Source organism: Aquihabitans sp. G128 (genome assembly GCF_019048865.1).
Taxonomy (GTDB): domain Bacteria; phylum Actinomycetota; class Acidimicrobiia; order Acidimicrobiales; family Iamiaceae; genus Aquihabitans.
Window position 1 is genome coordinate 1 of record NZ_CP077604.1, and the last position, 230,180, is coordinate 230,180.

Here is a 230,180-nt window from a genome sequence, read left to right on the forward strand (position 1 = left end):
GGTGATCGAGGACGACATCGCCCAGGTCTGGACCGGCACCGCCACCAGCGCCCAGATGCTGCGGGAGCGGGCCGACGGCAAGCTCCCCCTGCTCAGCGTGCGGGGCGTGCACGTGTCCACGGCGACGTGCGGGTGCTGTTCGGCGTCGACCTCGACGTGGCCGAGGGCGAAGGTCATCGCCCTCCTGGGCACGAACGGTGCCAGAAAGTCGACCTTGCTCAAGGCCATCTCCGGCGTGGCCATCGCCGATGGCGGCGATCGTGTTCGACGGAAGCGACATCACCCACGCCCCTCCGGAGGAGAATCGCCCCGCGAGGCATCGCCCAGGTGCCGGGCGGCCAGGGCGTGTTCCCCGGCCTCACCGTGGCCGAGAACCTGCGGGCGGCCGGGTGGATGCTGCGCCACGACCGGGCGCTGCGCACCGCCCGGGTGGCCGAGGCCCTAGAGGCTGTTCCCGATCCTGGCCCAGCCGCGCCGACGACCCGGCCGCCGTGCCTGTCGGGCGGCCAGCAGCAGATGCTGGCCCTGGCCATGGCCTTCCTGGCCAGGCCCCGCCGCCTCCTGATGATCGACGAGCTCTCCTCGCTCGGCCTGGCCCCGGTGGTGGTGGAGCAGCTCTTGGGCGTGGTCCGCGACCTCAGCGCCCGGGGCACCACGATCATCCTCGTGGAGCAGTCGGTGAACGTGGCGCTCACCGTCGCCGACGCCGCCTACTCTGGAGAGGGCGAGATCCGCTTCCCGGGCCCCCCCCCGAGCTGCTGGAGCGACCCGACGTGCTGCGCTCGGTGGTCCTCCAGGGTGCTGCGGCCGGCCTCGCCGACGTCGCCTCCTCGAGGCCGACGTCCCCGCCCCGGTGGCCGGCAACAGCAGGCCCACCGTCACCGGCCCGGGCGGGGGGTGGCGGCATCGCCGCCGGCCCCGGCCGTCGAGGCCGGCGCAGCGGCCCTCTCGGTCGAGGGCGTGTCGGTGCGCTTCGGCGGCATCCGGGCCGTCAGCGACGTCAGCTTCTCGGTGGCGCCCACGGCGAGGTCGTCGGCCTCATCGGGGCCAGCGGCGCCGGCAAGACGACGGTGCTCGACCTCGTCTCGGGCTACAGCAGCCCCGAGACCGGGCGGGTGCTGCTCGGCGGCGTCGACGTCTCCACGGGCTGCGACCGCACCCCCGGGCCGTGCTCGGCCTGGGCCGCAGCTTCCAGGACTCGCGCCTGTTCCCCTCGCTGACGGTCGAGGAGGTGCTGCTGGTGGCGCTCGAGCGCTGGCTCGACGTGCGGGACCCGCTCACCACCGCGCTAAAGCCTGCCGCCGTTCGTCGACAGCGAGGTGGCCGCCCACCCCGCGGCGACGAGCTGGTGGAGCTGCTCGGCCTCGGGGCGTTCCGCTCGAAGTTCGTCAGCGAGCTCTCCACCGGGTCGCCGCGCGTGGTCGGCATCGGTTGCGTGCTGGCCACGGCCCGTCGGTGGTGCTGCTCGACGAGCCGTCGTCCGGCATCGCCCAGGCGCAAGGCCGAGGCGCTAGGCCCGCTACTTCTGGGCATCCGCGACTCGCTCGACGCCAACCTCGTGGTCATCGAGCACGACATGTCGCTCATCTCCTCGGTGTCGGACCGCCTCGTGGCCCTCGACCAGGGCCGTCTCGTCACCGACGGCCCGCCGGCCGACGTGCTCGCCCACCCTGCGGTGGTCGAGTCCTACCTGGGCGGCGACGCCGCCGTCATCAGGCGCTCCGGCGCCACCCAACCCGCCGCAACCCTCCGGGAACCAGCCATGACGCCCGGGACCGCCACCCCGCCGCCTCGCGCGTCGGTGTTCGCCCGCTTCGGCCCGCTCGTGGCCGTGCTCGTCGCCCTCAGCCTGGTGGCCGGGTTCGCCTCCACCGGGCGAGGGACGAGACCGTCACGGCCGGCACGAGCGAGGTGGGCGGCTCGAGCAAGCTGCGCATCACCTGGGCCGAGGCCGAGAAGGCCGGCACCACCGACGACCTCGACTGGGGCGACAACTGCGACCCGAAGACCGGCGCATCACCATTCCGTCGAACTACGCCCCGCCCTGCGTGGCGGCCCGCCGGCGTGAAGGGCGGTGCCACCTCGCCCGGCGTCACCGCCGACACCATCACCGTGGTGGCCCACGAGTCGCCCGACGACGACCTCGCCGCCAGCCTCCAGGCGCAGCTCGACCCCGCCGACAAGCGGGAGGCAACCGGCGGCGAGCTGCTCAAGCTGGTGCAGGACCGGTTCTCCATGTGGGGCCGCAAGCTCAAGATCGTCCCGGTTCAAGGGCACCGGCTCCGACGAGACCTCGTCGCGCCGATGCCGTCAAGGTGGCCACCGAGATCGGCGCCTTCGCCTCGCTCGGCGGGCCGAGCCAGCAGGGGGCCCTGGCGGATTCGGGCTCGCCAGCCGCGGCGTGCTGTGCCTGGGCTGCAGGCTCTCGGTCCGGACTCCACCTTCCAGAAGAACGCCCCCTACTGTAGGGCAACCTCCCGAACGCCGGAGCAGTACCTGCTCACCCTCGGTGACTACCTGATCGGTCGGCTCAACGGGCGCAAGGCCGAGTTCGCCGGCGACCCCGCCCTGCGCAAGCGGAAGCGGGTCTTCGTCGATCCACTTCGAGCAGGACCCCCGGTGTTCGGCCAGACCGAGAAGGTCGTGGCTGGGCGCGGCGCCAAGCTCGGCTACAAGGACAAGGTCAGCCTCACCTACCAGCTGGTGGTGGCGGAGCTGGCCGAGAGGCCCGCTCGCTCATCTCCCGCATGAAGGAGGAGGGCGTCACCACCGTCGTCTTCCTGGGCGACCCGATCATGCCGATCTACCTCACCCAGGCCGCCACCGACCAGGACTACTTCCCCGAGTGGGTCATCACCGGCACGGTGCTCACCGACACCACGGTCTTCGGCCGCCGCTACGAGAAGCAGTGGGCCCGCGCCTTCGGCATCTCCAGCCTCCCAGGCCCGTCTGCCCCAGGACCAGGGCGAGGCCTGGCGGCTGCACGTCTGGTACACCGGCAAGGAGCCGGTGGCCCCAAGACGGTGGCGGTCCTCTGGGAGCCGATCCGCCTGCTGGCGCTGGGCATCCACCTGGCCGGGCCGGACCTCACGCCCGAGACCTTCCGCGACGGCATGTTCAGCTACCCGCCCACCGGCGGCACGCCGACCGCGCCCAGCTCTCCTTCGGCGACCACGGCTTCTTCGAGGCGCCCACGACTACCTCGCGGTCGACGACATGCAGGAGATCTGGTGGGACGCCGAGGCCAAGGGCCCCGACGAGCAGGGCGCCGAGGGCACGGGGATGGTGCGCTACGCCGACGGCGGCAAGCAGTACCTCGCCGGCAAGATGCCCAAGGTCGCCCCACCGCGTTCACCGAGAAGGGCTCGGTCACCGGGTACTCGAAGCCGCCGGCCGCCGAAGCGCCGCCCGCTACCCCTCGCCCGCCAAGGCCGGCGGCTGAGCCGGGCCACTACCATCGGCCCATGGCCGACGTCACCGTGTTCCGCAACCCGAACTGCTCCACCTCGCCGCGCTCGACGGTGGGCGCCGCCGGCAGCGACGCCGAGGTCGTGCAGTACCTCAAGCAGCCGCTCGACCGGCCGGCGCTGCTGGCCCTCATCGAGGAAGCTCGAGGACCCCGCCGCCGACCTCGTCCGCAAGGACGGCTTCTTCCAGGACCAGGGCCTGAGCCCGGACGACTGCGTGACCCCCGAGGCCGTCGCCGACCTGCTGGTGACCCACCCCCGCCTCATGCAGCGCCCCGTCCTGGTCCGCGGCGACCGCGCCATCATCGGCCGCCCCAAGGACCGCGTCCCCGCCTTCCTCGCCGACTGAGCGCCGCACCTCGACGCACCTCCCCGGAAGCGAAGTCGTCGCACTTCTGCACGCATCCGGTGCAGAAGTGCAGCGACTTCGTGGGCTCGGTCAGGCGGCGGCGGCCTGCTCGGGGCGAGCCGAAGGCCCAACCGATGACGTCGGCGACGTCGCTGGCCAGGTGGCCGGTGAGCTCGTCGCGCACCGCCTGGGGCAGGTCGTCGAGGTCGGGCTCGTTGCAGACCGGGATGATGATCTCCGTGAGGCCCAGCCAGTGGGCGGCGAGCAGCTTCTGCTTCACGCCGCCGATCGGCAGGACCCGGCCCTGCAGCGTGACCTCGCCGGTCATGGCCACGTTGGCCTTGACCGGGCGGCCGATGAACAAGCTCACCAGCGCCGTGGTCATGGTGATGCCGGCCGACGGGCCGTCCTTGGGCACGGCCCCAGCGGGGAAGTGCACGTGGACGTTGCGGCGATCGCGCGCCGGCCGGGATGGCCAGGGCGTCGCGGTGGGCCCCACGTGGGAGGGCGATGCCAGGCCGACTCCTTCATGACGTCGCCCAGCTGGCCGGTGACGGTCAGGGCCGACTTCTCGGCGTCGCCGTCGTCGGCGGGCAGGGCGCTGACCTCCACGAAGAGGACGCGCCGCGCGCACCGGTCACGGCGAGGCCGGTGGCCACGCCGGGCACGGCCACCCGATCGGCGATGTCGGTGTCGTGGAACCGAGCTCGACCCAGCAGGTCCGGCACCGTCTCGGGGGTGACGGCGACGGGCTCGCCGGGCGGACGGCGACCTTGGTGGCCACCTTGCGCAGCACCTTGGCGAGGGCCCGCTCCAGCGAGCGGACGCCCGCCTCCGGGTGTAGCCGCCGACGATGGCCCGCAGGGCGTCGTCGGAGACCGTGACCTCGTCGGCGCCGAGGCCGGCCCGCTCCAGCGTGGCGCACCAGCAGGTGGTCCCGGGCGATGGCGACCTTCTCGTCCTCGGTGTAGCCGTCGAGAGGACGACCTCCATGCGGTCGAGGAGGGGACCGGGGATGGTGTCGAGCTGGTTGGCGGTGGCGATGAAGATCACGTCTGACAGGTCGAGCTCGACCTCCAGGTAGTGGTCCCGGAAGGCGTGGTTCTGGGCGGGGTCGAGGACCTCGAGCAGCGCCGCCGAGGGGGTCGCCCCGGTAGTCGTTGCCCACCTTGTCGATCTCGTCCAGCAGGACCACGGGGTTCATGGTCCCGGCCTCGGCCATGGCCCGGACCAGGCGGCCGGGCTGGGCGCCGACGTAGGGTGCGCCGGTGACCGCGGATCTCGGCCTCGTCGCGCACGCCGCCGAGGGCGACCCGCACGAACGACCGGCCCAGGGCCCGGGCGATGGACTCGCCGAGGCTGGTCTTGCCCACCCCGGGAGGCCCCACCAGGGTGAGGATCGTGCTGTTGCGCTGCCGGCCACGGGGGCCGGTGGCCACGACAGGCTGGGGGCCCGACTCAGTCCCGATCACCAGCTCCGGCTCGGTGACATCGACGCCCGTGGTCGGTCGCCTCGTCGCTGGCGTCGACGACGGCCGGATCGGTAGATCCCCCGGTCGGATCGGCGCCTTGGTCCGCCTCGGCGGGAGGGGGCCGCCGGTCGCGTCGAGGCCCCGGTCGGCGCGGAGCTTGCGGACGGCCAGCTCCTCGACGATGCGGTCCTTGACCTCGTCCAGGCCCTTGTGGTCGGCGTCGAGCACGGGCGGGCGTGGACCAGGTCCAGCTTGTCGGCCGACCGCTCGCCCCAGGGCAGGTCGAGCACGGTGTCGAGCCAGGTGCGGATCCAGCCGTGCTCGGGCGACTGCTCGCTGGAGCGCTCCAGCTTGTCGATGTCGCCTTTCGAGGGCCACCCGGACCGCCTCGGGCAGGTTCCGCTCGGCCACCTTGGTGCGGTAGGCGTCGGGGCCCTCTTCGCCGTCGCCGTCGCCCTCGCCCAGCTCCTTGCGGATGGCGGCCAGCTGCTGGCGCAGGATGAACTCCCGCTGGTTCTTCTCGAGGCCGTCGGTGACCTCGGTGCGGATGCGCTCGGTCAGCTCGGCCTCGGCCAGGGCCTCCTTGGCCCAGCTCCAGGACCTTGCCGACCCGCTCGGCGACGTCGATGGTCTCCAGCAGCTCGACCTTGCGCTTCGAGGCTCAGGTCCGGCCACCAGCCGGCAGCGTCGGCCAGGGCGTCGGGCTCGTCGAGGCCCCGCAGGACCTCCACCAGGCGCCGGCCGCCCAGCTGCTCGAACAGGGCCCGGAAGGCCGCCCGCAGCTCGTTGCCCTTCTCGCGAGCCTCGTCGGTCACCTCGGGGTGCACGGGCTCGGCCTCGAGCCACAGGACGGTGCCGGTGCCGGCCACGCCGGTGCGCAGCAGCGCCCGGTCAGTGGCCCGCACCACGAGGGCGGGGATGCCCGACGGCAGGGTGCCGCGGGACTCGATGGTGGCGACGGTGCCGACGTTGGCGTGGCGACCGTCGACCCGGGGCACGAGCAGGAGGCGCCCGTCGTCGCCCGCAGCCTCGACGGCGGCCTTGGCGTCGTCGGTCTCCAGGGCGATGGTGAGGACCATGCCGGGGAGGACCACGCCGCTGGTGAGCGGCAGGACCGGCAGGGTGAGGGTGGAGGTTTCGGTGTCGGACAAGGTGGGCTCCTCGGGGGAGATGTGGAACCCTGACAACTCTGCCAGCAAAGTTGCTATTCCCCCACCCAACTTCCGAATCCAGAAGCCACCCCTGGTTGCGCGCTCAACCATCAACTTCACCGCCCCGGTCTGGCAGACCCAGCCCCCGGTCGCCCCTCCCGGCCCGTCGCCGTCCCCACCTTCCGCAACTTGTGGGCCCACACCGCCGAAGATGGCGCTCTGGGCCCACAAGTTCGAGGTGGTGGGAGGGGGTGGGGGCGGTCGGCGGGCCGACGACCGGGTGGGAGCGGGGCGAAGGAAGGGCTGAACCTCAGGTCGAGGGTCAGGGTCCGGGCGGCTGGGGGTGGCGGGCCGATCAGGCCGGGTGGGCCTCGGCGGCCTCGTCGACGCCCTGCATGAGGGTGTTCCAGGCCAGGGTGGCGCACTTGATGCGGACGGGGAACTTCACCACGCCGCGCAGCGCCCCGAGGTCGCCCAGCTTCACGTCCTCGACCGGTTCGCCGTCGGCATCGAGCTCCTCACCGGACTCGCCATCGGTGTCGAGCGAGCTCTCGTGCAGCGACATCATCCCCTTGAAGGCCCGGGTGAGGGCCCGGACCTCGGCGAGGGTCTTGCCCTTCACCGCCGCCGACATCATCGAGGCGGAGGACTGGCTGATGGAGCAGCCGGTGCCGCCGATGCGGATGTCGCCGACCGTCCCGGAGGCGTCGACGTCGAGGTACACCACGATCTCGTCGCCGCACAGCGGGTTGAAGCCCTCGGTGCGGGTGGCCGGGGGCGTCTCCAGCTCGCCCCGGTTCCGGGGGGAGCGGTAGTGGTCGAGGATGATCTCGCGGTAGAGATCCTCGAGTCCTGGCATGTCTGGCCTCGCAATGTGGTTCCGGGGATCCGATCGCCGGAGGCGATCAGAACGAGAAGAAGTCTGCCGCTTCGCCGAGGGCGTCGGCCAACGCATCGACGTCGTCGGTGTCGTTGTACACGTAGAACGACGCCCGGGCGGTGGCCCCGACGCCGAGCACCTTCATGAGCGGCTTGGCGCAGTGGTGGCCCGGGCGGACGCAGACGGCGTGCTCGTCGAGCACCTGCGCCAGGTCGTGCGGGTGGATGCCCTCCATGGCCAGCGAGAGCACGCCGCCGCGAGCGGCCGGCTCGGCCGGGCCGTGGATGGTAAGGGCCTCGCCGAAGCGCTCGGTGAGCGTGCGCAGGGCGTAGGCGGTGATGGTGACCTCGTGCTCGCGCACGGCGTCCATGCCCAGCGCGTCGAGGTAGTCGACCGCGGCGTGCAGGCCGATGATCTCGGCCACCGGCGGGGTGCCCGCCTCGAACTTGGCGGGCGGCGCGGCGGGCGTGAACCCGTCGAGCGTGACGTTGAGGATCATGCCGCCGCCGCCCAGGAACGTCGGCATGGCGTCGAGCAGGGCCTCGCGGCCCCACAGCACGCCGATGCCGGTGGGGCCGAGCATCTTGTGGCCGGAGAAGGCGGCGAAGTCGACGCCCAGGGACACGACGTCGGTGGCCAGGTGGGGCACGTACTGGCAGGCGTCCAAGCAGACCAGGGCACCGGCGGCGTGGGCCTTCTCGGTGAGCTCCCGGACCGGCGTGAGCGTGCCGGTGACGTTCGACATGGCCGTGAGGGCCAGCAGCTTCACGCCGTCGAGCAGGCGGTCGATGTCGGTGAGGTCGAGCTGGGCGTCGGCGGTGAGCGGGATCCAGCGGATCTCGAAGCCCTTCTCGGCCTGGAGCTGGAACCACGGGACGATGTTGGCGTGGTGCTCGAGCTGCGTGAGCAGCACGGCGTCGCCCGGGCCGAGGTTGGCGCCGCCCCAGGAGCGGGCCACCAGGTTCAGCGACTCCGTGGCGTTCTTCGAGAAGATGACCTCGGTCTCGGGGTTCGGGGCGCCGATGAAGCGGCCGACCCGGACCCGGGACGCCTCGAGGGCGTTGGTGGCGGCCTCGGCGATCTCGTAGACGCCGCGGTGCACGTTGGCGTTGATGGTCTCGTAGTAGGTGGTCATCGCATCGATGACCACCTGCGGCTTCTGGGAGGACGCCGCCGAGTCCAGGTAGTGGATCGGCCCGCCCTTGAGCTCGCGCTGCAGCAGCGGGAAGTCGGCCTTGACCTTGGCGACGTCGAAGGTGCGGGTGACCTCGGCGGTGCTCATGCGCCGACCGGCGTTCTCCAGGACTCGTAGCCGTCGGCTTCGAGCCGGGCCACGAGCTCCATGCCGCCGGACTCCACGATCCGGCCGTCGATCAGCAGGTGCACGTGCGACGGCTGGATCTCGTCCAGCAGGCGCTGGTAGTGGGTGACCACCAGGAGGCCGAGGTCGGGCCGGTCGGCCTGGACCTCGCGCACGCCCTGGGCGACCACCCGGAGGGCGTCGATGTCGAGGCCGGAGTCGGTCTCGTCGAGGATGGCGACCTCGGGCTCGAGGATGGCCATCTGCAGGATCTCGTTGCGCTTCTTCTCGCCGCCGGAGAAGCCCTCGTTGAGGTAGCGGTCGGCGAAGGCCGGGTCCATGTCCAGCCGCTCCATCCACTCCATGATGCTGAGCCGCAGCTCCAGGACCGAGAGGTCGATGCCCTTGCGGGCCGAGAGGGCCTGGCGCAGGAAGTTGATGACCGACACGCCCGGGATGGTCTGCGGGTACTGGAAGGCCAGGAACACGCCGGCCTTGCCGCGGTCGTCGGGGCCCCAGGTGGTGATGTCGTCGCCCTTGAAGCGGATGGTGCCGCCGGTGACCTGGTAGTCCGGGCTGCCGAGCAGGGCGCTGGCCAGCGTGCTCTTGCCGGAGCCGTTGGGCCCCATGAGGGCGTGGACCTCGCCGGCGCCGATGGTGAGGCTGACCCCACGGAGGATCTCGTTGCCGTCGGCGCTGACGTGCAGGTCGTCGATCTCGAAGATGGGTGCTCCGGACATGGGGGCCAGTGTATTAGCACTACGGCCATAGTGGTAATGCCGACGCCGGGAACTTCGTCACGTCGGCGCCGGTTGGGTAGGGAGCGGCCCGTGGGTCTCGTCCACGTGCGCTGACCAGCGGATCTTGCGATCCGCGAAATCCCCGGCCCGCCGGGACCAGAACCGCCCGCCGCGCTGTTGCATGGGGGGAACATCCGTCGAACCAGGTGCCCAGGAGGTGCCCGACATGCTGTGGAGCCGTACCAAGCCCGAGATGCCGACCGCGGAGACGGCCCTGCCCGGCCGCGACCAGCCGGCCTTCGACATCACCGGCGTGCACGCCGTCAACGGGCACTCGATCGTGCCTCCCTTCCCGGAGGGCCACGAGGTCGCCATCTTCGCCCTGGGCTGCTTCTGGGGCGCCGAGCGCCTCTTCTGGAGCATCCCCGGCGTGTGGTCGACCGCGGTCGGCTACGCCGGCGGGTTCACCCCCAACCCCACCTACGAGGAGACCTGTTCGGGCCGCACCGGCCACACGGAGTCGGTCCTCGTGGTCTTCGACCCCGCCGTGGTCCCGTACCGGCAGCTCCTGCAGGTCTTCTTCGACGAGCACGACCCCACCCAGGAGAACCGCCAGGGCAACGACGTCGGCACCCAGTACCGCTCGGCCATCTACTGGACCACCGAGGAGCAGAAGGCCGAGGCCCTGTCGGCGGCCGAGCAGTTCGGCAAGGCGCTGGCCGAGGCGGGCAGGGGCCAGGTGGCCAGCGAGCTGGCTCCCGCCGGCCCGTTCTTCTACGCCGAGGAGTACCACCAGCAGTACCTCCACAAGGTGCCGAACGGCTACTGCGGGCTCAAGGGCACCGGCGTCACGTGCGCCCTCGCCCCGCCGGCCCAGGGCACGGCCGGCGCGGCGCCCGCCGGTGACCCGCCCGTCGCCGAGGCCGCCGACCCGAAGCTCAAGCCGCTGGCCTCCAGCGACGACGAGTGGCGCGACCGGCTCAGCCCCGCCGAGTACGACGTGCTCCGCCGGGCCGGCACCGAGCGGGCCTTCGCCGGCGCCTACACCGACACCGAGGAGCCCGGCCTCTACCGCTGCAACGCCTGTGGGAACCCGCTCTACACGAGCGACACCAAGTTCCACTCCGGCAGCGGCTGGCCCAGCTTCACCGAGGCCGTGTCGCCCGGCGCGGTCGAGGTCATCGAGGACCGGAGCCACGGGATGGTCCGCACCGAGGTGCGCTGCGCCCGCTGCCACTCCCACCTGGGCCACGTCTTCCCCGACGGCCCCCGAGACAAGGGCGGCCTCCGCTACTGCATGAACAGCCTGGCGCTCGACCTCGACGCCGAGGGCCAGCCCGCCAGCTGAGCGGCTGGCTGGCCGCAACCGAGACGGGTCGCAGGACCGGGCGACGAGCCCGGGCTGCGGCCCGTCGTCGCGTCCGGGGATCAGCGGCCGTTGGTGCTCCAGTGCCAGGGCTCCGAGGGCAGGTTCTGCAGGCCGAAGTCGGCGGCGTTGGCCGCCAGCCACTTGTAGCAAGCGGTCGTGCGGGTGTCGCAGCTGGTGAAGTCGATGGCCAGGCCCCTCTCGTGCATCGAGGTGCCCGGGATCGCGGTCGGCGGGCTGCACTGGCTCGAGGGCTTCTGCCAGATGTCGTAGTAGGTCGTGCCGCAGTTCGCCTTGCGCACGGCGATCTGGGCGTCGGCGGTGCGGAAGCCGCCGCCGCAGAGCTTCAGGCCGTCGGCCTTGGCGGCGGCCAGCAGGGCCTTGACGTCGCCCGCGATCGAGGTGGCCACGGTGATGGTGCTGCCGCTGGCACAGGTCACCTTGGTGGTGGCCGGCGCCGGGATGGTCGTGGTGGTCGTCGACGTCCCCGTCGGCGGCTCGGCCCGGGTGGGCTCACAAGCCGTGCCGGCCAGGGCGACGAGCCCGATGGCGGCGACGGCGAGCAGCTGCCGCGGGGCGTGGTGGTGCGCAGTCGCATCTCGTGGTCCCCTCCCGAGCCACGGCCGAGCTCGTGCCGGCGCACCACAGGCAACGGCACCCTCGGGGCCCGCCTTGAGCGGACATCGCGAGATGGGTGCGAACGGGTGACGAGCGCGTGACGGGCCCCGCTGCTGGCCCGCACCGTTCAGTCGTGGTCGCGGAGGTCTTCCTTCCACGCCCGGAACCGGGTGTGGCGCTCCCCGCTGGGCCCGACGCCGTCGCCCGAGCCGTCGGGGAACAGGAGGGAAGGTGAAGGCCTCGGACAGGTCGGCCGCCCGCGCCGTCCAGTAGGGCGCGTCGGCACCGCGCGCCGGCCCGGCCCGCCAGAGCAGCCAGGGCCCAATGCGGCGGAGGAAGCTGGCCGTGTCGCCGGCGACCGCGTCGCCCGGTCCGCCGAAGCGCTCGCCGAGCGCCAGCAGCTCCGCCGGCGCCTCCACCCACGCCGTGGCCGGGATGGTGCGCGTGCGCTGCGGGGTGTCGGGCAGCTCGGCGGTGTGCACCGGGCGGTGGTCGACCGGCCGGGCGGGCGAGGGGGAGCGCGTCATCGGCCATGGCGCCATCGTCGCACCCCGTCCCGCCTCGGACCGGATCGCCGGCGCCCCGATTCGGGCCGGTGAGGTCTCGTGCCCGCCCGCGGCCGTGCCGGTCACCGGTCGTCGACCCGAGCAGGAACTGGTGAGGTCCCGTGCCCGCACGGGTCCGAGCCGTTCACCGGTCGGCCGTGGAGGGGCGTGTCGCACGGTGTCCCAGGTTGGGACGGTTGCCGGGCGAACCCGGCAACTCGGTCGTACCCTGTGTCCAGCGTCACTTCCGACGATCCGGGGACCTGCAGATGGGCCGAGCCACGCCGCCGCCAGTCGAGCCGAGGCCGGAGATCGCCGCGTCATGGGCCCGCTCCTTGCGCTCGGGCGTCACCGGCGACGCCCTCGCCCCCTCGCTGGCCGCCGACGCCGACCCCACGGGCCGCCTCGCCTCGCTGGCGGCGCCCGTGCTCGACCGGCTCTCGTCGACGCTGGCCGACACCCGCACCACCGTCGTGCTGACCGATGCCCACGCCGGCGTGCTCGACCGGCGCGCCGGCACGCAGCCGCTGGGCGACCTGCTCGACGGCATCGGGCTGGTGCCGGGCTACTCCTACGCCGAGGACGTGGTGGGCACCAACGGCATGGGCACCGCGGCCGAGGAGCGCCGGGCCGTGCTGGTGAAGGGGCCGGAGCACTACGCCGAGGCGCTCCGCCCGCTCACGTGCATGGGCGTGCCGATCGAGCACCCCGTCACCGGTCGGCTCGAAGGCGTGCTCGACCTCACCTGCTTCAACGAGGACGCCGGGCCGTGGATGGCGCCGCTGGTGGCGGAGGCCGTCGCCGGCATCCGCGGCCAGCTTCGAGGAAGACGCCACGGTGGCCGAGCGGGCGCTGTTCAGCGCCTTCCTGCGGGCGTCGCACCGGGCCTCGGGAGCGGTGGTGTCGTTGAACCACTCGTTCGTCCTGACCAACCCCGCCGCCGCCCGGCTGCTCGACGGCGCCGACCACGGCGCGCTGTGGGAGATCGGCGCCGCTGCGGTGACCGGGCGCAGCGACGACGTGCAGGAGCTCCTGCTGGCCAGCGGGTCGCGCGTCCACGCCCGGTTCGAGGTCGTGGAGGTGGGGGGAGCGGCCCGTCGGGGCCATCGTGCGCCTGGCCGAGGCGGTGGCGGAGGCGTCGGCGCGCACCGTCGGCTCCCGGTCGGGCACCGCATCGCGGCGCGCCGCCCCGTCATCACCCGCCGGGGCCCCTGCGTACGGACCGGCAGGGGTCACCGCCCGCCTCGCCGACGAGGTGGCCGGCGCGCTGGCCGCCGGCGAGCGGGTCCTGCTCCGTGGGCCGAGCGGCGCCGGCAAGCTGACCGTGGCCAAGCTGGCGCTGGACCGCGCGACGGTGCCGGTGTTCGACGCCGGGCGAGCGGTGGTCGACGGCGCCCGGGCGTGGCTGGTCGACGTCGAAGCGGCTCTCACCGGTGGCGGCCCGGTCGTGATCCGCCACCTCGAGGCGTTGGGGGCCGACGTGTCGGCGGGGCTGACCGCGGTGCTGGACGCCACGCCCCCAGGCGTCGCCGTGATCGCCACCGTGGCCGAGCCCGGCTCGACGGTCGGCGCCCCCGGGCCCGCTGCCGGGCCTGCTGCCGGACAGGCCCTGGCCGATCGCTTCGACCGGCTGGTGCGGGTGCCCGGCATCGCCGATCGCGTCGAGGAGCTCCCCGGGCTGATCCGCTCGATCCTCGGCCGCCTGGCGCCCACCGGCGCGGTCCGGCTGGCCCCCGAGGTGGTCCAGGCGCTCACCCGGGTCGACCTCCCCGGCAACCTCCGCCAGCTCGAGGCCCTGCTCCACCGCGTGGTGGTGAAGCGCCACGTGGGCACGATCACGCTGGACGACCTGCCCCCCCGAGGTCCGCGCCGCCACCCACCGCCCGCACCTCACCGCCATGGAGCAGCACGAGTGCGAGGCCATCGCCTCCGCCCTCGCGTCCGCCGACGGCAACAAGGCGGCCGCCGCCTCGGCGCTCGGCATCTCCCGGTCGACGCTGTACCGCAAGCTCGAGGCCTACGGCCTCCAGCTCGACCGCCGGGCCTGGTAGGCCCGGCGGCCACCCTTGGTGGGGCTAGTCGAGGTCCTCGACCTCGTCGCCGCCGAGGACGGGCACCAGGCTCGCCTCCTCGTCGTCGGTGAACAACCGGGACCGCAGCAGGAAGCGGACGCCTTCGGGCGACTCCAGGGAGAACCCGCCACCCCCGCCCGGGCACGACGTCGATCGTGAGGTGGGTGTGCTTCCAGTACTGGAACTGCGGCTTCGACATCCAGACGTCGACCGGCCGGTCGAGTCCGGCGAAGGCCACCTGGCCCACCCGCACGTCGCCGCCGCCCACGAGGAACTCGCCCGCGGGTAGCACATGGGCGACGAGCCGTCGCAGCAGCCGCCCGACTGGTGGAACATCACCGGGCCGTGCTCGGCCGAGAGGCGGCGGACCAGGTCCGCCGCCGCGTCGGTGAAGGCCACCCGCTCGGTCGACCCCGTGGTGGGGCCGGCGGGCCCGGGCATCAGAAGAAGCCGAGCTTGTCCGGCGAGTAGGACACCAGCAGGTTCTTCGTCTGCTGGTAGTGGTCGAGCATCATCTTGTGGTTCTCCCGGCCGATGCCGGAGCTCTTGTAGCCGCCGAACGCAGCGTGGGCGGGGTACAGGTGGTAGCAGTTGCACCACACCCGCCCGGCCTGGATGGCCCGGCCGGCCCGGAACTGGGTGTTCACGTCCCGGGTCCAGACACCGGCGCCGAGGCCGTAGAGCGTGTCGTTGGCGATCGAGATCGCGTCGTCGTAGCCGTCGAACTTCGCCACGGCGAGCACCGGCCCGAAGATCTCCTCCTGGAAGATCCGCATCTGGTTGGTGCCCTCGAAGATCGTGGGCTCGACGTAGTACCCGCCGCTGAGCTCACCGCCGAGGTCGGAGCGCTCACCGCCCACCAGGACGGTGGCGCCCTCGGACTTGCCGATGTCGATGTAGCTGAGGATCTTCTCCAGCTGGTCGTTCGAGGCCTGGGCACCGATCATCGTGTCGGTGTCGAGCGGGTGGCCCTGGACGACGCTCTTGGTGCGGGCCAGGGCGTCGCCCAGGAACTTGTCGTAGATCGGTGCGTCGATGAGCGCCCGGCTGGGACAGGTGCAGACCTCGCCCTGGTTGAGCGCGAACATCGTGAACCCCTCGAGCGCCTTGTCGTAGAAGGCGTCGTCGTGGTCGGCCACGTCCCGGAAGAAGATGTTGGGGCTCTTGCCGCCCAGCTCGAGGGTGACCGGGATGATGTTCTGGCTGGCGTACTGCATGATCAGCCGACCGGTGGTGGTCTCGCCGGTGAAGGCGACCTTGGCGATGCGGCTGCTCGACGCCAGCGGCTTGCCGGCCTCGGTGCCGAAGCCCTGCACGATGTTGAGCACGCCCTCGGGCAGCAGGTCGCCCACCAGCCCGATGAGGATGTTGATCGAGGCCGGGGTCTGCTCGGCGGGCTTGAGCACCACGGCGTTGCCGGCGGCGAGCGCCGGGGCCAGCTTCCAGACCGCCATGAGGATCGGGAAGTTCCACGGGATGATCTGGGCGACCACGCCCAGCGGCTCCTGGAAGTGGTAGGCGACGGTGTCGTCGTCGATCTGGCTGACCGAGCCCTCCTGGGCCCGCAGCGCGCCGGCGAAGTAGCGGAAGTGGTCGATGGCGAGCGGGATGTCGGCGGCCAGGCACTCGCGCACCGGCTTGCCGTTGTCCCAGCTCTCGGCGACGGCCAGGACCTCGAGGTTCTCCTCCATGCGGTCGGCGATCTTGTTCAGGATCTGCGAGCGCTCGCCGGCCGAGGTCTTGCCCCAGGCCGGGGCCGCGGCGTGGGCCGCATCGAGGGCCCGCTCGACGTCGTCGGCGGTGCCGCGGGCGATCTCGGTGAAGGTCTCGCCGGTCACCGGTGACGGGTTCTCGAACCACTGGCCCTTGGCGGGGTCGACCCACTCGCCGCCGATGTAGTGGCCGTAGCGGTCCTGGTAGCTGACCGTGCTGTCGGCGGTTCCCGGGTTGGCGAACTTCGGCATGTGGACTCCCTGTGGTCTCGGTGCGGCCGATCGCCGCACGCCCCCTGGTGGGTCCATGCTCCGCCCGCCGTCGCTCCGGCGGGTGTCCCGATGTGGCACACGGTGCGCGCCACGTCCGGGCGCTACCAGCCGCGGTCGATCCACTCCTGGAGGTGGGGGGACTCGGTGCCGATGGTGGTGGCGTCGCCGTGGCCCGGCAGGACCAGGGTGTCGGCCGCCAGCGGGCGGAACAGCCGCTGCTCCACGGCGTCGATGAGGGTGGCGAAGTCGCCGCCCTCGAAGGTGGCGTTGCCCACGCCGCCCGGGAACAGCGTGTCGCCGCTGAAGAGCAGCGGGGCCCCCTCGAGGCGGAAGCACATCGAGCCGGGGGTGTGGCCCGGCGTGTGGATGGTGTGGAGGCGCAGCCGCCCGACCTCGACGACGTCGTCGTCGGCGAGCAGCTCGTCGTAGGAGGGGAGCATGGCGGCGTCCTCCGCGGTCACGTGCACCGAGTACCCGGCGTCGCGCAGCTGTGGCACGGCCTGGATGTGGTCCCAGTGGCCGTGGGTCTCGAGCACGTCGGTGACGCCGAGGGCCTGGCACAGCTCCAGCAGCCGGTCGTGCTCGTTGGCGGCGTCGAGCAGCACGGCCCGGCCGGTCTCGCGGCACCGCAGGACGTAGACGTTGTTCTCGACGGGGCCGACGACGACCTGGTGGACCTCGGCGGCGGTGTCGGACCAGACGAGCGTGCTCATGGTCCCAGTCTGGCGGGCGCCGCCGCTCGATGCGCCCGGGCGCGACGACGCCCCGGCCGGGGGAGGGGGTGGCCAGGGCGCCGTCGGACCCACCGTGCACTGGAGAGCGCCCGCTGGGATCTTGGGCCGAGCGGCCGCGAGGGCGGCTCGGTGCGATGGCACGATGCTACGCCCACCGGCGGCCCGGCGAGCCAGTCGGTCGCGAAGTCCCAGGTCAGCGAGGTGCGGCTCGCGCTTCGGAGACCGCCGGTATGTCGGGCCGGTCCGGCGGCCAGCTCAGGAGGAGGCGACGGCGGGAGGCCCAGGGCGAGGGCCACGGGGATCTGGCGGGGGTCGAACGTGACGAAGGTGACCGGTCCCGGGAGGCGGGTGGCGGCGGCGAGGTGCAGCGCGTCGACGGTGCGCAGCGGGTGCTCGCGCGTGAGCTCGGCGGCCCGGTCCAGGCAGCCCTGGTCGAGCGGCACCACGTGGGCGCGCTCCCAGTCGTCGCGCAGGGCGGCGGCGCCGCGGTCCCCGTCGGTGGGCAGGTCGCACCGCGGTCGACGAGGCCGAGCGCCTCGGCCCGGGCCAGCGCCGGCGCGCACCACACCGGGTCGCCGGCCATGGCGTCGAGGACCACTCGTCGGTGGGGACCGGACAGGTAGCGGCCGAGCAGGGCCGAGGTGTCGAGGGCCAGGGTCACGCGCCGCGCACCTCGCGCAGGGCGCGGTCGAGGCGGCGGCCGGTCCACGAGTCGACCAGCACCTCGGGGTCGGCGGGGCGGTCGCCGCGCCGCGCCGGCTCGATCAGGCCGCGCGCCGCCAGGTCGTCGATGCTCACCTGGGCGCTCGACGGCTCGACCGGGCCCAGTTGGGCGACGGCTCGGCCGCCGATGGTGATGACGATGCGCTCGCCCCCGCCGGCGCGCCGCACCAGGGAGGTCAGCCGGCCGCGGAGCTCGCGGATCCCGAGGCGCTCGCTGGTGGCAGACGGGGCGGGCGGAACCGAGGCGGCTGGCGGCGGCGCCGACGGGCCGTCGGCGCGGCCGCGGCCCTGGAGGGCGAGCGCTTGGTCCAGCACGGCGGGCCGGTCGGGGCGGGGGGAGCGGGCCACCGAGGCAGCGTACACGCGCGTACACCGGCCGACGGGCGGCCCGCCCGGGCCCGTGCCACCATCTCCGGCGACCCACCGTCGACGACCCCAGGGGACCACCGTGAACTTCGCGTTCAACGAGGAGCAGGACGAGCTCCGCAAGACCACCCGCAGCTTCCTCGAGGCCAAGTCGCCCGAGACCGCCGTCCGCGAGCAGATGGACACCGAGGCCGGCTACGACGAGGCGGTCTGGAAGCAGATGGGCGAGCAGCTCGGCCTCCAGGGCCTGATCGTCCCCGAGGAGTTCGGCGGCTCCGGCTACGGCTACATCGAGCTCATCGTGATCCTCGAGGAGATGGGCCGGGCCCTGCTCTGCGCCCCGTTCTTCTCCACCGTGGTCCTGGCCGGCAACACGCTGGTCCACGCCGGTGACGACGCCGCCAAGGCCGACTACCTCCCGGGCATCGCGGCCGGCGAGACCATCGCCACCCTGGCCTTCACCGAGGACAACGGCCGCTGGGACGAGGCGGGCATCACCGCCACGGCCACCAAGGACGGCGACGCCTGGAAGATCGACGGCGCCAAGACCTACGTGCTCGACGGCCACACCGCGTCGCTCATCCTCGTGGCGGCCCGCACCGACGCCGGCGTGAGCCTCTTCGCCGTCGAGGGCGACGCCGCCGGGCTCACCCGGACCGCGCTCTCCACCATGGACCAGACCCGCAAGCAGGCCAAGCTCGACTTCGCCAGCGTGCCGGCCCGCCTCATCGGCACCGACGGCGAGGGCTGGTCCGTGCTGGAGCGGGTGCTCGACCTCGCCGCCGTGGCGCTCGCCGCCGAGCAGGTCGGCGGCGCCCAGAAGGTGCTGGAGTCGGCCGTGGAGTACGCCAAGGACCGCGTGCAGTTCGGGCGGCCCATCGGCTCGTTCCAGGCCATCAAGCACAAGTGCGCCGACATGCTGCTCGAGGTCGAGTCGGCCAAGTCCGCCGCCTACTACGCCGGCTGGTGCGCCTCGGAGCTCAACGACGAGCTGCCCGCCGTGGCCTCCCTGGCCAAGGCCTACTGCTCGGAGGCGTACTTCCACGCCGCCGCCGAGAACATCCAGATCCACGGTGGCATCGGCTTCACCTGGGAGCACCCGGCCCACCTGTACTTCAAGCGGGCCAAGTCGTCGGAGCTGCTCTTCGGCGACCCCACCTACCACCGCGAGCTGCTGGCGCAGCGCATCGGCATCTGACACCGGACACCCACCACGGCCCGCCCCGGTCCGCCGGGGCGGGCCGTGGCGCGCCCGGGAGCGGCATGCGGGCGACAGGTGCGGGTAGCAGAGCGGGCCTATCCTGGCTCCGCCGGTTCGGGGCGGAACCGGGGGAGCCCCTTCAGGGAACCGCCACCGATGCCGATGGGTCTTGCGATGGAGACACCGATGGAGGCGCGACGCCGCCCGATCGAGGCGCGCCCGCGCCCTGGCGCTGCTGGCGGTGCTCGCCGTCGTCGCCGGGGTGCTGGCCCCCTCGGCCTCGGCGCAGGACGCTCCCGCAGCGCCGAAGACGCCGGCCGAGGAGCGGGCGTCGCGCATCCTCGAGGAGACGCTCGCCCTCGCGCCCACCGACCAGCCGCCGTCGCCCGACGACGTCTTCGTGGCGGTCGTCGCGCGCGCAAGGCGGTGGGGGAGGCCGCGGTGGCCCGGCTCGGCGCCCAGCAGCGCTCGCAACAGGCCGATGCCGACGCCCTCACCGCAGCCGTCGCGCTGGCCAAGGCGCGCGACCGCGAAGACGCCGCCACCGCCACCCGGGACGACGACAAGGCCACGCTGGCCAGCGAGCGGGAGCTGCTGTCGGACCTCACCGTCCGGGCCTACGTCACCGGCGACGACCTCAGCCTCGACGAGTACCGCGCCCTGGTCCACGGCGACACCACCGACCCCGCCCGCGGCCGCACGATCATGTTCGAGCAGGTGCTGCACCGGCAGGAGCAGGTCACCGAGGCCGCTCGGGTGGCCCTGGAGAAGGCTCGCAAGGCCCTCGCCACCGCCAAGGCCGCCCGCGTGCGGGCCCAGGACGGGGCCAGCCTGGCGTCGCTGGCCGCCGCCACCCGGGCTCGCGAGAAGTCCGATGCCGAGGCCGCCCACCTCGGCGCCCAGGTCGACCTGCAGCAGGCCTCCGACCGGCTGCGGTCGGGCCGGGTCGCGGGGATGGTGCCCGAGGGCGTCGCCCTGATCGGCCTGCCCCGCCTCAGCGCCGAGGACCTGGCCGGCTGGTTCGCCACCAGCCCCTACTCGCCCCGGGTCACGACGCCCATCGCCGACTACGCCCGCTGGTTCATCGCCGAGGGCAACCAGGAGGGCATCCGCGGCGACATCGCCTTCGCCCAGGCCGTGCTCGAGACCGGCGGCTTCGCCAACAACGACTCCGTCTCCGCCAACAACTTCTCCGGCATCGGCCACTGCGACCTCTGCCCGTCGGGCTGGACGTTCCCCACGCCCGAGCTCGGGGTGCGGGCCCAGATCCAGCTCCTGAAGTCCTACGCCATCCGCAAGCCCGAGTACGTCAGCCCGCTGGTCGACAAGCGGCTGCGGGGCCCGGCCGGCTGCTGCGCCACCTGGGGCGACCTCACGACGGTGTGGGCCACCGACCCCGGCTACGGCCCCAAGGTCATGCTCATCTACACGTCGATGGTCCAGTACGCCCTCGGTCGCCGCGCTGCCGGGCAGGGCTTCGACGACCCCGTCGCCACCATCGACTGATCCGGTCCGGGGCCGCGGCGATAGGTTCCGGAGCGTGATGTGGGTCTTCGCGCTGCTCGGGCTGGTGGTGATCGTGGTGATCGGGCTGGTCCTGGTGGGGCGCGAGACCGCCCGGTTGGCCGGCGCTGCCCGCCCGGCGGTGTTCGACCTCGCCGAGGCCACCGAGTTCATCGCCGACCGGCTCCCGGCCGAGGTGCAGGCCCGCATCTCCCACGACGACGTCGAGTGGATCCTGCTGGCCGACGCCGACCTGCTGGAAGAGGCCACGTCGGACCCGTTGGACCGCCGCTACCCGTGGAGCCGGGCGCCCCGGCTGGTCGAGGGCCGCCCGATCCCGGTGCGCGACGACGCCGGCGAGGTGGTGGAGGGGGCCGAGCTCGGTCCCCAGGACCCCTACGGCCAGGTCATCGACGAGGACGTGGCCATCGCCCGCATCCTCCTGGCGGCCGACGCCGCCGGGCGCGAGGTGGCCGACGAGGACATCGTCGCCGTGCTCGATGGCCGCCTCCAGTACCTGGAGGCCATCGGCGCCATCGGCGGCCGCGCCGACGACGCCGGCTGAGCGCTCGGCACCCCCGGCGGCGGTTGCCCGCCCGCGGCGGTCGTCGCGTACGTTGTGGGGCATGGAGCGCCCCACCCGTTTCGAGCACAACCGCTACGTCGGCGACAAGCGGACCCAGGTCGTCTACGACCTCGACACCGTGCCCGAGGAGATCATGGCGGAGCTGCTCGAGGCCCGGACCTACCTCAGCTTCGGGCCCGACACGCTGGTCGAGGCCCGCAACCGCGGCTACAAGCCCCACGCAAGCGTCGCCCCCGCTGCCGACGGCGCGTGACCCGCACCCCGCTCGCCGGCCGCTGATGGAGGTCGAGCTCCGCTCCGGAGGCTTCCGCCTCGCCGGGTACGTGGCCCACCCGCCCGTGGCCGAGACCCGGTCGCCGGTGCTGGTGCTGTGCCACGGCTACCCGTCGGGCGCCCTGCCCGCCGAGGCCACCGGGCGCTCGTACCCGGCGCTCGCCGACCGCATCGCCAACGAGGGCTGGCGGGTCATCACCTTCACCTTCCGGGGCTGCGGCACGTCCACCGGGGACTTCTCCCTCGGCGGCTGGCTCGACGACCTGCTCGCGGTCATCGACCAGGCGGCCGAGCTCGGCGAGACCCGCGGCGTGTGGCTGGCCGGCTTCGGCACGGGCGGCGGGCTCTGCATCTCGGCGGCGGCCCGTCGGCCCGAGGTCGCCGGCGTCGCCGCGCTCGGCGCCCCCGCCGACTACAGCGACTGGGCCCGGCACCCCCGCCGCCTGCTCCAGCACGCCCGCGACATCGGCGCCATCACCGATCCGGCGTTCCCTGCGGCGCTCGACCTGTGGACCCGCCAGCTGCGCGACATCAAGCCCGTCGACGACGCCGCCCTCATGGCGCCCCGCTCGCTGCTCGTGCTGCACGGCTCCGACGACGAGTCGGTGCCCTCGTTCGACGCTCGCGTGCTCGGCGACGCCCACGGTTCGGCCGAGCTGCGGATCATCTCCGGCGCCGCCCACGACCTGCGCCACGACCCCCGTGCGGTGGCCATCCTGCTGGGCTGGCTCGACCGCGAACGCCACGGATCTCGTCCGTCACCCGTTGAGACCTAAAGCTGGTGGGTAGGTGTGCCGACCCATCACGTGTCCACGCTCGCTAGCGTGGGCCATCCGTCCGAGAAGGAGCCCCGTGCTCGAAGCGCAGGACCCGGCGTCGTCCGAGGTCGAAGTCGATGAAGAGGTGCCCCACTCGCTCATGGGCGAGCTGCGGGAGCTCGGCCTCGTCGGCCAGATGTGGACCCTCACCGTCGTGGTCTTCTGCGTGGCCCGCGCCGTGGTGGTGTGGCCCGTGCTGCAGGAGCACAACGTCAACCCGTGGTGGTTCCTCGCCATCGACGTCGGCACGTCGCCCACCTACGGCATCGGCCAGGCCATGGGCGTGAAGCTCATGCGCGACGACCGCCGCCCCATGCGGGATGCGGCGCCGTGGATCGTGATGCTGATGGTGTCCTTCGTGGCGCCCTACGCCTACCTGCTGGCCTCGGCCGGCAAGCTGCCGGGCTACGTCGTCATCGGCGTGGTGCTCTGGATGGTCCTCTTCGGCGGCCTCGCCGCGGTGCGCATGGCCCGCGAGGTGCGGGTCGGCACCGCGGCCACCTGAGCCCCTCCGGCCTGCCCCTTCGGGGTGAGCGCAGGCCCTCGGGCCACCCGGGTCGGGCGGTTCACGTACCGTTCACGTCGTGCGCACGGACGCGAAACCAGGTAGCGGCAGGGTCTCCCAGGTGAGCGACCTGTTCGACGACTACGGCGCGGGCTCCATCCGGCGGACCTACGACGAGATGTTCGATCGGTTCGGTCGGGTGCGCGACACCTACCGGGCCGTGCACGACACGTTGGAGCCGCAGAGCACCGCAGACCTGGCCTCTCGGGCCGACGGGCTGAGCCGGGCCTACCGGGACCGGGGCGTCACCTTCGCCCTCTCCGGCCAGGAGCGGCCCTTCCCGCTCGACCTGGTGCCCCGGGTCCTCTCCGCCGAGGAGTGGCGCCGCCTGGAGGCGGGCATCCGCCAGCGGGTGCTGGCCCTCGAGGCGTTCCTGGCCGACGTCTACGGCCCCGGCGAGGTGTTCGACGACCAGGTGGTGCCCCGCAAGCTGGTGCACTCCTCGCCGCACTTCCACCGCCAGGTCCACGGCGTGGAGCCGGCCGGCGGCGTGCGCATCCACGTCTCCGGCGTCGACGTCATCCGCGACGACCACGGCGAGTTCCGCGTGCTGGAGGACAACCTCCGCAGCCCGTCGGGCGTGAGCTACGTGATGGAGAACCGCCGGGTGATGGCCCGGGTGTTCCCGGACCTGTTCGGCGCCTCGGCGGTGGCGCCGGTCGACGACTACCCCCGCCACCTGCTCGGTGCCCTGCGGGCCACCGCCCCGGCCCGGGCATCGGACCCGCGCATCGTGGTGCTCACCCCGGGCGTGCACAACAGCGCCTACTTCGAGCACGCCCTCCTGGCCCGCATGATGGGCGTCGACCTGGTGGAGGGCCGCGACCTCGTCTGCCGCGACGACGTCACCTACGTGCGCACCACCACCGGCGAGGAGCGCGTCGACGTCATGTACCGGCGCATCGACGACGAGTTCCTGGACCCGGTGCAGTTCCGCCCCGACTCCGTGCTGGGCTGCGCGGGGCTCATCCACTCGGCCCGCGCCGGCAACCTCACCATCGCCAACGCGGTGGGCAACGGGGTGGCCGACGACAAGCTCATCTACAGCTACGTGCCCGACCTCATCGAGTACTACCTGGGCGAGCCGCCGCTGCTGCGCAACGTGGAGACCTACCGCCTCGGCGAGGACGACGTGCGCGAGTTCGTGCTCGACCGCATCGACCAGATGGTGGTCAAGCCCGTCGACGCCTCCGGCGGCTACGGCCTGGTCTTCGGGCCGGACGCGTCGGACGAGGAGCTGGCCGACTGCCGGGCCAACATCATCGCCGACCCGCGCGGCTACATCGCCCAGCCCGTCGTCGCCCTCTCCACCGGCCCGACGCTGGTCGACGGACGGCTCCGGCCCCGCCACCTCGACCTGCGCCCCTTCGCCGTCAACGACGGCGAGAAGGTCTGGGTCCTGCCCGGCGGCCTGACCCGGGTGGCGCTGCCCGAGGGCAGCCTGGTGGTGAACTCCAGCCAGGGCGGCGGTTCCAAGGACACGTGGGTGCTGGCCGACGACGACGCCACGTTCGGCCTCGACATGGCCATGCCCGTGCCCAAGGAGGCCACCAACCGCCCGGCGCCCCCCCGTGCCGCTGCAGTTCGGTCCGGCCGACGACCACGAGCGCCACCACCAGCAGCAGCTCCAGCAGCAGCAGTCCCCGGAGGCCGCCGCCGAGCCGACACCCACCACCGACGAAGGGGAGGTGCCCTCGTGCTGAGCCGCATCGCCGAAGCCCTCTACTGGATGGGCCGGTACCTGGAGCGGGCCGACGACACCGCCCGGCTGCTCGACGTGCACGTGCACCGCATGGTCGTCCAGCTCAACGACGACCGGGTGGGCGCCTCCCTGCTCGAGCATGGGCATCGAGGGCGAGCACCTGGCCCGCCTCGAGGCCGAGGGCCCGATCGACCTCTGGAAGGCCACCGAGCTGCTGGCCTACGACGCCGACAACCCCAGCTCCGTGGTCGGCTCGCTGCGCCTGGCCCGGGAGAACGCCCGGGGCCTGCGCGAGATCCTGGCCACCGAGGTGTGGGAGGCGCTGAACCGGACCTACCACGAGCTCGACAACCACGTCCGTGCCGCCCGCACGCTCGGGCCCCACCTGCTCTTCCAGTGGGTGCGAGACCGCGTGGCGCTGGTGGGCGGCCTCATCGACACGGTGCTGCTCCACGACGACGGCTGGCGGTTCCTGACCATCGGTCGGTCCTTGGAACGGGTGGACATGACGGCCCGCCTCCTCGGGGCGGTGCCGGCCAACGCCGACGCCTCCCGGTGGAGCGGCGTGCTGGTGTCCTGCGGGGCCAACGACGCCTTCCTCCGGACCTACGGCGGCGACATCGACCAGGCCAAGGCCCTGAGCGTGCTGCTGCTCGACCCGGACTTCCCCCGCTCGGTGTCCTACGCCCTGGCGCAGGCCGAGCAGGCGCTCGACGACGTCGACGGCGGCCAGCGCCCCAACGGCGGCCGTCGCCGCCCGCTGGTGCGCACCAGCGCCGCGGCCCGCGAGGTCGGGCGCATCCGGTCCGAGCTGGCCTACACCGACCCGGCCCTGCTGGCCGCCGACCTGCCCGCCGTGGTGGCCCGCCTCCAGGCCGCCACCGCCTACGCCTCCGAGCTGGTGACCCAGCGCTACTTCCAGCGGGTGGCGTTCATCGAGTGGACCCCGGACAAGAGCGCATGAGCTGGCGACTGCAGATCACCCACACCACCAAGTACAAGTACGACTCGCCGGTGGCGCAGTCGTACAACGAGGCCCGCCTGGAGCCCCGCAGCGACCGGCTCCAGACCGTGCTCTCCAGCCGGGTCGAGGTCGAGCCGGCCACCCGGGTGGTCCGCCACATCGACTACTGGGGCTCGGTGGTGCACCACTTCGACATCCAGGTGCCCCACACCGAGCTGACCGTCACCGGCCGCACCACCATCGAGACCGCCGCCCAGGCCGCCGAGCCGGGCGACATCGGCTGGGAGGAGCTGCGCGGCGTGCCCATGCGGGACCGCTTCGAGGAGCTGCTCGTGCCCACCGAGACCGTGGCGTGGAACGAGGAGCTCGCCGCCGTGGCCGCCGAGCTGGCCGCCGCCAACGACACCCCCGCAGCCGCCGCCGAGGCCGCTGCGGCCTGGGTCAACGAGCGGCTCGACTACCGCTCGGGCACCACGGGCGTGAAGACCACCGCCGTGCAGGTGCTCGACACCGGCGCCGGCGTCTGCCAGGACTTCGCCCACGTCACCCTCGCCCTGCTCCGGGCCATGGGCATCCCGAGCTGGTACGTCTCGGGCTACCTGCACCCCCGCAAGGAGGCGCCGGTCGACGAGCCGCTCGTGGGCGAGAGCCACGCGTGGGTGGCCGCCTTCACCGGCACCGTCTGGCCGCTGGACCCCACCAGCCTCAACCCGGTGGCCGAGCGCCACGTCCGGGTCGCGGCCGGGCGCGACTACTCCGACGTGTCCCCGTTCCGGGGCATCTACGCCGGGCGCGCCGCCCAAGAGCTCGACGTCAGCGTCGAGCTGGTCCGCAAGGCCTGACGCCTCGCCCGGCGAGGCGCCGTGATCGGTGCCACGCTGGTCCCATGGCGACCCCACCGACGTTCCGCATGGGCCGGCTCGACCACGTGCACATCCGCGTGCCGGACCGTGACGAAGCCGCCCGCTGGTACGCCGAGCACCTCGGGTTCGAGCCCGTGGCCGAGTACGACTTCTGGGCGAAGGGCTTCGAGGGCGGCCCGCTGCAGATCTCGGCCGACGGCGGCCGGACCACGCTGGCCCTGTTCGAGGCCAGCGAGGGGCACCCGATGGTGCCCCAGCGCACGGGCGTGGCGTTCAGCGTCGACGCCGAGGTGTTCTCGGCGTTCATCCGCTCGCTGCCGAACGGCATCGACCACCCGGACGGCACGCCACTCGCGCCGGAGCACCTGGTGGACTTCGACCTCTGCTGGGCCGTCGACCTGGTCGACCCCTGGGGCAACCAGTACGAGCTCAACTGCTACGAGTACGACCGCATCGCCGCGGACCTCGTGGCCGCCGATGCCATCGCCGTCACCCGCTACTGGCCCCGCGACACCTACGACGCCTACCTCACGGGTGGCCCGGCGTAGCGGCGTGGCCCTGGCGGGGCCGACCGCTAGAGCGAGAACTCGGACTTGGACTTCTTGGCGGCCTTCTGGAGCTTCTTCCACGCCTGGACCTCGCGCAGCTTGGGCAGCGAGTCGACGTCGGCGGCCGATCGGGGCTGGGTGTCGCTGAACGCACCGGCAGCGGCCTTCCAGCCGCGCGGCTTCACGTCGAAGCGCTTGGCCAGGAGCGCCACGAAGATGCGCGACTTCTCCTCGGCGAAGCCGGGCAGCGCCGACACCCGGGCGTAGAGCGTGGTGCCGGACTTGGCGGTGGTCCAGATGCTGGCGGTGTCGCCCTCGTACTCGTCGACGATGACCCGGGCGATCCCGTGGGCCCGTCGGGCCATGGCCGCCGGGTAGCGGTGCACGGCCGGCTTCTCGCAGAAGACCGCCACGACCTCCTCGGGGTCCATGGCGGCGATGCCGGCCGGTGACCACCGGTCGCCCAGCCGCTCCTTGATGACCATCGGCGAGCGGAACGCCCACGTCATCGGCACCTGCTGGTCGAGCAGCATCCCGTAGAGCAGCGCCAGCGGGTCGTGCGCCAGCAGCTCGTTGGCGTCGTCGTCGAACGTGATCGGGAAGGAGTCCGGCGCAGTCACCCCGCCGAGGCTAGGCGACCCCGCCAACCCCGAACTCGTCGCAGTTGGGCGACGCCACGGTCGACAACTGCGACAAGTTCGAGGGTTGGGCGAGCTGGCGGTCCTGAACTTGTCGCAGTTGGGCGACGCCACGGTCGACAACTGCGACAAGTTCGAGGGGTGGGGCTGGTCAGCCGTGCCAGGGGACGGCGGCTTCGGCGTCGAGGTCGTGGTGGGCGATGGCCTTGGCCACCAGGTCGGGGTCGACCTTGCCGTCGGCGGCGAGCGACGAGAGGACGGCCACCACCAGGTGGGGGGCGTCGGTCTCGAAGTAGCGGCGGAGGGCCTCGCGGGTGTCGGAGCGGCCGAAGCCGTCGGTGCCGAGCGAGCTGTAGCGGCGCTTCCTGGGCACCCAGCGCGAGATCTGGTCGGGCACGGTGCGCATGAAGTCGGTGACCGCCACGATCGGGCCCTTCGACCCGTCGAGCAGCTCGGTGACCCGGGGGGTGCGGGCCGGCTCGCCGGGGTGGAGGCGGTTCCAGCGCTCGGCGGCCAGCGCGTCCTCGCGCAGGCGCTTGTAGGACGTGGCGCTCCACAGCTCGGCGCCGACGCCCCAGCGCTCGGCCAGCTCGGCCTGCGCCTCCCGGGCGGCGCCCTGGGCCGAGCCCGAGAACAGGATGGTGGCGGCCGCTGCGTGGTCGCCGTCGGGTGCCGGCTGCCAGCGGTACAGGCCCTCGACGATGCCCTCGGCCACGCCCTCGGCCATGGGCGGCATGACGTGGTTCTCGTTGTAGAGGGTCAGGTAGTAGAAGACGTCCTCGGGCTCCGGGCCGTACATGCGCTCGATGCCGGTGCGGATGATCTCGGCGGTCTCGTAGGCGAAGGCCGGGTCGTACGCCTCGCAGGTGGGCACGGTCGAGGCGAGGACGAGGCTGTGGCCGTCCTGGTGCTGGAGGCCCTCACCGGTGAGCGTGGTGCGCCCGGCGGTGGCGCCGAGCAGGAAGCCCCGGGCCCGGGCGTCGGCGGCCGCCCAGATGAGGTCGCCCACCCGCTGGAAGCCGAACATCGAATAGAAGATGAAGAACGGGACCATGGGCACGCCGCGGGTGGCGTAGGAGGTGGCCGCTGCGGTCCACGACGCGAGCCCGCCGGCCTCGGTGATGCCCTCCTCGAGCAGCTGGCCGTCGATGCTCTCCCGGTAGGAGAGCAGCAGCTTGTGGTCGACCGACTCGTACTTCTGGCCCTCGGCGGCGTAGATGCCGAACTCCTTGAACAACGAGTCCATGCCGAAGGTGCGGGCCTCGTCGGGGATGATCGGCACCACGCGGGGCCCGAAGCCCTCGTCGCGGGCGAAGGCGCGCAGCAGGCGGGTGAAGGCGGTGGTGGTGGACGCCTCCTTCTTGCCGGAGCCGCCGCGGAACTCGTCGAAGACGCTGTCCTGCGGGAGCGTGAGCGCCCGGTTGGTGCGCACCACCCGCTTGGGCAGCGAGCCGCCCAGCCGCCGGCGGCGGTCCATGAGGTAGGCGTGCAGCGGCGACCCGTCCGGTGGGCGGTAGTAGGGCGCCGAGGCGCCGTCGGCCAGCGCCTCCTCGGGGATCTCCTCCTCGAGGTGCAGGCGGGTGCGCAGCACGCGCAGCTGCTCGTTGGACATCTTCTTGATCTGGTGGGTGGCGTTGCGGCCCTCCACCTCGGTGCCCAGCGTCCAGCCCTTGACCGTCTTGGCCAGGATGACGGTGGGCTTGCCCCGCTGCTCGGTGGCGGCCTTGTAGGCGCTGTAGAGCTTCTGGTAGTCGTGCCCGCCGCGCGGCAGCCAGCGCAGGTCGTCGTCGGAGAGGTGCTCCACCATCTTGCGGAGCCGGGGGTCCGGGCCGAAGAAGTGCTCGCGGATGTAGGCGCCGTCCTCGATGGTGTAGCGCTGGAACTCGCCGTCGACGGTCTCGTTCATCTTCTTCACGAGCACGCCGTCGACGTCGTTCTCGATGAGCTCGTCCCACGCCGAGCCCCAGACGACCTTGATGACGTTCCAGCCCGAGCCGCGGAACACCGCCTCGAGCTCCTGGATGACCTTGCCGTTGCCCCGGACCGGTCCGTCGAGGCGCTGGAGGTTGCAGTTGACCACCCAGGTGAGGTTGTCGAGGCCCTCGCGCCCGGCCAGCGAGATGGCGCCGAGCGTCTCGGGCTCGTCGGTCTCGCCGTCGCCGATGAAGCACCACACCCGGCTGCCCGACGTGTCGTCGAGCCGGCGGTGGTGCAGGTAGCGGTTGAAGCGGGCCTGGTAGAGCGAGTTGATGGGGCCCAGGCCCATGGAGACCGTGGGGTACTCCCAGAACTCGGGCATGAGGCGGGGGTGGGGGTAGCTGGACAGGCCCTGCCCGTCGATCTCGCGCCGGAAGCCGTCGAGCTGGTCCTCGCTCAGCCGGCCCTCGAGGAACGCCCGGGCGTAGATGCCGGGGGCGGCGTGGCCCTGGATGTAGACGGCGTCGCCGGCGCCGCCGTCGTCCTTGCCCCGCCAGAAGTGGTTGAAGCCGACGTCGTAGAGCGCGGCGGAGGAGGCGAACGTGGCCAGGTGGCCGCCGATGCCCTCGGCGGCCTTGTTGGCCTTCACCACCATCACCGCGGCGTTCCACCGGATGAACGCCCGGATGCGCCGCTCCATCTCGAAGTCGCCCGGGAACCAGTAGCGGGCCTGCTCGTCGACGAGCGGGATGGTGTTCACGTACGGCGTGCGCACCGGCGTGGGCACGCCGAGGCCGAGCTCGTGGCCCCGGGCGAGCAGCCGCTGCACCAGGTACTCGGCGCGACCGGCGCCGTGCTGGGACGCCACGGCATCGAGTGACTCCAACCACTCCTTGGTCTCGCCCGGATCGGCGTCGAACAGCTGGTCAACGAAATCGTCGTCGATACCCATGCCTGCCATGGTGCCCCGCGGGGTCCGGCTTCGCACCCGTACCCACCGGTCACTTCGCACGCCGTTCACGTGCTCGTTCGGGCGACGCGCCCGCCGCCGCCGTCGATATGGTGCCGGGCGGGTCGCACGCGGACCGGAGAGGTGGTGCCGTGACCTTCCTCGGACTGATCTTCCACAACGTCGCCGCTCGCCGGTTGCGAGCCGTGCTCACGGGCCTGGCGGTGGCCATCGGCGTGATGGCCGTGGTGGCCCTCGGCACGTTGACGTTGAGCCTGAAGGAGTCGGCCACCGGGATCCTCAAGGTCGGCAACGCCGACTTCACGGTGGCCCAGAAGCACACCGACTCGCTGCTCAACTCGCTCATCTCCACCGACGACATGGCGAAGGTCGGCAAGGTGGAGGGCGTCGGCCGCTCGATCGGCGCCCTCATCGAGCTCGACACCTACGACGCCGGCCACCCGGGGGTCATCCAGGTCGGGCTCGACCCCGACGCCCAGGACCCCTTCGGCGTGGTCATCCTCCAGGGCCGCAGCTACACGGCCAAGAGCGACGACGAGGTCATGTTGGGCTACGTCCTGGCCCAGTCGATCCACAAGGGCGTGGGCGATCGGCTGACCATCGACGGGCACACGTATCGGGTCACGGGGACCTACCGCACCAACATCTCGTTCGGGAACTCCACGATGATGTTCCCGCTGCCGGTGCTGCAGGGCCGGTACCAGGCGGCCGGGCAGGTGAGCCTGGGCTTCGTGAAGGTGGCGCCCGGGGCCAACAAGAAGGCGGTGGCCAAGGCCATCGACAGGGCCTTCCCGCAGCTCGCCACCGTGGCCAGCGAGAGCGACTACGGCCGGGTGGACAACACCCTGGTGCTGATCTCGGCGGCCAACACCGGCGGCGGCATCCTCGCCGCGGTCATCGCCATCAGCGGCGTGCTCAACACCTCGCTGCTCAGCTTCTTCGAGCGCGTCCGGGAGTTCGGCGTGCTGCGCTCCATCGGCTGGTCGCGGCGGCGGATCATCGCCCTCGTGCTCGGCGAGGCGGTGGTGGTCAGCCTGGCGGGCGCGTTCGTCGGCCTGTTCCTCGGCTGGGGCGCCATCAACCTGCTCCAGCACCAGGCCCAGCTGCGGGGCGTCTTCCACCCCGTCTACGACGCCGGGATCTTCGGCCGGTCGCTCTACTTCGCGTTCGGCGTCGCCTTCGTGGGCGCCCTGTACCCGGCGGTCCGAGCCGCCTTCCTCTCGCCGCTGGAGGCGATGCGCCGTGAGTGACCTCCTCGAGCCCGCGGGCCAGCGCACCGACCGGCGCCTCGAGCGCCAGCGGTCCGCCGACGACCCCAACGCCATCACCGTGCGCGACGTCACCCGCCGCTTCGGCGACACGGTGGTGCTCGACGGCGTGTCGTTCGACGTGGCCCCCGGCTCGTTCACCGCGGTCACCGGTCCCTCGGGCTCGGGCAAGACGACGCTCCTGCACCTGCTCGCCGCGCTCGACCACCCCGACTCCGGGACCATCCGGGTCAACGGGATCGACGTGGTGCACCTCCACCAGCTCACCCGCTACCGCCGCCGGGAGATCGGGCTGGTGTTCCAGCTCCACAACTTGGTGCCCCGCCTCACCGCCGAGCAGAACGTGGCCATGGCCCTGTTCGACACCGGCCTGGGAGCCCGCCAGCGCAAGGCCCGGGCCGTCGACCTCCTGGAACAGGTGGGGCTGGCGAACCGGGTGGGCGCCAAGCCGCCCACCATGTCCGGCGGCGAGCGGCAGCGCGTGGCGGTGGCCCGCGCCCTCGCCAACGGCCCTCGGGTGATCCTGGCCGACGAGCCCACCGGCAGCCTCGACGACGACTCCGCCGGATCGGTGCTCGACCTGTTCGAGGCCCTGCGTGCGGACGAGGGCGTGACGGTGCTCGCCGTGAGCCACGACCCCCGCCTGAACGCCCGCGCCGACCGGCTCCTCCGCCTGGCCGACGGTCGGATCGCGCCCGTCGGCGGGAGCTGACGGGGCGGGCTGGCATGCTGACCCGATGGCTGGCGAGCAACCCCTGCGGATCTACACCGACGGCGCGTGCAGCGGGAACCCGGGGCCCGGCGGGTGGGCCTGGGCGTCCTCCCGCGAGCACTTCGGCAGCGGCGGCGAGGCGGCCACCACCAACAACAAGATGGAGCTCACCGCCGTGCTCCGGGCCATCGAGGACAACCCCGGTCGCCCGCTCACGCTCGTCATGGACTCCACCTACGTGAAGGACGGCCTCCAGAAGTGGAGCGTCAACTGGATCCGCAACGGCTGGCGGACCAAGGCCGGCGAGCCGGTCAAGAACCGGGAGATCTGGGAGCCGCTGGTGGCGGCGCGACGCACGGCGGGACGAGCTGACCTTCGAGTGGGTCAAGGGCCACTCCGGTGACCGGATGAACGACCTGGTCGACGAGCTCGCCGTGGTCGAGCGCGATCGCTTCCGCCAGGCCGTCGGCCCCACGCCAGGGGCGCCCGGTGGCGGCGGCAAGATCAGCGACCTCCCGATCGAGGAGCAGCGCGCCGAGAAGCGCCGTCGCGACGGCCGGATCCCCGCCGGCCACCTGCTGCTGGTGCTGGGCCTCTCGCCCGACGCCCTCGGGGGCTGGGAGGCCAACCCGGTGGCCGACGACGTGCGCCGGCGGCTGCAGGAGTGGATCGACGCCCAGGCCCAGCTCCACCCCGACCTGGTGGTGCTCACCGGCCTGCGCCCCGGCGCCGAGGTGCTCGCCGCCGAGGCCGCCATCCGGGCCGACGTGCCCTACGCCGTGGTGCTCGCCTTCCCCGGCATGGAGGCCAAGCAGGCGCCGGCCACCCAGGCTCGGTTCCGCGACCTCGTGGGGCGGGCGTCGTCCGTCGCCAACTTCCACAAGAAGGTGCCCACCGACCGGGCCGGGTTCGCGGCCAACCTCAAGCAGCGCGAGCGCTGGCTGGTCGATGCCGCGGACCAGGCCGTGCTGGTGTGGGACGAGCAGGACGCCCGCCTCGACGCCACGTTCTCCACCCTCGAGAAGGCCTTCGGCGACGACCTGCTGGTCATCCGCCCCTGAGGTCCGCCGCCCGGTCCGCACTCCGCCGAGCGAGACGGACGACGGGCCTCAGGGGCGGCGCCGCACGACGAGCGGGTCGCCGGTGAGGCGGCCGATGGCGCTGAGCAGCGCCGCCAGCACCAGGAACAGCACGGCGAGGGTCCCGGTCAAGCTGGAGGGGGAGCGCATCGCCAGGGTGCCGGCAGCGCCGATGAGGGCCAGGGGGAGCAGCATCACCACCTCCGACGTCCAACCCCGCGGTTTCGTTCCCGATCCGGACAGATCGCCGGGATCGACGGCGGTGAGGCGGCCGGTAGCTTCGGGCCATGCGAGTGGGCGTCGACACCGGGGGCACGTTCACCGACGTCGTCGGCGAGGACGGGACCATCGCCAAGGTCCCGTCGACGCCGGACGACCCGGGCCGCGCCGTGGTGGTGGGCGCCGCCCTCGTGCTCCCCGACGGCGAGCAGCGAGCGACGGTGCTGGCCCACGGCACCACGGTCGCCACCAACGCCCTGCTGGAGCGGCGGGGGGCCCGGGTGGCGCTGGTGGCCACCGCCGGGTTCGCCGACGTGATCGAGATCGCCCGGCAGGACCGGCCCTCGCTCTACGACCCGTGGGCGGACCGGCCCGAACCGCTGGTGCCGAGGGAGCTGCGCCTCGAGGTCGGCGGGCGGATCGGCCCGGACGGCACCGTGCTCGAAGCGCTCGATCCCGGGACGATGCCGACGGTGCCCGAGGGCGTCGAGGCGGTGGCGGTGTGCCTGCTGCACAGCGACCTCGAGCCGGCCCACGAGCGCGGCGTCGCGGCCGCGCTCGAGCGGCGGGGCCTGGACGTGACGGCCTCGGTCGACGTCTCGCCGCAGTTCCGCGAGTACGAGCGCACGGTCACGACGGTCGTGAACGCCTTCCTCCGGCCGACCTGCCGGACCTACCTCGACGGCCTCGCCGGGGCGGCCGACGACGTGCTGGTGATGACCTCCGCGGGCGGCCTGGTGCCCGTCGCCCGCGGGGCGGAGCTGCCGGTGAGCCTGCTGCTCTCGGGACCGGCAGGCGGGGTGCTGGCCGGGGCGGCGGCGGCCGTGGCCAGCGGCTTCCCCGACGCCGTCACCTTCGACATGGGGGGCACCAGCACCGACGTGTGCCTGGTGCGCGGCGGCGTCCCCGAGCCGGCCGGTGAACGCTCCGTCGGCGGGTTCCCCATCCGGCAACCGTCGCTCGACGTGCACACCATCGGCGCCGGCGGGGGATCGATCGCCGGGCTCGACCCGGGCGGGGCGCTGGTGGTGGGACCCCGCAGCGCCGGGGCCGTCCCGGGCCCGGCGGCGTACGGGGCCGGCGGGACCGAGCCGACCGTGACCGACGCCAACCTGGTGGCCGGCCACCTGCCGGCCGAGGCCGAGCTCCCCGGCATCGGGCACCTGGACCGGGCCGCCGCCGAGGCCGCCCTCGTCGCGGCCGGCGTCACCGCGGAGGGCGTGCTGGCCGTGGTCGACGCAGCCATGGAGGAGGCCGTCCGGGCGGTGACCGTCGCCCGGGGCGTCGACCCCGCCGGGCTGGCGCTGGTGGCCTTCGGCGGGGCCGGGCCCCTGCACCGTGGCGCGATCGCCGGCGCGCTGGGCATGCCGGCGGTGGTGGTGCCGGCCCGAGCCGGCGTCCTCTCGGCGCTGGGCTGCCTGACGGCGCCCCGCCAGCACGACGTGGTGCGCACGTGGCCCGGCGGCGCCGACCTCGAGGGCCTCGAGGCCGCGCTCGAGGCGCTGGGTGCCGAGGCGGCCGCCGCGGTGCCGGGCGGCGAGGTGTCCACCGCCGTCGAGTGCCGCTACGAGGGCCAGAGCCACGAGCTCCGGGTGCCCACCCCGGCCGACTTCGCCGCCGAGCACGAGCGGCGCAACGGCTACGCCCGGCCCGGTGCCCGGGTGGAGGTGGTGGCGCTGCGGGCCACAGCCCGGCTCGCCGCTCCGCTCTCGCCGGCCGACCTGCCGGTGCCGGTCCGCCGGCCCGCCGCCGGGCCCGCGGTGGTGGCCGAGGCCGACTGCACCATCTGGGTGCCCGCCGGGTGGCGGGCCGACCCGCACGCCACCAGCGGCGCCCTGGTGCTGACGCGGGTGGAGGCGTGATGGACCCGGCCGCCCTCGCCATCCTCATCGCCCGGCTCACCGGGGTCGCCCACGAGATGGGCGAGGTGCTGCGGCGCGCCGCGTTCAGCCCCAACATCAAGGAGCGGGCCGACTGCTCCGCCGCCCTGTTCACCGCGGAGGGCACTCTCCTCGTCCAGGCCGAGCACATCCCGGTCCACCTTGGGTCCATGCCGGCATCGGTCGCCGCCGCCATCGAGGCGCTCGGCCCCAAGGTGGCACCCGGCGAGCAGATCCTGCTCAACGACCCGTTCGCCGGCGGCACCCACCTCAACGACATCACCCTGGTCACGCCGGTGTTCGGCCCGGCCGGCGTCGTCGGCTGGGTGGCCAACCGAGCCCACCACGCCGACCTCGGCGGGGCCGCTCCCGGCTCGCTGCCCGCCGACGCCACCGAGATCCAACAGGAGGGCCTGCGCATCCCGCCGGTGCGCCTCACGCCGGAGGTGGTGGCGATCGTGGTGGCGTCGTCCCGGACGCCCGTGGAGCGCGCCGGCGACCTGGACGCCCAGGTTGGCGCCAACCGCCTCGGCGCCGAGCGGTTCCTCGCGGTGCTGCCGCCTCCCGGCGACCTCGACGAGGTGGTGGCCTACGGCGAGCGTCGCATGCGGGCGGCCCTCGCCGACCTGCCCGACGGCACCTGGCGCTTCGAGGACGTGCTCGACAGCTTCGGCCCGGCGCCGCACCAGCAGGAGCCGACGACCATCCGGCTGGCGCTGACCGTGCGCGGCGACGAGATCCGCTTCGACTTCACCGGCACCGACCCGCAGCGCGCCGGCAACGTCAACGCCGTCGAAGCCGTCACCACCTCGGCCGTGGCGTGGGCGCTGCGGTCGGTCCTCGATCCCACCATCCCGTCGAACGGCGGGGGCCTGCGGCCCGTTCACGTCGTGGCGCCGAGCGGGTCGGTGGTGGCGGCCCGCCCACCGGCTGCGGTGGGCGCGGGCAACGTCGAGGTGTCCCAGCGGGTGGCCGACGTGTGCCTCGGCGCCCTGGCCCAGGTGGTCCCGGACCGGGTGCCGGCGGCCTCCCAGGGGACCATGAACAACCTGCTGCTCGGCGGCGACGGGTGGGTGTCCTACGAGACCGTGGCCGGCGGGCAGGGCGGCCGTCCGCCCCGCCCCGGGAGCGGTGGGGGCCCGGTCCCCGGCATGAGCGGCGTCCACACGGCCATGACCAACACCCGGAACACCCCCACCGAAGCGTTCGAGCGAGCGTTCCCCGTCCGGGTGCGGCGCTACGGCCTGCGACGCGGGAGCGGCGGCGCCGGCGCGGCGCCGGGCGGCGACGGCATCGAGCGCGACCTGGAGGTGCTCGAGCCGGCCACCCTCTCGCTCATCACCGAACGCCGGGTGAGCCGGCCGTGGGGCCTGGCCGGCGGGGCCCCTGGGGCGGTGGGCGAGAACTGGCTCCTCCCGGGCGGTGACGAGGCCCGGGCCGAGCGCCTGCCGGACAAGTGCACCATCCACCTCCAGGCCGGCGACGTCGTGCGCATGTCCACCCCGGGCGGCGGAGGATGGGGCCCGCAGGGCGAGGGCCGCTGAGGTCCGCTCAGGTGGCGGGCTCGAGGAGCACCACCGGGATCACCCGCTCGGTGCGGGCCTGGCAGTGGGCGTAGTTCGGGTACGCCTCGGTGATCCGAGGCCACAGGCGCTCGCGCTCCTCGGCACCGGCGATCCGGGCCGTCATCGGTTCAGCCGGCCGCCCCCGGCGGGCCACCCGCACCGCAGGCTGGTCGCGGAGGTTGAGGAACCAGGCCGGGTGGGTGTCCTCGCCGACCTTCGACGCGACGACCACGGTGGCGTCGCCCTCCTGGATCGGGGACGTGAGCAAGACCGTCCGGGGCCGCCCGCTCTTGCGGCCGGTGGTGGTGAGCCGGACCACGGGCAGGTGGTCGAACTCCCAGCCGATGCGCCCGGCGCTCCCGCGCAGCACCACCCGGTGCACGGCGTTCATGACCTTGAAGGTGCGGTCGCTCGTCACGCTCGTGGAGCCTACGTGCGGGGCGCCGCCGGCTCGAACGGCGGGACGACGCCGCTCTCCGGGGCGGCCCGGCGGACGGATGGGGGAGGCGGGGGGTCGGGTCCGTAGGGTGGACCACCGGACTCCCTGTCGGTGGGCACGGCTCCGCTCCCACCCTTCGACGAGAGAACGACGCGTGTCTGACCGTGGTACCTGGCTGGTTGCCGACGATTCCGAGGTGTCCTACGACGACGCCGTGGTGGCCTGGACGGCCGTCGCCGTCCCCCACCTGGAGGAGGTGGCCGGCACCTACGGCGCCTTCGTGACCTACGCCGAGTTCGGCGAGGCGGTCCAGGAGGCGGCCGGCATCCGCACCAAGGTCCTGCTCCACCAGTGGGTGGGCAAGGTGCTCGCCGCCGTCACCGCCGAGGCCACCGACCCCGACGAGCCGCTGCTCACCGCCCTCGTGGTGCGCAAGGACCAGGCCATCGGCGCCGGCTACGCCAAGGCCGCCGGCCGGCGCGACGGCGAGGTCCCCGACGACCCCGAGATGCACGCCGCCAAGGAGCGCCTCAAGCTCTACGGCCGCTACGGCGCCACCCTGCCGAGCAACGGCGGCGAGCCCCGCTTCACCCCGCGCATCGCCGCGGTCCGCTCCGGCCGCCTGGCCTCCGGCGCTCCCCGGCCCGATCCGCCCAAGCGGCCGGCCTGCCCCACCTGCTTCATCACGCTGCCGGCGTCGGGCCTCTGCCACAACTGCGAGTAGGTCCCGGCCGCCCCGCAGTGCATAGCGTCAAGCAACTGGGTAGCCTGGGCGCATGCAGCGCCGCAGCTTCGACGACTTCTCCTGCTCGGTGGCCCAGACGCTCGAGGTGATCGGCGAGTGGTGGACGCCGATGATCGTGCGGGACCTCATGCTCGGCGTGACCCGCTTCGACGACTTCCAGAGCCGCCTCGGCATCGCCCGCAACGTGCTCACCACCCGGCTCAACCACCTCGTCGAGCGGGGCGTGGTGGAGAAGGTGGCGTACCAGGACCGACCGGTCCGCTACGACTACCGCCTCACCGACAAGGGCAAGGACCTCTGGCTGGTGATGACCACCCTGCGCGAGTGGGGCGATCGCTGGGAGGCGCCGGACGGCCCGCCGGTCGAGCTCGTGCACCGGGCCTGCGGCCACGTCACCCACGTCGTGCCCACCTGCTCCGAGTGCGGCGAGGTCCTGGAGCGTCGAGGCGTGCGGGCCCAGGTGGGCCCCGGCTCGCCAGCCGGCACGGAGCTCCCGCCCCGGCGTGGCCGGACCGGGCAGCCCACCGCCTAGGGCCGCTCGCCGCCGGCCCCCGTGGGCGTCGGCCTCAGCCGGCGTCGGCGTAGGCCAGGTGGGTGCCGCAGTGCAGGCACCGGAACAGGTAGGCGGTCGAGTCGCCGTCGACGTCGAGCGATCCCACGAACGCTTCGGCGTCCTCGCGGCCGAAGCCCCAGGACTCGGCCTGGGCGTGGAGCTGGGCCACGGCGTCCGGGAGGTGGCCCACGTCGTCCCAGCCGGCGGCGCCCAGGAACGCCGCAGCGTCGTCGCAGTGGAACAGCCAGCGCTCCTCCTGCCACGCGCTGAAGCCGGGCGTGCGGTGGGCCAGCTCGTCCCGCACCGACTGGGGGATGGCGGCCGGGACGTCCTCGCCGAGCTCGGTGAAGGTCGCGCCGAAGGTGGCGGCCGCCGAACCGTCGGCCACGCACCACGGGCACAGGGCGTCGCGGAGGTTGGCCTCGGCGTAGGGCGTGACGGCGTAGGCCCACCCGCGGTCCTGGCCGCAGCCCACGCACCGGGTGGGCCGCTGCTCGAACGCGCCCGTCGCCACCGGGTCCGGGTGGTAGCGGAAGATGGGCAGCGCCTCGGAGGTCACCGGCTGCCGCTCAGGTGATGAAGACCGGGACGCCGAGCGGCAGGTCCAGGTCGACGAGGCCCTCGACGTCGGCGTTCTTGAGGCGGACGCAGCCGTGGGACACGGCCTGGCCGATCTTCTGCGGCTGGTTGGTGCCGTGGATGCCGACCTGGCCGTCGCCGCCGCCGAACTCGCTCAGCGTGTCGGAGTGGAGGGCGAGGCCGAAGGCGTAGGGCCCGTAGGACCCGTCCGGGTCGACGTTGTCGATGAGCTCGGTGACGTAGGTGGCGCCGACCGGCGTGGGGTTCTCGGTGGTGCCGATCGCCGTGTCCGCGGTGAAGACCGGGGCGGCATCCTTCTCGACCCGCAGGCTGCGCCCGGCGAGGTCGACGAAGATGCGGAACGGGGTCTTCGTCACCGTGACCGAGGCCGCGGGCACCCACGCCCGGGCGGCGTTGGGGCGGGTGGGGAGCAGCACCTGGTACCAGCCGTCGGTGACGGCGGTGGCGTCGCCGATGATGGCGAAGGTGGTGGGCGCGCCAGCCTCGGTCTTGGGGTCGATGCTGATCGGGAGGGCGTCGTCCCGCGGCTCGGCCCGCACGACCGGGTTCCCGGTGGGGGTGGCGATGTAGCCCAGCAGGTCGTCGGGGCCGAGGGCCTTCGGCCCGGGGGTCGTGGTGGTGGTGCTCGCCTTGCCCGCCGCGGTGGTGGACGTCGTCGTGGTGGTGGGGCCGCCGGCCTTGGCGGCGCCGAGGGAGGGGCGCTCGCCCGTGCAGGAGCCGAGCAGGCCGACGGCGAGCAGCCCGACGACGGCCAGGGCCAGCGGGCGACGAGCGAGGCGGGGCCGGCGGGCAGTAGCGGTGGGGCGGCGGCGCGACATCGGCGCCGAGGGTACTCGCCGTGCTCGGCCGGGCCGGTGCCGGGGCCCGGTTTGGGACACTTGACCGCGCAGTCAAGTAAGGTCGCGGGCCTATGGAGATCAACGGCATCAGCGCAATCGTCACCGGCGGGGCCTCGGGCCTCGGAGAGGCAACCAGCCGCCAGCTCGCCTCGCTCGGCGCCAAGGTGGTCGTGGCCGACCTCGACCGGCAGCAGGAGAAGGGCGAAGCCCTCGCCAAGGAGATCGGCGGCGTCTTCGTGGCGTGCGACGTCACCAAGACCGACGAGATCATCGCCGCGGTCGAGGCCGCCAAGGAGCTCGGACCCCTCAAGGCGCTGGTCAACTGCGCCGGCATCGGCTGGGCCACCCGCACCATCGGCCGCGACGGCCAGTACGAGTCCGCCCACGACCTCGACATCTTCAAGAAGGTCATCGAGATCAACCTGGTCGGCACCTTCGACGCCATCCGCATCGCCGCCACGGCCATGTCGCAGAACGAGCCCGACGAGTTCGGCGAGCGGGGCGCCATCGTCAACACCGCGTCGGTCGCCGCCGAGGACGGCCAGATCGGCCAGGCCAGCTACTCGGCCTCCAAGGGCGGCGTCGTCGGCATGACCCTCCCGATCGCCCGCGACCTCTCGGCATCGGGCATCCGGGTCAACTGCATCCTCCCCGGCCTGATCGACACCCCGATCTACGGCGAGGGCGAGGCGGCCGAGCAGTTCAAGGAGCGCCTCGGCGCCGGGGTGCTGTTCCCCAAGCGCCTGGGCCAGGCCGGCGAGTTCGCCACCCTGGCGGCCGAGCTGCTGCGCAACAGCTACATGAACGCCGAGTCGATCCGCATCGACGCCGGCATCCGCATGCAGCCGAAGTGACCTGAGCCCTCCCGCCAGCGCGACGCCGCGCGGACCTCGACGACCGCCCGGCCGGTGCCGGGCGGTCGTCCGCGTCCGGGGTCAGGCGTTGCGGCTCGCCGCCTTGCCCACCCACACGGGGACGTGGGCCCGCTCGAGCAGCTCGGTGTCACCGCTGGAGTTGCCGTAGGCCCACACCACCTCCGGGTGGTCGCCGTCGAGCCAGGCATCGAGGCGGACGGCCTTCTCGGGGCCGCGCACGTTGGGCGAGGCCAGGCGGCCGGTGAGGCGATCGTCGGCGCCGACCTCCATCTCCACCGCGATGACGTGGTCGAAGCGCTCCGCCGACGCGTACGGCGCCAGGTAGGTGAGCAGCGAGGCCGAGACGATGACCAGCTCGTGGCCGTGCTCGCGGTGCCAGGCCACCTGCTCGGCCATGTCCGGCCGGATCCGGGCGGGGAGCGTCCGGGCGTAGTCGGCACCCGCCTCGCGGAACCAGGCTGCCTCCCGGCCGCGCAGGAGCGCGGCGAGCAGCGCCTCCTTCACGGCGTCGCGGTGGTGCAGCTCGCTCTGCAGGCGGCCGAGCCGGGCTCGGGCGGCCAAGGGCGCCACCGCGCTGACCGCCCGGGCCACCTGCCGGGACCCGCAGGTCCGGACGAGGAACGGGAGCAGCGTGTCGCGCTGGGTGAGGGTGCCGTCGAAGTCGAAGGCGGCGATGCGGCGGGGAGGCACGGCGGTCGAGCCTAGGGGTCCTCGAAGAGGCGAGCGGGTGGCCGTCCGGCGCTGGCGTCAGCGGCGGGGGAGCAGGTGGCCGAGGGCCGCCTCGAGGTCGGTGTCGGCGAAGGTGAAGCCGGTGGCCGTCAGCACCCCGGGGGTCACCCGGTCCGAGGTGAACAGCAGCGAGCCGAGCAGGTCGCCCACCCCGAACGGCAGGTGGCGGACGGCGCGGGGGATCGTGAGGAAGGTCGGCCGCTTGACCGCGTCGCCGACCGCATCGGTGAACGCCGCGTTGGTCACGGGGTTCGGCGCCACCAGGTTGACCGGTCCGACGACGGCGTCGGTGTCGATCGCGTGGCGGATGGCGGCCACCTCGTCGCGCAGGGTGATCCACGAGATCCACTGGTCCCCACGGCCGGCCTTGGCCCCCAGCCCGAGCTTGAACGCCGGCAGCTGGGCGCCGAGCGAGCCCCCCTTCGGCGACAGGACGATGCCGGTCCGCACGATGGCGGTCCGGATGCCCGCCTCGGTCGCCGCCCGCGTGGGCGCCTCCCAGTCGCGGCAGACGCCGGCGAGGAAGTCGTCGCCCGAGGCCGAGGACTCGGTGAGCACCTCGTCGCCGCGGTCGCCGTAGTACCCGATGGCCGAGCCGCTGACGAGCACGCTCGGCTTCGATGCGAGGCCGGCCAGGGCGCCGCACAGCAGCGTGGTGCCCCGGCTGCGGCTGTCGTGGATCCGCTGGCGCTGGGCCGTCGTCCACGGACCGGCCGCGATGCCCTCGCCCGCCAGGTGGACCACGGCGTCGATGCCCTCGAGCGCGGTGGCGTCGATGGTGCCCGCCGCCGGGTCCCACCGGACGGTGCCCGACCCGCTGTCGGCCCGCACGATCGGCACCACCCGGTGCCCATCTGCTCGCAGCGAGGCGGTGAGCGCCGTGCCGATGAGTCCGGTCGACCCGGTGATGGCGATGTCCATGGCGTGAGCGCTCCTGGTTGGGACCGATCGGCGGTGCGGCACGTGCAGGCTCGCACACGCCGATCCGAACGGCGGGGTGGCAGGGCCACCTACCCTGGCGCCACCTGGACAACCCTCAAGGAAAGGCCCCCCCTCCCATGCTCCAAGAGTTCAAGAAGTTCCTGTTGCGCGGCAACGTCATCGACCTCGCCATCGCCGTGGTCATCGGCACCGCGTTCAAGGCGGTGGTCGGCGCGCTGGTGGCCAACATCGTCATGCCGATCGTCGGCATCATCGGCGGGAAGCCGACGTTCGACGACTACACGATCACCATCAACGACAGCGTGATCAGGTGGGGCTCGTTCGTGACCGCGGTGGTGAGCTTCGTGATCATCGCCTTCGCCCTGTTCGTGATGATCAAGTCGTTCGAGAGGCTGCAGGACCTGCGCAAGGGCGCAGCCGACACGGCCGAGACCAACGAGCCGCTGACCGTGGGCGAGGAGCTCCTCGCCGAGATCCGCGACCTGCTCAAGGCCGGTGGCACCGGGACGCCCGCACCGCCCGCCTGAACCTGGTCCGGAACGCGACGGTGCCCCGGCCAGTGGCCGGGGCACCGTCGCGTTCGGGTGGTGCTGCGGGGCGGGGAGGGGCCCCAGGGCTCAGGCGGCTGCGGGAGCCGACGAGCGGCGCTTGCGGGTGCCGAGCAGCAGGAGGCCGCCGGCGGCCAGGAGGCCGGCGCCGACGAGGCCCATGCCGCTGGTGTTCGAGCCGGTCCGGGGCAGCGAGGTCCCGCCCGTGCCGCCGGTCCCAGGCGTGGTGACCGGGGTGGTGGGGGCGGTCACGACGAAGCGGCCGAGGTAGTAGAGCTTCGGGGCCGCCCGGTTGGCGTTGACGTCGACGCCGCCCTTGGGCGGGCAGGGGCCGAGCACGTCGTAGGCGCCGGGGGCGAGGGTGGAGGGCACGGTGAACGACACGCTGTAGTTGCCGTTCTCGTCCGAGGTGGTCTTGACGGTGATGACCGGGGCGACCGTCGGGTTGCCAGCGAGGGCTTCCTCGGACTCCGGGTAGACGGTGATGGTGATCTCCTGGTTGGGCTGGCAGCCCGAGCCGGAGACCGTGACCTGGCCACCCTGCACGACGGTGCCGGGGTTGACCACGGTGGGGTCGTACTGCGCCGCGGCCGGGGCTGCGAACAGGGCGACGAGCATCGTCGCTCCGATGAGAACCTTGCGGATCATGTGTGCTTCCTCCCTACGGGCCCCGTAGGGCCGCCCGACGGCGCGCAGACGGCGCCGCCGCCAAACCTAGCTGATGGGATGCTGCGCAGGGAAGGGATGCCTCGGTCCGGGGCCGTCAGCGGCGGACGCCGGACCGGAGCACCACGCGCTCCTCTGCGGTCACGTCGACGCTCAGCGTGGTGCCGGACGCGCCGTCGAAGCGGCCGTGCGCCACCGAGATGCGGGCCTGGAAGCGATCCGGGGCCACCACCGGCTGCGGCAGGTAGGCGAACCGGTAGCCCGTGCGCAGGTCCAGCCCGCCCCGGAGCTCGAGGTCGACCGTCACCGTGCCTCCCGGGGGCACGAGGAGCAGGGGCGAGTCCCAGACGGCGAGGCGGAGGTCCCTGGTCGCAGCCACCGGCACCTCCTTGCCGTCGATCTTCGCCCCCGTGAAGGCCTGGGGCGAGTACACGCTGAGGGTGCTGACGTTGGTGCCGACCGGCGCCCCGCGGGTGTTGCCCACGACGGCCACCGGCAGGTCGGTGGTGGGGACGGTGTTGCGCAGCACGATGTGGGCGGTGGCGCGCACGGCACCGGTCCGGGCGTCGACGGTGGCCCGGTAGGTCACGTCGCGCTGGAGGTAGGCGTCGATCTTGTTGTTGCCCACGTTCTGGCTCACGACCATGAGGGCGTCGTCGCCCTTCGGCACCGAGACCCCGCCGTCGGCGCCGAGGCGGTGGTACAGCGCCTGCTCATCGGGGTCCGGGCTCCAGATCTGCAGGTGGCGGCCCCGGCTCGCCGGGCCGAGCACGTCGCCGAGCTTCCGGGGGGCCGGCAAGGAGGCCTCGGTGAGCTTCTCGAACGTCGCCTTGGTGGCCGCGGCGAGGAAGTCGCCTCGCTGGGCGCGGTCGCCGAGCACGAGGTACTGGTCCTTGGTGAGCAGGCTCACGGCGTTGTCGGCCGTGAACGGGACGTCGAGGCCCTCGACGCGCACGGGACCGGAGAGCTGGAGCAGCGCGGCGAGACCGGTGGGGTCGACGGCGATGACGCCGTCGACGGCCTGGCCCCCGGCCTGCGGGTAGAGCTGGGCGAGCACGGCGGCGTCGCTCGGCCAGTCGGGGGAGAAGGTGGTGTCCTGGAGGAAGAAGGCGGGGTCGAAGCGGCCGTAGCGGTCGGTGTAGGCCTTCTGGCCGCTGATGGTGCGCTCGTTCGGGCTCCCGCCCTCGATCAGGTCGTCGATGCGGCCGGACCGCACGAGCTCGACGTCGCCGTCGTCGGCCTCCAGCTCGGCGTAGCTGCCCACGAAGCCCCCGGCCCCGCGCAGCTCCGCGGGTTGGAGGAAGGCCACGAGGTAGCGCCGTGGGCCACGGCGTCCCAGCAGGTCGGGCACTACCCGGACGAGGTCGTCGGCGAGGTCGGCGTCGTCGCTGGCGTCGCGCACCTCGGCGTGGAAGTCGTCGACCCGAGACCGGAGGGGGCCCACGAGCCAGAGGTCGTCGAGGTCGGCCAGGTGCCGCTCGGCGTCGTCGAGCGCCGCGCTCGCGCGACTGGCCTGCGGGCCGAGGTCGCTCACCTCGTCGAGGTCGATGCGGCCCTGGTAGCGCAGGCCGTCGTAGTCGGTGGACACCAGGTTGTCGGCGGCCTGGCTGACCGCCAGGCCCTCCCGGACGGCGACCTGGACGGCTCGGAGCTGCTGGGCCAGCCCGGGGACCACGTGGCCCGGCACCACGAAGGGGGCGTTCAGCTTGTGGTCGGCGCGATCCAGGTGGCGCACGGCGAGGGCCAGCTGCGACTGGGCCCGATCGCTGTTCCCGGCGCGCACCGCGGCGAGGGCCGACCGGGCGGCGTTGGTGCCCGCCTCCACGTCGTTCCGGCTGGAGAGCGCCGCCCAGGCCGTGGTGCCGAGGGCGACGACGACGAGCAGGACGGCCACGCCGAGGCCGGTGGCGATGGTCCGCCGCGGCCGGCGGCGGACCTGGCCGAAGCCCGACCCGAAGAGGCCCAGGAGCACGACGGCGGCCACGATCGGAGCGAGGAGCGGCGGGTCCATGGCGGGGTACCAGAGCACGGCGTTGGCCAGGGCCCCGGCGGTGACGGCCCCGACGACCTTCGAGCGCCGGGTGGCGCGGGCGCCGGAGAGGGCGGCGGCCAGCCCGATGAGCACGAAGGCGAGCGCGGCCCCGCGAGCCGGGACGGCGGCGACGGCCCCCAGCACGAACCAGGTCCGGCGGTGGGCGTGACCGCCCACGAAGGTCACCACGGCGACGACGAGGAACCGCTCGAGGGCGTCCAACGCGGCGTAGCCGGTCAGGACGAACGGAGCGGCGGTGGCCACCAGGCCGGCGACGAGGGCCAGGGCCACGGTGAGCTGGTTGGCTCGACGGCGACCCGTGCGGCCGGAGCCGGAGCGCGCGGCCCGATAGCGAGCGGAGATGGATGCGGTCACGTTCGCCGAAGGGTTGTGGACGGTGGAACCGGATGACGGTACCGTGTCGGCGCCGGTCCAACCGCTCGGCTGCCTCGGGGGAGGGTGACGTGGAACCAGGAGCTGGTCAGGAAGGACCGAGCGAAGCCGCCAGCGCGTCCGGCCCACGGACCGCCTCGCTCTCCGTCGCGCTCCGCCTGTCGTCCATCGCCGCCCGGCGGCGCATCCAGGCCGTCGCCGGCGCGTCGGCCATGGCGGGCTCCATCGTGGTCGCCACCTACCTCCGGTACGAGTTCAGCGTCGGCCACGGCGAGCACCTCCGCCACCTCCTGCTCTTCGCGCTCTACGGGGCCGTGATCTTCGTGGTGGTCGGCACCCTGCGCGGCCTCTACTCCGGCAAGCGGAGCTTCGGCTCGTTCGAGGAGCTCTCGACGCTGGTCGAAGCGATCCTGGGCACCACGCTCGTGCTGCTCGTGCTCGACCTGGCCCTCGGTCGCTACGTCCCCATGTCCGTGCCGCTGCTCGCCAGCACGCTGGTCCTCACCGCCAGCGCCGGCGTCCGCTACGTGTGGCGCTGGTACCTCGAGCAGCGGTTGCGGCCCACGAGCGACGACCTCGAGCGCGTCGTGGTCATCGGCGCCGGCGAGGGCGGGCAGCAGATCGTCACCGCCATGCTGCGCAACCCGAGCGGCCGCTACCTGCCCGTCGCCCTGCTCGACGACGACCCCATGAAGCGCAACCTGCGCATCCGGGGCGTGCCCGTGCGCGGCGGACACGACCAGATCGAGTCGGTGGCGGACTCCGTGCGGGCCACGGTGGCCCTTCTCGCCATCCCGAGCGCCGGCTCCTCGCTCATCCGCGACGTCGAGGAGCGGGCCGGTCGAGCCGGGCTCCGCCTCCTCGTCCTGCCGGCGTCGAGCGAGCTCTACGGCGCCGAGGTCGGGGTGTCCGACATCCGCCCCGTCACGCCGGTCGACCTGCTCGGCCGCCACGAGCACGACTCCGACCTGGGCGCCATCGCCGGATACGTCACCGGCAAGCGGGTGCTGGTCACCGGCGCCGGCGGGTCCATCGGGTCCGAGCTGTGCCGCCAGATCTACCGGTTCGCCCCGGCGTCGCTGGTCATGCTGGAGCGCGACGAGTCGGCGCTCCACGCGGTGCAGCTCTCCATCGAGGGCCGGGCCATGCTCGACAGCCGGAACCTCGTCGTCGCCGACATCCGCGACCACGCCCGCATCCAGCAGGTCTTCGCCGAGCACCGTCCGGAGGTCGTCTTCCACGCCGCCGCCCTCAAGCACCTCCCCCTGCTGGAGATGCACCCCAGCGAGGCGCTCAAGACCAACGTCTGGGGCACGGTGGCGCTGCTGCAGGCGAGCCGAGCCGTGGGCGTCGAGCGCTTCGTCAACATCTCCACCGACAAGGCCGCCGACCCGATCAGCGTGCTGGGCTACACCAAGCGCCTCGCCGAGCGCCTCACGGCCCACGCCGCGAACGGGGTGGACGGCACCTACCTGAGCGTGCGGTTCGGCAACGTCCTCGGCAGCCGCGGCTCGGTGCTGACGGCGTTCACCGCCCAGATCGAGGCCGGGGGACCGGTCACCGTCACCGACCCCGACGTCACCCGCTACTTCATGACCGTCGAAGAGGCGGTGCAGCTGGTGATCCAGGCCGGCGCCGTCGGCCAGCCGGGCGAGGCGCTCGTGCTCGACATGGGCGAGCCGGTGCGCATCGACGACGTCGCCCGTCGGCTCATCGCCGAGGCCGATCGCCCGATCGACATCGTCTACACCGGCCTGCGCCCGGGCGAGAAGCTCCACGAGATCCTGTTCGCCGCCGACGAGGACGACGCTCGGCCGAGCCACCCGGGGATCTCCCACGTCCGGGTTCCGCCGCTCGATCCCGAGCAGCTCCCGACGGTGGATCGCGACGGCTTCGACCTGACCCGGGTGCTGGCCGAGACCTGCGAGCTGCCGGACCTCAGCCGGGACCCCGATCGCTCCTCGCTGCGCCGCTTCGCCTCCTGAGCGGAGGCGGCGGGCTCAGCCGATGAGCCCGAGCCGGCGGCCGAGGTCGCTGGCCAGGCGGCCGTCCGGGTCGGCGGCGTCCCGGGCCTTGCGCCACTCGTCGAGGCGGGGGTACATCGCCTCGAGCAGCTCGGGCCGCAGCCGGCTGTCCTTGGCGAGGTAGAGCCGGCCTCCGGCCGCGACCACGCGGTCGTCCAGGCGGTCCAGGAGCTGGCCGAGGTCGGGGTCGGCGCCGGCGGGGACGTCGAGGGCCAGGGTCCACCCCTCCACGGGGAACGACAGGGGACCGGCGTTGCCGGGCCCGAACCGCTTGAGCACGGCCAGGAACGACGGCTGGCCCGAGGCGCTGATCTGCTGGACGATCCAGCGCAGGTCGTCGGTGGCGTCCGGCGGCACGGCGCACTGCCACTGCAGCAGCCCCCGCGGGCCGTACACCCGGTTCCACCGGTCGACCATGTCGAGCGGGTGGAAGAACTGGCTGATGGTCTGGAGGTGGTCGCGGCGCCGGCGGGGCGCCTTGCGGTACCAGACCTCGTTGAACGCCCGGACGGTGGTGCGGGTGATCAGGCTGGTGGGGGCCAGGTCCGGGAACGTGGCCAGGCTCCCGGAGCGGAACCCGAGCGGGTCGCGCCGCTGCCGGTCGCTCAGCTGCTCCGGATCGGCGAACCGGCCGCGGTCGAGGATGGAGCGCCCCACCGCCGCGCCCCGGGCCATGAGGTCGATCCACGCCACGGAGTAGTCGTAGGCGTGGTCGCCGGACTCCATGAGGTCGAGCGTGGTGTCGAGGTCCGGCGTGCGGTCGGTGTCGACCGAGAGGAGGCTGGTGCGCACCCTCGTCAAGCGGATGGTGGCATCGAGGATGATGCCGGTCAGGCCCATCCCGCCCGCCGTGGCCCAGAAGAGGTCGGGGTGGCTGGCCGGCGTGATCTGCTGCCGCCCGCCGGCCGGCGTGACGATGGTGAGGGCCTCCACCGCATCGCACCAGGAGCCGACCTTGTGGTGGTTCTTGCCGTGGACGTCGGACGCGATGGCCCCGCCGACGGTGACCTGGCGGGTGCCGGGCGTGACGGGCACGAACCAGCCCAGGGGGACGAGCCAGCGGATGAGCGCATCGATGCTGGTGCCGGCCTCGGCGGTGACGAGGCCCGCTTCCAGGTCGAGGTGGTGGATCCCCGACACGCCCGTGGTCAGGGCCACGAGGCCGCCGGCGTTCTGCGCGGGATCGCCGTAGGAGCGGCCGAGGCCGCGAGCCACCACGCCCCGGGGGGACGGCCGGTCCAGGGCGGCAGCCAGCTCGTCGACGTCCTGGGGGCGCAGCACCGTCGCCGGGGTGGGCGCGGTGTTGGCCCAGCCGGCGAGGGGCTCGGTCGGGTCGGGCACCGCGGTCACGTGACGTAGATCCCCAGGGCGAAGGCCACGGCCCAGGCCAGGACCATCAGCTGGATGGACCGGTCGCCCAGCACGACCTCCTCGGGCGCGCCGCCGTGGCCGGTGTCGACGAGGAGCGCGTAGCGCAGCACGGCGAGGGCGAAGGGCACGATCGACAGCTGGAACCACGGCACGGAGGCCGAGGACTCGGCGGCCTTCTCGAACGCCCACAGGCAGTAGCCCACCATCACCACGCTGGAGCTGATGGTCTGCAGCTGGATGAGGTAGTCCCGGGAGTACATGCCGAGCGTGGCCCGCGTGGCGGCGGCCTCGGCGCCCAGCTCGTCGGCCTCGGCCCGACGCTTCCCGACCACCATGAACAGCGACCCGAACGAGGCCACGATGAAGAACCAGTTGGAGATGGGCACGTCGACCGCAGCGCCGCCGGCCACCGCCCGCAGGACGAAGCCGGCCGCCACGCCCACCACGTCGAGCACGGCCAGGTGCTTCAGCCAGATGCTGTAGGCGGTGGTGGTGATGACGTAGGCGGCCACCACGACGGCCAGGTGCCAGTTGACGGCGAAGGCCGCGGCGACCGAGCCGAGGATGCCCGCTGCGCCCAGCGCCCGGGCGAGCGGGAGGGGGATCTCGCCAGCGGCGATGGGCCGGAACCGCTTGGTGGGGTGGAGGCGATCGGCCTCGACGTCGGCAGCGTCGTTCAGGTAGTACGTGCCGGCCGCCGCCAGGCAGAAGCAGGCGAACGCGCCGAGCGTCTGGAAGAACGGCTTCGGGTGGTCGATGACGCCGGCTGCGCCGGGCGCCGCGAACACCAGCAGGTTCTTCATCCACTGCTTGGGACGGGCCTCGACCAGCAGGGCCCGACCGAGCGAGCGGGGTGGTCGGGGAGCTGCCACAGGCGCGTCGGTGGGCACGGGGTTCCTGGGCATCCCGGCGAGGCTATCGACTGGCGTGCCGCCGGTCGGGCTCAGAGGTGCTCGACGTTGGTGCCACTGGTGCAACGTCGGGTGTCGAGGACGTACTTCGCCTCGGCCTCGATGAGCTGCAGGTCGAAGGCGTCGTGGTCGACGAGGATGAGCACGACGTCGGCCTTGCGCACCTCGTCGGCGGTGAGCTCCACCCAGGTGGCGCCGGAGGTCGCGTGGCTGCGCTCGGGGTCGACGTGGGGGTCGCACACCACGACGTCGGCGTGCTGCTCGGTCAGCAGCTCGATGACCCGGCCGCTGGGCGACTCCCGGTCGTCGCCCGTGTTGCGCTTGTAGGCCACCCCTGCCACCAGGATGCGGCTGCCCTTCATGGAGCGCTCCTGGTCGTTGAGCGCAGAGACCAGGCGGCGGACCACGTAGTCGGGCATGTGCTCGTTGACCTCGTTGGCCAGCTCGACGAAGCGGAACGTGAGGCCGAGGGACTGCTTGACCCGCCACGACAGGTAGGAGGGGTCGATGGGCAGGCAGTGGCCGCCGACGCCCGGACCGGGGCGGAAGGGCATGAAGCCGAAGGGCTTGCTCTCGGCGGCGTCGATGGCCTCCCACACGTCGATCCCGAGGTCCCGGGCGAACATGGTGAGCTCGTTGACCAGGGCGATGTTGACGTGCCGGAAGGTGTTCTCGAGCAGCTTGGTGAGCTCGGCCTCCTTCGGGGAGCGGGTGGGCACGGTGCGCTCGACGATGGTGTCGTAGAAGCCCTTGACCCGCGCCAGGCTGGCGGCGTCGATGCCCGACACCACCTTCGGGGTGGTCTCCAGCGTCCAGGTGGCGTTGCCCGGGTCGATGCGCTCGGGGCTGTAGCCGAGCTGGAAGTCCTCGCCGGCCTTGAGGCCGCTCGCCTGCTCGAGCAGCGGGGCCACCAGCTCCTCGGTGGTGCCGGGGTAGGTGGTGGACTCGAGGATCACGCAGGCGCCCTTGGTGAGGCGGCGGCCGAGCTCGGCGGCGGAGGCCTCGATGTAGGACAGGTCGGGCGAGCCCTCCTTCAGCGGCGTCGGCACCGAGATGACGGCGATGTCGAACGCGGCCAGGTCGTCGGGGTCCGAGCTGGGGAGGTACCGGCCCGTGGCGAGGCAGGCAGCCAGGCGCTCGTCCGGGATGTCCTCGATGTAGGAGTCACCGGCGGCGAGCTGCTCGATGCGGCCGCGGTCGAGGTCGAAGCCCACGACGTCATGGCCCTGCTCGACGGCGCGGACCGCCAAGGGCAGGCCCACGTAGCCCTGACCGACGATGATGACGCGATCGGGCGCCCCTGCTGCTGTTGACACGTTCTGCCTCCCCCGGCCTCGCGGTCGGCCGACCGCGAAACGCGGTCGCGGAACCTAGCACCGCCCGGTGCGCAGGCCCCCACCATCGCGGCGTTGGCACAGCGGTGGGGCACATCCGGTGTCGGCAGCGTTTCCGGCGATGGAAACCATCGTGACGGCCCCTGCTCCCAAGGGAAACCATCGTGGTGTCGGGCTACCATCCGGCCACGCCCCGGGCTCGTCGGTCCACCCGACGCCCGCACCACGAGGAGCTGCCGTGTCCACCCGAGCCCTGCGCAACCTGGTGGGCGGCGAGGCCGTCGACGCCGCCGACGGCGCCACGATCGACCTCGTCGACCCCTCCACCGGCGAGGTCTTCGCCACCTCGCCCCGCTCCGGCGAGGCCGACGTCGACGCCGCCTGCCGGGCCGCCGCCACCGCCTTCGAGTCCTGGCGAGACACCACGCCGAGCGAGCGGCAGCGGGCGCTCCTGCGCTTCGCCGACCTCGTCGAGTCCCACGCCGATGAGCTGGTGGCGCTCGAAGTCGGAGAACACCGGCAAGCCGATCGGGCTGACCGCCGAGGAGGAGGTCCCGCCGATGGTGGACCAGATCCGCTTCTTCGCCGGCGCCGCCCGCGTGCTCGAGGGCAGCTCGGCGGGGGAGTACCTGGCGGGGCACACGTCGTGGATCCGCCGGGAGCCCGTGGGCGTGTGCGCCCAGGTGACCCCGTGGAACTACCCGATGATGATGGCCATCTGGAAGCTGGCGCCGGCGATCGCCGCCGGCAACACCGTCGTGCTCAAGCCGTCGGACACCACGCCGGTCACCACCATCCGCCTCGCCGAGCTGGCGGCCGAGGTGTTCCCCGACGGGGTGCTCAACGTCGTCACGGGCGACCGCACCACGGGCGCCGCGCTGGTGGCCCACGAGATCCCGCAGATGGTCTCGATCACCGGCTCGGTCCGGGCCGGCATGGAGGTCATGCGCTCCGCAGCCGACGACCTCAAGAACGTGCACCTCGAGCTGGGTGGCAAGGCGCCGGTGCTGGTGTTCGACGACGCCGACCTCGAGGCGGCCGCCGAGGCCATCGCGGGCGCCGGCTACTTCAACGCCGGCCAGGACTGCACGGCGGCCACGCGGGTGATCGCCGCGCCGGGCATCCACGCCGACCTGGCCGCCGCCCTGGCCGAGCAGGCGGCGGGCACCACCACCGCCCCGCCGTCGAACGCCGATGCCGACTACGGCCCGCTCAACAGCGCCGCCCAGCTCGACCGGGTCTCGGGCTTCGTCGACCGCCTGCCCGACCACGCCTCGCTGCTCGCCGGCGGGTCCCGGGTGGGCGACGCCGGCTTCTTCTACGCCCCGACGGTCATCGGCGGGCTCCGCCAGGACGACGAGGTCGTCCAGAACGAGATCTTCGGCCCGGTGATCACCGTGCAGCAGTTCAGCGACGAGGACGAGGCCGTGCGGTGGGCGAACGGGGTCAAGTACGGCCTCGCCTCGAGCATCTTCACCAGCGACCACGGCCGGGCCCTGCGCGTGTCGCGCCGGCTCAACTTCGGCTGCGTGTGGATCAACACCCACATCCCGCTGGTGGCCGAGATGCCCCACGGCGGTTTCGGCCACTCGGGCACGGGCAAGGACCTCAGCAAGTACGGGCTCGAGGACTACACCCGCATCAAGCACGTCATGTCCGCCTTCTGAACCGGAGCGCACCGTGAAGATCCTGTTGGTTGGAGCGGGGGGCGTCGGTACGGCGTTCGCCAAGATCGCGGCGCGACGGGAGTTCGTCGACGCCCTGGTGGTCGGCGACATCGACGAGCGGCGTGCCTCGGCCGCGGCAGCAGCGTTCGGCCCGACCGCCCGGGGCGTCGCCCTGGACGCCTCGGATGCCGGAGCGGTGCAGGCGCTGCTGGAGGCCGAGGGCCTCGACGTGCTCATGAACGCCGCCGACCCGCGCTTCGTGATGCCGCTCTTCGACGCTGCCCTGGCCGCCGGGTGCCACTACGTCGACATGGCCATGTCGCTCTCGAAGCCGCACCCGGACGCCCCCTACGAGCAGACCGGGGTGAAGCTGGGCGACGACCAGTTCGCCAAGGCCGCCGAGTGGGAGGCCCGCGGCCGGCTCGCCCTCGTGGGCATGGGCGTCGAGCCGGGGCTGTCGGACGTCTTCGCCCGCTACGCCGCCGACAACCTCTTCGAGTCCATCGACGAGGTCGGCATCCGGGACGGGGCCAACCTGGTGGTGGCCGGCTACGACTTCGCCCCGTCGTTCTCGATCTGGACCACCATCGAGGAGTGCCTGAACCCGCCGGTGGTCTGGGAGGCCGACCGGGGCTGGTTCACCACCGAGCCGTTCAGCGGTGCCGAGGTGTTCGAGTTCCCCGAGGGCATCGGCCCCGTCGAGTGCGTCAACGTGGAGCACGAGGAGGTGCTGCTCGTGCCCCGCTGGGTCGAGTGCCGGCGGGCCACCTTCAAGTACGGCCTGGGGGACGAGTTCATCAACGTGCTCAAGGTGCTGCACCAGCTCGGCCTCGACCGCACCGACCCCGTCTCGGTCCGCGGCACCTCGGTCTCGCCGCGCGACGTCGTGGCCGCCTGCCTGCCCGACCCCGCCACCCTCGGCGACAAGATGACCGGCAAGACGTGCGCCGGCACCTGGGTCACCGGCACCGGCAAGGACGGCAGCCCGTTCGAGACCTACCTCTTCCACGTCGTCGACAACGAGTGGTCGATGGCCGAGTACGGCTCCCAGGCGGTGGTCTGGCAGACCGCCGTCAACCCCGTCGTCGCCCTCGAGCTGGTGGCCAACGGCACCTGGTCCGGCGCCGGCGTCCTCGGCCCCGAGGCGTTCGACGCCGTCCCCTTCCTCGACCTCCTCACCGAGTACGGCAGCCCCTGCGGCCGCCGCGACGGCCCCGGCACGCCGGCTTCGTCCTGACAGCTCCTCCTGCTGGCCTGAGCGGAGTGCGGGCTGCTGGCGGCTGGGAGTGAGGTCGGGCTGCCTGAGTGGTTGCTGGTTGCCGGGGTGCTTGGGACCAGGGCGGTCGTGCTCCCTGGGCTGGGTGCGTCCTTGTGGGGTGCTTGGGACCACGGCGGGGTCGTGCTCCCTGGGCTGGGTGCGTCCTTCTGGGGTGCTTGGGACCACGGCGGGGTCGTGGGTCTCGGCTTGCAGGGCGCGACGGAGGCTGGGTTGGGCGGTTTGGTAGGGGATATCCGCTTCTGGGGCGGGTTCGCCGGGATTCCTGTCGCTGGGGGTCGCATAGCGACCCTTTGCGCCAGGAATCGGCCGGTCGTGGGCGAATTGGCTGATCTAGGCGGTGCGACGAGCAAGGTTCGTGACCTCAACGCGGTGAGGAGCGTGAAGTGCACGAACCTTCGCCGCGAAACATGCCGAGAACGGACCTTGCGGACGAAGCGGCCAGGCGCACACCACCCGCTCGATCCCGGCTCTGCCGTCGGCGTGGTTCGAAGCGGTGGGCGGGGGAGGGGCCCTGGTCCGAAGCACCCCGGTCGCCGGCGAACCGGCCGGGACGCGGGGCGTGCGATGCGGCCAGGCGCACACGACGAGCCCGCCGCCGGCTCTGCCGTCGGCGCGTGGTTCGAAGCGGTGGGCGGGGGAGGGGCCCTGGTCCGAAGCATCCCGGTCCCCGGCGAACCGGCCGGGGACCGGTGGGGATGAGCGCTCCGGGAGGGCGTGGACGCTCACCAGGTGGGGCCGGGCCCCCGCGGGTCAGGGGCGGGTGGCGGCGAGGGCGTCGGCGACGACGGTGAGGCCCTCGTGGAGGAGGTCCTCGCCGATGACGAGCGGGGGGAGGAAGCGGATGACGTTGCCGTAGGTGCCGGCGCCGAGGGTGACCACGCCGGCGGCGTGGCAGGCGGCGAGCACGGCGCGGACCCGTGCGGGGTCGGGGCTGGTGCTGCCGGGGACCACCAGCTCGATGGCCTGCATGAGGCCGCGACCGCGGACGTCGCCGATGCCGGGGTCGTCGGCGGCGAGCGCCTCGAGCCGAGCGCGCAGCACGTCGCCCAGGGTGGCGGCGCGCTCGACGAGGCCGTCTCGCTCGATGAGCTCGATGGTGGCCACGGCGGCGGCGCAGGCGACGGGGTTGCCGCCGTAGGTCCCGCCCAGCCCGCCGACGTGCACGGCGTCCATGAGGGCGGCCCGGCCGGTGACGCCGGCCAGGGGGAGGCCGCCGGCGATGCCCTTGGCGGTGGTGACGAGGTCCGGGACGATGCCCTCGTGCTCGCTGGCGAACCAGTGGCCGGTGCGGCCGAAGCCGGTCTGGATCTCGTCGGCCACGAAGAGGATGCCGTGCTCGCGGCAGAAGTCGACGAGCGCCGGGAGGTAGCCCTCGCCGGGCACGATGAAGCCGCCCTCGCCCTGGATCGGCTCCACCAGGATGGCGGCGACGTTGTCGGCGCCGATCTCGGTGCGGATGTGGTCGATGGCCTGGGTGGCCGCCTCGGGCCCACAGGCGTCGGGCCCTCCCGGCCAGCGGTAGGGGTACGCCATGGGCACCCGGTACACCTCGGGGGCGAAGGGCCCGAAGCCGGCCTTGTAGGGCATCGACTTGGCCGTGAGGGCCATGGTCAGGTTCGTGCGCCCGTGGTAGGCGTGGTCGAGCACCACCACCGCGCTGCGGCCGGTGGCGTGCCGGGCGATCTTGACGGCGTTCTCCACCGCCTCGGCACCGGAGTTGAACAGCGCCGAGCGCTTCTCGTGGTCGCCGGGGGTGAGGCGGTTGAGGTGCTCGGCCACGGCGACGTAGCCCTCGTACGGCGTGATCATGAAGCAGGTGTGGGTGAACGCCGCCGCCTGGGCCGCCACGGCGGCGGCCACCTCGGTGTCGGCGTTGCCGACGTTGACCACGGCGATGCCCGAGCCGAGGTCGATCAGCGAGTTGCCGTCGACGTCGACCAGCACGCCGCCACCGGCGGCGACCACCTGGATGGGCAGCGTGCTGCTGACGCCGGACGCCACCGCGGCCTGGCGTCGGGCGTGGAGCGCCAGCGACCGAGGCCCGGGGATGGCCGTGACCAGGCGGCGCTCCTGGGGCAGGGTCGGTCCGCCGACGGTGGGCGTGGTGATCACATCGGTCATCGGTGGGTCCTTGGTGCGGGGGAAGGCATCACTTCGATGCGGCTGCAGCCACCTTGCGCCAGATCGGGCGGGGCAGGAAGCGGAACGCTGTGAAGATCGGGGCCAGCTTGGCGGGCGACCACACGGTGTGGCTGCCCTTCTTGATGGCGGCGACGACGTCGACCGCAACCGCCTCTGGGGTGGTCTCCATGGGCCCCTTGCCCAGGTGGGCCGTCATCTGGGTGCGCACGAAGCCGGGTCGGACCACGAGCACCGATGCGCCCGAGCCCTCGAGCCGGTCGCCGAGGCCCTGGGCGAAGGCGTCGAGCCCCGCCTTGGTGGAGCCGTAGACGAAGTTGTCGGCCCGGGCCCGCATGGCCGCCACGGAGGTGATGACCACCAGCGTGCCGTGGCCCTGGGCCTTGAGGTGCTTGGCCACGGCCAGGCTCGACGACACCCCGCCGGCGTAGTTGACGATCGCCGCATCGGCGGCGGCCTTGGGGTCGTCGTCGAAGGCGGCCTGGTCGCCCAGCACGCCGAAGGCCGAGATCACGACGTCGAGGTCCGGGTGGGCGGCCCACACGTCGTCGACGATCTGCTCGTGGCTGGCGGTGTCGGCGGCGTCGAAGGCCACGATCTCGACGGTGGTGGCACCAGCGGCGCGGAGCTTGTCGGCGACGGGACCGAGCTTGGCGGGGTCCCGTCCGGCGAGCACCACGGTCTTGCACCGCTCCGATGCGAGCAGCTCGACGGTGGCGGTGGCGATCTCCGAGCCGCCGCCGAGGACGAGGGCGGACTGGACGGCGCCGAGGGCGTCTCGCATGGCGTGGGTGCTCCGGGGACGAGGGTGGACGGTCGTCCAGCATGGCACGGGGCTTCGGCGCGCCGAGGCGCCGTCGGTAGCCTGGGCCGACCATGAGCACCCGCAAGCTGATCCTCGCCGCCCTGCTGTGCGGCATGGCCATCCTCGTGGCCTTCACCCTGCAGTTGCTGCTGATGGGCTGACCCCCGACCCGACCGGCAGCAGGTTACGAGGCGCAGAACTTCGAGCCGACCGCCGTCCGTGGCCCTCCTCGGGTCCGTACCGTCGGGGTGGTGAGCATCGACCAGACCGAGCGGCCCGAGGCGCCGAGCGCATCGGAGCGGGCCCTGCCGCGTCGCAGCCGGTCCCGGGACGCCCTCGCCGGCTTCCTCGGGGCGGCCACGGCGCTCGTCGCCATCGAGATCGTGACCCTGTTCGACGCCACGGGCCGATCGGTCACCGAGACCGTGCAGAACGAGTTCATCTCGCGGTTCGCCGGCTCCCTGAAGGAGACCGCGGTCTCGCTGTTCGGCACGAACGACAAGGCCGCCCTCCAGGTCGGCACCGCCATCGTCGTGGTGCTCCTCGGCTCGCTGCTCGCAGCTCTGGCCGGGCGCCGGAGCGCCGTCGTGGCCGGGGGGTTCTCGGCGTTCGCCCTCCTGGGCATCGTCGTGGCCCTCGGCGATCCGCTCGCCTCCCACCCCGTCGCGGTGGTCGCCGCCGTGCTGGGCGCGGTGGCCGGCATCGCCGCCACGCTCGGCCTCGAGCACTGGTGGCACGGCGAGGGCCCCTCCTTCGTCACGAGCGCCCCGGCGGCCCGGGCTGCCGCGGCGGACGGGGCGCCGTCGCGGCGCACGGTGCTGACCTCGGGCGGGGCCACCGCCCTCCTGCTCCTGCTGGGCACCGGCTTGGCGCGGGGCGCGCCGCTCCTACCGGTCGGCGGCCACCGCCGTGAAGAAGGCGATCCCGAAGCCCGTCCGCACGGTTCCCGTGCCGGCCACCCAGCCCTTCGAGGTCGACGGGATCAGCCCGTACGTGACGCCGACGAAGGACTTCTACCGGATCGACACCGCGCTCCCGGCCCCGATCGTCGACGCCGCGAGCTGGCGGCTCCGCATCTCCGGCATGGTCGACAAGGAGGTCACGGTCACCTACGACGACCTCCTCGCCCGCAAGCTCGTCGAGGTCCCGATCACCATTCAATGCGTGTCGAACTACGTGGGCGGCGACCTCATCGGCACCGCCCGCTGGACCGGGGTGCCCCTCAAGGAACTGCTCGAGGAGGCCGGGGTCCAGCCGGGCGCCACGCAGATCATGGGCGAGTCCGTCGACGGCTTCACCGCCGGCTTCCCGGTCGAGGCGGGCCTGGACGGCCGCGACAGCCTCCTCGCCGTGGGCATGAACGGCCACCCGCTGCCCACCGAGCACGGGTTCCCGGCCCGCCTGATCATCCCGGGCCTCTACGGCTACGTGTCGGCCACCAAGTGGATCACCGAGATCCGCCTGACGACCTTCGAGGAGGAGCAGGGCTACTGGGTGCCGCTGGGCTGGTCGGCCAAGGGCCCCATCAAGCTCCAGTCGCGCATCGACGTCCCCCGCGACGGCGCCTCCGTGGCCGCCGGACGCCAGGCCGTGGGCGGGGTGGCCTGGGCGCCGCACACCGGGGTCAAGGCCGTCCAGGTCAAGGTCGACGACGGGGGGTGGCAGGACGCCGAGCTCGGCACCGTCGCGTCGATCGACACCTGGGTGCAGTGGCGCTACGAGTGGGACGCCACCGCCGGGCAGCACGAGCTCGCCGTCCGGGCCGTCGACGCCGATGGCCACGTGCAGACCGCAGCCTTCGCCGACCCGGCCCCGAACGGGGCGACGGGGCACCACACCATCGACGTCCAGGTGGGCTGACCAGGCCGATCGGGGCGGGCGGCCTGATCGGTAGGGTGGACCACGAAGGTCGGTGGAACGAGCCACCGACGGGGCCGGCGCAGCCGTCGGTCCAGATGAGAGGACCACCGTGAGCGACGACGCTGCCCCCGCGACCCACTTCGACGTGATCGTGATCGGGGGCGGGCCCGCCGGCTACGGCGCCGCCCTCTACGGCTCGGCCGCCGGGCTGAACATCGCCGTGGTCGAGAAGGACAAGGTCGGCGGCACCTGCCTGCACCGGGGCTGCATCCCGGCCAAGGAGCTGCTCGAGACCGCCCACGTGTACCGCACCGTGAGCGAGGCCTCGAAGTTCGGCATCGAGTCCTCGGCCCCCACCATCGAGTTCGGCACCACCATGGAGCGCAAGAACACCGTGGTCGACACGCTGTTCAAGGGCCTCTCCGGCCTGCTCAAGAACCGGAAGGTCACCGTCTTCGCCGGCACCGGCACGCTGCGGGCCGACCGGGGCGTCCACGTGGTGGGCAACGACGGCGAGACCGCCGACATCACCGCCGACGCCGTCATCCTGGCCGCCGGTTCGGTGCCCCGCTCCATCCCCGGCTTCGACGTCGACGGGAAGGTCGTGCTCACCTCCGACGAGGTCTTCGAGCTCACCGAGCTGCCGAAGAAGGTGGCGGTGATCGGTGGCGGCGCCATCGGCTGCGAGTTCGCCTCCATGCTCAGCGACCTGGGCTCGGAGGTCACCATCCTCGAGGCCCTGCCGCAGATCCTGCCGGGCGTCGACAAGGACGTGGTCAACACCGTCCTGCGCTCGTTCAAGGGCCGCAAGCTCGACGTGAAGACCGGCGTGAAGGTGGCCGGCCACAGCGCCGGCTCCTCGGGCACCACCGTGCACGTCGAGGGCGGCGACGACCTCGAGGTCGACGCCGTGGTCGTCTCGGTGGGCCGCCGCCCGCTGTCGGACAGCCTCGGCCTGGACGGCACCGGCGTCACCGTGACCGATCGCGGCTTCGTCGAGGTCGACGAGCTGTGCCGCACCTCCGTCGACGGCGTCTGGGCGGTCGGCGACCTCATCGCCACCCCCGGCCTCGCGCACGTGGGCTACGCCGAGGCCATCCTCGTCATCAAGCAGCTCCTGGGCGAGGAGGCCATCCCGGTCGACTACGGCAAGGTCGCCTGGTGCATCTACTCCAAGCCCGAGGTGGCCTTCGTCGGCCTCTCGGAGCAGGCCGCCCGTGACGCCGGCCACGACGTCGTGGTGGCCAAGCACCGCTGGGGCGGCAACAGCCGGGCCCTGATCGTCGGCGACACCGAGGGCGTGGTGAAGATCATCGCCGAGAAGCGCGAGGACGGCACCGGCGGGCAGGTCCTGGGCGTGCACATGTCCGGTCCCTGGGTGACCGAGCAGCTCGGCCAGGCGTACCTGGGCGTGAACTGGGAGGCCACCGTCGACGACATCGCCCACTTCATCCAGCCCCACCCCTCCCTGTCGGAGACCTTCGGCGAAGCCGTCCTGTCCCTGACGGGCCGCAGCCTCAACGGCTGAGCGGCCACCCGGCAGCCCCGGCGGCCGAGCAACTAGAACGAACCCACCCCCGAAACCTGCACCAGAAAGCGAGCGGCGCACCATGGCCGACATCGAGCTCCCCCAGTTGGGCGAGAGCGTCACCGAAGGCACCATCACGCGGTGGTTCAAGGCGATCGGCGACCAGGTCGCCGAAGACGAGCCCCTGTTCGAGGTGTCCACCGACAAGGTCGACTCCGAGGTCCCCTCGCCGTCGAGCGGCTACCTGGCCGAGATCCTGGTCGAAGAGGGTGACACCGTCGACGTCGGCACCAAGATCGCCGTCCTGTCCGACGGTCCTCCCGGGGGTGGCGACGGCGGCGGCGAGGCCGAGGCCCCCGCCGAGGAGCCGGCGGCCGAGCCCGAGGCGAAGGCCGAGGAGGCCGTCGACGAGGAGCCCGCACCGGCCGCCGAGACCGAGGCCGCCGAGCCGGAGCCTGCTGCGGCGCCCGAGCCGGAGCCCGCGCCCGAGCCCGCCAAGGCCGAGGCCCCCGCCGCTCCGGCCGAGCCCGCCGCTCCGGCCGGCGATGCCCCGCTCCTCTCGCCGGTCGTGCGGCGGCTGCTCGACGAGGCGGGCGTGCCGGCCTCCGACGTGACCGGCACCGGCATCGGTGGCCGCATCACCCGCGCCGACGTCGAGGGGCACCTCCGCGACCAGCCGGCCGCCAAGGCCGCCCCGGCTCCGGCTGCTCCCGCCGCCAAGGCCGCACCGGCCGCCGCCCCCGCCGCCGCCAAGGCCTCGCCCGCGCCGGCCACCGCCCGCATCGCTGCCGCCTCGGCGGCGGCCGTCGGCACCGACAACGCCGTCCCGCTCAACAAGATCCGCAAGATCACCGCCGAGCACATGGTGCGCTCGTTGGAGACCTCGGCCCACGCCTACGTGAGCACCGAGGTCGACTTCGAAGCGGTCGAGCGGGTCCGCAAGGCCAACAAGGACCAGTTCAAGGCCGACGAGGGCGTGTCGCTGACCTACCTGCCGTTCGTGGGCCGGGCCCTGGTGGACGCCCTCGCGGAGTTCCCGCAGGTCAACGCCTCCATGGGCGACGACGCCACCCAGCTCGTGGTCCACGGCAGCGTGAACCTGGGCATCGCGGTGGACCTCGACCACGAGGGCCTCATCGTCCCGGTGATCCACGAGGCCCAGGACCAGCGCCTGCGAGCCATCGCCCGCCACGTGGCCGAGCTGGCCTCGAAGGCGAAGTCGAAGGGCCTCACCGCCGATGACATCACCGGCGGCACCGTCACCATCACCAACGTCGGCAGCACCGGCAACGCCTTCCTGCTGCCGATCATCAACCAGCCCCAGGTGATGATCCTGGCCACCGACGGCATCAAGCGGAAGCCGGTGGTGGTGGTCGACGCCGACGGCGACGAGTCCATCGCCATCCACTCGGTGGGCAACCTCACCCTGGGCTGGGACCACCGGGCCTTCGACGGCGCCTACGCGGCGCAGTTCCTCGCCCGGGTCCGCGAGATCCTCGAGACCCGCGACTGGGCCGCCGAGCTGTAGCCGGCACCCGCCGCAACGATCGAACCGGGTGGGTTCCTCGGGGCCCTCGCCCTGGGCACCCCACCCGGTTCGCGCTTGGGGCGGCGCCGGTAGCCTCGGATCCATGGCTCCCGACCCGACGGCACCCCGACCGCTGCACGTGCGGTGGCTGGGCACGGTGCGCTACCAGGACGCCAACGCCCTGCAGCACGGCCTCTACGACACCGCCGTCGACGACCACCTGCTGCTGTCGGAGCACAAGCCCGTGTACACGCTCGGCGTGCGGGCCGACGAGGGGAACGTCCTGGTCGATCCGGCCTCCGTGGGCGCGGAGCTGGTCCGCACCGACCGCGGCGGTGACGTCACCTACCACGGCCCCGGCCAGCTGGTGGGCTACCCGATCCTGCACCTGCCCGGGAAGGGCGGCGGCACCAAGCCCGACTCCGCCGCCTACGTGCACGACGTCGAGCAGCTGGTCATCGACTCCCTGGCCGACCTCGGCCTCGCCGCGGACCGCCTGCCCGACTACCCCGGCGTCTGGGTGGGCGTCGGCACCGACGCCCCGCGCAAGGTCTGCGCCATCGGCGTGCGGCTGAACCGGGGACGCACGCTGCACGGCTTCGGCCTCAACGTCGATCCCGACCTCACGATGTTCAACCACATCGTCCCGTGCGGCATCCCCGACAAGGCGGTCACGTCCCTGCGGGCCGAGGGCATCGACGCGACCATGGCCGAGGTGGTCGACGTGGTGGTGGCCCGGGCCACCGAGCGGTGGGGGGCCGGCGGGGTCGATCGCCACGACGTGGTGTGGCGCCACCGCGAGAGCGACCTCGCCCCCTTCTCCCGCGGCGAGGGCGCCGGCGAGGTGGCCGGCCAGGTCAGGGCCAGCGGGCCCACCCGCGGGCGGGAGGCCACCGGCGCCGCCAAGGCCATCGACGAGCAGGCCGCCGCCGAGGGGACGTCGGTGCGCCTGCTGGGCCGCCTGGCCGATGCCGGCGTGGCCCAGGGGCTCGCCATCGGCGAGCGCAAGCCCGAGTGGATGCGGGCCAAGGCCCGCATGGGCGAGGACTACCTCCGCCTCAAGCAGACCATGCGCCAGCTGGACCTGGTCACGGTGTGCGAGGAGGCGGGCTGCCCCAACATCTACGAGTGCTGGCAGGACGGCACCGCCACCTTCATGATCAACGGCGAGCGCTGCACCCGGGCCTGCGGCTTCTGCCTGGTCGACACCCGACACCCGCAGGCGCCCGATCCCGGCGAGCCCGAGCGCGTGGCCACCGCGGTCGAGCAGATGGGCCTCCGCTACGCCGTGCTCACCACCGTCGCCCGCGACGACCTCGCCGACGGCGGCGCTTCCCAGTTCGCCGCCACCATCGCCGCCATCCGCCGACGCACCCCCGGCGTGCAGGTCGAGACCCTCATCTCCGACTGCAAGGGCGACCCCGCCTCGCTGGACGTGATCTTCGAGGCCCGTCCCGAGGTGCTGAACCACAACATCGAGACCGTGGCCCGGCTCCAGCGCGCCGTGCGGCCCTCGGCCTCCTACGCCCGGTCGTTGGCCTTGCTGGCCCGGGCCAAGGCCGCCGGCCTCACCACCAAGTCCAGCCTCATCGTGGGCATGGGCGAGACCTTCGACGAGCTGGTGGGAACGCTCGCCGACCTGCGCGGCATCGGCGTCGACATCGTCACCATCGGCCAGTACCTGCGGCCCACCACCCACCACCTGCCGGTGGCCCGCTGGGTCACGCCGGAGGAGTTCGCCGAGCTCAAGCGCATCGGCGAGGCCATGGGCATCGACCACGTCGAGTCCGGACCGCTCACCCGGTCCAGCTACCACGCCCGCCAGGCCGCCGACGCTGCTGAGGTCGAAACCGTGGCCCCGGCCGCGCTGGCTTAGGGGCAGACTGGTCCCCATGGGCAAGCAGTGGGACGCCATCCCCCCGCACCTCGTCGAGTGGATGCCGGCCCAGCCGGTGTTCTTCGTGGCCACCGCCCCGCTCACCGCCGAGGGCCACGTCAACGTCTCGCCCAAGGGCGACGACACGTTCCGGGTGATCGACGAGCGCACCGTGGCCTACCTGGACCTCACCGGCAGCGGCGCCGAGACCATCGCCCACACCCGGGAGAACGGCCGGCTCACGATCATGTTCTGCTCGTTCGACGCTCGGCCCGACATCGTCCGGCTCTACGGCGAGGGCGAGGCGGTGCTGCCCGACCACCCGGACTTCGCCGACCTGGTGGCCCGCTTCCCCGAGAAGCTCTCCACCCGCAGCGTGATCCGGCTGCACGTCCGCGAGGTCACCAGCTCCTGCGGCTTCGGGGTGCCCTACATGACCCTGGCCGGGCCCCGTCCGATGATGGACGAGTGGGCCGAGCGCAAGGGGCCCGACGGCATCGTCGAGTACCGGGCCCAGAAGAACGCCCACAGCCTCGACGGCCTCCCCGCGCTGGCCGACTGACGGTGGCCGACGAGCCCCAGCCGCGCTACGCCGCCGGCAGCCGGGCCGGGCGGGCCCCCGAGGAGCGACCGGCGACCCCGGAGGTCGTGCGGTCCCCGGCCACCGAGCCGGTCATCGACATCCGCCCGCCCGCGTGGTTCGCGGCGGCGTCGAAGGTCGTGGCCGTGCTGCTGGTGCTCCTCGGCGTGGTGGCGGCGACGGCCGGCTTCCGCACGGGGGACCCCGTCTCGGCCCTGGTGAGCCTGAGCGGCGGCGCCCTGCTGGCGGTCCTGGCCTGGGACGCCTCGACCCGTTCGGCGGTGACCGAGGGCGACGAGCTGGTCCTGCGCCAGTGGTTCCGGACGGTGCGCGCCCGCCGGGCCGACATCGACGAGTTCGACGCGGTGCGGGCCAGCTTCCTCCGCTGGGACATCGTGCTGGTCCCCGACGACGGCGACCTGCTCCGGCTGTGGGTCACCCGCACCCTCTCCGCCGGTCGTCGCACCCGCCAGGGCTGGCTGGCCGACCTGGAGGCCTGGCGCACCTGGGTCGAGCCCGACTGCACCGTCGGCTGAGGACCGGGCGGGGCCTACCCTTGGCCCCATGCATGCCGAGCGCCTCGACCGGGTCCGTGCCGCGATGGGGGAGCAGGGCGTCGACGTCCTCCTGCTCTCGGTCGGGCCGGACCTGCCGTGGCTGATCGGCTACGAGGCCATGCCGCTCGAACGGCTGACCATGCTGGTGGTCCCCCGCGACGGCGACGCCACGCTGGTGGTGCCCCGCCTCGAGGCGCCCCGGGTGGTCGAGCGGCCGGACGTGTTCGCCATCGAGCCGTTCGAGGAGTCCACCGACCCCATCGCCCTCGTGGCCGGGCTCGCCGGTGCCGCCGCCACCGTCGCGGTGGGCGACCGCACCTGGGCCCGGTTCGTGGTCGACCTCCAGGGCGCCCTGCCGGCAGCGGCCTGGCGCAAGGCCAGCACGGTCACCGGACCGCTGCGAGCGGTCAAGGACGCTGCCGAGGTCGCGGCGCTGCGCCGGGCCGCCGAGGCCGCCGACCGGGTGGCGGCGCAGCTGCAGGGCGGCCAGATCCCGTTGGTGGGCCGCACCGAGGCCGACGTCTCGGCCGACATCGGCCGTCGCCTGGTGGACGAGGGCCACCAGCGCGTGAACTTCGCCATCGTGGCCAGCGGGCCGAACGCCGCCAGCCCCCACCACGACGCCGACGAGCGGGTCATCCGCGCCGGCGAGGTCGTGCTCTGCGACTTCGGCGGGACCATGGTCACCGAGGGCGGCGCCGGCTACTGCAGCGACATCACCCGCTGCGTGTCGATCGGCGAGCCGCCGGCCGAGGTGGCCGAGGCGTACGCCGTGCTGCACGAGGCCCAGCAGGCCGCGGTGGCCGCCGCCACGGTCGGCACGCCGTGCGAGGAGGTCGATGCCGTGGCGCGTCGCATCATCACCGCCGCCGGCTTCGGCGAGCGCTTCTTCCACCGCACCGGCCACGGCATCGGCGTCGAGGAGCACGAGGACCCCTACGTCGTGGCGGGCAACGCCACCCCGCTCGAGCCGGGCCACGCCTTCTCCGTGGAGCCGGGGATCTACACCACCGGCTCCTGGGGCCTCCGGCTCGAGGACATCGTGGTGGCGGCCGCCGACGGTCCCGACCCGCTCAACCGGGCCGACCACCAGCTCGTGGTGGTGGACGCCTAGCGGGCGCCTTGGCGCAGCAGGACCACCGGGATGGTCTTGGCCAGGATGGCGAGGTCGGTGGCGAGCGACCAGTTGTCGACGTAGTACAGGTCGAGGCGGGTGTAGTCCTCGAAGCTGGTGTCGCTCCGACCGCTGACCTGCCACATGCCGGTGATGCCGGGCTTGACCCGCAGGCGCTGGGCCAGCAGGGCGTCCCACTCCTCGGTCTCGTGGGGCAGGGCGGGCCGGGGGCCCACCAGGCTCATGTCGCCACGGAGGACGTTCCAGAGCTGGGGCAGCTCGTCGATCGAGGTCTTGCGCAGGAAGCGCCCGACCCGGGTGATGCGGGGGTCGTGGGCCATCTTGAACAGGGGCCCGTCGGCCTCGTTGCTGTCCATGAGGTCGGCCAGCTGGGCCTCGGCGTCGACGACCATGGTGCGGAACTTCAGGACCGGGAACGGGTCGGAGTCCTGGCCCACCCGCACCTGCGAGAACAGGAACGGGCCCCGGGAGTCGAGCTTGATGGCGATGGCGGCCACGAGGGCGATGGGCGCCGTCAGCACGAGGCCGATGGCGGCGGCCACGACGTCGAAGGAGCGCTTGGCGGCCGCCCGCCAGCCGCCCCGGGTGACGGGCTCGACGTAGACGATGGGGAAGCGGCCGAGGGGGCGCACGGTCAGGCGCTGCGACGAGATGTCCCGCAGGGTGGACGACAGCTCGACGTGCACGCCCTGGTCGAGCAGGTCGCGGGCGAGGCGGTTGGTCACGGTGCTCTCGACGCCGCTGGTGGCCACGATGACGCTGGCGTTCGGGTACTCCTGGAGCACGCCCTGGATGTCGCCGAAGCCGCCCAGCAGCGGCACGCCGGGGACGGGCTCGCGAGCCGGCGCGGTGTCGTCGACGAACCCGATGACCTCGTAGCCCAGCCAGGGCTCGGCCTTGAGCATGGCGGCGATGTCGCGACCCTCGGGGTTGGCGCCGGCCACCACCACGTACCGCACCATGCGGCCGCCCTGGCGCAGGCGCTGGAACGTGCGGCGGGCCACCTCGCGCTCGATGGTGACGGTGAGGCAGGCCACGAGCGCCAGGATCACGAGCGACGACCGCCGGAGCAGGACGCCGGCCAGGTTGGCCACGAGCGAGACCGACAGCGTGCCGAGCAGGGTGGCGTTGACGATCCGCCGGAACTCGTCGATCCGGCGCCCGATGAACCGGGTGTTGTAGAGCCGCTGGTTGGCGAAGAGCCCGAGCCAGACCGGCAGCGTGGCCAGGGTGGACCAGAGCAGCTCGTTGCGCGACGAGCCGGCGGTGGGGTCCCACCAGTCGAAGAGGAGCACCGACAGCAGGGCGGTGACGATGAGCGCCGCGGCGTCGGCGCCGATCATGACCAGCTTCGGTCGCCACGGCGCCGGAGCGCTCGAACGGCGTCGGCGGCGGGGCTGGCGCGAGGCGCGGGGAGCGGGGGCGTGCTCCGAGACGTCGGCCTCGACCACGTCGCTCGTCACCAGCTGCCCTCCCTGCATCGTCACCGAGCGTAGCGGCTGTGCGCTCATAGTTCACGCAACGTCATGTGAACGGCACCTGCGCCTCACCTGAACGGTGTCCGGGCGTCACCTCGGGTGACACGGACTGGTCGGCAGGGGTGAGGCGCCTACGCTGCCCCGCCATGGCTCGCAGACCACGGCGTCGCACGGTGCTCCTGTCGCTGCTCGGCGTGGCCATCCTCTGGATGATCGGCACGGCCTACCTCGCCAATGAGGCTCGGCGCGCGATGTCTTCCGGGAAGGACCGCCTGGAGTCCGTGCGCCAGGGCGCCACCACGTCGTCGCTCCTCGACCCGAAGACGGCCAAGGACCTCGACGCCGCCGACGCCGACTTCTCCCGGGCCCGCTCGAAGCTGCGCAGCCCGGTGCTCGCCCCCCTGCGGATCGTGCCGGTGCTGGGGCGCCAGGTCCGGGCCGCCGACAAGGTGGTGGCCACGTCGAAGGGCGCGGCGAGCCTGGCCGCCGACGCCGTCGACGACCTGCAGGAGCTCCAGGGCCGCGACCTCGGCGCCGGTCCCCAGCGGGTGGAGGCGCTCGACGACCTCGCCGCCATCGTCGCCCGCACCCGCACGGGCCTGGCGGCCCTCGACCCAGGCTCGCCCGACGCCCTCGTCGGACCGCTCGGCGATGCCGTGGTGGAGCTGCGCTCGCAGCGCGACGAGACCGTCGACGGCCTCGCCCGGGCCCAGCAGGCCACCGAGGCGGTGGCCAAGGTCCTCGACGGGCCGACGCCGTACCTGCTGATCGGGGCCAACAACGCCGAGATGCGGGCCGGCGGCGGCATGTTCCTGTCGGCCGCCACGCTGGGGTTCGACCACGGCACGCTCGAGCTGGGCGACGTCCGGCCCACCGAGCAACTCGTCCTGCCGGCCGGCTCGATCCCGGTGTCGGGGGACCTGGCGGCCAACTGGCCCTGGCTCGACGGCGGACGTGACCTGCGAAACATGGCGCTCAGCGCCGACTTCCCCCAGAGCGCGCCCATCGCGGCGGCCAACTGGGCCAAGGTCCCGGGCGGGACGAAGGTCGGCGGGGTCCTGGTGGTGGACGTCGACGCCATCCGCGGCCTGCTCCGCGTGGTCGGGCCCGTCGAGGTCGACGGCACCCGCTACACCGCCGACACCGTCCGTGGCGAGCTCCTGCGCAAGCAGTACGCCCGCTACGGCGACGACCGCGACGCCCGGCGCGACCAGCTGGGAGCCGTCGCCAAGGAGGTCTTCGCCCGCATCGAGGCCGGCGACTTCGAGCTCGACCGGCTCGCCACCGCCCTCACCGACGCCGTGCAGCGCCGGAACCTCTTGATCTGGTCGAGCGACCCGGCGGTCCAGCGGTCCTTCGCCACCGCCGGCGTCGACGGGCACCTGCGATCGAACTCGGTCTCGGTGGCCGTGCTCAACCGGGGCGCCGAGAAGCTCGACTCCTACCTCGACACCGCGGGCACCATCACGTCGTCCACCCGAGCCGACGGCCGGGTGGGGATCACCGTCCGCTACCAGCTCGTCAACCGGGCTCCGGCGAGCGGACCCCGGTACGTGGTGGGCCCGAACATCGAGGGGCTGGTCGAGGCCGAGCACCGCGGCATCGTGGTCGCCAACCTCCCGGCCGGGACGACGGGGGTCGAGCTGCGTGGGGCCACCCGGACGCTGCTCGGCAGCGACGGTCCCACCCTGGTGGTGGCGGGGAGCCTGGACGTCCCGCGCGGGAGCACGGCCGAGGTCGTCGTCACCGGCGTGCTGCCGCAGGGGGTGCGGTCGGTGGTGCTCGAGCCGTCAGCCCGCATCACCCGCACCCGGTGGACCGTCGACGGCACGGCCTACGAGATCGACCGGCGTCGTACCCTCGACCTGGGCCGCTGAGGGCGTCGTCGCATCTCCTGCCATTCTGTGACCCTGCGTAGCGGGATCACCGATTCGAACACGGAGAGTGTTGACGGCGACCACACGACTGCGTAGGGTGACGCCCATGTCGCTCCGCCGCACGCTCCAACTCGCCTTCGCCCTCGCGGTGGCCTCGCTCGCCCTGGCCTTCTCCACCGCCGCCGGCGCCGTCGACAACCCCGACTACACGGCCCCGCCGCCCACGTCGGTCGTCTCGAACTCGACGCCCAAGCCGGTGCGCCAGATCGCCAGCACCGCGGCCACCCCATCCCGCCAGCAGCTCGCCATCACCGGCTCCGACGTGGCCGGCACCGTCGCCGTCGGCACGATCCTGGTGGCCGGTGGCGCCGTCGTCCTCCTGGTGCGCCGTCGGGCCGCCGCCTGATCGACCTGGCCCCGGCGGGCCCCGTACGACCTGTCTGACGCAAGGCCCGGGCTCCGGCCCGGGCCTTCGTCGTTCCCGGCCACCGAGGGTGGGCCGCCTCGGCGGCGACGGGTGGTCAGCGGTGACGGACGATCAGCGGTGGCGGCGAGCGGCGTGGCGGGCGACCAGCGGGTCGACCAAGGCCCGGAAGCGGTCGACGGTGGCGCCGACCTCGCCGTCGTCCGGCGGGATGCGCAGGGCGGTCGGATCGGCCAGGGCGCGGTCGAGCAGGGCGACGAGATCGGCCTCGTCGGCGGCCAGCCACACCAGCTCCCGCTCGCCCATCCAGGCGGTGAAGGCCACCTGGTGGTCGTCGACGTGCTCGCCGAGGGTGCCCCGGCGGGGCACCACGATGGGCCGGTGCCCGACCGAGCGAGCGTCCATGATCCCGCCGGGACCGCCCTGGGCCACCACGGCGTCGGCGCCGGCCATGGCGGCCACCAGCTCGTCGTAGCCCAGCATCTCCACCGACTCGACGTGGGCCGGCGCCGCCGACTCGCCCCGTTGCACCAGCACGGCCACGTCGGGGTGGGCCACGGCCCAGGCGTCGATCCAGCCGACCAGCCGGTCGAACGGGTGGTGGTCGGTGCCCACCGTGACCACCACGCGGTAGGGCCCGCTCACAGCAGCGGCCCGATCACGACGGTGTCCTTGTACAGGGCCTGCTGCTCGGGCCACTGCACGCAGAAGCGGGTGGTGAAGGGCCGGCACAACCGACCGGTCATGGTGGGGGAGTCGATCCGGTCGAACACCTCCGCGTAGATGGTGGGGATGCGCAGTGCCCAGGCCACCACGAAGAACGGCACCGCCACGCCGGCGCCGGTGGACACCACGGCGTCGGGCCGGATCCGCCACACCTCGCGGATGGCCAGCACGGTGTTGCGGAGCAGGTTCGGGATGTTCCGGGTGGTGGGGTGGTGGGCCCAGATGACGGCCTCGTCGGCCAGCACGGAGCGGGCGTCAGGCTTGTCGAAGGTGACCCACGTGCGGTCGTGGCCCCGCCACCAGCCACCGAGGCGGACGAGCTGGGCCAGGTGGCCGCCGGCCGAGCCGACCAGGAGCACGTGGCCGCGGGCCGGCTGCTGGTCGTCGACACCCGTCATCGGCCAGACCGTACCCGGCCCGGAGTGGCCCGCCGTGCGCCGGGGTCCGTACCCTCGGCCTGGCCATGATCCGCCTCGACGCCGCCTCCTTCCTGTTGCAGTGGGCCGTCGGCGGGCTGTTCTTCACCTGGCTCACCACGCGGCGCCGCGAGGTGGGCCTCGGCTACGGCTGGCTCATGCGGGTGGTCTTCGGCTCCTTCGCCCTGGCCTCGATCGTGGTCGGCCAGGCGGTCGGGCCGGTGCCGGTCCGCGACGTCGCCGCCGGTGGCGTGGTCCTGGCCTCGGGGTGGGCGCTGCTGGTGTCGGTCCGCCGCAAGGCGGCCGGCGTGGCCGGGCAGCGCGAGCGCATCGAGAAGCGCACCGCCCGGGTGGCGGCCATGACCGGCATCGACCGCGAGGAGCAGCGCTTCGACAAGGCGGCGGCGGAGTTCCCGCCGGCGCTCGACCTGGTGGCCCCGGCCATCGGCCTGGTGGGCCTGGTGGCCGCCGGCATCGATGCCGGCTCGCCGGCGTGGCTCTCGGTGCTGCGCATCGTGGTCGGCGCGGCGTTCCTGGGGTCGGTGTCCGACGCCATGCTGCTGGGGCACTGGTACCTGGTGCAGCCCGGCCTGGCCCGCGGCCCGCTGCTCGAGCTGGTGCGCTGGACGGGCTGGCTCTGGCCCTTCGAGGTGGGCGTGATGCTCCTGCCCACCGGCATGGTGTCGGTCCTGAACGGCTCCATCGACGACAACTACGGCGGGATCCTGGGCTGGATGTGGGCCACGTGCGCGGTGACCACCATCGGCCTGGTGGTGGTCACCCGCGCCGCCCTGAAGGAGCGCCAGTACTCGGCGGTGATGGCGGCCACCGGCCTGCTGTACCTGGCCATCCTCACCGCCTTCGGCACCGACCTGGTGGCCCGGGCCGTCCTGGCCTGAGCTCAGGCCGCCGCCCGTTCCAGCTGCAGGGCGCCGAGGCCGAGGTCGGCGTCGAGCACCACGGTGGGCCGGCGAGCCGCCTCCTGGCCCTCGGTGGCCGGGAACCGGCGGTGGAGCTCGAGGTCCGTCCCGTCGATGCCCACCTCGCGGTCGTCGAGCAGCACCGAGCCGCCTCCGAGGTGGCCGCGGAGCTCGACGTCGACGTCGCGGGGCAGGCGCACCTCGGCGGCGCCCATGCCCAGGTCGAGCCGCACCACCGTGCGCGACCCAGGGGCCAGCTCGAGCCCGGTGAGGTCCAGCTCCTGGTGGCCGACGCCGAGGCGGTAGCTCGGGGGCAGGTCGGCGATGCTGGTCGGGCGGTCGCGGTGGTGGCCGATGCCGCCCCGGAAGGTCACGCCGGGGATGGCGGCGAGCACCAGGAACGGGATCGTGAGCACGGCGACGCCGGCGAGGGCCCACGACCACCCCCAGAGGGGTGCGGTCGCCAGGCCCACCAGGGCGATGCCCAGCACGGTGGCCGGCACGGCCCACCCCGGCAGCGAGACCCAGCCGGTGGCCCAGAGGGCCCCGGTCACCGTGGCGCCCTCGACGGCGCCGAGGACGAAGAGGTTGCGCACCAACCGGTGCTGGCGTCGGCGCTCGCGCCGGGAGGGGGGCAGGTCCAGCACGGAGGTGGAGGGCGCGGCATCGTCGTCGGACCAGCGGCGCACGGGCTCGGTGAGGTCGTCCGGCGACGGCTCCGCCCCGGGGACCACGGCGGTGGGGGTGGCCCACAGCTCGACCGCCGTCGGGTCAGCACCCGGGTCGGTCGGCGTCGACGGGGCGGCCGGGGTGGGCGGAGCCGGACGGCGACCGCCGCCACCCGGGCCGCCGCCGTCCGGGCCGTCCCCGCCCGGTCCGACGTCGCCCCCGCTCGGACCGGCCGAGCGGTGGCGGTCGTGGCGGGTGGCCCAGGCCAGGGCGGCGATCCCCAGCACCAGGAACACGGGGAACGGCCCTTCATGCGACCCGTCGGTGGCGACGGACCAGGCCCCGCTGGCCACCAGCGCCGCCACCACCAGGAGGATGGCGGTGGTGACGGGACGGTCGCTGCTCGGGCCGTGCTCGCGGTACCAGCGCAGCGCCACGGGCTCGTCGTCGATGGTGTCCGGCACGAACAGCCAGGCCGCGGCGTAGGCGACCAGCACGAAGCCCAGCGAGAAGATGGCGGCCACGCCGAGGGCGATCCGGATGATGTTGGGCTCGAGGCCGAGGTGCTCGGCCAGCCCGCCGGCCACGCCACCGAGGTACCGGTCCTCGGTCGAGCGGCGCAGGCGACGGGCGTCGCGGCCGAAGGGCGGTGGGGGCGGGTTGGGGGGCGGAGGAGCGTGGGTGGAGGTGTCGGGAGCCATGGGGCCATCGTGCGCGGCAGAGGCCTCCGGCACCATCGGGTACCTCCCGCTGCAGACCCCGAGCACCCTGAGGTCCGCCTCGGGGTCATCCCTGGTGCCGCTCGCGGCCCCGGGGTGCGACCATGGGCGGGCCCCATGGACGCCACCCCACCCCCTGCCCCCGGCCCGCCGCCGACGGCCGAGCCGCCACCGGTGCCGTTCTCCCGCGGGCGGCGCAGCCCCGGGTGGATCGACAAGGCCCCGGGGCCGCCGTGGCGCAGCCGGGACGACCACGTCGTCACCGGCCTGGCCGGCGGCACCGCCGAGTGGCTGGGCATCTCGGCCACGCTCGTCCGAGCCGTGCTGGCCTTCGTGCTGGTGGGCTCCGGCTTCGGGGTGCTGGCCTACGTGGGCGCGGCGATCCTGCTCCCGGTGGCCGACCGCTCGGTCCCGCCGGACGAGCGGGCGGTCCGCCTCCCGCAGGGGCGCGACCTCGAGCGATCGGGGATCGCGCTGCTCGTGGCCTTCGGTGGGGCGCTGCTCCTCCGGCTGGTGGGCGTCTGGCTCGGCGGCGACCTGGCCTGGCCCGCAGCAGTGGCAGCCGCCGGCCTCTCGCTGGTCTGGGGCCGTACCGACGTGGAGCGCCGAGAGCTGTGGCGCTCGCGCCTCGTGCGCCTGCCCGGGGACGAGGCGCCAGACCGCGGGGAGGTCGTGCGGCGGCGGCGCAGCACGGTGGCCCGCTTCGTCGCCGGCACCGTGCTGTTCGTGGTCGGTGGCTCGTGGGTGCTGGCCGTGGCCCGGCCCGAGACGGTGGTGCCGGTGCTCGCGGCGACGACGGCCACCACGGCCGGGCTGGCGCTGCTGGCCGGACCGTGGATCGCCGGCCTGTGGCGGGAGCTGGGCGAGGAGCGCCGCCGCCGGATCCGGGACCAGGAACGGGCCGAGGTGGCCGCCCAGCTCCACGACTCGGTGCTGCAGACCCTCGCCCTGATCCAGCGCGACCCGGAGACGCCCCGGCGGGTGGCCCACCTGGCCCGCCAGCAGGAGCGTTCGCTGCGACGCTGGCTCTTCACCGAGGAGGCGCCGAACCCGGTCGACGGCGAGCCCGACCTCGCCGACCTCCCGGCGCCGCCGACGTTCGGGGCCCGCCTGCGCATGGCCGCCGAGGAGGTCGAGGACGCCACCGGCGCCGCCGTCGAGTTGGTGCTCGTGGGCGACGCCAGGGCCGACGGCCGCACCGACGCCCTCGTGGCCGCAGCCCGCGAGGCCATGCGCAACGCCGCCGTCCACAGCGGTGCCGACGAGGTGTCGGTCTTCGCCGAGGCCACCTCCACGTCGCTCACCGTCTTCGTCCGCGACCGCGGCTCCGGCTTCGACCCGGTCCTGGTACCCGCCGACCGGCACGGCCTCCGAGAGTCGGTCGTGGGTCGCCTCGCCCGGGTGGGCGGCAGCGCCACCGTCGCCAGCGCCCCGGGCGAGGGCACCGAGGTCTCGATGGAGCTGATCCGATGACCGGTCGCGTCCGCGTGTTCCTCGTCGACGACCACACGTTGTTCCGCGCCGGGGTGCGGGCCGAGCTGGCCGAGTCGGTCGAGGTGGTGGGCGAGGCCGGCGACGTCGCCGAGGCCATCGCCGGCATCGAGGCCAGCAGGCCCGACGTCGTCCTGCTCGATGTGCACCTGCCCGGGGGCGGGGGTGCGGCGGTGGCCGCCGCCGTCCGCGAGCGGCGGCCCGAGGTGCGCTTCCTCGCCCTGTCGGTCTCGGACGCGGCCGAGGACGTGATCGCGGTCATCCGGGCGGGGGCGCGGGGCTACGTGACCAAGACCATCGACCGGGCCGGCCTGGTCGACGCCATCGCCCGAGTGGCCGCCGGCGACGCCGTGTTCTCGCCCCGCCTCGCCGGCTTCGTGCTCGACGCCTTCGCCCACGACCCGGGGGAGGCCCCGGCGGTGGCCGATCCGGAGCTCGACTCGCTCACGCCCCGGGAGCAGGAGGTCCTGCGCCTCATCGCCCGGGGCTACACCTACAAGGAGCTGGCCCGACAGCTGGTCATCTCGGTGAAGACGGTGGAGACCCACGTGTCGTCGGTGCTGCGCAAGCTCCAGCTCTCCAGCCGCCACGAGCTCACCCGTTGGGCCAACGACCGGCGCCTGCTCTGACGCTTAGGCTCTGGCCATGGCTCGACCCATCTGGAACGGCGCGATCAGCTTCGGGCTCGTCAGCATCCCGGTGAAGCTCTTCTCCGCCACCGTCGACAAGTCGGTGCGGTTCCACCAGATCGACTCCCGGACCGGCAGCCGCGTCCGCCAGAAGCGGGTGGCCGAGGCCGACGGCGTCGAGGTGGGCTACGAGGACATCGTCAAGGGCTACGAGCTGGCCTCGGGCCGCTACGTCACCATCACCGACGACGAGATGGCGTCGGTCGACCCGAAGGCTAGTCGCACCATCGACCTGCTCGAGTTCGTCGACCTCGAGTCGATCGACCCGATCTTCTACAACTCGGCGTACTACCTGGCCCCCGACCCGGCCACTGCCAAGCCCTACGCCCTCCTGCTCAACGCCATGCTGGACGCAGGCAAGGTCGGCATCGCCACCTTCGTCATGCGGGGCAAGGAGTACCTGGCCGCCATCCGAGCGGACGAGGACAAGCTGGTGCTCTCCACCATGCGCTACGCCGACGAGATCCGCGGCGTGGAGGAGATCGAGCAGCTCGACGCGGTGCGCGAGGTGGAGCTCACCGACAAGGAGGTGGCCATGGCCGGCCAGCTCATCGAGAGCCTCGACGCCGAGTTCGACCCCAGCCGCTTCCACGACTCCTACCGCGAGAAGATCATGGAGATGGTCCAGGCCAAGGGCGACGGCGAGGAAGCGCCCGTGGCCGAGGTCGAGGACGACGGCGAGCACAAGGTGATCGACCTGATGGCCGCCCTCGAGGCCAGCGTCGCCGACGCCAAGGCGGCCCGGAAGCGCCACCCGACGGGCGCCGAGGCCGAGGCCGAAGACGACGAGGACGAGGCGCCGGCCAAGAAGGCGGCCGCCAAGAAGGCGCCGGCGAAGAAGGCGGCGGCCAAGAAGGCTCCGGCGAAGAAGGCGGCCGCCAAGAAGGCGCCGGCCAAGCGGGCCGCCGCCCGCAAGTCGGCCTGAGGCCCGCCCCGCCCCCATGCCCGGCGCGCACCGAGGTCACCATCGACGGGCGGGCCCTGTCGGTCTCGAACCTCGACAAGGTGCTCTACCCCGAGGCCGGGTTCACCAAGGCCGAGGTGATCGACTACTACGTGCGCATCGCCCCGGTGCTGCTGGCCCACCTGGGCGACCGCGGCATCACCATGCGCCGGTTCCCCAACGGCGTCGACGCCGGCTCCTTCTTCGAGAAGCGGTGCCCGACGCACCGGCCCGACTGGGTGGGCACCGCCGACGGGCCGGGCGACCACAACGGCACCATCGGCTACTGCCGCCTCGACAGCACTGCGGCGCTGGCATGGGCGGCCAACCTGGCAGCCATCGAGCTCCACGCCCCCATGGCCCGGGCCCACGACATCGAGTCGCCCACCATGGTGGTGTTCGACCTCGACCCGGGGCCCGGCACCGGGATGGTGCAGTGCGCCGAGGTGGGGCTCTGGATCCGCGACGTGCTGGCCGGGATCGGCTTCGACGCCTACCCCAAGACCTCGGGCTCGAAGGGCCTCCAGGTGTACCTGCCGGTCAACGGCCCGGCCACCCACGAGGCGGCGTCGGCCTTCGCCCTGGCCGTGGCCCAGGTGCTGGAGAAGGCCCACCCCAAGCTGATCGTCACCACCATGGCCAAGGCGGCGCGCACCGACAAGGTGCTCATCGACTGGAGCCAGAACAGCCGCCACAAGACCACCATCTGCACCTACTCGCTCCGGGCCCGCCCGCAGCCGACGGTGTCGACGCCGGTCACCTGGGACGAGGTGGCTGCGGCCGCCGACGGACAACCCCTCTCGTTCCAAGCCGCCGACGTGCTGGCCCGGATCGACGAGCTCGGCGACCTCTTCGCCCCCACCCTCGACCAGGTCCAGGAGCTCCCCGCGCCCCGGACTTGATCGCCCCGCTTGATCCCGGCAGCCTCCCGCCGATGGGGCGGGGCGCCGGGCGCCGCCCACCACCGCCACCGGAGACGAACGTGCCCGAACAGCTCATGTCGGAGATCAGCCCCTACCGCACCCGGCGGGCGTCGCTCCCTGCGCGGCGAGGGCGACCTCTACCTCTACCTCGAGGACCTGGTGGGCCCGGAGCCGGAGACGGTCTCGATCGTGTGGGTGGCCAACGTGCTGCCCGCGCCGGAGGGCGCCGGCGTGCCCACCCCGGCCGGGGTGCCGCCCCGCATGGGCGCCGGCGGCACCCGCCACCCCGAGGGCTGCCCCCAGCTCGGCCGGGGCCTGGAGCTGGTCTGGTTCGAGGAGGGCGATGCGGTAGCCCTGGTCGACGCCGAGGGCGTGGTGGCCGTCATCCCTGGGTGGGCCGGCCGCGACGACTTCTACGGCTACGCCCGCTACGCGGGGTCGCAGCGCCCTGGCCTGGGAGCTCACCAACGAGGCCCGCGAGGCGCTCGAGCAGAAGGTGGCCGAGTCCCGCGAGTTCTGGCGCTGGCGCTCCGGCCCGGCCGCCTGGCCCGAGATCCGATCCACGGGCCAGGCGTTCCTGGAGCAGCGCGTGGGCCCGCAGGACGCCGTGTGGCCCATCGGTGATGGCACCTTCCCCGAGCTCATCGCCACCCGCCACCGGGTGGAAGGCCAGAACGTGTGGGTCACCGCCACCACCGGCCTGTCTGCCCAGCGCATGGCCGGCGTCGAGCAGTACCTGGAGGTGCCCGACGGCGCCACCCGCATCGAGCTGGCCATCGCCCGGTCCGTGCCCGACCAGGCCGGTGCCGACCTGGTGGCCGCACTGGCCACCATCCCCTTCGGCCGCTGCACGTGGCTGGGCGAGGGCCACACCATCGGCGGCGTGCCGGGCTCGTACCCCGCCTTCGGTCCGGACAAGGCAGCTCTGCTGCTCACGGCGAAGCCGCCGGAAGGTGCTGGTCCGCCGGCCCCGGACCTCACCGGCCTGGTTCGCCGCGAGGGCAAGGTCAGCTACCTGTGGGCGTTGCTCATCGACGAGGAGACGTTCCGCCTGGCGCGGGGCCGCGACGCCCGCACCGCCGCCGAGCACCTCGCCGGCACCGGCGCCACCTGGGTCCAGTAGCTCGAGGCAGGTCTGCTGCGAGGGCTCCGGTCACGCAGCGTCGGAGCGATGCCTCCGACGGTGGCACGGGGCGCAGCGGAGCTGGAGCTCGGAGGTGACCGTCTGCCCGCTGAGCTCGTACGGCGGCACGTGGTCGTACTCCAGGAGTGCCGTGCTGCCGCAGTCGACGCAGTGGCGGTCGCGCTCCTTCACCACCCGCTTCTGCCGGTCGGTGGGGACGCGCCGCCGCGGCGACGCATCGACCGGGTTGCCAGCCGCATCGTGGATCAGCGCTCGGAGGAAGGCGTCGGGAGCGATCTGGGCGGCGACGCTGTCCGACACCGGCGAGCCGTCGTCCATGGTGCAGCCGTCACCGCGGACGTGGAGCACGACCTCCGTCGCCGCCCGTCCGCTGCCTTCGGTGAGGAGGTGGCCGATCGCATCGGCCCGTTGCTGTGCGAGCGAGGGGAACGCGTCCGCGGACGCGCCCCTCGCGCGCTCGGTCGTGCCCGGCGCGTCCGCGGACGCGTCCTGATCACGCTGCGAGGTCGACCGCCTCGTCATCACTGCGGTCTCGAAGCTTCGCGATGACCGCGCCCGCCAAGAGGGGCGGGAGGCGCAACGTGAACACCACCATGCCGTCCGGGTCGGTGCGCCACCGGACCGATCGCTGCTGGTGGTGGTAGGCGGCGAGGTCCTTCGGGTCAGTGGTGCGGTGGAGCCACCGAGCGAGCTCCACGCCGAGGTCGCTGGCCGGGGTCTCGAGGGCGATCGGCAGCAGCTCGCCCTCGTTGTCGCCGGTGGCGAGTCGGGTGAGGGTGCGGACCTTCGAGTACGACAGCTGGCCGTCGGCGAAGGCGGCGGAGATGAGCGGCAGCTCGTCCAGCCGGCGACCGATGCGCAGCCACTCCGCGCCGTGCAGACCTCCACGTCGGCCCTGGCGGCGAGCCAGTGGGCGGCGGTCGGGGCGCCGGCCAGGACCCACTCCGACGACGCGGCGAACCGGGCGGCCAACACCACGAGCCGTTGTTGGCTCTGGGCCCACAGGCCGATGATCTCGGCCAGTTCGGCAGAGAGCGGACCGGTGGTCCGCGCGGGAACGGGGGAGACGACGGCCACGACGGCCACCTCCAGATCAGCGAGAGGAACGAGTACCGGACCTCCCGTCGCCGCCGTGGGGCGTCTCTCTCTCCTGAGGAGGAGGCGGAGGGGACTGGTCGAGCTCCGCTCGACCGAGCATAGGAAGGGGGTCTGACGACGAAGCCTCCGCCCGCACCGCTGCAGGTCGACGCGTCCGCGGACGCGTCGACCGCTCGACCCGGGTGGGCCGCCACGTGGCCGCGACGCCGAGGCCGCCCGACGCGCCTGCTCGGCAGACCGGACGCCGCCCGGGCTACCGAGCGACGAAGTACTTGGCCTTGGGGTGGTGGCAGATGATGGCGCTGGTGCTCTGCTCGGGCTGGAACTGGAAGCCCGTCTCCTCGTTGACCTCGATGCCGATGCGCTCGGCCTCCAGGAGGTGGGCGACGGTCTCGTTGTCCTCGAGGTCCGGGCAGGCCGGGTAGCCCCAGGAGTAGCGGCCGCCGCGGTACTGCTGGCGGAAGAGGCCTGCCACGCTGGGCGCGTCCTGGTCGGCGAAGCCCATCTCCTCGCGGATGCGCCGGTGCCACAGCTCGGCCAGGGCCTCGGCCATCTCGACGCCGATGCCGTGGAGCATGAGGTACTCCTGGTACCGGTCCTCCTTGAACAGCTGCGCGGTGCGCTCCGAGACCCGCTCGCCCATGGTGACGATCATGAAGGCGACGTAGTCGGTCTCGTCGGAGCCGAGCGGCCGGAAGAAGTCGGCGATGCACAGGTGCGGCTCGCGCGTGGAGCGGGGGAACGGGAAGCGGGCCTTCTCGACCGTCTTGCTCTCGTCTTCCCACACCACGACGTCGGTGCCGTCGCCGTTGGCGGGCCAGTAGCCGTAGGCCACCTGCGGGATCAGCAGGTCGTCGGCGCGGGCCTTGGCCAGCTGGTCGCGCAGCTCGGGGCGCATGCGCTCCTTGAACTGGTCGTCGCTCTCGCCGGCCTCGGGGCGGAAGCCCCACTGGTTGCGGAACAGCGCCGTCTCGTTGAGGTAGGCGGCGATGTCGTCGAGCGGCACGCCCTTGATGATCCGGCTGCCGATGAACGGCGGCACGAAGATCGGGTTGTCGGTCTCGACCTCGGGGGAGCGGTCGGGCAGCTCCACCGGGGCGGCATCGCCCTTCTCGGCCACGCCGGCGCGGGCCCGCACCGTGGACTCCGACGGCACGTTGCCCCAGTCGGGGTCGTCCTTGCTCGGGTCCTGGCGGATCTCGAGGAGGCGGTCCATGACGTGGAGGCCCTCGAAGGCGTCCTTGCCGTAGAACAGCCGGCCTTCGTAGACGTTGCGCAGGTCCCGCTCGACGTAGGAGCGGGTGAGCGCCGCGCCGCCGAGCAGCACCGGGATGTCGGTGAGCTCGCGGGTGTTGAGCTCCTCCAGGTTGTCGCGCATGATCAGCGTGCTCTTGACCAGCAGGCCGCTCATGCCGATGGCGTGGGCCTTGATCTCCAGCGCCTTCTCGATCATCTCCGAGATCGAGATCTTGATCCCGATGTTGTGCACCTCGTAGCCGTTGTTGGTGAGGATGATGTCGACGAGGTTCTTGCCGATGTCGTGGACGTCGCCCTTCACGGTGGCCAGCACGATGCGGCCCTTGGAGGCGTCGACGCCGTCGGCGACCTTCTCCATGAACGGCTCGAGGTAGGCCACCGAGGCCTTCATGGTCTCGGCGCTCTGCAGCACGAACGGCAGCTGCATCTCACCGGCGCCGAACAGCTCGCCGACGACCTTCATGCCGCCGAGGAGGTGCTCGTTGATGATGGTGAGCGGCTTGATGCCCTCGGCCATGGCCTCGTCGAGGTCGACGGTGAGGTTCTCGCGGTCGCCGTCGATGATGCGGTGGTGGAGGCGGTCGCCGACCGGCCAGCCGGAGCGGTCCTCCTTCTCCTCCTTCTGCACCGTGACGTCGGCGAAGACCTCGAGGAACTTCTGCAGCGGGTCGTAGTCGTCGGCGCCCTCGGACAGGGCGCCGGCGCTGCCGCGCTTGTCGTAGATGAGGTCCATGGCGACGTCGCGCTGCTCCTCCGGGATCTTGCTCAGCGGCATGATCTTGGAGGCGTGGACGATGGCGGAGTCGAGGCCGACCTTGACGCACTCGGCCATGAACACGCTGTTGAGCACGTGGCGCGAGGCGGGGGAGAGGCCGAAGCTCACGTTGGAGAGCCCGAGCGTGGTGTAGCAGCCGGGGATCTCCTCCTTGATGCGCTTGATGGCGTCCATGGTCTCCATGGCGTCGCGACGCAGGTCGTCGTCGCCGGTGGAGAGCGGGAAGGTGAGGGCGTCGAAGATGAGGTCGTGGTTCTCGAGGCCGTAGGTGTCGCGGGCCAGCTCGGCGATGCGCTTGGCCACCCGGACCTTCCACTCGACGTCGCGGGCCTGGCCCTCCTCGTCGATGCAGAGGCAGATGACCGCCGCGCCGTACTCCTTGGCCAGGCGGAACACCCGGTCGAGCCGCGAGCCCTCGGCGAAGCCGTCCTCGAGGTTGGCGGAGTTGAGGATGGCGCGGCCGCCGATCCACTGCAGGCCGGCCTCGATCACCTCGGGCTCGGTGGAGTCGAGCACCAGCGGGGCGTTGGCGCCGGTCGCGAAGCGGCTGGCGATCTCGTCCATGTCGGCGGCGCCGTCGCGGCCGACGTAGTCGACGCAGACGTCGAGGACGTGGGCGCCGCTCTTGATCTGCTCGGTGGCCATGGCCGAGCAGGTGTCGTAGTCGCCCTCGAGCATGGCCTCGCGGAACTTCTTGGAGCCGTTGGCGTTGGTGCGCTCGCCGATCATCAGCGAGGACAGGTCCTGGTGCAGCGACACCGGCGAGTAGATCGACGACACCGACGGCTCGAACTCCACGTGCCGCGTGGCGGGCACGAGGTTCGGGGCCATGTCGGCCAGCTTCTTGATGAACTCCGGCGTGGTGCCGCAGCAGCCGCCGATGACCTGCACGCCGAGCTCCTCCACGAAGCGGCGCTGGTGGACCTCCATCTGGTCCGCAGTGAGGTCGTAGTGCATCTTGCCGTCGACCACCGAGGGCAGCCCGGCGTTGGGCAGCACGGAGATCGGGGTCCGGGCGTGCTGGGAGAGGTGGCGGATGTGCTCGCCCATCTCGGTGGGCCCGGTGGCGCAGTTCAGCCCGACGATGTCGATGCCCAGCGGGTCGATCGACGCGAGGGCGGCGCCGATCTCGGTGCCGACCAGCATCCGACCGGTGAGCTCCATGGTGACCTGGGCCTGGATGGGCACCTGGCGGCCGACCTTGGCCATGGCCCGGCGCACGCCGATGACGGCGGCCTTCACGGCGAGGAGGTCGAAGTGGGTCTCGAGGATGAACAGGTCGACGCCGCCCTCGAGCAGCGCCTCGCCGGCCACCTGGTAGTGGTCGCGCAGCTCGGCGAAGCGGATCTGACCGAGGCTGGGGGACTTGGTGCCCGGGCCGAGCGAGCCGGCCACGTAGCGCTTCCGGTCCGGCGTCGAGAAGCCGTCAGCCACCTCGCGGGCGATGCGGGCGTTGGCCAGGGCGATCTCGTGGGAGCGCTCGGTCATGTCGTACTCGCCGAGCGGGACGCCGAAGGCGCCGAAGGTGTTGGTCTCCACCACGTCGGCGCCGACCTCGAAGTAGGCGGTGTGCAGCGCGGCGATGACGTCGGGCCGGGTGATGCCGAGGTAGTCGGTGCAGCCCTCGTTGGCCTCGCCGCCGTAGTCGTCCAGGCTCAGGTCCTGCGTCTGCAGCCAGGTGCCGGTGGCACCGTCGTAGACGACGACACGTTGTGCGACCAGGTCGAGGAAGGAGGTGCTCACGCCCGCCAGGCTACCGGGGGGTGCCAACCCGGCCGTAGTCCGATCCGCCCGCTCCGGCGCCGTCGGTAGGCTCGCCGCCACATGAAGATCTACACGCGCAAGGGCGACGACGGTAGCACCGGCCTGTACGGCGGCGGTCGGGTGGCCAAGGACTCCGCCGCCCCCGAGGCCTACGGCACGGTCGACGAGGCCCAGGCCGCCCTCGGCGTGGCTCGCGCCGCCTGCGAGCGCGGCGGCGAGCTGGACCAGATCCTGGTGGGCCTCGAGCGGGACCTGTGGGTGCTCATGGCCGAGCTGGCCACCGACGAGAGCAACCGCCACAAGCTCAGCGCCGGCGCCAGCCTGGTGACGACGGAGATGGTCGCCGCCCTCGAGGCGCAGATCGACGAGATCTCGTCGCGCTTCGACCCACCCACCGAGTTCGTCGTGCCGGGCGAGGACGCGGTGGCCGCCTGGCTCGACGTCGCCCGCACCGTCGTCCGGCGGGCCGAGCGGCGTTCGCTGCACGCCGCCTTCAAGGGCTCGCAGGTCGTCCCCTACCTCAACCGCCTGTCGGACCTCGTCTGGACCCTCGCCCGCTGGCGGGAGGGCCACTCGCTGGCCAGCCGGTCCGTCCCGTCCTCCGTCCCCACCGCCCAGGAGCCCTGACATGCCGATCCCGATCACCCTCGACCACCAGGCCACCGTCCCCGACGACGTCGAGCTGGTGGCCGTCGGCGTGCGCAGCGCGCAGCTCGAGGCCGACGCTCCTGGGCTCGACGAGGAGCTGGCCCGCATCGCCGGCTTCGAGGGCAAGCTGGCCCAGACCTTGGTGGCGGCCACCGACGAGGGCGTGCAGCTGCTGGTGGGCCTCGGCGACGAGGCCGACCCGACCACCTACCGCAAGGTCGGCGCGGCTATCGCCAAGGCCGCGGTGAAGCGGGCGTCGATCGCCGTCGACGTCCTGGTCGACCTCGACGGGCCCGACCGTGTCGCCGCCGCCGGCGCGCTGGCCGAGGGCCTGGCCCTCGGCTCCTACGGCTTCGCCGACTACAAGGACCCGGCCCCCGGGACCGCCCTCGAGGCCGTGACCGTGGTGGGCAAGGGCGGCAAGCGGGTGGCTGACGCCGTGGCGCGCGGCGCTCGCGTCGCCGAGGCCGTCGGCCTGGTGCGCGACCTCGTCAACACCCCCGGTGGCGACCTCACCCCCACCGCCTTCGCCGAGCAGGCGATCGAGGTGGCCGACGAAGCCGGCATCGAGATCGAGGTGCTCGATCTGGCGGCCATCACCGAGGCCGGCCTGGGCGGCCTGCTCGGCGTGGCCCGCGGCTCGGCCCAGGAGCCCCGGTTCGTGAAGCTCAGCTACGTGCCCGAGGGCCGGCCGCGCGGCAAGGTCGCGCTGGTGGGCAAGGGCGTCACGTTCGACTCCGGCGGCCTGTCGATCAAGAGCGCCGGCGGCATGGAGGGCATGAAGGGCGACATGGCCGGCGCCGCCACGGTGCTCGCCGCCCTCAGCCTGGTGCCCACCGTCGCCCCCAAGCTGCAGGTCACCGGCTACCTCCCGCTGACCGACAACATGCTCGGCCCGGACGCCACCCGCGTCGGCGACGTGCTGCGCACCCGCAACGGCAAGACCGTCGAGGTGCTCAACACCGACGCCGAGGGACGGCTGATCCTGGCCGACGGCCTGGCGCTCGCCGTCGAGGACGAGCCCGACGCCATCATCGACCTCGCCACGCTCACCGGCGCCTGCATGGTGGCCCTGGGCGACCGCACCGCCGGCGTCTTCACCAACTCCGAGGCCCTGGCCGAGCGGGTGCTCGACGCCGCCGACGAGGCGGGCGAGCTGTTCTGGCCGCTCCCCATGCCCGAGCACCTCCGCAAGCCGCTCGACAGCGAGATCGCCGACCTCCGCAACATCGGCGTCGGCGGCTACGGCGGTGCCTCCACCGCGGCCATCTTCCTGCAGGAGTTCGTGGGCGACGTGCCCTGGGCCCACCTCGACATCGCCGGTCCCGCCGACAGCAAGGGCGCCTACGACGAGGTCAGCAAGGGCGGCACCGGCTTCGGGGTCCGCACCCTCGTCCGCCTCCTCGGCTCCTGGACCAAGCTCCCGTAGCCCCCTGGGTCGACCCCGGGACGGCTCACGGGCCGAGGCCAGAGCAGGGCGCGAGCTCATCCTCGACCGTGCCGTCGCGAACCAGCTCGACGGCGGGCTGCCCTTGGACGACGGCGTACGCCACGGTCCCCAGTTGCAGCCGAACCAGCGGTCGACCGTCCGGGCACCGCCGCTCGGCCTCGATGGCTTCCTGGCACGCCCGGATGTCCCGAGCCGTGAGCACGCGCCCCGAGGTCACGGCGTCGACGCAGGCCGGCGTCACGTCGTAGACGGTCCCACGGTCGCACATGACCAGCCCGACCACGACCGCTGCCGCACCCCCCGTCAACGCAACGCTCCAGCCTCGCCTCACGACGCCCACCGCTCATCCATCGTGCGCAGCGCCGCAGCCACCACTCGGGCCCTCGACTGGACGCCCCCCAGGTCCTGCGCGCCTGCGAAGATCCCTTCGAAGAACGAGATAACGGCAATAGTGCCGCGGAGGTGGAGCTCGCCGGCCGAGGTGTCGGGCACGAGGCAGGCATCCCCGCTGATCCAGTCCGGCAACGTCGTCCACGGTGCGACGAGGGCCGCCGACGCACCGTTCGACACGGTGGCGCGCTCGGCCCGCAGGAGGCCATTGGCATGCGTGAGGACGTAGGCGATCCGGGAGCCGGCCGAAGTGCGGACCAAGTCGAGCTTGAGCTCGCAGGCGTCCGTCGAGGTGGGAATGTTGGTCGCGATCCCGCTCGGCATCCCGAAGGCGTCCGTCTCGATGCCGGCCGACCAGTCGATCCTGGTGCCGCGCAGCCATGCGCTGGACCAGGGCTCGGCTGCACGCAGCGCCCGCACGTTCCGAGGCCCGTCGACGCCCTGTGCGCGTGCCGCCGCGCCGAGAGTCGAGACGAGGCTTGCGCCCGGCTCGTCCATCTCGCTCTTCACCGGTCCAGCTCCTGGACCAGGTCTGCGAACCGGGCCTCGGTCTCGGCCACCGAGGAGGCGCCGCCGTCGAGCACCATGGCGACCGCGGCGCCCGTGGCCAGATCGATCGAGCAGGCTGCCGGGAACGGTCCGGCGGTTAGGCGCAGCTGCGTGGGCGCACCGGCGTCGTCCTCGATCACCTCCATCGCGAGGGCGAAGCCGCAGCGCCGTTGCCACGTCTGATCGAACGTGGTGCGGCGACGGCGCGCCAGCACAGAGCGGAGCAGGCTCGGGGACGGGAGGCCGTCGACCGGATGTCCCCGCACGCACGATCCGATGGCGTGGCCCACCGTCGCAAGGCTGGCGGCGTTCGCCAGGCCGCCCAGGACGGGGTCCAAGCGGGTCCGGTAGGCCGGTGACCGGAGGTGGAGCATCGGGATGCGATGCCGGGGCAGGCCGCCGATCGGCAGCAGGAGGCGATCGCTCGCTTCAGCTTCGTCGGCCGCAGCCGGTGACAGGCACACGTGGTCGTCCAGGCCAAGCGGTCCGAGCACTGCGCCTCCGGTGAAGGTGGCGGCCGCCTGCCCCGTCAGGCGTTCGATGACGGCGGCGAGCAGGCGCCAGCCGGAGATCTCGCTGTACGCAGCGGCCCCCGCTTGTCGGCGGATGGCCCCGAGCCCGGGGCGGAGGTCGGGCTTCGTGGTCATCCAGCCGAAGGCGGGAGGGGCCATCAGGCCGGCATCGTGGTTCACGATTGCGGCGATCTCGATGGCCGCCACCTCGTCGTCGAGCCCCGGCACGATCTCGCCGACGGCCCGGTGGCCATCGACGCCGGCGCGCTCGCAGGCCAGGAGCGCCGCCATCGCCACGATGGGCTTGGTGAGGCAGAAGACCTCCGCCAGGTGCCTGGTCGTCAACGGGCGGCCGTCGAGGGTTGGTCCAACCGCCAGGTCGGCCCGCTCGCCGCCCGGGCCTCGGAACGAAACCTGGCCCGAGGTTGCATGCAGTCCTTCTCGGCACACCTGCTCGAGCCAGGCCTCGGCCCTCGCGGACGGCTCGTCGGACTCCGCCGCTACCGGCAACCCGACCGCGCGGCCTCCGCGGCGATCGCGGCATCGAAGATCTCCTCGGACCGGGCGTAGTCCCCCTCGGTGTAGACCTCTGGCTCTGGCGCGGGCTGCTTGGACGCTGGATGCGTCTCGATGCCGGCATCGTGGAAGGCGCGCTCCACGGCTGCGCCGAGCGCCACTTCATCCTCGTCGGTGATCGGACCACGGTGCTCGGCGAAGAAGGCCGCCTCGGTGAGCTGGCGGATCTGCAGCATGCGCTTGTCGAGCGCTTCGTCGCGAGGGGGCTCGGGTTGGTCGGCCATCACCTCGAAGAGCTGTTCTTCGGTGACCCGCACGACGTTGCCGCACCGGTCGGTGCGGAGCTTCCCGTCTCGGCCCACGATCGCTCGGGGCGTCGAGTCGAACGCCGGGGAGGTGGCGGCCGGGGGCTCGTCGGCCGCCTCGGCCAGCGAGATGGCGAACAGGCCGCCGCCGAAGGCAGCCGAGCCGATCAGCACAGCTCCAGCACGGAGGATTTGGGATCGCTTCATCGGTCTCCTTCGATGCGTCCCGCGGTCGGGAGCAGGTAGGTCGGGCGTCACTTCCACATGTAGAGCGATCCGGTGGTGAGGTTCCCGCCGTTCCACCCGCCGTTCATGACCTCGCTCAGCGAGGTGTAGCTGTAGTTGCCGTCACCGCAGGGAAGGTCGCTGCCGTGGAACCCCACGCCTCTGATCACGGTGTCGGTCGTCGAGGTCGAGTACTTGGCTGCGTCGGCGACGCACCAGTCGCTTCCTCGTGCCAGCAGTCCGCTGGCTCGGATGAAGCCGGCAGGCCGGCTCCTCGCTCCCAGGCAGAAGAAGCTGCCGTAGAACTCGGTTCCAGCAACGTTGTCGGTCCGTGCCTCGCGCACCCGCAGTTGCTGGCCGTACTCCTCGCGCTTCGAGGTGGGCCTTGCCTTCGGTGCAGTACGGGGTGTCGACGTAGACGTTGCCCTTGGTTTCCCGCACCTCTGCCGACGCAGGCGTGGCGGGCTGGAGGGCGAAGATCGCTGCTGCCGCCAAGGTCGTGCGAGCGACGTTCCGGCGGGCGGGTGAACGACTCTGCATGACCGGAAAGCTACTGAAGAGTAGCGATGATGTCAGCCTATCGGGCCACACCCAGCTCCGCGCCCGCCCGGTGGCGCGGTGCCGCGCCCGACGGAGCGGGTCGGGCGCGGCACCGGGGTGTGGGGAACGACAGGACCGGTGCGCCGGGTCGGGTCGGGGCACCGGCCCCGATCAGGCGGCGTCGCCGGTGGGTGGCAGCGACGTGCCGCGAGCAGGTGCGATCGACCGGTTCGGGGGCGGCGGGGACGCCGGGGGCCAGGACGGGCTGGGCCGCCCGCTGCGAGCTGCGGCTCCGGGAGCGACCGGCGGCGGCGGCGGGATGGGGCGGACGGCCGACGGGCGGGGGAGGTCGGCGGCCACCAGGGCGGCCGGCGTGGTCTGGCGGTCCCGGGCCCAGCGGAGCGCGTCGTGGGCCAGGGCGGGGTGCAGGCCCCAGCGGTGGAGCTGGTGCTCGATCGACTCGTCGGCCTCGCCCAGCTCGGCCAGGCTGAGGGCCAGGCGCCGGGCCCGGCGGCGGTGCTGCTCGACGGTGGGGTGGCGGGCCGACTCGCGCTGCCAGGTGGTGTGCTCGTCCTGCAGCTGCGGGGGCAGCCGCTCGACCTTGGTGCGGTTGAGCGGAGCCAGGTGGCGGCGGACCTCGAGGGTGCGCTCGCCGTCGAACCGGGAGATGTTGAAGGTCATCGACCGGGCGATGGCCCGGAGGAAGGGGGCGTTGCGCCCGCCCCGGACGCCGAGCCCGAGGCCGCGGGCGGTGTCGAGCACCGGGAGGTCGAACCCCTCGGGCGATTCGTCGAGCCCGGCGGCCACCCGGCGCAGGAAGAACAACGTGGTCGGGCCGAGGATGGGGAGCCAGAACCGCTCGACGTAGCCCGACCGGAGCTCGTGGCCCTGGTCGTCGATGACCGGATCGGGCCAGGGGAGGATGCGGAGCTGGTCGGTGGGCAGGGTGAGGTCGAGCGGGGGAAGCGACACGAGGTCCTCCAAGCGGGGCGGCCCGGAGGCCGGTGGCTACGTCTTCGTCAGCCGGAGCTGCGACTCGCCCGAGGTGCTCGTGTATTTTCATGCTTTTCCAAGGCATCTGTCAACCCCCAAACCTCGGGAAGGGCCTCAACCCACGAGCTTGGTGCCCGTGCAGCCCAGCGGCTCGAGCGGCGTGACGTCGGCGCCGGCGACGGTGGTCCCCAACGCTCGCAGGAGCGGGGTGAGCAGCGCCGAGTCCAGCAGGCCGAGCAGCGGGGTGATGGTCCCGCTGATGAGCCCGGAGGTGATCCCGTTGAGGGTCTGGCCCAGGGGGAGCAGGCCGATGAGCGTGGCCGTGTCGACGGTGACCGTGGCGCCGCTGAGGCCGATGCCCGCGGTGGTGACCTGTCGGGGGACGTTGAAGGCGTCGGGCGGGATGGTGAAGTCGACGGCGTAGTTGCCCGACGGCTTGGTGGTGCTGGCGTGCAGCGCCACGTCGGCCAGGGGGAGGGGACCGAGGTACACGCGAGCGGTGATCGGTGCGTTGACGCCCACCAGCCCGGTCTGCACCCCGATGCCGAGGGTGCGGGTCGTGCCGCAGCCGATGCTGTTGATGGTGCCGACCGCCGAGGCGCTGTTGAGCGCCACGGTGAGGTTGATGTCGGCGACGCCGGGCACGTTGGACTGCACGGTGAGGGCGACCTCGACCTGCGAGGTGGCGGCGGTGTCGCCGATGACGCCGCCGATCACCACGCCGGGCTTCTGGATGACCTTGACCTTGGCGGTCACCCCGGCGAGTCCGCCGACGTTCACCGCGGTGGCCGGCAGGGTGAGGAAGGCATCGCCGTTGGAGATGAAGGCGGCGGTGGTGAGGATGTCGAAGGCGTCGATGATGGCGACGGCGGCCCCGTCGTCGGTGCCGGCGCCGAGGGTGAGCAGGCTGCCGAGCGGGATGGTGGCGTTCGGGTTGGGGAGGGCGAGGACCGTCTGGTCGAGCAGGTTGGCCCGGGCGATGTCGCCGCCGGCGCGCAGCACGGCCGCTTCGGCCCGCAGCAGCTGGACCAGGGTCACGTTGGTCGACATGACGTCCGCCGGTGAGCCGATGTTCAGGCCGAGCTCGCCGAGCAGCGGGCCGAGGGCGACCTTGCCGCCGACCAGGCCGCCGTAGCCGCCGGCGGTCACGCCGAGGATGCTGCCGAGCAGCGGCTGGAGCAGCGGCGACGTGCTGGAGTCGACCCGGGCGGCGTAGGAGCCGATCGAGAAGCTGGCGCGGGTGCTGTTCGCGGCGACGGCCTTGCGGCTGGTGGTGTTGCCCCCGGGGGCGAACTCGTAGTCGACGCGGTCGGTGAGGACGACCTCGACGGCGTCGGGGATCTCGGGCCCGGTGGTGACGGTGAAGACCTCGGTGGCGGCGTTCCAGTGGCCCAACCGCTTGGTGGCCACCTTGTCCCCGCCGGCCACGAAGCCGTTGCGGGCTAGCGAGCGGTCGAAGGCGACGCCGAACGCGGCGTCGGCCACGATCGCGCTGGTGGTGCGGCCCTCGAGCTTGCGGGCCAGGTCGAGCGCGGTGACGTCCGCGGTGCGCTGGAGGTCCCGGCGGGTGGTGGACACCCGGCCGAGGTCGATGGTGAAGGCCACTGCGGTGACCAGCACCGTGAGGCACAGCGCCACGACGATGAGCACGGCGCCGGACTCGTCGCGGCGGGCCCGGTCCACCAGCGAGCCGCCCGTGCGGCGCGAGGCCGGCCGGTGGCGGTGGTGGCCGAGCGCCATCAGTTGACCTCGACGACGGCGCTGGACACGAGCTGGTCCGGCAGGGTCCGGTCGACCACCGGGAACGACGAGGCCCGGGGGTGGCCGCGGAGGTCGTAGGTGAGCGTCACCGTCATGCACCTGCGGGTGGTGTCACCGGCGCAGGGGTTGATGACGAACGAGCACGAGAGGCCCTTCGTGGTGTCGTTGCACGGGGTGCCCTGCCCGGAGATGGCCCGGTTGGCGGCGGCCTGGGCGGGGTGGCGGCGGTGCCGGAGGGGGCGACCGCCGCGGCCCGGGCGGCCTCGTTGGCCGCCTGGGTGAGGTTCTGCTTGTACGACATGGTGATGCCGTAGGTGACGATGCCGAACAGGAACAGGGCGAGCAGCCCCAGCACGATCGCCATCTCGAGCAGGGCGGCGCCGCCCTCGGCCCGCTCGCCGGCGGCCTGGCGCCGGCCTGCGGCTCGGCTGGCGCCGGACGGGCGGTGGTGGCCCAGGGCCGCCATCAGAAGGCCCCCTTGAGCTGGCTGATGGCCGGCCCGATCACCACGACCATCACGGCCGGGAAGATGCACAGGACCAGGGGGAACAGGATCTTCACCGGGAGCTTGGCCGCCCGCTCCCGGGCCCACTGCCGCCGCTTGGTGCGCATCTCGCCGGCCTGGACCTTGAGCACCCGCCCGAGCGGCATGCCCAGGGCGTCGGCCTGGATGAGCGCCTGCACGAAGCTCGAGAGCTCCGGCACCTGGGAGCGCTGCTTGAGGTTGCTCAGCGCGTCGCGTCGGGTGAGTCCGAGGCCCATCTCCTGGAGCGTGCGGCCGATCTCGTCGGCCAGGGGGGAGTCGAACCGCTCCGTCACGACCGCCATGGCGCCTTCCAGGCCGACCCCCGCTTCAACCGAGATCGCCAACAGATCAAGGGTGTCGGGGAGGTCGGCCCGAATGGCCTGCATCCGCTCGTCGACCTTGCGGGAGAGCCACGCCATCGGCGCGAACCCTCCCAGGGCGACCAGCAGTGCGGTTGCGAGGATCCCCAGCCCGGGGCTGAAGGATCCGGAGACGATGACGGCGATGCCGAGCAGGAGGCCGATCACGGCGCCCGCCACCTGGGCGGCGATGATCTCCTCGGGGCGCCGGCGCAGGTCGAGCCCCGCCTGGGCCAGCTTGGTGCGGACCCGCACGCGGTGGTCGCTGGGGGTCACGGAGCTGACGGTGGCCACCAGCTTGGCCACGGCGGGGGAGAGGATGCGGTCGAGGAACGGCTGGGAGAGCTTCCGGGAGAAGTCGTCCATCTCCTCGGCGAGGTCGCCGTGCTCGCTGCCCTCGAGGCTGTGCAGGTAGGCCGCCGCGCTGCTGCCCCGGCGCTCGGCCCCGCCGCTGGCCAGCCCGGCGGCGATGGCGCCGACGCCGGCGACCGCGACGGTCGCCCCGATGACGATCGAGCCGTCCACCATCAGACCTCCACCGTCTTGACCATCTTGAGGATGATCGCCATGCCGATGCCCATGGAGAGCAGCGTGATGCCGAGCCAGAAGATGCCCCAGCCCTGGAGCATGGGGTCCATGTAGCCGGGGTTCAGGAGCTGCACGGCGAAGAACAGGAACACCGGCATGGCCCCGAGCACGTAGGCCGAGATGCGGCCCTCGGCGGTGAGCACGTTCACCTCACGGCGGACCTCGTCTCGGGCTCGCATGAAGTCGGCCAGCGTGGCGAGCAGGTCGGCGAGCTGGCCGCCCACCGTCTGCTGGATGCGGATGGCCTGGACCATCCACTCGACATCGCGGATCTGCAGGCGCTGCGACATCCGCTCGAGCGAGTCGACCAGGGGGGCACCGAGCTGCGTCTCGGACACCACCCGGCGGAACTCATCGGCCAGGGGACGCTCGTACTCGTCCGCCATCATCTGGATCGCCCGCAGGAAGGTGTGGCCCGCCGAGAGCGAGGACGCCACCAGGCTCAAGGCGTCCGGCAGCTGGGAGGCGAACTTCTTCGCCCGGCGGCCGGCCAGGAGGTCGAGCACCGAGCGCACGGCGAGCGGGGTGATGGCGAGCACCACCAGGATCGACCACAGCAGCCCGGTCAGGGCGGCCACGGCCATGCCGACCGCCAGGCCGAAGGCGGTGGCGATGACCACCAGCTCGGCGGGGCGCAGCGACAGGTCGGCCCGCTCGATGCGCTCCCGCAGCGCCTCGGCGGTATCCCAGCGGTCGACCGCCTTGGTGGCCAGGCCGAGCGTGCCGGCCACGACCGTGCCGTGCTCGGCCGCCACGCGGGCGACGTCGACGTCGCCCTCGCCGAACGGCAGGCCGAGGATGTCGGCCAGCTCGTGGTCGCGCTCGCGGGCCCGGGCCACGAGGCCGCCGGTGGCCAGCGCCACGCCGCCGCCGACGGTGATCGAGGCCATGAGGAGGGTGGAGTCCATCAGGCCCCCCTCGGTGGCGCGCTCGGCCAGGCTGGCCGAGTCCGGCACCCGCACCCGGCCGCGTGGCGGTCGGGCGGCATCGAGCACGGGCGGCGCCGGCTGGCGGAAGACCGAGGCCGGCACCACGACGCCGCGCTCGCGGATCTTGTCGAGGAACGACGGCCGCAGGCCGGTGGGCACCAGGGCACCGGGGTCGCCCGGGCCGTTGCTCTTGTACTTGAAGATGTCCTGGAGGAGCAGGATGTCGCCCTCCATGCCCTGGACCTCGGTGAGCGCCGTCACGAGACGGCGGCCGTCGGGCATGCGGTCGACCTGGAGCACGACGTCGATCGCCGAGGCGATCTGCTCGCGGATGGCCCGCATCGGCAGGTCGAAGCCCGCCATCAGCACCATGGTCTCGAGGCGGCTGAGGGCGTCGCGCGGGCTGTTGGCGTGGACGGTGGTCATCGAGCCCTCGTGGCCCGTGTTCATGGCCTGGAGCATGTCCAGGGCCTCGGCGGCGCGGCACTCGCCGACGATGATGCGGTCGGGCCGCATGCGCAGGGCGTTGCGGACCAGGTCGCGGATGGCCACGTGGCCCCGACCCTCGGCGTTGGCCGGCCGGGACTCGAGGTTCACCACGTGGCGCTGCTGGAGCTGGAGCTCGGCGGAGTCCTCGATGGTGATGACCCGCTCGCCCTCGGGGATGAACGAGCTCATCACGTTCAGGTTCGTGGTCTTGCCGGTGCCGGTGCCGCCGGAGACCAAGAGGTTCAGCCGGCCCCGGACGCAAGCCTCGACCAGCGTGACCAGGTCGAGCGTGTAGGTGCCCTTGTCGACCAGGTCCATGGCCGTCAGCGGGTCGGCGGCGAACTTCCGGATGGTCAGCACCGACCCGTGCAGGGCGAGGGGCGGGATGATGGCGTTGACGCGGGACCCGTCGGGGAGGCGGGCGTCGACCATGGGGGACGACTCGTCCACCCGCCGGCCGACCTGGGCCACGATGCGCTCGATCACCTTCCGGTAGTGCTCGTCGTCGGTGAACGAGATGTCGACCTCTTCGAGCTTGCCGCTGCGCTCGATCCAGATGTCGTCGTAGGCGTTGCACATGATCTCGGTGATCGACTCGTCCTGGAGCAGCGGGTCGAGCGGGCCGTAGCCGAGGGTGTCGGAGATCATCTCGCTGACGAACACGCGCCGCTCGATGGGGGAGACGCTCACGTCCTCGCGCTGGAGAATGCGGTCGAGGGCCGAGCGCACCTCCGCCTGGAGGGCGTCGCCGCTCAGGTTGCCCATCTTCGGGGCGACCTCTTCGAGCACCAGGCCCCGCACCTTCCGCTTGGTGGCCGTCCAGGCCTCGTCGCGGGGGCTGGGCTTGCGGTGGCGGTCGGTCGGCTCGCTGCGCTTGGGTCGCGCCGTGGCCGGGCTGGGTCGGCCGGGGGCCGGCTGCTGGTCGTCGGTGCCGCTGAAGGTCGGGGCGGGCATCGCCTCCTCGGGCGGAGCGGTGTCGGCCGCATCGTCGGTCGTCGGCGTGGTGCCGTCGCCCGAGGGCGCCGGGCTCGGCGCGGCGTCGGCCGGGCCGCCGCCGAAGGTGTCTTCGTCGTCGATGGCGGCGAGGCGGTCGGAGAGGTTCATGCCGTCACCGCCTTCGGCTTGCGGTTCCGCATTCGGAACCGGCCCGGCCGGTTGGCGGCCTCGTACTCGGTGAAGCGGTCCTGGGCGTCCGCCGGGAGCAGCCGCTTCATGGAGTTCGAGATCTGGCGGCTGATGTCGGCGCTCGGGTTGGTGGCCAGCACCGGGCGACCGGCGTTGATCGACCGCTGGACCTCCCGGGCGTAGGGGAGGGTTGCGTCGAAGCCCTGGGGGAACAGCTTGAGCACCTGGCGGATCTCCACCCCGGCATCGCTCTCGGCCTTGTTCAGGATGAGGCGGATGCCGTCGTTGGAGACGTGGAGGCGCTCGAGCGTGCTCAGGAACACCTGCATGTTGCGGATGCTCGGGATGTCGAGGGTGGCCATCACGAACAGCTCGTCGGAGCGGTTGTAGGCCACGACCACGCTGTCGGCGAGCGCCGGCGGCGTGTCGACGATGACGTCGTCGAAGTGGGCGCGGGCGGCGTCGATCACCCGGCCGACGTCGGCGGGGCGGATGGCCGCGGCCTCCGTGGGGTCGCGTGGCGCGGCCAGCACGCTGATGCCGGTCTCGTGGGTCTCGCAGAACTCCTCGAAGTGGGCGTTGAACTCGGCCTCGTCGTCGTTGTCGTGCTGGATGAGGTCGGTGATCGTGTAGCGGGGCCGGAGCCGCAGCGACGCCGACACCTCGCCGAACTGCAGGTCCAGGTCGATGATGCAGACCCGGCGCTTGGCGTGGTGGGTGAGGAACCAGGCCAGGTTGGTGGCAAGGAAGGTCTTGCCGCAGCCACCGGACGCCGACGCGATGGTGATGACCCGCTTGGGAATCGAGCTGTCGGGCCGCACCGGTTCGATGGCGGTGCCGGGACCGGCGACCTCCGCGGTCCGCCGGGCCAGCTGGAGGGCGCGGTCCATGGTCTCGCGCAGCTTCTCGCCCGGGATGGGGATCTCGACGAGGTCCACGGCGCCCGCCCGCACCACGTCGCGCACATCGAGCTCGGCGGTGTTGGCCACGGCGAGCACGATCGGCATGGAGGGGAGCTCCTCGCGGATGATCCGGAGGCGCTCGAACCCGGCTCGCGAGTCGAGGCCCGGCCCGGCCACCAGCACGTCGAAGCGCTGCTCGGTCAGGAAGTCGGCGAGGGCACGCGGCCGACGGCAGTCGACGATCTCGGGCACCGGGTCGTGGTGCTCCACGGCGTCGCGGACATCCGCGGCGAGGGTGCCGACGTGGTCGTAGACGAGGACGCGGGCCGGGGTGGGCCCACCGGATCGGGCGAGGGCTCCGCTCGCGACCAGGCCACCGCCGCCGGCGGTCACTGCCCCTCCAGGTACCGGGTGTCGTAGTCGACCCCGCCGGTGGTGGAGGCTTCCTGACCCTTGGGCAGGAGCGTGAACCACAGCTCGTTCTGGCTGGAGGCGAACACGACCTGCTCGGCCTGCTGGGCGTCGAGGGCCAGCAGCACCGTGAGGCTCGAGGTGCTCGCCCGGCCCGCCGCGGGGGTCGAGTCGGTGGTGGCGGTCTGGGCCCGGAACGGGGTGAGCTCGTTGGACACGTCCAGGACCGTCACGTCGCTCAGGAGCAGCTTGGCGTAGGGCGACTTGGGCGCCCCTTGGGTGTTGGGCGGGATGTTGACGTAGAGGTTCACGTGGTCGCCCGGCCCGGCGTAGCCGGCCGCCCCTGCGGTGAAGTCGACCGTGACGGCGATCGCCTGCTTGCCCTTCGGGATGGTGATCGAGCCGGTGCGCAGCAGGGCGGCGCGCACGTCGGTGGCCACCACCTGGTCGCCGTCGGCCACGTTGGTGGTGAGGATCTGGCCGGCCAGGCCGGTGGTGGCGCTCAGGGCACCCGGCTCGACCTGGGACTCCGGGACCAGCTCGGTGTTGACCTTGCCGGCGGCGACGACGTCGTCGCCCGACTGCCCGGAGGACAGGTCGGCCTGGGCCACGAGGACCGAGACCTTCTTCTCGGCCGAGTCGCCGCCGTCGTCCTTGCCGAGGACCCAGACGAGGGCGACCCCCAGGATCAACAGCAGCGCACCGGCCACCAGCAGTACGTTCGCTCGCTTCATGAGCGGTTCCCCATTCATCGTCGTTGGCTACGTGGCCGGACGGAAGGGATGCTCTCGCGCGGTGGAGCGACCTCGGGAACAGCGGTGACGGGGTGTGGCGACGGTGTGGTGTTGGCGAGAGCAGTCCTTCCGCCCGGAGGGACTTGCTCCGGATCATTTCGGTTGCTCTCAGCGGCGGCTTGAGGGAAATGGGCCAAACGGCCCAGGCCCTTTGGCCCATGTTCGTTGACGGTCGCGTCAGTGGAACCGTTGCTGGGCCTCGTGCGGGCGACTTGAGGGAACGAGTGTTCCAATGGCCTGACCTGCGACGGGCCGGTTACTTCGCGGTCCTTCGTGGTTCTTGTGGTGCCATCTGCACAAGGTCGTCCTGACCGGTCCGCCTCGTCGGGCCTCCGGTGGGCGCTCGGGCGGGAATGGGTGGTCTGGCAGCAATGTTGACCACACCGGTAGCATTTTCACCGCCCACCAGACGTGGGCACGCCGAGAACACCGAAGGACCGTCATGGCCAGCTTCCGAGACCTGCTCGCATCCACCAAGGCCGAGATCCGCGAGGTCACCACCGCCGAGGCCGACGAGCGCCGCACCGACGACGGCGTCGTGACCCTCGACGTGCGCGAGCCCGACGAGTACGAGCAGGGCGCGCTCCCCGGGGCGCTGCACATCCCGCGCGGCACCCTGGAGACCAGCATCGAGATGCAGGTCCCGGACCACGCCACGCCGTTGGTGGTCTACTGCGCCGGTGGCACCCGCTCGGCCTTCGCCGCCAAGACGCTGACCGACCTCGGCTACACCGACGTCGTCTCCGTGGTCGGCGGCTTCAACCGCTGGAAGGACGAGGACCGCGAGTGGGTCACCCCTGCCACCCTCTCGGCCGAGCAGCGCAACCGCTACAAGCGCCACCTGCTGCTGCCCGAGGTGGGCGAGACCGGCCAGCAGGAGCTGCTGGACGCCAAGGTCCTCCTGCTCGGTGCCGGCGGCCTCGGCTCCCCGGCCGCCATGTACCTCGCGGCAGCCGGCGTCGGCACCCTCGGCATCATCGACATGGACGTCGTCGACGCCTCGAACCTGCAACGCCAGATCCTCCACAACGTCGACCGCATCGGTGACCGCAAGGTCGACTCCGCCAAGAAGACCCTCACCCTGCTCAACCCCGACGTCAACGTCGTCACCTACGACGTGCGCCTCGGCGCCGACAACGTCATGCAGATCCTCGAGGGCTACGACGTCATCGTCGACGGCACCGACAACTTCCCCACCCGGTTCCTCGTCAACGACGCCTCGGTGAAGCTCGGCATCCCCGTGGTCCACGGCTCGATCTTCCGCTTCGAGGGCATGATCACCGTCTTCGACCCGAAGAACGGCCCCACCTACCGCGACATGGTCCCCGAGCCGCCGCCGGCCGACCTGGCCCCCTCGTGCGCCGAGGCCGGCGTCCTGGGCGTGCTGCCCGGCATCGTGGGCTCCATCCAGGCCATCGAGACCATCAAGCTGATCCTCGGCCTGGGCGACCCGCTCAGCGGCCGCCTGCTCACCTACGACTCCCTCGAGCAGTCCTTCCGGGAGTACAAGGTCCAGGTCGACCCCACCAACGAGATCACCTACGCCAACCGCGACCGCATCCAGGTCGCCGAGCTCGAGGGCCAGTGCCTGCCCCTCCCGCTCCAGGCCCCGCCGGCCTGAGCCTGGCCCGACGCCCGGGTCGCCCGCCCCGCGATGAGTTCACGGGGCTGGCGGCGTCTCCCCGGGCATGGAGACGAAGAACCTCGCCGGCCGCTACGACCTCCCGCCGCTCGACTGGGAGCCGGTGGCCGACCGACTCGACCGCGGCTTCGAGCAGGCACCGGGCGGCGGTGGGCCCGATCGCCACACCTGCTGGCTGGCCACCATCGACCCCGACGGCCGCTCCCACGTGAACGGCGTCGGGGCCCTGTGGGTCGACGGCGCGTTCTGGTTCGAGACCGGCGAGCGCACCCGCAAGGGGCGCAACCTGACCCGAGACCCCCGCTGTTCGCTCAGCCTCGCCACCACGGAGTTCGACCTGGTCGTCGAGGGCACCGCCGAGCCGGTGCGCGACCCCGACGTGGTGGCCGCCATGGCCGCCCGCTGGAGCGAGGGCGGCTGGCCCGCCGAGCCCGACGAGACGGGCACCGCCCTCACCGCGCCGTTCAGCGCGCCCTCGGCGGGTTCGCCGCCGTGGCTCGTCTACCGGATCGCCCTCACCAGGGCCACCGCCCTCCAGACCGTCGAGCCCGGCGGCGCCACCACCTGGACCTTCTGACCGGACCCGGGACCGGGCCCGATCCGGTCACCGGGATCGCCCGCCACACGGGGTAGCCGGCGAGCGGTCGCTCAGGCCTTGGCGGCGGCGACCATGGTCCACGGGAACGGGCTGTGCACGGCCCGCACGTCGAACCGGCGACCCACCAGCTCGGCGAAGCCCTTCTTCGACCAGTGGTTGATGTGGCCCGGCGTGTTGCCGAGGTCCTTGAGGTACTTGCCGCGGGCCAGGTTGGCGGCCGACCAGATGGGTTCGCGGGGGACCGACACCACGACGTCGCGCCGCGCCACCCGGTGCAGCTCCGAGAGGGCCAGCTCCGGGTACGGCACGTGCTCCAGGACCTCGATGGCCAGCACCAGGTCGAACGTGTCGGCCTCGAAGGGCAGGCGGCCGATGTCGCCGAAGAGGGGGAGAACCCCTTCCCGTCCCAGTTGCCGGCCAGTTCGGGGTCGGGCAGGTCGACGCCGCAGAAGGTGGCGTCGGGCCAGCGCTCGGCGAGGCGGGCGGTGACCTCGCCCTCGCCCACGCCGACCTCGAGGATGCGGGCGGGGGAGGTGCGGGGCAGCGAGGCGTCGAGCGCGGCGAAGAACCCGTCCATCAGCTTGCGCTCGACCGGGTTCTTGCTGGCGTACTTGTCGTAGGTGTTGCCCGTGGGGACGTCTTCGTCCAGGGCCGGGTTCTCGGCAGCGGCGGTGCTCACGACGCCCCGCCGACGGGGAGGAGGGCGGCGAGGCCGAGCCCGGAGGCGGGCGCGAGGGCAGCGGTGGCCGGTTCGGTCATGGGGGTCGACGTTACCGGACGACGTGGAAACGGGAGAAGCGGCACTAATCTGCTCCGGCCCCGCTGCCCGGCGGGGGCGGCCTGCGAACCGAGCGTCTCCACCCATGACCCCACCCCTGCCCGACGAAGCGACCGACGCCGTGGGCGGCGAGGGCGAGGTCGAGGCGTCGAAGGGCGGCGGCAACCGGCGGAAGGTGGCCATCACCTCCGGGCTCGGCCTGCTGCTCGGCGGCGGCGCCATGTACGTCGTGGTGCACCGCCTGGTGAAGGACTGGCCCGAGGCCCACGAGAGCCTCACCCACGCCAACCTCGCCTACATCGGGCTGGCGGCGGTGCTGGCGATCCTGGCCATGTCGAGCATCGGGTGGGGCTGGCGCTACGTCATGCGCCTGCTCGGCGTGCGCGTGCCCGCCGGCCGCACGGTCGCCTGGTACTTCGTGGGCGAGATGGGCAAGTACCTGCCCGGCGGGGTCTGGCCGGTGCTCGGCCGCGGCGAGCTGGCCCGCCGCGGGGGCGTGCCCCGCACCCGGGCCTACACCAGCGTCGCCATGTCGCTCGGCCTGCTCTACCTCGCTGCGCTGTTCGTCTCCGCGGCGTTCCTGCCCTTCGCCCTGGCCGGCACCGGCGGCGGCTTCAACCCCTGGATGCTGTTCCTCCTGGCGCTGCCCGTCGGCGTCGTGATGCTCCACCACACCGTGCTGGAGCGCCTGGTGGCCCTGGTGGCCAAGCTCACCAAGCGCGAGCTCGACATCGAGATCCCGCGGTGGAAGGACTCGCTCCTGCTGGTGGCCCGCTACGTGCCCACGTGGTTCTTCGTGGGCACCGCCACCTGGGCGGTGGCCCGGGCCCTCACGCCCGACGCTTCGTACCCCAAGGTCATGTTCGCCACCGTGCTCTCGTGGACGGCCGGCTTCCTGGCCGTGCCCGTGCCGGCCGGCGCCGGCATCCGCGAGGCCGTGCTGGCCGCCTCGTCCGGCCTCGATGGCGGCGTGGCTGCCGCCACGGCCATCGTGGCCCGCATCCTGTTCATCCTCGTCGACGTGGGCGGGGCAGCGATCTGCGCCCCCATCGCCGGCCGCAAGCGGGGCGGCGCCAGCGTCGGGCCCCTCCCGCACCCCGAGGGCACCGTCGCCGACTGATCGCCCGATCGCAGGCGGCTAGGGCAGGACCCAGATGGTGCCGTTGGCCACCCACGCATCGGTGGAGCCGGCGGGGCCGGGATCGGCTACGGCACAGGTGCCGCCGCCCCAGTACTGGGCCAGGAACGTGACCGCTCCGGTGCTGTTGTTGGTGCGGCGCAGCTCGCACGAGGTGAGCGGCTTGGCGCCGCCCGGGTCGGCGCCGTAGGCGTAGAGCGGGGCGCCGGTGTCTACGGCGCTCCAGCCGCCCTGGAAGCCGGGCACGCCGCCGCTCAGGTTGCAGAGGTAGCGGCCGAGGCCGGTGCTGCCGTAGCTCCGGGACACGTAGCAGGTGAGCGGGGCCGCCGCCCCGCCCTCGGGGCCGGCCAGGAAGTTGACCCCGGCGCCGGCCGCCCAATCGGTGGCCTCGGGCGCTGCTGCGCCGGCCGCCTTGAAGAGGTGGGCGGCCCCGTTGGACGAGCTGCGGACCCAGTCGGTGGTGGCGACGGCCGCCGGGGTGTAGCGGTGCAGGTGGATGACGTCGCCGCCGCCCACGGGGGTGCTGTTGGCGGGCGGGTCCTGCTGGGTGACGGCACCGATGGGGCCGTAGGGGCCGTCGGCCGGCTCGTCGCAGCCGCCGAGCACGATGCCGTTGGCGTTGGCCCAGTTGACGGCGTCGGTGCAGCTGGTGAACGCCGGTGCGGGCGCCTGGGTGACGTCGCCGTAGACGTGGACGGTGATGGCGACCGTCGGGTCCTGGGTCGGGCCGGTTCCGGGGTCGACGCTGGCGACGGTGTCCGCCTGGGCCCGGTTCGGGGCGACGACGTCGGTCACGGCCTGGCAGTTGGCGAACTGCTGGTCCCGGAAGTACTGGCACGGGTCGGCGCCGGCCGGCTGGCCGATCACGGGGGACGGGTCGTAGGGGAGCGGGGTGTAGGCGCTGAAGAACTCGTAGGCGACGGTGCTGTTGACCTTGACCTTGGAGCCCGGTGCGGGGTCGACGGTGGCCTCGACCACCTGGTCGATGGGGTCGTTGGGGCGGGCGTCGGTGCGGTCGGTGGGCGCCGGCACCAGGCCCAGGGCGCCCAGGGCTTGGGCGGCCTGCTCCGACGTCATGGTGCCGAGGTCGTCGGGGATGGTGACCGAGCCCCACACCGCGTAGGTGATGGTGACCTTGGAGCCTGCCGTGACCTCGGTGCCGCCCCTGGGCGACTGCTTGGACACCTCGTTCTCGGTGGCGTCCTTGTCCTCCACCGGGTCGAAGTCGCAGGCCAGCTGCAGGTTGGCCAGCTGGTCGCAGGCGTCGGCTTGGTCCTGGCCCACCAGGTCGGGGACCGTGACCTTCTTCGGCACGGCCGGAGGCGGGGTGGTGGTCGGGGTGGCACCACCACCGCCGCCGCCGAAGGTCGGGGCGGCACCGGTGCCCGTGCCGGTGGGGGAGGGCGTGGTGCCGCCGGCGCCAGCGGTGGAGCCGGGACCGGGGCCAGGGGTGGTCGGGAGGTTCGGCAGCTGGGTGGCGGCCCGCTCCTCGTCGGCCTTCTTCTTCGCCTCCGCTTCGCGCTTCTCGCGGTCGGCCTGGTCGCCCCGCACGTCGGAGGAACGCGGGTTGGTCTTGTTCACGGTGGCGGCGTCGCCGTCGTCGCCGACGGTGACCGCCTGGGTGCTGGCGGGGTCGTTGGCCCAGAGGCGGGTGCCCACCAGGAAGGCTTCGAAGCCGAGCGACCCGTCCTTCGCCCCGGCGGTGTCGGCCGTGGTGGCGGGCAGGCGCACCGGGTCCAGGTCGGTGAGGTCGGGGAGGGTGAGGTGCAGCAGCTGCTGGCGCTCGCCGGCGACGGTGGGCACGTAGACGCCGCCGGCGGCCGGGAGGGGGTGCCGATCGGGCCGCCGGAGAGGCGGCGTGGTGGGCCGGCCGCCGTCGAGATCGAGGGCCACGATCGTGCGGCGGTCGGCCTTGACGGCGGCGAGCACGAAGGTGGAGCCGGGCTGGGTGGTGGCCACCAGCGCCCGGGCGCCGCGCAGGTCGGCCACCGCTTCGGTCCGGCCGCCCACCACGAGGATCCGGCCGGCCGTGGGGTCGACCACCACGGGTCGATCACCCACCACGGCGAGGGTGGCCTTGGCGGGGCTGCGGAGGTCGAGGTGCTCGCGGTCGACCAGCGAGCGCCCGTCGACGCGGGCGACGTCGCCGTCGCGGGTGAGGACCCACAGATCGCCGTCGGTGGTCATGGCCCGACCGATGAGGCCAGGGACCTTCACCGGCGCCCCCTTCGAGCGGTACGAGCCCGGCTCGATCGGGCTGACCGTCTCGGCATCCGGGTCGACCACCCAGGCGGCGTCGCCCCCGGTGACCACGGTGGCGCCGGGCCCGGCCTGGATCTCGCCGGCGAGCTGGGTGGAGCCGTCGGCCCCGTAGTGCGAGACCTTGGTGCCGGCGCCGGTCGCACCGGCGCCATCGCCGGCCTCGATGTGGAAGCTGCCGTCGGCGTCTTGGACCACCACGCCCTCCGGCGCGCCCTCCAGGCGCTGCTGCGGGGCGCCGCCACTGGCCGAGACGAGGGCCACGTCCTTGCCCTGGGACAGCCAGGCCGAGGAGCCGGTGAAGACGGCCTTGTTGGCCACGTAGCCGGTGCCGAAGGCGAGGGCCAGCGTGCCGGCCACCAGGGCGGTGACGAGGCCGACGCCAGCGGTGCGCGGCGAGCGGAGGGACACCTTGCGCAGCCGGGGGGACATGGGGGGCACGGTACGCTCCTTACCCCTCGGCCCACATTGGGAAGCCCTTCCCACCGCCCCTGGAGAGAGGTGCCCATGCCCGACGATCCCGTCGTCACCTTCTCGGGTGAGGACCTGGTGCTCGATCCCCTGCGACCGCTCAGCTTCGGGCGGGGCGAGACCTGCACCCTGCGCCTCGACCCGGACGACCTCGGCATCTCCCGGCTGGCCGGCGAGCTGGTGGGCGACGACGCCGGGTACTGGTGGCTCCACAACCGGAGCTCGTCGCGGGCCCTGGAGGTCATCGACGACCTCGGGTTCCGCGTGGTGCTGGCCCCCGGGCGCCGGGTGGCCATGGAGGGGCGCAGCACCGTGGTCGTCACCGGGTCGGTGCGCCGCCACGCCCTCGAGGTGTCGGTGCCGGCCCCCACGCCGGCTGCCGCGGAGCCCACCGACGGCGCCGCCACGGACCCGTCCGCCGTGCTCGGCGCCGAGACCGCGGTGGGAACGGGCGTGGTGGTGAACGACGCCGACCGCCAGGCGCTGGCCGCCCTCTTCGAGGGCTACCTGCGCGAGTTCCCCCGCCACGACCCGCACCCGCGCACCTACGCCGATGCCGCTGCCCGCCTCGGCTGGCCGCGCACCACCGTCGTCAAGCGGATCGAGTACCTGCGCACCCGGCTGACCGACGCCGGCGTGCCCAACCTCCACGGCGACAACGCCATGCGGGCCCTCGGGGAGCACGTCATCGCCACCGGCCTGCTGTCCCGCGAGGACCTGGCCTCGCTGCCGGACTGACCCGCCCGACCTCGCGCCTGGGGAGGGCTACCGGTTCACGGATCCGGCGGTCGTTCGTACCTTGACCTCAGACCCGCCAGCGACCGCTGCGGGCACCTGACCAAGGAGCACTTCCATGTCTGTCATCGGTGGCCAGATCGACCAGCTCGACCAGCTCGGGGTGAGCTTCACCCGGCGCAGCGGCGAGGTCGAGGACCTGCTGAGCGCCCTCCGGGGCGAGCTGTCGTCCGCCTACTGGAAGGGCGGCGCCGCCGACCGCTTCCGCTCGGCGTGGGACAGCGAGTACGAGCCCGCCCTCCGCAGCCTGTCCTCCGCCCTCATCGACGCCTCGGACGAGATCAAGGGCCGGGCCCGGGCCCTCGAGCAGGCCGGCGGCTGAGCGGAGGCTGACCGGTGACCGCCTCCGCCCCGGCGGCGCTCACGGCGGCGGCCAAGGTGCTCGACACCGAGGCCGACCGGCTCCGTGACGTGCGCCGCCGCCTGATCCGGCGGGCCGACACCGTGACCTGGGAAGGTCCGGCGGCCCGCCGGTTCCAGGCCTCCATCCGGCGCCGCGAGCGAGAGCTCGACGCGGTGGCCGACGACCTGCACGCCCGAGCCGGGTGGTTGCGCAGCGCGGCCCAGGTGGCCGCCCCGCCCCGCCCGGCTCCCGCCTCTCGCTAGGAGCGAACCCATGGCCAACCTCTACCCGGGCCGGTGGGCCAGGGACCTCCTGGGCCGGCTGGGCTACCAGCCGACCGAGCACAACATCACCGCCCTGCTGGCGTGGCAGTACGCCGAGGGCGGCCACACCAACGGCGCCCGCTGGAACCCGCTCAACACCACCCAGCCCATGCCGGGCGCCGGCAACACCGGCACCCAGGGCAACATCAAGGTGTACCGGGACTACGAGCAGGGGATGGACGCCACCGTCAAGACCCTGCGCAACGGCCGCTACGGCGCCGTGCTCGCCGCGCTGAAGAAGGGCACGTCGGCCAAGGCGGTGACCGATGCGGTGGTCGCCTCGGCCTGGGGCACCACCTCGCTCATCACCGACTGCCTCTCCCGGGGGCGGGAGACGGCCCGCAAGCACCCCTCGCTGTGGGAGCAGAAGATGGGAGCGAAGCCCACGGCGCCCGCTACGCCCGGGAAGGCGAAGCGGCCCGCCTCGGGCGGGTCCCGATCCGGGTCGGGCCGGGTGACCCTCGACCTCGAGCAGCTCGAGGGCGTGGTCCGCTCGTTGACGAAGGGGGCCGGCGACGCCGACGTCGCCGTCCGCCGGGTCGGCACCTCGGTGCACGACCTCGACCAGGCCCTGCTGGCCGCCGGGGCCACCTCGCCGGGAGCGACGGGTGGCGCAGCCGCGCCGGCGACCGCGCTGGCCGGGGACCTGCTGGCCAAGGTGCGGGCCACCACCGCGCCGCTGGTCGACCCCCAGGGTGCGCTGGCCGCGGTGCCCCGCCACCTGCGGTGGGAGGCCGACCTGGTCACCAAGATCCGCTGGGCGGCGTCGGTCGCCGACGGCGGCGGCAGCAAGGCCGACCAGCGCAAGGTCGACCAGCTGCTGGCCACCCTGGCCAAGGGCGGGAAGGTGACGACCGCCGAGCGGGTGGCCCTGGAGATGCTGCTGCGCGGCCAGCTGAAGGTCGGCACGGGAGCCGGAGCGAAGGCCAAGGCAAAGGGCCCGGCGAAGGCGAAGCGCCCCGCGACCAAGCGGCCGGGGAGCGGGACGCCGGCCAAGACCGGGGGCGTGGGCCGCAAGGCGCTGGCCATCGGGCGCAAGGAGGTCGGCGTGCACGAGACCTCGGACAACTGGTCCACCCGGATCGGCGTCTACCAGAAGACCACCGGCGCCTACCGCCAGGCGTGGTGCGCCAGCTTCGTGAACTGGGCGCTGCGCCGGGCCGGCAAGACCGTCCCCGGGGGCCTGAGCCTGGCCGGCGTGTCGACGTGGGTGGGGCTGGCCCGCCAGAAGCGGTCCGGGCTGCGCCTGGTCTCGGCGGCCGATGCTCGTCCCGGCGACCTGGTGGCCTACGACTGGGGCGGCGGCACCGACTTCGGCTCCGACGGCCACATCGGCATCGTGGCCACCTCGCCCAAGGGCGGGCGGTGGACGGCGCTGGAGGGCAACACCAGCGCCGGCAAGGTCGAGATCAAGCACCGGTCCTCGTCGATGGGCAACGTGGTCTTCATCCGGGTGGCCTGAGGCCCGGCGGCGAGGTCCTGGGGAGGGCTACCGGTTCACGGCGCCGCCGCTGGGGCGGACGATGGGCCCATGACCTCCCTCCTCGATCCCGTGTCGACCGAGCCGCTGCTGGTGGCGTCGGTGGACGAGCTGCGGGTGCTGGCCACGCTGGCCGGCGCCGTCCTCCCTCCGGTCTGCGATGCGGGCGACGAGGGCGAGAGCCCGGCGGCCGACCTGGCCGCCGTCCGCTCCCTGCTTGCCCGGGGCTGGCTCGACGTGGCCGACGACGCCACGGCCGGGGCCACCGACGAGGTGCGCCACGCCCTCGGCGCCCTGGTGGCCCCGGACCTGGTGGTGGAGGTGGAGGTGCGCCGCCCCGACGACCTCGTGCGCCAGGCTCTGGTCCTCGGCCCGGCGGGCGGCCGGTGGCTGCGCGAGGTGCTGCTCGGGGTCTGGGCCCTGGAGGCCGTGACCGGTGACCCGCTGGCCCGGCTCGACGACCTGGCGTCGCTCGGCAGCGAGCCGGCACCGGCGACCACGCCGGTCGCGTCCGGGGCTCGCCGCGTGCTCGACGCCGAGGCCGAGCTGGAGGCCGGCGGCCACGAGGTGGTCCTGCGCCGGGCCCGCCGGCTCGGTGGCGAGCGCTACGAGGCCGACGAGCTGCAGTGGCTGGTCGGCCCGGGTGGCCGGTGGGTGATCGAGCCCGCCGAGCTGGACCTCGACGCCGAGGGCCCGCCCGAGGACATCGCCCTGCCGGTGGGTGAGGAGGAGCTCGACCTGCTGGTCGTGGGCTTCCTGGCCGACGTCGCCGAGGGGATGGCGTCGTGAGCGACCGCCACGTGCTCGCCGTCGACCCGAGCGGCGGCCTGCACCCGCTCGTGCTCGACGGACCCGACGAAGCGTCGGTGGCGAGCGTCGCCCGGGTGCTGGGCGAGCACCTCGGCACCGGTGAGGCGGAGCCGGCCCTGTTCGACGGCACCCGGCGGTTGGCGCCGAGCTCGGCGCTGGGTGAGGTCGGGCTGGTCCAGGGCGCGCTGCTCGGGGTCGGTCGGCCGGTGTCGGACGACCTCGGCGCCGGCCCGGCGAGCGGCGCCGAGGCGGTGGTGGTGAGCGGCCTCCACGCCGGGGGCCGGGCGGCGCTGGCCGCCGGTGCCGCGGTGGTGGTGGGCCGTGGCCGCGACGCCGACCTGGCCATCGCGGATCCCGAGGTGAGCCGTCGCCACGCCGTCCTGCGTGGGCTCGCCGAGGGCGTCGAGGTGGCCGACGCGGGCTCGCACAACGGGACGGGACACCGGGGCGTGAGGCTGGCTGCGGCCACGGAGCTCCCGGCGGCGGAGCCGGTGTCGATCGGCGCCAGCCTGGTGGAGGTGCGCCCCTCGCTGGTCGCCGCACCGATCCTCGAGCCGGCGGCGGAGGACGGCACCCGTCGGTTCAACCGTCCTCCGCGCATCGTGGCCCCGCTCGACCCGCCCGAGCTGGTGCTGCCCACCGAGCCGAAGGAGCCGACGTCGCGGCGCATCCCGGTGGCCGGCGCCCTGCTGCCGCTGGTGTTCGGTGCCGGCCTCTACTTCGTGATCGGCCCGTCACCGTTCCTGCTCTTCATGCTGCTGTCGCCGGTGATGCTCGGCATGAACGCCTTCGGCGACCGCCGCCACGGCCGCAAGGAGTTCAAGGCGGCGAAGGCCGCCTACGAGGCCGAGCTGGCGACGGTCACCGAGCGCCTCGCCGGGCTGGTGGTGGAGGACGAGCGCCAGCGCCGCCGGGCCTATCCCGATCCGGCCGAGGTGACGGCCACCGCCCTGGCCCCCGGTCGACGGCTCTGGGAGCGGCGGGCCACCGACCCTGACCACCTCCTGCTGCGCGCCGGCACCGCCGATCGCCCGGCCCGGGTCCGGGTGGTGGGCGGCGATCGGCAGGCGGCCGAGCCGCCCGCCGCCCACGCCGTGCCCGTCACCGTGGACCTGGTGGCCTCGGGGGTGCTGGGCGTGGCCGCCGAGCGGCCCGCGGCCCTGGCCGCCGCCCGGGCCCTGCTCGTGCAGGTCGCCGCCCTGCACGGCCCGCGGGACGTGCGGTTGGAGCTCATCACGGCCGAGGCCGACGCCGCCGACTGGGCGTGGTTCCCCTGGCTGCCCCACGCCGCGCCGCTGGCCGAGCCGGGCGCCCGTCGCCTGGTGGCCATCGACCGCGAGCAGGCCGAGCAGCGCCTGGGCGAGCTGGGCGAGCTGATCGCCGAGCGCACCGCCGCCCGCCGAGACCGCTTCGGCGACGTGGTCGACCTGCCCCGCGTGGTGGTCGTGCTCGACGGCGCCCGACGCCTGCGCCACGTGCGGGGCGTGGCCGACGTGCTGCGCGACGGGCCGGCGGTCGGCGTGTTCGCCGTGTGCCTCGACGTCGACGAGCACAGCCTGCCGTCGGAGTGCCGGGCCACGATCGTGGCCGAGGCCGAGCGGCCCACCCACGCCGTGGTGCGCCGTCCCGAGCGAGGGCCGGTGACGGTCCTGCTCGACGGGATCGCCGCCCCGCTGGCCGACCGGGTGGCGCGGGCGCTCGCCCCGCTGCGGGACCTGGGCGACCGGGTGGAGGCGGGCGGCGACCTGCCCCGAACCAGCCGCTTCACCGACCTCGTCGGCCTGCCCGAGCCCGACGCCGACGCCGTGCTGGCCCGCTGGGCGGCCGGCGGTCGCAGCACCCGGGCGGTGCTGGGGGAGTCGGACCACGGGCCCTTCAGCGTCGACCTCCGGCGCGACGGGCCCCACGCCCTGGTGGCCGGCACGACCGGCTCGGGCAAGTCCGAGCTGCTGCAGACCCTGGTCGCCTCCCTGGCCCTGGCCAACACCCCCGAGGCGCTCTCCTTCGTGCTGGTCGACTACAAGGGCGGCGCCGCCTTCCGGGACTGCGCCCGCCTGCCGCACTGCGCCGGGCTCATCACCGACCTGGACGGCCACCTCGTGGGCCGGGCGCTGGCCAGCCTCGATGCCGAGCTGGAGCGACGCGAGCGCCTGCTCCTGGCCGCCGGGGCCAAGGACATCGACGACCTGGTGGCCGGCGGCGGCTCCCTGGCCCGGCTGGTGATCGTCATCGACGAGTTCGCCTCCCTGGTGGAGGAGGTGCCGGAGTTCGTGACCGGCGTCGTCGGGATCGGCATGCGGGGCCGCTCGCTGGGGGTCCACGTGGTGCTGGCCACCCAGCGCCCGGCCGGGGCGGTCACCGCCGACCTGCGGGCCAACGTGAACCTGCGGCTGTGCCTGCGGGTGGCCGACCCCGCCGAGTCGAGCGACGTGCTCGACGTGGCCGACGCCGCCGACATCCCCCGGACCCTGCCGGGCCGGGCCCTCGCCCGCACCGGCCTCCGCGACCTGACGCCGTTCCAGGCGGCTCGGGTGGGCGGTCCCCGCCGCGGTGCGGCGGTGGTCGCCGGCGTCACGGCCACCGACGCGACGCTGGCCGGCCTGGGTCGCCTCCCGCTCGGCACCTTCGAGGCGGACGACGACGCGGTGGCCGACGCCGACGACACCGACCTGGCCCGCCTGGTGGACGCCATCGGCGAGGCCGCGGCCCAACTGGGCGCCCCCGAGGCCCCGGCGCCCTGGCTGCCGCCCCTGCCGGAGCACCTCACCCTGGCCGAGGTCGGGCCGGGCGAGCCAGGGGGCCTGGCTGCGGTGGTGGGCCTGGCCGATCGCCCCACCCGCCAGGCGCGCGAGCCGTTCGTGGTCGACCTGGAAGCGGTGGGCAACCTCGCCGTGCTCGGTGCCGCCCGGACCGGTCGCACCACGCTGCTGCGCACGCTGGTGGCCGGCCTGGCTACCGCCCACGATCCCCGCTCGTTGCACGTCTACGGCATCGACGGCGGCAGCCGGGGCCTGGTCGGCATCGGCACGTTGGCCCACGCCGGCGCCGTCGTCCCCGTCGACGACCTCGACCGGGTGGAGCGCCTCGTCCGGCTGGTGGGCGGCCTGGTCGACGATCGCCAGCGCGACGGAGACCCGTCGACCGACGCCCGGGTGGTCCTGCTGGTGGACGGCCACGAGGCCGTGGTCAACCGGTTCCTGGAGCGAGACGGCGGCTGGGTGCTCGACGACCTCGACCGCGTCGCCCGCGAGGGTCCCTCGGTGGGCGTGCACGTGGTGCTCGCCACCGACCGGACCGGCTTCAGCATGCGGCTGGCCTCGGCGTTCCCCGCTCGCCTCGTGCTGCGCCAGGCCGATCGGGACGACGACGCGATGGTGGGCCTCGACCCCCGCCAGGTGCCCCAGCAGCGCCCCGCCGGCCGGGCGATCTGGGCCGCCGACGGCATGGAGGTCCAGATCGGCCTGCTGGCCGACGACGCCAGCGGGCCGGCCCAGGACGCCGCCCTCGTCGGCCTCGTGGGCGGGCCCGGGTCGGCGGTCGCGCCCCGGCACGGCGGGCCCCGTCGGGTGGACCCGCTGGCCGAGCACGTGGAGCTGCGCGAGGTCCTGGCGGCCCACGAGCCCACCACGCCGTCGGAGGTCGTCCTCGGCCTCGACGGCGACGGGATGGCGGCGACGGTCGACCTGGCCGACCTCGCTCCCGGGTTCGTGGTCGCCGGCCCGCCGCTGTCGGGCCGGTCGACGGCCCTGGCCGCCGTGGTGGCCTCCCTGCCCGACCGGGGCGACGGGGCCTGGGAGGTCGTGGTGGTGACGCCGCGTCGCTCGCCGCTGGCCGACCTGGCCGGGCCCGGCGTCGTCGTGCTGGCCGGCGCGGCGGTGGAGGACGAGCTGGAGGCGGCCCTCGACGACGCCCACGAGCGGGCGACCGAGGGCGTGCTGCTCGTGGTCGACGACGCCGAGCTGCTGGCCGACGGCCGGACGGCTCGCATCCTCGAGGCCCGGGTCCGGACGGCCCGGGACGACGGGCTGGCCGTGGTGGCCGCCGCGACCACCGATGACCTCCTGCTCCAGCGCTACCGGGGCTGGCTGGCCGAGCTGCGCCGGGCCCGCACCGGCCTGCTGCTCGCCCCGGCCTCGTCCGCCGACGGCGAGGTGTTCGACCTCAAGCTGGCCCGGAGCACCGGCGGCACCTGGCCGGCCGGACGAGGCCTGCTGGTGCGCCGGGGCCGAAGCGAGCTGCTCCAGGTGGGCGCCGCACCCGCCGGTGCCCTCGCCGGGTGAGGTCCGACGTGGCAGGTGTCGTTCTGGTCCGAAGTGGGCAGGTGAGTGGCCGCATGACCGGGCCCTCCGCACTGCCAGCCGTCCCCGGCCTCACCGACGCTGCGGTCCTGCCGCCGCGGCGGGACCACCACCGGTGGTCCGTGCGGCGGGCCGGGGTCGAGCTGGTGCTGCACGTCGCCCGGGAGCGCTTCGCCTCCGGGCGGGCCCGCCGGGCGGCCGAGGAGCGCCTCGCCGCCCTGCTGCCGCTGGCCGACGCGCCGGGCCTGGACCCGGTGGTCGATGGCGGCATCGAGTCCGGTGAGCTCTGGTGGCTCACCCCGGTCGCCACCCGCGAACCGGACCGCGGGCCGCTGGCGCTCGACCTGGTCCTGCAGGCGACCGTCGACCTCGCGGCCGGCCTGGCGCGGCTCCACGGTGCCGGGCTGGTGGCCGGTGACGTCTCGCCGGAGGCGGTGGTGCCGACCGCCGACGGTGCCCGCCTCGCGCTGAGCCCGGTCCCGGTGGCGCCGCCGGTCCCGTCCGGTGGGGGAGCGGCGCCGCTCCACGTGCCGCCGGAGGTGCTCGAAGGGCGGCCGTGGACGGCGGCCGGCGACGTGTGGGCCCTGGCCGCCACCGCGTTCACGTTGCTCGAGGGCCAGGCGCCCTACCAGCGCGAGGCCGAGCAGGGGGCGGCCGAGGTCCTGCTCGCCGTGACCCTCGGCAGCCGGCCCCGCTTCCACCGGGCCGACGTCGGCGAGCCGCTGCGGCGGGTGATCGAGCGGGGCCTCGACACCGACCCGGGCCGGCGACCCACGGCCTCGGCGTTCGGCGCCGCGCTGGTGGCGGCCACCGGCGCCCCCCCCTGGGCGATCGCCTCGACACCGTCGCTCCCGGCGTCGCCACGACCGGGTCCGGACCCGAGCCCGAGGCCGACGACGACGCAGTGGTCGGCCGGCCGCTCGGGTCGGCCTACGTGCTGCTCGAGCCCATCGGCCGGGGCGGCATGGGCCGGGTGTGGCGAGGCGTGCGCCGGGCCGACGGCAGCGCGGTCGCCGTGAAGGTGCTGCGCCCGGAGCTGGCCGACGACCCGGAGCAGGTGTCGCGCTTCCTGACCGAGCGCACGGCGCTCCGGTCGGTGGTGGACCCGCACGTGGTCCGGGTCCACGACCTGGTGGTCGAGGGAGCGGTGCTCGCCATCGTCATGGACCTGGTGGTGGGTGACGACCTCCGCGCCGTGCTGCGGCGAGAGGGCCGGCTGGCCCCGGGCGAGGCGCTCCCGCTGCTGGCCGGCATCGCCCGGGGGCTCGAAGCGGTGCACGCGGCGGGGATCGTCCACCGCGACGTGAAGCCCGAGAACGTCCTGGTCCCCGCTACACCGGATCCCGCCGCACCCGGCGCGCCGGTCCGCCTGACCGACTTCGGCATCGCCCGGGTGGTCGACGGCGCCCACCTGACCCGGGCCACCCAGCTGGTCGGCACCCCCGACTACGTGGCGCCCGAGCTGGCGGCGGGCCGCCAGCCGTCCCCGGCCGCGGACGTGTACGCCCTCGGCATCGTGGCCTACGAGCTGCTCGTGGGCCGCCGGCCGTTCGTGGGCAGCAACCCGGCTGCCGTGCTCCGGGGCCACCTCGAGCTCGCGCCCCAACGGCCCCCGGACCTCGACGAGGACGTGTGGGACGTCGTCGAGCGGTGCCTGGCCAAGACGCCCGATCGCCGGCCCACGGCGGCCGCCCTGGCCCACCGCTTCGGCGTGCTCGCACCCACCGTCGCCGGCCACGCCCGGCTGGCACCGCTGCCCGACGTCGCACCGGCCTCGGCGGCGGTCGGTGCCTGGGCCACCGACGCCCCGGTCGAGGCGCCAGCGGTGCCCGCCGCCCTCGCGGTGGCCCTGCCCGGCAGCGACGAGGGCGCGGGGGACGAGCGCCTCGACACCCGCGCCGGCGTGCCGCTGGCCGAGCCGCCGGCACCCGAGGCCGACGAGCGGGCCCGCTGGCCCTGGGTCAGCGCCTTGGCCCTCGCCGCGCTCGTGGTGCTGGGCGTCGGCTGGTTCACCGCCCGGCGCGACACGTCCTCGTCGGCGGACCAGGGCCCGACGGCCACGACCACCACCGCCAAGGCGGCGGTGCAGCGGCCCTTCGCCCTGGCGATCGCCGTCGAGCGCCGCAAGGAGGGTGGCCTGGTGGTCCAGGTCCCCCCGACGCTGAGCCAGCCCCGCTTCGCCGAGAGCAACGCCATGCAGGTCCAGTACGGGCCGGAGGACGCCTCGAAGGACGACCCGACGATCGTCCGCCTCGACGGGCGGCGCGGCAGCGGCACCGACAGCCCCGACGGCCTGGCCCTCGGCACGATCACCAAGGAGGGCTCCGACATCATCGACACCATCACCCTGCCCGACGCCCCGAAGACGTCGTGCGTGTTCGTGTTCGTCTACCTGACCGGCCCCGATCCCAAGCCGTCCGAGCAGGGCTTCGACGGCAAGCCCCCCACCCGCTGCGCAAAGGCTCCCGCATGACCGACCCGTCCCACCCCGAACCCGCCCAGGCCGAGTGGTTCGCCGAGCGAGCGTCCCGGCTCGAGGCCAACATCGGCCAGGTCCTGCGGGGCAAGGCCGACGTGATCCGCCTGGCCCTGGTCGCCCTGCTGAGCGAGGGCCACCTGCTGGTGGAAGACGTGCCCGGCGTGGGCAAGACGACGCTGGCCCGGGCCATCGCCACCTCGGTCGACGCCACGTGGCACCGCATCCAGTTCACCCCGGACCTGCTGCCGTCGGACATCACCGGCGTGTCGATCTGGGACCAGGAGCGGCGGGCGTTCGAGTTCCGCCCCGGTCCCGTCTTCGCCAACGTGGTGGTGGCCGACGAGATCAACCGGGCATCGCCCAAGACCCAGTCGGCCTTGCTCGAGGTCATGGAGGAGCGCCAGGTGTCGGTGGAGGGCACCGCCCGCCCGGTGCCGCGCCCGTTCCTCGTGGTGGCCACCCAGAACCCCATCGACCTCGACGGCACCTACCGCCTGCCCGAGGCCCAGCTCGACCGGTTCCTGCTGCGGGTGTCGGTGGGGTACCCGTCGGTCGAGGAGGAGGCGGCGATCCTCGACCAGCGCGCCGCCACCGGGCAGCCGGCCATCCGCCCGGTGCTGGGCATCGAGGACCTGCGCACGATGATCGACCTGGCTGCCCGGGTGCACGTGGCGCCGGCCGTCAGCCAGTACGTGGTGGCCATCGCCTCGGCGTCGCGCCAGGTGCCGGACGTGCGGCTGGGCGCCAGCCCGCGGGCCAGCCTGGCGCTGCTGCGGGCGGCCCAGGCCCACGCCCTGCTCGACGGGCGCAGCTACGTCGTGCCCCACGACGTCAAGGCCCTGGCCGGGCCGGTGCTGGCCCACCGCCTGGTGCTCGCCGCCGAAGCGGAGGTCGAGGGCCGCCGCAGCGACGAGGTGCTCGCCGGCATCGTCGCCTCGGTGCCCACGCCGAGCGGCCGATGACCGAGGCCAGCGACCGCGGCCTCCGGCTGACCGGCCCGGGCCTGGCCCTGGTCGGCGGGAGCGTCGTGGTGGGGGTGGCCGGCTGGGCGTTCGGCCTGCCCGAGCTGGTCTTGCCGGCGGTCGCCGGGCTGGTCGCGGTGGCGATCGCCCTGCTGTGGGTCAGCCTGCCGCTGGGCGTGGCCGTCGAGCGGCGGTTCCGGCCCGAGCGGGTGACCGTCGACGCCCCGGCGGCCAGCTTGCTGTCGTTCGCCAACCTCGGCCGCCTGCCCGTGCCCGGGCTCCAGGCCGTCGACCGGGTGGGCGACCGGCCGCTGCGCATGGCGGTGCCGTCCGTCGGCCCCGGCGCCCGCTCGTCGGTCCGCACCCTGCTGCCCACCGATCGGCGGGGGCGCCTCGAGCTCGGCCCGGTGCGCGTGGAGCGCGTCGACCCGCTGGGCCTGGTCAACCGCTGGCGGGCCGTCGGCGCCGAGGGGGTGCTCTGGGTCCGGCCGCGCGTGCACCTCGCCGACCCGCTCGCCACCGGCGTGGTGGTCGACCTGGAGGGCCCGATCACCGACAACGCCACCGAGGGGACGCTGACCTTCTCGGGGCTGCGCGAGTACGTCGCCGGCGACGATCTGCGCCGCATCCACTGGCCGACCACGGCCCGCACCGGGACGATGATGGTGCGCACCCACGTCGACACCAGCCAGCCCCGGGCCACCCTCGTCCTGGACACCCGGCCGTCGAGCTGGGACGCCACCCGGTTCGAGCACGGCATCGAGGTGGTGGCCTCGGCCGCTGCGGCCTTCCGCCGCATCGGCCACGGCGTCTCGCTCACCATCGCCGGTGAGCAGCGGGGCGAGGCGGTGCGCCTCGGCGCGCGAGGCGACCTCGACCGGTTGGCCCTCGCCTCGCTCGGCCGCGACCGGCCGGCGGACCTGTTCGGCGCCGTGGAGCGGGCCGAGGGCGGGGGTGCACTCGTGGTGGTCACCGGCGACCCGTCTCCCCGGCTGGCCTCGAGCCTCGCTGCGCAGCGGCGCCGGCACTCGCCGGTCGTGTTGATCCGCGTGCTCCCCGGGGCGGCGCCGCGCTCGCAGCGCACCGGCGGCATCGTCGAGGTGGTCGCGCCGGATGCGGTGCGCGCCGTGGCGGCCTGGAACCGCGAGGTGCGCCGGTGAGCGTGCTCGCCCGCCTGGCTCGCGCGGCGCTCGCCCTGGCGGTCCTGGCGGCAGCGGCGCCGGCCCTCGCCCACGTGTACGGGCCGGGCTGGCTGGTCCCGGTGGCCGGCGCTGCCCTGGCCTCGGTGCTGGTGGACCTGGTGGTGCGGCTCGCCGTCGAGCGCCGCCCGGCGGTCGTCCTGGTGCCGGTCCACCTCCTGGGCGCGCTCCTCTGGACCAGCGCGGCGGTGCGCCCCGGGCTCGACGGCGCCACCGCGGTCGGCGGGGCCACCGACGGCGTAGCCCGCCTGCTCACCGCCATCCCGCCGGTCGATGCCCGGGGCCCGGAGCTGGGCCTGGCGGTGCTGGTGGCCTGGATCGCCGGGGCGCTGACCGCTGCGGCGTGCGCTCGTCCCCGTCCCACCCTGCTCGCCGCCGTGCCCGTGCTGGCGGTGTTCGCCGCCGCGCTGGTGCTGGGCGACCCGCGCGCCGTGCTGGGCGACGGCGTTGCGCTGGCGCTGGTGGCCGCTGTCGGCGCGGTCCTGCTCGTCGGCCAGGCGGCGCCTCGTGGCGGTGCCGGGCTGGTCCGACCGGTCGGGGCCGTGGCGGTCGTCGCGGTCGCCGGGCTCGCGGCGCTGGCGCTCGGCCCCACGGTGGCCGACGTGGGCGACCGGGACCGGATCGACGTGCGCGAGCGGGTGCAGCCGCCGGTGGACGTGGCGCTGGCGGAGAACCCGCTCGACGCCGTGCCCACCCGGCGCAGCGCCGAGCGCCCGCCCACGCGCTTCACGGCTCGCGTGGACCTGCCGGCGGGAGCGGGCGACACCCTGCGCTGGCACGTGGCCGTGCTCGACCGGGTGGGCCCCCAGGGCTGGACGCGGAGCGAGGCGGCGTTCCAGCGCGCAGGCCGCTCCCTCGGGCCGGTCCCCGCCGACCAGGCCGAGGACCGGGCGATCGCCCGCCTCGACGTGCGGCTCGGCGAGCCGGTGCCCGGCCTGCCGCTGCTGCCGACGCCCGACCGCCCGATCTCGGCGTCGCCGTCGGGCCTCGCGTTCGACGCCCGCTCCGGGGAGCTGGCCGTCCCCACGGGCGTCGATCGGCCGGCTCGGGTGCAGCTGCAGGTCGCCCTGCCGACCACCTCGGCCGCCGAGCTGGCCTCGGCGCAGCCGGTCCGGCGGGCCGTGCCGACCGGCCTCCCGCCGGCGGTGCTGGCTCGGGCCCAGCGGGCGGCGGGCACCAGCCCGAGCGGCTTCGACCGGCTGGCGGCCATCCGTCGCTCGCTGCGCGACGACCGGTCGCTGCGCCTCGACCCCTCGCTGGTGGCCAGCACCGCGAACTCCGAGGTCGCGCGCCTGCTCGGTCCGGCGGGCAAGGAGCCGCGCACGGCGAACCAGGCCCAGCTGGCCGCCACCTTCGCCCAGCTGGCCCGGGCCCAGGGCTTCGACGCCCGCCTCGCGGTGGGCTACGTCACCCCGGTGGCCGCCGGGCGCAGCACCATCCGCGCCACCGGCGCGCAGCTCTCGGTGTGGCCCGAGGTCCGCTTCGCCGGCCTCGGGTGGGTGCCGTTCACCATCTCGGCCCCTCGGGGCGGCGGCACCGAGGCCACCGCGCCGGACCCCACCGAGGCCGGCACGTCGGCGGCCGACCAGGCCGCCGACCAGCGGGCCGACGCCGCCGAGGCCGAGCGCCGCGAGCCGGCGACGCCTCGCACCCGGCCCGACCGGCGGGGCGGCACCGACGGCGGGAGCACCTCGCCCTGGCCCGTGGTCGGCGCTCTCGTCGCCCTGGCGCTCGTGGCCGCGCTGGCCTGGGCCCCGATCGCTCGCTGGCGACGACGCCGCACCCGACGGCGCGGTGACGGCCGGATCCAGGTCCTGGGGGCGTGGGACGAGGCCCTCGACCAGCTCCGCGAGGCCGGGGTGGTGGTGGCCGCCGACCTGACCCGCCCGGACGTCGTGGCGGTGGTCGCCGCCACGGGCCAGGAAGCTGAAGCGGTGGCCGAGCTGAACTGGCTCGCTGCGCGGTGCGACCAGCTCGGCTTCGCCGGCGGTGCGGCGACGGCCACCGCCGAGGAGGTCGGCCGGGCCTGGCGGGCCGTCGGCGTCGTCGCCCGCTCGGCCCGCTCGTCGCGCTCCCGGCCCGAGCGAGCCCGGGCCTTCGCCACGCCGCCCCGGCGCCTGCGCACCGCCGTCGAGGCCCCGCGCCGGCACGGCCGGCGCCTGGCCCACGGGTAGGGTCCCCCGTCGTGGAAGGCTTGCGACCGCTCGGCGTGGGGGAGCTGCTCGATGCAGCGATCCGGATCTACAAGAGCCGAGCCAAGACGCTCCTGCTCTCGGTGGCCGTGCCCCTGGTGCCGGTCCTGATCTTCACCGCCCTCATCCAGTGGTCCAGCCAGTCGAGCCTCACGGTCGACCCCACCACCGGCAACCCGAACTTCGACGGCGGCGACGCGGCGCTCCAGCTGGTGGGCACCCTGGTGGCCGCCTTCGCCTCCATCGTGGCCAGCTCGATCGCCACCGCGGCGTGCTTCCGCTCCATCAGCGGGGCGTACGTGGGCGACGACCCGAGCTGGAAGGAGAGCCTGCGCTTCGGCCTGTCGCGCTTCTGGAGCGTGCTCGGTCTCACCATCCTCACGGGCCTGGCCACGGCGCTGGGCCTCATCGCCTGCCTCGTGGGCGTCCTGTGGCCGCTGGCGTTCTTCGCGGTGGCCATGCCGGCGCTGCTCGTCGAGGGACTGGGCGCGGGCGAGGCCATGGGCCGCTCCCGGGCCCTGGTGCGGGGCATGGGCTGGCGCACCCTGGGCGTCGTGCTGCTCGGCCTCGTGCTCAGCTTCGCCTTCCAGGCGGTCGTGTCGGCTCCGCTCGTGCTGGTGCTCTTCGCCGACGCCGGCCCGGCGGTCCAGTCCGTCCTCCAGGCCGCCACCTCGATCGTGTCGAGCATCATCGTGACGCCGTTCAGCGCTGCGCTGACCATGGCCCTCTACGTCGACCTCCGGGTCCGCAAGGAGGGCTTCGACCTCGCCCTCTGGGCCCAGCGCCTGGGCGACGCCCCCACCGATGGGTTCCCCCGCCAGCCGGGTGCACCCGACGGCTCCTTCGCGCCGCCGCCTGCTTGGGGCCCCGGGTGGGGACCGCAGCCGGGCTACCCGCCCCAGGGCTACGGGCCCCAGGGCTACGGGCCCCAGGGCTACGGGCCCCAGGGCTACGGGCCCCAGGGGTACGAGCCGGCCGGCGGCTACGCCCCGCACGACTACTACGGACCGGGAGGGGCGCCGGTCGCCGCCGCGCCGAGCCAGCTCCCGCCCCCGCCTCCGCCTCCCGGGGCGGCGCCGCCACCGCCCGCCGAGCCGCCCGGCACCGGCTGGGCGCCGCCCACCGGCGATGGCCCCGGCGATCGCTGACCACCCCTCCCGCCGACGGGTCCGCCGGCTGGCGGGCGCCCTGCTGGTGCTCTCGTGCCTGCTGGGCGGGGGCGCCTCCGCGGCGGGCGCGCAGGACCGCTCGCTGACCGGTCCGGAGGCCGCCGCCCTGGCCCGCGACGCCGCGACCGACGACGGCGCGCTCCAGGACCTGCGCGCCGTGCGCGAGGTCGACGGCCGCCCCGTGGACCTGGCGGCAGCCACCGCCGGGCTCGGGTCGCAGCGGGCGCCGCGGCTGCGGGCCCTGGCGGCCGAGCTCGACGGGAGCGCCGGGGGGCCCGACCACGACGGCCGCGGCGGCACGGCCGGGGCCCGGCGCACGGCCCGCCAGGTCCTCGATGACGACAAGTACCACCAGCGCGAGCTGCCCAAGCCGTTCCGCGGACCGCTCCGCTGGCTCGCCGATCGCCTCCGACCGGTGGGCCGGTTCCTGGACCGGCTGGTGCAGCCCATCCTCGACCTGCCGGGAGGTCCGGCGATCCTCGTCGCGCTGTTCGTGGGCGCCGGCGCGGCGCTGACCGCCTTCCTCGTCTCCCGCCGCAGCCGCGCGGCGGTGTCCCGATCCGGTCGGGCCCGGTTGGTGGATCCCACGCTCGACCCGGTGGACCTCGAGCGCCGGGCCGACGCTGCCGAGGCGGCGGGCGACCTCGCGGCGGCCCTGCGGTGGCGCCACCTCGCCGGGCTCCTGCGCCTGGCCCGCGCCGATCGCCTGGTCCTGCGGCCCGACACCACCGCGGCGGGCGCGGCCCGCCAGGTCGACCTGCCCGCCATGGACCGCCTCACCGCCGACTTCGAGGAGATCGTCTACGGCGGCCGCGAGGCCACCTCGGCCGACCTGGCCGCCGCCCGGGCCGGGTGGTCCGAGGTCCTGGGCCGTCGGCCGGCGGAGCCGGTCCGGTGACCGCTCCCGTCGAGGAGCTGGAGCCGACCGAGCCGGCCGAGCCGGTCGAGCCGGTCGACCCGGGCGTGTCGACCGCGGTGGGCCCGGACCGGTTCGCACGGTGGTGGCGCAGCCTCGGTCGCGGGCAGCGGGTGGCGGCCGTCGTCGTGGCCGGGGTCGTGCTGCTCAACCTGGCCCTCGCCGGCGGGCAGTCGCTGGTGGGCAGCGAGCCGGGCGGGCCGGCGTCCTCGGCGTTCTCCACGGGAGCGAAGGGCCTCGAGGGCTACGCCGACCTCCTGCGTGCCGAGGGCCACCCGGTCGTCCGCCTCCAGCAGCGCCCCACCGCGGCCGACCTGCCGCCGGAGGCCACCGTCGTCCTGGCCGACCCTGCCGGCTTGAGCGCCACCTCGGACCGGCGCCTCGCCGACTTCGTGGCTGCCGGCGGCCGGCTGGTGGCCACCGGGGAGGACGCCGCGCCGCTGGTGGCCGCCCTGACCGGGACCGACCTGGGGTGGCGAGAGGACGACCCCGTCGACGCGCTCGCCGTTTGGCTCACCGTCGACGGCACCGGCGCCGCGCAGCGGATCGGCGGCGACGACGGCGGCCGCTGGACCGACGTCGGCCCCCTCGTGCCGGCCGCCGGCGCCGACGGCCGCGCCGCCCTCGTGGTCGGCGACGTGGGGCAGGGTCGGGTCCTCGCCCTGGCCGACACGCGCCCGCTGCAGAACGCCTCGCTGGCCCGGGACGACAACGCCGCCCTCGCCCTCGCCCTGGCGGGCCCCACCGGCCGGCGCGTGGTGTTCGTCGACGCCGGGGCCGGCTCCGACGGCCGCGGGCTGGCCGCCGTCCCCGTGGCCTGGAAGTGGGTGGCCGGCCTGCTCGCCGCCGCCCTGCTGGTGGGGATCTGGTCGGCGGGCGCTCGCTTCGGGCCACCCGAGCCCCAGCAGCGCGAGCTCCGCCCGCCCCGCAAGGACCACGTCGACGCCGTCGCCGCCGACCTCGACCGGGTCACGCCCCGCCCCCTCGACCTCGCCGCGGCCCTGGCCGAGGGCGAGGCCGCCGCTGCGCACCAGCGCGTCCTGCACCGACGCCCGCCATCCGCCCCCGACTCCCCAGGAGCCACACCGTGACCGATCCCGCCGTCCCCGCCGCCCGCCCCGACGGCCCGCCGCAGGGCGTGCTCAGCGACCTGCGGGCCCGGCTCCACACCGAGGTCGAGAAGGTGGTCGTCGGGCAGCCCGAGGCGATCGACTCGCTGCTGGTGGCCCTCGCCGTCGGTGGCCACGCGCTGCTCGAAGGCGTGCCGGGGGTGGCCAAGACGCTGCTGGCCTCGACCTTCGCCCAGGCGCTCGGCCTCGAGTTCCGCCGGGCCCAGTTCACGCCGGACCTGCTGCCCTCCGACCTCACCGGCACCATGACCCTGCGCGACCGCGAGCTGGTGTTCCGGCCCGGGCCGGTGTTCACCAACGTGCTGCTGGCCGACGAGATCAACCGCACCCCGCCGAAGACCCAGGCCGCCCTCCTCGAGGCCATGCAGGAGGGGCAGGTGACCATCGACGGCGAGGGCCACCCGCTGCCGCAGCCGTTCCTGGTGGTCGCCACCCAGAACCCCATCGAGTACGAGGGCACGTACCCGCTGCCCGAGGCCCAGCTCGACCGGTTCCTGGTGAAGGTCCTCGTCGACTACCCGACCGAGGCCCAGGAGCGGGCCCTGCTGGGCCTGGCCCGGCGCGGCCTGAAGCCCACCGGGAGCGAGCACGTCCAGCGGGTGGTCGGCGCCGACGACGTGCGGGCCGCCCGGGCCGAGGTGGACGCCACCGCCGTCACGGAGGAGGTCGCGGCCTACGTCACCTCGCTGGTGCGCGCCACCCGCTCGCTGCCCAGCGTGGCGGTCGGCGCCAGCCCGCGGGCCGGCGTCCACCTGCTCGTCGCCGCCAAGGCCTCGGCGCGGCTCTGGGGCCGCCACTACGTGATCCCCGACGACGTGATCCGCGTCGCCCCCGCCGTGCTCCGCCACCGGCTGGTCCTGCGCCCCGAGGCCGAGCTCGAGCGCCTCACCCCCGACGCCGCGGTGGCCAACGCCATCGCCGCCACCCCGGTGCCCCGCTGAGCGTGCACCGGTGAGCCCGTCCGGTCGCGTGGTCGCGCTGGTGGCCGCAGCGGCGATCAGCGCGTTCTGGGTGCCGCCGCTCGTCGCGGTGCTGCTGGTCGCTGCGGTGGTCGCGGCCTTCCTCGGCGACGCCTGGACCGTGCACCGGCCCCCTGAGGTCGCCCGGCGCGTCCCCGCCGAGGTGGCGCGCGGCGCGACGAACGCCTTCTCCGTCAGCGTCGCGCCCCGGCCCGGCACCCGGGTCGAGGTGCGCCAGCCCCAGACGGCCGACGTGCGCTTCGATCCCGCCGAGGCCGCGGGCGACCTGTCCGGCACGCTCCTGGCCACGCGCCGGGGCGCCCACGAGCTGGGCCCCGTCGTCACCCGGGCCACGGGCCCCCTGCGGCTGGCCCGCTGGACGCACCGCCACGGCGGCACGGTGACGGTGACGGCCCACGCCGACCTGCCCGGGGCGCGGCGGCTGGCCGCCGCGGTCCGGGCGGGCACGTTCCGCGACCCGGGGCTGCGCCGAGGGCCGCTGGGCCTCGGCACCGACTTCGAGGCGGTCCGCGACTACACGCCCGACGACGACATCCGCCGCATGAACTGGCTGGCGTCCGAGCGCGGGCCGGCCGATGGTCAACCAGTACCGGGAGGACACCGAGCGCGACGTGTGGTGCCTGGTCGACGCCGGCCGCCTCCTGTCGGCGCCGGTGGGCGACCGCACCCGCCTCGATGCCGCCCTGGATGCGCTGGCCGCCGTGGCTGCGGTGGCCGACGTGGTGGGGGACCGGGTGGGGGCGGTGGTCTTCGACCGCGAGGTCACGCGCGTCGTGCGCCCCCGCCGCGCCAGCGCGGCCGGCCTGGTGCGCTCGCTCGACGACCTCGAGCCGCTCGTGGTCGACAGCGACTACGACGCCGCCTTCGGTCGGGTGGGCCAGGCCAAGCGCTCGCTGGTGGTGGTGTTCACCGACGTGCTCGACGGCGCGGCGTCGGCCCCGCTCCTCGACGCCCTGCCGGTGCTCTGTCGCCGCCACGCCGTGGTGGTGGCCGGGGTCATCGACCCCGACCTGGTCGACGCGGTGACCGCCGAGCCGACCTCGACGCGGGACCTCCACGCCGCCTCCGTCGCCGCCGACCTCCTGGCCGAGCGCGACGCCGTCCGGGCCCGGCTCACCGCCGCCGGCGCCGTCGTGGTCGACGCCCCGGTGGACCACCTCGCGTCCATTTGCGTCGCCGCCTACCTCCGCCTCAAGTCCCGGGCTCGCCTGTAGCGGCGGGCCGTCCCCGCCAGAGGACCAGGGCCCAGTAGGCGGCGCCGAGGGAGGAGCCCACCGCCAGGGCGGCGGGCAGCGAGAGCCCGCGTGGCGTGACGAAGCCCTCGACGAGGCCGCACGGGACCAGCAGGAACGCCGAGCCGAGCGCCAGCTCCACCCCCGCCCGGCCCTCGACGGCCAGCGCCTCCACCCGGGTGCGGTGGCCGGGGTGGACGAGCGCCCAGCCGGTGCGGAGGCCGGCGGCTCCGGAGACGACGATGAGCGAGAGCTCGAGCACGCCGTGGGGGACGACCAGGCGCCAGAGCGAGTCGCCGTTGCCGCCCTGCACGGCGATGCCCGCCACCAGGCCGAGCACGAGGCCGTTGAACGCCAGGCTGGCGATGGTGAGCACGCCGGCGGACAGGCCGCCGGCGAACGCCACCAGCGCCACCCTCGCGTTGTTCGTGAAGATCTGGGCGGAGAAGCCGGTGTTGACCGTGGGATCGGTGACCTTCTGCGTGTCGGGGTCCCGAGGGCCGTCGTCGGACAGGCCGCGGGTGAGCGGCGACACCTCGGCCACCCGGGCCGCGCCGGCCGGATCCGCGTTCGACCAGACGCCGATGAGCAGCGCCGGACCGAACAGGGTGAGGGCGGCGACGAGCAGGAAGACCGGGCGCTCGCGCACGCGGCGCCAGTAGCCGGTGGTGGCGAACTCGGCCACGGAGGTGCGCGTGGTGACCGAGCCGTAGACGAGCGGCCGGGCCTGGCGGACCAGGAGGTCGAGCCGGTCGGTGACCGGATCGCCGGGGAAGCGCCGTCGGGCCTGGGCGAGGTCGGCGACGGCCTCGCGGTAGCGCCGACCGAGCCGGCGGACCGAGGCGGGGTCCAGCCGGTCGATGCGCCCGTCGGCCGCCGCCACGAGCGCCGCCAGGTCGTCCCACACCGGGGTGCGACCCTGGACGAAGGCTGGCAGCGGTTGGGGCACCGGGGCTCCGGGGGAGGGGACGAGAGGGAGGCCGTCTAGCGTCGAACGGGTGGAGCTCGACGACCGACTGACCTTGCCCAGCGCCGAGGGTATCGACCTCGACCTGGTGCTGGCCGGCATCGGCTCGCGCGGCGCCGCCTTCCTGCTCGACCTGCTGCTGCAGTTCGTGCTGCTCCTCCTCCTGGGCCTGGCGGGCGCTGCGTTCGACGGCCTCGGCCTGGCCTTCCTCGCCATCGGCTCGTTCCTGGTGCTGCTCGGCTACCCGATCGTGCTCGAGGCGTTCGCGTCGGGGCAGACCCTCGGCAAGCGGGCCCTGCGCATCGCGGTGGTCGCGTCCGACGGCACCCCGGTGCGGTTCCTCGGCGCCGTCATCCGCAACGTCGTCCGGCCCGTCGACGCGCTGCCCGGCGTGTACCTCGTGGGCCTGGTGTCGATCCTGGCGACGAAGCGGGCCCAGCGCGTCGGCGACCTGGCGGCCGGCACGCTCGTGGTGCACACCGCCCGCAAGCAGGTGGCCGCCGGCCAGCTCGACGGCTTCGCCTCCGGTTCGGGCCACCCCGCGCTGCCGCCCGAGGCGGCCGGGTGGGACGTGAGCACCGTGACCCAGGAGGAGCTGGCGGCGGTGCGCTCGTTCCTGGCCCGCCGGCACCAGCTCGATCCCGTGCACCGCGCCAACCTGGCGCAGGCCCTGGCGTTCCAGCTGCTGCCCAAGGTCGCCGGGGTGCCGCTCGACGGCGGGCCCGAGGCGTTCCTCGACCGGGTGGCGGCGGCCAAGGCCGGCCGCTAGGACGCTCCACCTGACGGCTCGTCAACTTTGACCCACACGCGCGTTCGTTTCCCGCTACGGTGACGCCCGTCACTCGACTCAGGGGGTCTGGATGTCGCAGTACAGGGGTTCGCGTGCCGGGCGGCGCGCTTCGGTCCTGGTGGTCATGGCGTTGTCGATCTCGATCGCCGGCGCGGCGTGCACCCGCTCCGACGGGGAGGTCGAGACGGGCGCTCCGTCGACCACCGCGGCGGGCGGGACGGCCACCACGGCGGCGGGAGGCGGCGGCGACCTCGGTCCCGGCGACTTCGGCAGCCTGAAGGAGGTCTGCGGTCCCGGCGACGCCAAGGGCGCCACCGACCAGGGCGTCACCGACGACAGCATCGAGGTCGGCACGATCTCCGACGCCGGCTTCGTCGGTCGTCCCGGGCTGAACCAGGAGATGTTCGACGCCGCCAAGGTGTTCTCCGAGTGGTGCAACGCCGCCGGCGGCATCAACGGCCGCGAGATCAAGGTCGACGAGCTCGACGCCAAGCTCACCGAGTACAAGCAGCGCATCACCGAGGGCTGCCAGAAGGACTTCTTCCTCGTCGGCGGCGGCGGCGTGTTCGACAACACCGGCCAGGACGAGCGGCTCAAGTGCCTGCTGCCCGAGGTGCCCGCCTACCAGGTGACCCCGGAGGCCCGGGGCGCCGAGCTGGCCGTCGCCCCGCTCCCGAGCGCCCTCGACGAGGTGCCCGTCGGCGTCTACCAGTACCTCGGGAAGAAGTTCCCGGACGCCACCGACCACGTCGGCTTCCTCACCGGCAACGTGCCGGCCACGGTGGTCACCGACAAGCAGAACCAGGAGGGCGTGAAGTCCCTGGGCTGGAAGGTGGCCTACCAGGCCCAGTACAACTCGCTCGGCGAGTCGAGCTGGACGCCGTTCGCCCAGGCCTTCAAGAGCAAGAAGCTCAAGGGCGTCGTCTACACCGGTGAGCCCGAGAACGCCGCCAAGCTGCTCCAGGCCATCGACGACATCGGCTACAAGCTCGACTTCTTCGTGGTGGGCGCCAACCACCTGGACCAGAACTTCATCGACGTGGGCGGCAGCGCCATCCACGACGTGTACATGGCCTCGGCCGTGGTGCCGCCCTTCGAGCAGGACCAGAACCCGGCCACGAAGCAGTACCACGACCTGTTCGCCAAGTACGCCCCGAAGGGCAAGGTCGACGCCCTCCTCGGCGTCAACTCCTTCTCGGCCTTCCTGCTCTTCGCCACCGCAGCGAAGGAATGCGGCTCCGACGTCACGCGGAAGTGCGTCTACGACAACCTGGCCAAGGTCAAGGAGTGGGACGGCGGCGGGCTCCACGCCGTCACCGATCCCAGCTCGGGCAAGGCGTCGCGCTGCCTCATCGTGGTCGAGGGCACGCCGGACGGCTTCGAGGTCCCCAAGGACTACGAGCTGACCGACGGCCTCTTCCGCTGCGACGACAGCAGCGTCGTGGGGCTCAAGGGCGACTACGGCAAGGGCGCCAAGCTCTCCGACGTCGGCAAGAGCCTCGACGACCTGGACTGACGGGACCCCGTGGACAAGTTCCTCGTCTTCACCATCGTCGGGCTGAGCCTGGCGGCGATCTACGCCGTCATCTCGAGCGGCCTGGTCCTGACCTACACCACCACGGGCATCTTCAACTTCGCCCACGGGGCCATCGGCATGCTGGCGGCGTTCGCCTACTGGCAGCTCCGCTTCGACTGGGGGTGGCCGGCGCCGATCGCCCTGGCCGTGGTCCTCCTGCTCCTGGCACCGGCCTTCGGGCTGGTGCTGGAGCGGGTGATCATGCGGGGGCTCCAGGGCACCAGCGAGGCCACCAAGCTGGTGGTCTCCATCAGCCTCCTGGTGGCCATGATCGGGCTGGCGAACCTGATCTGGACCCCCGGTGAGAGCCGGCCCATGGACACCTTCTTCAAGGGCCAGAAGGTCGACCTGGGGATCACGACGATCACCTACCACCAGGCGATCACCATCGTCACGGCCATCGTGGTGGCGGTGGGGCTGCGGTTCCTGCTCTACCGGACCCGCATCGGCGTCTCCATGCGGGCCAACGTCGACGATCGCAACCTGGCGCTGCTCAACGGCGCCCGGCCCGATCGCATCGGGCTGCTCAGCTGGGCCATCGGCTCGTCGCTCGCGGCCATCGGCGGCATCCTCATCGCCCCGGCGCTCACCCTCGACCCCGGGTCGCTGTCGCTGCTCATCGTCAACGCCTACGCCGCCGCCATCTTCGGCCGCCTGCGGTCGCTGCCGCTCACCTTCGTGGGCGCCATCGTGCTCGGCCTCACCGAGGGCTACCTCGCGGCCTACCTGCCGGGGGAGAACCAATACCTCGCCGGGTTCCGCCCGGCGGCGGCCGCCATCGTCCTGTTCCTCGTGCTGCTGGTGATGCCCAACCCGCGGCTGCGCACCCGCAGCCAGCTCCGGGAGTTCTTCCCGGCGCCGTCGCCGTCGGGCATGGCCATGGTGGCGGTGGCCGTGGTGCTGGCCGGCGTGGTCATGGTGACCACCCTCGACACCACCAGCATCATCTCCTACGGCCAGATGTTCCCGTTGGCCATCGTCGCCCTCTCGCTGGTGCCGCTGGTCGGGTACGCCGGCCAGATCTCGCTGGCCCAGCTCAGCTTCGCCGGGGTGGGCGCCATCGTCGTCGCCCACCACGGCGGCGGGGGCTCGCCGCTCGGCCTCGCCCTCGCCGTGGTCGTCACCGCCCTGGTCGGTGGCCTGGTGGCCCTGCCGGTCCGACGGCTCTCGGGCATCTACCTGGCCCTCGCCACCGCGGCGTTCGCGGTGGCGCTCGACCGGTGGGTGTTCAACCTGCCCGACTTCGACATCGGGCCGCTGCACATCAGCCTGTTCCAGCTCGGCTCCACCGAGATCGCGCCGCTCAAGGTCTTCGGGTACGCGTTCGACACGCCGAGCCGACTGCTCATGCTCTCGGCGGTGGCGTTCTCGCTCACCGCGCTGGTGGTGGCCGGCGTGCGCTGGAGCGGCTTCGGCCGCCAGCTGGTGGCCATGCGCGACAGCGAGGCGGCGTGCGCCACCTTGGGGCTCAACCTGGTCTGGCCGCGGCTCGCGGTGTTCATGCTCTCGGCCGGCATCGCCGGGCTGGGCGGGGCGCTCTACGGCATGCAGCTCGGCTCGGTCTCGCCCGAGCGGTTCAACCTGGTCAGCGGCCTCCCGCTGTTCATGCTGGTGGTCGTCGGCGGCGCCGGCCTGGTGGGCGGTGCGCTGTTCGCCGGCATCGGCCTCTACGGGATCATCCCGCTGACCTCGGCCCTGTTCTCCTTCGTGGCCAAGATCAACGCCGTGTCGCCCGGGCTCACCGGCGTCGGCCTGGGCCGCAACCCCAGCGGCGTCATCCCGCTCGTGCAGGAGGGCGTGCGGCCCCTGCGCCGCGACCGGGTGGTGCTGCCCGCCATGGCCGTCGCCATGGTCGCGGTCTACGCGCTGCGCCAGGCCGACGCCTACGGCAACTGGCCCTTCGTGGCCCTGCTCCTCCTGGTCTTCGTGGTGGCCAACGCCGTCGCCGGCGCCCGGGCCCGCCCAGGGGCGGCCGAGCGTCGTGCTGCTGCGGCGGCCACGTCGGTGGGCGACCTCGACTGGGTGGGGATCACGTCGCCGTGGACCTCCGGCCACCTCGCCCAGCTCGAGTCGGCCTTCGCCGCCGACGGGCTGCCGCCGATGACCGTCCCCGGCCGGTCCCGGGCCCACGACCCGTCCCTGCCCTACGGCTTGGCCGGCACCCAGATCCGGGAGTGGCGGGGCCACGAGGCCACGCCCACCGCGGTCGCCACCACCAACGGCCACTCGGCCGAGAGCAGCGAGGAGGTCGTGCATGGCCACGCTCGAGGTTGACGACGTCTCGATCGCGTTCGGCGGGCACACCGTGCTGGCCGGGGCGTCCCTGCAGGCCGAGGCCGGGCAGATCACCGGCCTCATCGGGCCCAACGGCGCCGGCAAGACCACCCTGTTCAACATCATCACCGGCCTGCTGCACCCGAGCACCGGCCGCATCCGCATCGACGGCCAGGACGTCACCGAGCTGAGCCTGCACAAGCGGGCCCGCTCCGGCCTGGCCCGCACCTTCCAGCAGCTCGAGCTGTTCGCCATGCTCACGGTCCGGGAGAACGTGCGGGTGGCCATCGACATCCGCCGGCGCTGGTCCCACGAGCGGGGCAACGCCGCCGCGCTCACCGACGCCATCCTCGAGCGGGTCGGCCTGGCTGGCGTGGCCGACGAACGGGTGACCTCGCTGCCCACCGGGCAGGGGCGCCTGGTCGAGCTGGGCCGGGCCCTCGCCTCGCAGCCGAAGATCCTGCTGCTCGACGAGCCGGCCTCGGGCCAGGACGACATCGAGACCGAGCGCTTCGGCCACCTGCTCCAGGAGCTGGCCGCCGACGGCGCGGCCGTCGTGCTGGTGGAGCACGACATGGCGCTGGTCATGGAGGTGTGCCACCAGGTGCACGTCCTCGACCTCGGCCACATGATCGCCACCGGCCCGCCGGCCGAGGTCCAGGTCGACCCCCACGTGCTCGACGCCTACCTCGGCACCAGCCGCACGGTGGCGGTCCCGTGACCGCCGTCGACGCCTCCCCGCCGCTGGTGGCCGACGGCGCCAGCGAGCCGCTGCTCGAGCTGCGCGGCATCCGCGCCGGCTACGACGGCATCGACGTCATCCACGGGATCGACCTGGAGGTCCACCCCGGCCGGGTGGTCGCCCTGCTCGGCCCGAACGGCGCCGGCAAGTCCACCACCCTCAAGGTGCTCTCGGGCATGCTCGCCCCCTCCGCCGGCGACGTGCTGGTGGCCGGTCGCCGCGTCAACGGCGCCCGCCCGGACGACCTCGCCCGCCGGGGCCTGTGCCTCATCCCGGAGGGCCGGGGCATCTTCCCGAACCTCACCGTCCGCGAGAACCTCTGGATGATGACCCACCGCGGTCGGACCAAGGCCGACGTCGAGGAGCAGGCGGCCGCCCGCTTCCCGCAGCTCACGCGGTTCCTCGACCAGACCGCCGGGACGCTCTCGGGCGGCCAGCAGCAGATGCTGGCCATGGCCCGGGGCCTGGCCACCGACCCCGCCCTGCTCGTGCTCGACGAGCTGTCGATGGGCCTGGCGCCGATCATCGTCGACCAGCTCTACGAGACGGTCAGCCAGGTGGCGGCGGAGGGCACGTCGATCCTCCTGGTCGAGCAGTTCGCCCGCATCGTGATGGACGTCGCCGACGACGCCGCGGTGATGGTCCACGGCCACATCGTCGAGACCGGTCGCCCCCGCGACCTCGAAGCCAGCCTCTCCCAGGCGTACCTGGGTGGATAAGGAGCAAGCCATGATCGAGAACCCGCAGCGCGTGGAGCAGTTCAAGGGCGAGATCGCCGACATGCGCCTCGCCGACCCCGCCGCCGGGCGCGACCGCGCCCTCTTGCGGCTGGGGACCGCCCTCATGGTGGTGGGCGTGGTGCTGGCGCCGGTGGCCTACGGCATCAGCCACGGCACCACCAACGCCCTCCAGCAGCGAGACGCGCAGATCATCGCCATCAGCGGCCTCATCGTCGCCGTCGTCGGCGGTGCCCTGTTCCTGCGCTACTCCATGGCCCAGTTCCTGCGCTTCTGGCTGGCCCGGCTGTCCTGGGAGCAGCAGGCCCAGACCGATCGCGTGGTCGAGGCCGTCGCCCCGGGGACCACCGCCGCGGCCGCGCCGTCGACCCCGGCGGCCGCCCCCGCCACGGTCGACGTCCGCTAGCGCTAGCTGGCGAAGTCGGGGCTGTTGCCCCGGAGCGCGTCGCTGCGGCCCTCGGGCTGCTCCCAGTCCTCCTGGCGCCCGAGCGGCGTGAGGTCCAGGAACGCGTACGAGCCGCCGGTCCACTCGGCGCCCCGGCCGTAGCTCGAGTAGGTGTGGAAGACGTCGTCTCCCACCCGCAGGAAGGCGCTCATCCCCGGCTGCTCGCCGGACCAGCCGCCCCACGAAGGGTCCCGCTCGGCCCACTCGGCCTGGGTGCGGTAGTTGTATTCGGCCGGCGCCACCGCTTCGTCGAGGGTGACGTGGAAGTCGTAGTTGAAGCTCGACCCGAACGACGAGTACCACGGGAACGTCCAGCCCTTCCGGTGCTTGTAGTCCTCGATCTTCTCGATGGGAGCGCGGGAGACGTAGGCGAGCGAGGTGTCCCGGGTGTGCAGGTGGTCCTGCAGCCCGTCGGACATCTCGTCGGCCCCGGCGGTGCAGCTGGGACAGCCGTCGGTCCACTCGGGATCGAACATGAAGTGGCTGACCAGCAGCTGGGGCCGGCCGTCGAACAGGTCGAGCAGGCCCACCTCGCCGTCGGGGCCGGTGAAGCGGTAGTCCTCCTCGACCTTCACCATGGGCAGCTCGCGCCGCTTGGCGCTCACGGCGTCGCGTGCCTTGGTCAGCTGCTTCTCGTCCTCGAGCAGCGCCATGCGGGCGGCACGCCACTCGTCGGCGGACACGATCTCGGGCAGGGGCATCGGTCTCTCCTGGGTGGGGGTCACCAAGAAGACCGGACCTACCCGTCGAACTCATCGGTCGTGTCCCCGCGGGTACGTTCCCCGGGTGCCTGCGAGCCCGACCCCCCGCCTCTTCGCCCACCGCTTCGGGCGGGCCTACGGGCCCGACTCGGCGGCCAGCACCCTGGCCGCCGCCTTCGCCCAGGGCGAGCTCGACGGGTTGGAGACCGACTGCTGCCTCACGGCCGACGGTCGCCTCGCCCTCCTGCACGTCAACTACCTCCCGCTGTGCACGACGCTCGGCGGTTGGGCCCACGAGCGCACCGCCGCAGAGATCACGGCCTCGCAGCTCAAGGACGCCAAGGGCCGCCCGGTCGACGAGCACCCGCTGCTGCTGGAGGACCTGTGGCCCCTCATCGAGGGCCACGAGCTCACCGTCCAGCTCGAGGTCAAGGCGGTGGGCGACGCCGACCTCGCCGACCGCACCGCCGCGGTCCTGAACGAGGCGCTGGCCACCTCGCCCCCGCCGCCCGGCGTGCACGTCGAGGTCATCTCCTTCTGGCCCGACTCGCTGCCCGTCGCCGCGTCGGCCGGCTGGGACACCCGCCTCATCCTGGCCACGCCGCACACGCCGGCCGCCCTCGGCGCGTGGGCGAACGAGCACGGCGTCACCGGGATCATCCTCGAGGCGCCGTTCTGGGACCCCCGCCACGTCGACGTGTGGCGCGCCGCCGGCCTGTCGGTCATGTCCGGCGTCTGCAACGACGCCGACTACGCCCGGCTCCTCGTGCTCCCGTACGCGCCCGACGCCATCTGCACCGACCGCCCCCACGAGCTCCGCGCCGCCCTCGAGGCCTGAGCCCCGGGGCGGCGCCGGCCCCCGAGCTACGGCTTGGTGTCGCGCACCACCCACATGGCGAAGAACTGCGAGGCGCCGCCGTAGGCGTGGCCCACGCCGGTGCGGGCCCCGTCGACCTGGTGCTCGCCGGCCTGGCCCCGGACCTGCAGGGCCGCCTCGGCGAAGCGGAGCATGCCGGAGGCCCCGATGGGGTTGCTGGAGAGCACCCCGCCGGAGCAGTTCACCGGGAGGTCGCCGCCGATCTCGGTGACGCCGTCCTCGGTGAGCTTCCAGCCGCCGCCCTCCTCGGCGAAGCCGAGGTTCTCCAGCCACATGGGCTCGTACCAGGAGAACGGGACGTACATCTCGACGACGTCGACGTCCTTGCGGGGGTTGGTGATCCCGGCCTGGGCGAACACGTCGGCGGCGCAGTCCTGGCCGCCCTTGGGGTTCACCGGGTCCCGGCCCGGGAACTGGCCCAGCTCGGAGCGGATGGCCGTGCCGTGGACCCACGCCGGCTTGTGCGGGGCGCGGTCACCGCCGGCCTCGTCGGTGAGGACCATGGCGCAGGCGCCGTCGGAGGCGGGGCAGCTCTCCAGCCGCCGCACCGGCTCCCAGACCATGGGGGAGTCACGCACCTTCTCCAACGTGATGTCGGGGACCTTGAGGTGGGCGTAGGGGTTCTTGAGGGCGTTGAGCCGGTCCTTCACCGCCACCATCCAGCCCACGTACTCGGGGGCCTTCGAGCGGGCGATGTAGGCCCGGAGGTGCGGAGCGAAGTAGCCGCCGGCGCCCACGCCGCCGCTGCGGCCGCCCGAGAGGCCCCACGTGGTGTCGCCCTCGGACTGCTTCTCGAAGGCGATGGTGAGGACCCGCTTGCGGATGCCCGACTGGATGAGGTGGCTGGCCACGATGGCCGTGGACCCGCCGACGGAGCCTGCGGTGTGGACCCGCATGATCGGCTTGCCGGCGCAGCCCAGGGCGTCGGCCAGGTACAGCTCCGGCATCATCACGCCCTCGAAGGAGTCCGGGGCGGTGCCGATCACCACGGCGTCGATGTCGCGCCAGGTCATCTCGGCGTCGTCGAGGGCCCGTTGGCCGGCCTCTCGCAGCAGGCCGGCGAAGGACACGTCCTCGCGGACCTTCCGGTGGTGGGTCTGGCCGATGCCGACGATCGCACAACGTTCAGCCATCAGGAATCACCCTCCAGGACGCAGACCAGGTTCTGTTGCAGGCACGGGCCGGAGGCCGCGTGGCCGAGCGTGCGGTGCTTGCCGTGCTCGTTGATCTGGCGGAACGCCTCGCCGATGCGGATCAGCCCGCTGACCATCATCGGGTTGCTCGCCAGGGCGCCGCCGGAGGGGTTGACCTCGGTGTCCGCGCCGAGGCCGAGGGCCTCGGTGAGCAGCAGCTCCTCGTGGCTGAACGTGGCCGCCAGCTCGGCGACCTCGATGGGGGCGTCGGCCACGCCGGCGTGCTCGGCGGCCAGCCGGGCCGAGCCGGCGTGGGCCAGGTCCCGGAGGCCGGGGTAGTGGGCCTCGCTCCGGTGGTCGATGCCGCGGATCCAGGCCGGGTTGTCGCACACCTCCCGGGCCCGGTCGCCCGCCACCAGGATCACCGCGGCGGCGCCGTCGGTGGTCGGCGGGCAGTCGGCGGCTCGCAGCGGGGCGACGGTGTAGGCCGCCTCCAGCAGCTGGTCGACGCTGAGGTCGCCGGCTGCCCGCACGTCGGGGTGGGCGCTCGGGTTGGCGGCGGCGTTGCGTCGGCTCCGCGCCACCACCTCGGCGAGGTCGGCCTCGGTGGCGAGCCCCTGGTCGAGCAGGGCCCGGGCCTGGAGGGCGGCGAGCGACACGTGGTCGGCCCACAGCGGCATCAGGTAGTACGGGTCGTTCTGCAGGCAGAGCACCTCGCCCAGGTCGCTCCGGGAGGAGATGCCCGACGAGAAGGCCAGGGCGACGTCGACGTCGCCGTGCTGCAGCCGGACCCAGGCCTCGTAGAGCGCCCACGCGCCGTCCATGTCCACGTGGGACTCCGAGATGGGCGGCCAGGCGCCCACCGCCTCGAGGTTGGCCACGAAGGCGAACGGGGTGCCGGCGAGGTAGTCGGCGCTGCCGGAGCAGGTGAAGCCGATGTCGGCCCGGGTGATGCCGGACCCCTCGATGGCGGCGTTGATGACCGGCAGCAGCATCTGGGTCTCGGACTCGGCGGTGTCGACCAGGGACCCGGCCTGGGCGAAGGAGACGATCGCGACGTCCCTCACAGCGTGTGCCCCTCGTACTCGGAGGCGGGCGCATCGGGCTCGCCGGTCGCCTTCCAGCCGTCGATGGCCGTGCCGAGCCCGTAGCCGCGATCGTCGGCCACCCGGTCCTCGGGCGCCGCCCACACCGCCTCGACCATCAGGCCGGGCCGGATCTCGTCGAGCGGGATGTCGATCAGCCGCTGCTGGCCGACGGTGCCGTCGGCGCCCACCAGCAAGATGGAGGCGAGGGCGTAGTCCTTGCGCTCCTGCTGGCCGTGGTACTGGATCGGCGTGAGCACGGTCCAAGCAGTGACCATGCCGCGATCCTCGATCACCACCTCGTCGGCCGACGTGGTCTCGATGGTGCAGATGGGGCAGAAGCCCTTCGGCGGCACGAACACCAGCGAGCAGCTGGGGCAGCGGTGGCCGGTGATGCGGCCGTCGGCGAGGGCCTCGCCGAACGCGGCGGCCACCGGGTTGGTGCGCACCGTGTAGTCGAGCGAGATGAGCTGCGGCATGAAGCGCACGGGGCCGTCGTCGGCCACCTGGGGGTCGGTGTCGGTCACGAGGCCTCCGGTTCGAAGCAGGCGATGTCGGTGATGTGGCCGGTGCGCTCGGGCGCCCAGCGGACCTGGACCCGCATGCCGGTGCGGACGGCGTCGAGGGAGCCGGCGTCGAGGGCGTGCACCATCGACGTGTCGGCGCCGTCGAGCTGGACCAGCGCCCAGGCGAACGGGTGGGGGAGCGGGTGCTTGGCCCGGGGCTCGGCCACCCAGGACCACCCGGTGACGACGCCCGCCGAGCCGACCTCGACGAGGTCGTCGACGGCGTCGCCGCTGTCCGGGTCGTACTCGAGCGGCGGGCAGATCACCCGCCCCTCGGCGGTCCGGCTGCCCAGCAGCCGCTGCTCTCGCAGCGCGGTCAAGAACGCCCCTACCACCGGCCCGAGGCTGCGGCGGTAGAGGAGCTCCATGGTGAACGTGGATTCCCCTGATGGCACGTCCGGAGTAGAACACATTCTACTTCGACGCGCCACGGATCTTGCTGGACCGTTGCGCAGCAAGGGTTCGACCGGTCGCCCGACCCCCGAAGTCGCGATCGGTGGCAGGGTCTGCGAGAACGTGTTCTACTTCGGGCATGGCGTTCAACCTGGCCGACCTCGCCGAGCACACCGCCGATGTGGTGCCTGACCGGACCGCGCTGATCTGCGGCGACCGGACGGTGACCTTCGGGGAGCTCGATGCCCGGGCCAACCGGCTGGCCCACCACCTCGCTGCCCAGGGCATCGGCGAGCGCGACCACGTGGCGATCTACTCCTACAACAGCCTCGAGTACGTCGAGGCAATGATGGCGGCGTACAAGCTCCGCGCCGTCCCGATCAACGTGAACTACCGCTACGTCGAGGACGAGCTGGTCTACCTCTTCGACAACGCCGACGTGGTGGCGTGCGTCTACCAGGCCTCGTTCGGGCCCAGGATCCACGCCGTGAAGGACCAGCTGCCGAAGCTCCGGCACCTGATCGAGATCGACGACGGCACCGAAGCGCCGGTGGCCAACGGCGCCGTGGCCTACGAGGACGCCATGGCCGAGGGCTCCCCGGAGCGGGACTTCGGCCCCCGTGACGCCGGGGACCTCTACATCCTCTACACCGGCGGCACCACCGGCATGCCCAAGGGCGTGATGTGGCGCCACGAGGACGTGTGGCGCACCCTCGGCGGCGGCATCGACTTCGTCACCGGCGAGCGGATCACCGACGAGCACCAGCTCTCCCGCGTGGCCGGCGAGGCGGTGCCGCCCAACGGGCTGGTGCTGGCGCCGCTCATGCACGGCGCTGCCCAGTGGGGCACCCTCGGCGGCCTCTTCAAGGGGGTCACCAACGTGCTGCTGCCTCGCTTCGACCCGCACCTCGTCTGGGACGCGGTGCACCGCTACGGCATCGCCGTCATCACCATCACCGGCGACGCCATGGCCCGCCCCCTGATCGACGCCCTCAAGGAGGGCTCGCCCGACGGGCCCTACGACACCTCGTCGCTGGTGGCCATCAGCTCCACCGCCGCGGTGTTCTCGCCCGTGGTCAAGGACCAGCTCTTCGAGCTGCTGCCGAACCTGTTCATCAGCGAGGCGGTGGGGTCGTCCGAGGGCGGCTTCAACGGCATGCGCCTGGTGGAGAAGGGCAAGACCAGCGCCGCGGTGGGCGACGGCGGCGGCCTCATCAACGTGCCGCTCGGCCCGGACTCCAAGATCATCGGCATCGACGACAAGCCGGTGCAGCCCGGCGAGATCGGGCGCTTGGCCCGAGGTGGCAACGTGCCCATCGGGTACTACAAGGACCCGGCCAAGACCGCTGCCACGTTCATCGACGTGGAGGGGGAGCGGCACTCGGTCCCCGGCGACTTCGCCCGCCTGGAGCTCGACGGCACCATGACGCTGCTGGGCCGCGGCTCGCAGTGCATCAACTCCGGCGGCGAGAAGATCTACCCCGAAGAGGTGGAGTCGGCGCTCAAGGCCCACCCCAAGGTGTTCGACGCCCTCGTCATCGGGGTCGACGACGAGCGCTGGGGCCAGAAGGTGGCCGCCATCGTCGAGCCCCGCCCTGGCGAGGAGCCGACCCTCGAGGAGCTCGTCGCCCACTGCCAGACCAAGCTCGCCCGCTACAAGGTGCCCCGCGAGCTGCACCTCGTCAGCGAGATGCCCCGCCAGCCCAGCGGCAAGCCCGACTACAAGCGCGCCCGCCTCCTGACCGAGGCCGACCACGCCCAGACCACGAACACCGACACCGTGAAGGACCCTGCATGAACAACCAGCTCACCGAGATGTTCGGGATCGAGTACCCGATCTTCGCCTTCTCCCACTGCCGGGACGTGGTGGCTGCGGTCACCAACGCCGGCGGCATGGGCGTGCTCGGGGCCCTGGCCTTCTCGCCGGAGGAGCTCGAGATGGAGCTCACCTGGATCGACGAGCACGTGAACGGCAAGCCCTACGGCGTCGACGTGGTGATGCCCGTCAAGACCGTCGACCGGGACCGCGGCATCGACGACGTCAGCGACATCGGCGCCGAGCTGCGCAAGCACATCTCCCAGGACCACTGGGACTACGTCGACAAGATCCTCACCGACCACGGCGTCGACTTGGAGGCCAGCGGCAAGGAGCTCGAGTCCGGGGCCGGCATCGGTGCCGGCGTGCTGGGCTGGACCGCCGCCACCGGCTCGCCCCAGATCGACATCGCCCTGTCGCACCCCATCGCCCTGCTGGCCAGCGCGCTGGGCCCGCCGCCGAAGGCCGCCATCGACCAGGCGCACGCCCAGGGCGTGAAGGTCGCCGCCCTCATCGGCCGGGTGGAGCAGGCCGTGCGCGACGTGCAGCTCGGCGTCGACATCATCATCGCCCAGGGCTACGAGGCCGGCGGTCACACCGGCGAGGTCTCCACCATGGTGCTCGTGCCCGACGTGGTCGACGCCATCGCCCCCGTGCCCGTGCTCGCCGCCGGCGGCGTGGGCACCGGCCGGCAGATGGCGGCCGGCATGGCCCTCGGCGCCGCCGGCGTCTGGACCGGCTCGATCTGGCTCACCGTGGCCGAGAACGGCTCGTCCACCACCGTGACCGAGAAGCTCCTGGCCGCCACCTCCACCGACACCGTGCGATCCCGGGCCTACACCGGCAAGCCGGCCCGCCAGCTGCGCACCGCCTGGACCGATGCCTGGGAGGCCCCGGAGTCGCCCGGCACGCTGCCCATGCCGCTGCAGTTCATCCTCAACTCCTACGCCGCCAACAAGATGGGCTCGAAGCCCCCGCGCGAGCTGGTCGGCATGCCCGTGGGGCAGATCGTCAGCCGCATGAACCAGGTGCGCAGCTCCAAGGCGGTCATCCAGGAGATGGTCGAGGAGTACGTCGACACCACCCAACGCCTATCCGCCGACCTGGAGGTCTGACCCCATGACGCTCACCGAAGACCAGCCCACGGCGGTCGGCACCGACCGCTACACGATCATCTCCGCCGACTGCCACGCCGGCGGCAGCCACAAGGCCTACCGCGAGTACCTCGACCCCGAGTTCGTCGAGGACTTCGACGCCTGGCGGGGCAAGTACAAGAACCCCTACAAGGACCTGGGCGACAACCGCCGCCTGCGCAACTGGGACAACGAGATGCGCAACGAGCAGCAGGAGGCCGACGGGATCGTCGGCGAGGTGGTGTTCCCGAACACCGTGCCTCCCTTCTTCCCGAGCTTCGTGCTGTTCGCCAAGCCGCCCACCGACGAGGAGTACCGCCACCGCCACGCCGGCGTCCACGCCCACAACCGGTGGCTGGTCGACTGGTGCGGCGAGTTCCCCGAGCGCCGTGCCGGCGTCGGGCAGATCTTCCTCAACGACGTCGACGACGCCATCGCCGACGTGCGGTGGATCAAGGAGCACGGCCTGCGCGGCGGCATCCTGCTGCCCAACATCGCCCCGGACGTGAAGTGGGTGAAGCCGCTCTACGACCGCTGCTACGACCCGCTCTGGGAGGTCCTCCAGGACCTCGAGGTGCCGATCAACGTGCACAGCGGCACCGGCAACCCCGACTACGGCCCGTACCCGGTCAGCATGCTGCTCTACATCAACGAGGTGCCCTTCTACACCGAGCGCCCGCTGGTGCAGCTGATCCTCTCCGGCGTGTTCGAGCGCTTCCCCCGCCTCAAGGTGGTCCTCACCGAGGCCGGCTGCGCCTGGGTGCCGCCCCTGCTCGCCCGCCTCGACAAGACCATCCGGGGCATCCGCGAGACCGGTGCCACCGGCGAGATCCGCTACGGCGACGAGCACGTGCTGAGCCGGGACGCCACCGAGTACTTCCACCAGAACGTGTGGATGGGCGTGAGCCAGCCCAGCAAGGCCGACGCCGAGGCCCGCCACCAGATCGGCCTCGACAAGTTCATGTGGGGCAGCGACTACCCCCACGACGAGGGCACGTACCCGTACACGCGGGAGAACCTCCGGATGAACTTCTCCGACACGCCCGAGGCCGAGCTGCGCCAGCTGCTCGCCGGCAACGCCGCCAAGCTCTACGACTTCGACCTCGCCGCACTCGCCCCGCTGGCCGCCAAGGTCGGGCCCACGGTGGCCGAGGTGGCCACGCCCATCGACGAGGTGCCCGACAAGTCCCTCGACCGCCTGTCCGGCGACATGGACGCGAGGGCCATCAAGTGACCGACGTGACCGAGCAGCCCACCACCGGGCCCCCGGCCCGCTCCGGCTACGGCACGGTGCCGTCGGTTGCCTCGAGCAGCGAGGGCAGCGTGCCCGCCCTGGGCTCGAAGCCCGAGGTGCTGCTCGTCGACGAGCCGGCGCCGCACGTGCGGCGCCTGACGCTGAACCGGCCCGAGAAGCGCAACGCGCTGAGCCACCAGCTCCGCGCCGAGCTGATCAACGCCCTCAAGCTGGCCGACCAGGACCCCGACGTCCGCGTGATGATCGTGCGCGGTGCCGGCACCTGCTTCAGCGCCGGCTACGAGCTGGCCAACGGCAACGTCGGGGTCGACATGCCCCACTACACCGCCGAGGGCGAGGGCCAGTGGCCCCGGCACGTCACCGAGACGTGGATGGGCATCTGGGACCTGGCCAAGCCGGTGATCGCCCAGGTCCACGGCTACTGCCTGGCCGGCGGCAGCGAGCTGGCCACCGGCTGCGACCTGGTCTACGTGGCCCACGACGCCAAGATGGGCTACCCGGCGGTGCGCTTCGGGGTGCCGGACATGCACTTCCACGCCTGGATGCTCGGCATGCGGGCGGCCATGGAGATGATGGTCACCGGCGACTCCATCTCCGGCGACGAGGCCGTGCGCCTCGGCTGGGCCAACCGGGCCTTCCCCGAGGCCGACCTCGACGACGAGGTGCTGGCGGTGGCCAAGCGGGTCGCCCTGACGCCGACCGACATCGTGTCGCTCAACAAGCGCACGGTGCACCGGGCCATGGACGCCATGGGCATGCGGGCCGCCATCCGCCAGGGCACCGAGCTGTGCGCCCTGGGCACCAAGGCGGCCACCTTCGAGGCCTTCATCGAGAAGTCCCACGAGCAGGGGCTGACCAAGGCCCTGCAGGAGCGCGACGCCCCCTTCGGCGACTACCGGACCGGTGGCGGCGGCAACGGCGGCGGGGCCACCTGACCCGACGGGACTCCGTGCTGCTCGTCTTCGTGGGCGTGCAGCTGGCCCAGACCATGGGCGCGCTCGACGGCACCATCGTCGCCACCGCGCTCCCCACCATCACCGACGACCTGGGCGGGTTCTCCCGCATCACCTGGGTCATCACCACCTACGCCCTGGCCGGCGTGGCCTCGATGCCGCTGTACGGCAAGCTCGGCGACCTCTACGGCCGCCGCCGCATGCTGCTCGGCGCCATCGCCTTGTTCCTGGGCGCCTCGCTGGTGTGCGGCGCCGCCCAGACGCTCGACCAGCTCCTGGTGGCCCGGTTCCTCCAGGGGCTGGGCGCCGGTGGGCTGGGGACCCTGTCGATGGCCGTGCTCGCCGACGTGGTCCCGCCCCGCCAGCTGGGGCGGTGGATGGGCTACCAGGGCGTGGGCTTCGCCGTCTCGAGCGTGGCCGGTCCGCTGGTGGGCGGGCTCTTCGTCGACCACCTGAGCTGGCGCTGGGCGTTCTTCGTGAACCTGCCGGTGGGCGCGGTGGCCGCCGCCATCCTGGCCGTCTGCCTGCCCCGCTCCGGGGCCCGCATCGAGCACGCCCTCGACTGGGCCGGCTCGGCCCTGCTGGTGGCCAGCCTCTCGTGCCTGGTCCTGGTGGCCACGCTCGGCGGCGAGACCTGGGCGTGGACGTCGCCGCAGCTCCTGGGCCTGGCGGCGGCCGTGCCCCTCCTCGGCTGGGCGTTCGTCCGCCGCGAGCTCACCGCGCCGGAGCCGGTGCTGCCCCTCCGGCTGCTGCGGGACCGGGTCATCCGGGCCAGCATCGGCGTCAACGTCACCTCCGGCATCCTCATCTGGTGCGGCATCTTCTTCGTGCCGCTCTTCGTGCAGGAGGTGCGCGGCGCCACGCCCACCCAGGCCGGCTTCACCCTCATGCCGCTCATGTTCGGCGCCGCCATCGGCACCCTGGCCGCCGGACGCTCGGTGGAGCGCACCGGCCGCATCCGCTCGTGGCCCATCGTCGGCTCGGTGCTCATGGCCGCCGGCGTCGGCCTCCTGGCCACCCTGGGGCTGGGCTCGGCGGTGGTGGTCGTCGCCCTGTGGGCGCTCGTGCTCGGGGTGGGCATCGGGTTCGTGATGCAGCCGTCGCTGCTCGCCGCCCAGAACGCCGCCCCGGTGGCCGACCTCGGCACCGCCACCTCCACCGTGCTGCTCTTCCGCTCGCTCGGCTCCACCGTGGGCATCCCCGTCTTCGGCGGCATCCTCAACGCCGGCCTCGTGGGCCACGGCAAGGACGCCGCCGCCTTCGCCCACGCCGTGCCGCTGGTGTTCCTGGCGGCCGTGCCCGTGGCCGTCCTGTCGATCGCCGTGGCCCTCCGCCTCCCGGACCGCCCGCTCCGCGAGGGCCTCCAGGCCGACCTCGCCGAGGACCCCGACGCCCACCCCATCCCCATCGTCGACCCCGTGGTCTGACCACGATCTCGGTCCTAGGGACCGTCGGCGGGTGGGCTGGTGCGGCCGGGACGTTGGCGGTTGTGGGCGGGGCAGAGGAGGCGGCCGTTGGCTTGGGTGGTGTCGCCCCCGCTCGACCACTCGACGATGTGGTCGACGTCGCAGCGTTCGGCGGGCACGGTGCAGCCGGGGTGGGTGCAGTGGCGGTCGCGGACCTCGATGGCGCGTCGGAGGGCGCCGGGGAACGCACGGGTGCGCGTTTCCATGCCTCTGATCGTACAGGTGTTCGATCCAGGTGCAACCCAAGAACCACGGAGTGTCGTCGTTGGGCACGACGGGTCCGATCGCCGGCGGTCAGGCTCGGGTGGGGGACCAGGCGGGGTCGCGGCCGGCGAGGCCGAGGGTGCGGTCGAGGAGGGGAGCGTCGGCGGGGACGGGGACGGGCGGGCCGAAGAGGCCGGGGGTGCCGTCGCCGTCGGCCATGGGGGCGAGGAAGGCCTGGATGGCGTCGAGGGCGGCGGGGTCCACCTCGTAGGGCTGGCCGGTGGCGCGGGCCAGGTCCCAGCCGTGCACCACCAGCTCGTCGAGGGCCACGAGCCCGGCGACCTCACCGGGCAGGTCGACGCCGCCGGCCCGGGTCATGCCGGTCCAGGCATCGGGCTCCGCCCAGGCCAGGGCGACCGCTCGCAGGTCCATGCCGATCCGGTCGCGCCAGCCCTCGCCGAGGTCGGCCCCGTCGGGCGCCGGCGGGACGTCGCCGTCGTTGTCCTTGGTGGCGGCGAGCCGGAAGGCCTGGCTCAGCCCGCCGACGTGGACCAGGAGGTCGGCGACGGTGTACTCGGGGCAGGGCGTGGGCCCGGCCAGGGCTTCATCGGGGATCGCGGTCACCAGGCGGGCCACGGTGCGGGCGGTGGGGTGCAGGTCGACGGTCATGTGGGCTCCACGGTCGGGTTCCGGTTCGCCAGGGAGACGCCGGCGGGCACCGGAACTCATCGGCCCGGCGTCGCGGGCGTTCGGCGCAGCCAGGCGGGGGTGCGGGCGCTCAGGCGGAGCGGACCGACTCGACGGCCTTGGCGATGCGCCGTTCGCGCGTCTCGGGCTGCTTGGCCTCGGTGACCGAGCGCACCCACTCCTTGCGACGGCTCGGGGCCAGGCCGTCGAAGGCGGCGCGCACGGCAGGGTCGGCGTCGAGGGCGGCGGCCAGGTCGGGGGGCACCTCGATCTCCCGGGGTGCGGCGTCGAGCACCAGGTCCACCTCGACCTCGTCGCCGGCGGCCACGCCGGCCGCGGTGCGGCGCTCGGCGCTGAGCGGGACGAGCGACCGCCCGCCCATCACGCCGAGCGTGCTGGTGTAGGTGAACCCGTTGACGGTGACCGAGACGGCGGCGCGCTTGCCGCCGCCCAGGGCCGCCACCACGTCGTCGGGCACCGGGATGCCGGTGGCGGTCTTGCCGCCCAGCTCGATGGTCGTCCGGAACCGCATGGCCAGATCCTGCCCGATCAGCCCCGCTGCCGCGACGCCGGCTGGTAGTTCGGCCCGGCGGTGAGGTCGACGCGGCGGAGGAGGTCGACGCAGGGCGGCTCGAACGCCTCGGCGAACCACCGGGAGCGCTCGGCGCCGAGCAGTTCCCACGGCCGGGTGGTGAGGCGGTCGGTGTCGTCCTCGAGCCGCTGGCGCAGGGCCGTGCCGGAGGCCAGCACCACGTGGTCACGGGCGAGGCCCCTGGCCTCGAGCGCCGCCCAGCCGGCGGCGAGGTCCTCGGCCGAGGTCCCGCGGGAGGCGGCCAGCCAGTCCGGCTCGTAGCCCAGCCAGGCGTTGTGGAGGATCGAGGACTCGGCGTGGCCGAGGCCGGCGGCCACGGTGAGGGCCCAATGGGTGTCGCCGCGCCACTCGCGGACGGCGTTCACCGCGTGCCAGCCGGACAGGAGCGGGTCGGCGGGGCGGGGGAGCGCCAGGTGGGCGCCGTAGAGCACCCGGCCGACCACGGGGAGCTGCTCGACCACGGCCCAGAGCTCGGGGCCGAGCGCTTCGAGCGGCTCGACGATGGCCGGTGCGTGCTCGCGCAGCCCCTCGACGACGGCCTCGTCACGGGCGGTGCGGAACGCCTCGAACCGGGCGGGCCCGCCCACCAGGTCGAAGGTGGCCTGGATGCCCACCGGGCTGATCGATCCGAAGGCGGCGATCACGGCCTGGGGACCGGCCGCCGCCAGGGGCGCGCACCGGGAGGCGATGTAGCCGAGCGGCTCGGCGAACGCCTCGGGCAGGCCCAGGGCCACGTAGCGCCGGGTGGCGCCCGGGTCCCAGAAGATCCACCCGATGGTGGTCTGCACCGACCGGGCGTTGCGCCGGGCGACCTCGACCCAGTCCGTCACGTGGGGGACCGCGGTCAGGGGTGCTCGTAGGGGCCGATCAGCACGCGGCAGGCGCGGTCCAGCTCGGCGGTGACGTTCTCGAACGGGGCTCGACCGTTGGCCCAGGTGACCAGGCTGGAGTACCAGACGTGGCCGAGCACGGCGAGGATGTCGCCGCGGACCTCGGGGTCGAGGTGGGCGAGGATCGGGTCGCCCATGGAGGCGATCGACGCCCGCACCTCGGCGCCGCTGTCGCGCACGCCGACGTCGGCCGACGACAGGGCCCGCACCAGGGCGGCGCTGAGCTTGGGCTGGCGGCCCATGGCCCGGCACGCCCGGCGCAGCACGTCGGTCATCTGCTCCACGGCGGTGTCGCCCTTGGGCGGCGACTGGGCCACGCGGTCGCGCAGGCGCACGGTCCACTCGGTCATGGCGGCGGCGAGGAGGTGGTCCTTCGACGAGAAGTTCCGGTAGATGGTGGCGAGGGCCACGTTGGCGGTGGCGGCGACGTCGCGCATCTGGACCGCGTCGTAGCCGCCCTCGGCGCCCAGCTCGAAGGCGGCGTCGATCAGGCGGCGGCGCCGCTCGAACTGCTCCGGGCTGAGCTCGGCATCCTCCGCCGGGAGCGTGTCAGCCACGAGGGATCTCTCGGAGGTCGTTCGCCGGTGACTCAGCCACGGGGGGATCTCTCGGAACGGGACGGTCTTGTCGACGCGGACCTCGGGGGGCAGGCCCAGCACCCGCTCGCCCAGGGTGTTGCGCTGGATCTCGTCGCTGCCGCCGGCGATGCGGATGGACGGGGCCGACAGGAAGTGCTGCTGCCAGCGACCGTGCTCGGGGGCGTCGTCGTCGGCCAGCATGCCGCCGGGGCCCTCGATGGCCAGCGCCAGCTCGGCGTTGCCCTTCATGTTCCAGGCGGCCATGAGCTTGAGGGCGGAGACGCCGGGGCCCGGCGGCTTGCCCTGGCTGGCGGCGGTGCGGGCCTGCATGCCCAGGTAGCCCATGATCTGCTTGCGGGTGTAGGCGGCGGCCAGGCCCTGGCGCACCAGGGGGTCGCCGTTGCGGCCGAGCGACCCGGCCAGGGCGAGCAGGTCGTCGAGGGTGGGACCGCTGCTGTGGCCGCCCATGAAGGTGCGCTCGTTGGCCAGCGTGGTCATGACCGCGCTCCAGCCGCCGTTCACCTCGCCGAGCAGAGCGCTGTGGGGCACCCGAGCATCGGTGAAGAACACCTCGCTGAAGTGCGAGGCGCCGGTGATCTGGCGCAGGGGCCGGATCTCGATGCCGGGCTGGTGCATGTCGACGAGGAAGTAGCTGATGCCGCGGTGCTTCGGGGCGTCGAGGTCGGTGCGCGTGAGCAGGATGCCGAAGTCGCTGTAGTGGGCGCCGGAGGTCCAGACCTTCTGGCCGTTGACCACCCACTCGTCGCCGTCGCGCTCGGCCCGGCAGGCCAGCCCGGCGAGGTCGGAGCCGGCGCCGGGCTCGCTGAAGAGCTGGCACCAGACCTCTTCGCCGCGCAGCATGGGCGGGAGGTAGCGGGCCTTCTGCTCGTCGGTGCCGTGGGCGATGATCGTGGGGCCGGCCATGCCGACGCCGACGGCGAACGAGCCGACGGGCAGGCCCCGGGCGGTGGCCTCCTGGGTGAAGATGGCCGCCTGGGCGGGCGTGCCGCCCCGGCCGCCGAACTCCTCGGGCCAGCTGATGCCGGCCCAGCGGTGCTCGGCCAGCAGCGCCTGCCAGGGACGGGCCCGCTCCACGAAGGCGGCGTCGTCCTCGCCGGGGCGGTGGACCACGGCCTTGGCCTCGGGGGGTTTCGGCGTACACGTCGAACCAGGCCCGGACCTCCTTGCGGAAGGCCGCCTCGTCAGCGCTCTCGTCGAAGTCCATGGCTGCTCCTGTTCGGTCCCGGGCGACGATACGCCGCGGGGAAGGGGGGTTCGGCCGGGCCACCATCGACGCCGTTGTCGACGGTGGCCCGGCCTGCGCTCGGGGGGAGCGTGCTACTCCGGGCTGGCGGCGAGGGTCGCGCCGATCCGGAGGAGTTGGTCGGTGGCGCCGCCGAGCGTGAACTTCGAGCTCCTTGGCGGCGAGGAAGTAGCGGTGGATCGGGTAGTCGGCGTCGACCCCCGTGCCACCGTGGAGGTGGACCGCGGTGTGGGCCACCCGGTGGGCGGCCTCGGCCGCCCAGAACTTGGCCACCTCCACCTCGGTCGAGGCCGGCAGGCCCTCCGAGAGGCGCCAGGCGGCCTGGAGCACCACCAGCTTGGTGGCCTCGACGTCGATGTAGGCGTCGGCGGCCCGCTGGCCCACGGCCTGGAAGGTGGCGATGGGGCGGTCGAACTGGATCCGCTCCTTGGTGTACGCCGCGGTGAGCTCCAGCGCCCGGGCCACGATGCCCGAGACCTGGGCGCACAGGGCGATGGTCGACTGCTCCACCGTCCAACCGAGCACGTCGTGGCCGTCGGCCGGGGAGCCGAGCAGGGCGTCGGCGCCCGCCTGCACGCCGTCGAGCTGCACCAGGCCCTCGAGGTCGCGGCTCGTGACCCGCTGGGCCTCGATGGACAGCCCGGCGGCGCCGGTCTCCACCACGAACAGGCCCACCTGGCCGTCGCCGAGCGCGGCGGGGACGAGGACGGCGTCGGCCACGGTGGCGGCCGGGACGCACGTCTTGGTGCCGGTGAGGCGCCAGCCGTCGCCCTCGGCCGTGGCGGTGGTGGTGGGGGCCTCCGGGACGCGGTTGCCCGGTTCCAGGAAGGCGGCGGTGAGGATGGTCGAGCCGTCCACCGCGCCGGGCAGCCAGCGGGCCTGCTGCTCGGCGGAGCCGAAGCGGGCGATCGGGAGCGCGCCGCCCACGATCGAGGCCAGCACCGGCACCGGGGCCAGCGTGCGGCCCACCTCCTCCAGCACGATGCACTGCTCGAGGATGCCGAAGCCCTGGCCGCCGTGGTCGGTGGGCAGGGCCACGCCGAGGAGGCCGGCGTCGGCCAGGGCGGTCCAGACGCCCCGGTCGAAGCGCTCCTCGCCCTTCTCGACCTCCCGGAGGAGGTCCTCGGTGACCTTGTCGGTGAGGATGCGCCGGGCCAGGCCGGCGATCTCGTCCTGTTCGTCGCTGCGTGCGAAGTCCACTGTCGTCGTCTCCTGCGTCGTCCGGCTACCGGGGCGCCCGGGGCATGCCCAGGCCGACCATGGCGATGATGTCGCGCTGCACCTCGTTGGTCCCGCCGCCGAAGGTCAGGATCAGCGCCGATCGGTGCATGCGCTCGATGCGCGACTTGAGGATCGAACCGGGCGAGCCCCGGGTGATGGTGGCCTCCTGGCCGAGGACCTCCATCAGGAGGCGGCACGCCTCGATGGTGAACTCGGTGCCGAAGACCTTGGTGGCCGAGGCGTCCTGCGGGCCGAGGCCGTGCTTCACGCCCCAGGCGATCTTCCAGTTGATGAGCTTGAGGAACTCGACCTTGGCGTGGACCCGGGCCAGGTGGACCTGCACCCACTCCTGGTCGATCACCCGCCGGCCGTCGGGCAGCTGCTGCTCGTGGGCCCAGCGGCGGACCTCGGCCAGCATGTTCTGCACGCCGGCCGCCGAGCACAGCGCCACCCGCTCGTGGTTGAGCTGGTTGGTGATCAGCTTCCAGCCGTTGTTCAAGCCGCCCACCAGGTTGGCGGCCGGGATGCGCACGTCGTCGTAGAACGTGGCGCTGGTGGTGGTGCCGGTGACGGTCGGGACCGGCGACCACGAGAAGCCGGGGGTGTCGGTCGACATCAGGAACATGGAGATGCCCTTGTGCTTCGGGGCGTCGGGGTCGGTGCGGGCCGCCAGCCAGACGTAGTCGGCGTACTGGATGAGGCTCGTCCACATCTTCTGGCCGTTGATGACCCACTCGTCGCCGTCGCGCTCGGCCCGGGTGGTGATCGACGCCAGGTCGGTGCCGGCGCCCGGCTCGGAGTAGCCGATGGAGAAGTGCATCTCGCCCTTGAGGATCGAGGGGAGGAACTTCTTGCGCTGGAGGTCGTCGCCGTACTGCATCAGGGTCGGGCCGACGGTGTTGATGGTGAGGAAGGGGATGGGGGCGCCCACCAGGCTGGCCTCGTCCAGGAAGATCAGCTGGTCGATCATCGAGCGGTTCTGGCCGCCGTACTCAGTGGGCCAGCCGATGCCGAGCCAGCCGTCGTGGCCCATCTGGCGCACCAGCCGCTTGTAGAGCTCGCCGCCGCCGTACTCCCCGCTGTCGGAGGCCATCTCCTCCTGCACCTCGGGCGTCATGAGCTCGGCGAAGTAGTGGCGGAGCTCCTTGCGGAGCTGGTCCTGTTCCTCGGTGAAGGCGATCTGCATCGGCCCGGTCCCCTTTCGGTCGGCCCGGCGGCCGCCCGCCTGCACACTAGAACGCGTTCTACCTCCGGTGCTGGGGAAACCGCAGGTTCTTGGGAGAACGGGTTCTCGCCGGCGTGGATCGCCCCAAAGAGGTTGGTGCGCTACCGGACCTCACGGCTGCCTGTTGCCTGCCGATGGAGGTCCATGGACTCGGCCGTGCTGATCGAGGTCGGGCACCTCGCCATCTGGATCGTGGTCGGCCTGGCCCTCGCCGGTGCGCTGGCGTTCCTGGTGTGGACCCGTGGCCGGGCGGCGAAGCAGGAGGCCGTGGCCAGCGCGCCCGGGGGTTCGCCCTGCTGGTCGAGCGGTCGGCCGACCCCATCGTCATCGTCGACGAGCTGGGCGCCGTCTCCTACGCCAACCCGTCCGTCGAGCGGGTCCTCGGGTACCGGGTCGACGAGATCGTCCCCAACGCCCTGGACCTCCTGCACCCGGACGAGGTGGAGGAGGCCGTGGCCCGCATCGCCGCGGTGGCCCAGGGCGAGCCCGCCAACGAGCTCGTCATGCGGCGCGTGCGCCACGCGGACGGGCGCTGGATCTGGTGCGAGACGGTCAACACCAACCTGCTGGCCGAGCCGACGGTGGGCGGCGTGGTCATCGTGCTGCGCGACGTCACCGAGCGGCTGGAGGCCGAGGCGCGCGCCGACGTCGAGCACCGCCTCACCCAGACGATCCTGGACACCACCACGGCGCTCGTGGTGCACGTCGACATGGAGGGCCGCCTCCTCTCGATGAACCGGGCCGCGGAGCGGCTCACCGGCTTCGCCACCGCGGAGGTCGCCGGAGAACACGTGTCGCGCTTCGTGCCGATCGAGGAGCGCATCCTCGCCCCCGGTCCGATGGCCGTCGCCGACGTCCCCACCGTCCACGAGAACCACTGGACCCACCGCAGCGGGCGCCGCCACCTCATGGCCTGGAACAACGCCGTGCTCTTCGATGCCGATGGCCAGCCCACGGGCGTCGTGGCCACGGGCATCGACGTCACGGCCGAGCGTCGGGCCGAGCGCGCCGCCCGGCGGGCCGATCGACGCGAGCACGACCGGCTCGCCTACGAGGCCACCCACGACGCGCTGACCCAGGTGCTCAACCGGGCCGGCCTGCTCGACGAGCTCGACGCCCAGCTGCGCGAGGCCCCGCCCGGCCAGCCGACGGCGGTCCTGTTCCTCGACCTCGACGGCTTCAAGGCCATCAACGACGAGCACGGTCACCACGTGGGCGACGAGGTGCTGAAGGTGGTCTCGGAGCGGCTGGTCGACGCGGTGCGGACCACCGACGTCGTGGGCCGCCTCGGCGGCGACGAGTTCGTGGTGCTCTGCCCGGGGCTCGATGCCCAGCGGGCGATCGCCACGGCGCAGCGCATCGGCGAGGCGATCGATGCCCCGATGCTGGTGGGGGAGCTGCCCCTCGCGTGTGGCGTCTCGACCGGTGTGGTCTCGGCCGTCGGCGGGGATGCCGCGACGCTGCTGCACCAAGCCGACCTGGCCATGTACGAGGTGAAGCGGGCCCACCACGAGGCCCGGCGACCGGCGACCCTCGACAACGGTCCCGTGGACCCGAACGAGTCGGTCCGCCTGTCCGTGCTGCGGCGCCTCGGCCTGCTCGACAGCGACGCCGACCCCTTCGTCGACACGATCGTGCAACTCGCCGCCCAGGTGTGCGGGACCCCGATGGCGGCGGTGAGCCTGATCGACGCCGACCGGCAGTGGTTCAAGGCCAGCGTCGGGCTCGACGTGCTCGAGACGCCGCGCTCGGAGGCGTTCTGCGCCCACGCGATCCTCGACGCCACCGAGACCTTCGTGGTCCCCGACGCCACCGAGGACGATCGGTTCCGGGAGAACCCCCTCGTCACCGCAGAGGAAGGCATCCGGTACTACGCCGGGGCACCGATCACGGTGGGCGGCGAGGCGGCGATCGGGTCGCTCTGCGTGCTCGACCGCACGCCGCGCACGCTGACCGTCGAGCAGGTGGGCACCCTCGAGCGCCTGCGCGACAGCCTCGTGACCTACCTCGAGCTCACCGCTCCCGAGGGCACCTTCGCCGGCGTCGGCACCGAAGCCCGGACCGGCGTGCTGCTGGGAGCCGTCAGGGGCGCGTGAAGCGGTCCAGCAGCTGCTGGGCCGCGGCGGTGGGCGCCACCTCGCCGGTGGCCACCGCGGCCTCGAGCGAGGCCAGCTCGGGGGTGACCGCCGGGTCCTCCCGGAAGCGCTCGGTGAGCCCGGCGCGCAGCTCGTCCCAGAGCCACGCCCGCGCCTGGCCGGCCCGCAGTCGGTCCAGCTGCCCCGTGGCCGCCAGGTGCTCGTGGGCGGAGGTGACCCGGGCCCAGACCTCGGCGATGCCCTCGCCCTTGGGCGACGACACCAGCAGCGTCTCGGTGGCCAGCCCGTCGTACTTCGGGCGCAGCAGGTGGATGGCGCGCTGCAGGTCGGCCGCCGCGTGGCGGGCGGCGTTGGCGAGGTCGCCGTCGGCCTTGGTCACGACCACCAGGTCGGCCAGCTCCATGATCCCGCGCTTGATGCCCTGGAGGTCGTCGCCGCCGCTCGGCGAGGCGAGCAGCACGAACAGGTCGACGAGGTCGGCCACCGCCAGCTCCGACTGGCCGACGCCCACCGTCTCCACCAGCACCACGTCGAACCCGGCGGCCTCGCACAGGAGCATGGCCTCGCGGGTGCGGCGGGCGACGCCGCCCAGCTCACCGCCGGACGGGGAGGGGCGGATGAACGCGTGGGCATCGCGGGCGAGGGTCTCCATGCGGGTCTTGTCGCCGAGGATCGAACCGCCCGTACGGCTGCTCGACGGATCGACCGCCAGCACCGCCAGCCGGTGGCCGGCCCCGGTGAGGTGGGCGCCGAGGGCCTCGATGAAGGTGCTCTTGCCCACGCCCGGGGGGCCGCTGATGCCCACCCGCACCGCGCCGCCGGTGCGGGCCAGCACGCCGTCGAGCAGCTGGGCCGCCTCGGCCCGATGGTCCCGGCGGGTGCTCTCGACCAGCGTGATGGCCCGGGCGAGGGCCCGACGGTCACCCACCCCGACGGCGTCGATCAGCTCCTGCACGTCGGTCCCGGGCACCCGGCCAAGGTAGTTGGGCCGGGGCCCTCCTCCGGCGGGCAAGACTCCTGCGCCATGGACGTGGTGGCGATCGTGGTGGGCCTGGCCCTGGTGGCGTGGATGCTGGCCGACTCGTTCGAGACGCTGCTGGCCACCAGCCTGCAGCGCAACCGGCTGCCGTTCACCGCCTGGTACTACGAGTCGCTGTGGTTCGTGGTCCGGCGGGTGGTCCTGCGGGTCCGCAACGAGGCCCGTCGCGAGCGCTGGCTGTCGCGGTTCGGCCCGCTCAGCTTCCTGGGCCTGCTCGCCACCTGGACGATCATCGAGATGTTCGGCTGGGGGCTGGTGTGGTGGGGGTTCCGGGACAGCTTCGGCTCCCCGCTGCGCGGCATCGCCGACGCCTTCTACTACTCCGGCGTCGTCTACTTCTCGATCGGGTTCGGCGACATCCTCCCGTCCACCGGCGGCATGCGCTTCCTCACCGTGGTCGAGGGCTTCAGCGGCCTGGGCACGCTCGGGCTGGTGATCGGCTTCCTCCCCACCCTCACCCAGGCCTACTCGGCCCGCGAGCGCCAGCTGCTCAAGCTCGACGACCTCACCGACGCCCGCATCACGCCGGTGTCGCTGGTGCGCAGCTACCTCGGCCCCGACGACGACCTCACGGCGCTCAACGCCATGTTCGACGAGTGGGCCGACTGGTGCACCGAGGTCTACGACTCGCACACCTCCCTGCCCATGCTGCTCTGGTTCCGCTCGAAGCACCGGGGCCACTCGTGGATCACCGGCCTCGGCGTGGTCACCGACGCCGCCATCGCCTTCGCCGCCACCGTGCCGGGCCAGGACCACGGACCGGCCATCCGCCTGCAGCGCCAGGCGGTGCGGCTGGTGTCGGGCCTCGCCACGCGCGTCGGGATCGAGCCGGTGGAGGACCCGCCGATGGCCACCCGCTGGTGGTCGGTGGGCTACTCGGTGATGGCCACCACCGGGCTGCCGATGCGCAGCTTCGACGACAGCTACGGGCGGCTGCGCGCCATGCGCAGCGAGTTCCACCCGTACATGGAGGCGTTCATCGACGCCCTGTTCGCCCCGCGGGGCTTCTGGGGCGTCACCGCCGCGGACCACCTCGCCGAGGCCGACTTCACCACCATCTTCGAGCGCGACGACGACGCCTGAGCGGGCGGCCGCCGGCCGTCGGCTCAGCGCTTGGCGAGCAGGGCGAGGACCTCGGTGGCGGCGTCGACGATGTTGGTGCCGGGGCCGAAGATGGCGGCGACGCCGATCTGGCGCAGGAAGTCGTAGTCCTGCGGCGGGATGACGCCGCCGACGACCACCAGGATGTCCTCGGCGCCCTTGGCCTTCAGCTCCTCGATGAGCTGGGGGACCAGGGTCTTGTGGCCGGCGGCCTGGCTCGACACGCCGATGACGTGCACGTCGTTGTCGACGGCGTCGGCGGCGGCCTCGGCCGGCGTCTGGAACAGGACGCCGACGTCGACGTCGAAGCCGAGGTCGGCGAAGCCGGTGGCGATGACCTTGGCGCCGCGGTCGTGGCCGTCCTGGCCCATCTTCACCACGAGCATGCGGGGCCGGCGGCCCTCGCCCTCGGCGAAGGCCTCGATGGCCGACGAGAGGTCCTGGAAGCGCTCGTCGTCGGCGTACTCGCGGCCGTAGGTGCCGAGGCCGGTGCGGACCTCGGCGGCGTGGCGGCCGAAGACCTCCTCCATGGCGTCGCTCATCTCGCCGACCGTGGCCCGGGCCCGGGCGGCGTCGATGCACAGCGCCAGCAGGTTGCCGTCGCCCCGGGCACCCTCGGTGAGGGCGGCCAGCGCAGCGGTGACCGCGGCGTCGTCGCGCTCGGCGCGGATGCGCTCCAGCTTGGCGATCTGCTGGGCCAGCACCGAGGCGTTGTCGATGTCGAGCACGTCGACGAGCTCGGGGTTCTCGACCTTGTACTTGTTGACGCCCACCACGACGTCCTCGCCGCGGTCGATGCGGGACTGGCGGCCGGCGGCGGACTCCTCGATGCGGAGCTTGGGCATGCCGGACTCGACGGCCTTGGTCATGCCGCCCAGCTCCTCGACCTCGTCGATGAGCGCCTGGGCCTTCTCGACCAGGTCGTTGGTGAGGGCCTCGACGTAGTAGCTGCCGCCCAGCGGGTCGATGACGTGGGGGACGCCGGTCTCCTCCTGGATCACCAGCTGGGTGTTGCGGGCGATGCGGGCCGAGAAGTCCGTCGGCAGGCCGAGCGCCTCGTCGAAGGCGTTGGTGTGCAGCGACTGCGTGCCGCCCAGCACGGCGGCCAGCGCCTCGATCGTGGTGCGGATCACGTTGTTGTACGGGTCGAGCGCGGTGAGCGACACGCCCGAGGTCTGGCAGTGCGTGCGCAGCATGAGCGACTTCGGGTTCTTCGGCTCGAACTCGCTCATGACCCGGTGCCACAGGATGCGGGCGGCCCGCAGCTTGGCGACCTCCATGAAGAAGTCCATGCCGATGGCGAAGAAGAAGCTCAGTCGGCCGGCGAAGGCGTCGACGTCCATGCCCCGGGCGATGGCGGTCCGCACGTACTCGAGCCCGTCGGCGATGGTGAAGGCCAGCTCCTGCTCGGCCGTCGCCCCCGCCTCCTGCATGTGGTAGCCGGAGATCGAGATCGAGTTCCACTTCGGCATGTGGTCCGACGTGTACTGGATGATGTCGGCCACGATCCGCATGGAGGGCTCGGGCGGATAGATGTAGGTGTTGCGGACCATGAACTCCTTGAGGATGTCGTTCTGGATGGTCCCGGCGAGCTGGTCCTGGCTCACGCCCTGCTCCTCGCCGGCCACCACGAAGGAGGCCAGCACCGGCAGCACGGCGCCGTTCATGGTCATGGACACCGACATCTTCTCGAGCGGGATCCCGTCGAAGAGGATCTTCATGTCCTCGACGGAGTCGATGGCCACGCCCGCCTTGCCGACGTCGCCCACCACGCGGGGGTGGTCGGAGTCGTAGCCGCGGTGGGTGGCGAGGTCGAAGGCCACCGACACGCCCTGCTGGCCGGCGGCCAGGTTGCGGCGGTAGAAGGCGTTGGACTCCTCGGCGGTGGAGAAGCCGGCGTACTGGCGGATGGTCCACGGCCGGTTGGCGTACATGGTGGCCCGCACGCCCCGGGTGAACGGGGCGAAGCCCGGCAGGGTGTCGGTGGCGAGGCCCTCGGTGTCGGCCGCGGTGTAGAGCGGCTTGACGTCGATGCCCTCGGGTCGGGTCCGGGTGAGGGCGTCGGGCTCGCGGCCCCTCAGGTCCTTGGCCGCGAGGGCCTTCCAGTCGTCGAGCGTGGGCTCGGTACCTGCGGTCGCGTCGTCAGCCATCGGTCGCCGATCTTACGGGTCGTCAGGAACGGGTCCCCAATGGGTGGGCGCATCCCTCCGGACGAAACGGGCATGATGGGCAGCCCTGTCGCCGACCCGCCCCCCGAGGTCATGGATCCGCACCTCCTCACCGTCGACTTCCTGGACGATGTCCGCGAGCTCACGCCCGGCCAGGACCTCACGTTCGGGCGGGCCGCCGACCTGGTCGTCGACGAGGGGAACCGGTACCTGCACCGCATCCTCGGCCGGCTGGTGTTCCACGACGGGCTCTGGTGGGTGGAGAACCTCGGCGCGCAGATCGAGCTCTCGCTGCTCGGCGCCGACGGCACCTCGGTCACCCTGCCCGCCCGGGCCGAGGGGGCGCCGCCGTCGGTGGCGCCGCTGAGCGTCGAGGTCATGACGTTGGGCTTCGGCGTGGCCGGCGCCCGCTACGAGGTCGAGCTGCGGGTCTCGGTGGCCGCTCCGCCCGAGGCGGCGGCCGCGGCCGAGGAGGGCGCCGCCACGCTGGGCTACGGCCGGATCGTGCTCACCGACGAGGAGCGCCAGCTGCTCGTGGCCCTCGCCGAACCGGTCCTGCGGGACGTCTCGGCCCGCGCCGAGAGCTTGCCCACCAACCGCGAGGCGGCCCGCTCGTTGGGCTGGACCCAGCCGAAGTTCAACCGCAAGCTCGACTACCTCTGCATCCGCCTCACCAAGGCCGGCGTGCGGGGCCTGCAGGGCGGTCGCGGCGACGAGGCCCTGAACCGGCGCTGGCGCCTCGTGGAGCACGCCGTCGGCACCCGCCTGGTGACCGCCAGCGACCTGCCGAGCTGACGCCCCCGCGCCGTCACCGCCGAGCCCGGGCGCGGCTCGGCCCGGCGGGCGCTGCTCCGGGGGGAGCGAGCAGCACCGGCCGGGCCGAGGCGGATCGGGGGTGGAGGGAGCCCGCCCGATCAGGCCGAGTGCATGGCGGCGTTGTCGAGGTTGTCGAGGTTGTCGTGGTAGTTCTGCAGCGCCGTGCCGAGCGACTTGTAGCGGTCGGCGAACTTGTCGGTGATGCCCTTGTACTCGGTGCCGATGCCGTCCCGGAGGTTCTGGGCCTCCTTGTTCGTCTGGGTGGCGAACTCGGTCACCGCGGTGGTGGCTTCGCCGGCGACGGTGCGCAGCAGCGACTCGTAGTGGTCGACGATGCCGTTGGCCCGGTTCTTGGCGTTGCCGTCCCAGTTCGACGAGTTCACCGTCGACCGGAAGTTGGTGAACTGGGCCTGGAGGGCCTCGATGTTCTGGGTGAAGCCGGTGCGCAGCGTGGTGCTGATGTCGGTCAGCTGCTGCTGGGTGGCATCGGCGGCGGTGGTGGCCTTCGAGCCGCCGTCGGTGGTGGCGGTGCTCGCCTGGTCGGCGTGGGACCGGGACTCGAGGACCCCGGCCAGGTTGGCGCTGATCATGCCTTCGCTCATGGTGTGCTCCTTGCGATCTGGTGGGGGGTGGTCACGAGTACTTGATGGAGGTGGAGTCGGCCTCCTGGAGGCCGTGGCTGAACGAGGTGACCGCGGTGCCGAAGGAGGTCACGTCGGTCTCGAAGTTGGTGAGGATCACGCCGAGCTTCTGGCCGATGGCGTCGTTGATCGCCTGGGCCCGGGTGGTGGTGCTGGTCTTGAACTCGGCGATGGCCTTCTGGGCGTTGGTCTGCACGTGGCCGAGCTGCTGGGTGAAGTCGGCGGCGGCGGCCTTGGCCTCGCTGGGGCTCATGCCGGTGGCGGCGAGGGCCTGCACGTTGTTGTTGGTGGCCGTGATCTGGTTCTGCATCTCGGTGCCGATGTTGTCGAACTCCTTCGAGAACGCTTCGGCCGCCTCGGTGATCTCGGTCTGGACCTTCTGGCCCTGCTGGCTGGCGAGCGTCCGGGTCTCCCCGGTCAGCGTCGCCGTGTTCGTGGCCACGTTGGTGACCTCGCTGAGGCTGGAGGTCGATGCTCCGACGGTCCCTTGGCTCATGGGTTCTTCCTTCCTTCAACCCCGGTGCGGGGACGGTGGCGGGTGCCTGGAGCCAACGTACGGACGGTGGCCCCAAAAGTCTTTGGGGCAGGGACCCCAACGGCAGGTGGGCAGGCGATCAGTCGCCGTAGTCGGAGTACTCCTCGACCTCGTCCATCACCAGCTCGCGCCGGATGCGCGCCACCTCGGCGGGGTCCGGGTCGACGCCGCGGTGCTGGCAGTCGCGCAGGTAGTCCTGCATCTCGGGGGCGCCGAAGACCTCGTCGATCCCGACGCGCCCCGGCACCAGCGCCTGGACGTCCTCGCGCACCTGGGTCTGGGGGCTGGGTCGACCCGTGCTGATGCGATCCAGCTGCTCGTCGACCAGCGACGTCACCAACGGTGAGCCGCCGGGATCGATGCCCAGGTGGCCGAGGCCGTCGGCGCTGTCGTGGGCCACGATGTCGGTGGTCAGCCCGAGGGCCTCGCGGCGTGCCAGGAGGGTCTGGATCTCGGGCGCGTCGGCGGCCTCGTCGCCCAATGCCTCGGTCGGCTCTTGTGCCTCGTAGCCCATGAGGGCGGTGTCCATGGTGTTCAGGGTGAGGGTGAGGTGGCGGATGCGGCCGCTGACCAGGGCGCCGTAGTGGTCGGGGTCGCTCGCGTAGGCATCGTCGGGGATGGCGGGCTGGACGCCGGTGTAGTCGACGGTGAAGGGCTCCGTGCCCGGCTCGATGGGGTCGTCCATCTGGCTCAGCGCACGGAGCATGACGTGGTTGCCGAGGCTGTGCGCGGTGATGGCGACGGTGGCGTCGGGGTTGGACGCCGCGATGGCGGTGAACAGCGGGGCGAGGTGGTCGCCGGTGTCCTTGGCGCTCTGGTGGGCCTGGTCCCAGTCGAGCAGCCCCTCGCCGGCGTCCCAGTCGATGGCCAGGACGGTCGCCCCGTCGATGCCCTGGTTGTCGTACTGGTCGGCCACGTTGTTCGCGGCGCTGGTGATGCCGGCGGTGTCGGTGGAGAGGCCGTGGGCGACGATGTGCAGCGGCCCGTCCACGCCGGTCAGCCCGTAGAGCTCGAGGATCGCCTGCAGCTGGGCCGGCGTGAGCGTCTCGAGCAGCTCGAAGTGGTCGTCGACGTTCAACTTGAGCACGCGGGTGTTGCCGTCGCTCCCGTCGCGCACGACGGTGACGAGCGTGCCGGCGGCGTCCCGGAGGAACTGGTCGTTGGCGGTCAGCGCCGCCGGGTCGAGGACCTGGTTGCGGATCCGCAGCTGGAGGTAGGCGGCGTCGATGCCGTCGGCCTCGGTCAGTGCGCCGTCGCCGTCGGCGTCGAGGTCCCGGAGGGCCTGGGCCAGCAGGCCGGGCTCACGGTCGAGCGCCGTGAGCCGGTCGAGCAGGGCCCGCACCAGCGGGGCCTTGTCGCTCGGCACCGACAGGGAGGGCGAGAACGTGGATCCGGCGAAGGCGGACCACGCCGAGGCATAGGTCGTCACGTCGTCATCCACCGCGTCGATGGCGGTGGTGGCGGTGTGGGTGTAGGCCGCGAGCACCAGGGGCTGGGCGCGGATGAGGTCGGTCACCGCTTCGGCCTCAACGGGGTCCCTGGGTCGGTGGCACGCCGGGGTGGTCCCGGATCCAGCGGTCGTGGGCGTCGAGCTGGGTCTTCCACTGCTGGTGGGCGGTGTGGGCCTGGGCGATGGCGTCGCGCACCCACTGGGCGTCCATCTGGAGTGCGGAGCCCCGCTGCCCCCACGAGTTGGTGAGGCCGGTGCTGAGCTCGTCGTTGCGGGTCCGGAAGTTGGTGATGCTGGAACCCGACGACGTGGCCAGCATGTCGCCGGCGGCGCTGGTCCGGCTGTTGTCGAGGGCCATGAGCTGGTCGAGCAGCCCCTGGATGGCGGTGAGCGCCGCCTGGGCCTCGGCGAAGGGGAACTGGGGCTCGGCCCCGGGGTGCACCGGCCCCTGGCCGGCGTAGGGGTCGAGAGGCGGGTGCGACATGGGGTCGACCGTACGGCGGGCCGGCCCGCCGCGTCATCGGGGCGCGCGCCCCAACGACGGATCAGTCGAAGACCATCCCGGGATCCTTCTGCAGCTCCTCCATGGCGATCCTGGCCATGTCGGCCTCGGTGGGCGCAACGTGCTGCTCCTGGCAGCGGTCCAGGTACTCGCGGATCCCCTTGGTCTCGAAGATGCGGTCGTCGAGGCCGTCGGGGAACTGGTCGTGGATGTAGTTGCGGGCGATGGTCTGGGGGCTGGTGCCGTGCACGGTCGGGTCGGTGATCCGGTCGATCTGCTCCTGGTAGAAGGACCGGACCAGGCCGGCGTCGTCCTTCCCCGGGTCGATGCCGAGGTGGCCGCTGCCGGAGCTGGAGTTCTGGTCGATGATCGTGGTGGAGCCGGCGCCGGTCTGCTCGCGGATGCTGGTGATGTACGTGATCATCTGGCTGTCGGCGGCCTCGTCGCCGAGGGCCTCGCCGTCGAAGGACCCGTCGCCCCAAGGGCGGGCCTCGTAGGCCAGGAGGGCCTTGTCGGCGTTGTTGATGCTCATCGACAGGTGCTTGATGCGGGGCCCCACCAGGGCGCCGTAGTGGTCGGGGTCCAGCAGCGGCGCGGTGCGGGGGATCGCCGGCTCGATCCCGGTGTAGTCCACCGAGAACGGGATCTTCTGGCAGGTCACCGGGTCGTAGGGGTCCTGCATCTGGGTCAGGGCCCGGAGGGCGACGTGGTTGCCCAGGCTGTGGGCGGTGACGGCCACGTTGGCGGTGGGGTTGGCCTGGGCGAGGGCGGTGAACACCTTCGAGAGGTCGTCGCCGACCTTCTTGGCCTGGCCCTCGGCGTCCTCGAAGTCGTCGGCCTTGTCGGCGCCCATGCCGGCCAGCCAGCCCAGGGGCGAGACGACGGCCACCCAACCGGGCGGCTTGTCGCCGCCGTTGCCGGCGTCCCAGTCGACGGCCACCACGGTGGCGTTGTTGACGCCCTGCTGGGCGTACAGGTCGGCGGTGCTCTTGGCCGCGCCGTCGGAGCTCCCGGTCCAGCCGTGGACCACGAAGTGGACCGGCCCGCCGTTCTCGCCGGTGAGGCCGTAGGCCTTCAGGATCTCCTGCAGGTCCTCGGGGCTGACGCCCTCGAGCGGGCCGAGCGCCTTGAGGTTGAGGCTGACCACCCGGGGGCGGCCCACGCCGGGGTCGATGACGGTGACCAGCTCCTGGCCGGTGCGCTGGACCAGCGTGGCCCGGGCGAGGATGGCATCGACGCTGGCGTTGGGGTCCTTGACCCGCTCCTGGACGTAGAGGCTCACCAGCTCGGCGCTGGTGCAGTCGTCGGTGGAGAGCACGCCGTCGTGGTTGGCGTCGAGGCGCTCGAGGGCTTCGGCGAAGGCGAGCGGCTGGCGGTCGAGCGAGTCGAGGCCGAGCAGCAGGTGGCGGACGGCGGCGTCCTTGCTGGCCGGGACGCTGCGGGCCGGGACCATGGTGGCGGAGGCGAAGGTCGACCAGGCGGTGGCGTAGGCGTCGAGCGCATCGTCGGCGAGGCCTCCCGCGCGCGTGGCGGCATCGGTGTAGGCCCGGAGGGTGGCGGGCACCGCAGCGATGAGGTCGGTCACCTGGCCGACGCTAGGGATGGCGGCGGCCCCGGGCATTGGGGCGCGGTGCCCAACCGGCAGTGCGCCTCAGGCCCGGGCCAGCTGGGCGAGCTCGAGCTCGCCGCTGGTGACCACGAAGCCGCGCCCCGGGCGGAGGGCGCTGGCCAGCTGCCGGGGCAGGCGCGTGGTGAAGATGTCGGCGTCGAGCTGCAGGTCGGGCTGGATGAGCAGGCCCGTGCGGCCGGCGCGGGCCGGCCGGGTCCAGTGGGTGAGCGTCGACCGCAGCTCCTCGCAGCGGGCGGCCACCAGCACGTGCAGGTCGGCCCGACCGGAGGTGAAGAGGCTGCTGAGCACGCCCTCGTGATCGGGCACGCGGATGGCGTCGTCGACGAACACGAACCACGGGCGGGTGTCGCCGGGGGCGGCCCGCAGGACCTCGGCGAGGAACTCGACCGTGCCGTGGGCATCGAGGCCCGGCACGTCCCGCAAGGGCGAGCCCTCGTCGCAGACGGCGACGGTGATGACGCCGTCGTGGGCCGCCAGCTGGGTGGCGATGGCCACGAGCGCGCTGGTCTTGCCGCTGCGCGCCGGGCCGGCAACCACCGCGTGGTCGCCCCGGTGCAAGCGGAGGAACGCGGGGGCCAGCTCGGTGTCGCCGATGCCGATGGGCACCTCGACGAGGGGGCCGACCACGAGGTGGGCGCCGGCCTCGCCGAGCTGGGCGACGGACACGTCGACGGGCAGCGAGCCCATGGGGCGGGGCGGGCGGGTGGCCGGTCCCTGGCGGTCGGCGAGGCGGCTGCCCACCGCCTCCAGGTCGCCCGGGTGGCCGACCTGGAGCACCAGCGGGCCGTTGCTGTGCCAGCCCCGGCCAGGCGGGATCTTGGGGGCCTCTCGGAGGCGCACGCCGATCTGGGAGTAGTCGACGGGGTCGGGCAGGCGCAGGACGATGCGCTGGTCGATGGTGCCCGAGACCCGCTGGGGGAGGGCGTTCATCCGCTCGCCGGCTACCGCGAACAGGATCCCGACGCCGGGGCCCTCGCCGAACAGGCGGCGCAGGGCATCCATGACCTCGGTGGTCATGCCGGCCTCGTGCTCGGCCAGGAAGCCGGCGGCGCCGTCGATGAGGACCACCACGCGCGGCTCGGCGGCCTGTTCGGCCGGGGCCAGGCCGCGCCGGCGGTCGAGCTCGGCGCGGAGGTGGCGCACCAGGCGGATCTGGCCCTCCCGGTCGACGGCGCCGATCACCGACCCGGTGTTCGGGAGGTGGGCCAGGGGGGCGAGCGAGCCGGCGCCGAAGTCGATGCCGTAGAGGTGGAGGTCATCCGCGGTCCACCGCTCGGCCAGGGCGCGCCCCACCGAGAGCAGCGTGGTCGACGTGCCACTGCCGACCATGCCGCTGATGACCAGGTGCCCGTCGGCCAGGCGCCAGCCCACCGGGACCTGGCGCTGGTGGTCCGGCTCGTCGGCCAGGGCGAAGGTGAGCACCCCGGGGTCGGCGTCGGGCTGCTCGGCGGCCGCGGCGAGCACGGCCTCGAACGGGAGCTCGTCGTCGAGCATGGGCAGCCAGGGGCGGACCGGCTCGGGGTGGCCCTGGCGCTGCACGGCGGCGATCAGGGCCTCGACGAGCAGGTGGAGGTCGCTCGGCCGATCGTCGCCCTCTCCGGAGGGCGCCATGCGCACGGGGCTGGGGCCGAACGGGAAGGGCAGGGCGCGCACCGGGCGGGCCGGGCCACCAGGGGCGCCCGCCGTGGAGAGCGCGGTCTGCACGGCCTCCACCTCGCCCGGCCCGCTGCGGACCTGGGCCCGGCCCGGCGTGGTTCGGCTGATGGAAGCGGCGTCCGGGCGGTCGATGATGTCGGTGGAGTCCTGCTGGTCCTGGACCCGCAGGGCGATGCGCAGGTTGGTGTTGGCCTTGATGTTGGCGTTGACCGCGCCCTGGGGCCGCTGGGTGGCGAGCACCAGGTGGACGCCGAGGCTGCGGCCCCGCTGGGCCACGCCCACCAGCGCGCCCAGGAAGTCCGGGAGCTCGGTGGCGAGGGTGGCGAACTCGTCGACCACCACCACCAGGCGGGGGAGCGGGCCGAGCGGGGAGCGGGCGGCGAGGTAGGCGGGGAGGTCCTGGGTGCCGGCCTCGCGGAGCACCCGCTCGCGGCGGCGGAGCTCGGCCTCGAGCGACCGCAGGGCCCGCTCGCCGAGCGACTCGTCGAGGTCGGTCACCATGCCAACGGTGTGGGGCAGCCGGGCGCACTCGTCGAACGCCGAGCCGCCCTTGTAGTCGACGAGGACGAAGACCAGGTGGTCCGGGTCGTTGCCGGCCGCCAGGCCCGCCACCAGGGAGCGCAGCAGCTCGGACTTCCCCGAGCCGGTGGTCCCGCCGATGAGGGTGTGCGGGCCGTCGGTGGCCAGGTCGATGACCACCGCGCCGCGTTCGCCCATGCCGATGGGCGTGGCCGGGGGCGGGTCGACGGGGTTGGCAGACCAGCGCTCGAGGATGGCCGCAGGGTCGGGGTCGTCGAGGCCGAGCAGCGGGAGCAGGCGGACCATCGCCGGCAGGCCGGCCCCGGCCACCGACAGCTCCGGGTCCTCCCAGCGGGCCAGGGCCCGGGCCACCTCGCGGGCGACGGGCACCGAGATGCCGGCGGGGACGACCCCGGTCAGGCGCACGCCCTCGAAGGGGCGCCGCACCTCGATGATGCCGCCCGGCTCGGGGGCGACGATGACGGTGTTGCACACCGCCGGGAGCTGGTCCTCGGTGGGAGCCAGGACGATGCCCGCGCAGCGGCCCGAGGTGCCGGCGAGCAGGGTGCGGGCCGGGGCCTTGCGCCCTTCGAGCAGGGTGATGTCGTCGAGCACCAGCAGCCGGCTGGGGCCGGCGGCCTCGTCTCGCGGCCGGTAGGCCCGGGGATCGTCGTCGGTGGCGGCGAGCATGGCGCCGAGCAGGGAGTCGGCGGTGTCGCGGTCGCCGGCCAGCAGGCGGAACGCGCCGGCGGGGTCTCGCACGTGGGGCAGCCACTTGGCCCAGTCCCACGAGGCGGCGTGCGCCTCCGAGGTGCACACCGCGACCGGGAGGTCGGCCGGGCCCTGGCCCACGACCGCCTGGCACAGCAGGGAGCGGGCCACGGCGAGGGCGGTCTCGCGGTGGCCGACGATCCCCACGACCCCGCCGCCGGACAGGTCGACCTCCACCGGGCAGCGGCGCAGCACGTCGTGGCGGGCCCGGACCTCGGCGAGCAACGGGTGCTCGGCCGACGGCGAGGCCTCCACCCCGCTCCAGGGGACGGCGCCGAGGCCGGCTCGCAGGAGGAGGACGTCGGCGTGGGCGGGGCGCCGCTCCCACAGCTTCACGCTGGGCAGCAGGGCGCGGCGCACGACCTCGGCGGGGTCGGGCAGGGCGGCGGCCCGGCGCCGGCGCTCGGCCTCGGCGTCGTCTCGCAGGTCGCGGTCGAGCGCCTCGATGGCGGCCCGGTGCTCACGGGTGGTGGTCTTGGAATCCTTCTTGGCCTGGCGGCGCTGCGACCACCAGCTGCCGACCGCCATGACCGGGCTCAACATGATGAACAGGGCGAAGCGGGGCTCGCCGGTGATGGCGATCATCACGCCGCCCATCACCAGGGGCGCGACCACCATGGCGACGTTGAAGGGGGTCCGGCGCCCGCCTTCGCCCGGGGCGTCCGGCGCGGCGCGGAGCGGGCGGGCCTCGGGCACGGCCGGGCGGGGTGGCCGGTTGAACGGCACCACCCCGCCGACGCCGGCCCGGCGGCTGCCGACCGGGCGGTCGTCGGCCGAGGCGGCGCGCACCTGGAGCTGGGTCTCGCCGACGCCGACGATCGATCCGGCCGGGACCTCGGTGGGCCCGGCGACGACGACGCCGTCGACCACCGTGCCGTTCGAGGAGCCGAGGTCGCTCACCAGGACCCGGCCGTCCGGGGTGACCTCCAGGCGGGCGTGGCGGGCCGACACCGACGGGTCCTGGAGGACGAGCTGGCCATCGGGGTGCCGCCCCACCGCGACCGGCAGGCCGGGAGCCAGGGCCACCGAGCGGCCGGCGTCGATCCCGCCCACCACGGCGACGACCTGGCCGGCGGGCAGGGCCACCGGCGGTGGCGAGGCGGCCGGGCCCAGGTCGAGCCGGGCCCCCTCCACGAGGCCGATCTCGTCGAGCCGGTGGTCGACCAGGACCGGGCGCCCGTCGACGAGCACCGGGGCGTCGGCCCGGCCCGGCGCCACGACGGCGAGCAGGTCGCCGACGGTGGCGTCGGCGTCGTCGAGCACCAGCTCGGCCTCCCGCTCGGTGCCGCCCGCGGTCACGACGACGTGCACGGCACCTCCACGGTGGGGCAGGGCGGAGCCGGTGGGCGCAGGAGCATGGGCAGGCAGGCCGTTCGGGGGTGGAGGGCGGCGAGGGCCAACGATAGGGCCGTCGCCGCAGGTCAGGGACCTCCCGTCCCGAGGGGCGCCAGCTCGGCCACCCGGTCGAGGCGGGCGGCGACCTCCGGGGGCTGGCTGTCGACCCAGGCTCGGAACCGGCGCAGGTCGGCGTCGGACCCGGCCACGTCGAGGCCAGCGAGCACGTCCGGCTCCACCAGCAGCGGCGCCCACGTCCGGTCGCCGGCCATGGCCAGGGCCACCAGGTAGGGCTCCACCCGGGGCGTGGCTCGCACGACGCCGTCGCCCCGGTGGTCGTAGGTGTCGACCCAGCGCTCGGCTGCACGCGCCGCGCCCCGCTGGGCAACCTGGCGCCCGCCGGCTCCGACCACCGGTGCCAGGGGGCCGAGCAGGGAGCCGGCTGCGGACGACGCGGCACCGGCCAGGGCCGACGCCGCGGTGCCGCCCAACGCGATGGCGGTGTCGAGGGATGCGTCGTGGTGGGTGCCGGCGCGGACGGCACCTCGCTCGAGCGCCACCAGCACGCCGTGGGCGTCGGCGAGCTCGCCGAGCAGGTCGTCGATGGGGGTCGCCGGCCCCTGGCGGGCGAGCACCCGCGAGGCCTCGTCCAGGTACCCGGTGAAGGCGGCGCCCGCCGCTCGGCGGAGTGCGGTCTCGGAGCGTGCGACCGCGGCGAGGTAGTTCACCAGGCTCGGGGCGAGCTCCACCCGGTAGGCGCCGGCGGCGCCCATGGAGCGGAACGGGTCGGGGTTGGCGCCCATCACGTCGGCCAGGGCGAGGGAGAACCGGTCGGAGCCCTTCGCCCCGGCCACCGCCTGGATCGTCCCCGGCAGATCGGCCTGCCCCTGGAGGCCGGGCTCGGCCCAGCCCCGGCGCACCGACTCGACGAAGACGCCGTCGAGGATGCCGCCGAGCGCGCCGAGCTCGGGCGCCTGGCGGCGCGCCAGGTTGGGCGTGAGCGGCGAGCGCTCGGGGCCGTCGGCGGTGGCCCAGGTGAAGGCGGCCCGGTGGTCCCGGGCGAGCAGCTGCAGGGCCCCGAGGTCGGGCAGGTAGGCGACGCCCCGGCGTTCGAGCCGGTCGGCGAGCAGCTCGGCCGGGTGGCCGGTGCGGTCGTCGTCGACGCCGCGGTGCCGGCCCAGCAGCGCCGTGGCGACGGCCACGATGGCAGCGGTCGGGAGGTCGGGGGCGTCGATGACCAGCTGTCGGAGGGTGTCTCGACCTGCTGCCGACCGACCGAGGGCCTGGAACAAGCCGAGGTCGAGCCGGTGGGGTGCCGCATCGACGAGCAGCTGCGCCAGGTCGGCGAACCCGGCGTCGGCGCGGGTGAGCGAGACGGCGTGCCGGCCGGTCGCGGTGCGGAGGGCGGCGCCGAGGGCGGCCATGCCGTCGGCCCGGAGCGCCTCGAGGGCACCTGCGGCGAACGCCGGCCCGTACCCGTCGAGGCCGGTGACCTCGGCGAGGGCGGCGAGCTGGTCGGGCAGGTCGAGGGTGCGCAGCCCGGTGCCCCAGGACCGGCCGGCCTCCTCCTGCGTCGGCGACAGCAGCTCCGGGTCGACGTTGCCGCAGAGCTCGAGGGCGGTGGCCACGGCGCGGTCGGTCGTGGTGACGAGGCCACCGGCGCCGAGGATCCCGTCGCCGGCACCCGTGTCGGCGGCCCGGAAGGCCCGGCCGACCTGGTCCACGCCGGCGGCCAGCTCGGCCAGGTGGTCGGCGGCGGTCTGGCACCGGCGGACGGCGACGACGGCGTCCGGCGCACCGCCGCTGGTCAGGTGGGCGGTGACGGCGGCGGCGGCGCGGTCGGCGGCGGCCCGCAACGTCCGTGCGGTGGCGGCGGTGGCGCGGGCGTGGTCCTGGAGCAGGTCGGGGCGGGCGGAGGTGTCGCTCACGGCAGGTGCCATCCGGTCCAGGGCACCACGGGCAGCTGGCGCTCGACGGCGGCCCGGACCTCGGCGCGGATGGCGGTCGCGGCGCTCGCGGCGGCGCGGGCACCGCTCCGGAGCTCGCCGGCCACCTCGGCGTCGTGGCGGTCGAACCAGCGGCGGCTCGGGCCCTTCCAGTCGCTGGTGACGACCGCGGTCCGGCCGTGCTGGGTGCGGGCCGCGCCACGCAGGTCCTCGGCGAGGTCGTCGAGGGCACGGGCTGCGACCTCGGCGCGGTCCGGGTCGAGGCCGAGGGTGCGATGGTGGTCGGGGGACAACGGGGCAGCGGTGGGCACGGGGTCTCCTCAGTCGGCGGCGGGTTCGCCGAACCTAGGAGGAAGAACACGGAAAAGCAATGAAAGGTGCTTTTGAGGTGGGATCGCGGCGATGCGGGGGCGCCGTGCGTCGGCGCGTAGCGTCGCCCCGGTGCTGCCGCTGATCTGCCTCGACGTCGACGGGACCCTGGTGGGGTCCACGGGTGCCCCGACGGAGGTGCTGTGGGCGGCCGCCGCCGAGGCTCGGGAGCGGGGCCAGCGCCTCACGCTGTGCACGGCCCGCCTGGCGGCCGGGCCCACGCGGGAGTGGGCGGCGCGGCTCGACCCCGAGGGCTGGCACAGCTTCCACACCGGAGCCGCCCGGTGGAACCCGGCCACCGACGAGGTCCGCACCCACGCGCTCGGCGCCGAGGTCATCGATGCCTGCACCGCCATCGCCGGCGAGCGTGGCTGGGTGCTCGAGACCTACTCCTGGGACGACTACGTGGTCGACAGCGACGACCCGCTCGCCGCCCGCCACGCCGCCCTCCTCGGGCTCCCGGCGGTGCGCCGGCCGGTCTCGGACCTGGTCGACCCGGTGGTCCGGGTGCAGTTCGTGGTGCCCATCGCCGAGGCCGGCGTCGCCCTGGCGGCCGCTCCTCCCGGCTGCGCCGCCTCGGCCGCGACCTCGCCGGTCATGGCCGACGCGGCGTTCGTCTCCATCACCCTGGAGGGGGTCTCGAAGGCGGGCGGGATCGCCGAGATCGCCGCCGACCTCGGTGTCGGCATGGACCGGGTGATGATGGTCGGCGACGGCCACAACGACCTGTCGGCGGTCCAGGCGGTCGGGTGGGGCGTGGCCATGGCCAACGCCGAACCGGAGCTGATCGCCGCCGCCCGCCTCACCGTCGGCCACGTCGACGACGACGGCGCCGCCGAGGCCATCCGCCGCTCCGCCGACCTCGGCTGAGCGCCGGTCCGGGCCTCCGGCAGGCGTCGGTAGCCTGCGAACCATGGCTCAGCGCTTCGTCGTCATCGGTGGTGGACCGGCCGGGAACCAGGCGGCCACCACGGCCGCCCGCCTCGGCGCCGAGGTCACCCTCGTCGAGCGTGACGTCGTGGGCGGTGCCGCCCACCTGTGGGACTGCATCCCGTCCAAGGCGATGATCGCCACCGGCGGGGCCATGACCGAGATGCGCCGGGCGGCCGGCATGGGGCTCAAGCAGGTCCACGCCGAACCGGACTTCGAGGCCCTCCGCACCCGCATCGCCGGCATCGAAGACCGGTTGGAGTCCTCGGTCACGGGGCTGCTGCAGAGCCAGGGCGTGCGGCTGATGGCGGGCACCGGTCGCCTGGTCGGCCCCCACGAGGTGGAGGTCACGTCGGCCGACGGCACCAGCGAGGTCATCGCCGCCGACACGATCGTGCTGTCCACCGGCAGCCGGCCCCGCATCCCGGAGTGGGCGCCGATCGACGGGCAGCGCGTCCTCACGACCCGCGGACGCGTACCCGCCGCCGGAGCTGCCGGAGCACCTGATCGTGGTGGGCTCGGGCGTCACGGGCGTGGAGTTCGTGCACATGTTCTCGGCGTTCGGCGCCAAGGTGACCCTGATCGTGAGCCGCCAGCAGGTGCTGCCGCAGAAGGACCCCGAGGTGGCGGCCGTGCTGGAGGACGACTTCATCAAGCGGGGGGTGCGGTTGTTCAAGGGCGCCCGCGCCGAGGGCATCGACCTCACCGCCGACGCCGTGTCGGTCCGCTGCGACGACGGCCGGGTGGCGACCGGGTCCCACGTCCTGCTGTGCATCGGCTCCATGCCCAACTCCGAGGGCATGGGCCTGGAGGACCTGGGCATCGAGCTCGACGGCGGCTACGTGGTGGTCGACCACAACTGCCGCTCGACGCTGAGCCACGTCTACGCCGCCGGCGACCTGTCCGGGAAGCTGCCGCTGTCCTCGGTGGCGTCCATGCAGGGCCGCAAGATCGCCGAGCACGCCCTCGGGCTCCACGCCGGCCCCCACCGCCACCTGGACTACGAGAAGGCCGCCTCGGCGATCTTCACCGATCCCGAGATCGCGGACGTGGGCCTGGCCGAGGCCGATGCCTTCGCCGTGGGCCGGAAGGTCCGGGTGACCAAGGTCCCGTTCTCGGCCTCGGCCAAGGCGCTGATCAACGACGACCCGCGTGGCTTCGTGAAGATCGTGTCCGACCCCGCCACCGGGGTCGTGCTGGGCGGCTCGATCGTGGGCCAGCACGCCGCCGAGCTGATCTCGGTGATCGCCCTGGCCGTGACGGCCGGGCTCAAGGTGATCGACCTGGCCGAGAGCATCCTCGTGCACCCGGCGCTGGCCGAAGCGCTCAGCGACGCCGCCGAATAGGGGCGTCGCCCGCCGTGGTCGCCCGACCACCGACCCCGTTCGACGACGGTGCTCGACCCGCCGACGACGGGTGCGAGCCGATCGGCGCCGATTCTGCGCAGAATCGGCGCCAATCGCCTCGGGTGCGTGCTACTCGGCAGCGGCCTCGGGGGTGATGACGACGGCGACGTCGCCGGCGCCCACGGCCTGGCCGGGCTCGACCTTGACCTCGGCCACCACGCCGGCGACGTCGGAGGCCACGTTGTTCTCCATCTTCATGGCCTCGAGCACGCAGACGACCTGGCCGACGGCCACGGTGTCGCCGACGGCCACCTCGACCTTCACGATGGTGCCCTGCATCGGCACGGCGATGGCGCCGGTGCCCGCTGCGCCGCCACCGGACCCGCCGGCCCGACGGCTGCGAGGCTTGGCGGCCACGCCACCGCCCGCAGCGGGCCCGGCAGCGGCCAGCGCCGACTCCGGGACCCACATGGCCACGGCGAAGCGCTTGCCGTTGACCTCGACGTCGACGTCGCGGCGGACCTTGGGCTCGGCCTCGGCGTCGTCGCCCTCGGGCGCCGCCAGGTCCGGGCCGCCCAGGCGCCCGGTGACCCCGGTGAGGTCGAGGGTGCCGTTGTCGACCCAGTTGGTGGAGTGCTCGCCGGCCACGAAGTCGGGGTGGTCGAGGATCACGAGCTGGGCCGGCAGCGTGGTGTCGATGCCGTCGATGACGAACTCGTTGATGGCCCGCTTCATGCGGCCGATCGCGGTGTCGCGGTCGGAGCCCCAGACGATGAGCTTGCCGACGAGGTTGTCGTAGAACTGGCTGACCTCGTCGCCGGACTCGTAGCCGCCGTCCCAGCGGGTGCCGAAGCCCTGCGGGGCGACCAGCTTCTCGATCTTGCCGGGGGCCGGGAGGAACTTGCCCTCGGCCGGGTTCTCGGCGTTGACCCGGACCTCGATGGCCCAGCCCCGCAGGTCGATGTCGTCCTGGGTGAAGGAGAGGACCTCGCCCGAGGCCACCCGGATCTGCTCGCGCACCAGGTCGATGCCCGACACCAGCTCGGTGACGGGGTGCTCGACCTGGAGGCGGGTGTTCATCTCGAGGAAGTAGAAGTTGCCATCGTCGTAGAGGAACTCGACGGTGCCGGCGTTGTAGTAGCCGCAGGCCTGGGCGACGCGGACCGCCGCCTCGCCCATGGCCTGGCGGATCTCGGCCGGGAAGTTCGGGGCCGGGGACTCCTCGATGAGCTTCTGGTGGCGGCGCTGCACGGAGCAGTCGCGCTCGCCGACCCACACGCAGTTGCCGTGCTGGTCGCCGATGATCTGCATCTCGACGTGGCGGGGCTTCACGAGGAAGCGCTCGACGTAGCACTCGTCCCGGCCGAAGCCCTTGAGCGCCTCGGACTGGGCGCTGGCCAGGGCCGAGTGGGCATCGGCGGCCGACTCGACCACCCGCATGCCACGGCCGCCGCCGCCGAAGGCGGCCTTGATGGCCACCGGCCAGCCGTGCTCGTCGCCGAAGGCCACGACCTCGTCGCCCGACGAGAGGAACTCGGTGGTGCCCGGGACGCCGTGCACGCCGGCCGCCTCGGCGGCGATGCGGCTCGAGACCTTGTCGCCCATGACCTCGATCGACTCGGGCGGCGGGCCGATGAAGGTGACGCCGCGGTCGGTGATGGCCCGGGCGAAGTCGGTGTTCTCCGAGAAGAACCCGTAGCCGGGGTGGACGCCGTCGGCGCCGGACCGCTCGATGACCTCGAGGATCTTGTCGGTGTTGAGGTAGCTCTCGGCGGCGGTGGAGCCGCCCAGGGCGTAGGCCTCGTCGGCCAGGCGCACGTGGAGGGCGTCCCGGTCCAGCTCGGAGTACACCGCCACGGTGGCGATGCCCAGCTCCTGGCAGGCACGGATGACCCGGACGGCGATTTCGCCCCGGTTGGCGATCAGGATCTTCGTGAGCACGGGTGCATGTCTAGATCGTGCGCAGGGGGTCGCGGAAACTTGCGGCGGCGCGCTTGCCCCGCGCCGCCGTCGCAGGGTCAACTTCGCCGGTGGACGACACCTCTCGCAGCGCCCGGGTGGCCGCTTCGCTGGCTGGGACGCGCTTCGCCGACGTGCGCTGGGAGGCCGAGACGGGCTCGACCAACGCCGATGTGATGGAGCTGGCGCGAGCCGGCGAACCCGAGGGCATCGTGGTGGTCGCCGACCACCAGACCGCCGGTCGCGGCCGGCGGGGCCGCACGTGGGAGGCGCCGTCGGGGGCGTCGCTGATGGCGAGCGTCCTGCTACGGCCCCGCTCCGGCGAGGCGGGGGCGACGACCATGGCCGTGGCGGTCGCCGCAGCCGAGGCCGTCGAAGAGCTCACCGGTCGCTCGCCACGGCTCAAGTGGCCCAACGACCTGGTGTGGCCCGGCGACGGGTCGGGGACCGACCGCAAGCTCGCCGGCATCCTCGCCGAGGTCGACTGGCCGACCGGCAGCCACGTCGCCGGCGGCTGGTCGCCGCCCGGGCCGGCCGACCGGCTGGTGGTCGTGGTGGGGATCGGCATCAACGTGGCGTGGGGCCCGATGCCGGCCGACCTGGCCCCGATCGCCGTCGCCCTCGACCACATCGTCGCCCCGGACGCCCCGCCAGCGCGGGAGGACCTCCTCGTAGCGTTCCTGCGGGCGCTCGACCGGACCTACCGGCACCTGACCTCCGGGCCCGGCGGCCGGGACCTGGTCATGGCCCGCTGGCGGGACCGCTCCGCGACGCTGGGCCGTCGGGTGCGGGTCGACCTGGGGGCCGACGACGTGGAGGGCACCGCGGTGGACGTGACCGCCGAGGGCCACCTGGTGGTCGAGACGATCGAAGGCGAGCGGCGGGTCCTCGCGGTGGGCGACGTCGTCCACCTGCGCGCCACCTGAACCGGGGCGAGCGGCAGGCTCAGGGGAGCAGGGCGGGGTTGTCCGGGTCGTCGCCGTAGTCGCGGTCGGTCATGCTGGGCGAGGTCTGGCCGTCGCCCGCCTGCTGCCAGTCGCAGACGCCCTGCGAGAACAGCGCGGAGCTTGGTCAGCTGCTCGGGGGTGAGCGGGACCCCGTACTCCGTGGGATCGACCGCCTTGAGCCGGCACTTGACGACGTCGTCGCTGCGGGGCGCACCAGCGGCGATCCGGGGGTCGCCGCTGATGGGGTAGTCGTCCTTGCACGGGCCCTTGGCGTCGTAGATGCCGACCTTGCCGAGGGGTGCCTTGGCCCCGGCGGGGAGGCAGTTGTCGACCGCGTCGTCGGGTCGGGTGGCGCCGAGCACCTCTTGCCGGCTGCCGCCCCGGCCACCTTCGGCGATGGCGTCGAGCCACTCGGCGACGACGGCCACCGCCTCCGGCCCGGCCCCGCCGGCCGGCAGGTGGGCGGGGTCGCGCGTCCAGATCTGGAATCCGGGGGCCGCTTCGGCCGGCGCCCCGAAGGTGAGGCGGTCGCGCAGCGAGAAGGCGCGGAACCGGTCACGCACGTCGCCGTCCTTGTCGGACCAGAGGTCGACGTCGATGATCGGGATCTTGAGCTGGTCGCCGACGCCGGAGGAGATCCGGCCGTTCTCGTAGGCGGTCGCCGCGGCCTGCGGCGAGGTCTCGGTGCGCTCGGGCGTGATGGCGCCGTCTCGGTCGAAGCCGCCGATGGCGGTGTTCAGGGCGAGGAACTGGTCGAAGGAGATGGTGCCGGCCTTGACCGCCTCGAGCCCGTACTGGAGGCCGACGTTGTCGAGCGGGCGCTGGACCTGGCCGGCGCCGTCCCGGCCGAACTGGTTGGCGTTGGCGTCCTGGATGGTGCAGCGCAGGCCGCCGGGGTTGGTGGCGGCGTCGTAGATGGCGCTGGCGGCGATCTTGGGGTCGCAGCCGTCGGTCGGGTCGAGGAGGCCGCCGTAGCCCGCCTCCCACTGCTCGCAGGTGGACGGGGTGGCGTGGCCGTTGACCGCCGTGCGCTGGGCGGGCGTGAGGGCCTTGCCGGCGGCGCTGCGGTAGTAGTGGTCGAGCAGGATGCAGTCGGTGGCGCCGGCCAGGGTGCTGAGCACGTCCGGGAACGGGTCGAGGGCGACGATGGCGTCGACCAGGCCCGGGTAGTTCTGGGCGAGCAGGTGGAGCTGGGCGGCCCCGTTGCCGGTGCCCTCGCCGATGGTGTCGTCGAGCTCGCCGAACTCCTCGACCACCCGCTCCTTGACCATCATCGTGGTCTCGGCCGAGAGCACGTCGTTGCACTGCACGGCGCCGGTGTTGAACGACGCCGTGGCCACCGCGTAGCCCTGCCGCAGGTAGGCCGGGTCGAGCGCTTCGGTCGCAGCGGAGCCCTGGCCGAACGTGGTGCCGCACCCGTCGCCGAACCGGTAGATCAGGCGCTGGTTCCAGGCGGTCGGGCCGGTGGCGGGGCCGTCGGTGCCTGCGGCCGGGTCGGGGTCGAGGCTGGCGACCTCGTAGATCGAGCGGTTGATGACGCCGCGCTCGTAGCGGACGATGGCCGGCACCTGCTTGCCGCCGCGGACCGACGTGGTGGCCAGGTCGGCCGGGCGGTCGGTGGGCTTGGCCAGGTCCTTCACCTCGCCGGCCTTCGTGAGGTACTTCCACGAGACCTTCGTGGGAGCGCTGCAGTCGGCGTCGGTGGGCGCTCCCAGGCCGTTCTCCTCGGTGGAGCAGGCCAGCAGGGGCAGGTGCGGGCCCGAGATCATGGGGCCGGTGAGCGGGAACGTGGTGACGCGCTGCGTGACGGTGCCGTCCGGCCCGTTGGCGGTCAGGGTGTTGGTGCCCTCGACGAGGCCGGTGATGACGCCCTCGAGGTGGCCGTCGGACTCGCGGAGCTGGCTGGTGATGTCGGTGTCGCCCAGCTTCAGCCGCAGGTCGCCGACCGACTGGCCCTTGGCCGGCGTGACCCGGATGCGGGCATCGGGGCCCGAGGCGCGGTCGGGCTGGCTGGACAGGACCTCGATGCGCACCCCGTCCTGCACGGGCGACTCGTCGCCGGTGCCCGGGTCGCTCGAGCCGTCGGGGGTGGTGGTCGACGTGGTGGGGCCGCCGCTCGAGCGCGAGGTGGTGGTCGACGGGGTGTCGGCGCCCTGGTCAGAGGTGCACGAGGCGGCCAGCACGGCCATCGCGAGCAGGAGGACGACCACGGGGCCGGTGCGGGAGCGTCGAGCAGCCATCGCCGCCATTGTTCACGACGGCGGTGGCAGCCGGTGTTCGCCTGCCCGGCCCGGCGCGTGCGGACACCGACGCGCACCGTGCGAGACCGCCGTGCGGGCGGCGGCGCGGGCTGCGGTGCGGGCCGTGGTGCGGGCGCCTCGCGAGGGGCCGTGGTGCGGTTCGTGGGTCGGCCCTCGGGCGGTTGCCGGGCGGCCCTCCGGGCGGTCGGGTCCGGCGGGCGGCGTCGGGCACGCCGGTAGGGTGGTCGGGTGATGTCTGCTCCATCTGGCCCCTTCGCGTTCGGGGAGCCGTCGGTCCACGGCGGCACCGTCCGGCTGCCGTACGTGCTGGGCGCCGGGGCCTCTGCGCTCGAGCTGGTGGAGGAGGTCGAGCTGCCGTTCGACCTGCCCGACTCCGACGCCGTGCGCCGGGCCGTCCGGGCGCTGCACCTGGTGGCCGGTGTGTCGTACTACAAGTTGGTGGCGCCGACGCCGCTGCACGTGCCCGACCTCAGCCCCGCCGAGGCGGCGCTGGTGCGGCGCCTCTACGACGACGGGCTGCGGGAGTTCGCCTACCGCAACGGGATCGCCGTGCCGCTGCCGGTCGAGCTCGTCGCCGGTCCGGGGACCGACCGGGCGCCCGACGGCGAGGCTCCTGCCGATGCGGGTGGCGGTGCCGGTGTGGGTGCCGGAGTGGGCGCCGGTGCGAGTGGTCCGGGTCGGGCGGGCGGTGGTGCGGCCTCGGGGCTGGACGGCGCGCTGGTGCCGATCGGCGGGGGCAAGGACTCGGCGCTGGTGGCGGCGCTCGTGCCCGACGGCCAGCTCTTCGCGGTCAACCCGGTCGGGGCTCACGAGCACCTGGCCCAGGCGCTGGGCCGTCCGCTGGTGGCCGCCCGCCGGCGGCTCGATCCCCGGCTGCGGGAGCTCAACGCTGCGGGTGCACCGAACGGGCACGTCCCGGTCACCGCCATCACGTCGGCCATCTCGGTGCTCGCCGCCATCGGCCTCGGCCGCCGGGACGTGCTGATGGGCATCGAGCGCTCGGCCGACGAGCCCAGCCTGGTCACGCCGGACGGCACGCCGGTGAACCACCAGTTCTCCAAGAGCTACGAGGCGGAGCTCCTGCTGCGCGCCGTGTTCGAGCCGACCGGCGTGCGCTACCTGTCGCTGCTGCGGCCGCTCACGGAGCTGGCGATCGGCGCCGGGGTGGCTCGACGGGGCCTGGCGCCGGACATCGTGTCGTGCAACCGGGTCTTCACGGTGTGGAACGAGAACACGTCGAGCAAGGAGCAACGGGCGTGCGGCGAGTGCGCCAAGTGCCTGTTCACCTCGCTGATGGTGGCGCCGTCGTCGACGCCCGAGGCCATCGAGGCGCAGTACGGGCGGGCGCTGCTCGACGAGGTCGCCCACGTCGAGCCCACCCGCGAGCTCTGGTCGGCCGAGAAGCCGTTCGACTGCGTAGGGGAGCGGTTGGAGACGGCGGCGGCGGTGGTGCTGCTGGCGCGCACTGCCGGGTGGAGCCACCAGGCCGTCGTGGCGGCCCTGGCCGACGAGGCGGCGGGGCTGCTGGCGGCGGCAGGGGTCGATCCGGTCGAGTTCCTGGTGCTGTCGGAGCCGGATGTCGAGCTGCTGCCCGCCGAGTACCGGCCGGCGATCGCCGGGCTGGCGCCCGACCTCGCTGCGGTGCCCGGCCTGGCCGCGGCCGCGCGCTGAACCGGCTGCCGTGCGCATCGACGAGCTGAGCGGCCGACGGGTCGCGCTCCTCGGTCTGGGAGCCGACGTGCGGGCGGCCGTCCCGGCCATCCGGGCGGCGGGGCCGGCCGAGCTCGTGGCGGTCGAATCCGGCGCGGTCGGGCTGGCCGCGGCCGCGGCCGAAGGGCTCGCGGTCCGCTCGCTGGAGGAGGCGGCCGCGTCTGCCGAGGTGCTGGTCCGCTCGCCGGGCTTCCCCCGCTACCAGGCTGCGCTGGTGGCGGCGCTCGGCCGTGGGGCGAGGATGACGACCCCGCTCGACCTGTGGCTGGGCACCCATGGTGGTGGCCGGACGGTGGTCGGCATCACCGGGACCAAGGGCAAGTCGACGGTGACGGACCTCTTGGGGTCGTTGGCGGCGGAGGCCGGGCTGCGGGTCGGGTTGGCTGGCAACCTCGGGGTGCCGGTGTTCTCCGACGACTGGGACCACGGCGCACCGCTCATCGTGCTCGAGGTCTCCAGCTACCAGGCCGCTGACCTGCACCACGTGCCGGACGTGGCGGTGCTCACGTTCTTGTCCGAGGACCACCTCTCCTGGCACGGCGGGGTCGAGGCCTACGTGGCCGACAAGCTGCGGCTCCTGCAGAACGAGGCAGGGACGGCGGGCCTGGTCCTGCTGCCCGAAGACGGGGGTCGAGCGGCCGAGGCGGTGGCGGCGCTGGGGGTGGTGGGCGTGCAGGTGGTGCCAAGCCCTTCGGGCGGGGCGGGTGTGCCGTCGCACCGGGTGCAGAACGCGGCGCTCGCGGCAGCGGCGCTCGCGGCGGTCGGGGGGCCGGCGCTGTCCGACGAGGCGATCGTGGTGGCGGCGGGCCGCAGCTTGCCGGGGCGGCTCGACCGCTGCGACGGGCCGCCCGGCGTGCGCTGCTTCGACGACGCGCTGGCGTCCAACCCGTCGGCGACGGCGGCCGGGCTGCGGTGGCTGCGCGAGGAGGGTCGACCGACGATCGTGGTCCTGGGCGGGGCAGATCGGGGGGTCGACCCGGCGCCGTTGGCCGACGAGGCCGGGCGGTGGCCGGCGGGCCTGCTCCGGGCGGTGGTGGTGCCGGAGAACGGGGCGGCGCTGGCCGAGCGCTGCGGCATCGAGGTGGGTGCGACGGTCGGCGGTGTTGCCGAAGCGGTCGGCGCGGGGCTGGCCCTCTTGGAGCGGGCCGGCTCGATCGGCGGCGAGCCGGGCGGCGGAGGCGAGGGCGGGGGCGGCGCGCTGCTGTTCTCGCCCGCGGCGCCGACGGTGCCCGGCGAGGGCAACTGGGAGACGCGCTCGGCGGCGTTCCGTGCCGCCTGCGCTGCGGCGGCTCGCCCCGGCGGCTGAGGCCGCCAAACGCTCGACTGGTCGACCAGCGGATCGCCGATCGGCCACCCGGGCCTGCGATCGAGCCACGGCGACGGGGGCCGGACCGGGGTCGGGCGACCTGCGACGCAGACCCTCGCCCCACACGGAGCCGAGCGGATTGGCGCCGATTCTGCGCAGAATCGACGCCAATCGCGACGAGCGCGACCTTGGTGCGGGCGGGGGTGGAACGGGATCGGGGCACCACGTAGACCGCCGGACCCGCAGGACCTGTCACACCCCCTCGGCACCATTGGCGCCATGCCGAGCTCGCTCCGTTCGGCGCTCGGCCCGCCCAACGAGCGGCCCTCCGTCCTCCCTCCGCACCCGCACCCGCACCGAGGCCGCCGTGTTCCGCCGAGAGCACCCCCGCAACCCCCAGAACCCCCGTGATCCACGCAACCGGACCACCACCGGCCGGGTCTACGGCCGCAGCCTCGGACCCAACCGCTGGCTCGCCCGGCTGCCCGCCAAGACCCGCATCGAGCTGCAGACCCAGCGCGACGAGTGCCTGGCATCGGTCGCCAGCATCGATGCCGAGCTCGCCGTGCTCACCGAACGCCGCCTCGCCGCCCTCGCCACCACCGACGAGCTGCGCGAACGCCTCTGGCCCGTGGTCCCGGACCGCAAGGGTCGCCGCCCGCCCGCCGTGGGCCGGCCGCCGCTCCCACCCATCCCGGCCGGCGCCCGACCCGTCTTCGGCCACGACCTGCGGGCCACGGCGCTGGCCATCCTCCGCCGACACGGCATCCTCGAGCTGCCGGCCATCCACGCCTACCTGCACCACTACGGCTACCTGATCGATCGCCCCTACGCCACCAAGGTCCTGGCGGACGCCCTCGGCTACGAGGTGCGCTCCGGTCGTGCCATCCGCGTCTCCCGCGGCACCTACGCGGTCGATCCGGGGCATCGCTGGCCTCCCGGCCCGAACGTCGACGACCCGTTGGTGGACCAGGGCCTTGCCGCCGACCCGGCTCGCTGGCGGGGCCACCCCGGCTTCCAGGACCGCCCACCCGATCCGCCCTTCAGCGGCTGGGCCTGGGAGGCCGAGCAGGTGAGAGCCCAGAGCCGTCCTGTCGGTTCAGGGGTCGATCGTGCGAGCAGCGATGGCGGCGAACGCCGTTGCCGCCGCCGTGGTGCGGGGACCGGGGACGGCGTGCAGGACCCGTCCGTCCACGCGGGCGACGGGGTGCACGTCGCGGGTCGACGACGTGAGGAACGCCTCGGGAGCGGCCCGGAGGTCGTCGAGCGTGAGGTCGTCCCGCTCCACGACCTCGACGGCCTCGCAGACGAGGGCGCGCGTGACCCCCGGCAGGCAGCCCGAGGCCAGCGAGGGGGTGCACAGCACGCCGTCGACCACCAGGAAGACGTTCGACCCGGTGCCCTCGCACAGGATCCCCGCCGTGTTGGCCAGGACGGCCTCGTCGGCGCCGGCCCGGTGCGCCTCGGCCAGCGCCAACAGGCTGTCGAGGTACGAGGTGGTCTTGGCGCCGACGCTCGGGCTGCGCTCGTTGATCGCCCAACCGACCGTGATCACGTCGGTGGTCGGCTCCCAGGTCCGGCTGGGCCCGGCGGCCACGATCAGGGTCGGCTCCTGGCCTCCTCGGTCCGGCCCCAGCGGCCCGGCACCGCCGGTGACGGTGATGCGGAGCCGGCCCACGGCGCCATCGCCGAGCGGGTCGATGAGCGCGGCACCCACCGCCTTCGCGCACGCCGAGCGGATGAGGCTGTCGCCCCATGGCAGCGCGATCCCGATCAGCGCCGCGCTCCGCCGGAGCCGGGCCAGGTGCCGAGTGAGGGCGAACGGAGCGCCGTCGACGACCTTGCACGTCTCGTACACCCCGTCGCCCAGCAGCACGCCGCGATCGGTGGCCCCGATGCGCGCATCGGCAGCGGGCGCCACCGCTCCGTCGGTCCAGACCCAGGTGCTCATGGCCGACCATCCTGACCGGCGGCGGTGCCTCGGTCGGCGACCGACCTGCGGACTGCTTCGGTCGCCGAGCCGTCGGGTGGCCGGGCCCGGGCCCGGCCGTCCGCAGCCACGCCCACGGCCTCGGCCACGGCGGCAGGCAGGGGGTCGAGGCGCCCGTTGGCCACCACCTGCAGGAGCCGGCGCGCCTTGAGCTCGGTCTCGGCCCACTCGCCGCCGGGGTCGGAGTCCCAGGTGATCCCGCCGCCCGTGCCGAAGCGGATCTCGTCCTCCGTGAACCAGAAGGTGCGGATGGCGACGTTGAGGGAACCGACGCCCCGGTCGGCGTCGACCCAGCCCACCGCCCCGCAGTAGACCTCGCGTGCGGCGGGCTCGAGGGCGGCCACCTGCTCGAGGGCCGCCAGCTTCGGCGCACCGGTCACCGAGCCGGGCGGGAAGGTGGCGGCGATCGCGTCGGCCCACCCGAGCCCAGGTCGCAGCCGGCCCTCGACGGTCGAGACCAGGTGGGCGAGGCCGGGGTGCTCTTCGACCGCGCACAGCGCCGGCACGTCGACCGACCCCCACTCGCAGACCCGGCCCAGGTCGTTGCGCACGAGGTCGACGATCATCACGTTCTCGGCGCGGTCCTTGGCCAGGAACGACGAGGCGTCGGCGGCCGTCCCCTTGATCGGCGAGGACCAGACCCGATCGCCCGATCGTTCGAGGAACCGCTCGGGGGAGGCCGACGCCACGTGGATGCCCTGCGCGGGGAGGCGGACGACGGCGGAGAAGGGTGCCGGGTTGCCGTCGGCCAGCGCCGCTCCGAGCGCTGCCACGTCGGCGCCCTGGGGGAGTGGCGCGGCCAGCACCCGGGTGAGGTTGACCTGGTAGACGTCGCCACGCCCGATGGCGGCGCGGACGGCCTCCACGCCCCGCTCGAAGCCGGCTCGGTCGAGCGAGGATCGCCACGCACCGGCCGGCACGCCCACCCACGGCCTGCCGCGCCAGGGGGCGCGCCGGCTGGGCCCGCTCGAACCGGGCACAGACGGGCGGGCCCGTGAACGGCAGCACCACGGCCCAGAGGCCGCGGCCGTCGAGGGCGGTGAGGTCGTCGGTGACGTCGCGCAAGCCCGTGAGCAACCGGTCGCCGACGACGGCGAGCGGGGGAGCAGGGGATGCGGCGGCCACCGGCCGAGCGTAGGACCCTGGCCCGCCTCCGAGGCCCGGCCGCCTCTCGGTCCTGGAGGGGACCCACAGGTACAGTCGCCCCCGATGGACTTCGACTTCAGCGACGAGACCGAGCAGTTCCGGAAGGTGGTCCGCGACTTCGCCGAGACCGCCGTCGCCCCCCACGCCGAGGCGTGGGATCGCGACCACACCTTCCCCACCGACGTGATCCTGGCCATGGGCGAGCTGGGGCTGTTCGGGCTCCCGTTCCCCGAGGAGTACGGCGGCTCGGGATCGGACTTCACCACCTTCTGCGTGGCCATCGAAGAGCTCGCACGGGTGGACCAGTCGGTCGCCATCACCCTCGAGGCCGGCGTGGGCCTCGGAGCCAACCCCATCTTCCAGTTCGGCACCGAGGAGCAGAAGCAGACCTGGCTGCCCGACCTGTGCGCCGGCCGGACGCTCGGCGGCTTCGGCCTCACCGAGCCCGAGGCCGGCAGCGATGCCGGCGGGACCCGCACCCGGGCGGCGTTCGACGACGCCACCGGCGAGTGGGTGCTCAACGGCGAGAAGGCGTTCATCACCAACTCCGGGACCGACATCACGTCGATCGTCACGGTCACGGCGCGCACCGATGCGCCCGGGAGCGCCGGCAAGCCGGAGATCTCGACGATCATCGTGCCGGCCGGGACCCCGGGCTTCGAGGTCCAGCCGCCCTACCGGAAGATGGGCTGGCACGCCTCGGACACCCACGGCCTGACCTTCACCGACTGCCGGGTCCCGTCGGACCACCTGCTCGGCGAGCGCGGCCGCGGGTTCGCCAACTTCCTGGCGATCCTCGACGACGGACGGGTGGCCATCGCCGCCCTGGCGGTGGGCGTGATCCAGGCCTGCCTGGAGCAGAGCGTCCAGTACGCCAAGGACCGCAATGCCTTCGGCAAGCCGATCGGGTCGTACCAGGCGGTGGCCTTCAAGTGCGCCGACCTGGCGGTCATGGCCGAGCAGGCACGGAACCTCACCTACCACGCTGCGTGGCTGAAGGACGTCGGCCGCCCCTTCAAGCAGGAGGCGGCCATGGCGAAGCTCTACGCCACCGAGGCGGCGGTCACCGCCACCCGGGAGGCCACGCAGATCTTCGGCGGCTACGGGTTCATCGACGAGACCCCCGTGGCCCGCCACTACCGCGACGCGAAGATCCTCGAGATCGGTGAGGGCACCTCCGAGGTCCAGCGGATGATCATCGCCCGAGGGCTCGGCCTCCCGATGTAGCCCGGGGCGCGATTGGCACCGATTCTGCGCAGAATCGGCGCCAATCGCCCCGCCTGGGTGGTGCCGAGGCGCGCTGGTACGCTCACCCGCCATGTCCGCACGCTCCGCCGGCGGTCGGCTGCGGCGAACCTGGCCCCAACGACTGCTCATCTCGTTCAACGTGGCGTGCATCGTCGTGGCGCTCGTGGGTGCCGGCGCCGTGGCCTACGCCAAGCGGTCCGTCTCGCAGATCCACCGCCAGTACGAGATCAAGTCGAGCGACATCGAGACGGCGGAGAACCTCCCGCCGGGCGCCCCGCAGAACTTCCTCATCGTCGGCGTCGACTCCGACGAGGGCCTGTCCGCCGACGACCCCGTCCGCGACGGCCGCGACTCCGGCTCCGAGGCCGCCGGCGGCCTCCGGTCCGACACGATCATGGTCGTCCGCATCGACCCCGGCGAGACCAAGGCCCGCATCCTCTCGTTCCCCCGGGACCTCTGGGTCGACATCCCCGGCCACGGCAAGAACCGCATCAACTCCGCCATCCAGTACGGCGCGGACAGCGGGGCGGCGCTGCTGATAAAGACCCTGAAGACCAACTTCGACATCAGCATCAACCACTACGTGCAGGTCGACTTCGCCGGCTTCAAGAGCCTGGTCCAGCAGATCGGCGGCGTGAACGTGTACCTGTCGAACCCGGTGCGCGACGGCCGCTCGGGCCTGAACCAGCCGAACGCCGGCTGCGTCCTGCTCGACAAGGACCAGGCGCTGGCCTACGCGCGCAGCCGCCACCTGCAGTACCAGAACGCCAACGGCCGCTGGGTCGGCGACCCGACCTCCGACCTCGGCCGCATCGAGCGCCAGCAGGACTTCGTGCAGCGCGTGATCCGCAGAGCCATCGAGCGCGGGGCCAAGAACCCCGCCACGCTCGCCCGCATGGTGAACACCGGCACCAAGAACATCACCCTGGACCCGTTCACCACCGGCCAGGACCTCATCAACCTGGGCAAGACGTTCAAGAACTACGACCCCGACACGCTGGCCACCGACACCCTCCCGGTGGTCGACGCGGTCCGGGGCGGCGCCGACGTGCTCGACCTGGTCACCCCCAAGGCCGAGCCGATCCTGGCCGCCTACCGCGGTACCGGTGCCACCGACGGGTCCGACATCGAGCCGTCGAGCGTCAACGTCGCCGTCATCAACGGCACCCGCAAGCTCAACCAGGGAGCCGACACCACCGCCGCGCTCGCCGCCCGCGGCTTCCAGACCGTCGCCCCGGCTCCTGACACCGACGTCCTGCGCACCGAGGTGCGCTACGCGCCCGGCCAGGAGGGCGAGGCCATGCTCGTCGCCCGCTACCTGGTGGCCGACCCCACCCTGGTGCCGGTCGCCGACGCCGACGAGATCACCGTCGTGACCGGCCCGGACTTCCTGTCGGTGGCCGACTCGCCCCGCCCGGCCGACGAGATCGCCACCACCACGACCTCCACGACGTCGACCACCTCGACCACCTCCACGACCACGTCGACCACCACGCCGGGCACCGGCGCCACGACCACCACGGTCGATCGCACCCAGGACGACGAGGGCGGCCCCGTCGGCTACCTGCCGGGCACCCCGCCCGACGGCGAGTCCTGCGGCTGACCGATCGCGGGGCCCCGAGGGGCTCGGCACTACGCTCGTACGCCACATGACCGAGACCGGGGAAGCAGCAGTGGGAAGCAAGATCGCGATCATCGGGACCGGCTACGTGGGGCTCACCACCGGCGCCTGCCTGGCCCACCTCGGCCACACCGTCGTCTGCGCCGACGTCGTGCAGGCCAAGGTCGACTCGCTCAGCAAGGGCGAGGTCCCGATCCTCGAGGCCGGGCTCGACGAGCTGGTGGCCGAGGGCATCGCCGCCGGCCGGCTGTCGTTCGTGATGGGCGCCAAGAACGCCGTCACCGAGGCCGAGTTCGTCTACCTGTGCCTGCCCACCCCGCAGGGCGCCGACGGCGCCGCCGACCTGTCCTACATCCAGAGCGCGGCGGCCGAGATCGGCCCGCACGTGCTGGCCGACGCCGTGGTCATCAACAAGTCGACCGTGCCCGTGGGCTCGGTCGGCGAGGTCGAGAAGGCCCTGGGCCGCCCGGACGTGCACGTGGTGTCGAACCCGGAGTTCCTCCGGGAGGGCACCGCGGTCCAGGACTTCCTGCACCCCGACCGCGTGGTCATCGGCGGCCGTGACGAGGGCGCCGCCAAGCGGGTCGGCGACCTCTACGCCAAGCTCGAGGCCCCCACGCTGGTCACCGACCCCGCCTCGGCCGAGACCATCAAGTACGCCTCGAACGCCTTCCTCGCCACCAAGATCAGCTTCGTCAACGCCATCGCCGCGGTGTGCGAGGCCGTGGGCGCGGATGTCGCCGACGTGGTCGAGGGCATGGGCTTCGACACGCGCATCGGCAGCGCCTTCCTCAACCCCGGCCCGGGTTGGGGCGGCAGCTGCTTCCCCAAGGACTCCCACGCGCTGGTGCGGATCGCCGAGAACGCCGGCTACACCTTCGGCCTCCTGCGGGCCGTGGTGGCCGTCAACGAGGAGCAGTTCGGTCGGGTGGCCAACAAGGTCAGCCGCCTGGCGGGCGGCTCGCTCGAGGGCAAGACCGTCGCCGTCTGGGGCGTCACCTTCAAGGCCCTCACCGACGACCTGCGCGACTCCCCGGCGCTCAACATCATCGCCCGGCTCCGCGAGCAGGGCGCCACCATCCGGGCCTACGACCCGTCCGACCAGGACCCCTCCGATGCCCGCCTGGCCGGCATCGAGCTGGTGGCCGATCCGCTCGAAGCGGCCACCGGCGCCGACGTCCTGGCGGTGCTCACCGAGTGGCCCGAGTTCGCCGAGGTCGACCTCGGCCGGCTCGCCGAGGTCATCGGCGCCAAGAACGTGGTCGACGCCCGCAACCTGCTCGACCGGGACGACCTGAAGGCCCGGGGCTTCACCTACGAGGGCATCGGGCGCTCCTGATGGGACGGGTCGTCGTCACCGGCGGGGCCGGCTTCCTGGGGTCGCACATCTGCCACCGGCTGCTCGACCGCGGCGACGAGGTCGTCTGCCTCGACAACCTGATCACCGGCTCGCTCTCGAACATCGCCGACCTGTTCGGCCGCCGGGGCTTCGCCTTCGTCGAGCACGACGTCAGCACCTACGTCTGGGTGCCCGGCGACGTCGACGCCGTGCTGCACTTCGCCAGCCCCGCGTCGCCCATCGACTTCGAGCGCATCCCGATCCAGATCCTGAAGGTCGGCAGCCTCGGCACCCACAACGCACTCGGCTTGGCCAAGGCCAAGGGCGCCCGCTTCTTCCTGGCCTCCACCAGCGAGGTCTACGGCGACCCGCAGGTCCACCCGCAGCCCGAGAGCTACTGGGGCAACGTCAACCCCATCGGTCCCCGGGGCGTCTACGACGAGGCCAAGCGCTTCGCCGAGGCCATGACCATGGCGTACCACCGCCACCACGGGCTCGACGTCCGCATCGTGCGCATCTTCAACACCTACGGGCCCCAGATGCGCGTCGACGACGGCCGCTCGGTGAGCAACTTCATCGTGCAGGCGCTGCGGGGCGAGCCCATCACCGTCTTCGGCGACGGCACCCAGACGCGCAGCTTCTGCTACGTCGACGACGAGGTCCGCGGCTTCCTGGCCCTGCTGGACTCCGACGTCGTCGGGCCCACCAACATCGGCAACCCGCACGAGTACACGATCCTGGAGCTGGCCGAGGCGGTCATCGACGTGACCGGCTCGTCGTCGGAGATCGTGTTCCGGCCGCTGCCCGTCGACGACCCCATGCAGCGCAAGCCCGACATCACCCGCGCCGTCGAGAAGCTCGGCTGGCAGCCCGAGGTCGACCTGCGCGCCGGCATCGAGAAGACCGCGGCCTACTTCGCCCAGGCCCTCGCCGACCAGGCGGCCGCCGCCGCTGCCGACCAGGCCTGAGCCCGGCCGTCAGCGGCCGGGGCAGGTCGAGCGGGCCTCGGCGGAGCCCTCGAAGCGCTGCTCCAGCCACGCCAGCCCCTGCTTGAACGCCTCCGGGGCCGCCCCCACGTGGGTGCCGCCGCCGACCAGCACGCGACGCTCGACCACCTGCCCGAGCCCGCACATGCGGTCGAACAGCCGCCCGCTCAGCGCCACGGGCACGGTGTCGTCCTGGTCGCTGTGGATGATGAGGATCGGGTCGTCGACCTTGGCCCGGCCGGGGTCGTTCTCCCGGGGCAGGGTGGTCCACGGGCCGGCCTTGGCCCGGTCGGCCCGCAGGAGCTCGGCGTCGGGGATGCCCCCGACGGCCCGGAACACGTCCCGCGTGCAGCCCTTGTCGACCGCGTCGAGCAGGCCGACGCCCTTCGGGGTCAGGTACAGAGACGGGTCGGCCTGCGGGTACGCAGCGGCGTAGCCGGCGATCATCATGAGCTTGAAGCCGTCGGGGGCGCCCGCCAGGATCAGGCCCATCTCGGTGGCCGGCGCCCCGGCGAAGGTGCCCACCAGCTCCAGGTCGGGCGTCCAGGACTTCGCCAGCTGGCCGGCCCACAGGGCGCCGTGGCCGCCCTGGGAGTAGCCGGCGATGGCCAGGCGCGACCCTGGGTCGGCGGCGGGCAGGGCCCCGGCCGCGACGATGGCGTCGAGGGTGCCGCGGCCCTCGCTGGGGCCCACCAGGTAGGGGTGGCGACCGGGGGTGCCGAGGCCCTCGTAGTCGGTCGCCGCGATCAGCCAGCCCGCCTCGACCTGGTCGGCCATCAGGTCGAGCTCGCCTGCAGGCGCCTTGGACGGGGCGCACTCGTCGGCGATCCCCGACGTGCCGTGGGCGACCGCCAGCAGCGGGCGGCCCCCCTCGGGCGCTGCCGCCTTCGGGACGAGCACCGTGCCGGTCACGGCGATGGCGTCGCCCTCGAGCGACTCCGACAGGTACATGATCCGGTAGGTGTCGGCGCCGGCGACGACGGTGGGCGTGACCGGCTGGTAGCGCACCAGCGTGCCGTGATCGCCCGTCGGCAGGGGATCGGGCGGGGCGTAGAAGTCGCTGCCGGTGAACGGCTCGAGCGCGGCCGGGGCGGTGGTCGACGTGGTCGACCGGCCGGTCGAGGACGACGACGGGGCCGTGCTGGTTGTCGTCGAGGTGCCGTCGGAGCCGGCGTCGGAGCTGCTGCCGGAGCAGCCGGCGACCACCAGGGCGAAGGCGACGGCGAGGCCGGCGGCAGCCCGGACCGGGCGGGATCGGCGGGACGGATGGGCGAGGCGCAGGTGACCGGGGGTGTCGGGGAGCATCACCTGCAGGTCTAGCGGTCGCGCTCCTCGGCTTCGGCGCGGTTGGCGAGGAACCACTCGACGGTGGCCTTCAGGCCGTCGGCGAAGTCGGTGGAGGCGACGAAGCCGAACCGCTCGCGGGCCCGGCTGTTGTCGGCGCGGCGGCGGGGCTGGCCGTCGGGCTTCGACGGGTCCCACCGCAGCTCACCGGTGAAGCCGGTGGCCTCCGCCACGTGGCCGACCAGCTCGACGATGGGCATCTCCTGGTCGCTGCCGAGGTTGACCGGGTCACCGTCGTCGTAGTGCTCGGCGGCCAGCACGATGCCCCGGGCCGCGTCGTCGACGTAGAGGAACTCACGGCTGGCCGAGCCCGTGCCCCACAGCTCGATGTGGTCGGCGCCGGCCTCGACGGCGTCGACGCACTTCTTCACCAGCGCCGGGAGCACGTGGCTCACCGCCGGGTGGAACTTGTCGCCGGGGCCGTAGAGGTTGGTGGGGACGAGGTAGATGACGTCCTGGCCGTACTGCTCGCGGGCGGTCTGGGCGTGCACCAGCTGGGCCAGCTTGGCGATGCCGTACGGCGCGTTGGTCTCCTCCGGGTAGCCGCCCCACAACGACTCCTCGCGGAACGGGACCGGCGGCTCCTTCGGGTACGAGCAGACCGTGCCGATCATCACCGTCTTGGCGACGTCGTGGGCCCGGGCCTCCTCGAGGACGTAGGTGCCCATCAGCAGGTTGTCGATGTAGAGCTCGGCGGGGTGGACCTGGTTGTAGCCGATGCCCCCGACCTTGGCGGCGAGGTGGATGACCAGGTCCGGGCGGGTGGTGGCGAACAGCTCGGCGGTGGCGCCCCGGTCGGTGAGGTCGGACTCGGCGCTGCGGGGGACGATGATCGCCCCGGCCCCGGCCGCCTCGAGCTGGGCGACCACCGCTCGTCCCACGAAGCCGCTGCCGCCTGTCACCAGCACGCGGCGGTCGGTCCAGAAGTCCGTCATGCAGGTGATCGTACCGACCCGCCGCAACCCGCCCGGTGCCGGGTGCGCCGGTGGCGACCGGCCAGACTCTGGGGGTGGATCGCAGGCGCCGCGTGGCCGTCACCGTCGAGCAGTGCTGGCACCGGGTGCCCGGGGGGACCGCCACGGCCACGCTCGGCACCCTCGCCGCGCTGGCCGATCGCTCGGACCTGGAGCTCGTCGGCGTCGCCGCCCGCCACGCCGGGCCGGCACCGGCCGCCTTCCGACCGCCCATCGAGGTGCGCCACCTGCCGCTGCCCCGCCTGGCGCTCTACGAGTCCTGGCACGGGCTGCGGTGGCCGAAGGTCGAGCGGGCCACCGGGCCGGTCGACGTGGTCCACGCCACCGCCATCGCCGTGCCGCCCTGCGAGGCCCCGCTGGTCATGACCATCAACGACCTCGCGTTCCTCGCCGACGCCAGCCAGGCCACCCGCCACGGCAACCGCTTCTTCCGGCGGGGCACGGAGCTGGCCCGTCGCCACGCCCGCCTGGTCCTGGTGCCGTCGGAGGCGACGGCGGCGGAGTGCCGCGACGCGGGGTTCGACCCCGACGTCATCCGCCTGGTGCCCTACGGCGTGGTGGCGCGAGAGGTCGGCGAGACCGACGTGGCGGCCCTGCGCTCGCGGCGCGGCCTGTCGCGCCCGTACGTGCTCTTCGTCGGCACCGTCGAGCCCCGCAAGAACCTGGCTGCCGTCGCCGGGGCCATGGCCGGCCTCGCCGGCCGCGGCGTCGACCTCGTGCTGGTGGGCCCCGATGGCTGGAACGAGGACCTGAAGGCCCGCTTGGCGCCGCTCTCGGGAACCGACGTGGCGGTGCACCGGCTGGGCTTCGTGCCGGCCGACGAGCTCCCTGCCCTCTACGCCGGCGCCGCGGCGTTCTGCTACCCGAGCCTCCGGGAGGGCTTCGGCCTGCCGGTGCTCGAGGCCATGGCCCACGGCGCGCCGGTGGTGACGTCTTCGACCACGTCCACCGCCGAGGTGGCGGGCGACGGCGCGCTGCTCGTGGAGCCCACCGACCACGGCGCGGTCCGAGACGCCCTGGTCCGCCTCCTCGACGATGCCGAGCTGGCCGAGGACCTGCGGGACCGGGGCCGGAAGCGGGCGGCCACCTACACCTGGGAGCGAACCGCCGAGCTCACCGCTGCGGCCTACGCCGAGGCCGCCCCGTGAGCGGGCCCACCGGCGCCACCGGCCCGGGCCGCACCACCCGGATCGGCGTGAACCTGCTGTGGCTGGTCCCCGGCGTGGTCGGCGGGAGCGAGGAGTACACCACCCGGCTGCTGCGGGCGTTCGCCGAGCGGGCCCCGTCGGACCTGCACCTCACCCTGTTCGCCCTGGCCCCCTTCGCCGAGGCCCACCCGGACCTGGTGGCGGCGTTCCCCACCGTCACCAGCCGGCTCGACGGTCGCCGCAAGCCCGAGCGGGTGGCGGCCGAGGCCACGTGGCTGGCGCGCGAGGCCGCCCACCGCAACCTCGACCTGCTCCACCACGCCGGTGGGGTCATCCCGCCCGGTCCCGGCGTGGCCCGCATCCCGGCGGTGCTCACCATCCACGACCTGCAACCCCTGGTGATGGCCGAGAACTTCTCGTCGGTCAAGCGGCGATGGCTCGGCACGATGCTGCCCCGCTCCGCTCGCCGGGCCCGCGTGGTGCTGACCCCGAGCGAGCCGGCGTCGCAGTCCGTGGTCGACCTGCTGGGGGTGCCCGAGGGCCGGGTGCGCACCGTGCCCCACGGGGTGGAGCCGTCGCCAGTGGTGCCCGACGCGACGCAGGACGAGGTCCGCCAGCGCTACCGGCTGGGCGAGCGCGCCGTGCTGTACCCGGCGATCACCTATCCGCACAAGGACCACCTCACGCTGGTCCGCGCCTTCGCCCGCCTCGCCGCCGACCGGCCCGACCTCACCCTGGTGCTCACCGGAGGTGCCGGCCCCAGCGAGGGCGAGGTCGTCGGCGCCATCCGCCACGCCGGCATCGGCGACCAGATCCGCCGCACCGGTCGCGTCCAGTGGAGCGACCTGGACGCCCTCTACGCCCTGGCCGCCGCCGTCGCGGTGCCGAGCCGGTTCGAGGGCTTCGGCGCGCCGGCGCTGGAGGCGATGGCCGCGGGCGCGCCGCTCGTTGCCGCCGATGCCACCGCACTGCCCTGGGTGGTGGGCGACGGCGGGCTGCTGGTCCCGCCCGGCGCCGTCGACGCCTGGGCCGAGGCGCTGGCGGGGGTGCTGGACGACCCCGTCGAGTCCGAGCGCCTGCGGGCGGCCGGCCGGGCCCGAGCCGCCACGTTCACCTGGGATCGGGCCGCCACCGCGCTGGAGGCCGGGTACCGCGCTGCGCTCGTCGCGAGCGAAGATGGAGCGCCATGAACCTGCTCGTCCTGTGCCCGCACTTCGCGCCCGACCTGGCGCCCACCGGCGAGGTCATGACCCAGATCGCCGAGCAGCTGGTGGCCCGGGGCCACCGGCTCCACGTGGTCACCTCCCTGCCCTGGTACCAGCACCACGCCATCGAGCCGGGCTGGGGCGGCCGGGCCGTGCGCCACGACGACACCGAGTGGGGACGCATCACCCGGGTCCACCCGTTCCCCACCGACAAGCGCAACATCCCGGCGCGGGCCCTCGGCTTCGCCGGCTTCACCGCCCTGACCGGGCTGGCGGGCCTCGTCTCGCGCAGCCGGCCCGACGTGGTGTTGGCCATGTCGCCGCCGCTGACGCTGGGCGCAGCCGGCTGGGCCGCCGCCCGGGCCCACCGGGTCCCGTTCGTCTTCAACATCCAGGACGTCTTCCCCGACGTGGCCGTCGAGCTGGGGGCGCTCACCAACCCCAAGGTCATCGCCGCGGCGTCGTTCGTCGAGCGCGAGACCTACCTCCGGGCCGATGCCGTCACCGTCCTCTCCGAGGACCTCAAGGACAACGTCGCCGCCAAGATCGCCGGACGGCGGGGGACGGCGGGGCACGCCGACAAGGTCCGGGTCATCCCGAACTTCATCGACACCGACTGGATCCGCCCCGGCGAGCGCGAGAACGCCTATCGGCGCGAGCACGGCCTCGAGGGCAAGACCGTCGTGATGTACGCCGGGAACGTCGGCCTGTCGCAGTCGCTCGACCTGGTGCTCGCCGCCGCCACCCACCTCGCTCACGACCCCCAGGTCGTGTTCGTCGTCAACGGCGGGGGATCGGCGCTCGCCGGGCTCCAGCAGGCGGCCGCCGGCATGGACAACGTGCGCTTCGTGGGCATGCAGCCCAAGGCCCGGCTGCCGGAGGTGGCTGCCGCGGCCGACCTCCACGTGGTGCCGCTGCGCACCGGGCTGGCCCGCTCCAGCGTGCCGTCGAAGCTCTACACCATCCTCGCCGCTGGCCGGCCGGTGGTCGCCTCGGTCGACCGGGGCACCGAGGTGGCCCGCACCGTCGAGCAGGCCGGGGCCGGCCTGGCGGTGCCGCCGGACGACGCCGAGGCGTTCACCAAGGCCATCGAGCGGCTGGTCCAGGCGCCCGCCGAGGCGACGGCGATGGGCGCCGCCGGCCGCCGGTTCGTGGAGCGCTGGGCCTCGCCGGCCGCGGTGGCCGAGGCCTACGACGCGCTCTTCGAGGAGCTCCGCAGCGGCCGTTGAGCGCTCGCCTGGTCTGCCGGTCGCCCGGTGGGCTGACTCGGGGGGAGGGAGCTCCGGCAAGTAGCGTGGCCCGCCATGGCATCGTCTTCATCGGCCAAGAAGGTCGCGCGTCGCGGCCAAGAGCGGCACCGGGTCCAGCGCGAAGAAGCAGGCGAACTGGCTGTTCCCCGTGGCGATCGTCGCGGTCGTGGCGCTCGGCATCGGCATCGTGGTGTTCGCCCGCAACCAGAACGGCGGCGGCAACAGCAACGACACCAAGCCTCGGGCCCAGCTGGCGGCCGGTGAGCCCTACGACCACTGGCACGCCGCGTTCGACGTCAACGTGTGCGGCAAGCAGCAGGCCCCGGTGCAGGACGGCGCCCAGGACACCCTCGGCATCCACACCCACGGTGACGACCTCATCCACATCCACCCGTTCGCCACCCGGTCCTCGGGCAAGAACGCCACCATGCAGCGCTTCTTCGACCAGGTGGGCATCACCGTCACCGACGACGGCTTCACCACCCAGGACGGCAAGGTCTACAAGGAGGGCGAGACCACGTGCGGCGGCAAGCCGGGCGAGGTCGTCGTGGCCTACTGGAAGCAGGCCGTCGGCTCGGCCACCGCCAAGCCCACCAAGATCTACACGTCGGACTTCGGCAAGATCCGCTTCACCGAGAACTACGCCGCCTACACCCTGGCCTTCGAGCCCAAGGGCACCAAGGACATCCCGCCGCCCTCGAGCTCCGAGCAGATCAAGGAGCTGGGCGCGTGCGACGGCGAGAACCCGCCGGCCTCCTGCAGCAGCGGCGCCACCAGCCAGACCATCCCGTCGAGCGAGACCGTCCCGGCCACCACCGGTGACAGCACCGCCACCACCACGGGGAGCGGCGGGTGAAGGCCGTCGTCCTGGTCGGCGGCTTCGGCACCCGCCTCCGGCCGCTCACGCTGACGACGCCGAAGCAGATGCTGCCGATCCTGCACAAGCCGATGATCGAGCACGTGCTCGAGCACCTGGCCAGCCACGGCATCAACGAGGCCGTGCTCTCCATGGGCTACCGGCCCGACGCCTTCGCCGACGCCTACCCCGAAGGCCTCTGCGCCGGGGTGAAGCTGCACTACGCCATCGAGCCGGAGCCGCTCGACACCGCCGGCGCCATCCGCTTCGCCGCCCGCCACGCCGGCATCGCCGACCGCTTCGTGGTCGTCAACGGCGACGTGCTCACCGACCTCGACATCGGCGCCCTGGTGCGCTTCCACGACGAGCACCACGGCGAGGGCACCATCGCCCTCCACAAGGTCGACGACCCGTCGGCCTTCGGCGTCGTCCCCACCGAAGCCGACGGCAAGGTCATCGCCTTCGTGGAGAAGCCCCCGCGAGACGAGGCCCCCACCGACCTCATCAACGCCGGCACCTACGTGCTGGAGGCCTCGGTCCTCGACCGCATCGCCGACGGGCGCAAGGTGTCCATCGAGCGGGAGGTCTTCCCCGCCATGGTCGCCGACGGCGTGCTCTACGCCACGCCGGGCGACACCTACTGGATCGACACCGGCACCCCGCCCAAGTACCTGCAGTCGCAGATGGACCTGCTGCGCGGCGTGCGCGGCGAGCGGGCCCAGGGCATCCACCCCTCCGCCACCATCGCCCCCGACGCTGTGGTGGCCCGGTCGGTCATCGGCGAGGGCGTCGAGATCGGTGCCGGTGCTGCGGTCCGCGGCTCGATCGTGATGCCCGGCGCCAAGGTCGGCGCCGGGGCCGTGGTCGAGCGGGCCATCCTCGGGCGGCGGTCCGTCGTCGGTGCCGGGGCCCGGGTCGACGACCTGGCGGTCCTCGGCGACGACGCCGTGGTCGGTCCGGACCTGCGGGTCTCGGGCGGCTCGGTGGGCGTGGGCGAGCACCTCGAGCTGTCACCCTCCGACACCACCGAAGGGGCCTGAGCCGTGCGTGCGCTCGTCACCGGCGGTGCCGGCTTCATCGGCTCGACCCTGGTCGACCGCCTGTTGGCCGAGGGCCACGAGGTCGACGTGATCGACGACCTGTCGTCGGGCTCCATGGCCAACCTGGCCGAGGCCCGGTCGAACCCCGACCACACCTTCCAGCTCCACCGCCTCGACGTCCGCGACGCCGCGGTCGCCGAGCTCATCGAGCGCCGCCAGCCCGAGGTGGTCTTCCACCTGGCGGCCCAGATCGACGTGCGGACCTCGGTGGCCGATCCGGTCCTCGACGCCATGATCAACGTGATCGGGAGCCTCAACGTGCTGGAGGGAGCCCGGCGGGCGGGCAGCCGCAAGGTCGTGTTCGCCTCCAGCGGCGGCACCATCTACGGCGAGCCGAGCGGCGACGCCCTCCCGGTCAAGGAGTCGTACCCGCAGCAGCCCATCTCGCCCTACGGCGTGGCCAAGAAGGTGGTGGGGGACTACCTCTTCACCTACCGCACGCTGCACGGGCTCGACTACACCGCGCTGGCCCTGGCCAACGTCTACGGGCCCCGCCAGGACCCCCACGGCGAGGCGGGCGTGGTGGCGATCTTCGCCGGCAAGCTGCTGTCCGGGGAGCCCTGCAAGATCTTCGGTGACGGCGAGCAGACCCGGGACTACGTCTTCGTCGACGACGTCGTCGACGCCTTCGTGCGAGCGGCGGCCGACAAGGGCGGCGGCCTGGTGATCAACATCGGCACCGGCGTCGAGACCTCGGTCAACGACCTGTACGGCACGATGGCCCGGGTGGCCGGCGTCGACCGCTCCGCCGAGCTGGCCCCGGCGCGAGGCGGCGAGGTCCCGCGGTCGTCGCTCGACGCCGGCCGGGCCGGCATCCAGCTGGGGTGGAAGCCCTGGACCGACCTCGCCACCGGCTCGGCCGCCGTGCTCGACTTCTTCCGGAACCGCCCGGCCAGCTGAACGCGCTCCGCCGGGTGGCAGCCGCGGCGTCGGTCACCCAGGTGAACGACCGGTGAAGGTCGCGTGCAGGAGTACGCATAGTGCTTGCTGGTGCAAGCGTGGCGGGCCTACGATGCCTCTCGTGCCCCTCCGTGACTCCATCGACGAGATCGACGTGCTGCTCGCCGACCTCGCGGAGCTGCGCCAGGCCCTCTGCCGGGCCGAGCTCTCCGGTTCGCCGGAGGACGCGCTGTGGGATGCCGAGGCCGGCCTGCGCCACGTGGCCCGCCGGTCCGAGGCCCGGGCCCGCATCCTGCGCCGGGCCATCGAGCTGAACCTCCGCCGCTCCGCCTGAGCGCGTCCTTCCGGTCGTCGTTCTGACGCCGGCCGAGGGACCGGCTGCCGGGCCGTCGGCCGGCGGCGGGTCCGGGGACTCGCGCCGCTTCCTGCGCGCCGCCGGCGCGGCAGAAGGTGCCGCGATCTCCCAGGTCAGAGGGGTGCGGGCCGATTGGCGCCGATTCTGCGCAGAATCGGCGCCAATCGCGCCACGGGCGCCGACCGGGTCAGCGGAAGAGGTCCTCGGCGGGGTCGCGCACGATCTCGGCGTGCACCTCGCCCCGCCGGAACCAGCCCGGGTCGACCCCGCGGATGACGGCCACCGGCAGCCCGGTCGCCTTGCCCAGGACCAGGTCCGCGGCGCCGGCGAGCTCGTCGACCACGGCCACCTCGGTCACGTGCAGCTCCCGCCCCTCGGTGTCGGTGGTGCCGCGGTAGTCGACGATGGCGCCGATGCCGGCGCAGCCGATGGCCACGTCGGTGAGCCCTCGCCGCCAGGTGCGGCCGAAGGTGTCGCTGACGATGATGGCCACCTCGACGCCGGCCCGGGCCCGGATGCCGTCGCGGATGCGGCGAGCCGACCGGTCGCTGTCCTCGGGCAGCAGGGCGGCGAAGCCCCGCTCCACGTTCGACAGGTCGATGCCGGCGTTGGCGCACACGAAGCCGTGCTTGGTCTCGGAGATCACCAGGTCCCCCCGGCGCCGCAGCACCCGCACGGTCTCCTGCTCCACCAGCACCTTGTGGCTCAGCGGGTCGTCCGGGTCGACGGCCACCAGCATGCCCTCGGCCTTCGAGACGACCTTCTGCGTCACCACCAGCACGTCGCCGTCCTGCAGCCCGCCGTGGCCGGCGGCCACGGCCTCGGCGATGATCCCGGCCAGGTCGTCGCCCGGGTGGATCTCGCCGATCCCCGTCACGCCGAAGATGCGCAGCTCGCTGCCCGGCACCCCGGGCTGGCCCCCGTCGCTCACGCCTCGTCCTCTCGCCCGTCGAGCACCACGCGAGCCAACCCCGCCGCCAGCTCGGGGGTCTTCATCACGCTCGGGGCCACCACCGCCCGCAGCCCCTCGGCCTCCACCAGGTCGGCCAGGGCGGCATCGGCCTCGTCGATCACCAGGGTGGCCGCCAGCGGGGCGTAGAGCCGGGCGATGCCCAGCACCGTCGCCTCGTGGCCCAGCTCGACCAGCAGGCGATCGGCGGGGCCCTTGAGGGCGCTGCCGGCGATGATCGGCGACACCGCCACCACGTCGTCACGGCGGGCCTCCACGGCGGCCCGCACCCCGGGCACCGCCAGCACCGGGTCGATCGACACGATGGGGTTGGACGGCGCGATGACGATGCGCCCGGCCCGGCCCAGGAGGTCGAGCACCCCGGGCGCCGGCGACGCCGAGGCGGCGCCGTCGAAGCGGACCGAGCGGACCGGCACGCCGTGCTGGCGCTGCACGAAGTACTCCTGGAACGACACCTCGAGGCCGGCCTCGTCGCCCTCGCCGTCGAGGGTCACCATGGTCCGCAGCCGGTCGTCGGTGACCGGCTGGAGGCGCAGGTCCAGGCCCCACGCCGCCACGATCTCGGCCGTGACCTCCGACAGCGTGGCGCCCTCGGCGACGCGCTGGGTCCGGTACAGGTGGGTGCCGAGGTCGCGGTCGCCCAGGCCGAACCAGGAGATGCCGCCGTAGCGCTTCACCGAGTCCATGGCTTGCCAGCTCTCGCCGCGCAGGCCCCACCCGGTCTCGGGGTTGATCTCGCCGGCCAGCGTGTAGGTGATGGTGTCCAGGTCGGGCGAGATGCGCAGCCCGTGCAGCTCGAGGTCGTCGCCCACGTTGACGAGCGCGGTGACCCGATCGGGGTCCACCACCTGCACGATGCCCGACAGCATGCGGGCTGCCCCGACCCCGCCCGAGACGACCACGATGTCGGAAGATCCAGCCACGTCGCGACCCTACCGGCGGTCCCCAACGCTCCGATCAACCGCTCGGGGACTGGTCCCCTTGCACCTCGATGCGTATCGTGACCTCGCCGGTGCGCTCCGAGGGGGAGCGGTCGGGACCGGCGTAGGGGAGGGAACCCGATGAAGAAGACCATGCCCGCGCTCGCGCTGGGTGCACTGCTGTCCGTCGTCGCGCTGACCGGGTGCAAGCCCGAGGTGTTCGCCAACTGCACGGCGATGCACGCCAAGTACCAGGGGGGGCGTCGGCATCCCCGGCGCCGTCGACGTCCGCACGGGCGGCGGGCACGCCAAGTACGCCCCGAAGTGGGACAAGGCGCTCTACGACGCCAACGCCGGCAGCGACCGCGACGGCGACCACATCGCCTGCGAGCAGTAGGCCACGGCCGGAGCCGGCCCCGGCGCGCCGATGGCGCCGACCGGGGCCGGCGCCATCGAGCCTTCGAGCGGGGCGTCGCCGCCCGGCAGCTCAGTGCGAGAGGTGCTTGAGGTCGCCGTTGAGCAGGGCGATGTCGGCGTCGACCATCATGTTGACCAGCTCGGGGAACGGCGTCGACGGCTTCCAGCCCAGCGTGGCGGTCGCCTTCTCGTGGGTGCCCACGAGCAGGTCGACCTCGGCCGGGCGGAAGAACTTCTCGTCGACCTTGACGTACTGCTCCCAGTCGAGGTCCACCCGGCCGAAGGCCAGCTCGCAGAACGACCGGACGGTGTGGGTCTCGCCGGTGGAGATCACGTAGTCGTCGGGGCTGTCCTGCTGGAGCATGCGCCACATGGCGTCGACGTAGTCGCCGGCGAAGCCCCAGTCCCGCTGGGCGTCGAGGTTGCCGAGGCGCAGCTCGTCGGCCATGCCCAGCTTGATCTTGGCCACCGTGTTGGAGATCTTGCGGGTGACGAACTTCGAGGCCGCGGCGGGGCGACTCGTGGTTGAAGAGGATGCCGGAGCTGGCGTGCAGGTCGTAGCTCTCGCGGTAGTTGATGGTCATCCAGTGGCCGTAGACCTTCGCCACGCCGTAGGGCGACCGGGGGTAGAGCGGGGTGTCCTCGGCCTGCGGGACGGCCTGCACCTTGCCGAACATCTCGCTGCTGGAGGCCTGGTAGAAGCGGATCTCCGGGTCGACCAGCCGGATGGCGTCGAGGATGCGGGTCACGCCGAGGCCGGTGATCTCGCCGGTGAGGACCGGCTGGCTGAAGCTGGTCTGCACGAAGCTCTGGGCGGCGAGGTTGTACACCTCCTGCGGGCGGTGCTCCTGGAGGATGTGGATCATCGAGACCTCGTCGAGGAGGTCGCCGGGGACGAAGGTGACCTTGTCCTGGATGTGGGCGATGCGCTCGAAGTTGACCGTCGAGGAGCGGCGGACCATGCCGATCACCTCGTAGCCCTTGGAGAGCAGCAGTTCGGCCAGGTAGGAGCCGTCCTGGCCGGTGATGCCGGTGATGAGCGCGCTTGGTCATGGCTACCGTTGTACGGCCCGCCCGCCCGTTCGTCTGTCAACTGGGTTGGCACGATCCCGAGCGCCGCGAGAGGAGGCACCGACGTGGACACGTGGGAACCCACCTGGCCCGGCCGTCCGCCCGGGCCCGGCTCGCTCGGCCAGCGCATCTCGGTCCTGCGCGCCGACCGCGGCTGGACCCAGCAGCAGCTCGCCGACCGCCTCGGCATCTCCCGGGTGGCCGTGAGCCACCTCGAGACCGACCTGAACACCCCGTCGGAGCGCACCGTCGCCATCCTCGCCGGCCTGTTCCGCATGGAGCCCCACGACCTGGTGGCGGGGACGTCGTACCCCACGGCCAAGTCCGACCGGCTGCCGCTCGTGGTCACCCGGTGGACCGAGGTCGAGCACCAGCTCGCCCTGCTCGAGCGCGACCTGTGGTGGCTCGACGGGGGAGGCGCAGCGTCGGCCCCGCCCGTCGCGGCGGGCGCCGCCGAGCAGGTCCTGGCCACCTGGGAGGCCGACCTCGCCAAGCTGGCGGACCGGGTCCTCGACCCCGCCGACGCCGCCCTGCTGGCCGAGGCCCGCCGCGTGGTGGCCGACCGCCGCCGCACCGCCCGCTGAGGCCACGCCGGCTCCTCCCGGGGCCGGGTGAGCAGGCCGTGGGGGCGGGGCCACCGCGTCCGCCTTGATCGAACAGGTGTTCGGCGCGATGCTCGCTCGGGTGGGATGGCGCAACCCTCCGGTCTCGTGGTCGGAGCTCGAACGGAGGCTCAGCGGTCGGTCGGAGCCGGTCGACGACCCGGCTCGGTGGGCCAACGGGGGCGACGGCTACGAGCGCGAGCGCGCCGGCCGATCGCCGGAGGAGGACCACGACGACGGGCCGGTCGGCCCCGCCGCCCTGCTCGGGCCCCACGCCCCGCCACGCGGCCGCGTGGGGGCCCGGCCCGACGAGCGGCCCGAGGGGTTCCCCGAGTGGGCCGACGGCGGCGACGGGCCGGCGTGGTCGCGCAAGCGGGCGGCCTACCAGCCGCCGGCCGACCTCTCCTGGCGGGCCGCTGCCGACGCCACGCCGTACGCCGAGCTGCACTGCCACTCGAACTTCAGCTTCCTCGACGGGGCCTCGCACCCCGAGGAGCTGGCCGAGGAGGCGGCCCGGCTGGGCCTGGAGGCGCTGGCGGTCACCGACCACGACGGCTTCTACGGCGTGGTGCGCTTCGCCGAGGCGGCGCGGGCGGTGGGCCTGCCCACCGTCTTCGGCACCGAGCTCACCCTCGACGGCCCGGTGGTGCCGCCGCAGGGCGAGGCCGACCCGCCGGGCGAGCACCTGGTGCTGCTGGCCCGCAGCCCGGCGGGCTACGCCTCGTTGGCCCGCGCCGCCAGCACCGCCCAGCTGGCCGGCCAGAAGGGGGCGCCGCGCATCGGGCTGGGCCAGCTGGCCGACCTGGCCGGCGACTGGGCCGTGCTCACCGGCTGCCGCAAGGGCCCGCTGGCCAGCGCCCTGGAGCGGGAGGGGCCGGCGGCGGCGGGCCGGGCCCTCGACCGGTTGGTGGAGGCGTTCGGCGCCGAGCACGTCCACGTGGAGCTGTGGGACCACGGCGACCCGCTCGACGGCGCCCGCAACGACGCCCTGGCCGACCTGGCGCTGCGGCGCGGCCTCGGCCTGGTGGCCACCAACAACGTCCACTACGCGGTGCCCTCGCGCCGCCGCCTGGCCGCCGCCCTCGCCGCCGTGCGGGCGCGGCGCAGCCTGGTCGACATCGACGGGTGGCTGCCGGGCGGGGCGGGGGCCCACCTGCGCTCGGGCGCCGAGCAGGCCCGGCGCTTCGACCGCTACCCGGGGGTGGTCGAGGCCGCGGCGGCGCTGGGCCGGGCCTGTGCGTTCGACCTGCGGCTGGTGGCCCCGGAGCTGCCGCCCTACCCGTGCCCCGACGGCCTCGACGAGATGGCGTTCCTGCGGCGCCTCGTGGAGGAGGGCGCGGCCCGGCCCGGCCGCTACGGCCCCCGTTCGACGGCCAACCGCAAGGCCTGGGACCAGATCGACCACGAGCTCGACATCATCGAGGGACTGGGCTTCCCGGGGTACTTCCTCATCGTCTGGGACATCGTGCAGTTCTGCGTCCGCAGCGACATCTACTGCCAGGGCCGGGGCTCGGCCGCCAACAGCGCGGCCTGCTACGCCATCGACGTCACCAAGGCCGACGCCGTGCGCCTCGGCCTGCTGTTCGAGCGCTTCCTGTCGCCCGAGCGCGACGGCCCGCCCGACATCGACCTCGACATCGAGAGCGGGCGCCGGGAGGAGGTCATCCAGTACGTGTACGACCGCTACGGCCGCCACCACGCCGCCCAGGTCGCCAACGTCATCACCTACCGCTCCCGCTCGGCGGTGCGGGACATGGCCAAGGCCCTGGGGGCCGACCCCGGCCAGCAGGACGCCTGGTCCAAGCAGCTCGACCCCTGGAAGGGCGTGCGGGGCAACCTGCCGGGCGGGGGCGGCCCGGTGCCCCAGCCGGTGGCGCCCACGCCCGGCTCCCCGACGTCGAGGGAGGTGCGCCGCCCCCGCTCGGCCGCGGGTCGCCCGGGGTACCCCGGCTGGGTCGACGAGCGCCCCGGCGCGGCGGCCGTGGGCGCGGCCAGCCCGCCCGACGGCCGCGCCGGGCCCGCCGTGCCCACCGGCCCGGCGGGGATCTTCGACCACCCGGACGACCTGGCCGACACGCCGGGGGTGCGGTCGCGGCGACCCGGCCGGTCGGTGGCGGTGTCGCCCCACGAGGCCACCGACAACCCGGGGAGCGGCCCGGGCGCCGGGGCCAAGCCGCGGCGGGGCACGGCCCACCAGCGGGTGCAGCAGTCGCTGCCGCCCGGCCTGCCCACGCCGGACGGCGACCCCGGCGCGTCGGGGTTCGCCATCCCCGGGGCCGGGCTCGACCACGACATCCCCATCGAGGTGCTGGAGCTGGCGGCGGAGGTCGAGCACTTCCCCCGGCACCTGGGCATCCACTCCGGCGGCATGGTCATCTGCGACCGGCCGATCATCGAGGTGTGCCCGGTGGAGTGGGGCCGCATGGCCGACCGCAGCGTGCTCCAGTGGGACAAGGACGACTGCGCGGCGGCCGGCCTGGTGAAGTTCGACCTCCTGGGCCTGGGCATGCTCACCGGCCTGCACCACATGGTCGACCTGGTCCGCGCCCACGCCGATCCCACGGTCGACCTGGCCACCATCCCGCAGGACGACGACGTCTACGAGATGCTCTGCCGCGCCGATTCCATCGGCGTCTTCCAGGTGGAGTCCCGGGCCCAGATGGCCACGCTGCCCCGCCTGCGGCCCCGCGAGTTCTACGACCTGGTGGTCGAGGTGGCGCTCATCCGGCCCGGTCCCATCCAGGGCGGCTCGGTCCACCCCTACATCCGGCGCCGCAACGGCCAGGAGGAGATCACCTACCTGCACCCCCTGCTGGAGCCGTCGCTGCGCAAGACGCTGGGCATCCCGCTGTTCCAGGAGCAGCTCATGCAGATGGCCATCGACGTGGCCGGCTTCTCCCCGGGCGAGGCCGACCAGCTGCGCCAGGCCATGGGCTCGAAGCGCTCGACCGAGCGCATGGAGCAGCTGCGGGGCCGGCTCTACGAGGGCATGGCCGAGAAGGGCATCAGCGGGCCGGTGGCCGACGAGATCTACGCCAAGCTCGCCGCCTTCGCCAACTTCGGCTTCCCCGAGAGCCACTCGGTGAGCTTCGCCTACCTGGTCTACGCCTCGGCCTGGTTCAAGCTCCACCACCCGGCGGCGTTCTGCGCCGGGCTGCTCAACGCCCAGCCCATGGGCTTCTACTCGCCCCACACCCTGGTGCAGGACGCCCGCCGCCACGGGGTGGAGGTCCGCACCCCGCACATCAACGCCTCGGCGGCGGGCGCCACGCTGGAGCCCTGCGCCGCCAGCGCCGGCGGGGTGGCGGTGCGGCTGGGCATCGGCTCGGTGCGCGGCATCGGCGACGACCTGGCCGAGCTCCTGGCCGCCGGCCGGCCCTACCCGGACCTCGAGTCGGTGGCCCGCCACGGCGACCTCACGCTGCCCCAGCTCGAGGCGCTGGCCACCGCCGGCGCCTTCACCGGGTTCGGCGCGCCGGTGGGCGACGGCGGCCTCGACCGGCGCCAGGCCATCTGGGTGGCCGGTGCGGTGGCCCAGGGCTCGCCGGACCGGCTGGCCGGCATCGTCACCGGGGCCACCGCGCCGATGCTGCCCGGCATGGACGCACGGGAGGAAGCGCTGGCCGACCTGTGGGCCACCGGCGTCTCGCCCGAGGGCCACCCCACCCGGTTCCTGCGCGACGAGCTGCGCCGGCTGGGCGTGGTGCCCTCGGAGGAGCTGGGGGGGCCGCCCCGACCGCAGCCGGGTGCTGGTGGGCGGGGTGGTCACCCACCGCCAGCGGCCGGCCACCGCCGGGGGCACCACGTTCCTCAACCTGGAGGACGAGACCGGGCTGATCAACGTGGTGGTCTCGAAGGGCTGCTGGGTCCACCACCGCCGCCTGGTGCAGACGGCGCCGGCGCTGCTGGTCCGGGGCCGCCTGGAGACCGCCGAGGGCGTGGTCAACGTGATCGCCGAGACCATCTCCCTGCTCCCGCTCAGCGCCACCCTCCCCAGCCGCGACTTCCGCTGACCCCGGGTGCCGGGCGGATCGGCGGCCGGGTTGTCACCCCCGGCTGGGAGGATGGGGCCATGACCGCCACCGAACCCACGCCGCTGGCCCCTCCGTCGCCCGAGGTCGCCGAAGGTGCCCAGGCGGTGCTGGCCGAGCTGGCCGGGCCCGATGCGGTGCTGCGGCCCGATCAGCTGGCCGCCATCGACGCCCTGGTCACCCACCACCAGCGGGTGCTGCTGGTGCAGGCCACCGGTTGGGGCAAGTCGGCCGTCTACTGGATCGCCACCCGCCTGCAGCGGGCCCAGGGCGCCGGGCCCACGCTGGTGGTGTCGCCGCTGCTGGCGCTCATGCGCAACCAGGTGGCCGCGGCCCGCAAGGCCGGGATCCGGGCCGCCACCATCAACTCCGCCAACATCGACGACTGGCGCCACATCGAGGACCAGATCCGCGCCGACGAGATCGACGTGCTCCTCATCTCGCCGGAGCGGCTCAACAACCCGGGCTTCCGGCGAGACGTCCTGCCGTCGCTGGCGGCCAGCGTCGGCCTGCTGGTGATCGACGAGGCCCACTGCATCTCGGACTGGGGCCACGACTTCCGCCCCGACTACCGCCGCATCGCCGACGTCCTGGCCGGCCTCGCCCCCGACGTGCCGGTCCTGGCCGCCACCGCCACCGCCAACCAGCGGGTGGAGGCCGACGTGGCCGGCCAGATCGGGGCCGCCACCCTCACCTTCCGCGGCTCGCTGGACCGGCCCACCCTGTACCTGGCGGTGGCCGACGTGCCCACCGCCCCCGAGCAGCTGGCCTGGCTGGAGTCGTGGACCGCCGCCCACGGCGGCCCCGGTCTCGTCTACTGCCTCACGGTGTCCGAGGCCGAGCGGGTGGCGGGCCACCTGCGCGACCACGGCCTGGCCGCCGCGTCCTACACCGGCTCGACGCCGGCCGACGAGCGCGAGCGGATCGAGGCCGGGCTGGACGACGGCTCGCTGGCCTGCGTGGTCGCCACCTCGGCGCTGGGCATGGGCTACGACAACCCCAACCTGTCCTACGTCGTCCACCTCGGCTCGCCGTCGTCGCCGATCGCCTACTACCAGCAGGTCGGTCGAGCGGGGCGGGGCAAGGCCGAGGCCCGGGTGGTGCTGGTGCCCACCCGCACCGAGGTCGACATCTGGGAGTACTTCGCCTCCACCGCCATGCCGCCCCGCGAGGTGGTCGAGGAGGTCTTGTCCTGCCTGGCTCGTGAAGGGCCCAGCACCGTCATGGAGCTGGAGTCCATGGTCAACCTGCGCCGGGGCCGGCTGGAGGCGCTGCTCAAGGTGCTCGACGTGGAGGGGGCGGTGGACCGCGAGCGGTCGACCTGGTCGGCCACCGGCTCGGGCTGGACCTACGACGAGGAGCGCTACCGCCAGCTGGCCGCCTCCCGGAAGGCCGAGCAGGAGGCCATGAAGGCCTACCAGCGCACGTCCGGCTGCCGGTTGCGCTTCCTGCGCGACGAGCTCGACGATCCGGCGGCGGAGGACTGCGGCCGGTGCGACAACTGCACCGGCGAGCGCGCCGACCAGTCGCTCGACGCCGATGCGGTCACCCGGGCCCAGCAGTTCCTGCGCGGCGCGGTGGTGCCCGTCGATCCCCGCAAGCAGTGGCCCAAGGGGCTCGACGGGCGCCGGGGCAACATCAAGCCGGAGCTGCGGGCCGAGGAGGGACGAGCGCTGGCCTTCGGCAACGACCCCGGCTGGTCCGAGGTGGTGGCCGGGCTCTTCGCCGGGCCCGACGCCGCCCCGACCGAGGAGCTGGTGCGGGGCGTGGCCGCCACCCTCAAGGCCTGGCCGTGGGCCCAGCGGCCCACGTGGGTCACCTGGGTGCCGTCGCGCACCCGGCCGCTGCTGGTCGAGGGGCTGGCCGCCGAGCTGGCCCGGATGGGGAAGATGGAGCTGGTCGAGGCGGTGGCCCGCCAGCGCGAGGCCCCGCCCCAGGCCCGCATGGAGAACTCCGCCACCCAGGCCGCCAACGTGGTCGATGCCTTCCGCTTCGGCCGCGCCGACGGCCAGGCCCTGCCCAGCGGCCCCGGCCTGGTGGTCGACGACGCCCTCCGGTCCGGCTGGACCATGGCCGTGGTGGCCGAGGGCCTGCGCGCCGCCGGCTCGGGCCCGGTCCTGCCCCTGGTCCTCTGGCGCCGTCCCTGACCCTGCCGGCGCGCACGGTCGGCGGTGCCCGCCACGCCGGTCACCTACCGTGCCGGGGTGCCCGTCCGCTGCGTCGCCTTCGATGCCGAGGACTGCTTCGACGAGGTCGAGGCGGTCTTCGACGAGCTGCACGGCCGCTACGTGCTGGGCCTGGTGACCAACGGCAGCACGTCGCCGGACCGCAGCCCGCTGGCCGGCCGGTTCGACTTCCGCCTGGCCGCCGCCGAGCTCGGCATCCGCAAGCCCGACCGCCGCATGTTCACCACGGCGGCCGCCGCCGCCGGCTGCCACCCCACCGAGCTGGTCTCCGTCGGCGGCCAGCCCGACCACGACGTCGCCGCCCCGCAGGCCGCCGGCTGCCGAGCGGTGTGGCTGAACCGCACCGGCGTCGCCTGCCCTCCCGGCATCGTCCCCGACGCCACCATCTCCGACCTGGCCGAGCTGCCGGCGGTGCTGGCCCGGTTCGACGCCGAGGACGCCGAGGCCCTCGGCGCCGTGGGCGTGGGCCCGCACCCCGAGCCGTGGCCCGACGACGCCCGCCTCGACCCCGACCTGCTGGCGGCCGGTGACCGCCGCAACGTGGCCGACCGCTACCGCTGGTGGCGCGAGGACGCCATCGTCGAGGACCTGGCCGCCCACCAGCACCCGTTCCACGTGGCCGTCGAGAACTGGCGCCACGACCGCAACATCGGCGCCGTGGTGCGCAACGCCAACGCCTTCGGCGCCGCCGGCGTGCACATCGTCGGTCGGCGGCGCTGGAACCGGCGCGGCGCCATGGCCACCGACCGCTACCTCCCGGTCCACCGCCACGACACGGTCGGCGCGCTGCTGGCCTGGGCGCGGGTCGAAGGCCTGGCCGTGGTGGGGATCGACAACGTGGCCGGCTCGACGCCGATCGAGGGGACCGACCTGCCGGAGCGCTGCGTGCTGCTGTTCGGCCAGGAGGGCCCCGGCCTGTCGGCCGCTGCGCTCGCTGCGGCCGACGAGGTGCGCGCCATCGCCCAGTACGGCTCCACCCGGTCGATCAACGCGGGGGTGGCCAGCGGCATCGCCATGCACGCCTGGATCCGGGCCCACGCCGGCGCGCCCCCGACCTAGCGTGGCCGCCATGGGCAAGCGCTACGACCCCGAAGCGGTCCGCGACCGGCTGCGGGCCTTCGCCCTCGCCCTGCCCGACAGCGTGCTCGAGCACCCGTGGGACAGCGACGTCGTCAAGACCAACGGCGGCAAGAAGATCTTCGTCTTCCTCGGCCACAACGACCCGGAGTACCCGCCCCAGATCGGCGTGAAGCTGGTGGAGTCCCACGAGCAGGCCCTGCAGGGCGAGGGCGCCGAGCCGAGCGGCTACGGCTTGGGCAAGGCGGGGTGGGTGTCGATCAAGCTCCGGGCCGGGGCGCCGCCGGTGGGGGTGCTGGAGGACTGGGTGGAGGAGAGCTACCGGCAGGTCGCGCTCAAGCGCAACGTCAAGGAGCTCGACGCCCGCGGCGCGTGAGCCGCCGCACCAGCAGGAGCGCGCTGCCGGCCACCGCCGCCACCACGAGCCCGGTGAGCAGCGCGTCGACGAAGGTGACCTTCGGGCACGGGGTGGGGCTGTCGACCCAGGTGGCGAACTCCAGCTCCTGGCCGGCCACCTGCACCCTGCCCTGGCGCAGGTCCTGGACCTTGAAGCCCGGCCCGCCCCACTCGGTGCCGTCGGTGGCGGTGGCCTCGAAGGAGTAGCGCTGGTCCTCGTCGAGCGCGCCGCCGGGCCGACGGTCGGTGATGCGGTAGCCGGGGTAGCGCTCCACCACCGGCAGGTCGAGCACCGCCGGCTGGGTGCGATCCACGTAGCGCGCCTCCCAGACCGGGTGGTCGACGTCATCGCTGCCGTAGAGGGCGAGGCGGCGGATGCCGAGGCCGGCGTCGTCCTGGCACGGCTTGTAGGCCACGACCACGGCCCGGTCCACCCGGGTGACCCCGGTGGCTGGCGCGCGCGACGAGCAGCCGGCCAGGCCCAGCGCGGCCACGGCGGGAGCGAGCAGGACCAGGGCCCCGTGGCGACGGTGGCGCACCGGACCATGGTGGCCGACGCGGTGGCGACGGGCCCGGACCGTCGGCGCGACGGTGGCGGCCGCCTTGGCCCGGGCGGCCTCTGCTCCGTAGCTTCTAGCGGTGGCCAACAAGCGCGAGACGTCCAGCCAGCGGCGGCAGCGGGAGAACCGGGCGCGGCGCGCCGCCCTCGAGGCTCGCACCAAGGGTGCCCCCGCTCGTCCCTCCCGCGTGGCCCCGGCCACCGCCGAGAAGCTGGCCAAGGCGTCGTCGGCCAAGCCGGCAGCCGGTGGGACGGCCAAGGCCGACCCCAAGGCGGCCACCACGCGCTCGGGCCGGCCGCGCCGCGAGCGCCCCCCGAAGCCCGGCGGCGCGCCGGTCGACATCGCCACCCTCGAGGGCAGCTGGCCTCGCAAGGTGATGCAGGTCCCCGGCGGGCTCCAGGCCCTCATGGGCGCCGCCCTCGTGGTCTTCGTGTCGCTGATGATCTCGTTCACCAAGACCTACGTGCCCGACGGCGCCAAGAAGGGCGCCAAGCCCACGCTGACCGCCCTCGAAGTTCTACGGCACCGGCAAGGCCCTCTTGATCATCGCCATCCCGGCGCTCACTGCCTTCATCGCGGCCGGGCTCTCGCTCACCAAGCACCGCCGCCGCATCTGGTTCCTCGCCGCCGCCATCATCGGCGTCGTGAGCGGTGGCCTGTCGATCCTCTACCTGTTCGTGGCCGGCACGTTCGGCTGGGCCTACTTCCGGGCCAACAAGGTCGAGGGCCCGCCGGAGCCGCTCTTCAAGCGCAAGCCGCGCGAAGCAGCAGCGGCCGACGACGTGGCCGACGACGCCGACGCGTCGCCCTCCGCGGCGAGCTGACGCGGTGGCCGCCCGGTGGACACGGGGCGGCTAGCACCCCAACCCGCGACATACAAGGGTTGACCTCGCCGCGCCCTGGGAGGATGGTGGGGGTGCGCCGGAACAGACCCCCGGCAGCACGGAACGAAACGCCACACTCGCTCAATCGAGGAGGTCGGGAAACACCGTGAAGATCGCACGCCACCTGGAGCGCTCGCCTCCGGGCCTGATCTAGGCAACCCAAAACGGTCCTCGGACCGGCATCGCCACCCGTTCCCATCACGGACCGCGGATGCGCTTCGGAGCGGACGCTCAGCGCCCTCTTTGCTCGCCACCGGGCCCGTCCACACATGCGGCGGGCGCGATCCTGGACCTCGTCGACCGTCACCTGGACCTCCCGCCGTCTGACCCCTCACGGGTCGGGCGGCGGGAGGTTCGCGTCGGGCCAGGGCTCAGGTCGGCGGCACCGGGGGCAAGGGCGCCGGCTCGACCGGGCCGGGCGGCGGGGGCGGGGGAGCGGTGGGGATCTCGACCACCGGCGGGGGCACGACCGCCTCGCCGATGGGCTTGGCCGCCTCGGCCGCCCGGATGCGATCCGATGCCGCCAGGTGGTCGGCCAGGCCGGCCTTGCTGGCCGTGGACCGCGTGGCGCGAGCGGCGTCGCCGCCGTCGTCGCCCGCGAAGAGCTCGGCCACCGCCGCCAGGCCGCCGAGGCCGCTCGCGAAGTCGGCGGGCAGGAAGATCTTGGTGGCGTTGCCGTTGGCGATGCGGCCCAGGGTCTCGAGGTACTTGATGGCCAGCAGGTCCGGCGACGGGTTGCCGGCGTGGATGGCGTCGTAGACGGTGGTGATGGCCAGGGCCTCACCCTCGGCCACGGTGAGCTGCCGGAAGCGCTCCGCCTCGGCTCGGGCCTTGGTGGCCTCGGCGTCGCCCTGGGCCTGCAGGATCTGGCGCTGCCGCTCGCCCTCGGCCCGCAGGATGGCCGACTCCTTCTCGCCCTCGGCGGTGGTGACCGAGGCGGAGCGGCGGCCGTCGGCTTCGGTGACGACGGCTCGCCGGGTGCGCTCGGCCTTCATCTGCTCGTGCATGGCGTGCATGACGTCCGGTGGCGGGTCGATGCGCTGGATCTCCACCCGGACCACGCGGACGCCCCACTTGTCGGTGGCGTCGTCGAGGATGTCGCGCAGGCCGTGGTTGATGGTGTCCCGGCTGGTGAGCGCCTGGTCGAGCTGCATGTCGCCCACCACGTTGCGGAGGTTGGTCTGGGCCAGCTTGGTGACGGCGAGGATGAAGTTGGCCACGTTGTAGACGAGGCGCTGCGGGTCGGTGGGCTCGTAGTAGACGACGGCGTCGACCGAGACGACCACGTTGTCGGAGGTGATGACCTCCTGCGGCGGCACGTCCACCACCTGCTCGCGCATGTCGACCAGCCGGATCTTGTCGGCGAACGGCAGGATCACCCGCAGGCCGGGGTCGAGCGTCTCGCTGTACTTGCCGAGCCGCTCCTTCACCCCCGCTGGAAGGGCTGGACGATCTTCACGGCGCTCGCCGCGAAGATGAACAGGAACAGGGCGAGGATCGCCAGGGCGACGACGATGGCCATGGGGGGTCTCCGGTCGGTCGGGGTCGTTCGGGGGTCGAGCTGGTGGGCGGGGCGGGTGGCCTTCAGCCCGCGGCGGGATCGGGCCGGGCGGGCGTCGGACGGCCGACGTCGGCGCGCACGAGGAGCTTGGTGCCCCGGACCTCGACGACCGAGACGGTGGCCCCGACGGGGAACACCTGGCCGTCGGCGCTCTCGGCCCGCCAGCGCTCGGCGCCCAGCATGACGAGGCCCTCGTCCTCGGCGCCGTCGATGGCCTCGATCACGCGGGCCACCTGGCCGATCTGGCGGTGCGAGCCGACCCCGAGGTGCGGGCCGGCCTGGTCGAGCTTCTTGGCGAGCGGCCGGAGGGCGGCGAAGGCGCCGAGCGACACGACGAGGAAGGCGGCCCACTCGACGGCGAGCGGCACGCCGAGGAACCCGAGGACGGCGGCGACCGCCGCACCGAGCGCGAACGGGGCCAGGAAGAACGACCCGGCGACGGCCATCTCGCCCACGGCGAACACGACCGCGGTGACCAGCCAGATCCAGCACCAGGTGTCGGGTGAGCTCCAGTCCACGGCAACGCTCCTGCCTCGTCGTCCGGGCCAAACCTAGTGGGTGGCCTGTCGACCAGGGCCCCGGCGGTGGGACGAGGGCGGTGCGGCTTGTACCGTTCCCGACCGTGACCGCCTCGCTCCGACTCCTCAGCGTCCACGCCCACCCCGACGACGAAGCGTCCAAGGGGGCCGGCACCGTGGCCCGCTACCACGCCGAGGGCGTGCACTCGACGCTGGTCACCTGCACCGGCGGGGAAGCGGGCGAGGTGCTCAACCCGGCCATGGACCGGCCCGAGGTCCAGGAGAACCTCTTCCAGGTCCGCATGGAGGAGCTCGCCCGGTCCGTCGAGATCATCGGCTACGACGAGCTCGTGCTGCTCGGCTACCGGGACTCCGGCATGCCCGACACCCCCGAGAACGCCGACGCCCGGGCCTTCGCCAACGCCCCGCTCGAGGAGGCGGTGGGCCGTCTGGTGGCGGTCATCCGCCGCAACAAGCCCCAGGTGATCATCACCTACGGCGACGACCAGGAGGGCTACCCGCACCCGGACCACCTGCGGGTGCACGAGATCACCATCGTGGCCTGGCACGCAGCGGGCGACCCTGATCGGTTCCCCGAGGCCGGGGCGCCGTGGACGCCGTCGAAGCTCTACTACTCGGCCTGGTCCCGGGCTCGGTTCGTGGCCATGCACCAGGGCTTCCTGGACGCCGGGATCGAGTCGCCGTTCGACCAGAAGTGGTTCGACCGGCCGTCGCACGACGAGCGCATCACCACCCAGGTCGACGTGCAGGACTTCTACGCCGCCCGCAGCGGCGCCCTCAAGGCCCACGCCACCCAGATCGACCCCGAGTCGCCGTTCTGGTTCGGCCTGCCCGACGGCGTGGTGGCCGGGCTCTACCCGTGGGAGGACTACCAGCTCGCCGAGAGTCGGGTCCCCACCACGCTGCCCGAGGACGACCTCTTCGCCGGGCTGCGCTGATGGCCGCCTACCTGAGCCAGGAGTGGCTCGACGCCCTGGTGGCGGCGGCGACCGACCTGCCCGAGGTGCCCGGCCTCGACGCCCGGATCCAGTTCGTGGTGCCCGGCGGGCCCGACGGCGAGTTGAAGGTGGCCGCCGTGGTCACCGACGGGCGGGTCGCCGCCGGCACGCTCGGCGCCGACGACGATGCCGATCTCACGCTGACCATCACCTACAAGGAGTCGATGCAGCTCGCCACCGGCGACCTCGACCCCAACGCGGCGTTCATGCGGGGCCGCATCAAGGTCGCCGGCAGCACCGGGACCCTGCTGCGGCTGCTCGCCGCCACCAAGGACCCCGCCTGGGCCGCGGCCCGCGACCAGCTGGAGGCCGCCACCGACCGCTGAGGCCGGCCCGGCGGTCCGAGCCGCCGGCTTCGGTCAGCTGGCTCGGCTGGCGCGCTGGAGGTCGCGCAGCGGGCGGAACCCGATCAGCTCGACGCCGGCACGGCGCAGCATCTCCGGCAGCTCGCGGTCGAAGCAGAGCAGATGGTGGTCGTCCACCCGGTTGGCCCAGTGGTCGTCGTAGGCCCGCTGCTCGGGGGTGTCGAGCGCCGGGTGGAGGTACAGCTCGGTGACGCCGGGGCGGAGGTCGTGCACGACCCGCTCGATCACCCGACGGCTGCCGACGCCGTTGGCGTAGGCGAAGTGGTCCGGGAAGAGCACGCCCTCCTCGGCGGCGAGGGCCCGGAACGGGAACCCGACGGCCCGCTCGGTGTCACCGCCGGAGAGCCGGATGGGCAGGGCGAACTCGAGCGCCAGGTCGAGGTAGATGTCGAAGAACTCCGGGCGGAGCTGGAGGGCGCCCATGTGGGAATCGAGGTGGCTGATGTCGAAGCCCCAGAGGATGGCCCGCTCGATCTGGGCCCGCAGCTCGCGTCGGGACTCGTCCAGGTCGGCGTGGTCCCAGAGGTCCTCCAGCGTGCGCGGGAAGCCGCCGTCGCCGTCGAGCAGGGACGGTGCCCGCGTGATGGGGCCCCAGCGGTAGCGGTCGTACTCGGCGTTGAGGGTGAGGTGGACCCCGACGTCCTCGCCGCGGTAGCGCGACGCCGCCTCCCGCGACCACGGTGCGGGGACCATGATCGTGGCGCTGGTGGCGAGGCCGGTGCGCAGCGACTCGTACACCCCGGCGTTCACGGCGTGGCTGGACCCGAGGTCGTCGCAGTTGATGATGACGATCCGGGCATCGGCGGCGTATCCGAGCCGTTCGGCCAGCTCGGTCATGGCGTGGTCCTCACGGGCAGCAACGCTACCCCCGGCGCTTCACGGACCCGCCCCTCCGGCATCGGAGGCGGCGCAGGAGCCCCAGAGGCCACGGTGGGCGGCCGCGGCGGCCGAGGATGCCGCGGCCAGGTCGGCCCGGTGGCTGGTGTTGGGCGCGATCGACAGGGTGCGGGCGAACCCGTCGACCACCAGCGAGCGGTTGACGAAGAGGCCGTCCTCGGCCCGCCACACGTAGACGAGCAGGCGGCCGTAGCGATCTCGTGCCTCCGAGTCGCGCTGGACCAGGACGCGGGTGCCCGGGGCGAGCAGCTCCTTGGTGCGGGCGGAGGCCTCCGGGCCGAAGCACTGCACCGGCGTGTTCGGCTTGACCGTCTCCGGCGTGTCGATCCCGAGCAGGCGGCCGCGCTCGGAGCCGCCAGCGGCGAAGGCCAGGTCGATCGTGTCCCCGTCGACCACGTGGCGGACGGTGGCCACCACCCCGCGCCCGCCCTGGCCCGGGATGGGAGCGGTGGACGATGCCGCCGGGCGCGCACGCCGGCAGGCTCGCCGGGGCGAGGGAGAGCAGCGCGAGGGCGACGAGGCGGGCGGGGGAGGGCGGGGTGCGGCGCACGGGGCTCCGATCATCGGGGGACGATCGGCGGCCGGGGCCGCGAGCGGCGTCGCAGGGCGACGCCGTGGGTGGAGCGTAGGCCCGGGGGGTGACAGCAGGCGACGCCCGCCACCACCCCCGCGGGCTCCTAGATGCGCTCGATGATGGTGCCGGTGCCGAGGCCGCCGCCGCAGCACATGCTCACCAGGCCGTAGCGGCCGCCGGTGCGCTCGAGGTCGTGCAGGGCCTTGGTCAGCAGGATGGCGCCGGTGCCGCCGAGGGGGTGGCCGAGGGCGATGGCGCCGCCGCCCGGGTTCACCTTGTCCATGGGGACCTCGAGCTCCTTGGCCCAGGCCAGCACGACCGAGGCGAACGCCTCGTTGATCTCGAAGGTGTCGATGTCGGCGATGGTCAGGCCGGTGCGGGCCAGCAGCTTCTGCGTGGCGTCGATGGGGCCGGTGAGCATCAGGACGGGGTCGACGCCCACCAGGCAGGTGTCGACCACGCGGGCCCGGGCCTTCAGGCCCAGCTCGTCGGCCTTCTCGGCGCTCATCATCAGCACCGCGGCGGCGCCGTCGGAGATCTGCGAGGAGTTGCCGGCGGTGTGCACGCCGTCGGGACGGGCCACCGGCTTGAGCGAGCCCAGCTTCTCGAGGGTGGTCTCCCGGAGGCCTTCGTCCCGGCTGACGTGGTGGGTGGAGCCGGAGGGCTTGCCGTCCTCGCCGAGGTCGGGGGCGTCGAGCGGGGCGATCTGGCTCTCGAAGCGGCCCTCGGCCCAGGCCTGGGCGGCGAGCCGCTGCGAGCGGAAGCCGAACTCGTCGGCATCCTGGCGGGTGATGCCCCACTTCTCGGCGATGCGCTCGGCGCCCTCGAACTGCGAGGTGAACTCGTACTGCTCGAAGTAGGGCTTCGGGATGGGGCGGCCGAAGTCGCCCGAGGCGTTCGAGCCGATCGGGATGCGGCTCATGGACTCCACGCCGCAGGCGAGGGCCACGTCGGCCACGCCGCCGGCCACCAGGGCGGTGGCCAGGTTGGTGGCCTGCTGCGACGACCCGCACTGGGTGTCGACGGTGGTGGCGGCCACCTCGAGCGGCAGGCCGGCGGACAGCCACGCGGTGCGCCCGATGTTGAACGCCTGCTCGCCGATCTGGCTCACGCAGCCGGCCACGACCTGGTCGACCGCAGCCGGGTCGATGCCCGAGCGCTCGATGGCCGCCCGTTGCACGTGGGCCAGGGCCTCGGCGGGGTGGAGGGTGGACAGGCCACCGTTGCGCTTCCCGACAGGAGTGCGCACGGCTTCGACGATCACGACCTCGGTCATGGGGAGCAGCGTAGACCGCAACTTGACCGCGCGGTCAAGGGTGCGTGGTCCGCTGGCGAACCGCCTGGTCAGGCAGCGTGCGAGCGCTGCTCCTCGGCGGGCTTGTGGGCCTGGAGCTCGGCGCGGGCGGCGGCGATGCCCCGGAGGCCGGCCTGTCGGGTCTTCTCCGAGAGGCGCCAGGTCGGGTGGGTGTCGATGAGGGTGAGCTGACGAGCCATGGTCCCAGTCTCCACAGGGGGTCTGACAGTTTTCGGGTGGGCCGGGCACCGGGGTGGCGCCGCGACCGTTCCGTCCAACATCGTACAGGTGTTCGATGTTCCCCACCACCTGCGGGCGGCGTGGCGGGCCCTCGTCAGGCAGGGGCGCCGGGGGCGGTCAGGGCCCACGGCGCGGTGCGCTCCACGGTGCGAGCCAGGTCGAGCAGCAGCTGGTCCTGGTGGTGGCGACCCATGACCTGCATGCCCACGGGCAGGCCCTGGAACGGCTCGATGGGGATGGAGACGGCCGGGTTGCCGGAGATGTTGGCGGGGATGGTCAGGGTGCCGTTGTTGCCGCCGTCGACCTTCTGGTCGCCCACCCGGTTGTTCATCATGACCTCGGCGGGGAAGGCGACGTCGGGGTTGGTGGCCGAGATCACGAAGTCGACCTGGTCGAAGATGGCGGCCATGCGCTCGTTGGCCAGGGTGCGGGCCGCCTCGCCCTTGGCCACCACGTGCACGTCGACCATCTGCTCGGCCAGCTCCATCCCGAAGGCGATCTCCTTGGTGAGGTCGTCCTTGCAGGCGGGCCAGAGGCCGTCGAGGTCCATGTGCAGCCCGGCCAGGTTGGCCAGGGCCCAGGTGAGGTCGAGCGGCGGCAGCTCGACCGGCACGTCGACCACGACCAGGCCGGCGTCACGAGCCAGCGCCTCGGCGGCCGCCACCACCCGCTCCTGCACCTCGTCGCGCACGACGGCGGAGCCGAGCGTGGGGGCGATGGCGACCTTCTTGCCCGTCAGGTCGAACGTGCCGAGGTCGCGCTCCCAGCCGTCGATGCGGGGCAGCGAGTAGGGGTCGCGGTGGTCGAACCCGCTCACGACGTCGTACCAGCGGGCTGCGTCTCGCACGGAGCGGGCCTGGCAGCCCAGCACGACGGTCATGGGGTGGATCAGCGTCTTGGGGCCGCGCGGCACCCGGCCGGCGGTGCCCTTCATGCCGAGCAGGCCGTTGAACGCGGCGGGGATGCGGATGGAGCCGCCGCCGTCGCCCCCGGAGGCGATGGTCACCAGCCCACCGGCCACCGCCGCCGAGGAGCCGCCGGACGAGCCGCCGGCCGTGCGCCCGTGCTCCCACGGGTTGTGGCAGGTGCCGTGCAGCTTGTTCTTGGAGACGTTGAGGCCGCCGAACTCCGAGGCGAGCGTCTGGCCGACCGCCACCACCCCGCCCCGCTCGCGCAGGCGCTCCACGTTGGTGGCGGTGTAGGCGGCGATGCGGTCCTGGAAGACCACCGACTGCTCGCTGTAGGGCCAGCCCTCCACGGGCTCGAGGCTCTTGATGCCCACCGGCACGCCACCGAAGGGCTTGCTGGTGTCGGCGCCCGCCGCGGTGACCCGGGCGGCGTCGGTGTCGACGTAGGTGAACGCGTTCAGGTCGCTGGCCTCGATGGCCGAGAGGGTGGCCTCCAGCTCCTCGACGGGGGAGCGTTCGCCCGAGCGGAACGCCTCCACCAGCGAGCAGGCGTCCCCCAACCACGGTGCATCGGTCATGGGCGCGGACCCTAGCCCCGTCCCTGGCGGCCTGACCGCCGGGTCAGGCGTCAGGTGGCGTACTGCACGGCCGCCCGGGCGGCCACGTGCGGGGCGATCAGCTCGTGGATCACGGCCTGGTGCGCCGGGTGGTCCCGATAGGTCTCGTAGTCGGCCTGGCTGGCGAAGTCGGCGGAGATGCCGAAGGCGAAGTTCCCGTCGGCCAGCCCGAGGTCGGGCCCCACGCGGTACCCCTGCAGCTCGGGGATCTGGCCGGGCAGGGTGCGTAGGGCCTCGGCGATGGCCTCCACCTGGGCGGGCTCGGTGCCCTCGTGGAAGCGGAGCAGGACCAGGTGGCGCAGCGACATGGCGCCGACCCTACCGAGCCGCGAGCGGAGGCCGGCTGGGTAGCGTCCGACGGCATGGAACTGGGACTGCAGGGCAAGCGGGCGGCCGTGGCGGCATCGACCTCGGGGCTGGGGCTGGCCACCGCGCAGGCCCTCGCCGCCGAGGGCGTGCGGGTGGCGATCTGTGGCCGCGACCCCGAGAAGCTGGCGGCGGCGGCCGCCACGCTCCCCGAGGGCACGGTGGCCATCCGGGCCGACGTGGGAACGGTCGACGGCGCCACGGCCTTCGTCGACCAGGCCGTGGCCGAGCTCGGTGGCTTGGACGTGCTGGTGGCCAACGCCGGCGGCCCGCCGGCGGGCACCTTCGCCTCCACGCCCATGGACGCCTACCTGCCGGCCCTGGAGCTCAACCTGCTGTCGACCGTGGCCATGTGCCAGGCGGCGGTGCCGGTGCTGCTCGCCCAGGGGTGGGGCCGGATCGTGGCCATCACCTCTTCCACCGTCCGCCAGCCGTCGGCCAACCTGATCCTGTCGAACACCGCTCGGGCCGGCGTCACCGGCTTCCTCAAGACGCTGGCCACCGAGGTCGCCCCGCACGGCGTGACGGTGAACTCCGTCCAGCCCGGCCTGCACGCCACCGACCGGCTCGCCCACCTCTACGGCGGCAACCTCGACGCCGCCGGCAAGAGCGTGCCGACGGGCGACGTCGGCCGCCCCGAGGACTTCGGCGCCGTGGTGGCGTTCCTCTGCTCGGACCACGCCCGGTTCGTCACCGGTTCGGCGCTCCCCGTCGACGGGGGCGCCGTGCAGGGCCTGCAGTAGCCGCCCGCTCTCCCTGCGAACCGGGCGGGTTCTTCGGGGCTCTGGCCCCGAGGATCCCACCTGGTTCGAGCACGGGGCGGGTCGCCTAGGGTCCTCGGCCGTGGACGCAAGGGAGTTCCTGGGCCTCGAAGCCACGCACAACCCGCACCGGTGGCACTTCCCGGTGACGCCCGGGCTGTCCACGGGCGGGGGCTTCCTCTTCGGCGGCTGCGGCCTGGGCGCCGCCATCGCCGCCATGGAGGGCACCACCGGCCGCCCCGTGGTGTGGGCCACCGCCCAGTACCTGTCCTACGCCCAGCCCGGCGCCGAGGTCGACCTCGACGTCACCATCGCCGTCTCGGGCCGCCAGAGCACCCAGGCGCGCGCCGTCGGCCACGTGGTCGACCGGGAGATCTTCACCGTCAACGCCGCCCTCGGCTCGCGGGACCTCGAGGTCAGCGAGACCTTCGTGCAGCCGCTCGACGTGCCCCGCCCCGAGGACTGCGACCCGCGCCCGCTGCGCATCCCCGGCGAGGAGTCGATCATGAGCCGGCTCGACCTGCGGCTCGCCTCGGCCCGCGGCTGGGACACCATCAAGGGGAACCCGGCGCCCGGCGGCCGCTCAGCCCTCTGGGCCCGCATCCCGGACCTGCTCGAGCCGTCGGCCGCCGCCCTGGCGATCCTGGGCGACTACATCCCGTTCGGCATCGGCCAGGCGCTCGGCGCCATGGCCGGCGGCAACAGCCTCGACAACACGCTGCGGGTGATCCGCATCGTGCCCACGGAGTGGATGCTGCTCGACATCCAGATCGAGGGCATCGACCACGGCTTCGGCCACGGCCACGTGCGCCTCTTCGCCGAGGACGGCACCCTCATGGCCACCGCCAGCCAGTCGACCATCGTCCGCTACTGGGACCCGGTCCGGCCTGGCACCCGACCGCAGGCCGAGCACGCCGCACCCGTCCCGGGTGCCGACGCCACCCCACCCACCGAGGAGCACCCATGACGTACCAGGGCTACGGGATGACCATCCCCTTCGACGGCGTGCCGCTCCACGAGCAGCGCGACTGGATCGTGGAGCTGGCCGACCTCGGCTACACCGACGTGTGGTCGAGCGAGGCGAACGGCGCCGACGGGTTCACCCCGCTGGCGCTGGCCTCGGTGTGGGCGCCGTCGCTGCGCCTGGGCTCGGCCATCGTCCCGAGCTTCACCCGGGGCCCGGCCACCCTGGCGCAGTGCGTGGCCTCGCTGGCCGACGCCGCGCCGGGCCGGGTGGCCTTCGGCATCGGCACCTCGAGCAACGTCATCGTCGAGCGCTGGAACGACATCCCGTTCACCGAGCCGTTCAAGAAGACCCGCGACACCGTGCGCTTCCTCCGGGCCGCGCTCACCGGCGAGAAGGTGAAGGCCGACTACGACACGTTCTCGGTCAACGGCTTCAAGCTCGGGATCGTGCCCGAGCAGCAACCCAAGATCCTGGTGGCCGCCTTGCGCCAGGGGATGCTCCGCCTGGCCGGCGCCGAGGGCGACGGCGCCATCGTCAACTGGCTGGGCGCCGAGGACGTGTCGACCGTGGCGCCCTACGTGCACGAGGGCGGCCCCGACAAGGAGGTGGTGGCCCGGATCTTCGTGGCCCCCACCGAGGACCGCGACACCGTCATGGCCCTGGGCCGCTACGCCATCGCCGCCTACCTGACCGTGCCGGTCTACGCCGAGTTCCACCGCTGGCTCGGGCGCGAGGAGCAGCTCCAGCCCATGTGGGACCTGTGGAAGGCCGGCGACCGCAAGGCCGCCCTGGCCGCCATCCCGGACTCGCTGGTCGACACGCTGATCGTCCACGGCAGCCCGGAGGCGTGCCGGGAGCACATCGCCCGCTACCAGGAGAACGGCATCACCACGCCGGCGCTGGCGATCCTCCCGTTCGGCGTCGACCAGCGCCAGGCCATCCGGGACCTCGCCCCCCGCTGAGGGCGCCGGCGCTCAGGCGAGGGCGGACGCCTTGCCCTGCTCGGTGCGGGTGGCGTGGAGCGCCCACGCCGCCAGCACGCCGCCGAGGGCGCCGAAGAGGTGCATCTGCCAGGAGATGCCGGGCCGCGGGATGAGGCCCCACAGGACCCCGCCGTAGAGGAACAGCACCGCCACGCCCACCGCGAGGTAGACGAGGCGCCGCTCGAACACGCCTCGGGCGAGCAGGTAGGTCACGTAGCCGAACACGATCCCGCTCGCCCCGATGTGGTCCGTGTTCGAGGGACCGATGAGCCAGGTGCCCAGCCCGGCCGCCAGCGCGATCAGCGCCGTCACCTGGAAGTAGCGGGCGACGCCGCTGGTGGCGATGATCCCGCCCAGCACCAGGAACGGGATGGTGTTGGAGATCAGGTGGGGGAAGCCGTTGTGCAGGAACGGGCTGGTGGCGATGCCCACCAGGCCGTCGAGCCGCCGGGGCCGGATGCCCCACCGGTCCAGGTTCGTGTGCGGGAACAGGTCGACCAGCTCCACCAGCCACATGACCGCCACGACCAGCGCGACCACGACGTAGGGCCGCAGCCAGCCGGGCAGGTCCAGCTCGGGACGTTCGGGGGTGTCGCCGCTCATGGGCCCAGCTTCGCACCATCGGGTGACGAGGGCACCCGCGCTCGGGGGCGAGCGGGTCCCGCCGGGCTCGGCGCCGACTCCCGCCTCGACTCAGCCCGGCTCGGTGGCGGGGAAGGAGGGCCCGGGCCCGGCGGGCAGGTCGGCGAAGCCGGGCGGCCGCTTGCCCAGCCAGGCCCGCACGCCCTCGCGGTAGTCGTCGCTGGCGATGGTCTCGTCGAGCAGCCGCTCCGAACGGGCCACGGCCGTGCCCACGTCGCCGTGCAGGTCGGCGTAGAGCTGGGCCTTGGCCAGCGCCGCCGAGGTGGGCGAGACCTCGGTGGCCACCGTGCGCGCCCAGTCGAGCGCGGCGTCGAGCACGTCCTCGCGGGGGAGGACCCGGTTGACGAGGCCCATGGCGGCGGCCTCCTCGGCCAGCACCACCCGGCTGGAGATGAGCAGGTCGGCGGCGTGGCCGATGCCGACGAGCCGGGGCAGGATCCACGACAGGCCGTACTCGGCCGGCAGCCCGAGGCGGGGCGCCGAGGTGGTGAGCTTGGCCCCCTCGGCGGCGTAGCGCAGGTCGCAGCAGCAGGCCAGCACCAGGCCCACGCCGGCCGCGGCGCCGTTCACCGCGGCGATGACCGGGAAGCGGAGGCCGAAGTGCCAGGCGAAGGCGTGGTCGTACTCGGGGCGCACGCCGTGGCCGGGCGTGGCCAGGTCCGGCGGCGTGCCGGGGTCGTAGCCGCCGGCGGCCACGTGGCCGTCGAGCGCCGCGGTGTCGGCGCCGGCGCAGAACGCCCGCCCGTCGCCGGTGACCACCACGGCGCGGACCGTGGGGTCGGCCTCGAGGTGGGCGAAGACGGCCCGGTACTCGGTGTGCATCCGGCCGGTCCACGCGTTCATGCGGTCGGGCCGGCTGAGGGTGACGACGGCGACGCCGCCGTCGCGATCGAGGCGGACGGTGCGCAGCTCGGCCAGGTCCATGGCCGCATCGTCGCACCTCGCCGACCCGGTCGGCGGCACTTCGAGGCGGGCGTGCGACACCGTCGGGGCGTGGGCGCTTCCGCGCCCGACGGGCCGTGGCCGGCGCGAGACTCCGGGCATGCAGCCGCAGGGGGTCCACCACGTCTCGATCAACGTCGCCGACGCCGAGGCGTCGATCGCGTTCTACCGCGACGTGCTGGGCTTCGGCGTCCGCCCCGATCGGCCCGACTTCGGCTTCGGTGGTGCCTGGCTCGACGTCGGGGGCCAGCAGGTGCACCTGATCGAGGCGCCCACGCCGCAGGACCTGGGCCAGCACTTCGCCATCGAGGTGGCCGACATCGAGGCCGCCATCGCCGACCTGCGCGCCAAGGGCGTCGACGTCAGCGACGCCAAGCCGGTGGGCACCGGGCTGCAGGCCTTCTTCGCCGACCCCAGCGGCAACGCCCTCGAGCTCAACCAGCCGGGCGGCGCCGCGTAGCTCAGGCGGGCTCCGGCTCCGGCTCCGGCTCCGGGGCGGGCGGGCGGATGGCGGCGCCGATGGCGTGGACGCCGCCGTCCACGTGGACGATCTCGCCGGTGGTGGCCGGGAACCAGTCGCTGAGCAGGGCGACGACGGCCCGGGCCGCCGGCTCCGGGTCCTCCACGTCCCAGCCGAGCGGGGCCCGCTCGGCCCACACCTCCTGGATCTGCGAGAAGCCGGGGATGGACCGGGCCGCCACCGTCTTAAGCGGTCCGGCGGCCACCAGGTTCACGCGGATGTCCGAGGCGCCCAGGTCCCGGGCCAGGTAGCGGGCGGCCGACTCCAAGGCGGCCTTGGCCACGCCCATCCAGTCGTACGCCGGCCACGCCACCGAGGCGTCGAAGTCGAGCCCGACGATGGCCGACCGGGGCCGCATCAGCGGCTTGAGCGCCTTGGCCAGCGCCGGCAGGGAGAAGGCCGAGACCTGGATGGCGGTGGCGACGTCGGCCCACTCGGCGGCGAACAGGCCGTCCTCCTGGCCGAGGCACACGGCCGGCGCGAAGCCCACCGCGTGGACCACGCCGTCCACCCGGCCGTACCGCTCGGCGAGGTGCTCGGGCAGGGCGGCGAGGTGCTCGGGGTCGGTGACGTCGAGCTCCAGCACCTCGGGCGGGGTGGGCAGCCGCCGCGCCGCCCGCTGGGTGACCGACAGCGCCCGCCCGAACGAGGTGAGCACCACCGTCGCCCCCTGCTCCTGGGCCAGCCGGGCGCACGTGAACGCGATCGACGAGGGGGTCAGCACCCCGGTGACGAGCACGATCTTTCCTTCGAGCAGCATGCGGTGGATCTCCTGGGGAGGGTGTCGAGAGCGGTCTTCGAGCCAACTTGTGGGCCGAGGCTGCCGTTTTCGGCGCTCTGGGCCCACAAGTTGCGAAGGGGGGGGCGGGGCGGGTGGGGCTGGGGGCGGGGCGGGTGGGCGTGGTCAGAGGGGTTCGTTGGCGTGGGCGCGGTCGGGGAGGGTGGGGCGCTTGGTGGCGAGGCGGCGGAGGGCGGCGGCGAGCACGGCGCGGGTGGCGACGGGATCGATCACCTGGTCCACCAGGCCGCGCTCGGCGGCGATGCGGGGGGGAGAGGAACTTCACCCGGTACTCGTCCTCCAGCTCGCGGCGGCGGGCGACGGGGTCGGTGGCCTCGTCGAGCTCGCGGCGGTTGAGGATGGCGACGGCGCCCGGGGCCCCCATCACCGCGATCTCGGCGGTGGGCCACGCCAGCATGAGGTCGTTGCCCATGGTGCGGGAGTCCATCACGATGTAGGCGCCTCCGTAGGCCTTGCGCAGGATGACGCCGAGCCGCGGGACGGTGGCCCCGGCGTAGGCGTGCACCAGCTTGGCGCCGTGGCGGATCATGCCGCGCCACTCGAGGTCGCGCCCCGGCTCGTAGCCGGGGGTGTCGACGAAGGTGAGGATCGGCAGCCCCAGGGCGTCGGCGCCGTGGACGTGGCGAGCCCCCTTGCACGAAGCCTCGATGTCGATCGTGCCGGCCCGGACCGCGGGCTGGTTGGCGATGATGGCCACCGATCGGCCGCCGAGGCGGGCGTAGGCGGTGACCAGGTTCGGGGCGTGGTCGGCGTGGACCTCGAGCAGGCTGTCGCGGTCGAACACGTCCTCCAGCACGTCGCGCACGTCGTAGGCGTGGGTGGCCCGGGCCGGCACGGTGGTGGCGGCCCGCAGGCACTCGCGGTCCACGGCGTCGTCGGCGGGACCGAGCGGCGGGTCGGCGAGGTGGTTGTCCGGGAGGTGGGCCAGCAGGTCGGCCAGGGCGGCGATGGCGTCGTCCTCGTCGGTGGCCACCAGCGACGCCAGGCCCGAGCGGGTGGCGTGGACGGTGGCGCCGCCGAGCCCCTCGGGGTCGATCGGGAAGCCGGTCACGTCGCTGACCGGGCCCGGACCGTTGAGGTAGGCGGTGGCGTCACGGGTCAGGACCACGTGGTCGACCAGGCCGAGGATCGGGGTCAGCGACCCGTGCACCGGGCCGGTGACCGCCAGCAGCAGCGGCACCACGCCCGACAGCCGCACGGTGCGGGCCGCCACCCGGCCCCAGGCCACGAGGGCGTCGAGGCCACCCGCGCCCGCGTCGATGGCCACCGAGCGCACCACCCCGAGCACGGGGCAGCCGATCTGCTCGGCCAGCGCCAGGGCCCGCTCGACCACCTCGGCCTCGGCCGCCCCCGTGCTGTCGGCGCGCCGGCCGTCGACCCGGAAGAACGCCACCGTCCGGCCGTCGACCTCGCGCAGCTCGGCGTGGGCGGCGTCGGGGCGGTCGAACCCGATCGGGGTGGTGACGCCGGGGTCGAGGACCGACACGCGCTTCAGGCGTCCAGGGGGACGAGGACCAGCGACGCGTTGTGCCCACCGAACCCGAAGGAGTTGGAGAGCACCGGGCCGATGGCGATCGAGCGGGCCTCGCCGATCACGAGGTCGACGCCGGGGTCGACGTCCGGGGTGGTCAGGTTGGCGACCGGCGGCACGAGGCCGGCTCGGGCCGCGAGCAGGCCGATGATGGCCTCGACCGCGCCGGTGGCCCCCACGAGGTGGCCGGTGACGCCCTTGGTGGAGGTCACCGGCGGGCCGTCGGTGCCGAACACCTTCACCATGGCGCTCGACTCGGCGGCGTCGTTGAGCGGCGTCGAGGTGCCGTGGGCGTTGATGTGGGAGATGGCGGCGGGCGGGAGCCCGGCATCGGCCAGGGCGGCCTGCATGGAGGCGATGGCGCCGGCGCCGTCGGGGTCCGGGGCGGTGATGTGGTGGGCGTCGCAGGTGGAGCCGTAGCCGGCCAGCTCGCCCAGGACCGTCGCGCCGCGGCGGGTGGCGTGGGCCGCCGACTCCAAGACAACGATGCCGGCGCCCTCGCCCATGACGAAGCCGTCGCGGTCGGCGTCGAACGGGCGCGAGGCGGCGGCGGGGTCGTCGTTGCGGCCGCTGAGGGCGCCCATGCGGGCGAAGGCGGCCATGGCGGTGGGCGTGATGGACGCCTCGGCGCCGCCGGCCACCACCACGTCGGCCCGGCCCGAGCGGATGAGGTCCCCGGCCTGGCCGATGCTGTCGGTGGCCGAGGCGCAGGCGGTGGCGACGCTGATGGCCGAGCCGTGGAAGCCGTGGCGCAGGGCCACCAGCCCGGCGGTGGCGTTGGCCATCATCATCGGGATGAGCATGGGGCCCACCCGCTTCACGCCCTTGGTGACCCGGACCTCGATCTGGTCCTCCAGCGTGAGGATGCCGCCCACGCCGGACCCGATGACCACGGCCACCCGGCTGCGGTCGAGGTCGGCGAGGTCGGCACCTGCGCCGGCGAGGCCGGCCTGGGTGAGGGCCTCCTCGGCGGCCACGATGCCCAGGAGGCTGACCCGGTCGATGCGGCGCGCGTCGCGGGCGTCCACCAGCGGCGCGGGGTCGAAGTCGGTGATCTCGGCGGCGAAGCGGACCGGGTGGCCCTCGGTGTCCCACGTGGTGATGGGGACGGCGGCCGGCCGGGCCGCGGTGACCGCCTCCAGGGTGGCGGCGGCGGTGGGACCGGCGGGGGTCATCGCCCCCACGCCGGTCACCACCACGCGCGGACGGCCGTCGGGCCGCAGCGTGGGATCGGGCGCCATGCTCAGGCCGCCGCCTCGATGTGCTTGGCCACCACGTCGGCCGCGCCGCCGATGGTGCCCACGCCCTCGAGCTCGTCCTCGGGGATGGTCAGGTCGAAGGTCTCCTCGAGCTGCATGACGACCTCCACCAGGGCGAGGCTGTCGGCGTCGAGGTCGTCGGCGAACGAGGTGGTCTCGCTCAGCGTGCTCCGGTCGACCTTCAGCACCTCCTCGCAGGCGTCATACACGGCATCGATGATCTGGGTGCGGTCCATGGGGGAGGGCTCCTTGGTTTCGTGGTTCGGGGGGGGGGGAAGGGGGAGTGGCGGGTGGGGGATCGGCTCAGTGGCCCATGCCGAGGCCGCCGTCGACGGGGAGGACGGCGCCGGTGACGTAGGCCGCGGCGTCCGAGCAGAGGTAGGCGATGGCGGCGGCGACCTCGGCGGGCTGGCCGATGCGGCCCACCGGCACCAGGGCGGCCAGCTCGTCGGTGCGGGCGTCGCCGGTGGCGGCGAGCATGCCGGTGGCGATCGGTCCGGGGGCCACCACGTTGGCGGTGATGCCCCGGCTGCCCAGCTCGCGGGCCAGCGAGCGGGTGAGGCCCACGAGGCCGGCCTTGGCGGCGCTGTAGTTGGCCTGGCCGGCGGAGCCGAGCAGCCCGACCACCGACGACACGTTGACGATGCGCCCCCAACGGGCCCGCACCATCTTCGGCGTGGCCCGCCTGGTGACGTGGAAGGCGCCGTCGAGGTTGGTGGCCAGCACCGTGCGCCACTGGTCGGCGCCCATGCGCAGGAACAGGCCGTCGGCGGTGGCCCCGGCGTTGTTGACCAGCACGGCGACGGCGCCGAGCTCGGCCTCGACGAGCGCGAACGCACCGTCGACCGAGCCCGGATCGGTGACGTCGATGGCGACGGCGAAGGCGGTGCCCCCGGCGGCGGTGATCTCGGCCACGACCACCTCGGCAGCCTCCTGGCCCGAGCGGTAGCCGACGGCGACGGCGCAGCCGCCGGCGGCCAGCGCGGCGGCGGTCGCGGCGCCGATGCCGCCGGACGCTCCCGTGACGAGGGCCACGCGAGGCCCGGGGGTGGTGGGAACGTCGACCGGGCTCAACGGTCCCACCGGAGGTAGACGGTCGACCACGCCAGACCGGCGCCGATGCCGCTCACGAGCACCCGGTGGCCCGGCCGGAGCCGCCCGGCCCGCTGGGCGGCTTCCAGGGCGAGGGGGATGGAGGCGGCCGAGGTGTTGGCCCGCTCGGCGACGTCGAGCACCACGCGGTCCTCGGTGATCCCGAGGCGGTCCGCCGCCGCGCCGATGATGCGGGCGTTGGCCTGGTGCGGCACGTACAGGTCGACGTCGGCGGCGGTGGCCCCGGCTCGGCCGAGCGCAGCGGACCCCGAGGCCACGAGGCCGCGGGTGGCCCGCCGGAACAGCTCGGGCCCGTCCATCGCCACGTAGGCGCCACCGCGTGGGACCTCCAGGATGGCGACGCCGCTCGGGTCGCCGCCCAGGTCGGTCCCCAGCACCCCGGGCGCTCCGGGGATGGCCTCGCCGCGGGTGAGGACCGCGGCGCCGGCACCGTCGCCGAACAGGACGGCGGTCCCGCGATCGTCGGGGTCGACGATGCTCGAGAAGCGGTCGGCGCCGATCACCAGGGCGACCCCGATCGAGGGGTCGGCCAACAGGGCGGCGGCGGTGTGGAACGCGTGGACGAAGCCGGAGCAGGCACCGTTCACGTCGAACCCGCTGGCGCGGAGGCCGAGGTCGGCGGCCACGCGGGCCGACGTCGAGGGGCACGGCGTGTCGGGGGTGGCGGTGGCCACCAGCACGAGGTCGACGGCGGCCGGCGCCAGGCCGGCGTCGGCGAGGGCTCGACGTCCGGCCTCGGCGGCGAGCGACGTGGTGGTCTCCCCGAGGCCCGCGATGTGGCGGGCCTTGATGCCCGTGCGACCGACGATCCAGGCGTCGGAGGTGTCCAGCCGCTCGGCCAGGTCGTGGTTCGAGACGCGCTGCTGCGGCACCGCGGCGCCCAGCCCGGCGACGCGCAGGGGGGAACCGGGGGACCGAGCGCGTGGGGTCGGCGGCCTCGGGCTCGAGGACCGAGGCCGGCACGACGGGCCGTCCGGCGGCGGCTTCGCGCAGCTCGGCGCGACGGCGGGTCAGCTCGGCGACCCGCCGCGTGCTGGTCTCGGTCATGCGGCGGTGCCGGGCCGGGTGGCCGGCCGGTCGACCGGGTGGAGCCAGGCGACGGGCTGGCCCGGTCGGACCCGCTCGCCGGGCTCGGCGAGCAGGCGGATGAGGAAGCCGGCGCAGAAGCTCACGACGGGCTCGTCGCGCCCCGGGCCGGCGATGTGGCCGATGATCCCGCCGGCGGCGACGACCTCGCCCTCGGCGGTCACGTCGTCGGCCGGGGCCGGCTGGAACACGCCGGCAATGGGGGCGACCACCATGCGGACGTCGATGCGGGTGTCGTCGCCTTCGCGGCCGGCGTGGACGGGACGGGTCATCGGCGGGCCTCCACCGGTAGGTCGTCCGGCGTGGCGACGGAGCGGGTGGTGACGTCGGGGGCGATGCGCTTGACCAGGCCGGTGAGCGTGGTGCCCGGGCCGACCTCGATGACCGTGTCGGCGCCCATCGCCACCAGCTGGGCCACCACGTCGGCCCAGCGGACGGGCGAGACCAGGTGGGTGGTGAGCCGCTCGGGCCACCCGTCGGCGGAGCGGACGGGTGCGGCGTCGTGGTTGGTGACCACCGGGAAGGC

General features: G+C 73.7%; 196 protein-coding genes and 17 pseudogenes (1 of these 213 running past the window's edge). 114 read left to right on the top strand and 99 right to left on the bottom strand.

The window, feature by feature from the left end:
- Positions 1-55 precede the first annotated feature (55 nt).
- The 5 genes and pseudogenes from KSP35_RS25345 to KSP35_RS00020 all read left to right on the top strand — a co-directional run.
- Positions 56-211 (top strand): annotated as a pseudogene (locus tag KSP35_RS25345) (hypothetical protein); the annotation flags it as partial.
- Positions 212-345: 134 nt separating this feature from the next.
- Positions 346-516 (top strand): annotated as a pseudogene (locus KSP35_RS25350) (ABC transporter ATP-binding protein); the annotation flags it as partial.
- A 554-nt stretch (positions 517-1,070) separates the two neighbouring features.
- Positions 1,071-1,220, top strand: a complete 150-nt coding sequence (locus KSP35_RS25355) for a hypothetical protein (protein WP_371748626.1) — start codon at positions 1,071-1,073, stop codon at positions 1,218-1,220.
- On the top strand, positions 1,169-2,068 hold the full coding sequence (locus KSP35_RS00015; protein WP_216998230.1) for a hypothetical protein: 900 nt from the start codon (positions 1,169-1,171) through the stop codon (positions 2,066-2,068). The genes KSP35_RS25355 and KSP35_RS00015 overlap by 52 nt, the downstream gene beginning before the upstream one ends.
- Entirely contained in the window at positions 2,065-2,751 is a 687-nt protein-coding gene (locus tag KSP35_RS00020; protein WP_217002332.1) for a hypothetical protein, read from the top strand. The genes KSP35_RS00015 and KSP35_RS00020 overlap by 4 nt, the downstream gene beginning before the upstream one ends.
- 700 nt (positions 2,752-3,451) lie before the next feature.
- Here the strand turns inward: KSP35_RS00020 and KSP35_RS00025 are convergent.
- Positions 3,452-3,601: a hypothetical protein gene (locus tag KSP35_RS00025; protein ID WP_216998231.1), complete on the bottom strand. Its 150-nt coding sequence runs from the start codon at positions 3,599-3,601 to the stop codon at positions 3,452-3,454.
- Between the two features lie 23 nt (positions 3,602-3,624).
- On the opposite strand from KSP35_RS00025, the pseudogene KSP35_RS00030 reads away from it, so the two are divergent.
- Positions 3,625-3,816, top strand: a pseudogene (locus tag KSP35_RS00030) (arsenate reductase family protein); the annotation flags it as partial.
- A gap of 133 nt (positions 3,817-3,949) precedes the next feature.
- Here KSP35_RS00030 and KSP35_RS25360 read toward each other — a convergent pair.
- From KSP35_RS25360 to sufC, 5 genes and pseudogenes are all read right to left on the bottom strand, one after another.
- Positions 3,950-5,774 (bottom strand): annotated as a pseudogene (locus KSP35_RS25360) (S16 family serine protease); the annotation flags it as partial.
- A gap of 71 nt (positions 5,775-5,845) precedes the next feature.
- The gene (locus KSP35_RS00050) at positions 5,846-6,439 is read right to left on the bottom strand and encodes an LON peptidase substrate-binding domain-containing protein (RefSeq protein ID WP_216998235.1); all 594 of its coding nucleotides are present in this window, start codon (positions 6,437-6,439) and stop codon (positions 5,846-5,848) included.
- 355 nt (positions 6,440-6,794) lie between these two features.
- The gene (sufU, locus tag KSP35_RS00055; RefSeq protein WP_216998236.1) at positions 6,795-7,298 is read right to left on the bottom strand and encodes a Fe-S cluster assembly sulfur transfer protein SufU; all 504 of its coding nucleotides are present in this window, start codon (positions 7,296-7,298) and stop codon (positions 6,795-6,797) included.
- Between the two features lie 46 nt (positions 7,299-7,344).
- A complete protein-coding gene (locus KSP35_RS00060; protein WP_216998237.1) occupies positions 7,345-8,601 on the bottom strand; it encodes an aminotransferase class V-fold PLP-dependent enzyme in 1,257 nt (418 codons plus the stop codon).
- Positions 8,598-9,359, bottom strand: a complete 762-nt coding sequence (gene sufC / locus KSP35_RS00065; RefSeq protein ID WP_216998189.1) for a Fe-S cluster assembly ATPase SufC — start codon at positions 9,357-9,359, stop codon at positions 8,598-8,600. Before sufC ends, KSP35_RS00060 begins: the two co-directional genes overlap by 4 nt.
- Before the next feature lie 226 nt (positions 9,360-9,585).
- Between sufC and msrA the strand changes: the two are divergent.
- Positions 9,586-10,215, top strand: a pseudogene (msrA, locus tag KSP35_RS25365) (peptide-methionine (S)-S-oxide reductase MsrA); the annotation flags it as partial.
- A 144-nt stretch (positions 10,216-10,359) separates the two neighbouring features.
- Positions 10,360-10,707, top strand: a complete 348-nt coding sequence (gene msrB / locus KSP35_RS25370) for a peptide-methionine (R)-S-oxide reductase MsrB (RefSeq protein WP_371749010.1) — start codon at positions 10,360-10,362, stop codon at positions 10,705-10,707.
- A gap of 80 nt (positions 10,708-10,787) precedes the next feature.
- On the opposite strand, the gene KSP35_RS00080 is transcribed toward msrB, so the two are convergent.
- Positions 10,788-11,870 carry a M15 family metallopeptidase gene (locus KSP35_RS00080; RefSeq protein WP_216998238.1) on the bottom strand — a complete coding sequence of 361 codons (1,083 nt, stop codon included), beginning with the start codon at positions 11,868-11,870 and terminating at the stop codon, positions 10,788-10,790.
- A 287-nt stretch (positions 11,871-12,157) separates the two neighbouring features.
- On the opposite strand from KSP35_RS00080, the gene KSP35_RS25375 reads away from it, so the two are divergent.
- Entirely contained in the window at positions 12,158-13,210 is a 1,053-nt protein-coding gene (locus KSP35_RS25375) for a GAF domain-containing protein (RefSeq protein ID WP_216998239.1), read from the top strand.
- A gap of 576 nt (positions 13,211-13,786) precedes the next feature.
- Complete coding sequence (locus KSP35_RS00090) at positions 13,787-13,939, top strand: helix-turn-helix domain-containing protein (RefSeq protein ID WP_216998240.1); 153 nt, start codon at positions 13,787-13,789, stop codon at positions 13,937-13,939.
- Between the two features lie 24 nt (positions 13,940-13,963).
- Here the strand turns inward: KSP35_RS00090 and KSP35_RS25380 are convergent.
- The 5 genes and pseudogenes from KSP35_RS25380 to KSP35_RS00115 all read right to left on the bottom strand — a co-directional run bounded on the left by KSP35_RS25380 (position 13,964) and on the right by KSP35_RS00115 (position 17,750).
- Positions 13,964-14,401 (bottom strand): annotated as a pseudogene (locus KSP35_RS25380) (DUF779 domain-containing protein).
- Positions 14,401-15,924, bottom strand: coding sequence for an aldehyde dehydrogenase family protein (locus KSP35_RS00100; protein WP_216998242.1), 1,524 nt, complete (start codon positions 15,922-15,924; stop codon positions 14,401-14,403). The pseudogene KSP35_RS25380 and the gene KSP35_RS00100 overlap by 1 nt, the downstream one beginning before the upstream one ends.
- A gap of 122 nt (positions 15,925-16,046) precedes the next feature.
- Positions 16,047-16,658 carry an MBL fold metallo-hydrolase gene (locus KSP35_RS00105; protein WP_216998195.1) on the bottom strand — a complete coding sequence of 204 codons (612 nt, stop codon included), beginning with the start codon at positions 16,656-16,658 and terminating at the stop codon, positions 16,047-16,049.
- Positions 16,655-17,245, bottom strand: a complete 591-nt coding sequence (locus KSP35_RS25385) for a type II toxin-antitoxin system VapC family toxin (protein ID WP_371748627.1) — start codon at positions 17,243-17,245, stop codon at positions 16,655-16,657. Before KSP35_RS25385 ends, KSP35_RS00105 begins: the two co-directional genes overlap by 4 nt.
- Before the next feature lie 91 nt (positions 17,246-17,336).
- Positions 17,337-17,750, bottom strand: coding sequence for a type II toxin-antitoxin system Phd/YefM family antitoxin (locus tag KSP35_RS00115; RefSeq protein WP_216998244.1), 414 nt, complete (start codon positions 17,748-17,750; stop codon positions 17,337-17,339).
- 100 nt (positions 17,751-17,850) lie between these two features.
- Here KSP35_RS00115 and KSP35_RS00120 point away from each other — a divergent pair, with 100 nt between their 5' ends.
- The 10 genes and pseudogenes from KSP35_RS00120 to KSP35_RS00155 all read left to right on the top strand — a co-directional run bounded on the left by KSP35_RS00120 (position 17,851) and on the right by KSP35_RS00155 (position 26,791).
- Positions 17,851-18,966: an acyl-CoA dehydrogenase family protein gene (locus KSP35_RS00120; RefSeq protein WP_216998198.1), complete on the top strand. Its 1,116-nt coding sequence runs from the start codon at positions 17,851-17,853 to the stop codon at positions 18,964-18,966.
- 444 nt (positions 18,967-19,410) lie between these two features.
- Positions 19,411-20,475 (top strand): glucosaminidase domain-containing protein, encoded by a 1,065-nt coding sequence (locus KSP35_RS00125; protein ID WP_216998245.1) that lies wholly within the window; start codon positions 19,411-19,413, stop codon positions 20,473-20,475.
- A gap of 34 nt (positions 20,476-20,509) precedes the next feature.
- Positions 20,510-21,037, top strand: coding sequence for a hypothetical protein (locus KSP35_RS00130; protein ID WP_216998200.1), 528 nt, complete (start codon positions 20,510-20,512; stop codon positions 21,035-21,037).
- Positions 21,038-21,098: 61 nt separating this feature from the next.
- A complete protein-coding gene (locus tag KSP35_RS00135) occupies positions 21,099-21,311 on the top strand; it encodes a hypothetical protein (protein WP_216998246.1) in 213 nt (70 codons plus the stop codon).
- A gap of 25 nt (positions 21,312-21,336) precedes the next feature.
- Positions 21,337-22,107, top strand: a complete 771-nt coding sequence (locus KSP35_RS00140) for a S9 family peptidase (RefSeq protein WP_216998202.1) — start codon at positions 21,337-21,339, stop codon at positions 22,105-22,107.
- Between the two features lie 76 nt (positions 22,108-22,183).
- Positions 22,184-22,654, top strand: a complete 471-nt coding sequence (locus KSP35_RS00145) for a hypothetical protein (protein WP_216998203.1) — start codon at positions 22,184-22,186, stop codon at positions 22,652-22,654.
- A gap of 178 nt (positions 22,655-22,832) precedes the next feature.
- Positions 22,833-24,473, top strand: a pseudogene (locus tag KSP35_RS25390) (circularly permuted type 2 ATP-grasp protein); the annotation flags it as partial.
- A gap of 82 nt (positions 24,474-24,555) precedes the next feature.
- Positions 24,556-25,380: an alpha-E domain-containing protein gene (locus KSP35_RS23760; protein ID WP_254126907.1), complete on the top strand. Its 825-nt coding sequence runs from the start codon at positions 24,556-24,558 to the stop codon at positions 25,378-25,380.
- Entirely contained in the window at positions 25,377-26,222 is an 846-nt protein-coding gene (locus KSP35_RS25010) for a transglutaminase family protein (RefSeq protein WP_216998206.1), read from the top strand. Before KSP35_RS23760 ends, KSP35_RS25010 begins: the two co-directional genes overlap by 4 nt.
- Before the next feature lie 44 nt (positions 26,223-26,266).
- On the top strand, positions 26,267-26,791 hold the full coding sequence (locus KSP35_RS00155; RefSeq protein WP_216998207.1) for a VOC family protein: 525 nt from the start codon (positions 26,267-26,269) through the stop codon (positions 26,789-26,791).
- Positions 26,792-26,817: 26 nt separating this feature from the next.
- Here KSP35_RS00155 and KSP35_RS00160 read toward each other — a convergent pair whose 3' ends face one another.
- A complete protein-coding gene (locus KSP35_RS00160) occupies positions 26,818-27,411 on the bottom strand; it encodes an HhH-GPD-type base excision DNA repair protein (protein ID WP_216998208.1) in 594 nt (197 codons plus the stop codon).
- A 169-nt stretch (positions 27,412-27,580) separates the two neighbouring features.
- Positions 27,581-30,298: a pyruvate dehydrogenase (acetyl-transferring), homodimeric type gene (gene aceE, locus KSP35_RS00165; protein ID WP_216998248.1), complete on the bottom strand. Its 2,718-nt coding sequence runs from the start codon at positions 30,296-30,298 to the stop codon at positions 27,581-27,583.
- Positions 30,299-30,447: 149 nt separating this feature from the next.
- On the opposite strand from aceE, the gene KSP35_RS00170 reads away from it, so the two are divergent.
- The 4 genes from KSP35_RS00170 to KSP35_RS00185 are packed head-to-tail and all read left to right on the top strand — an operon-like array spanning position 30,448 to position 33,357.
- Complete coding sequence (locus tag KSP35_RS00170) at positions 30,448-31,566, top strand: ABC transporter permease (RefSeq protein WP_216998209.1); 1,119 nt, start codon at positions 30,448-30,450, stop codon at positions 31,564-31,566.
- Positions 31,559-32,296, top strand: coding sequence for an ABC transporter ATP-binding protein (locus KSP35_RS00175; RefSeq protein WP_216998210.1), 738 nt, complete (start codon positions 31,559-31,561; stop codon positions 32,294-32,296). The genes KSP35_RS00170 and KSP35_RS00175 overlap by 8 nt, the downstream gene beginning before the upstream one ends.
- 25 nt (positions 32,297-32,321) lie before the next feature.
- A complete protein-coding gene (locus KSP35_RS00180) occupies positions 32,322-32,699 on the top strand; it encodes a ribonuclease H (protein WP_216998249.1) in 378 nt (125 codons plus the stop codon).
- A 4-nt stretch (positions 32,700-32,703) separates the two neighbouring features.
- Positions 32,704-33,357 carry a DUF1273 domain-containing protein gene (locus KSP35_RS00185; RefSeq protein WP_216998250.1) on the top strand — a complete coding sequence of 218 codons (654 nt, stop codon included), beginning with the start codon at positions 32,704-32,706 and terminating at the stop codon, positions 33,355-33,357.
- A gap of 48 nt (positions 33,358-33,405) precedes the next feature.
- Here KSP35_RS00185 and KSP35_RS00190 read toward each other — a convergent pair whose 3' ends face one another.
- Complete coding sequence (locus tag KSP35_RS00190; protein WP_216998251.1) at positions 33,406-33,570, bottom strand: hypothetical protein; 165 nt, start codon at positions 33,568-33,570, stop codon at positions 33,406-33,408.
- Positions 33,571-33,662: 92 nt separating this feature from the next.
- On the opposite strand from KSP35_RS00190, the gene KSP35_RS00195 reads away from it, so the two are divergent.
- Together KSP35_RS00195 and KSP35_RS00200 are read left to right on the top strand one after the other, a co-directional pair.
- Positions 33,663-35,456 carry a hydantoinase/oxoprolinase family protein gene (locus KSP35_RS00195; RefSeq protein WP_216998252.1) on the top strand — a complete coding sequence of 598 codons (1,794 nt, stop codon included), beginning with the start codon at positions 33,663-33,665 and terminating at the stop codon, positions 35,454-35,456.
- A complete protein-coding gene (locus tag KSP35_RS00200) occupies positions 35,456-37,018 on the top strand; it encodes a hydantoinase B/oxoprolinase family protein (protein WP_216998212.1) in 1,563 nt (520 codons plus the stop codon). Before KSP35_RS00195 ends, KSP35_RS00200 begins: the two co-directional genes overlap by 1 nt.
- Before the next feature lie 7 nt (positions 37,019-37,025).
- On the opposite strand, the gene KSP35_RS00205 is transcribed toward KSP35_RS00200, so the two are convergent.
- Positions 37,026-37,457, bottom strand: a complete 432-nt coding sequence (locus tag KSP35_RS00205; RefSeq protein ID WP_216998213.1) for a nitroreductase/quinone reductase family protein — start codon at positions 37,455-37,457, stop codon at positions 37,026-37,028.
- A 217-nt stretch (positions 37,458-37,674) separates the two neighbouring features.
- Between KSP35_RS00205 and KSP35_RS00210 the strand changes: the two genes are divergently transcribed.
- Together KSP35_RS00210 and KSP35_RS00215 are read left to right on the top strand one after the other, a co-directional pair.
- Positions 37,675-38,202 (top strand): hypothetical protein, encoded by a 528-nt coding sequence (locus tag KSP35_RS00210; RefSeq protein WP_216998214.1) that lies wholly within the window; start codon positions 37,675-37,677, stop codon positions 38,200-38,202.
- 52 nt (positions 38,203-38,254) lie between these two features.
- Positions 38,255-38,755 carry a helix-turn-helix domain-containing protein gene (locus KSP35_RS00215; protein ID WP_216998215.1) on the top strand — a complete coding sequence of 167 codons (501 nt, stop codon included), beginning with the start codon at positions 38,255-38,257 and terminating at the stop codon, positions 38,753-38,755.
- Positions 38,756-38,789: 34 nt separating this feature from the next.
- Here the strand turns inward: KSP35_RS00215 and KSP35_RS00220 are convergent, their stop codons facing one another.
- On the bottom strand, positions 38,790-39,335 hold the full coding sequence (locus KSP35_RS00220; protein ID WP_216998253.1) for a CbrC family protein: 546 nt from the start codon (positions 39,333-39,335) through the stop codon (positions 38,790-38,792).
- A 10-nt stretch (positions 39,336-39,345) separates the two neighbouring features.
- Positions 39,346-40,194 carry a L,D-transpeptidase gene (locus KSP35_RS00225; protein ID WP_216998216.1) on the bottom strand — a complete coding sequence of 283 codons (849 nt, stop codon included), beginning with the start codon at positions 40,192-40,194 and terminating at the stop codon, positions 39,346-39,348.
- A 92-nt stretch (positions 40,195-40,286) separates the two neighbouring features.
- On the opposite strand from KSP35_RS00225, the gene KSP35_RS00230 reads away from it, so the two are divergent.
- Positions 40,287-41,069 (top strand): SDR family NAD(P)-dependent oxidoreductase, encoded by a 783-nt coding sequence (locus KSP35_RS00230; protein ID WP_216998217.1) that lies wholly within the window; start codon positions 40,287-40,289, stop codon positions 41,067-41,069.
- Positions 41,070-41,150: 81 nt separating this feature from the next.
- Here the strand turns inward: KSP35_RS00230 and KSP35_RS00235 are convergent, their stop codons facing one another.
- On the bottom strand, positions 41,151-41,780 hold the full coding sequence (locus tag KSP35_RS00235) for an HAD family phosphatase (RefSeq protein ID WP_216998254.1): 630 nt from the start codon (positions 41,778-41,780) through the stop codon (positions 41,151-41,153).
- A gap of 57 nt (positions 41,781-41,837) precedes the next feature.
- Complete coding sequence (locus KSP35_RS00240; RefSeq protein WP_216998218.1) at positions 41,838-42,740, bottom strand: TIGR01777 family oxidoreductase; 903 nt, start codon at positions 42,738-42,740, stop codon at positions 41,838-41,840.
- Positions 42,741-42,877: 137 nt separating this feature from the next.
- Here KSP35_RS00240 and mscL point away from each other — a divergent pair, with 137 nt between their 5' ends.
- Positions 42,878-43,288 carry a large conductance mechanosensitive channel protein MscL gene (gene mscL, locus KSP35_RS00245; RefSeq protein WP_216998255.1) on the top strand — a complete coding sequence of 137 codons (411 nt, stop codon included), beginning with the start codon at positions 42,878-42,880 and terminating at the stop codon, positions 43,286-43,288.
- Positions 43,289-43,378: 90 nt separating this feature from the next.
- Here mscL and KSP35_RS00250 read toward each other — a convergent pair whose 3' ends face one another.
- On the bottom strand, positions 43,379-43,957 hold the full coding sequence (locus tag KSP35_RS00250) for an LPXTG cell wall anchor domain-containing protein (RefSeq protein WP_216998256.1): 579 nt from the start codon (positions 43,955-43,957) through the stop codon (positions 43,379-43,381).
- A 115-nt stretch (positions 43,958-44,072) separates the two neighbouring features.
- Complete coding sequence (locus KSP35_RS00255; RefSeq protein WP_216998257.1) at positions 44,073-46,382, bottom strand: DUF4012 domain-containing protein; 2,310 nt, start codon at positions 46,380-46,382, stop codon at positions 44,073-44,075.
- 89 nt (positions 46,383-46,471) lie between these two features.
- Here KSP35_RS00255 and KSP35_RS00260 point away from each other — a divergent pair, with 89 nt between their 5' ends.
- Positions 46,472-48,385 carry a nucleoside-diphosphate sugar epimerase/dehydratase gene (locus KSP35_RS00260; protein WP_216998258.1) on the top strand — a complete coding sequence of 638 codons (1,914 nt, stop codon included), beginning with the start codon at positions 46,472-46,474 and terminating at the stop codon, positions 48,383-48,385.
- 15 nt (positions 48,386-48,400) lie between these two features.
- Here KSP35_RS00260 and KSP35_RS00265 read toward each other — a convergent pair whose 3' ends face one another.
- The 3 genes from KSP35_RS00265 to KSP35_RS00275 are packed head-to-tail and all read right to left on the bottom strand — an operon-like array spanning position 48,401 to position 52,022.
- Positions 48,401-49,765, bottom strand: coding sequence for an FAD-binding oxidoreductase (locus KSP35_RS00265; protein WP_254126908.1), 1,365 nt, complete (start codon positions 49,763-49,765; stop codon positions 48,401-48,403).
- Positions 49,766-49,770: 5 nt separating this feature from the next.
- Positions 49,771-50,700 carry a decaprenyl-phosphate phosphoribosyltransferase gene (locus tag KSP35_RS00270; protein WP_216998260.1) on the bottom strand — a complete coding sequence of 310 codons (930 nt, stop codon included), beginning with the start codon at positions 50,698-50,700 and terminating at the stop codon, positions 49,771-49,773.
- 38 nt (positions 50,701-50,738) lie between these two features.
- Positions 50,739-52,022 carry a nucleotide sugar dehydrogenase gene (locus KSP35_RS00275; protein WP_216998261.1) on the bottom strand — a complete coding sequence of 428 codons (1,284 nt, stop codon included), beginning with the start codon at positions 52,020-52,022 and terminating at the stop codon, positions 50,739-50,741.
- Positions 52,023-52,278: 256 nt separating this feature from the next.
- On the opposite strand from KSP35_RS00275, the pseudogene KSP35_RS00280 reads away from it, so the two are divergent.
- A pseudogene (locus KSP35_RS00280) lies at positions 52,279-53,707 on the top strand (gamma-aminobutyraldehyde dehydrogenase).
- Positions 53,708-53,720: 13 nt separating this feature from the next.
- The gene (locus KSP35_RS00285) at positions 53,721-54,944 is read left to right on the top strand and encodes a saccharopine dehydrogenase family protein (protein WP_216998262.1); all 1,224 of its coding nucleotides are present in this window, start codon (positions 53,721-53,723) and stop codon (positions 54,942-54,944) included.
- A gap of 792 nt (positions 54,945-55,736) precedes the next feature.
- Here the strand turns inward: KSP35_RS00285 and gabT are convergent.
- Both gabT and KSP35_RS00295 read right to left on the bottom strand, forming a co-directional pair.
- The gene (gene gabT / locus KSP35_RS00290) at positions 55,737-57,107 is read right to left on the bottom strand and encodes a 4-aminobutyrate--2-oxoglutarate transaminase (RefSeq protein WP_216998263.1); all 1,371 of its coding nucleotides are present in this window, start codon (positions 57,105-57,107) and stop codon (positions 55,737-55,739) included.
- Between the two features lie 28 nt (positions 57,108-57,135).
- Positions 57,136-57,909 (bottom strand): SDR family NAD(P)-dependent oxidoreductase, encoded by a 774-nt coding sequence (locus tag KSP35_RS00295; RefSeq protein WP_216998264.1) that lies wholly within the window; start codon positions 57,907-57,909, stop codon positions 57,136-57,138.
- A gap of 930 nt (positions 57,910-58,839) precedes the next feature.
- Between KSP35_RS00295 and KSP35_RS00300 the strand changes: the two genes are divergently transcribed.
- The 7 genes from KSP35_RS00300 (at position 58,840) to KSP35_RS00330 (ending at position 66,973) form a co-directional block, all read left to right on the top strand.
- The gene (locus KSP35_RS00300; protein WP_216998265.1) at positions 58,840-59,790 is read left to right on the top strand and encodes a molybdopterin-dependent oxidoreductase; all 951 of its coding nucleotides are present in this window, start codon (positions 58,840-58,842) and stop codon (positions 59,788-59,790) included.
- Positions 59,791-59,899: 109 nt separating this feature from the next.
- On the top strand, positions 59,900-61,318 hold the full coding sequence (gene lpdA, locus KSP35_RS00305) for a dihydrolipoyl dehydrogenase (RefSeq protein ID WP_216998266.1): 1,419 nt from the start codon (positions 59,900-59,902) through the stop codon (positions 61,316-61,318).
- Positions 61,319-61,400: 82 nt separating this feature from the next.
- Positions 61,401-62,846, top strand: coding sequence for a 2-oxoglutarate dehydrogenase, E2 component, dihydrolipoamide succinyltransferase (sucB, locus tag KSP35_RS00310; RefSeq protein WP_216998267.1), 1,446 nt, complete (start codon positions 61,401-61,403; stop codon positions 62,844-62,846).
- A gap of 103 nt (positions 62,847-62,949) precedes the next feature.
- Positions 62,950-64,722, top strand: coding sequence for a lipoyl synthase (lipA, locus tag KSP35_RS00315; RefSeq protein ID WP_216998268.1), 1,773 nt, complete (start codon positions 62,950-62,952; stop codon positions 64,720-64,722).
- Positions 64,723-64,738: 16 nt separating this feature from the next.
- Positions 64,739-65,284 carry a pyridoxamine 5'-phosphate oxidase family protein gene (locus KSP35_RS00320; RefSeq protein ID WP_216998269.1) on the top strand — a complete coding sequence of 182 codons (546 nt, stop codon included), beginning with the start codon at positions 64,739-64,741 and terminating at the stop codon, positions 65,282-65,284.
- A gap of 2 nt (positions 65,285-65,286) precedes the next feature.
- A complete protein-coding gene (locus KSP35_RS00325) occupies positions 65,287-65,838 on the top strand; it encodes a hypothetical protein (protein WP_216998270.1) in 552 nt (183 codons plus the stop codon).
- A 28-nt stretch (positions 65,839-65,866) separates the two neighbouring features.
- Positions 65,867-66,973, top strand: coding sequence for a Xaa-Pro peptidase family protein (locus KSP35_RS00330; RefSeq protein WP_216998271.1), 1,107 nt, complete (start codon positions 65,867-65,869; stop codon positions 66,971-66,973).
- Here the strand turns inward: KSP35_RS00330 and KSP35_RS00335 are convergent.
- On the bottom strand, positions 66,970-68,475 hold the full coding sequence (locus KSP35_RS00335) for a sugar transferase (RefSeq protein WP_216998272.1): 1,506 nt from the start codon (positions 68,473-68,475) through the stop codon (positions 66,970-66,972). The genes KSP35_RS00330 and KSP35_RS00335 overlap by 4 nt on opposite strands.
- Before the next feature lie 143 nt (positions 68,476-68,618).
- Between KSP35_RS00335 and KSP35_RS00340 the strand changes: the two genes are divergently transcribed.
- On the top strand, positions 68,619-70,349 hold the full coding sequence (locus KSP35_RS00340) for a DUF4012 domain-containing protein (RefSeq protein WP_216998273.1): 1,731 nt from the start codon (positions 68,619-68,621) through the stop codon (positions 70,347-70,349).
- Positions 70,350-70,455: 106 nt separating this feature from the next.
- Positions 70,456-70,755, top strand: a complete 300-nt coding sequence (locus tag KSP35_RS00345; protein ID WP_216998274.1) for a hypothetical protein — start codon at positions 70,456-70,458, stop codon at positions 70,753-70,755.
- A gap of 132 nt (positions 70,756-70,887) precedes the next feature.
- Here the strand turns inward: KSP35_RS00345 and KSP35_RS00350 are convergent, their stop codons facing one another.
- Both KSP35_RS00350 and KSP35_RS00355 read right to left on the bottom strand, forming a co-directional pair.
- Complete coding sequence (locus tag KSP35_RS00350) at positions 70,888-71,418, bottom strand: glycosyltransferase (protein ID WP_216998275.1); 531 nt, start codon at positions 71,416-71,418, stop codon at positions 70,888-70,890.
- A complete protein-coding gene (locus tag KSP35_RS00355) occupies positions 71,415-71,897 on the bottom strand; it encodes a hypothetical protein (protein WP_216998276.1) in 483 nt (160 codons plus the stop codon). Before KSP35_RS00355 ends, KSP35_RS00350 begins: the two co-directional genes overlap by 4 nt.
- 65 nt (positions 71,898-71,962) lie before the next feature.
- Here KSP35_RS00355 and KSP35_RS00360 point away from each other — a divergent pair, with 65 nt between their 5' ends.
- Positions 71,963-72,814, top strand: a complete 852-nt coding sequence (locus KSP35_RS00360; RefSeq protein ID WP_216998277.1) for a hypothetical protein — start codon at positions 71,963-71,965, stop codon at positions 72,812-72,814.
- 2 nt (positions 72,815-72,816) lie between these two features.
- Here KSP35_RS00360 and KSP35_RS25150 read toward each other — a convergent pair whose 3' ends face one another.
- Positions 72,817-74,205: a PspC domain-containing protein gene (locus KSP35_RS25150; RefSeq protein ID WP_216998278.1), complete on the bottom strand. Its 1,389-nt coding sequence runs from the start codon at positions 74,203-74,205 to the stop codon at positions 72,817-72,819.
- 192 nt (positions 74,206-74,397) lie between these two features.
- Here KSP35_RS25150 and KSP35_RS00370 point away from each other — a divergent pair, with 192 nt between their 5' ends.
- The 5 genes from KSP35_RS00370 to KSP35_RS00390 all read left to right on the top strand — a co-directional run bounded on the left by KSP35_RS00370 (position 74,398) and on the right by KSP35_RS00390 (position 79,392).
- The gene (locus tag KSP35_RS00370; RefSeq protein WP_216998279.1) at positions 74,398-75,696 is read left to right on the top strand and encodes an ATP-binding protein; all 1,299 of its coding nucleotides are present in this window, start codon (positions 74,398-74,400) and stop codon (positions 75,694-75,696) included.
- A complete protein-coding gene (locus KSP35_RS00375; RefSeq protein WP_216998280.1) occupies positions 75,693-76,343 on the top strand; it encodes a response regulator transcription factor in 651 nt (216 codons plus the stop codon). Before KSP35_RS00370 ends, KSP35_RS00375 begins: the two co-directional genes overlap by 4 nt.
- Positions 76,344-76,359: 16 nt before the next feature.
- Positions 76,360-77,328: a Ku protein gene (locus KSP35_RS00380; protein WP_216998281.1), complete on the top strand. Its 969-nt coding sequence runs from the start codon at positions 76,360-76,362 to the stop codon at positions 77,326-77,328.
- Between the two features lie 80 nt (positions 77,329-77,408).
- Positions 77,409-78,248: a non-homologous end-joining DNA ligase gene (gene ligD / locus KSP35_RS00385; protein ID WP_254126910.1), complete on the top strand. Its 840-nt coding sequence runs from the start codon at positions 77,409-77,411 to the stop codon at positions 78,246-78,248.
- 517 nt (positions 78,249-78,765) lie between these two features.
- Positions 78,766-79,392 carry a suppressor of fused domain protein gene (locus tag KSP35_RS00390; protein ID WP_216998282.1) on the top strand — a complete coding sequence of 209 codons (627 nt, stop codon included), beginning with the start codon at positions 78,766-78,768 and terminating at the stop codon, positions 79,390-79,392.
- 30 nt (positions 79,393-79,422) lie between these two features.
- On the opposite strand, the gene KSP35_RS00395 is transcribed toward KSP35_RS00390, so the two are convergent.
- The 3 genes from KSP35_RS00395 to metH form a co-directional block, all read right to left on the bottom strand.
- Positions 79,423-79,761: an HNH endonuclease signature motif containing protein gene (locus KSP35_RS00395; RefSeq protein WP_216998283.1), complete on the bottom strand. Its 339-nt coding sequence runs from the start codon at positions 79,759-79,761 to the stop codon at positions 79,423-79,425.
- A 145-nt stretch (positions 79,762-79,906) separates the two neighbouring features.
- Positions 79,907-80,356: a hypothetical protein gene (locus tag KSP35_RS00400; RefSeq protein WP_216998284.1), complete on the bottom strand. Its 450-nt coding sequence runs from the start codon at positions 80,354-80,356 to the stop codon at positions 79,907-79,909.
- A gap of 408 nt (positions 80,357-80,764) precedes the next feature.
- Complete coding sequence (gene metH / locus KSP35_RS00405) at positions 80,765-84,286, bottom strand: methionine synthase (RefSeq protein ID WP_216998285.1); 3,522 nt, start codon at positions 84,284-84,286, stop codon at positions 80,765-80,767.
- 81 nt (positions 84,287-84,367) lie between these two features.
- Between metH and KSP35_RS00410 the strand changes: the two genes are divergently transcribed.
- Both KSP35_RS00410 and KSP35_RS00415 read left to right on the top strand, forming a co-directional pair.
- Positions 84,368-84,934, top strand: a complete 567-nt coding sequence (locus KSP35_RS00410; protein ID WP_216998286.1) for a cob(I)yrinic acid a,c-diamide adenosyltransferase — start codon at positions 84,368-84,370, stop codon at positions 84,932-84,934.
- Position 84,935: 1 nt separating this feature from the next.
- A complete protein-coding gene (locus KSP35_RS00415) occupies positions 84,936-86,384 on the top strand; it encodes a leucyl aminopeptidase (protein ID WP_216998287.1) in 1,449 nt (482 codons plus the stop codon).
- Positions 86,385-86,732: 348 nt separating this feature from the next.
- On the opposite strand, the gene KSP35_RS00420 is transcribed toward KSP35_RS00415, so the two are convergent.
- From KSP35_RS00420 to cpaB, 11 genes are all read right to left on the bottom strand, one after another.
- Positions 86,733-87,305 (bottom strand): hypothetical protein, encoded by a 573-nt coding sequence (locus tag KSP35_RS00420; protein WP_216998288.1) that lies wholly within the window; start codon positions 87,303-87,305, stop codon positions 86,733-86,735.
- Entirely contained in the window at positions 87,302-88,306 is a 1,005-nt protein-coding gene (locus KSP35_RS00425; RefSeq protein ID WP_216998289.1) for a serine hydrolase, read from the bottom strand. The genes KSP35_RS00420 and KSP35_RS00425 overlap by 4 nt, the downstream gene beginning before the upstream one ends.
- A 50-nt stretch (positions 88,307-88,356) precedes the next feature.
- Positions 88,357-88,884 (bottom strand): hypothetical protein, encoded by a 528-nt coding sequence (locus KSP35_RS00430; RefSeq protein WP_216998290.1) that lies wholly within the window; start codon positions 88,882-88,884, stop codon positions 88,357-88,359.
- A gap of 47 nt (positions 88,885-88,931) precedes the next feature.
- Entirely contained in the window at positions 88,932-89,246 is a 315-nt protein-coding gene (locus KSP35_RS00435; RefSeq protein WP_216998291.1) for a hypothetical protein, read from the bottom strand.
- Positions 89,247-89,613: 367 nt separating this feature from the next.
- Positions 89,614-90,414 (bottom strand): hypothetical protein, encoded by an 801-nt coding sequence (locus KSP35_RS00440; RefSeq protein ID WP_216998292.1) that lies wholly within the window; start codon positions 90,412-90,414, stop codon positions 89,614-89,616.
- A gap of 135 nt (positions 90,415-90,549) precedes the next feature.
- Positions 90,550-92,175 carry a pilus assembly protein TadG-related protein gene (locus KSP35_RS00445; RefSeq protein WP_216998293.1) on the bottom strand — a complete coding sequence of 542 codons (1,626 nt, stop codon included), beginning with the start codon at positions 92,173-92,175 and terminating at the stop codon, positions 90,550-90,552.
- Between the two features lie 112 nt (positions 92,176-92,287).
- Entirely contained in the window at positions 92,288-92,662 is a 375-nt protein-coding gene (locus KSP35_RS00450; protein ID WP_216998294.1) for a TadE/TadG family type IV pilus assembly protein, read from the bottom strand.
- Positions 92,662-93,609, bottom strand: a complete 948-nt coding sequence (locus KSP35_RS00455) for a type II secretion system F family protein (RefSeq protein WP_216998295.1) — start codon at positions 93,607-93,609, stop codon at positions 92,662-92,664. Before KSP35_RS00455 ends, KSP35_RS00450 begins: the two co-directional genes overlap by 1 nt.
- Positions 93,609-96,191 carry an ATPase, T2SS/T4P/T4SS family gene (locus KSP35_RS00460; RefSeq protein WP_216998296.1) on the bottom strand — a complete coding sequence of 861 codons (2,583 nt, stop codon included), beginning with the start codon at positions 96,189-96,191 and terminating at the stop codon, positions 93,609-93,611. Before KSP35_RS00460 ends, KSP35_RS00455 begins: the two co-directional genes overlap by 1 nt.
- Positions 96,188-97,507: an AAA family ATPase gene (locus tag KSP35_RS00465; protein WP_216998297.1), complete on the bottom strand. Its 1,320-nt coding sequence runs from the start codon at positions 97,505-97,507 to the stop codon at positions 96,188-96,190. Before KSP35_RS00465 ends, KSP35_RS00460 begins: the two co-directional genes overlap by 4 nt.
- A complete protein-coding gene (cpaB, locus tag KSP35_RS00470; protein WP_216998298.1) occupies positions 97,504-98,259 on the bottom strand; it encodes a Flp pilus assembly protein CpaB in 756 nt (251 codons plus the stop codon). Before cpaB ends, KSP35_RS00465 begins: the two co-directional genes overlap by 4 nt.
- A 502-nt stretch (positions 98,260-98,761) precedes the next feature.
- On the opposite strand from cpaB, the gene moeB reads away from it, so the two are divergent.
- The gene (gene moeB, locus KSP35_RS00475) at positions 98,762-99,940 is read left to right on the top strand and encodes a molybdopterin-synthase adenylyltransferase MoeB (RefSeq protein WP_216998299.1); all 1,179 of its coding nucleotides are present in this window, start codon (positions 98,762-98,764) and stop codon (positions 99,938-99,940) included.
- A 67-nt stretch (positions 99,941-100,007) separates the two neighbouring features.
- A complete protein-coding gene (locus KSP35_RS25155; protein WP_216998300.1) occupies positions 100,008-100,538 on the top strand; it encodes a pyridoxamine 5'-phosphate oxidase family protein in 531 nt (176 codons plus the stop codon).
- A gap of 71 nt (positions 100,539-100,609) precedes the next feature.
- Here the strand turns inward: KSP35_RS25155 and KSP35_RS23790 are convergent, their stop codons facing one another.
- The gene (locus KSP35_RS23790; protein ID WP_254126911.1) at positions 100,610-100,894 is read right to left on the bottom strand and encodes a class I SAM-dependent methyltransferase; all 285 of its coding nucleotides are present in this window, start codon (positions 100,892-100,894) and stop codon (positions 100,610-100,612) included.
- Positions 100,895-101,422: 528 nt separating this feature from the next.
- Here KSP35_RS23790 and KSP35_RS00490 point away from each other — a divergent pair.
- Positions 101,423-102,457, top strand: coding sequence for a lysylphosphatidylglycerol synthase transmembrane domain-containing protein (locus tag KSP35_RS00490; RefSeq protein WP_216998301.1), 1,035 nt, complete (start codon positions 101,423-101,425; stop codon positions 102,455-102,457).
- Positions 102,458-102,475: 18 nt separating this feature from the next.
- Here KSP35_RS00490 and KSP35_RS00495 read toward each other — a convergent pair whose 3' ends face one another.
- On the bottom strand, positions 102,476-105,166 hold the full coding sequence (locus tag KSP35_RS00495) for a PASTA domain-containing protein (RefSeq protein ID WP_216998302.1): 2,691 nt from the start codon (positions 105,164-105,166) through the stop codon (positions 102,476-102,478).
- A gap of 75 nt (positions 105,167-105,241) precedes the next feature.
- Here KSP35_RS00495 and KSP35_RS00500 point away from each other — a divergent pair, with 75 nt between their 5' ends.
- From KSP35_RS00500 to KSP35_RS00575, 16 genes are all read left to right on the top strand, one after another.
- On the top strand, positions 105,242-105,943 hold the full coding sequence (locus KSP35_RS00500) for a hypothetical protein (RefSeq protein WP_216998303.1): 702 nt from the start codon (positions 105,242-105,244) through the stop codon (positions 105,941-105,943).
- A gap of 115 nt (positions 105,944-106,058) precedes the next feature.
- A complete protein-coding gene (locus tag KSP35_RS00505; protein ID WP_216998304.1) occupies positions 106,059-106,322 on the top strand; it encodes a WXG100 family type VII secretion target in 264 nt (87 codons plus the stop codon).
- A gap of 14 nt (positions 106,323-106,336) precedes the next feature.
- Positions 106,337-106,606 (top strand): hypothetical protein, encoded by a 270-nt coding sequence (locus KSP35_RS00510; RefSeq protein WP_216998305.1) that lies wholly within the window; start codon positions 106,337-106,339, stop codon positions 106,604-106,606.
- 10 nt (positions 106,607-106,616) lie between these two features.
- A complete protein-coding gene (locus tag KSP35_RS00515) occupies positions 106,617-108,128 on the top strand; it encodes a CHAP domain-containing protein (protein WP_216998306.1) in 1,512 nt (503 codons plus the stop codon).
- Positions 108,129-108,197: 69 nt separating this feature from the next.
- The gene (locus KSP35_RS00520; protein ID WP_216998307.1) at positions 108,198-108,935 is read left to right on the top strand and encodes a hypothetical protein; all 738 of its coding nucleotides are present in this window, start codon (positions 108,198-108,200) and stop codon (positions 108,933-108,935) included.
- Entirely contained in the window at positions 108,932-113,236 is a 4,305-nt protein-coding gene (locus tag KSP35_RS00525) for an FtsK/SpoIIIE domain-containing protein (RefSeq protein WP_216998308.1), read from the top strand. Before KSP35_RS00520 ends, KSP35_RS00525 begins: the two co-directional genes overlap by 4 nt.
- Positions 113,237-113,289: 53 nt before the next feature.
- Positions 113,290-114,273 (top strand): hypothetical protein, encoded by a 984-nt coding sequence (locus KSP35_RS00530; RefSeq protein WP_216998309.1) that lies wholly within the window; start codon positions 113,290-113,292, stop codon positions 114,271-114,273.
- On the top strand, positions 114,189-115,727 hold the full coding sequence (locus KSP35_RS00535; RefSeq protein ID WP_216998310.1) for a serine/threonine-protein kinase: 1,539 nt from the start codon (positions 114,189-114,191) through the stop codon (positions 115,725-115,727). The genes KSP35_RS00530 and KSP35_RS00535 overlap by 85 nt, the downstream gene beginning before the upstream one ends.
- Complete coding sequence (locus tag KSP35_RS00540) at positions 115,724-116,695, top strand: MoxR family ATPase (RefSeq protein WP_216998311.1); 972 nt, start codon at positions 115,724-115,726, stop codon at positions 116,693-116,695. The genes KSP35_RS00535 and KSP35_RS00540 overlap by 4 nt, the downstream gene beginning before the upstream one ends.
- On the top strand, positions 116,692-117,855 hold the full coding sequence (locus tag KSP35_RS00545) for a DUF58 domain-containing protein (protein WP_216998312.1): 1,164 nt from the start codon (positions 116,692-116,694) through the stop codon (positions 117,853-117,855). The genes KSP35_RS00540 and KSP35_RS00545 overlap by 4 nt, the downstream gene beginning before the upstream one ends.
- Complete coding sequence (locus KSP35_RS00550) at positions 117,852-120,068, top strand: transglutaminase domain-containing protein (RefSeq protein WP_216998313.1); 2,217 nt, start codon at positions 117,852-117,854, stop codon at positions 120,066-120,068. Before KSP35_RS00545 ends, KSP35_RS00550 begins: the two co-directional genes overlap by 4 nt.
- An 11-nt stretch (positions 120,069-120,079) precedes the next feature.
- Positions 120,080-121,234, top strand: a complete 1,155-nt coding sequence (locus KSP35_RS00555; protein WP_216998314.1) for a hypothetical protein — start codon at positions 120,080-120,082, stop codon at positions 121,232-121,234.
- Positions 121,215-122,153 carry a DUF4129 domain-containing protein gene (locus KSP35_RS00560; RefSeq protein ID WP_216998315.1) on the top strand — a complete coding sequence of 313 codons (939 nt, stop codon included), beginning with the start codon at positions 121,215-121,217 and terminating at the stop codon, positions 122,151-122,153. The genes KSP35_RS00555 and KSP35_RS00560 overlap by 20 nt, the downstream gene beginning before the upstream one ends.
- Positions 122,150-123,262 (top strand): DUF4350 domain-containing protein, encoded by a 1,113-nt coding sequence (locus tag KSP35_RS00565; RefSeq protein ID WP_216998316.1) that lies wholly within the window; start codon positions 122,150-122,152, stop codon positions 123,260-123,262. Before KSP35_RS00560 ends, KSP35_RS00565 begins: the two co-directional genes overlap by 4 nt.
- Complete coding sequence (locus KSP35_RS00570; RefSeq protein ID WP_216998317.1) at positions 123,259-124,242, top strand: MoxR family ATPase; 984 nt, start codon at positions 123,259-123,261, stop codon at positions 124,240-124,242. Before KSP35_RS00565 ends, KSP35_RS00570 begins: the two co-directional genes overlap by 4 nt.
- A 614-nt stretch (positions 124,243-124,856) precedes the next feature.
- Positions 124,857-125,495: a hypothetical protein gene (locus KSP35_RS00575; protein ID WP_216998318.1), complete on the top strand. Its 639-nt coding sequence runs from the start codon at positions 124,857-124,859 to the stop codon at positions 125,493-125,495.
- On the opposite strand, the gene KSP35_RS00580 is transcribed toward KSP35_RS00575, so the two are convergent.
- Positions 125,473-126,462, bottom strand: coding sequence for a stage II sporulation protein M (locus KSP35_RS00580; protein WP_216998319.1), 990 nt, complete (start codon positions 126,460-126,462; stop codon positions 125,473-125,475). The genes KSP35_RS00575 and KSP35_RS00580 overlap by 23 nt on opposite strands.
- A gap of 49 nt (positions 126,463-126,511) precedes the next feature.
- Between KSP35_RS00580 and KSP35_RS00585 the strand changes: the two genes are divergently transcribed.
- The 6 genes from KSP35_RS00585 (at position 126,512) to KSP35_RS00610 (ending at position 133,005) form a co-directional block, all read left to right on the top strand.
- Positions 126,512-127,249, top strand: a complete 738-nt coding sequence (locus tag KSP35_RS00585) for an RDD family protein (RefSeq protein WP_216998320.1) — start codon at positions 126,512-126,514, stop codon at positions 127,247-127,249.
- A 145-nt stretch (positions 127,250-127,394) separates the two neighbouring features.
- The gene (locus KSP35_RS00590; RefSeq protein WP_216998321.1) at positions 127,395-128,786 is read left to right on the top strand and encodes an ABC transporter substrate-binding protein; all 1,392 of its coding nucleotides are present in this window, start codon (positions 127,395-127,397) and stop codon (positions 128,784-128,786) included.
- Between the two features lie 9 nt (positions 128,787-128,795).
- The gene (locus KSP35_RS00595; RefSeq protein WP_216998322.1) at positions 128,796-131,120 is read left to right on the top strand and encodes an ABC transporter permease; all 2,325 of its coding nucleotides are present in this window, start codon (positions 128,796-128,798) and stop codon (positions 131,118-131,120) included.
- On the top strand, positions 131,101-131,841 hold the full coding sequence (locus KSP35_RS00600) for an ABC transporter ATP-binding protein (RefSeq protein WP_216998323.1): 741 nt from the start codon (positions 131,101-131,103) through the stop codon (positions 131,839-131,841). Before KSP35_RS00595 ends, KSP35_RS00600 begins: the two co-directional genes overlap by 20 nt.
- Positions 131,838-132,581, top strand: coding sequence for an ABC transporter ATP-binding protein (locus KSP35_RS00605; protein WP_254126912.1), 744 nt, complete (start codon positions 131,838-131,840; stop codon positions 132,579-132,581). The genes KSP35_RS00600 and KSP35_RS00605 overlap by 4 nt, the downstream gene beginning before the upstream one ends.
- A gap of 10 nt (positions 132,582-132,591) precedes the next feature.
- Complete coding sequence (locus KSP35_RS00610) at positions 132,592-133,005, top strand: hypothetical protein (protein ID WP_216998324.1); 414 nt, start codon at positions 132,592-132,594, stop codon at positions 133,003-133,005.
- A 2-nt stretch (positions 133,006-133,007) separates the two neighbouring features.
- On the opposite strand, the gene KSP35_RS00615 is transcribed toward KSP35_RS00610, so the two are convergent.
- On the bottom strand, positions 133,008-133,745 hold the full coding sequence (locus KSP35_RS00615; protein ID WP_216998325.1) for a DUF899 domain-containing protein: 738 nt from the start codon (positions 133,743-133,745) through the stop codon (positions 133,008-133,010).
- 85 nt (positions 133,746-133,830) lie between these two features.
- Here KSP35_RS00615 and KSP35_RS00620 point away from each other — a divergent pair, with 85 nt between their 5' ends.
- Complete coding sequence (locus tag KSP35_RS00620) at positions 133,831-134,583, top strand: glycerophosphodiester phosphodiesterase family protein (protein WP_216998326.1); 753 nt, start codon at positions 133,831-133,833, stop codon at positions 134,581-134,583.
- A gap of 26 nt (positions 134,584-134,609) precedes the next feature.
- On the opposite strand, the gene KSP35_RS00625 is transcribed toward KSP35_RS00620, so the two are convergent.
- The 4 genes from KSP35_RS00625 to KSP35_RS00640 are packed head-to-tail and all read right to left on the bottom strand — an operon-like array spanning position 134,610 to position 137,801.
- Entirely contained in the window at positions 134,610-135,755 is a 1,146-nt protein-coding gene (locus tag KSP35_RS00625) for a thiolase domain-containing protein (RefSeq protein ID WP_254126913.1), read from the bottom strand.
- The gene (locus KSP35_RS00630) at positions 135,755-136,822 is read right to left on the bottom strand and encodes a lipid-transfer protein (protein ID WP_254126914.1); all 1,068 of its coding nucleotides are present in this window, start codon (positions 136,820-136,822) and stop codon (positions 135,755-135,757) included. The genes KSP35_RS00625 and KSP35_RS00630 overlap by 1 nt, the downstream gene beginning before the upstream one ends.
- Entirely contained in the window at positions 136,819-137,367 is a 549-nt protein-coding gene (locus KSP35_RS00635; RefSeq protein ID WP_216998327.1) for a Zn-ribbon domain-containing OB-fold protein, read from the bottom strand. The genes KSP35_RS00630 and KSP35_RS00635 overlap by 4 nt, the downstream gene beginning before the upstream one ends.
- Positions 137,364-137,801 (bottom strand): Zn-ribbon domain-containing OB-fold protein, encoded by a 438-nt coding sequence (locus tag KSP35_RS00640; RefSeq protein ID WP_254126915.1) that lies wholly within the window; start codon positions 137,799-137,801, stop codon positions 137,364-137,366. The genes KSP35_RS00635 and KSP35_RS00640 overlap by 4 nt, the downstream gene beginning before the upstream one ends.
- Positions 137,802-137,938: 137 nt before the next feature.
- Between KSP35_RS00640 and KSP35_RS00645 the strand changes: the two genes are divergently transcribed.
- From KSP35_RS00645 to KSP35_RS00665, 5 genes are read left to right on the top strand one after another with little or no spacing between them, the layout of a single operon-like run.
- Positions 137,939-139,597: an acyl-CoA synthetase gene (locus tag KSP35_RS00645; RefSeq protein WP_216998329.1), complete on the top strand. Its 1,659-nt coding sequence runs from the start codon at positions 137,939-137,941 to the stop codon at positions 139,595-139,597.
- A complete protein-coding gene (locus tag KSP35_RS00650) occupies positions 139,594-140,730 on the top strand; it encodes a nitronate monooxygenase (RefSeq protein WP_216998330.1) in 1,137 nt (378 codons plus the stop codon). The genes KSP35_RS00645 and KSP35_RS00650 overlap by 4 nt, the downstream gene beginning before the upstream one ends.
- Before the next feature lie 4 nt (positions 140,731-140,734).
- The gene (locus KSP35_RS00655) at positions 140,735-141,982 is read left to right on the top strand and encodes an amidohydrolase family protein (protein ID WP_216998331.1); all 1,248 of its coding nucleotides are present in this window, start codon (positions 140,735-140,737) and stop codon (positions 141,980-141,982) included.
- Entirely contained in the window at positions 141,979-142,938 is a 960-nt protein-coding gene (locus KSP35_RS00660; protein ID WP_254126916.1) for an enoyl-CoA hydratase-related protein, read from the top strand. The genes KSP35_RS00655 and KSP35_RS00660 overlap by 4 nt, the downstream gene beginning before the upstream one ends.
- Before the next feature lie 14 nt (positions 142,939-142,952).
- Positions 142,953-144,383 (top strand): MDR family MFS transporter, encoded by a 1,431-nt coding sequence (locus tag KSP35_RS00665; RefSeq protein ID WP_216998332.1) that lies wholly within the window; start codon positions 142,953-142,955, stop codon positions 144,381-144,383.
- A 14-nt stretch (positions 144,384-144,397) separates the two neighbouring features.
- On the opposite strand, the gene KSP35_RS00670 is transcribed toward KSP35_RS00665, so the two are convergent.
- From KSP35_RS00670 to KSP35_RS00700, 7 genes and pseudogenes are all read right to left on the bottom strand, one after another.
- Positions 144,398-144,628: an HNH endonuclease signature motif containing protein gene (locus tag KSP35_RS00670; protein WP_216998333.1), complete on the bottom strand. Its 231-nt coding sequence runs from the start codon at positions 144,626-144,628 to the stop codon at positions 144,398-144,400.
- Between the two features lie 88 nt (positions 144,629-144,716).
- Entirely contained in the window at positions 144,717-145,295 is a 579-nt protein-coding gene (locus KSP35_RS00675) for a TIGR03086 family metal-binding protein (protein ID WP_216998334.1), read from the bottom strand.
- Between the two features lie 109 nt (positions 145,296-145,404).
- Positions 145,405-145,845, bottom strand: a complete 441-nt coding sequence (locus KSP35_RS00680) for a YdeI/OmpD-associated family protein (RefSeq protein WP_216998335.1) — start codon at positions 145,843-145,845, stop codon at positions 145,405-145,407.
- Positions 145,846-145,862: 17 nt separating this feature from the next.
- Positions 145,863-146,735, bottom strand: a complete 873-nt coding sequence (locus tag KSP35_RS00685) for a hypothetical protein (protein WP_216998336.1) — start codon at positions 146,733-146,735, stop codon at positions 145,863-145,865.
- Positions 146,736-146,749: 14 nt separating this feature from the next.
- On the bottom strand, positions 146,750-148,504 hold the full coding sequence (locus KSP35_RS00690; protein ID WP_216998337.1) for an acyl-CoA dehydrogenase family protein: 1,755 nt from the start codon (positions 148,502-148,504) through the stop codon (positions 146,750-146,752).
- Positions 148,505-148,711: 207 nt separating this feature from the next.
- Positions 148,712-149,837: pseudogene (locus KSP35_RS25395) on the bottom strand (acyl-CoA dehydrogenase family protein).
- Between the two features lie 25 nt (positions 149,838-149,862).
- A complete protein-coding gene (locus KSP35_RS00700) occupies positions 149,863-151,044 on the bottom strand; it encodes an acyl-CoA dehydrogenase family protein (protein ID WP_216998338.1) in 1,182 nt (393 codons plus the stop codon).
- Between the two features lie 272 nt (positions 151,045-151,316).
- Between KSP35_RS00700 and KSP35_RS00705 the strand changes: the two genes are divergently transcribed.
- Positions 151,317-153,179 (top strand): diguanylate cyclase domain-containing protein, encoded by a 1,863-nt coding sequence (locus KSP35_RS00705; RefSeq protein WP_216998339.1) that lies wholly within the window; start codon positions 151,317-151,319, stop codon positions 153,177-153,179.
- Here KSP35_RS00705 and meaB read toward each other — a convergent pair.
- Entirely contained in the window at positions 153,166-154,149 is a 984-nt protein-coding gene (gene meaB, locus KSP35_RS00710; RefSeq protein ID WP_216998340.1) for a methylmalonyl Co-A mutase-associated GTPase MeaB, read from the bottom strand. The two genes, KSP35_RS00705 and meaB, sit on opposite strands and share 14 nt — an antisense overlap.
- Positions 154,150-154,203: 54 nt before the next feature.
- Between meaB and KSP35_RS00715 the strand changes: the two genes are divergently transcribed.
- Positions 154,204-155,301 (top strand): potassium channel family protein, encoded by a 1,098-nt coding sequence (locus KSP35_RS00715; protein ID WP_216998341.1) that lies wholly within the window; start codon positions 154,204-154,206, stop codon positions 155,299-155,301.
- A gap of 23 nt (positions 155,302-155,324) precedes the next feature.
- Here the strand turns inward: KSP35_RS00715 and scpA are convergent, their stop codons facing one another.
- Positions 155,325-157,469 (bottom strand): methylmalonyl-CoA mutase, encoded by a 2,145-nt coding sequence (gene scpA / locus KSP35_RS00720; RefSeq protein ID WP_216998342.1) that lies wholly within the window; start codon positions 157,467-157,469, stop codon positions 155,325-155,327.
- Between the two features lie 72 nt (positions 157,470-157,541).
- Between scpA and KSP35_RS00725 the strand changes: the two genes are divergently transcribed.
- On the top strand, positions 157,542-158,282 hold the full coding sequence (locus KSP35_RS00725) for a hypothetical protein (RefSeq protein ID WP_216998343.1): 741 nt from the start codon (positions 157,542-157,544) through the stop codon (positions 158,280-158,282).
- 119 nt (positions 158,283-158,401) lie between these two features.
- Here KSP35_RS00725 and KSP35_RS00730 read toward each other — a convergent pair whose 3' ends face one another.
- The 8 genes from KSP35_RS00730 to KSP35_RS00765 form a co-directional block, all read right to left on the bottom strand.
- Positions 158,402-158,905, bottom strand: a complete 504-nt coding sequence (locus tag KSP35_RS00730) for a hypothetical protein (protein ID WP_216998344.1) — start codon at positions 158,903-158,905, stop codon at positions 158,402-158,404.
- A 31-nt stretch (positions 158,906-158,936) separates the two neighbouring features.
- Positions 158,937-159,440 carry a hypothetical protein gene (locus tag KSP35_RS00735; RefSeq protein ID WP_216998345.1) on the bottom strand — a complete coding sequence of 168 codons (504 nt, stop codon included), beginning with the start codon at positions 159,438-159,440 and terminating at the stop codon, positions 158,937-158,939.
- A 118-nt stretch (positions 159,441-159,558) separates the two neighbouring features.
- Positions 159,559-160,995: an alpha/beta hydrolase gene (locus tag KSP35_RS00740; protein WP_216998346.1), complete on the bottom strand. Its 1,437-nt coding sequence runs from the start codon at positions 160,993-160,995 to the stop codon at positions 159,559-159,561.
- A gap of 10 nt (positions 160,996-161,005) precedes the next feature.
- Positions 161,006-161,413: a hypothetical protein gene (locus KSP35_RS00745; protein WP_216998347.1), complete on the bottom strand. Its 408-nt coding sequence runs from the start codon at positions 161,411-161,413 to the stop codon at positions 161,006-161,008.
- 61 nt (positions 161,414-161,474) lie between these two features.
- The gene (locus tag KSP35_RS00750; protein WP_216998348.1) at positions 161,475-163,016 is read right to left on the bottom strand and encodes an alpha/beta hydrolase; all 1,542 of its coding nucleotides are present in this window, start codon (positions 163,014-163,016) and stop codon (positions 161,475-161,477) included.
- A gap of 66 nt (positions 163,017-163,082) precedes the next feature.
- Positions 163,083-167,318, bottom strand: coding sequence for an FtsK/SpoIIIE domain-containing protein (locus KSP35_RS00755; protein WP_216998349.1), 4,236 nt, complete (start codon positions 167,316-167,318; stop codon positions 163,083-163,085).
- A 110-nt stretch (positions 167,319-167,428) separates the two neighbouring features.
- Positions 167,429-169,270 carry a hypothetical protein gene (locus KSP35_RS00760; RefSeq protein WP_216998350.1) on the bottom strand — a complete coding sequence of 614 codons (1,842 nt, stop codon included), beginning with the start codon at positions 169,268-169,270 and terminating at the stop codon, positions 167,429-167,431.
- Positions 169,267-169,599, bottom strand: coding sequence for a hypothetical protein (locus tag KSP35_RS00765; protein ID WP_216998351.1), 333 nt, complete (start codon positions 169,597-169,599; stop codon positions 169,267-169,269). Before KSP35_RS00765 ends, KSP35_RS00760 begins: the two co-directional genes overlap by 4 nt.
- A 130-nt stretch (positions 169,600-169,729) precedes the next feature.
- Between KSP35_RS00765 and KSP35_RS00770 the strand changes: the two genes are divergently transcribed.
- The 3 genes and pseudogenes from KSP35_RS00770 to KSP35_RS23805 all read left to right on the top strand — a co-directional run bounded on the left by KSP35_RS00770 (position 169,730) and on the right by KSP35_RS23805 (position 171,933).
- Entirely contained in the window at positions 169,730-170,527 is a 798-nt protein-coding gene (locus tag KSP35_RS00770; protein WP_216998352.1) for an HAD hydrolase family protein, read from the top strand.
- Positions 170,528-170,570: 43 nt separating this feature from the next.
- A pseudogene (locus tag KSP35_RS23800) lies at positions 170,571-170,978 on the top strand (FAD-dependent oxidoreductase); the annotation flags it as partial.
- 118 nt (positions 170,979-171,096) lie between these two features.
- The gene (locus KSP35_RS23805) at positions 171,097-171,933 is read left to right on the top strand and encodes an NAD(P)/FAD-dependent oxidoreductase (protein WP_254126918.1); all 837 of its coding nucleotides are present in this window, start codon (positions 171,097-171,099) and stop codon (positions 171,931-171,933) included.
- Positions 171,934-172,062: 129 nt separating this feature from the next.
- On the opposite strand, the gene KSP35_RS00780 is transcribed toward KSP35_RS23805, so the two are convergent.
- Entirely contained in the window at positions 172,063-173,874 is a 1,812-nt protein-coding gene (locus tag KSP35_RS00780) for an acetyl-CoA carboxylase biotin carboxylase subunit (RefSeq protein WP_216998353.1), read from the bottom strand.
- An 89-nt stretch (positions 173,875-173,963) separates the two neighbouring features.
- Between KSP35_RS00780 and KSP35_RS00785 the strand changes: the two genes are divergently transcribed.
- Positions 173,964-174,818 carry a biotin--[acetyl-CoA-carboxylase] ligase gene (locus KSP35_RS00785; RefSeq protein WP_216998354.1) on the top strand — a complete coding sequence of 285 codons (855 nt, stop codon included), beginning with the start codon at positions 173,964-173,966 and terminating at the stop codon, positions 174,816-174,818.
- A 185-nt stretch (positions 174,819-175,003) separates the two neighbouring features.
- Here KSP35_RS00785 and KSP35_RS23810 read toward each other — a convergent pair.
- Positions 175,004-177,088: pseudogene (locus tag KSP35_RS23810) on the bottom strand (DUF6351 family protein); the annotation flags it as partial.
- Positions 177,089-177,331: 243 nt separating this feature from the next.
- On the opposite strand from KSP35_RS23810, the gene KSP35_RS00790 reads away from it, so the two are divergent.
- Together KSP35_RS00790 and KSP35_RS00795 are read left to right on the top strand one after the other, a co-directional pair.
- Positions 177,332-178,771, top strand: coding sequence for a hypothetical protein (locus tag KSP35_RS00790; RefSeq protein WP_216998355.1), 1,440 nt, complete (start codon positions 177,332-177,334; stop codon positions 178,769-178,771).
- 10 nt (positions 178,772-178,781) lie between these two features.
- The gene (locus KSP35_RS00795) at positions 178,782-180,116 is read left to right on the top strand and encodes a Mur ligase family protein (RefSeq protein ID WP_216998356.1); all 1,335 of its coding nucleotides are present in this window, start codon (positions 178,782-178,784) and stop codon (positions 180,114-180,116) included.
- A gap of 1,099 nt (positions 180,117-181,215) precedes the next feature.
- Here the strand turns inward: KSP35_RS00795 and KSP35_RS00800 are convergent.
- Positions 181,216-182,067, bottom strand: a complete 852-nt coding sequence (locus KSP35_RS00800) for an aminotransferase class IV (protein WP_216998357.1) — start codon at positions 182,065-182,067, stop codon at positions 181,216-181,218.
- Positions 182,064-183,231, bottom strand: a pseudogene (locus KSP35_RS00805) (anthranilate synthase component I family protein). Before KSP35_RS00805 ends, KSP35_RS00800 begins: the two are co-directional and overlap by 4 nt.
- A gap of 84 nt (positions 183,232-183,315) precedes the next feature.
- Here KSP35_RS00805 and KSP35_RS00810 point away from each other — a divergent pair.
- From KSP35_RS00810 to KSP35_RS00825, 4 genes are all read left to right on the top strand, one after another.
- Positions 183,316-184,479 carry an acyl-CoA dehydrogenase family protein gene (locus tag KSP35_RS00810; RefSeq protein ID WP_216998359.1) on the top strand — a complete coding sequence of 388 codons (1,164 nt, stop codon included), beginning with the start codon at positions 183,316-183,318 and terminating at the stop codon, positions 184,477-184,479.
- 91 nt (positions 184,480-184,570) lie between these two features.
- Positions 184,571-186,103 carry an LCP family protein gene (locus KSP35_RS00815; RefSeq protein WP_216998360.1) on the top strand — a complete coding sequence of 511 codons (1,533 nt, stop codon included), beginning with the start codon at positions 184,571-184,573 and terminating at the stop codon, positions 186,101-186,103.
- A 46-nt stretch (positions 186,104-186,149) separates the two neighbouring features.
- On the top strand, positions 186,150-187,460 hold the full coding sequence (locus KSP35_RS00820; RefSeq protein ID WP_216998361.1) for a UDP-glucose/GDP-mannose dehydrogenase family protein: 1,311 nt from the start codon (positions 186,150-186,152) through the stop codon (positions 187,458-187,460).
- Positions 187,460-188,428 (top strand): UDP-glucuronic acid decarboxylase family protein, encoded by a 969-nt coding sequence (locus tag KSP35_RS00825; protein WP_216998362.1) that lies wholly within the window; start codon positions 187,460-187,462, stop codon positions 188,426-188,428. The genes KSP35_RS00820 and KSP35_RS00825 overlap by 1 nt, the downstream gene beginning before the upstream one ends.
- 9 nt (positions 188,429-188,437) lie before the next feature.
- Here the strand turns inward: KSP35_RS00825 and KSP35_RS00830 are convergent, their stop codons facing one another.
- Together KSP35_RS00830 and KSP35_RS00835 are read right to left on the bottom strand one after the other, a co-directional pair.
- A complete protein-coding gene (locus KSP35_RS00830; RefSeq protein ID WP_216998363.1) occupies positions 188,438-189,751 on the bottom strand; it encodes a lipase family protein in 1,314 nt (437 codons plus the stop codon).
- Positions 189,752-189,762: 11 nt separating this feature from the next.
- The gene (locus tag KSP35_RS00835) at positions 189,763-190,725 is read right to left on the bottom strand and encodes a GDP-L-fucose synthase (protein ID WP_254126919.1); all 963 of its coding nucleotides are present in this window, start codon (positions 190,723-190,725) and stop codon (positions 189,763-189,765) included.
- A gap of 74 nt (positions 190,726-190,799) precedes the next feature.
- Here KSP35_RS00835 and KSP35_RS00840 point away from each other — a divergent pair, with 74 nt between their 5' ends.
- From KSP35_RS00840 to KSP35_RS00870, 7 genes are all read left to right on the top strand, one after another.
- Positions 190,800-191,912, top strand: a complete 1,113-nt coding sequence (locus KSP35_RS00840) for a glycosyltransferase family 1 protein (protein ID WP_216998364.1) — start codon at positions 190,800-190,802, stop codon at positions 191,910-191,912.
- Positions 191,909-193,102 (top strand): glycosyltransferase family 1 protein, encoded by a 1,194-nt coding sequence (locus KSP35_RS00845; protein WP_216998365.1) that lies wholly within the window; start codon positions 191,909-191,911, stop codon positions 193,100-193,102. The genes KSP35_RS00840 and KSP35_RS00845 overlap by 4 nt, the downstream gene beginning before the upstream one ends.
- Positions 193,099-194,346, top strand: a complete 1,248-nt coding sequence (locus KSP35_RS00850) for a glycosyltransferase family 4 protein (RefSeq protein ID WP_216998366.1) — start codon at positions 193,099-193,101, stop codon at positions 194,344-194,346. The genes KSP35_RS00845 and KSP35_RS00850 overlap by 4 nt, the downstream gene beginning before the upstream one ends.
- Before the next feature lie 169 nt (positions 194,347-194,515).
- Positions 194,516-195,223 carry a hypothetical protein gene (locus KSP35_RS00855; RefSeq protein ID WP_216998367.1) on the top strand — a complete coding sequence of 236 codons (708 nt, stop codon included), beginning with the start codon at positions 194,516-194,518 and terminating at the stop codon, positions 195,221-195,223.
- On the top strand, positions 195,220-196,263 hold the full coding sequence (locus KSP35_RS00860; protein ID WP_216998368.1) for a sugar phosphate nucleotidyltransferase: 1,044 nt from the start codon (positions 195,220-195,222) through the stop codon (positions 196,261-196,263). Before KSP35_RS00855 ends, KSP35_RS00860 begins: the two co-directional genes overlap by 4 nt.
- Positions 196,264-196,266: 3 nt before the next feature.
- Entirely contained in the window at positions 196,267-197,223 is a 957-nt protein-coding gene (locus KSP35_RS00865; protein ID WP_216998369.1) for an NAD-dependent epimerase/dehydratase family protein, read from the top strand.
- A gap of 121 nt (positions 197,224-197,344) precedes the next feature.
- Positions 197,345-197,557, top strand: a complete 213-nt coding sequence (locus KSP35_RS00870) for a hypothetical protein (protein ID WP_216998370.1) — start codon at positions 197,345-197,347, stop codon at positions 197,555-197,557.
- Positions 197,558-197,765: 208 nt separating this feature from the next.
- Here the strand turns inward: KSP35_RS00870 and cofE are convergent, their stop codons facing one another.
- The 3 genes and pseudogenes from cofE to gmd all read right to left on the bottom strand — a co-directional run bounded on the left by cofE (position 197,766) and on the right by gmd (position 200,922).
- A complete protein-coding gene (gene cofE / locus KSP35_RS00875; RefSeq protein WP_216998371.1) occupies positions 197,766-198,509 on the bottom strand; it encodes a coenzyme F420-0:L-glutamate ligase in 744 nt (247 codons plus the stop codon).
- Positions 198,506-199,471 (bottom strand): 2-phospho-L-lactate transferase, encoded by a 966-nt coding sequence (cofD, locus tag KSP35_RS00880; protein ID WP_216998372.1) that lies wholly within the window; start codon positions 199,469-199,471, stop codon positions 198,506-198,508. Before cofD ends, cofE begins: the two co-directional genes overlap by 4 nt.
- Positions 199,472-199,955: 484 nt before the next feature.
- Positions 199,956-200,922, bottom strand: a pseudogene (gene gmd, locus KSP35_RS25400) (GDP-mannose 4,6-dehydratase).
- A 99-nt stretch (positions 200,923-201,021) separates the two neighbouring features.
- Between gmd and KSP35_RS00895 the strand changes: the two are divergent.
- The 6 genes and pseudogenes from KSP35_RS00895 (at position 201,022) to KSP35_RS00915 (ending at position 209,228) form a co-directional block, all read left to right on the top strand.
- Positions 201,022-201,540: a helix-turn-helix transcriptional regulator gene (locus KSP35_RS00895; protein ID WP_216998373.1), complete on the top strand. Its 519-nt coding sequence runs from the start codon at positions 201,022-201,024 to the stop codon at positions 201,538-201,540.
- A 100-nt stretch (positions 201,541-201,640) separates the two neighbouring features.
- Positions 201,641-205,571: pseudogene (locus KSP35_RS25405) on the top strand (PHP domain-containing protein).
- A 215-nt stretch (positions 205,572-205,786) separates the two neighbouring features.
- Positions 205,787-207,736 (top strand): annotated as a pseudogene (locus tag KSP35_RS25410) (ATP-dependent DNA helicase RecQ); the annotation flags it as partial.
- A gap of 57 nt (positions 207,737-207,793) precedes the next feature.
- A pseudogene (locus KSP35_RS25415) lies at positions 207,794-208,117 on the top strand (HAD family hydrolase); the annotation flags it as partial.
- 72 nt (positions 208,118-208,189) lie between these two features.
- Positions 208,190-208,834, top strand: coding sequence for a TrmH family RNA methyltransferase (locus KSP35_RS25420; RefSeq protein WP_371749011.1), 645 nt, complete (start codon positions 208,190-208,192; stop codon positions 208,832-208,834).
- Positions 208,835-208,844: 10 nt separating this feature from the next.
- A complete protein-coding gene (locus KSP35_RS00915; RefSeq protein ID WP_216998376.1) occupies positions 208,845-209,228 on the top strand; it encodes an MmcQ/YjbR family DNA-binding protein in 384 nt (127 codons plus the stop codon).
- On the opposite strand, the gene KSP35_RS00920 is transcribed toward KSP35_RS00915, so the two are convergent.
- Positions 209,200-209,787 (bottom strand): hypothetical protein, encoded by a 588-nt coding sequence (locus KSP35_RS00920; RefSeq protein WP_216998377.1) that lies wholly within the window; start codon positions 209,785-209,787, stop codon positions 209,200-209,202. The two genes, KSP35_RS00915 and KSP35_RS00920, sit on opposite strands and share 29 nt — an antisense overlap.
- Positions 209,788-210,347: 560 nt before the next feature.
- Between KSP35_RS00920 and KSP35_RS00925 the strand changes: the two genes are divergently transcribed.
- Positions 210,348-210,632, top strand: a complete 285-nt coding sequence (locus tag KSP35_RS00925) for a hypothetical protein (protein WP_216998378.1) — start codon at positions 210,348-210,350, stop codon at positions 210,630-210,632.
- 431 nt (positions 210,633-211,063) lie between these two features.
- Here the strand turns inward: KSP35_RS00925 and KSP35_RS00930 are convergent, their stop codons facing one another.
- On the bottom strand, positions 211,064-212,122 hold the full coding sequence (locus KSP35_RS00930) for an SPFH domain-containing protein (RefSeq protein WP_254126921.1): 1,059 nt from the start codon (positions 212,120-212,122) through the stop codon (positions 211,064-211,066).
- Between the two features lie 154 nt (positions 212,123-212,276).
- Positions 212,277-212,771, bottom strand: a complete 495-nt coding sequence (locus KSP35_RS00935) for an NfeD family protein (RefSeq protein WP_216998379.1) — start codon at positions 212,769-212,771, stop codon at positions 212,277-212,279.
- Between the two features lie 104 nt (positions 212,772-212,875).
- On the opposite strand from KSP35_RS00935, the gene mca reads away from it, so the two are divergent.
- Positions 212,876-213,730 carry a mycothiol conjugate amidase Mca gene (gene mca / locus KSP35_RS00940; protein ID WP_216998380.1) on the top strand — a complete coding sequence of 285 codons (855 nt, stop codon included), beginning with the start codon at positions 212,876-212,878 and terminating at the stop codon, positions 213,728-213,730.
- On the top strand, positions 213,730-214,116 hold the full coding sequence (locus tag KSP35_RS00945; protein WP_216998381.1) for an SCP2 sterol-binding domain-containing protein: 387 nt from the start codon (positions 213,730-213,732) through the stop codon (positions 214,114-214,116). Before mca ends, KSP35_RS00945 begins: the two co-directional genes overlap by 1 nt.
- A gap of 33 nt (positions 214,117-214,149) precedes the next feature.
- Here the strand turns inward: KSP35_RS00945 and KSP35_RS00950 are convergent, their stop codons facing one another.
- The 6 genes from KSP35_RS00950 to KSP35_RS00975 form a co-directional block, all read right to left on the bottom strand.
- On the bottom strand, positions 214,150-214,992 hold the full coding sequence (locus KSP35_RS00950; RefSeq protein ID WP_216998382.1) for a polysaccharide deacetylase family protein: 843 nt from the start codon (positions 214,990-214,992) through the stop codon (positions 214,150-214,152).
- Between the two features lie 39 nt (positions 214,993-215,031).
- Positions 215,032-215,448: a thermonuclease family protein gene (locus tag KSP35_RS00955; protein WP_216998383.1), complete on the bottom strand. Its 417-nt coding sequence runs from the start codon at positions 215,446-215,448 to the stop codon at positions 215,032-215,034.
- Positions 215,449-215,729: 281 nt separating this feature from the next.
- A complete protein-coding gene (locus KSP35_RS00960; protein WP_216998384.1) occupies positions 215,730-216,902 on the bottom strand; it encodes a steroid 3-ketoacyl-CoA thiolase in 1,173 nt (390 codons plus the stop codon).
- Between the two features lie 68 nt (positions 216,903-216,970).
- The gene (locus KSP35_RS00965; RefSeq protein WP_216998385.1) at positions 216,971-217,120 is read right to left on the bottom strand and encodes a hypothetical protein; all 150 of its coding nucleotides are present in this window, start codon (positions 217,118-217,120) and stop codon (positions 216,971-216,973) included.
- A gap of 134 nt (positions 217,121-217,254) precedes the next feature.
- Positions 217,255-218,646 carry an amidase gene (locus KSP35_RS00970; RefSeq protein ID WP_216998386.1) on the bottom strand — a complete coding sequence of 464 codons (1,392 nt, stop codon included), beginning with the start codon at positions 218,644-218,646 and terminating at the stop codon, positions 217,255-217,257.
- 50 nt (positions 218,647-218,696) lie between these two features.
- Positions 218,697-218,993 carry a Dabb family protein gene (locus KSP35_RS00975; protein WP_216998387.1) on the bottom strand — a complete coding sequence of 99 codons (297 nt, stop codon included), beginning with the start codon at positions 218,991-218,993 and terminating at the stop codon, positions 218,697-218,699.
- 54 nt (positions 218,994-219,047) lie between these two features.
- Between KSP35_RS00975 and KSP35_RS00980 the strand changes: the two genes are divergently transcribed.
- From KSP35_RS00980 to KSP35_RS00990, 3 genes are all read left to right on the top strand, one after another.
- A complete protein-coding gene (locus KSP35_RS00980; protein ID WP_216998388.1) occupies positions 219,048-219,794 on the top strand; it encodes an SDR family oxidoreductase in 747 nt (248 codons plus the stop codon).
- A 100-nt stretch (positions 219,795-219,894) separates the two neighbouring features.
- Positions 219,895-220,779: an acyl-CoA thioesterase II gene (locus tag KSP35_RS00985; protein ID WP_216998389.1), complete on the top strand. Its 885-nt coding sequence runs from the start codon at positions 219,895-219,897 to the stop codon at positions 220,777-220,779.
- The gene (locus KSP35_RS00990; protein ID WP_216998390.1) at positions 220,776-221,741 is read left to right on the top strand and encodes an LLM class F420-dependent oxidoreductase; all 966 of its coding nucleotides are present in this window, start codon (positions 220,776-220,778) and stop codon (positions 221,739-221,741) included. Before KSP35_RS00985 ends, KSP35_RS00990 begins: the two co-directional genes overlap by 4 nt.
- Before the next feature lie 12 nt (positions 221,742-221,753).
- On the opposite strand, the gene KSP35_RS00995 is transcribed toward KSP35_RS00990, so the two are convergent.
- Both KSP35_RS00995 and KSP35_RS01000 read right to left on the bottom strand, forming a co-directional pair.
- On the bottom strand, positions 221,754-222,365 hold the full coding sequence (locus KSP35_RS00995; RefSeq protein ID WP_216998391.1) for a rhomboid family intramembrane serine protease: 612 nt from the start codon (positions 222,363-222,365) through the stop codon (positions 221,754-221,756).
- Positions 222,366-222,455: 90 nt separating this feature from the next.
- The gene (locus tag KSP35_RS01000; RefSeq protein WP_216998392.1) at positions 222,456-223,328 is read right to left on the bottom strand and encodes an enoyl-CoA hydratase-related protein; all 873 of its coding nucleotides are present in this window, start codon (positions 223,326-223,328) and stop codon (positions 222,456-222,458) included.
- A gap of 118 nt (positions 223,329-223,446) precedes the next feature.
- Between KSP35_RS01000 and KSP35_RS01005 the strand changes: the two genes are divergently transcribed.
- The gene (locus KSP35_RS01005; protein WP_216998393.1) at positions 223,447-223,806 is read left to right on the top strand and encodes a VOC family protein; all 360 of its coding nucleotides are present in this window, start codon (positions 223,447-223,449) and stop codon (positions 223,804-223,806) included.
- Position 223,807: 1 nt separating this feature from the next.
- On the opposite strand, the gene fabI is transcribed toward KSP35_RS01005, so the two are convergent.
- The 9 genes and pseudogenes from fabI to KSP35_RS01045 all read right to left on the bottom strand — a co-directional run.
- Complete coding sequence (gene fabI / locus KSP35_RS01010; protein WP_216998394.1) at positions 223,808-224,626, bottom strand: enoyl-ACP reductase FabI; 819 nt, start codon at positions 224,624-224,626, stop codon at positions 223,808-223,810.
- A 144-nt stretch (positions 224,627-224,770) separates the two neighbouring features.
- Entirely contained in the window at positions 224,771-224,887 is a 117-nt protein-coding gene (locus tag KSP35_RS25425) for a hypothetical protein (RefSeq protein ID WP_371748628.1), read from the bottom strand.
- 85 nt (positions 224,888-224,972) lie between these two features.
- Positions 224,973-226,151 (bottom strand): annotated as a pseudogene (locus KSP35_RS25430) (carboxyl transferase domain-containing protein); the annotation flags it as partial.
- A 5-nt stretch (positions 226,152-226,156) separates the two neighbouring features.
- Entirely contained in the window at positions 226,157-227,437 is a 1,281-nt protein-coding gene (gene fabF / locus KSP35_RS01020) for a beta-ketoacyl-ACP synthase II (RefSeq protein ID WP_216998395.1), read from the bottom strand.
- 2 nt (positions 227,438-227,439) lie between these two features.
- Entirely contained in the window at positions 227,440-227,691 is a 252-nt protein-coding gene (locus KSP35_RS01025; protein WP_216998396.1) for an acyl carrier protein, read from the bottom strand.
- Positions 227,692-227,758: 67 nt separating this feature from the next.
- Entirely contained in the window at positions 227,759-228,529 is a 771-nt protein-coding gene (gene fabG, locus KSP35_RS01030) for a 3-oxoacyl-ACP reductase FabG (protein WP_216998397.1), read from the bottom strand.
- Entirely contained in the window at positions 228,526-229,467 is a 942-nt protein-coding gene (locus KSP35_RS01035; RefSeq protein WP_217002043.1) for a beta-ketoacyl-ACP synthase III, read from the bottom strand. Before KSP35_RS01035 ends, fabG begins: the two co-directional genes overlap by 4 nt.
- A gap of 144 nt (positions 229,468-229,611) precedes the next feature.
- On the bottom strand, positions 229,612-229,926 hold the full coding sequence (locus KSP35_RS01040) for a hypothetical protein (protein ID WP_216998398.1): 315 nt from the start codon (positions 229,924-229,926) through the stop codon (positions 229,612-229,614).
- Positions 229,923-230,180, bottom strand: partial view of an ACP S-malonyltransferase gene (locus KSP35_RS01045; protein WP_216998399.1) — the end only. 660 nt of this gene lie beyond the right edge of the window; 258 of the gene's 918 nt are visible here — the last part of the coding sequence; its start codon lies beyond the right edge, outside the window; its stop codon occupies positions 229,923-229,925. Before KSP35_RS01045 ends, KSP35_RS01040 begins: the two co-directional genes overlap by 4 nt.

Excerpts from the sequence above, each read along its gene's own strand:
- KSP35_RS00025 (WP_216998231.1), bottom strand. The coding sequence starts at position 3,601 with ATGAGGGCCAGCAGCGCCGGCCGGTCGAGCGGCTGCTTGAGGTACTGC.
- sufU (WP_216998236.1), bottom strand. The coding sequence starts at position 7,298 with ATGCCAGGACTCGAGGATCTCTACCGCGAGATCATCCTCGACCACTAC.
- KSP35_RS00060 (WP_216998237.1), bottom strand. The coding sequence starts at position 8,601 with ATGAGCACCGCCGAGGTCACCCGCACCTTCGACGTCGCCAAGGTCAAG.
- sufC (WP_216998189.1), bottom strand. The coding sequence starts at position 9,359 with ATGTCCGGAGCACCCATCTTCGAGATCGACGACCTGCACGTCAGCGCC.
- KSP35_RS00080 (WP_216998238.1), bottom strand. The coding sequence starts at position 11,870 with ATGACGCGCTCCCCCTCGCCCGCCCGGCCGGTCGACCACCGCCCGGTG.
- KSP35_RS25375 (WP_216998239.1), top strand. The coding sequence starts at position 12,158 with ATGGGCCGAGCCACGCCGCCGCCAGTCGAGCCGAGGCCGGAGATCGCC.
- KSP35_RS00090 (WP_216998240.1), top strand. The coding sequence starts at position 13,787 with ATGGAGCAGCACGAGTGCGAGGCCATCGCCTCCGCCCTCGCGTCCGCC.
- KSP35_RS00100 (WP_216998242.1), bottom strand. The coding sequence starts at position 15,924 with ATGCCGAAGTTCGCCAACCCGGGAACCGCCGACAGCACGGTCAGCTAC.
- KSP35_RS00105 (WP_216998195.1), bottom strand. The coding sequence starts at position 16,658 with ATGAGCACGCTCGTCTGGTCCGACACCGCCGCCGAGGTCCACCAGGTC.
- KSP35_RS00135 (WP_216998246.1), top strand. The coding sequence starts at position 21,099 with ATGGAGCGCCCCACCCGTTTCGAGCACAACCGCTACGTCGGCGACAAG.
- KSP35_RS00140 (WP_216998202.1), top strand. The coding sequence starts at position 21,337 with ATGGAGGTCGAGCTCCGCTCCGGAGGCTTCCGCCTCGCCGGGTACGTG.
- KSP35_RS23760 (WP_254126907.1), top strand. The coding sequence starts at position 24,556 with ATGGGCATCGAGGGCGAGCACCTGGCCCGCCTCGAGGCCGAGGGCCCG.
- KSP35_RS25010 (WP_216998206.1), top strand. The coding sequence starts at position 25,377 with ATGAGCTGGCGACTGCAGATCACCCACACCACCAAGTACAAGTACGAC.
- KSP35_RS00155 (WP_216998207.1), top strand. The coding sequence starts at position 26,267 with ATGGCGACCCCACCGACGTTCCGCATGGGCCGGCTCGACCACGTGCAC.
- aceE (WP_216998248.1), bottom strand. The coding sequence starts at position 30,298 with ATGGGTATCGACGACGATTTCGTTGACCAGCTGTTCGACGCCGATCCG.
- KSP35_RS00180 (WP_216998249.1), top strand. The coding sequence starts at position 32,322 with ATGGCTGGCGAGCAACCCCTGCGGATCTACACCGACGGCGCGTGCAGC.
- KSP35_RS00185 (WP_216998250.1), top strand. The coding sequence starts at position 32,704 with ATGAACGACCTGGTCGACGAGCTCGCCGTGGTCGAGCGCGATCGCTTC.
- KSP35_RS00190 (WP_216998251.1), bottom strand. The coding sequence starts at position 33,570 with ATGCTGCTCCCCCTGGCCCTCATCGGCGCTGCCGGCACCCTGGCGATG.
- KSP35_RS00195 (WP_216998252.1), top strand. The coding sequence starts at position 33,663 with ATGCGAGTGGGCGTCGACACCGGGGGCACGTTCACCGACGTCGTCGGC.
- KSP35_RS00200 (WP_216998212.1), top strand. The coding sequence starts at position 35,456 with ATGGACCCGGCCGCCCTCGCCATCCTCATCGCCCGGCTCACCGGGGTC.
- KSP35_RS00215 (WP_216998215.1), top strand. The coding sequence starts at position 38,255 with ATGCAGCGCCGCAGCTTCGACGACTTCTCCTGCTCGGTGGCCCAGACG.
- KSP35_RS00225 (WP_216998216.1), bottom strand. The coding sequence starts at position 40,194 with ATGTCGCGCCGCCGCCCCACCGCTACTGCCCGCCGGCCCCGCCTCGCT.
- KSP35_RS00230 (WP_216998217.1), top strand. The coding sequence starts at position 40,287 with ATGGAGATCAACGGCATCAGCGCAATCGTCACCGGCGGGGCCTCGGGC.
- KSP35_RS00240 (WP_216998218.1), bottom strand. The coding sequence starts at position 42,740 with ATGGACATCGCCATCACCGGGTCGACCGGACTCATCGGCACGGCGCTC.
- mscL (WP_216998255.1), top strand. The coding sequence starts at position 42,878 with ATGCTCCAAGAGTTCAAGAAGTTCCTGTTGCGCGGCAACGTCATCGAC.
- KSP35_RS00250 (WP_216998256.1), bottom strand. The coding sequence starts at position 43,957 with ATGATCCGCAAGGTTCTCATCGGAGCGACGATGCTCGTCGCCCTGTTC.
- KSP35_RS00270 (WP_216998260.1), bottom strand. The coding sequence starts at position 50,700 with ATGCCCAGGAACCCCGTGCCCACCGACGCGCCTGTGGCAGCTCCCCGA.
- gabT (WP_216998263.1), bottom strand. The coding sequence starts at position 57,107 with ATGACCGATGTGATCACCACGCCCACCGTCGGCGGACCGACCCTGCCC.
- KSP35_RS00295 (WP_216998264.1), bottom strand. The coding sequence starts at position 57,909 with ATGCGAGACGCCCTCGGCGCCGTCCAGTCCGCCCTCGTCCTCGGCGGC.
- sucB (WP_216998267.1), top strand. The coding sequence starts at position 61,401 with ATGGCCGACATCGAGCTCCCCCAGTTGGGCGAGAGCGTCACCGAAGGC.
- lipA (WP_216998268.1), top strand. The coding sequence starts at position 62,950 with ATGGCTCCCGACCCGACGGCACCCCGACCGCTGCACGTGCGGTGGCTG.
- KSP35_RS00320 (WP_216998269.1), top strand. The coding sequence starts at position 64,739 with ATGGGCAAGCAGTGGGACGCCATCCCCCCGCACCTCGTCGAGTGGATG.
- KSP35_RS00330 (WP_216998271.1), top strand. The coding sequence starts at position 65,867 with ATGCATGCCGAGCGCCTCGACCGGGTCCGTGCCGCGATGGGGGAGCAG.
- KSP35_RS00335 (WP_216998272.1), bottom strand. The coding sequence starts at position 68,475 with ATGCAGGGAGGGCAGCTGGTGACGAGCGACGTGGTCGAGGCCGACGTC.
- KSP35_RS00340 (WP_216998273.1), top strand. The coding sequence starts at position 68,619 with ATGGCTCGCAGACCACGGCGTCGCACGGTGCTCCTGTCGCTGCTCGGC.
- KSP35_RS00345 (WP_216998274.1), top strand. The coding sequence starts at position 70,456 with ATGTCGCTCCGCCGCACGCTCCAACTCGCCTTCGCCCTCGCGGTGGCC.
- KSP35_RS00355 (WP_216998276.1), bottom strand. The coding sequence starts at position 71,897 with ATGACGGGTGTCGACGACCAGCAGCCGGCCCGCGGCCACGTGCTCCTG.
- KSP35_RS00360 (WP_216998277.1), top strand. The coding sequence starts at position 71,963 with ATGATCCGCCTCGACGCCGCCTCCTTCCTGTTGCAGTGGGCCGTCGGC.
- KSP35_RS25150 (WP_216998278.1), bottom strand. The coding sequence starts at position 74,205 with ATGGCTCCCGACACCTCCACCCACGCTCCTCCGCCCCCCAACCCGCCC.
- KSP35_RS00375 (WP_216998280.1), top strand. The coding sequence starts at position 75,693 with ATGACCGGTCGCGTCCGCGTGTTCCTCGTCGACGACCACACGTTGTTC.
- KSP35_RS00380 (WP_216998281.1), top strand. The coding sequence starts at position 76,360 with ATGGCTCGACCCATCTGGAACGGCGCGATCAGCTTCGGGCTCGTCAGC.
- KSP35_RS00410 (WP_216998286.1), top strand. The coding sequence starts at position 84,368 with ATGAAGATCTACACGCGCAAGGGCGACGACGGTAGCACCGGCCTGTAC.
- KSP35_RS00415 (WP_216998287.1), top strand. The coding sequence starts at position 84,936 with ATGCCGATCCCGATCACCCTCGACCACCAGGCCACCGTCCCCGACGAC.
- KSP35_RS00430 (WP_216998290.1), bottom strand. The coding sequence starts at position 88,884 with ATGAAGCGATCCCAAATCCTCCGTGCTGGAGCTGTGCTGATCGGCTCG.
- KSP35_RS00445 (WP_216998293.1), bottom strand. The coding sequence starts at position 92,175 with ATGGCGCTCGGCCACCACCGCCACCGGCCGGCCTCGCGCCGCACGGGC.
- KSP35_RS00450 (WP_216998294.1), bottom strand. The coding sequence starts at position 92,662 with ATGGCGGCCCTGGGCCACCACCGCCCGTCCGGCGCCAGCCGAGCCGCA.
- KSP35_RS00455 (WP_216998295.1), bottom strand. The coding sequence starts at position 93,609 with ATGGTGGACGGCTCGATCGTCATCGGGGCGACCGTCGCGGTCGCCGGC.
- KSP35_RS00460 (WP_216998296.1), bottom strand. The coding sequence starts at position 96,191 with ATGAACCTCTCCGACCGCCTCGCCGCCATCGACGACGAAGACACCTTC.
- cpaB (WP_216998298.1), bottom strand. The coding sequence starts at position 98,259 with ATGAAGCGAGCGAACGTACTGCTGGTGGCCGGTGCGCTGCTGTTGATC.
- moeB (WP_216998299.1), top strand. The coding sequence starts at position 98,762 with ATGGCCAGCTTCCGAGACCTGCTCGCATCCACCAAGGCCGAGATCCGC.
- KSP35_RS25155 (WP_216998300.1), top strand. The coding sequence starts at position 100,008 with ATGGAGACGAAGAACCTCGCCGGCCGCTACGACCTCCCGCCGCTCGAC.
- KSP35_RS00490 (WP_216998301.1), top strand. The coding sequence starts at position 101,423 with ATGACCCCACCCCTGCCCGACGAAGCGACCGACGCCGTGGGCGGCGAG.
- KSP35_RS00495 (WP_216998302.1), bottom strand. The coding sequence starts at position 105,166 with ATGTCCCCCCGGCTGCGCAAGGTGTCCCTCCGCTCGCCGCGCACCGCT.
- KSP35_RS00500 (WP_216998303.1), top strand. The coding sequence starts at position 105,242 with ATGCCCGACGATCCCGTCGTCACCTTCTCGGGTGAGGACCTGGTGCTC.
- KSP35_RS00505 (WP_216998304.1), top strand. The coding sequence starts at position 106,059 with ATGTCTGTCATCGGTGGCCAGATCGACCAGCTCGACCAGCTCGGGGTG.
- KSP35_RS00515 (WP_216998306.1), top strand. The coding sequence starts at position 106,617 with ATGGCCAACCTCTACCCGGGCCGGTGGGCCAGGGACCTCCTGGGCCGG.
- KSP35_RS00520 (WP_216998307.1), top strand. The coding sequence starts at position 108,198 with ATGACCTCCCTCCTCGATCCCGTGTCGACCGAGCCGCTGCTGGTGGCG.
- KSP35_RS00530 (WP_216998309.1), top strand. The coding sequence starts at position 113,290 with ATGACCGGGCCCTCCGCACTGCCAGCCGTCCCCGGCCTCACCGACGCT.
- KSP35_RS00540 (WP_216998311.1), top strand. The coding sequence starts at position 115,724 with ATGACCGACCCGTCCCACCCCGAACCCGCCCAGGCCGAGTGGTTCGCC.
- KSP35_RS00545 (WP_216998312.1), top strand. The coding sequence starts at position 116,692 with ATGACCGAGGCCAGCGACCGCGGCCTCCGGCTGACCGGCCCGGGCCTG.
- KSP35_RS00560 (WP_216998315.1), top strand. The coding sequence starts at position 121,215 with ATGGCCCCGGCGATCGCTGACCACCCCTCCCGCCGACGGGTCCGCCGG.
- KSP35_RS00575 (WP_216998318.1), top strand. The coding sequence starts at position 124,857 with ATGGTCAACCAGTACCGGGAGGACACCGAGCGCGACGTGTGGTGCCTG.
- KSP35_RS00590 (WP_216998321.1), top strand. The coding sequence starts at position 127,395 with ATGGCGTTGTCGATCTCGATCGCCGGCGCGGCGTGCACCCGCTCCGAC.
- KSP35_RS00600 (WP_216998323.1), top strand. The coding sequence starts at position 131,101 with ATGGCCACGCTCGAGGTTGACGACGTCTCGATCGCGTTCGGCGGGCAC.
- KSP35_RS00610 (WP_216998324.1), top strand. The coding sequence starts at position 132,592 with ATGATCGAGAACCCGCAGCGCGTGGAGCAGTTCAAGGGCGAGATCGCC.
- KSP35_RS00615 (WP_216998325.1), bottom strand. The coding sequence starts at position 133,745 with ATGCCCCTGCCCGAGATCGTGTCCGCCGACGAGTGGCGTGCCGCCCGC.
- KSP35_RS00625 (WP_254126913.1), bottom strand. The coding sequence starts at position 135,755 with ATGGCTGAACGTTGTGCGATCGTCGGCATCGGCCAGACCCACCACCGG.
- KSP35_RS00645 (WP_216998329.1), top strand. The coding sequence starts at position 137,939 with ATGGCGTTCAACCTGGCCGACCTCGCCGAGCACACCGCCGATGTGGTG.
- KSP35_RS00650 (WP_216998330.1), top strand. The coding sequence starts at position 139,594 with ATGAACAACCAGCTCACCGAGATGTTCGGGATCGAGTACCCGATCTTC.
- KSP35_RS00655 (WP_216998331.1), top strand. The coding sequence starts at position 140,735 with ATGACGCTCACCGAAGACCAGCCCACGGCGGTCGGCACCGACCGCTAC.
- KSP35_RS00670 (WP_216998333.1), bottom strand. The coding sequence starts at position 144,628 with ATGGAAACGCGCACCCGTGCGTTCCCCGGCGCCCTCCGACGCGCCATC.
- KSP35_RS00675 (WP_216998334.1), bottom strand. The coding sequence starts at position 145,295 with ATGACCGTCGACCTGCACCCCACCGCCCGCACCGTGGCCCGCCTGGTG.
- KSP35_RS00680 (WP_216998335.1), bottom strand. The coding sequence starts at position 145,845 with ATGCGGTTCCGGACGACCATCGAGCTGGGCGGCAAGACCGCCACCGGC.
- KSP35_RS00700 (WP_216998338.1), bottom strand. The coding sequence starts at position 151,044 with ATGCAGATCGCCTTCACCGAGGAACAGGACCAGCTCCGCAAGGAGCTC.
- KSP35_RS00715 (WP_216998341.1), top strand. The coding sequence starts at position 154,204 with ATGGACGTGGTGGCGATCGTGGTGGGCCTGGCCCTGGTGGCGTGGATG.
- scpA (WP_216998342.1), bottom strand. The coding sequence starts at position 157,469 with ATGGCTGACGACGCGACCGCAGGTACCGAGCCCACGCTCGACGACTGG.
- KSP35_RS00725 (WP_216998343.1), top strand. The coding sequence starts at position 157,542 with ATGATGGGCAGCCCTGTCGCCGACCCGCCCCCCGAGGTCATGGATCCG.
- KSP35_RS00730 (WP_216998344.1), bottom strand. The coding sequence starts at position 158,905 with ATGAGCGAAGGCATGATCAGCGCCAACCTGGCCGGGGTCCTCGAGTCC.
- KSP35_RS00735 (WP_216998345.1), bottom strand. The coding sequence starts at position 159,440 with ATGAGCCAAGGGACCGTCGGAGCATCGACCTCCAGCCTCAGCGAGGTC.
- KSP35_RS00745 (WP_216998347.1), bottom strand. The coding sequence starts at position 161,413 with ATGTCGCACCCGCCTCTCGACCCCTACGCCGGCCAGGGGCCGGTGCAC.
- KSP35_RS00790 (WP_216998355.1), top strand. The coding sequence starts at position 177,332 with ATGTCTGCTCCATCTGGCCCCTTCGCGTTCGGGGAGCCGTCGGTCCAC.
- KSP35_RS00800 (WP_216998357.1), bottom strand. The coding sequence starts at position 182,067 with ATGAGCACCTGGGTCTGGACCGACGGAGCGGTGGCGCCCGCTGCCGAT.
- KSP35_RS00810 (WP_216998359.1), top strand. The coding sequence starts at position 183,316 with ATGGACTTCGACTTCAGCGACGAGACCGAGCAGTTCCGGAAGGTGGTC.
- KSP35_RS00815 (WP_216998360.1), top strand. The coding sequence starts at position 184,571 with ATGTCCGCACGCTCCGCCGGCGGTCGGCTGCGGCGAACCTGGCCCCAA.
- KSP35_RS00820 (WP_216998361.1), top strand. The coding sequence starts at position 186,150 with ATGACCGAGACCGGGGAAGCAGCAGTGGGAAGCAAGATCGCGATCATC.
- KSP35_RS00825 (WP_216998362.1), top strand. The coding sequence starts at position 187,460 with ATGGGACGGGTCGTCGTCACCGGCGGGGCCGGCTTCCTGGGGTCGCAC.
- KSP35_RS00830 (WP_216998363.1), bottom strand. The coding sequence starts at position 189,751 with ATGCTCCCCGACACCCCCGGTCACCTGCGCCTCGCCCATCCGTCCCGC.
- KSP35_RS00835 (WP_254126919.1), bottom strand. The coding sequence starts at position 190,725 with ATGACGGACTTCTGGACCGACCGCCGCGTGCTGGTGACAGGCGGCAGC.
- KSP35_RS00850 (WP_216998366.1), top strand. The coding sequence starts at position 193,099 with ATGAACCTGCTCGTCCTGTGCCCGCACTTCGCGCCCGACCTGGCGCCC.
- KSP35_RS00915 (WP_216998376.1), top strand. The coding sequence starts at position 208,845 with ATGGGCAAGCGCTACGACCCCGAAGCGGTCCGCGACCGGCTGCGGGCC.
- KSP35_RS00945 (WP_216998381.1), top strand. The coding sequence starts at position 213,730 with ATGGCCGCCTACCTGAGCCAGGAGTGGCTCGACGCCCTGGTGGCGGCG.
- KSP35_RS00950 (WP_216998382.1), bottom strand. The coding sequence starts at position 214,992 with ATGACCGAGCTGGCCGAACGGCTCGGATACGCCGCCGATGCCCGGATC.
- KSP35_RS00960 (WP_216998384.1), bottom strand. The coding sequence starts at position 216,902 with ATGACCGAGGTCGTGATCGTCGAAGCCGTGCGCACTCCTGTCGGGAAG.
- KSP35_RS00965 (WP_216998385.1), bottom strand. The coding sequence starts at position 217,120 with ATGGCTCGTCAGCTCACCCTCATCGACACCCACCCGACCTGGCGCCTC.
- KSP35_RS00970 (WP_216998386.1), bottom strand. The coding sequence starts at position 218,646 with ATGACCGATGCACCGTGGTTGGGGGACGCCTGCTCGCTGGTGGAGGCG.
- KSP35_RS00975 (WP_216998387.1), bottom strand. The coding sequence starts at position 218,993 with ATGTCGCTGCGCCACCTGGTCCTGCTCCGCTTCCACGAGGGCACCGAG.
- KSP35_RS00980 (WP_216998388.1), top strand. The coding sequence starts at position 219,048 with ATGGAACTGGGACTGCAGGGCAAGCGGGCGGCCGTGGCGGCATCGACC.
- KSP35_RS00990 (WP_216998390.1), top strand. The coding sequence starts at position 220,776 with ATGACGTACCAGGGCTACGGGATGACCATCCCCTTCGACGGCGTGCCG.
- KSP35_RS00995 (WP_216998391.1), bottom strand. The coding sequence starts at position 222,365 with ATGAGCGGCGACACCCCCGAACGTCCCGAGCTGGACCTGCCCGGCTGG.
- KSP35_RS01000 (WP_216998392.1), bottom strand. The coding sequence starts at position 223,328 with ATGGACCTGGCCGAGCTGCGCACCGTCCGCCTCGATCGCGACGGCGGC.
- KSP35_RS01005 (WP_216998393.1), top strand. The coding sequence starts at position 223,447 with ATGCAGCCGCAGGGGGTCCACCACGTCTCGATCAACGTCGCCGACGCC.
- fabI (WP_216998394.1), bottom strand. The coding sequence starts at position 224,626 with ATGCTGCTCGAAGGAAAGATCGTGCTCGTCACCGGGGTGCTGACCCCC.
- fabF (WP_216998395.1), bottom strand. The coding sequence starts at position 227,437 with ATGGCGCCCGATCCCACGCTGCGGCCCGACGGCCGTCCGCGCGTGGTG.
- KSP35_RS01025 (WP_216998396.1), bottom strand. The coding sequence starts at position 227,691 with ATGGACCGCACCCAGATCATCGATGCCGTGTATGACGCCTGCGAGGAG.
- KSP35_RS01040 (WP_216998398.1), bottom strand. The coding sequence starts at position 229,926 with ATGACCCGTCCCGTCCACGCCGGCCGCGAAGGCGACGACACCCGCATC.